Source organism: Nocardioides sp. DN36 (assembly GCF_055380375.1).
Genome location: NZ_AP043823.1, coordinates 786,356 through 1,011,175, shown reverse-complemented (window position 1 = coordinate 1,011,175; position 224,820 = coordinate 786,356). Strand labels below are relative to the sequence as shown.

The following is a 224,820-nucleotide window of genomic DNA, read 5'->3' as shown; positions in this document are numbered from 1 at the left end:
TCATACGGCGATGGGGGCCTTGATGCCCGGGTGCGGGTCGTAGCCCTCCACGGCGATGTGCTCGAGGTCGAACTCGTCGAGCGCGGTCACCGACGGGTCGAGCACCAGGCGCGGCAACGGCCGGGGCTCGCGAGTGAGCTGGAGGCGCGCCTGGTCGAGGTGGTTGAGGTAGAGGTGGGCGTCGCCGAGCGTGTGGACGAAGTCGCCGACCTCGAGGTCGGTGACCTGGGCGACCATGTGGGTCAGCAGCGCGTAGGAGGCGATGTTGAACGGCACGCCGAGGAAGACGTCTGCGGAGCGCTGGTAGAGCTGGCAGCTCAGCCGGCCCCGGCCAGACTCGGTGGGGGCGACGTAGAACTGGAACATCGTGTGGCAGGGCGCGAGCGCCATCTCCGGGATGTCGGCGACGTTCCACGCCGAGACGATGTGGCGGCGCGAGTCGGGGTTGCCTCGGATCTGCTCGACGACCTGCGCGATCTGGTCGACGTGGCGCCCGTCGGGCGTGGGCCAGCTGCGCCACTGGTAGCCGTAGACCGGTCCGAGGTCGCCGTTCTCGTCGGCCCACTCGTCCCAGATCGTGACCCCACGGTCCTGCAGCCACTTCACGTTGGTGTCGCCGCGCAGGAACCACAGCAGCTCGGCGAACACCGACCGGGTGTGGATCTTCTTGGTCGTGACGAGGGGGAACCCGGCGGCGAGGTCGAAGCGCATCTGGTGGCCGAAGACGCTGCGGGTGCCGGTGCCAGTCCGGTCGCCCTTCTCGACGCCCTCGTCGAGCACGCGCTGGAGGAGATCGAGGTAGGCCTGCACGACGCCGAGACTACCGCCGGGGCGCGTGCCGGTGGCCGAGGCGCTCGGGCGTGGGCATGCGGTGGCATGAGCTCTCGGTCCGGTGGTCGAGGCCTCCGCTGCGCGGGCAGGGCCTCCAGCACCCGCGCCGGGCCTGCGGGTCGTGGCTGGTGGCGGTCTCGGCAGCTACGGGGAGAGGTACGCCGTGGCGCCCGCCTGCCTCCCGGCTCACGGCGGGCGGTCGTCGATGGTCGAGCGGCGAGCGCCAGGGAGCGTCGTCGAGACCCCCGCACCCGGACCAGGACCAAGACCCGAGCCGGTCGCGCATTAAAGTTTTACTTTCGGGTTTCCCCAGGACCCCCGGATCGGGCCCTTTCCGGGGCTGACTGTCGGTGGTCGGTGGGATCATGGACCCATGTTCGAAACAGACGCCAACTGGGAACCCGTCGAGGTCGATGAACTCGACGCGGACGGCCTGCTGGCGCTGCTGGAGCACAAGCGCACCGAGGCCCGTGCGGCCGAGCGGGGCAAGCTCCGACTGGCCCTGCACTGGGCGGTGCTGCACCCCGCCTCCGCCGACACCGGGGTGGCGACCTGGGGCGGACCCAGCGTGCTGCTCACCGACGAGTCCCTGGGCGGCGACGGCACCCCGGCGGTCGCGGCGTTCGCCCCGGAGCCGTTCGCCGCGACCCTGGAAGTTTCCCCGCAGGCGGGGATGGCGCTGATCGCCGACGCCCTCGACCTGCAGTTCCGGCTGCCCCGGATCTGGCGACTCGTCCAGACCCTCGCGGTCGAGCCGTACAAGGCGCGGCAGGTCGCGAAGGCCACCCACCAGCTCTCCCAGGCCGCGGCCGCCTACGTCGACGAGCAGCTGGCCCCGCGGTTGTCCTCGTGTGGGTGGAAGGCCGTGGAGACGACCGTGGCGCACGCGATCGCGAAGTTCGACCCCGACCTCATCAGCGCCAAGGAGAAGCGCGGTCGGCAGGGCTGGCACGTCACCCTGCGTCACGACCACCCCGGCCGGTTCGACGGCACGTCGTATCTCGACGTCGCCGGCGACACCCTCGACCTGACCGCCTTCCACGACCTGGTCTGCGACCAGGCCGCCCAGCTCAAAGCCCTCGGCGACACCGACGACCTCGAGATCCGCAAGGCCAAAGCGCTCGGCGTGATCGCCGCCCAACAGGCCACCCTCGACCTCCTCACCCTCACCGGACAGCAGCCCGAGGTCCCCGCTGCCCCCGCGAAGCCAAGGCAGCCCAAGACCCGGCTCTACCTGCACCTCTCCCTGGCCGACCTCGCCACCGGGTGCACGACAACGGCCGGCCCCGACGGTGCCGACGGCGGGACCGTGACCGGGACGGTCGAGCGGCTCGGGCCGGCCACCATCGACCTGATCAAGGACTGGGTCGGCCGCTCCCGGGTCACCATCCAACCCGTCATCGACCTCGCTTCTACCCATGCGGTGGACGAGCACGACCCGCCCGCGTGGATGGCCGAGCTGGTCATCCTCCGCGACGGGCACTGCGTCTTCCCCTGGTGCCCCGTCGACGCCCGGCGATCCGACCTCGACCACATCACCCCCTACGTCCCGATGGACGACGGCGGACCACCGGGCCAGACCGCACCCGACCTCCTCGCACCCCTCTGCAGGCGACATCACCGGGCCAAGACCTCGCGGCGATGGCGATACCGGCGACGACCCGACGGCACCTACGAGTGGCACGGACCCCACGGCCGCAGCTACCTCGTCACCCCGCACGGCACCATCCGGCTCGACACCAACTGAGATAGAGCAGCACCCGCAGGCCTGATCACCCGGCACCCACCGGGTCATCGGGCCTGCCGTGCTGCCTTCAGTCGCCGCCCTGCGTTGCGCCCCTACGTCGGCTGCGGGGGTCTCGACGACCCTCGCTGACGTTCGCTCCGACCATCGGCAGACGACGTAGACCGGCACTCGCGGTGAGGACCTCGGCGGCGACGCCCGGCTATCGCTGCTCGACGACCGGAGCCGGCGGTGTCGCTTGCACTCGCTGCTCGGCCACCGGCGGCCGCCCGCGACGGGGCGGAAGCCGGGAGACCCCCGGTGGCCGCGCCGTACCTCTCCCGGTAGCCGCCGAGACCGTCACCACCCACGACGCGCAAGCCCCGCGTGCGCTCGAGGCACTGCCTACGTTGCGGGGGTCGCGACGACGCTCGACCACCGAAGGCGCTGGACCGACTAGAGCGCGACCTCGCCCGCGACGGTCGTGAGCGCGTCGCCGCCGACCCAGATCGTGTCGCCCTCGGTGTCGATGTGCACGCGGCCCCGGCGGCCCAGGACCGTGCCCTGGGAGGAGACGTAGGACGTGGGCAGGCGGTCGCCGGCCAGCCACTGGGCGATGCCGGCGTTGAGCGAGCCGGTGACGGGGTCCTCGGGCATGCCGTAGCCGGGGCAGAAGGCGCGCACCTCGACGGCCACGTCGCCGGTGGCGTACTCCCCCACGACGCCGATCTTCAGGTCGTCGAAGGCCGCCCAGTCCGGGTCGATCGCCAGGACCGCGTCGGCGTCGCGCAGCAGCACCCCGACCCAGCCCGGGCCGTTGTCGATCCACGCGGACTCCAGCAGGTCCGGGCGCTCGACGCGCAGCGCCGCGGCGATCCGGGTCAGATCGGCCTCATCCACGGCGCCCGACCGCATCAACGGGGGCGCCGCGAAGGCGAGCCGTCCCTGCTCGCCGCCGGTGCGCCGCAGCCTGACCAGCCCGGCCGCGCACTCCTGCACGACGACGTCGGTGTCGGCAGGGGCTCCCCCGGCCTCCAGCCACGCGTGCGCCGAACCGATGGTCGGGTGCCCGGCGAAGGGCAGCTCGCCGCCCGGGGTCCAGATCCGCAGCCGGTAGTCCGCGCCGGGCTGGGTGGGCTCGAGGAGGAACGTCGTCTCGGACAGGTTGGTCCAGCGCGCGAACCGCGCCATCTCCTCGTCGGTGACCCCGTCGGCGCCGTGCACGACCGCGACAGGATTCCCCAGCAGGGGCTCGGCGGAGAAGACATCGACCTGGCTGAAGCGGCGCATGGCGCCACGCTAGTGGTCAGCGGGCGAGGACGGGCAGCGCCCCGGTCTGGGGGATCGAGGTGACCCGGAAGCAGGTGCGCTCGCCGAGGTGACAGGTCCGCAGCTCGTACGGCCCGTTGTACGACGCCCGCGTGAACTCGACGGCCTGGCGCTCTCCGGTCCGGTGCGCGACCACGTAGGTCACCTCGTCGTCGGGGCCCAGCGTCGCCGCCATCGCGACGTCGCCGCGCCGCAGCCCGGTCCAGAGCCGCTCCCCCGAGCGGGTGTCGTAGATCAGCACCGGCCCGAACGCGCCGCCGAACCGCTTGCTCGTGGTGCGGGTGAGGACGTACTCACCACCCGGTGAGACCTGCGCACCGCGGCCCTCGCGCACGAACTCCACACTGAAGAAGGGCTGCACGATGCGGATCCGGTCCGCGCCCGCCTGCCGGACGATCGTGGCAGCCGAGACGTCGAGGAGCCCGTCCGCGTCGACGAGGGTGGCCTGGTCGGGCACCCAGCCCCAGTCCCCGTCCTCGCCCGCGTAGAACACCTGGTTGCCGTCGACGGCGATGGGGTGGTTGTCCCGGATGCTCGCCTCACGGTGCCCGAGCGTCGGCAGCTCACGCACCGCGAACGGCTGCCGCGTGTCGACGTCGTAGACCACCAGCTCCGGGGCCGGAGGCTGCGGCTCCATCTGGGGGGCCGGGACCCGCGGGTCCACCCAGGCCACCCAGCCCTGGTGCTCGGAGGCCACGAGCGGCGCACCGACGGCCTTGTGGCCGATCGTCGAGAGCGACCCGTCGCCGCTGACGAGGACGACGTTCCCGTCCCCGTCCCCCACGACCGCCCCGTCGCCCATCCCGACCACCTCCTCGACGTGCGGCAGCTCGACGGTCACGTGGGCGAGGTGCAGCACACCGCCGGCCCACCAGGCGACCGAGGCCGGGTTGTCGGCACGGACCACGCCGCTGGGGCCCGGCGAACCCTGCGGCGCCGACGACGGCCGGGCCCCGACCCAGGTCGCCACGCCGACCACCACGAGGACGCCGGCGACGCACGCAGCCACCACGCGCCGACGCCGGGCACGCGTCGACCGGGCCGCGGCGACGACCTCGTCGACCGGGGCGACCGGCACCTCCACCCCCTCGGCCGCGAGGCGGAAGACGTCCTCGGCGAGCTGCTCGGTCATCGCGACGACTCCCAGAGCCGCTCCAGGTCGAGCCGCGCCAGCCCCGAGGCCAGGCTCGACTCGACCTCGTCCTCGGGAAGCTCGAGCAGCGTGGAGATCTGGGGCTCGACCAGGCCCGCGACGTACCGGAGCACCACGACCTCCCGCTGCTGGTCCGCAAGGTTGTCGAGCGCCTCCTCCAGCGCGAGCCGCAGCAGTACGGCGTCGGTCGGGTCGACGACCTCCGGGGTGTCCGGGGAGGCGGTCGTCGCGGGCCGCTCCGCCGCGCTACCGCCGGAGCGGGCGCGGGCCAGGGCGTCGAGGACCGTGCGGTAGACCTCCACGTCGATGTCCAGCGACTCCCGGACCCGGCTCCAGCCGAGGTAGCAGCGGGCCAGCGCCCGGCGTGCGACCTCCTCGGCCTCCGGCTGCGGGGACCCGAGCAGCACCAGCGTGCGCACGACCGCCGGCCAGCGCGCCGTCATGTAGGCGGCGAAGTCGCTGTCGTGGCGCATGTGGACATCCTTCGGCACGGAGGCACGGTGGACCAGACCTCCCGCGTGCCCGGTCACCGGGTCTTCGGAGCCGCCGCCCCGACGGATCGCGCCCGGGGTCGGGACCGGTCAGGCGTGCAGCGACATCGGGCCGTAGACCTGCCGGTCGTGCTCGAACAGCGTCACCGCGTCGACCCCCTCGGCGGCCAGGTCCGACCAGCACTCCCCCACCCACGACTCGGCGTCGGCCTGGCTGGCGAACCGCTCGCCGGCGAAGTCCTCCGACACCGACACCTCGGCGCCGGCGGCGTTCTCGAGCCGCCACCACCAGGGCCGGTCGGCGGCCGGGGGCTGACGGAACGTGGGGGGCTGCTCGGGCAGGTTCACCGGTGGATCACGCCTCTCGCACGGACGGGTCGACGAAGGGGGGCTTGACGAGCTGGAAGATCTCGCGCCGGCCGCGGACGTCCACGCCCACCTCGGCCTCGGCGTTGACGAAGGTCGGCACCAGTGCCAGGCCGATGCCCTTGCGCAGGGTCGGCGAGAAGGTGCCGGACGTGATCTCGCAGAGGGGCACGTCGGGGGTGAGCGAGACGCTCATGCCCGGTCGCGGGATGCCGCGGCCGACGGCGACCAGGCCGCGCAGCACGCGCTCGGGCCCACGCTCCTTCTCGGCGAGCAGCACGTCACGACCCCAGAACGCCGGCTTGGACCAGCCGACGGCCCAGCCGAGCCGGCCCTGGTTGGGCGTGACGTCGAGGCTGATGTCCTGGCCGTGCAGGGGGTAGCCCATCTCGGTGCGCAGCGTGTCGCGTGCACCGAGGCCGCAGGCGAGGATGCCGTGCTCCTCGCCGGCCGCCATCAGCGCGTCCCACAGCGGCACGGCGACCTCGTTGGGCGCGATCAGCTCGTAGCCGCGCTCGCCGGTGTAGCCGGTGCGGCACACGACGACGGTCGCCCCCCGGAACTCGGTCTCCGCGAAGGACATGTAGTCGTGGCCGGTCGGCAGCCCGATCGCGTCGAGCACCTCGTCGGACCTCGTGCCCTGCACCGCGAGGACGGCGAAGTCGCGGTGCTGGTCGGTGACGGTGACGCCCTCGGGCGCGGTCGCCGCGAGGCGGCGTACGACCTCGGCGGTGTTGGCCGCGTTGGGCACCAGCAGCACCCGCTCGTCGTCGTGGAGGTAGACGATCAGGTCGTCGACGATCCCGCCGGTGGCGTCGTCGCAGCACAGCGTGTACTGCGCCTTGCCGGGCGCGATCCGGCCGAGGTCGTTGGTCAGCGTGGCGTTGACGTACGCCGCGGCGCCGGGCCCGCTGACGAGGGCCTTGCCGAGGTGGCTGACGTCGAAGATGCCGACCGCCTCGCGGACCGCGGTGTGCTCCTTCACGACCCCCGAGGGGTACTCCAGCGGCATCGACCAGCCGCCGAACTCGGAGAACTTCGCACCGAGGGCGACGTGCCGCTCGTGCAGGGGTGAGGTCAACAGGTCGGATGCGGCCGGCTGGTCGGACATGGACGCGAACCTACCGCAGCCACCCGCGCCGGTACGGCGCTGGCTATCCTGCCCCGGTGACGTCGTACACCCTCCGCAACGCCAGCCCCGCCAAGACCCGCACCGACGCCGTCGTCGTCGGCGTGGTGCAGGACAAGAAGGGCGCCTCGATCGCGCCCGGCGGGGAGGACGTCGCCAAGGCCTACGGCCGCAAGCTGCGGCCCCTGCTCTCGACCCTGGGCGTGACCGGCAAGGCCGGCGAGGTCATGAAGGTGCCCACCTCCGGGCTCCTCACCACGCCCCTGCTGGTCCTGGTCGGCCTCGGCAAGCAGGTCGACGCCACGTCCGTGCGCCGGGCCGCGGGCGTCGCGGCGCGCGCGGTCACCAACGCCGCCAGCGTGGCGGTGGCGCTCCCGGCGGAGACCCCGGAGCTGGTGCGCGCGGTCACCGAGGGCTACGAGCTCGGCGGCTACGCGTTCACGGCGTACAAGAAGGACACGAAGAAGGACGACACGGCGGCCGGCGAGGTCGTGCTGCTGAGCGCGTCGGCGCGCAAGAAGGAGACGGTCACCGCCTTCGAGGAGGCCCGGATCGTGACCCGCGCCGTCGCCGGCACCCGCGACTGGGTCAACACCCCGCCCGGCGACCTGACCCCGCCGAAGTTCGCGGACGCGGTCGCCGCCGCCACCAAGGAGCTCACCAAGGGCCGCGGTGCTCCCAAGGTCGGGATCCGGGTTCTCGACGAGAAGGAGCTCGCCGAGCTCGGCTGCGGCGGCATCCTCGGCGTCGGCGCCGGCTCGTCCGCCCCGCCCCGCCTCGTCGAGCTCACCTACGCCCCCAAGGGCGCCACCAAGCACCTCGCGCTGGTCGGCAAGGGCATCACCTTCGACTCCGGCGGCCTGACCATCAAGCCGGCGCAGAGCATGGGCGAGATGAAGTCCGACATGGCCGGTGCCGCCGCGGTCGTCCAGGCGACCTTCGCGATCGCCGAGCTCGGGCTGCCGGTCCGGGTCACGACGTACGCCCCCATGGCCGAGAACATGGTGTCGGGCTCCGCGATCCGACCCGGCGACGTGCTGACCATGTACGGCGGCAAGACCGTCGAGGTGCTGAACACCGACGCCGAGGGCCGCCTGGTGCTGGCCGACGCGCTGGTGCGCGCCACCGAGCAGGCGCCGGACGTCATCCTCGACGTCGCCACCCTGACCGGACACATGGTGGTCGCGCTCGGTGACCGGGTCGCCGGCGTGCTCGGCTCCGAGGAGGTCGTGCAGGACGTGCTGGCCGCCGCGGAGACGGCCGGTGAGGCGATGTGGCCGATGCCGATCCCCGAGGTGATGAGCGAGCGGATCACCTCGAGCAAGATCGCCGACCTCGCCCAGCACGACTGGGTCCGCTGGGGCGGCGGGCTGTTCGCCGCGGCGTTCCTGCGGGAGTTCACCGCGGGCCTGCCCTGGGCGCACCTCGACATCGCCGGACCGTCGTTCAACTCCGGCAGCGCCTGGGGCCACACCACCGCCGGCGGCACCGGTGTCGCGGTGGCCACCCTGGTCGACTACGCGCGCACGCTCGCCTGAGCGGTCGACCGATCAGAGCCCCTGCTGCTTGCGGCGGCGGTTGTAGTCGCGCATCCGCTGCGGCACGCCCACCACGGCGGCGTCGTACGACGGCACGTGGTGGCTGTTGCAGAAGCGGTGCGCCCAGTCGACCGACGGCACGCGACGCCGGGTCCACTCACCGTCGTGGGCGACGAGGAGCAGCGTCACGTCGCTGACCGCGGTGCGCGGCTCGACGAAGCCCTCGACACCTCGCCGCGCCGCGACCCACTCGTTGAGGTGCTGCTCGTCGACCCGGCTCGCGGCGCGGACGCGCGTCGAGCCGGTGCGTGCAGCGTCACGAGCAGGCCGGCTCATGCGAGCACCTGAGCCACGGCGGAAGCGGTCGAACAAACCCATGCCACCGATTGTGCCTCGTTGCTACTCACCAGTCGCTCAAGGCCGGTGTGGACACGGTTGTCAGAAGTGCAAAGATGGGGCCGACAATCGCCCGTAACACTCGGAAGGACCAGCGTGGCCGACGCCGACTACGACGTACTCATCCTCGGCGCAGGCTCCGGCGGCTACGCCTGCGCCCTGCGCGCAGCCCAGCTCGGGCTGACCGTCGGCCTCGTCGAGAAGGGCAACCTCGGCGGCACCTGCCTGCACGTCGGCTGCATCCCGACCAAGGCGCTGCTGCACGCCGCGGAGGTCGCCGACTCGGCCCGCGAGTCCGCCCAGTTCGGCGTCCGCGCGACGCTCGAGGGCATCGACATGGACGGCGTGAACTCCTACAAGGACGGCGTCGTCTCCCGGCTCTTCAAGGGCCTCAGCGGACTCATCAAGTCCCGGGGCATCACCGTCATCGAGGGCGAGGGCAGGCTCACCGGTCCCAAGCAGGTGACGGTCGGCGGGACGACGTACTCCGGCACGCACGTCGTGCTGGCCTCGGGCTCCTACTCCCGGTCGCTGCCCGGCCTCGACATCGACGGCGAGCGGGTGATCACCTCCGAGCACGCGCTGCGCCTCGACCGGGTGCCCTCCTCGGTGATCGTGCTCGGCGGCGGCGTGATCGGCTGCGAGTTCGCCAGTGTCTGGAAGAGCTTCGGCGCCGACGTGACGATCGTCGAGGCGCTCCCCCGGCTGGTGGCCGTCGAGGACGAGGCGTCCTCCAAGGCCCTCGAGCGGGCCTTCCGCAAGCGCAAGATCGACTTCCGCACCGGCACTCCCTTCCAGAGCGTCAAGCACACCGAGACCGGCGTCGCCGTCACGGTCGAGGGTGGTGACGTCATCGAGGCGGAGCTCCTGCTGGTGGCGGTGGGCCGCGGCCCGTCGACCGACGGCCTCGGCTACGACGAGCAGGGCGTCGCCATGGAGCGCGGCTTCGTGCTCGCCGACGAGCGCTGCCGCACCAACCTCGACGGCGTCTACGCCGTCGGCGACATCGTCCCCGGTCTTCAGCTGGCCCACCGCGGCTTCCAGCAGGGCATCTTCGTGGCCGAGGACATCGCCGGCCTCGACCCGCAGCCCATCGACGAGGCGGGCATCCCGCGCGTCACCTACTCGCACCCCGAGATCGCCTCCGTCGGGCTCGACGAGGCCAAGGCCTCGGAGAAGTACGGCGCCGACGGCATCGAGACCGTCACCTACGACCTCGGGGGCAACGGCAAGAGCCAGATCCTCAAGACGCAGGGCTTCGTGAAGCTGGTGCGCCAGAAGGACGGCCCGGTCGTCGGCATCCACCTCGTCGGCGATCGTGTCGGCGAGCTGATCGGTGAGGCGCAGCTGATCTACAACTGGGAGGGGCACGCCGAGGACGTGGCTCCCCTGGTCCACGCCCACCCGACCCAGAACGAAGCCCTCGGCGAGGCCCACCTGGCCCTGGCCGGCAAGCCCCTGCACGCCCACTCCTGACCCGAACCACCACCAGAACTCCACACGAAGAGACGCGAGCGAAGGAACTCCATGGCCACCGAAGTCAACCTGCCGGCACTCGGCGAGTCCGTCACCGAAGGCACCGTCACCCGCTGGCTGAAGTCGGTCGGTGACACCGTCGCCGTCGACGAGCCGCTGCTCGAGGTCTCCACCGACAAGGTCGACACCGAGATCCCCTCGCCGGTCGCGGGCACCCTGCTCGAGATCAAGGCGCAGGAGGACGACACCGTCGAGGTGGGCGCCGTGCTCGCCATGATCGGCGACGAGGGCGAGTCCGCCGGCGACGCCGGCGGCTCGGACGAGTCCGCCCAGCAGGCGGAGGAGCAGGCGGACGAGCAGCCCGCCGAGGACCAGGCCGAGGAGCAGCAGGCCGAGGAGCCCGCCGCTGCCGAGGAGCCGGCCCCGGCCGCCGAGGAGGCAGAGAAGCCCGCAGCCGAGACCAAGCCCTCCGGCGGTTCCGGCACGTCGGTCACCCTGCCCGCCCTGGGCGAGTCGGTCACCGAGGGCACCGTCACCCGCTGGCTGAAGAAGGTCGGCGAGGAGGTCGCGGTCGACGAGCCGCTGCTCGAGGTCTCCACCGACAAGGTCGACACCGAGATCCCCTCCCCCGTCGCCGGCACCCTGCTCGAGATCAAGGTCGAGGAGGACGAGACGGTCGAGGTCGGCGCCGAGCTGGCCGTCATCGGCGACAAGGACGCCGCGCCCGCCGAGAAGGCCCCCGAGCCGGAGCCCGAGCCGGAGCCGAAGCAGGAGGAGAAGGCGCCCGAGCCGGAGCCGGAGCCCAAGCCCGAGCCGAAGCAGGAGGAGAAGGCGCCCGAGCCGCAGAAGCAGCCCGAGCCCGAGCCGCAGCAGGCGCCGGCCGCCAGCGCCCCTGCGCCGGAGGCCACCGTGAGCTCCGACCGCGGCGAGCAGGCCGGCTACGTCACCCCGCTGGTCCGCAAGCTCGCGACCCAGCACGACGTCGACCTGTCGACCGTGACCGGCACCGGCGTCGGCGGCCGGATCCGCAAGCAGGACGTGCTCGAGGCCGCCAAGGCCAAGGAGGCCCCGGCGCCCGCGCCGGCCGCCGCCCCGCAGGCACCGGCCGCTGCGTCCTCCGCGCCTGCCGCTGCGCCGACGACCCCGTCGCCGCTGCGTGGCAAGACCGAGAAGATGTCGCGACTGCGCAAGATCATCGCGTCCCGGATGGTCGAGTCGCTCCAGACCTCGGCCCAGCTGACCCAGGTCATGGAGGTGGACGTCACCAACATCGCGCGGCTGCGCGAGGCGGCGAAGGCCGACTTCCTGGCCCGCGAGGGCGTGAAGCTGACCTACCTGCCGTTCTTCGCCAAGGCAGCGATCGACGCGCTGAAGGTGCACCCGTCGCTGAACGCGACGATCGACACCGAGGCCGGCGAGGTCACCTACTTCGACCGCGAGAACGTCGCGTTCGCGGTGGACACCGAGAAGGGCCTGCTCACCCCCGTGGTCAAGGACGCGGGCGACCTGTCGATCGCCGGGCTGGCGAAGAAGATCGCCGACGTCGCCGAGCGCACCCGCACCAACAAGATCGGCCCCGACGAGCTGTCCGGCGGCACCTTCACGATCACCAACCTGGGCAGCTTCGGGGCGCTCTTCGACACCCCGATCATCAACAAGCCGCAGGTCGCGATCCTCGGCCCCGGCGCGGTCGTCAAGCGCCCGGTGGTCATCGACGACCCGAACCTCGGCGAGACGATCGCCGTCCGTTACATGGTCTACCTGTCCCTGTCCTACGACCACCAGCTGGTCGACGGCGCGGACGCGGGCCGGTTCCTCAAGGACGTCAAGCAGCGCCTGGAGTCCGGCCAGTTCGAGGTCTGAGCACGACCTGACACGAGGCCCCGGTGACCGCAAGGTCGCCGGGGCCTCGTGCACGTCACCGGGGCTCGTGCCCGCCGAGTCGGCGCTGCTTGACGCTCATGCTGGTCAACCAGCGCCGACTCGGCGTACCGCTGAGGTCAACGAGCGCCGACTCGGCGTACTGCCCGGGGTACTTCAGCGCCGAGTCGGCGTTGCTTGACACATCTGCTGGTCAACCAGCGCCGACTCGGCGTACTGCCGGGGGTACATCAGCGCCGACTCGGCGTGCCCCGGGACGTCAGAAACGTGCCGGACTATCTCCTAGAAGTCGTCGTCGAAGCTGACCTGGCCGGTGACCCCGACCTGGTACGCCGAGACCCGGCGCTCGAAGAAGTTCGACAGCTCCTGCACGTCCTGCAGCTCCATGAACAGCAGCGGGTTCTTCGAGCCGTAGATCCTGGGCAGGTCGAGGCGCTCCATGCGCTGGTCGGCGACGTACTCCAGGTAGGACCGCATGTCGGCGGTGGACAGACCCGCCACACCCTGCCCGAGCAGGTCCTCGGCGAACTGCGCCTCGGCGTCGACCGCCTCCGTGACCATCTCCCGCACCCGGGCCGCCAGCTCGTCGTCGAACAGGTCGGGCTCCTCGGCCCGCACCGTGTCGACCACGTCGAACGCGAAGGCCATGTGCATCGACTCGTCGCGGAACACCCAGTTCGTCCCGGAGGCCAGCCCGTTGAGCAGCCCGCGGGAGCGCAGGAAGTAGACGTAGGCGAAGGCACCGTAGAAGAACAGCCCCTCGATGCAGGCCGCGAAGCAGATCAGGTTGAGCAGGAAGCTGCGCCGGTCCTCCTTCGTCTCGAGGCGGCGCACGTCGAACAGCTCGTCGATCCAGCGGAAGCAGAAGTCCGCCTTGTGCTTGATCGAGGGGATGTTGTCCACGGCGGCGAAGGCCTCGTGCCGCTCCTTCTCGTCGGGGACGTAGGTGTCGAGCAGGGTCAGGTAGAACTGCACGTGCACCGCCTCCTCGAACAGCTGCCGCGACAGGTAGAGCCGGCCCTCGGGCGAGTTCACGTGCTGGTAGAGGTTGAGCACCAGGTTGTTCGCCACGATCGTGTCGCCGGTGGCGAAGAACGCGACCAGCCGCGACACCAGGTGCCGCTCGGCGGCGGACAGCTTCGCGAGGTCCCTGAGGTCGGTGTGCAGGTCGACCTCCTCGACCGTCCAGGTGTTCTTGATGGCGTCGCGGTAGCGCTCGTAGAAGTGCGGGTAGCGCATCGGCCGGAGGGTGAGGTTCATCCCCGGGTCGAGCAGCATCCTGGTGTCGGTGGTGTCCGTGGTCGTCGTCATTCGCAGGCCTCGCAGGTCTCGGGGTTCTCCAGGGAGCAGGTGGTTCCTGAGGAGGCGACGGAGGAGCCGTCTCGAAGGGCGACCGCTTCCTGATCGGGGACGGCGGCGCGCGCGGCACCGACGGTCGTCTGCTGGATGCGCGTCGCGGGCCGCGAACGCAGGTAGTACGTCGTCTTCAGCCCGGCCTTCCACGCGTGGAGGTACATCGAGCTGAGCTTCCCGATGGTCGGGCTGGGCAGGAACAGGTTCAGCGACTGGCTCTGGTCGACGTACGGCTGCCGGGCCGCGGCCATGTCGACCAGCGCCCGCTGCGGCAGCTCCCACGCGGTCCGGAAGAGCACCCGCACGTCCTCGGGGATCGCGGCGATCCCCTGCACGGATCCCTCCTGCCGCTTCACCTGCTCGCGCACCTCGTTGGTCCACAGGCCTCGCGAGCGCAGCTCACGGACCAGCGCGGCGTTGACCTGGAGGAACTCCCCCGACAGCGTCTCGCGCTTGAAGAGGTTCGACACCTGCGGCTCGATGCACTCGTAGCAGCCGGCGATCGAGGCGATCGTGGCGGTCGGCGCGATCGCCACCAGCAGCGAGTTGCGCAACCCGTGCTCCGACACCTGCTCGCGCAGCCGGGCCCAGCGCTCGGTCTGGGTCGGCGTCACGCCCCACAGGTCCGGCTGCAGGTCGCCCCGCGCCGCGCGGGTGTCGGCGTACGCCGGGTGGGCACCGTGCACCGCGGCCAGCTCGGCCGAGCGCTCGAGCGCGGAGAGGTAGATCTCCTCCGCGACCCGGGTCGACAGCTCCCGAGCCTCGTCGGAGTCGAACGGCAGCCCCAGCGCGAAGAAGACGTCCTGCAGCCCCATGCAGCCCAGGCCCACCGGCCGCCAGCGCGGGTTCGACGCCGCCGACTCCGGGCTCGGGTAGTAGTTGATGTCGATGACCCGGTCGAGATAGGTCACCGCCGTGCGCACGGTGGCGCGCAGCTTGTCCCAGTCGAGCTCCCTCGGTTTCGAGACGCTCGCTGACGCTCGCTCCTCGACCAGCGGACGCAGGTGCTGGGCGAGGTTGACCGAGCCGAGGTTGCACACCGCGGTCTCGGCGTCGCTGGAGACCTCGATGATCTCGGTGCACAGGTTCGACAGGTGCACGACGTTGCCCGGCACCGCGGTCTGGTTGCAGGTGCGGTTGGACGCGTCCTTGAACGTCATCCAGCCGTTCCCGGTCTGCGCGAGGGTGCGCATCATCTTCGCGTAGAGGTCACGCGCCCGCACCCGGCGTACGACGCGACCGTCGGCCTCGGCGGCCCGGTAGGCCCGGTCGAACTCCTCGCCCCACAGGTCCGGCAGCTCGGGCGCGGCATCGGGGTCGACCAGGCTCCACTCCTCGTCCGCCTCGACCCGGCGCATGAACTCGTCGGGCACCCAGTGGGCCAGGTTGAGGTTGTGGGTGCGCCGGGCGTCCTCGCCGGTGTTGTCGCGCAGCTCGAGGAACTCCTCGACGTCGGGGTGCCACGGCTCGAGGTAGACGCACGCGGCCCCCTTGCGCCGGCCGCCCTGGTTGACCGCCGACACCGAGGCGTCGAGGGTGCGCAGGAACGGCACGATCCCGTTGGAGTGGCCGTTGGTGCCGCGGATCAGGGCCCCGCGGGAGCGCACCCGCGAGAACGAGATGCCGATGCCGCCGGCGAACTTCGACAGCGCCGCCACCTGTCCGTAGCGGGCGTAGATCGACTCCAGCTCGTCGCGCGGGCTGTCGACGAGGTAGCACGACGACATCTGGGTGTGCCGGGTCCCGGAGTTGAACAGCGTCGGCGAGCTCGGCAGGTAGGCCAGCGAGGCCATCAGCCGGTAGAGCTCGATCGCCTCGGCGGGGGTGGTCGCCAGCCCGCAGGCGACCCGCATCAGCCAGTACTGCGGGGTCTCGACCACGAGCCGGGTCTCCGGGTGGCGCAGCAGGTAGCGGTCGTAGACGGTGCGCAGCCCGAAGTACTCGAAGCGCAGGTCGTTGGCGGTGTCGATGGCCTGGTCGAGCTTGCGGGCGTTCGCCTCGACGAAGTCGGCGGTGGCGTCCCCGACCAGCCCCTCGAGCCGACCGAGCCGGACGGACTGGCTGAAGGACGCGATCTGCTGGCCGGCGACCTCCTTCTCGACGTACGCCGCCAGCAGCCGGGCGGCCAGCCGGGAGTACTCCGACTCGTTCGCGGTCAGCTCGGCCGCGGTCTGGATCGACAGCCGGTCCAGCTCCGCAGTGGTGGCGCCGTCGTACAGGCCCGAGATGGTGCGCGTCGCCACGGTGAGCGGCTCGACGTGCGACAGGCCGGTCGCGCAGCGCTCGACCGCGCGGACGATCTTGTTGAGGTCGACCGGTTCACGGTCGCCGTTGCGCTTGCACACCGTCATCGTGGTGCGCACGGTGGGTTGGGTCGTCTGGGTCATGCTGCTCTCTCCTCGCGAGCTCGCCGGGTGCCGGGGACCTGCGAGGAGACGACGACGCGGACGCGTCCGGTTCGAGGGCGCGCCCGTGCTGTCGTGCGACCCACCCGCGAGGTCCGCGACGAACCGCGCACAGGTCGTGCGCGGGCGCTGGCAGGTCTTCGGACTCGTGGGCACAACTCTCGACCCCTACTGACCGTCGCTTCCCAGCTCCATGGTGCGGAGCCAGTGCGTGTGACGGCGTTCGTTCCCACTCACCGCTGCGGGGCAGTCCCGGACTCGCACCGGGTTCCCTCTTGCCCCGGAGCGCCACCTGCAGGCGACGCTCCGGACCAGCACGAGCACCATATCCAGTGGCGTACGCCGATCACCGGCACCACATCTTGTGTCGGCGTGTCGAAGAACGCCCGGCCGTGTTGCGGTGGCCTGTCAGGCTGTCGTCATGCGGATCGTGATCGCCGGCGCGTCCGGCTTCCTCGGGAGCAACCTCGGCTACGAGCTGCGTCAGCGCGGGCACCTGGTGACCCGGCTGGTGCGCAGGCCCGCTCAGGAGCCGGACGAGTCCACGTGGGACCCGTACGCCGGCACCTACGAGCGCGACGTCATCGAGGAGTCCGACGTCGTGGTCAACCTCGCCGGGACGCCGACGGCCGGCAACCCCCACTCGTCGCGGTGGGCGCGCGAGCTGCGCGAGAGCCGGGTGACCACGACACGGGTGCTCGCCCGCGCCGTCGCCGAGACGGAGTCGAAGCCCGCGTTCCTCGCCGGCAACGGCATCTCCTGGTACGGCGACCACGGGGACCAGGTGCTGACCGAGGCCTCCGACAGCCGGGGGCACGCGCTCCTGACCGAGGTGACCCGGGACTGGCAGGCCGCGACCACGCCGGCGACGGAGGCCGGCGCGCGCGTCTGCGTGCTGCGCACCTCGCCGGTGATGGACCGGCGCAGCGAGCCGCTCAAGCAGCTGCGGCTGCTCTTCAGGGCGGGGCTGGGCGCGCGGCTCGGCGACGGGAAGCAGTACATGGCGATGATCTCGCTGCGCGACTGGGTGGGCGCGGTGGCCCACCTCGCGGAGCACCCCACCGCCAGCGGACCGTTCAACCTCTGCTGCCCCGAGACCCCGACCAACGCCGAGTTCACCAAGGCGCTCGCCGCGGCCGTGCACCGTCCCGCGATCGTCTTCGTGCCGAAGACCGCGCTCCGGGTGGGCGCGGGCCGGATGGCGCCCGAGCTGCTGGGCTCGCTCAACGTGCGGCCGGCCGCGCTGGCCGAGTCCGGCTACGAGTTCCGGGACCGCGACGTGGACGCCGTGCTGCGCACCGGGCTCGCCGGCTGACCGCCCGCGGGCTCAGCGTACGGGCACCCAGCGCGCCAGCGTGCTCTCGAGCAGCGCGGGCACGACGGGCTTGGTCAGGAAGTCGTCCATCCCCGCGTCCCGGCAGCGGTCCCGCTCCTCCGCGGTCGCCGCGGCCGTCATCGCGATGATCGGGATCCGGCGGCCGTCGCCGCGCATGGCGCGCACCGCGCGGGTCGCGTCGAAGCCGTCCATCACCGGCATCTGGCAGTCCATCAGGATGGTGTCGAAGCCGTCGGGCTCGTCGGCCAGCGCGGCCACCCCGGCGGCCCCGTTGTCGGCGATCACGACGTCGTAGCCCAGCCCGCGCAGCACCCCCTCGGCGACCAGCTGGTTGACCTCGTTGTCCTCCACCGCCAGCACTCGCCCGCGCGACTCGGCGGTCCCGTCGCTCATCGGCAGCGGCGCGGCCAGGCGCGGCTCACCGCGGCCCCCGAGCGTGGCCAGGGTGTCGAGCAGGCGCGAGGGCAGCACCGGCTTGCCGAGGAACGCGTCGAGGCCCGCGTCGGCGAGCCACTCGGCGGCGGGCTCGACCGCGGACGACAGCAGCGCGAGGCGGGTGTCGCGGTGCCGCTCCTCGGCGCGGATGATCCGCGCGAGCTGCTCGCCGTCGGCGCCGGGCATCATGTAGTCCAGCAGCACCACGTCGTACCTCTGGTCGTGGCGGACGGACGCGTCGAGCTCGACCAGGGCGTCGTACGCCGACTCCACGACCGTCACGTGCACCCGCCAGGCCTCGAGCTGCTCGCGCAGGATGAACCGGTTGGTCTCGTTGTCGTCCACGACGAGCACGTGCAGGCCGGCGACCGCGTCCTGAAGGGTCGACCCCGTCGGCAGCGACGCCGCCGTGGCGTCCGCGAACGGCGTGGTGAACCAGAAGGTGCTGCCGACACCCGGCTCACTGACGACGCCGATCTCGCCGCCGGTCGCCTCCACGATGCGCTTGCTGATCGCGAGCCCCAGCCCGGTGCCGCCGTACTCGCGCGTGGTCGAGCTGTCGGCCTGGGAGAAGGCGGTGAAGAGCTGGCGCTGCGCGTCGGGCTCGATCCCGATGCCGGTGTCGCGCACCTCGACCCGGACCCCCTCGGGACCGGCGCCGGCGCGGACGACGACCTCGCCGACGGAGGTGAACTTCACGGCGTTCGAGACCAGGTTGGTGATCACCTGGCCGAAGCGGACGGGGTCGCCGCGCACCATCGACGGCATCTCCTCCGCACTGGCCACCACGAGCTCGAGGCCCTTGGCGCCGGCCCGCTCCGCCACCAGCCCGACGCTCTGCTCGACGATGCTGCGGGGGTCGAAGTCGACCTCCTCCAGGTCGAGGCGACCCGCCTCGATCTTGGACAGGTCCAGGATGTCGTTGACCAGCGCGAGCAGCGAGCGGCCCGCCTGGTCCACCCCCTCGGCGAGGCGACGCTGGTGGGCGGTGAGGTCGGTCCGGCTGAGCAGCTCGCTGAGGCCGATGACGCCATTGAGGGGCGTGCGGATCTCGTGGCTCATGGTGGCGAGGAACTCCGACTTGGCCCGGGACGCGGCCAGCGCGTCGTCGCGCGCGGCGGCGAGCGCCTTGCCGGCCTCCTCGCGCTCCGAGACGTGGGCCAGCAGCACCAGCGTCTGGGCGAAGATCCCGACGTCGGACGCGGCCGCCTCCTCCCGGACCCCGGTGTCGGAGACCACCACGCAGGCGATCCGCTCGCCGGCCAGGGCCGGGCCGGCGATCAGCACGGCGCCATCCGGCCCCGGCGCCTGGACGACGGTGCGCTCGGCGACAGCCCGGGTCGCGAGGTCGCGGGCGGCGGCCAGCACGTCCTCGTCGTACTCGTTCCAGCCGGTCGGGAAGTGCACGAGCTCGCGCGCGTCGGTGGGGTCGGGGGCGGACACGAGCACCGCGGGCCACCGGGCGTAGGGGCGGACCACTGCCTCCGAGGCGACGAGCACGTCGACCAACGTGTCCGACTCGTTGGCCGCGGCGGCCATCGCGCTGAGGAACTCCAGGCCCTGCTCCGCCTCCTTGCTCTCGGTGACATCCTGCACCGTGCCACCGAGGCGGACGACCGCGCCGGAGCCGTCCCGGACCACGCGGGCGCGCGTGCGGACCCAGCGCACCCGGTCCCCGGCCGGGGTCGAGAGACGGGTGTCCATCTCCATCTCGTCCCCGTGGGCCATCAGCTCCTCGTACGCCGCCACGGCCGCGGGGCGGTCCTCGGGGTGCAGCAGCTCGAAGAACCGCTCGGCGCTGGGCGTGAAGGTCGCGGGGTCCTTGCCGACGAGCCGGTAGAGCTCGTCGGACCAGTGCAGCTCGCCGACCCCGACCTCCCTCTCCCAGCTGCCGATCCTCGCGATCGACTGCGCCTCGGCGAGCTGCACCTCGCGATGACGCAGCTCCTCGAGGATCCGGTGCTGCTCGGTGTGGTCGCTCAGGCGGTGCAGCCAGCCGCGGTGGCGACCATCCTCGTCGAGCAGCGGCGTGTGGCTGACCAGCGCCCAGAAGGAGCTCCCGTCGGCCCGGACCAGCCGCAGCTCCTGGTCCGCTCCGGGCTCACGCGCGTCCCGGAGCCGGTCGAGGTGGGCCAGGAAGGCCCGGCCTCCCTCCTCGTCGAGGGCGTCCGTGACGGACAGGCCGTCCATCTCCGCGCGGGAGCGGCCGAGCATCCGGGCCATCCGCTCGTTCGCGTACGTCGTCAGCCCGGCGTCGTCGAGGACCCACAACCCGTCCGGGACGGCGCGCACCACCCACGACTCCACTGCCTCCATGTGCCGCATGCTTCCGCACCGAGGGCCGCCGCGTCCGCGACGTGCCCGGATTCGTCGGTGATCGTCCGTTCACGCCGCCGGACGGGGCCGGTCACGCACCTCGGCGACCCGCCACTCCCCCGCCGCCCGGACCAGCACGACGGTGCGCGTCGACGGCTCGTCCCGGGGAAGCACCACGCGGCGACCCGCGCCCACGGCCACCGCGTTCGCCAACCGGTCGGTCACCGCGACCTCGAGCCGCGCCGGGCCACGCTTGCGCACGTCGACGCCAGGGGTCCGCCAGTGCGAGCCATGCGGGCCAGCAGTTGCATCCGCATCCCGCGCACCCGCAGGCCTCGGTGGTTCCACGACTCGAGCATGGCCACGTCGCGACGCCCGGCGGCCGAGCCGGGCACGTACAGGTCCCGCAGGGCGGCCACGTCGCCGCGCGCCCACGCCCGGGCCCGGCGTACGTCCCAGGCCCGCAGGGCCGCCGCCGGGTCCCGCGTCGCGGCCGCGGCCACGACCGGGTGGGCCGGCGACAGCCGTTCGCGGGCCAGGCCGGTCAGCACGGCGGCCGCGGTGACCACCGCGGCGAGGACCAGCAGGGCGAGGAGCGTGCGCGGAAGCAGGCGAGACGTGTCCATGCAGTCTCCCTACCCCGTACGGCGGGTCCGTCCGCGGGTTCTCCACAGGCCGGCCCCACACTGACCGGGTGAACGAGAAGCGACTGGGACGCCGGGCCCTGCTGGCGGGTGGCGCCGCCGTCGTCGCGGCCTCGGCGGGCGCGGCGCTCGGCGTCGAGCAGGGCGTGCTCCCGGGGCGACCGTGGCTCCAGGCGCACCTCGGGCTGAACGGGGACGCGGGGGTCGTGCCGGACATCGAGCCCGGCCGCGCCGTCACCGGCTCGTTCGTCTCCGCGCACCGGCTCGGCGCCCCGACCGGCTGGTCGATCCTCCGACCGCCCGGCCGCCACGGCCCCCTGCCGGTCGTCGTCGCGCTCCACGCGCTCGGCCAGACCCACGCGACCCTGACCGGGCCGGCGATGGGGCTGGACCGCTTCCTCGCTGCCTCGGTCGCGGACGGCACGCCCCCGTTCGCCATCGCGACCGTGGACGGCGGCACGTCGTACTGGCATCCCCGCCCCTCCGGCGAGGACGCCGGCGCGATGGTCGTCGACGAGCTCCTGCCCCTGCTCGCCGACCACGGCCTGCTCACCGAGCACGTCGGGCTGATCGGCTGGTCGATGGGTGGGTACGGCGCGCTGCGGCTCGCCGGCCTGCTCGGCGCCGACCGGGTCCGCGCGGTCGTCGCCTCCAGCCCGGCGCTCTGGTCCGACCCGGACGAGGCGTCCTCCAGCGGGTTCGACTCCCCCGACGAGTACGAGCGCTGGTCCGTCATGGACCACCAGTCCGACCTGCAGGGCGTCGCCGTCCGCGTCGACTGCGGGACCGGCGACCCGTTCTACCGCGACGTGCAGGACTACGTGGCCGGCTTCTTGCCCGACGCGGACGTGACCAGCACCTTCGAGCCGGGCGCGCACGACGCGGCGTACTGGCGCCGGATGCTGCCGGACCAGCTCGCCTTCCTCGGGGCACACGTGCCCCCGGCGACCCGATAGCCCGGGAGTAGGGTCGGGCCCGTGAGCGACCTGACCTTCCGGAACGTCGGACTCGGTGACGACGCGGTGGACTACCTCGCCGCCTGGGACCTCCAGCGCGACGTGCACGCCGCGGTGGTCGAGGGCGAGCAGCCCGACACCGTCCTGCTGCTCGAGCACCCGCCGGTCTTCACCGCCGGCAAGCGCACCGACCCCCACGAGCGACCGGCCGACCCCGGCGGCGCGCCCGTCATCGACGTCGACCGCGGCGGCAAGATCACCTTCCACGGGCCCGGCCAGCTGGTCGGCTACCCGATCGTCACGCTGCCGGACCACGTGAAGGTCGTCGACTACGTGCGCCGGGTCGAGGAGGCCCTGATCGCGGTCTGCGCCGACCTCGGCGTGACCACCGCGCGGGTGCCGGGGCGCAGCGGGGTGTGGCTGCGAGCGGACGAGAAGGGGCCCGAGCGCAAGATCGCGGCGCTCGGGATCCGGGTCAGCCGGGGCGTCACCATGCACGGCTTCGCGCTCAACTGCGACGTCGACCTCGGGTGGTACGACCGCTTCGTCCCCTGCGGGATCGCGGACGCCGGCGTGACCTCGCTGAGCACCGAGCTCGGTCGCGACGTCACCGTGGCCGAGGTGCTGCCCAGCGTGGAGCGTCACCTCACCGACCTCCTGTCCTGGGAGCCCTACACGGCGACACCGGACTACGAGCCGCGGCCCGAGCCCGCCCACGGGCCCCGGATCGAGCTGATCTCTCCCGGGGTCTGACGGCGCGTCCTGCCGGTCCCAGCGGGTTTCGCTTGTCAGGATCTCCCCCCGTGCCCGTCGTCCGCGGGCACGAAGGGGGACGGACATGAGCGAGCTGGTCATCGAGACCACCGGGCTGCGCAAGGAGTTCCGCACCCGCGCGGGAGCCCTGCGCGTGGCGGTGCAGGACCTCGACCTGGCGGTGCCGTACGGCGGCGTGCACGGCTTCCTCGGCCCGAACGGGTCCGGGAAGACGACGACCATCCGGATGCTGCTCGGGCTGGCCCGCGCCACCCGTGGCTCGATGCGGCTGTTCGGCGAGGAGGTGCCGCGGCGGCTGCCGCAGGTCATCGGCCGGGTCGGTGCCGTCGTCGAGTCGCCGAAGTTCGCCCCGAAGTTCACCGGCCGCCAGAACCTCCTGCTGCTGGCCGGCTCGATCGGCGCCCCCGGGTCCCGGGTCGACGCCGCCCTCGAGACGGTCGGCCTGACCGGCCGCGACCGGGACCGCTACAAGTCCTACTCGCTCGGCATGAAGCAGCGGCTGGCGATCGCGGCCACCCTGCTCAAGGACCCCCGGCTGCTGGTCCTCGACGAGCCCACGAACGGGCTCGACCCGGCCGGCATCCGGGAGATCCGCGACACCATCCGCACGCTCGGCGAGACCGGCACGACCGTGCTCCTCAGCTCGCACATCCTCGGCGAGGTGCAGCAGGTCTGCACCTCCGCGACGATCATCGGCAACGGCCGGATGCTGGCCAGCGGACGGGTGGAGGACCTGCTCGGTGGCGGTACGGCGTACCGGGTGGCCGTGCCCGACCCCGCCGCGGCCGCCGGGGTGCTCGAACGGGCCGGCTTCACGGTCTCGGCAGCGACGCGGGAGACGGTCGACGTCGACACCGGCCAACCGCCGGAGGAGATCACCCGTGCCCTCGCGGAGGCGAAGATCTGGCTGTCCGGGCTGACCCCGCTGCGCGCCGACCTCGAGACCGTGTTCCTCCAGCTGACGGCGGCCGACACCCTCGGCCGCGACGACACCCCGGCGGGTGCGCGATGAGGGCGCTGCTGCGGGTCGAGCTGACCCGGCTGCGCTGGCGGCGTGCGGTGCTGCTGCTCGTGGCGGCCTGCGTCGTCGTCCCGGCCGTGATCTGGGGAGCCACCGCGTGGAACACCCGTCCGGTGTCCGCGGCCGAGAAGGCGGAGGTCCAGCGGCTTGCCGAGGAGCAGGCCCAGGACCCGATCGTGCTGCGCCAGGTCGAGAAGTGCGTGGCGAGGCCCGACCGGTTCGGCATCGGCGGTGGCGACGTGCGGGCGGCCTGCGAGGACATGATGGTCCCGCAGGTGGACCAGTACTACTACCGCCCGACGCTCGACCTCGACCAGGAGCTGGACGGCTCCGGGATCGGCGTCGCCGTCGTGCTGACGATGCTGCTGCTCCTGCTCGGCACGACCTTCGTCGGCCACGACTGGAACAGCGGCTCGATGAGCAACCAGCTGCTCTTCGACCCACGCCGGAACCGGGTCTGGGCGGCCAAGGGGCTGGTCGTGCTGCTCGCCGGGCTGGTGGTGGCGGGCGCGGTGCTGGCGGCGTACTGGACCGGCCTGTGGGCGCTGGCGGTGCACCGCGACCTGGACGTGCGCGACGGCGTCCTCTCCGATGCCTACGGCCAGGCGCTGCGCGGCACCCTGGTCGCGGGCTTCGCGGGCCTGGGTGGCTACGCCATGACCATGCTGTTCCGCAGCACGGTCGCGACGCTCGGCACCCTCTTCGCGGTGGCCGTCGCCGGCCCGCTGCTGATCACCCTGCTGGGCTTCCCCGGCCACCAGCGGCTGATGCCTCAGAACAACTACGCCGCGGTGATGCTCGACGGCATCACGTTCACCGACTACAACAGCCGCTCCTGCGTCGAGGCGGGCGACTCCGCGATGCCCGGGGGTGGCTGCCGGGTGCGGGTCACCACCGCCGACGGCGCCGCCTACTTCGGCGGGCTGCTGCTGCTCGCGGGCGTTCCCTCCGTGCTGTCGTTCCGACGTCGGGACGTGCCCTGAGCCGAATTGGGCGGCCCCCGGCCCCGGCGTACAGTTGGGCGACGTGACCCAAGCCCCTGCACCCGAAGGACGCAAGCTCCTCCGCCTGGAGGTCCGCAACGCCGAGACTCCCATCGAGCGCAAGCCCGAGTGGATCAAGACGCGGGCCAAGATGGGGCCGGAGTACAAGCACCTGCAGAACCTCGTGAAGTCCGAGGGCCTGCACACCGTGTGCCAGGAAGCCGGCTGTCCCAACATCTTCGAGTGCTGGGAGGACCGCGAGGCGACGTTCCTCATCGGTGGCGACCAGTGCACCCGCCGCTGCGACTTCTGCCAGATCGACACCGGCAAGCCGCAGCCGCTGGACCGTGACGAGCCGCGCCGCGTGGCCGAGTCGGTGCAGGCCATGGAGCTGCGCTACGCCACCATCACCGGCGTCGCCCGCGACGACCTCGAGGACGGCGGCGCCTGGCTGTACGCCGAGACCGTGCGCGCCATCCACGAGCTGAACCCCGACACCGGCGTCGAGAACCTGATCCCGGACTTCAACGGCAAGCCCGACCTGCTGCGCGAGGTCTTCGAGTCCCGCCCCGAGGTGCTGGCCCACAACGTGGAGACGGTGCCGCGCATCTTCAAGCGGATCCGTCCCGCGTTCCGCTACGAGCGCTCGCTGGACGTCATCACCCAGGCCCGCGACTTCGGCCTGGTCACCAAGTCAAACCTGATCCTCGGCATGGGCGAGACCCGCGAGGAGGTCAGCCAGGCGCTGCGCGACCTGCACGACGCCGGCTGCGAGCTGATCACCATCACGCAGTACCTCCGCCCCTCGGCCCGGCACCACCCCGTGGAGCGGTGGGTCAAGCCCGAGGAGTTCGTGGAGCTCAAGGACGAGGCCGACCAGATCGGCTTCTCGGGGGTCATGTCGGGCCCGCTGGTGCGTTCGTCGTACCGGGCCGGACGGCTGTACCGTCAGGCCATGGACGCCCGTCAGGGCTCCTCCGTCTGACCCTCACGCACCTCACGAACGAAGAAGGCAGCAGACCGCCATGGCGAAGGCCCCGCAGACCCCTGATCCAGACAAGATGAGCCGCCGCAAGCAGTTCGTCGAGACCTTCAAGATGGCCCGGAAGACCGACCCGGCCATCGGGCTGTGGGTCGGGGGCGCTTTCGTCCTCGGCGCCGCCGTCGGCTACCTGCTGTTCTGGCTGCTGCCCGGCGAGGGCGCGCTCGGCATCGTCCTCTCCGTCGTCGGCGCGCTGCTCTTCGGCTCTCTGGCCGCACTGATCATCTTCGGCCGCCGCGCCCAGCGCGCGGCGTACGGCCAGATGGAGGGCCAGCCGGGAGCCGCCGCGGCCGCCCTGCGGATGCTGCGCCGGGGGTGGAAGACCGACCCGGTGATCGCGTTCAACAAGCAGCAGGACGTCGTGCACCGCGTGGTCGGCCCGCCCGGCATCGTCCTGGTCGGCGAGGGCAACCCCAACCGGCTGCGCCAGCTGATGACCAACGAGCGCCGCAAGCACGAGCGCGTCGTGGCCGACGTCCCGATCCACGAGGTCGTCTGCGGGAACGGCGAGGGCGAGGTCCCGCTCGCGCGCCTGGTCCGCCACGTCAGCAAGATGAAGCGTCAGGTCAAGCCCGCCGAGATGACCGACATCCTCGGCCGGCTGCGGGCGCTGGACGCCAACCGCCCGAACGTCCCGCTGCCCAAGGGCCCGGTCCCGACCAGCATGAAGGGCATGCGCCAGAACATGCGCGGGCGTTAACGGCCCGGATGCACGAAGGGCCCGGTCCTCCCCCTGGAGGACCGGGCCCTTCTGCGTCGATCAGCCCATCGAGGGCATCTCGGTCACCTGGTCCGACGGCGGCGCCTCGATGCTGACGTCCTTGCCGAAGTCGGAGAGCGTCATCTCCATGGTGCCGATCTTGCCGAGGTCGATGGTCATCTTGGTGATCCGGTCCTGGTCGTCGAGCCACACGTCGTAGCTCAGCTCGTCGGGCATCCCGGCCCCGGACGCGGCCTGGCCGGTCTCGCCCATCCCGTCGAGCATCTTCTGGGTGTCGACGGTGACCTCGTACTGGTCCTCGCCGTCCTGCTCGCCCTGGTAGGTGACGGTCTTGATGCCCTCGCCGAAGGACTTCAGGGCCTCCTGCGGGTCGAGCTGGCTGCCCAGCGAGCCGAACGGGCTGTTGGGGTCGTTGAGGTCCATCTTGAGGTACTTGTCGCCGCCCATGCCGGGTGCCTTCATGTAGAAGACCTTGTCCACCAGGATCACCTGGATGTCGCCGCCGGCCATGTCGCTGGACATGGTCATGTCCATGGCGGGCGAGTCCTGGGTGTAGTCGACGTCGCCCTCACCGGTCATCGAGCCGGTCTGGCCGGCCGACATGCTCATCGACTCGTGGGCGGTGGTCGTGTTCTCGAAGCCGTTCTCGAACCTGTCGGTGAAGTCGGCGGGGTCGACGGAGTCGCCGGCCTGCAGGTCGTCGGTGGACGAGCCCGACGAGCCCGACGAGCCGGACGTCGACGAGGAGTCCTCGGCCTTGGCTCCGTCGTCGGAACCGCACGCGCTGAGGGAGACGAAGGCCAGGGGCAGGACGGCTGCCGCGGCGAGACGGCGCAGCGTTGCGGGACGAGACATGGGTGGAGCCTTCCGAGTTGAAGATGTGGTGACCCCCAGCATCTCCTGTCCCACCAACCCGGAAACCCGCCGGCCCCAGAAACCTCAGGAGCAACGGGACAGGGCCCGGCCGAGGAGCCGGGCCTAGGCCGCGGGCCGGCCCTTCGCGGTCTCGAGGGTGACGGTGGCGGTGCCGGCCATGATGTCGTGCAGGCCGCGGCCGTCGGGGCGGAAGATCAGCGGCGGGATCACGGCGGCGACCAGGATGCTGCGGGCCAGCGCGGGCAGCAGCCCGACCGGGCGCCCGCTGCCGTCGCTGCGTACGACGCGCAGCCGGGTCGCGAGCTTGCCGAAGGAGCCGCCGGACAGTGCCGTCAGCAGCGCCGACTCGACGATGAAGACCAGCACGACGTACCACTGACCGGTCTGGTTCTCGGGGCCGTAGACGGGGGTGAAGAGCGAGACGGCGAGGAGGCAGGCGAACCAGTCCACGAGGAGCGCGAGCATGCGCCGGGGCCAGGACGCGGTCTCCCACACGGTCGTGCCTGTCACGCGGTCAGCGTAGAGCGCCGGTCCTCGCGCCCGCCGGTCGGGCCACCTGTTACATGCGCGAAACAAACCGGATACGGTCAAGAAACTGCCCCTGCCTAGGTTGGCGGGCAGGTCCGAGGCAGCGCCGCTTCGGTCCCCTATTGCAGACTTTTGCCGGCTGGCACCCGCTGGTCAGCCAAGGAGGACGAATGTTCCAGAACAGCGACGAGCTGCTCGCCTATGTCAAGGACGAGGGCGTCGAGATGGTCGACGTGCGGTTCTGCGACCTGCCCGGTGTCATGCAGCACTTCACCGTCCCGGTGTCGTCGTTCGACCAGTCGGTCTTCGACGACGGACTGAACTTCGACGGTTCCTCGATCCGGGGCTTCCAGGCCATCCACGAGTCCGACATGTCGCTGTTCCCGGACCCGACCACGGCGTACATCGACCCGTTCCGTGCGGCCAAGACGCTGGTCGTGAACTTCTTCATCCACGACCCGCTCACCGGTGAGGCCTACTCCCGCGACCCGCGCAACATCGCCCGCAAGGCGATGTCCTACCTCGCCAGCACCGGCGTCGGCGACAAGGCGTTCTTCGCCCCCGAGGCCGAGTTCTACGTCTTCGACAACGTGCGCTTCGAGACCAAGGCGAACGCCGGCTACTACGAGATCGACTCGCAGGCCGGCGCCTGGAACACCGGTGCGGCGTTCGAGAACGACAACCGCGGCTACAAGGTGAAGTACAAGGGCGGCTACTTCCCCGTCGCCCCGACCGACCACTTCGGCGAGCTCCGCGACGAGATGGTCATCGAGCTCGAGAAGGCCAACCTGCAGGTCGAGCGCGCCCACCACGAGGTCGGCACCGCCGGCCAGGCGGAGATCAACTACCGCTTCGACGAGCTGCTCAAGGCCGCCGACGACGTGATGAAGTTCAAGTACATCATCAAGAACGTCGCCTGGCGCAACGGCAAGACCGCCACCTTCATGCCGAAGCCGATCTTCGGCGACAACGGCTCGGGCATGCACGTGCACCAGTCGATCTGGAGCGAGGGCTCTCCCCTGTTCTACGACGAGACCGGGTACGGCGGCCTCTCGGACATGGCCCGCTACTACATCGGCGGCATCCTCAAGCACGCGCCGTCGCTGCTGGCCTTCACCAACCCGACGGTGAACTCCTACCACCGCCTAGTGCCGGGCTTCGAGGCCCCGATCTCGCTGGTCTACTCCCAGCGCAACCGCTCGGCCTGCGTCCGCATCCCGATCACCGGGTCGAACCCCAAGGCCAAGCGCATCGAGTTCCGTTGCCCCGACCCGTCGGCCAACCCCTACCTCGCCTTCTCGGCGCTGCTGCTGGCCGGCCTCGACGGCATCAAGAACAAGATCGAGCCCGCCGCCCCGATCGACAAGGACATCTACGAGCTGCCGCCGGACGAGATGGCCGACATCGACCAGGTCCCGACGTCGCTGGGCGCCGTGCTCGACAACCTCGAGCGCGACCACGACTTCCTCACCGCCGGCAACGTCTTCACGCCGGACCTGATCGAGACGTGGATCGACTACAAGCGCCAGAACGAGATCCTGCCGGTGCAGCTGCGTCCGCACCCGCACGAGTTCGAGCTCTACTACGACATCTAGAACCGGGCCGATCGGACGCCCCTCGCACCCCGCTGACCTGCGGTGGAGCGGGGGGCGTTTCCGTGCTCTGACCTGCATGTACATGCGCTTGGCCTGCGTCAGGCGAGGCCGAGCAGCCCCGATGCGACCCGGCACCCGGTTGTCACGCATCTTTCCCGTCGTCGGACCGCCGGAGACGTGGCACCACGAGCCCAGCTTTCGGTCATCTGTCCCGCGGTCCTCCACCCGGCCCGCGCGCGCCGTCCGACGCCGGGCCCAAGTGCTTCGCCTTCACGGCGAGACCCCCTGCCGTTTGCGTGCACCCGCACATATTTGTAGCCTCGGCCCATGCCCGACGAGCCCGACCGGATCGCCGCCTGGGCCGCACTCCTGCGGACCCACGCCGCCCTCGTCCCCGTCCTCGAACGGGCCATCCAGCCCACCGGCCTGCCGATCACCTGGTACGACGTCCTGCTCGTCACCAACGCCGCACCGGAGCGTCGACTGCGGATGACAGAGCTCGGCCAGCGAGCGGTTGTGAGCCGCGAGCGCGTGAGCAGGGTCGTCACCGAGCTGGAGCGGGCCGGGCTGATCGAGCGGCAGGTCAACCCTGACGACCGCCGCTCGTCGTTCGCGGCGATCACCCCGGAGGGCCGTAAGCGGCTTCGCAAGGCCGCCCCCGTCTACCTGTCCGCCATCGAGCAGCACTTCCTCTCGCATCTCGACGACGAGGAGATCCGGGTCCTGACGCGGGCCCTCACCAAGGTCCTGGCCGCCGAGGAGTCCTGACCGGACCCATCGCCGCATCCCGGCTCACGTTCGGCACGACCGCGAGCCACGCACCGACCACGACGGTCTCCCGATCTGGTTGCGCTTGACCCGCATGGGCGTCCCCCTCGGGGTCTCCCGGGCGCCGGCGACGGGGCCGCTCTCCCGTGGGCCCTGCACACCTTGATTAATGTGCGTGCGCACGCACTTGACAAGTGTCTCGATCCAAAGCAGAATGTGCGTGCGCACGCACTTTCTATCGAAGGAGTACAACCATGACCGCTCTCATCAGTCGCAGCGAGCTCGAGTCCCTCGTCGCCAATCGTCAGGTCGTCCTCGTGGACGCCCTGCCGGCGTCGTACTACGACCAGCTTCACCTGCCCGGCGCCCTCAACCTCGTGGAGGACGAGGTCGAAGCCCGGGCCGCCGAGCTGCTGCCCGACATGGACGCGGCGATTGTCACCTACTGCTCGAACGCGGCCTGCCGCAACAGCCAGGCCGTCGCCGACCGACTGGTGCGTCTCGGCTACTCGAATGTCCGGAAGTACCGCGAGGGCATCCAGGACTGGGTCGAGGCCGGCAACCACACCGAGTCCAACGCGGCCTGACCGCGCCTCCATCACAACCAAGCAAGGAGTTCCGCCATGAGCATCACCCCCACCCGCACACCCGACGGCCACGTGCTGCCGGCCGCCGGCACCTGGGACATCGACCCCGGCCACACCGACGTCTCCTTCGTGGGGCGCCACTTCATGGTCACGAAGGTGCGCGGCCGGTTCACCGGCGTCACCGGCGCCGTCGTCATCACCGACGACCTCGCCGACTCCCGCGTCGACGTCACCATCGACATGGCCTCGGTCCAGTCCGGCAGCGCAGCCCGCGACGATCACCTCCGGTCCGCGGAGCTGTTCGACGTCGAGCAGTATCCGCAGGCGACGTTCCGAAGCACCGACGTCGCCTGGGAAGGCGAACACGGCACGGTCTTCGGCGACCTGACCATCCACGGCGTGACGCGACATGTGCCGCTGGAGGTCACTTTCGAGGGCTACGTCCGCGACCCGTGGGGCGGCCACCGTGCGATGTTCTCTGCCCGCACCAAGGTCAACCGCGAGCACTTCGGTGTCACCTGGAACCAGACCCTCGAGACCGGCGGCGTGCTGGTCTCCAAGGAGATCCAGATCGAGATCGACCTCGAGACCGTCCTGCGCGACGCCTGACGGCGCCCCAGACCCGGCCACGCCCTCGCCCGCCACTCCCCCGCGGCACGAGAGCAGGTGGCCGGGGTGCCGGCGCGGGCCTGGAGCAGCCCCCGGGTGATGCCCGCGACCTCTTGCGGGGCGGTCGACCGCGAGGTGGCGGTCGCCGCGTGGGGGCACACGACGCCGTTCCCGCCGTTCCCGCACAGCCACCGGTCGACGTCCGCGAACGCACTCGGTGGGTGGGCAGTGGCGGAAGCCGGCTGTCAGGCGCGGTGCCGCCAGCTCAGTCGTCGCGATGCCGCAACGGCGGCGACGATGACAGCCGGCAGCATCGCGAGGGCGAGCGCTGGCGCGCGGGTGGCCGACCAGGTCCACGGCTTGCCGGTGGCGCGGTCGGGGTACTCGAGCATCTTGGCTGCGGACGTGGCGGCGGCAGCGCCGGAGGTCGCGGCGACCCGCGCCAGGGCGGTGTCGAAGGCGCGCGTGGACGCTCCCGTGGTGGGCAGCACGATGCGGCGGTCAAGGTGCGGCGCGTCGGCTGCGGGGGTGGCTGCGAGCACCATGCCGTGCCGTGTGGTGACCCAGCCGGCGTCGGCAACGGCGACCGCACGAGCTGACTGGCTGACGGTGTAGACCTCGAAGGAGGCAGCGACGTCGGTCTCGGTGACACCGTCGGCGAGCACGATCCCGGCGGTGGGACGACCCCACGGCATCACCAGGTTGAACAGGGCGCTCAAGTCGCCGAGCCCGAACTTGTGAGCCGGGATCTGAGTTGAGGACTCCGGCGCCCATCCGGGAGCCGCCACGAGCCTGCTGACGCGCAGCGCCTCGTCGTTGCCGGCGAGGTCGGCCATGACGTGCAGCGCACCGGGGATGCCCGAGGTGATCCCTGCCGTACTCGTGATGTGGAAGGGGCTGGTGGTCGCGTCGACGTAGCGACGGCCGGCGGCCCACCGCACGGCCGGGTACTGACCGCGGAGCGCGCCGAGGCGGGACCAGTGCCCGGTGGCGGGCAGACCGTCGAGGATGCCGGTCTCGGCGAGGACGATGGCGCCGTTGCAGACGCTGAGGATGCGGGCCCCGCGCTCGGCGTTGCTCTTCACGAAGTCCCGCAGTGGCTGCTCGATGGCGGCGTCGGGGTGCTCGAGGGCGGGGACGACGACCACGTCGGGGGCGAGAGTGTGAACGGATTCGACCTCGTCGAAGGTGTAGGCCGGCACGATCCCGGGTCCGCCCTCGACAGCCGCGACGCCATGGTCGGCGGCGACGGTGTAGACGGTGAAGTGCGGCGACCTCGCGAACACCTCGTAGGGGCCCATCGCGTCGGTGCCGGTGGTGCCGGAGGCTCCGAGGACGACAGCGACCTTCACCGCGCCGGATCCGTAGCCGGTGGAATCGGGGTGGGCGCCAGTGGGGCGGGGCGTCTGGTGGAGCTGCGCGTTGCTTCTATGCATCCCCACAACGATGAAGCCGGCGAACGCGGCGAGTGCGAGCAGACCCCTGGCGCCATATCGGCCCGCGCGGGCGAGCCGGGACCGACGGGTGCTGGTGTCGTTCGTGGTGGCCATCGTGGCTACTTTCGTCGGGGTGTCGGTGTGGTCGCGGCCGACAGGCGTCGCCCCCTGCTGGCCGGCTGACCAGGTCGGCACGGTCAGACGGGCGGCTGCGGGTCGTACTGGATGGCTCGGCGGACCTCGCGGGCTCGCTCCCGGCCGACGAGTCGGGCGACCAGGTGGAGCGCCATGTCGATGCCGGCGCTCACGCCGGCGCTGGTGATGAGGTCGCCGTCGTCTACGAACCTGGCTTCGGGGCGCAGCACGATGGAGGGGTCCAGCTGGGTGAGCAGGTCCGTGTTCTCCCAGTGGGTGGTGGCCGGTCGCGCGGTCAGCAGGCCGGCCGCGGCGTACACCAGGGCGCCGGTGCACACGCTCGTCATCAGCCGAACCGACCCGCGTTGGTCGCGGACCCACGCCAGGTGGTCGGCGTCGCGCATCAGGGTGCGGGTGCCCTGGCCGCCGGGGTGGATGAGCACGTCGAGCGGCGGCATGGTGGCGAACGAGTGGTGGGCGCCCAGCGTGAGACCCTTCGCCGCGCGGATGGGCTCACCGTCGCGGGAGATGCACGAGACGCTCCAGCCGTCCTCCGGGTGGTGCAGGGTCCAGTACGAGAGCACCTCCCACGGTCCAACCGCGTCGAGCTCCTCGACGTCGTCGAAGATCAGCAGGCCGATGTGCCGTCGCGCCGTGGGGTCGGTCGAGGTGGGCTGGGCGGGGTTCGTCATCGAGTGTTCTCCGGTCAGGGGATGCAGTGGCGAATGGGTGGACGCGACTCACTCTGCTCGGCGCGGACGTCCCTCACCCCGGTCGAACAGCCGGGATCTGCCGCGCACCTCGCAGCGATCATCCGCGGAACGGTGCGAGTCGGATGGTCAGGTCGGTCGCCGCGTAGCGGCGCAGGTACGCGGCTCGCCCTCGGGGTACCTGCCGCGCCTCGGCTCGCCACAGGCGGCTGAACTCCTGCTTGAACCCGAGTCTCGGGTGCTGGTGGACGACTTGTCGGCGGATGGCGTCGGGGATGTCGCCGGCGCGGAGTCCGAACACGTCGACGGCGGCGCCGGCAGAGAGCAGGTAGGCCTCGGGGCCTGCCTCCGGCGCGACCCCCGGGGTGTGGTGCAGGGCGATGGCGTTGGTCATGACTTCGCGCTGGACCGCCGACATTCCATGACGGTCGGCGAACAGCCGCAGGAGGGCGGCGCTCCGGACGGTGAAGTCGACGTCGGGGATGCCACTGGGCAGGCCCGTGTCGTGGAACATCGAGGCGACGTAGAGCAGCTCGCGGTCGAAGTCGACCCCATCGACGCCTGCGAGCGCTGCGCCCCAGGCGTAGGCGCGGTGGGAGTGCTGCAGCACCGCGGGACTGAGGAGGTCGTGGGCGGCGGCCGCCGCGTCGCGCGCCGTCGTCGAGTCGGGGGCTGCGAGAGCGGTCGGATCGAGATGGGCGTGACGGCCTCGGTGACGGCGGGCGGCGAGGGCGAGGTGCCCCAGCACGATGTCGCGATGCCCGCGGGACAACGGCCGAGCCAGAGCGAATCGTTCGCGGCGGGTCAGGACGCCCCCGGTGCGTTCGGTCCACCCGATGGTGCCGAGAGCGGGGGACGGTTCACGTGTGGTGCTCATGCGTGCACTCTGACGGAGACGACGGATCTTCGCCCCGGCAAAAGGGCCGGGCTGTCCTTCGTGCCGGGAAATGAGGAGGATGACATGGCGCGTCACTTTCGGAGTGTGGAGCGAATCGTTCGGGGTGCGGGCAGATGTGGCACTACGAGGCGGGCTTCGTCTGGTCCGCAGTGCTCATCGTGATCGCGGTGCCCGTGCGGGCGCACCGCGAGCTTCGAGGCATACCCGGATGGGGTATCCATGGAAGGATGCAGACCGTAGCACACATACCAGTGGGGGGTATGCGAGCGGGATGGGCGAGTGATCGCCGGAGCCGCAGACAGGTGCCGGCGGCGGGGGCGGCGCACTCTCCCGGCCGTCCAGCACTGAAGGCGACGGCCGCGACCCGCGACCGGCCCGCGATGCGCATGCTCGCCGACGTCAGGCCGGCCCACGTACTCGTCTACCCGACGGAGCGTGAGCCGGAAGCCTTCGTCAGCGCCGCCTGACCTTGACGTCGTCCAGGCAGGTCGCCGACAGGGTCAGCGGCTTGTGGGTGAGGCCTCGAGACTCGAGGAACTGCGCGGCGAGGAGCTCGGCCTCGATCAGTGCGGCTTCGTCAGCTTCGGCGGCCGTGCTCTCCGAGACCACGAGCAGGTACCGCAGGGTGAACCGCGTCAGGCTGGGCGAGTACGTGAACGTCCCTTCGGGAGTCCAGGCCGAGACGAGCAGATCGTGCTCGGCCTGCTCATCCCGAAGTCGCGACCGGACAGCTGGCGTCAGGCCGGAGAACTGACCAGTCGCCTGCACTCGGTAGGTCCTCCCCGCCATCTTGGTCGTCACGCGGAGGCCGCCTCGATCTGTTCGCGCAGCCAGTCCCGAAGCACGCTGTTGATGCGAACACCGAGCTCGACCTGCGGGGCGAACACCTCCGGCTCGACGCCACCCTGGGCGGCGCGTAGCGCCTCGAGCGCGGCAATCTCGTGCTCGACGTGTGCGAGGTCGCGCCCGAAGGCCTGCTTCCTGCCGTCCGGGTCCAGGAGCGGTGTGAGGAACAGGCGCAGGCCGCTCTCGCTGCGCTGGGACCGGTCAGGCTCGGCGTCGACCAGCCACGTCCGCAGCTCGGCGCGTCCGGCGTCGGTGATGTCGTAGGTCTTGCTGCCCCGCGCCCCTTCCCCGACCAGCGCGATGAGGCCGGCGCCCTCGAGCTTGGCGAGCTCAGGGTAGATCTGGCTGTGCCGCGCGTGCCAGGAGGTGCTGAGCGAGCGGTCGAAGGTCTGGGTCAGCTCGTAGCCGGTCGAGGGACGGCGGGCCAACAGGCCGAGCACCGCGTAGCGCAGAGACATGAGCACATCCTAGACGAGACATGTTATGTTTGACATGTCGTTTTCGACATGTACGGTGATACATGTGGCCGGTGTCGCAGTCCCCCTTCCCGGCACCGGCCCACCCGACCTCAGAGACACGCGACCAGAGAGACAGTCATGTCACCCCAGGCGGACACCTCACCCGACACCTGCAGCAAGCCCATCACCATCGAGTACGAGACCTTCGGCGACCCGGGCGACCCGGCCGTCCTGCTCGTGATGGGCTTCGGCACCCAGATGCTCGGCTGGGACGCCGACTTCTGCCGCATGCTGGCCCACCGGGGCCGCTACGTGATCCGGTACGACAACCGCGACTCCGGCCTCTCGACGAAGCTGGACGAGCACCCGGTCCACCTCGGCGACTTCATCACCGCCGTGACCTCCGGCGCGTTCGAGCGCGCGATCGGGATGGCGCCGTACTCGTTGCGCGACATGGCCGCCGACGGCATCGACGTGCTCGACCGGCTCGGCATCGCCCGGGCCCACGTGGTCGGGTCCTCGATGGGCGGCATGATCGCGCAGAAGATGGCGATCGAGTTCCCCGACCGGGTGCTGTCGTTGACGTCGATGATGTCGTCGACCGGCGAGCCGGAGTACGGCCAGTCGACCCCGGAGGCGCAGCAGGTGCTGTTCGCCTCCCGGCCGGCCGATCGGGACGGGTACGTGGCCGCGGCCGAGCGCGAGCTGGTGTGGGCCTCGCGTCGCTACGGTGACGCGGCACAGCTGCGGGCGCTCGCTGCGGCCAGCTACGAGCGCGCGTACTACCCGGCCGGCGTCCCGCGGCAGCTCGCGGCGATGATCCTGGACGGCTCGCGCGCCGAGGCGCTCACGTCCCTCGACGTGCCGACCCTCGTCATCCACGGCCTCGACGACACCCTCATCGACCCCAGTGGGGGGCGGCGGACCGCCGAGCTGGTCCCCGGCGCCCGGCTCCTGCTGGTCGAGGACATGGGCCACGACCGACCCCGTGCGTTGTGGTCCGACCTCGTCGACGCCATCACCGAACACACCGACATCAGCTGAGCCGGTCAGGCGGCGCATTCAGCACTTGCCCGCCACCGTGGAGCAGACGTGAGCGATCGGTTGTCATGACCGGCACACCGGCCGACATCGCGAAGGCCGAAGACAGCGCGACCGCGCCCGGCAAGGCCGGGTCGCAGCGTCGGGCCGGTCAGGGCAGACCGGGTGGGGCGGGCGCGTCGGCGGCCAGGGGGCTCAGCCGCGCTTGAGCCACTTGGTCACTCCCCAGTTCTGATTGGTGCCCGGGACGACGTCGTAGACGAAGTAGTCGCCGTTCGCGATGCTGTAGCCCATCTTCACCTTGTGCGACCTGGCCGTCGTGCGCAGGCACCGGCTCGGTACGTGGACTCGCACGAAGCCCTTGTCCTCGTTCCGGACGACCCTCGCCCCCTTGCACGGGAACTTCCGGAACCCGTACATGTCGCCAGGCAGGTCACGTTTGTAGACGACGCCTTTGCCGCGCTTCCACGAGGCCTCGTAGGACACCGCATACAGGGGGTCCTCCTTGATCTTGCCGACGAACATGACCAGGCGGATGTAGTCGACGTGCTCCATCTGCAGCGTCGGGTGGATCACCTTCGCGGTGACACCGTTCTTCGCGTTGGTGAACCTGGCCGACTTGATCGCGAGGAACGAGGCTTCCATGCCGGGCTCGTCATCGTCGACGCGCACCGACTGCGCGGAGGCGTCGGGCACCGTCATCACGGCGGCGCCCAGGCCCGCGATCGTCGCCAGCACGAAACCCACGACGAGTGAGCGCCACGACCGCACCGACTTCACGGTCCTCGCCGGCGCCACCCGGCTGCGCGGCTCGTCGTGGCGGGGCTGCGAGCTCGTCTCGTCCATGGCGTGACCCTAGGCCGGGCTGCGCCTCAGTGTTCGCGGATCGCGCACATCGGGACGTCGGTCGGCTGGGCGGCATTCCCTGCCGAGGCCACCGTTCAGCCTGACGAACTCGCATCGTTCCTGGTAGCGGTGATGCGCGGCATGTCGGGGCGCGCCAGGGACGGAGGCTCGACCGAAGAGCTCCTCGCCATCGCCGGAGCCGCCTTGGCAGCCATACCGGAACCGACGTCCACACACGATCAGGATTGACGAGGCAACGGTGTCGCGGTCTCCCTTGCCGTCCGCTGCGCCGGCGAGCCTCACGCATCATCGCGGTGACGATGAGTCCCGCCGGGTCGGCCGCCAGGCTTCATCCACCCCGTAGCCTCTCTCCTCGTGACGACCATCGACCAGCGGTCGGGAGCGACCGCGACCGCCATGCTTGGCCTCGGGGTCCACCGCCCGGAGCGCATCGTGACCAATGACGAGATCTGCGAGGTGCTGGACTCCAGTGACGAGTGGATCCAGACCCGCTCCGGCATTCGCACCAGGCGGTACGCCGCCGAGGACGAGTCGCTGCTCGACATGGCGACGATCGCGGCGGAGCGGGCGCTGAAGGCGTCCGGGGTCGCGGCGGGTGACATCGGCACGGTCATCTTCGCGACGTCGACCCACGTCCAGCACACGCCCGCGGCGGCGCCGATGCTCGCGGACCGGATCGGCTCGCGCGCGGCGGCGTTCGACGTGTCCGCCGGGTGCGCGGGCTTCTGCCACGCGCTGACGGTCGGCTCCGATCTGGTCCGCGGCGGCAACGCCGGGCACGTCCTCGTGGTCGGGGCCGAGCGGTTGAGCAGGTTCATGGACCCGACGGACCGTGGGACGGCGTTCATCTTCGCCGACGGTGCCGGCGCGGCCGTGGTCGGTCCCGCCGAGGAGGCCGGCATCGGGCCGGTGGCCTGGGGCTCCGACGGCTCGCAGTCCCAGGTCATCACGCAGTCGGTGCACTGCGACGAGCTCGACCCGGACCATCCGCTGGTCGTGCAGATGCAGGGCACCCAGGTCTTCCGCTGGGCGCCGTTCGCCATGGCCGACGTCGCCCGTGAGGCCGTCGCGAGCGCGGGGCTGGACCTCTCCGACCTGGACGCCTTCATCCCGCACCAGGCGAACCTTCGGATCACCGAGACCCTCGCTCGCAACCTCCGGCTCCCCGAGGGCATCGCGGTCGCGCGCGACGTCCAGGACTCCGGCAACACCTCGGCGGCGTCGGTCCCCCTGGCCATCGAGGCGATGGTCCGCGGCGGCGACGCGAAGCCCGGGGACACTGCGCTGCTGATCGCCTTCGGTGCGGGGTTGAGCTACGCCGGACAGGTCGTGACGGTCCCGCCGGTCGCCCTGGACTAGCGCCCTCGGCTCCCGACGAGCGCGGCGTGTTCGTGGAGTACTCGTCGTGTCCGGTGCGACAGTCCACGATCCTGCCGGTTGGTTGGTCCTCCGAGCACGGGTCCTTCTTCCCTGTCACCGGCCTGGGCCGAGGACCAGTCTGGACTGACAGCGCGGCATCCGCGCCACGCTCCTCACAGGAGGCCGCCATGTCTGGCCAAGGCCTGCCCCCCTTCGACCTCACCCCACGCCTCGACCGAGGCCACCGGCTGGACCGGGTGGGTCGGGTTCGCTGCGTTCATCATGATGCTCAGTGGCACGCTCACCGGCATCAGCGGCTTCTTCGCCGTCATCAACCACAACTGGTCGACGTTCAACAACGACGGCGCCCCTACGGCAGCGTCTACTGGTGGGGATGGTGGGCCATGTTCGTCGGCCTGGTCGTCTTCTCGATCGGTGCCGCGCTCCTGCGGGGCAGCATGTTCGCCCGAACGGTGGCCGTGTTCGTCGCCGCGGGCAGCCTGATCAGTCAGTTCATCATGCTGAACCAGGCGCCGCTGTGGTCCCTCACCGTCATCACCATCGACATCCTGGTCATCTGGGCCGTCATGGTGCACGGCAAGGAAATGAGGGACCTCTGACCCGGGCGGGCGCCCCGTCGTGAGGAATGTGCCATGACCTACTTCAGCTACCGGAGCGCACGGGCCGCACGCGGCGAGGACGTCTACGAGGGCGCGACGCTCCTCGGCCGCGTCGCGCTGAAGCGCGACTGGCGGTCCCGGCTCGCCCTCAGCCAGTCCGGCGTCGACGTGTACTGCGCGACGGGGCTCACCGGTGAGCCGCTTCCCGGCTTCTTCCCGTCGCGGCACGACGCCGCCGAGGCACTCTTCGCTCTCTCATCGCGCGTCGGCGAGGTCGAGGGCACCGCGATCCCTCCCAGCTGACTCGGCAGAGGTGGGACCGGGCCCGAGACGGCTCAGCGGCGTCGGGCCTGCAGCAACGCTCCGAGGACGATCCCGGCGCCACCGGCCACCATGACGACAGCGATGGTCGTGGGGTAGTCCCGCAGGGCTCCCAGCAGGATCAGGCCGCCGCCGGGGACGGCGGTGATCGCGACCCCGGGCCCGGTGGGCAGCGAGCTGCGCAGCCACATCACGCCCATGAGCGAGATCGTGGCCAGCACCGAGACCCAGTAGCCCGCCCACATGCCCACGACATCGGTCGGGAAGAGCGCCCACGAGCCGACCAGGGCCCCCACCGCGCTCAGCACGGTGATCAGCCAGCCGAAGTCACGGCTCTGCTCGAGGGGTGCGGGCTGCTCCGCCCTCGGCTGCGGGGTGGCGACAGTCGTGTCGCGGCGTCGTTCCGGTGTTGCCATGGATCCCTCCACCGTGCGGGGCACCGGGGGTTCCGGTGCACGTGGACATCTCTGGTTTACCACCGACCGGGAGGAACCCGCGGGGCCGCCTCCGGTCAATCGCCACCGGTCCGGACGTCGGTGTCAGCCGACCGGAGCACGCTCGTCGGTCGGGGCGCCGTCCTTCTCCGCCCGGGCGTCGCCGTACAGCAGCGTCAGGGCGATCGCGCCCAGCGGCGTCAGGGCGACCTCGACGAGCATCGTGATCAGCGAGATCACCCACAGCGGAAGTCCGGTGACGATGATCAGCGCCAGCAGGCCCAGGAGAGCGCCGAAGGCGTGGATCCCCGCCCAGATCAGGGCAGCGAACATCGCGGTGTGCCACCACCGGTGCGCCACCAGCCGGCCGCTGCGCCGGAGGACACCCCGTTCGTGCTCGTCGTCGAGCATCACGACCTGCCCCACGAACTGCCACCGCACCGTGAGCCACGCGGCGACGGGCACGCCGACCACGGAAAGATCCAGGAGGGCCAGCAGGACCACCGCCCCGCCGTACGACCGCCCCAGGGTGCGCAGGTGCCGCCGAACGGCGCGGTAGGCGTCCACCGCGGCCCCCACCTGGCCCCGTTTCGGGATCCGGTCGGTGCGTTGCACGAGGTGCACCACGGCAACCGAGACCAGGACCAGCGTCACCGGCCACAGCGCCGTCCCGACGCCGGAGGCGATGGCCACCTTGCTCCCGGCGTCGTTCGCCTGGTCCGTCGTGACCTTGACCGCGTCGCCGAGGTACGGCAGGTGGACCAGCAACGCGGTGAGGCCGGTCGCAACCAGCCCGACGGGTACGGCGAGCAGACCGGTCGCCAGGTAGGCGACCGGATGTCGCTCGTAGATGCGGATCGAGGCCCGGACGATCTGCCCGGCCCGGCGCCGCGCCACCACGGGAGTCAGGGGGACCACGGACCACGACGTCCGGTGCAGCAGGAAACCCAGGAACAGGAACAGCAGCACCGCGATGACGAAGACACGTGCGGGGTGGGCGGCGAACTGGAGGTAGACCTGGGAGCCCGCCTCGACGACCGTGCAGAACGTGCCGACCACCGCCGGCGGTGACCCGCTGCCTCCCGGGATCGCGAAGGACGTCGCGCGCAGATCTTCCTGCCAGGTCACCGGTGCGGTCCAGCGCGGCTTGCCCGCCGGTCCGTCGGGGCCGTCGTTGGGGCCGCTGTGCCGCTCCCCCCAGCGCCCCGAGAAGTCAAGCCAGGCAAACGGGTCGTCAGGGCCGCTCGGCGCATCGGGCAGGAGGACGGCGCGCGGGGTCACCCTCGTCGAGGGCGACTGCGTGTTGTCGCAGCCGAAGCCCTCGTCGGCGGCCCGGCCCAGGTAGAGGGCCGGGGCGTAGTAGCTGGCGTGGGAGCCCTGCGAGGAGTAGACGACCGGGTGGCTCCCCTCCTTCTCCAGCTTCGGATCGTTCCACTCGGCCGTCTCGCCGCCCGTGTGCTGGGCGTAGCCCACGCTGACCGGGCTCTCCCCCAACGCCTCCTGGACGGTCTCTGCCTTGAAGAGGACCTGGATGAACTCCCAGTCGCTCTCGTGCCGGTCGTTCCAGTCGTTGTAGTACCAGAACAACCAGTACTGCACCGCCAGGTAGCCGGGCCGGTCGGCCTGCCTGGCGATGTGGGCGTACACCGCTGCCTGGTCGAGCGGGGTGGCCTTCGCGGAGTCGGTCGCGTAGACGCACCCCGGGTTCAGGGCGTCGCCGGGGAGGTCGAGGTAGGTGCCGGCGCCGAGTCCGTAGAGGTCCTTCGCCGTGGGCGCCCAGCGGATGACCGCCTCCCCGTTGCCGACCTGTCGGAGAGCCACCGAGGGATTGCCCAGGACCGTGTCCACGGTCGTCGGGACGTACGGCTCCCCGGTGTCTGCGCACAGCTCGTCGTACCGTCGCAGCATCACCACCGGGCGAAAGGTGTCCGCGAGCTCCTGGTCTGCCCGGGTGAGCCCGTCGCGCGCCTCCGCCCGGTCACCCAGGGCGAGGACGGGCGCCACGACCATCGTGAGGAGCAGGACCGCTGCGACCCCCACACGGGGGAACAAGGGTCGCCGAAGGCGGAGCATGGCGGCCCTCCTCTGACGACTGTTGCCACCGTAGAGAGCCCAGGTGATGCACGGCAACGACTCCGCCCGGGGCCGAGCCGGGTCAGGGCACCTGGAACGCCGAGTCGCGCGCGTCGGTGATGGCCATATGACCGGGCGCGTGCCCGATCGCGAACGCCGGCCGGGACGCCATCACGGCGGCCTGCGGGGTGACGCCGCACGCCCAGAAGACCGGGACCTCTCCCGGGCGCACCGGGACGGGGTCGCCGAAGTCGGGCGCATCCAGGTCCTCGATGCCCAGGGCCGCTGGGTCGCCGACCTGCACCGGCGCCCCGTGGACAGCCGGGTAGCGCGCGGTCACCCGCACGGCCGTGGCGACCAGCTCCGCGGGCACCGGCCGCATCGAGACCACCAGCGGGCCCGACAGCGATCCGGCGCCGAGACACGGCCGGTTCGTGCGGTACATCGGCACGTTGGAACCGGCCTCCAGGTGCCGCACCGGCACGCCGGCCTCGAGGAGCGCGGTCTCGAAGGTGAAGCTGCAACCGAGGAGGAACGCGACCAGGTCGTCGCGCCACAGGTCGGTGACATCGGTGGTCTCGGCGACGAGCTCCCCGTGCTCATAGACGCGGTACGCCGGCAGGTCGGTGCGCAGGTCGCCGCCGAACAGCCGGGTGCTCACCTCGCCCGGCTCGGAGACGTCGAGCACCGGGCACGGCGCCGGGTTGCGCTGGGCGAACAGCAGCACGTCGTACGCCAGCTCCCGCGGCACCGCGACGAGGTTCGCCTGGGTCCAGCCCGAGCACCAGCCCGCGGTCGGGGCCGCGAGCCCGGAGCGGAACCGCGCCCTCGCCTCGGCGGGCGAGAGCGCAGCGACGTCCGCGCCGGTGAGTCCGTGCTGATCGGTCATGCCGTCCTCCTCGAGAGGTCTGCGGCCGCGGACGCCGCGGCACGGAACCGCAACCGCTGGCCCGGACGGGCCTGAGCGGCGATCGGCAGGTCGACGGAGAGGACCACGGCGATCACCGGGTAGCCACCGGTGACCGGGTGGTCGTTCAGGAACAGGGTCGGCAGCCCCGACGGCGGCACCTGCAACGCACCGCACACCATGCCCTCGCTGGGCAGCTCGACGTCCCGGGAACGCACCAGCGGGGTGCCCTCCAGCCGCATCCCGACCCGGTTGCTCTCGCCGGTGACGACGTACGGCTCGCCGAGCAGCGTCGCCAACGCCGTGCCGACGAACCAGTCGGCCCGCGGCCCGGGGACCACCCGCAGCTCGACGTCCCCCTCCCCCGGCGCCCGGACCGCGGCGTGGTCGACCACGGGTTGGGCGGCCGGCGGCGGCCCCACCGGCAGCGGCGTCCCCGGCGTGAGCGGGTCGGGCCCGATCCCGGAGAGCACGTCGGTGGAGCGCGACCCGAGCACCGACGGCACGTCGACGCCGCCGCGCACGGCGAGGTAGCTGCGCAAGCCGGTCGTCGCGGTGCCCACGCGCAGCGTCGCGCCGGCCGGCACGCGCACCACGGAGTTCATGGCGACCTGGCGCCCGTCGACGTCGAGGGGGCAGACGGCACCGGTGACCGCGACCAGCAGGTCGTCGTGCGCGCGCACCGCGAGGCCGCCGAGGGTGAGCTCGACGGCGGCGGCCGACTCGGGGTTGCCGACGAGACGGTTCGCCAGCCGCAGGCTGCGCTGATCCGCGGCGCCGGAGTGGCCGACCCCGAGGGCCGAGAGACCCGGACGTCCCAGGTCCTGCACGGTCGCCAGCGGCCCGGTCTCGAGGACCTCGACGCGCTTCACGACGCCTCCACGAACCGGACACGGACGCCGGTCGCGAGCAACGCCGGCGAGGTGCGGGCCAGGTCCCAGACCGGCGCGTCGGTGCGGCCGATCAGCTGCCACCCGCCGGGCGACTCGCGCGGGTAGACGCCGCTGAACTCCCCCGCCAGACCCACCGACCCGGCCGGCACCCTGGTGCGCGGCGTGCTGCGGCGCGGCACGTGCAGCCGTTCGTCCTCGCCGACCAGGTAGCCGAAGCCCGGTGCGAACCCGCAGAACGCGACCGTCCATTCCTGGGCGGTGTGCGCCTCGACGACGCCACGCGCGCCGAGGCCGGTCAGCTCCCCGACCTCGTCGAGGTCCTCCCCGTCGTAGCGGACCGGGATCTCGACGCGGCCCGCGTCGGGACGTCCGCCCGGCCGTGGCCGCGCCTCGCGCACCGTGCGCTCGACGGTGGCCAGGTCACCGGTCTCGGGATCGACCCTGAGCAGCAGCGTCCGTGCGGCGGGCACGAGGGCGATCACTCCCGGCGGCGGCGCGTCGACGAGCTCGGCGTACAGCGCGAGCACCTCGTCGAGGTCGGCGAGCTCGACCAGCAGCCCCGAGTCGGCGCACGGCATCACCTTCATGACGGACCGCCCAGGACGAACGAGGCCAGCTTCACGCCGGCGTCCTCGAGGGCGCGGCGAGCCGCGCTCGCCATCGCCACCGCGCCGGGGGTGTCGCCGTGCACGCACAGCGACCGCGCGGGGGCGGGTACGACGGTGCCGTCGTGCGCCTCGACCTCGCCGCGGGTCGCGATCCGCACGCTGCGCCGGGTGACGACCTCGACGTCGTCGAGCACCGAGCCTGGCTCACGCCGGGACACGAGCGTGCCGGCCGTGGTGTAGGCGCGGTCGGCGAACGCCTCGCCGACCGGCGCGAGGCCGGCGGACTCCGCGGCGCGCAGCCACGCCGACCCGGGCAGGCCGAGGACGTGCATGGCCGGGTCGTAGCGGCGTACCGCCTCCGCCACCGCCTCGGCCTGCTCCTCGTGGTGGACGATCGCGTTGTAGAGGGCACCGTGCGGCTTGACGTAGCTGACCCTGGTGCCAGCGACGCGGGCGAACGCCTCGAGCGCCCCGATCTGGTACAGCACGTCGTTGACCAGGTCCTCGGGCTCGACGTCGATGAACCGGCGGCCGAAGCCGGCCAGGTCCCGGTAGCCGACCTGCGCACCGATCACGACACCGCGGTCGGCGGCCTGCCGGCAGACCCGGCGCAGCACCGTCGGGTCACCGGCGTGGAAGCCGCAGGCCACGTTGGCGCTCGTGACGACGTCGAGCAGCGCCTCGTCGTCACCGAGCGTCCACTGGCCGAAGCCCTCACCGAGGTCGGCGTTCAGGTCGATGTGCATCAGGCACCTTCCCAGAGGGCGGAGATGCCGCTGAGCGACTCCCAGCCCAGGTAGACGGTGAGCAGCCAGGCCGCGACACCGATGACGATCAGCCACCGCGGGTAGGCGTAGCCGCCCAGCAGGTCGTGGGCGCGCCGGGCGGCGACCCACATCAGGACACCGAGCCCCACCGGCAGGATCAGGCCGTTGAGCGCGCCCGCGAGCACCAGCAGGTTCACCGGGGTCTTGCCGAGCGCCACGAAGACGATGGTGGAGAACGCGATGAACGCGACCACCACCCAGTTGCGGTGGCGACCCAGCCAGCCGGAGAAGGTCGAGAGGAACGACACCGAGGTGTAGGAGGCCCCGATCACGGAGGTGATGCTCGCGGCCCACAGGATCACCCCGAAGACGCGCACGCCGACGTCGCCGAGCGCGTGCTGGAAGGCCGACGCCGGCGGGTTGTCGCTGGCGAGCACGGCTCCGCCCGCCACCACACCGAGGACCGCGAGGAACAGGAGGGCACGCATCACGCCGGTGACGATCACGCCGCTGACCGAGCCGCGGCTGATCTGGCGGACCTGCTCCGGACCGGTGATGCCCGAGTCGACCAGCCGGTGCGCACCGGCGTAGGTGATGTAGCCGCCGACGGTGCCGCCGATCAGCGTCGTGATGATCAGGAAGTCGATGTCGTCCGGGAGCACGGTCTGCGTCAGCGCCTCACCGGCCGGCGGGTCGGAGGCGACGGCGACGTAGGCGATCATGCCGATCATCACCACCCCGAGGACCACCACGAGGCGGTCCATCGCGATACCCGCGCGGCGGCTGAGGAAGATCCCGATCGCGACCAGGGCCGAGACGGTGCCCCCTACCTTACCTTCACGTCGGTGCCCATCATCGCGTTGGCACCGAGCGCGGTACCGCCGATGTTGCCGATGTTGAACACCAGGCCGCCGAAGACGACCAGGGCGGAGAGCACGTACCCGCCCCCGGGGAGGACGCGGTTGGCCAGGTCCTGGGCGCGCAGCCCCGAGATGCCGATGACGCGCCAGACGTTGAGCTGCACCGCGACGTCCACCAGCACCGAGACCAGGATCGCGAAGGCGAAGGCGGCACCGAGCTCAGCGGTGAAGACCGTGGTCTGGGTGATGAAGCCGGGGCCGATCGCGCTGGTGGCCATCAGGAACATCGCGCCGAGCAGCGCCCCGCGGCGCGCCACCGGGCTGGGTCCGTGCGCGGTGGCCGTGGCGGCCTCGTCGTGTACTGCGTGGTCCTTCATCGCTCTCCTCGGGCCGGCATGCCGTGTCGTTCGACAGACCGCCTGGTGGGATGCCCATGTGGGCCGGATCACGCCACGATAGGGATCGTTCAACAATTCTGCAATCCCCCGTTGGCTACGCTGGGCCGCGACCGGCCGGGTGCCGGCGTGGCTACGGGGAGGGGATGCACGGTGGCGGAGGGCTACCTGGAGTCGCTCGCGCAGGAGCGGACGACCGTGGGCCGCTCGAGCACGGCCGCGCGGGTGGCCGACGTGTTGCGCGGCCACGTCACCGAAGGGCGGCTCCTCCCGGGCACCCGGCTCTCGGAGGAGGGCATCGGCGACGCGCTCGGTGTCTCGCGCAACACGCTGCGGGAGGCGTTCCGGCTGCTCACCCACGAGCGGCTGCTGGTGCACGAGTTCAACCGGGGCGTGTTCGTGCGCACGCTGTCCGCCGACGACATCCGCGACCTCTACCGGTTCCGACGGATCCTCGAGTGCGCAGCCCTGCGCGCCGCCACCGACCTCTCCACCGAGGGGCTGGCGTCGGTCCGGGCCGCGGTCGAGGAGGGCGAACGCACCGCCGCCGCCCGCGACTGGGCCGCTGTTGGTACCGCGAACATGCACTTCCACCAGGCTGTCGTCGGCCTCGCCGGCAGCGCACGGGTCGACGAGACGATGCGGCACCTGCTCGCCGAGCTCCGGCTGGTCTTCCACGTGATGGCCGATCCCGAGACCTTCCACCGGCCCTACCTCACGGGGAACCACGAGATCCTCGAGCTGCTCGCGCAGGGTGACGCCGAGCGGGCCGAGGCGTCGCTCGCGACGTACCTCGACCTCGCGGAGCGGCAGCTCCTCGAGGCCGTGCGGGGCTGAGCGGCGCCGCCTTCCTACGCCCCCTGACGCTCAGTCAGGTTCCATACAGGATCGCCGACCGACGATCGAGGCATGGCGAGCGTGGCGTCGGCATCCGCAGCGGTGGCGCCGCGACGACCCGGCTGGGTCACCACCCGTTCCCTCGTGGTGGCAGCCGGGGTCGCGGGGCTCTTCGTCATCGCGGTGCCCCGGGTGGCGGGTGCCCCGTGGATGCTGATCTGGCGCCAGCTCGTGGGCATCTCCGCGTGGCAGCTCACGCTCCTCAGCCTGGTCTGGGCCGGCGGCCTCCTGCTGCACACCGTCACCCTGACCTCGGCACTCCCGGGGCTGACCCATCGCCGCGCGCTCACGCTGAGCCTCACGGGCAGCGCGGTCGCGAACGTGCTGCCGCTCGGAGGGGCAGCGGGCGTCGCCCTCAACTACCGGATGGTCCGAACCTGGGGACACGACCGGCCGGCCTTCGCCGCCTACACCGTGGTGACCAACGTCTGGGACGTGCTGGTCAAGCTCGCGCTGCCCCTGGTCGCCGTCCCGCTCCTGTTCGTCACCGGGCCCGGCGTCCTCGGGCGGTACGCCGGGCCGGGGCTGGCCGCGGCCCTCGCCGGCGCGCTCCTCCTCGCCGCGCTGTTCTGCACGGCGCTGAGCCCGACAGCCACGGCTCGGGTGGGGGACGCGATCGACACCGCCGGACTGTCGCTGCTCCGCGCGCTCCGGGTGCGACGCCAGGTCAGGGTGGGCGCCGCGCTGGTGCGCCTGCGCTCCGACTGCGCCCACGTCGTCAGGTCCCGCTGGCGTGGGCTCACCACCGGAATGGTCGCCTACACCGCCACGCTCGCAGTCCTGCTGTGGGGATGCCTCGCGGTGGCCGGAGCCGGGCTCCCCCTGCACGCCGTGCTGGTGGGGTTCGCCGTCGAGCGCCTGCTGACCGTCGCCGGGTTGACTCCGGGCGGCGCCGGCGTGGTCGAGGTGGGGCTCGCCGGCCTGCTGGTGGCGCTCGGCGGTGCACCGCTGCCGGTGGTCTCGGGAGTGCTGCTGTACCGACTGTTCACGTTCGCTGTCGAGATCCCCGTCGGTGGCGCGGGCCTGCTGGTGTGGCTCTGGATCCACCGAGCGCGGCCCACCCGGGGGCCGACGCCATGACCCGCGTCGTCCACGTCACCGACTGCTACCTGCCGCGCGTGGGCGGCATCGAGATGCAGGTGAGCGACCTGGCGTCGCGTCAACGTCGCGCCGGGTACGACGCCATGGTCGTCACCACGACCGCAACCCCCGCCGCCGCGAGCGACCCCGCGTGGGTGCGACGGTTGCCGGGTCCCGCCACGCTCACCTCGGTGCTGCTGGAGACCGGTCCCGACGTGGTGCACGTGCACGTGTCGGTCTGGTCCCCGCTGGCGACGCTCGCCGCCCGGCGCGCAGCCCGGCTCGGGCTGCCCACGCTCGTGACCGTCCACTCCCTGTGGTCGGACCTGGGACCGCTGCCGGCGCTGGCGAGCGCCCTGCTGGGGCTCCGACGCTGGCCGATCCAGTGGTCGGCCGTCAGCGACCGCGCGGCCGCGCCGCTGCGCACGATGCTGGGCCCGGACATCCCGGTCGACGTGCTGCCGAACGCGGTGGACCCCGACCTGTGGCGCGTCGAGCCGGAGCCCACCCCGGTCCCCACCATCCTGGCCGTCGGCCGGATGACCCGGACCAAGCGACCGCTGGCCCTGGGCCGCATCCTGCGCGACCTCGACCGTCGGGTCGGGGACACCACCCCCTTCCACGCCGTCGTGATCGGCGACGGACCCCAGCGTCCACGCCTCGAGGCCTTCCTCGGGCGCAACGGGTTGACCGGCCGGGTCACGCTCCCCGGACGCCTGGACCGGGCCGGGATCCACGAAGCACTGGCGCGAGCCGACGTCTTCGTCGCACCCGCCGTGCTGGAGTCGTTCGGCATCGCGGCCCTGGAGGCTCGATGCGCGGGCGTTCCCGTGGTCGCCAGCAGGCACAGCGGTGTGGGCGAGTTCGTCACGCACGGCGTCGAGGGGCTCCTCGCGTCCTCGGACCGCGAGATGGTGTCCCACCTGGCCCGGTTGCTCACCGACCCCGCCCGACGATCCGCCATGGCGTGCCACAACCGCGCGGTGGTTCCCGACGTCGGGTGGGCCACCGCGCTCGAGCGCACGCGCGTCCTGTACGACCGGGCCGCACTCCGGGCGGCGACGCCGCTGCCTGCCCACCGGGCCGCCGGAGCGAGGGCGAGCTGATGAGGCCCGCCCGCCCGTTCACCGTCGTCAGCTTCCACGCCCACCCCGACGACGAGGCGCTGCTGACGGCGGGCACGCTGGCGAGGGCCGCCGCCGACGGACACCGCGTGGTGCTGGTCGTCGCCACGCTGGGCGAGGCCGGCCTGGCCGCGCCGTCGAACGGACAGCGCGGTCGCCCGCTCGGCGACACCAGGAAGGCCGAGCTGGAGCGCTCGGCTGCCGCGATCGGCGCCAGTCGGGTGGAGCTCCTGGGCTACGCCGACTCCGGGTACGGCGGCACCGGTGGCCCGCCACGGACATCCGGGTCCGGCGCGCGTCCCACCTTCAGCAGCGCCGACCCGCACGATGCCGCGGCGGCGCTCGCGCGGATCCTCGTCGAGGAGGACGCCGACGTGCTGACGACCTACGACGCCGCTGGTGGCTACGGACACCCCGACCACGTCCAGGTCCACCGTGTCGGCAGGCTCGCGGCCGAGGCCGCCGGCACCCCGGTCGTCCTGGAGGCGACGCTCGACCGGCGCCGGCTGCAGCGGGCCGTGTGCTGGCTCGAACGGCTCGGCCGGCTGCTGCCACTCCCCCACCTCCCGGACCTGGACGCAGCCTTCACCGACCCGGACGACCTCACGCACCGCATCGACGTCCGGGGGGTGCTGGCCACCAAGCGGCGCTCGATGCGCGCGCACGCCTCCCAGACCACCGGCGGCGCGCGCACCCTCGGGCTGCTGCTGCTGCTCCCCTGGCCCTTGCGTGGCCGGGCGCTTGGCTACGAGTGGTTCCGCGAGGTCGGGCGGTCACCCGGGCAGCCGCTGCTCGACGACATCTTCGCCACCCTGGCGTCGTCCGCGGACTGAGGCGCGGGGCCGCGGACGCGTCGAGGGTCCGAGTCGGTCAGGTTGCTGTCAGCCCCCACGTCGCACCATCGCGACATGACGTTGCCGGCGGGCGTCCGGGAGTGGCCGGGGGTGAGGCATCCGACTGCGCGGGTGCCGGCTCCCGGGGCCGCTGACCTGCCCGTGCGGCCCAGGACGGGTCGGCGACGTCCGCCGATCACGCTCCTGGTGGTGCTCGTCGCGGCGCTCGCGGGGGCCGCCTGGGCTCCGTTCGTCACCAAGCCGCTCAGCTCGGACGAGGGCGGGTTCCTGATGGTGGCCGCGCAGTGGCGCCCGGGCAGCTCGCTGTACGGCGACTACTGGGTGGATCGCCCGCCGCTGCTGATCGGACTCTTCCAGCTCGCCGGGGGTCGGACCGGGTTGCGGCTGATGGGCATCGTCGCAGTGATGATCTCGGTCGCCCTCGCCGGACGGGTCGGCCACCTGACCACCCGGGGCTCGAGGTCGGGGACGGTGGCGGCGGCCGCCACCGCGGCGATCTTCCTCTCCACGCCGTACTTCGGCGTGACCGAGGTGGACGGTGAGGTGCTCGCCGTACCGTTCGTCCTCGCCGGCCTGGTCGCCGCCTTCTCGGCGTGCTCGGCGCGCAGTGCCCGTGCCAGCTGTGGGTGGTGGATCGCCGCGGGCGCCCTGGGTGCCTGCGCCGTGCTGGTCAAGCAGAACATGCTCGACGTCTTCGTCGCGGTCGCGGCTCTCGGGCTGTGGCAGGTCGTGGAGCGCCGCGACCGAGCGGCGGTGCTGAGGACGGGCCTCACCCTCGTGGGCGCGACCGCCGTCGGGGCGGCGACGCTGGTCTGGGCGGCAGCCCGCGGGACGCGACCGGGCGCCCTGTGGGACGCCCTCGTCACGTTCCGGATCGAGGCCGCTGCCGTCATCCAGACCGAGTCCCCCTCGTCCACGGCGGCCCGGGCCGAGACCCTGGTGGTCTCGGTGGCCGCCAGCGGCGCGCTCTTCCTGATGCTCCTGCTGGTCCTCGCCCTCGCGGACCGCAGCTGGCGCCTCCGCCTCGACGTCCGCCTCGTCGCCGTCGCACTGGCCTGCTGGGAGACCGTGGGCATCGCCTTCGGTGGGAGCTACTGGCTGCACTACCTCGTCGGCGCGGTGCCGGGTCTCGTCGTCGCCGTGTGCTGCATCGCTGCGCTCAGGCCGAGGTGGCTGCGGCTGGTCGGGCTCGCCCTGGCCTACGCGGCGGTGATGGCGGTCGCGGCGGTCGTGTGGACGCGGGTGGCGCAGCCGGGCTGGCACGACGACGCGGCGGTGGACAGCTACCTGCACACGCATGTCCACGACGGCGACACCGGCGTCGTGGCCTTCGGCGACCCGAGCATCCTGCAGGACGCGGGCCTGTCGAGCCCGTACGAGCACCTGTGGAGCCTGCCGGTCCGGGTGCGTGACCCACGACTGAGCGAGCTGACCTCGGTGCTGGCCGGGCCGGCCCGGCCCACGTGGGTGATCGTCAGCGGGACCAGCCTCGAGACGTGGGGGGTGGAAGCGCAGGCGGGGCAGCGGGTCCTGGACCGGCGCTACCGGCCCGTCGCGGACCCGGGCACCACGACCGTCTACCTGGTGAAGAAGACCCGACGATGACGCCACGTCCTCGTGGAGGGTGACGCAGGGGGCTCCGCCCGTCAGGTCCGTGTCAGGTGGGCACCGGCACCGTTTCGGCCCATGAGCATTCCTGGCACTCGCCTGATGGCGAACAAGGTCCCCGAAGTCATCGTGTGGTTCTGGGTCATCAAGATCCTGTGCACCACGGTCGGCGAGAGCTTCGCCGACTACGTCAACGAGACCCTCGGCTTCGGCCTGACGAACACCACGCTGCTGTTCACCGCAGCCCTGGTCGTCAGCCTGGTCGTCCAGTTCCGCAAGCGGGAGTACGTCCCGTGGGTGTACTGGCTCTCCGTGGTGCTGATCAGCGTCGTGGGAACGCTGCTGACCGACAACCTCACCGACGCCCGCGGCGTACCGCTGTGGATCAGCTCGGTCACCTTCTCGGTCCTGCTCGCCGTCGTCTTCGGCCTCTGGTACTCACGCGAGCGCACACTGTCCATCCACTCCATCAACACCACCCCGCGTGAGGGGTGGTACTGGCTGGTCGTGCTGGTCACCTTCGCGCTCGGCACCGCCCTGGGCGACTGGACGCTCGAGCTCACCGGCTGGGCTGCCGGACCGGCGATCCTCCTGCCCGCCGGGCTGATCGCCGCGGTGTTCGTGGGCTGGCGGCTCGGGATGGGTCCCGTGCTGTCGTTCTGGCTCGCCTACATCCTCACCCGCCCCCTCGGCGCCAACATCGGCGACTTCCTGGCCTCACCGCGCAGCGACGGCGGTCTCGGCCTGGGCACGCTGTGGACCAGCGTCCTCTTCCTCGCCGCCATCCTCGCGACCGTCGTCTACCTCTCCGTCACCCGGGTGGACCGGACGGCCGAGGAGCCCCAGTGGATCGAAGTCTGAGAAGGAGGAACGACATGGAAACCGAGCGCAGTCGCCGAGTCCTGCTGGTCACGGACACCCCCGTGCCCTCACCCGAGCTCCTCGCGGTCGTCCGCGAGCGCGCCGGCCGGTGCGAGGCCCAGTTCCGGGTGGTCGTCCCGAACCCGGCACGGGCCGAGGTCCACCTGCTCCATCCCGAGCGGCACGAGAAGGCCGCCGAGGCCGAACGCCTGCTCCGCGGGGCACTCCCCGCACTGGAGGATGCTGCGGGCGGACACGTGCTGGGCTCCGTCTCCGTGCAGCACGACCCCATGGACGCCATCGAGCTGGTGCTGCACGCCGAACCGGTCGACGAGATCATCCTCGCCGTGCACCAGCACGCGTTGAGCGCTCGTCTGCACCAGGACCTGCAGCACCGTCTGGGGCACCTCGGGCTCCCGGTGACCGTGGTCCGCCCCGAAGGTGCAGACGCGGCCGACTCCCGCTAGGCCACCGGGATCGTCACCGTGAACCGCGCGCCGCCCAGGGGGCCGTCGTCGACCTCGACGGTCCCCTGGGCGCTGGCGACGACCTTCTCCACGATCGCGAGACCCAGGCCGCTCCCCCCTTCGTCCCGGGCGCGGGCGTCGTCCAGACGGACGAACCTGCCGAAGACTCGCTCCCGCTGGTCCGCCGGGATCCCGGGACCGTCGTCGCTGACCACGAGGCGCACCCCGTCCTCGTCCTCCTGCAACGACACCTCGATCCGGGCGTGCGCGTGCCTCGTCGCGTTGGACAGGAGGTTGCGGACCAGCTGCGCGTAGAGGACGACCTCCCCGCGTACCTGACCGGCGCCGACGTGGGACGCGTCGATCTCGGGGCCCTCCGGGCGACGTGCTCTCTTGACCTCGGCCAGCACCACGTCGTCCAGGTCGACGAGCTGCCCGGAGGCGCGGTCCGCTCCCTCCGAGCGGGCCAACGTGAGCAGCGCCGTGACCAGGTCCTCCATCCGCCGCTCCTCGGCGAGGATCTCCTCGGTCAGCGCACCGACGTCGGCCTGGCCGGGGTGCCGGTGCGCCACCTCGGCGACCTGGCGGATGACCGCCAGGGGGGATCGCAGCTCGTGGGAGGCGTCGGACACGAACTGCCGTTGCGCGCGCTGCGAGGTGGCGATCCGGTCCAGCATCTCGTTGAGGGTGTCGGCCAGCCGGCGGATCTCGTCGGCGCCGGAGGGCTGGCCCAGCCGTTGGTCGAGATGGGCCGTGGTGATCAGTGCCGCCTCGCGTCGCATCGACTCGACCGGCCGCAACGCCCGGCCGACCGCTATCCAGACCGCTCCGGCCAGCACGGCGAGACCGAGCGGAAGAGCGAGCGACAGCAGCCACCCGGTGACCTCACGTGCCCTGCTGACCTGCTCCTCCGAGTGGGCGACGACGACGAGCTCCCCCGTGCGGGCCCGGCGCGCGACCACGACGTAGCTGTCGGAGAGCCCGGCGACCTCCACCGACGTGGCCACGCCGGCGGACGTCCGCAACGGGGAGCGGAGCTGCGGATGGTCGCTCCCCAGGATGGTCCCCCGGGGCGAGAGGACCTGGGTGATGACGTCGTCGCGCGCCGTGACCGCAGCCGCCTGCGGACTGCTGCCGGCGGACAGCTGGGCGCGGATGGTCTGCACCTGTTGGTCCGCCGAGGTGATCAACGCCTGCTCGAGGTCGTGCTCCAGCCAGTTCACGAAGAGCACGGCGCCCACGACGCCGGCGACGAGCGCCACGCCCGTGGCGGCGACCGTCACCCGAAGGCGCAGGGACGCGAGGAGAGAGCGAGCCCATCCCGGCGCGACCCGGCGCCACGCCCCAGCGCTCACGGGCCCTCCGGCGCCCGAAGCCGGTAGCCGGTGCCCCGCAGGGTCTCGATGTCGTTGCGTCCGAACGGGCGGTCGACCTTGCGGCGCAACCGGCCGACGTAGACCTCGACGATGTTGGGGTCGCCCTCGAAGGCGAAGTCCCAGACGCCGGCCAGGATCTCCGACTTGTTCAGCACGTGGCCGGCCCGACGCATGAACAGCTCCATCAGCGCCAGCTCCCGTGCCGTCAGGTCGATCACCTGTCCCGAGCGGGTCACGACCTTGCGGGCCGGGTCGTACCTCAGCTCCCCGACCTCGATCACCGTGGGCCGCTCCGCCGCCCCGCGACGGACCAGGGACCGGATCCGGGCCAGCACCACCTCGAAGCTGAACGGCTTGGTGACGTAGTCGTCGGCGCCCACGTCGAGGCCCTCGATCTGGTCGAGGTCCTGGTCGCGAGCTGTCAGCATCAGGATCGGCGTCCAGTTCTCGTCTTCGCGCAGTCTTCGGCACACGTCGTACCCGTTGTGCACGGGCAGCATCACGTCCAGCAGGATGACGTCGTAGGCAGCCTCCCCGGCGTACCACAGCGCCTCGGCCCCGTCGCCGGCGACGTCCACCGCGAAGCCCTCCGCCGCCAGCCCGGCCTTGAGCGACGACGCGAGGCGCTTCTCGTCCTCCACCACCAGCACCCGCACCACGCACCTCCTCGCCGTTCGAGCCCATTCGACGACGCGGGACCTGTCAGCCTGCTGACAGGTCACCAGCGTCATGCTCCTGGTGTGACGATGACAGACGAGGTCTGCGCCCGCACCGGATCAGGGTCGACGCCGCGGTCACGCGTGCGCGAGGTCGTCAGCTTCCTCGGGGTGGGCGGGATCGCCTACGTCGTGGACGTCGCGGTGTTCAACGTCCTGCTGTCGGTCCCGCCCTTTGCCACCTGGCACCCGTGGGCTGCCCGCACGCTCGCCGTCGCGGTCGCGATGCTGGTGACGTACGTCGGCAACCGCACGGTCACGTGGCGCAACCGCCGAGGAGCGGACCGGAGGCGCGAGGTGGTCCTGTTCGTCGTCTTCAACCTGGTCGGGCTCGCGATCTCGGTGGCGTGCCTGGTGGTCTCGCACGACCTGCTCGGGCTCACCGGCCGACTGGCCGACAACGTCTCCGCGAACGTGGTCGGGCTCGTGCTCGGCACCGCCTTCCGCTACTGGAGCTATCGCCGGTTCGTCTTCCTGCCCACGGAGACCGCGGAAGCGGAGAAGGCGCTCCAGGCGTAGCGGAGACGCCGGTTCCCGGCCTCAGGCGTCGACGAACCGCCCGTCCGCGGTGACCGGGTGGTCCTCGTTGATGGCCCGGACGGCCTCGGTGAGCTCGGGCTCGACGTCGAGCGGGCGCCGGTCGAGATGGACCCCGGCGATCATGCACCGCACCGAGCCGCCGGCCAGCTCGATCGTGGGGATGTCGACCGCCACGATCTCGCACGACTCCTCGATGACCGCGACCTGCTCCGGACGCAGGCTCCGACGAGCCCGCGCGGACATGGCCATCACGTAGCGACGCCGGCCGTCCGGCGTACGACCGCACAGCTCCACCGCGTTGCCCGCGAACTCGCGGATCTGGGCCTCGGTGAGCTCGACGACCTTGCGACCGTTGACGGTCAGCCGCTCGCGGACCTGCTCGCGGCGCGCCTCGTCGGGGATCATCTCGAGCGCGATCATCGCGACGTCGGTGCCGATGCAGGCGATGACGTTGGTGTGGTAGACCGGCACGCCCTCGGAGTCGACCGCCTCGAACGCCATCGGCTCGTAGTTGAAGTCGGTGCAGAAGCGCTCCAGCACGTGGGTGTCTGCGCGGTGGCTGACCGCGGTGTAGGCGACCCTCGACATGTGGTCGAGCACCATCGCCCCGGTGCCCTCGAGGAAGATGCCGTCGGGCTCGAGACCGGAGTAGTCGACGATCGTCTGGACCCGGTACTGCGACTTCAGCATCTCCAGCACGTCGGCGCGGCGCTCGTGGCGCCGGTTGGAGGCGTACATCGGGTAGACCGCGACCATCCCGCCCGCGTGCGTGGAGAGCCAGTTGTTCGGGAAGACGCTGTCGGGACGGGTGTGGTCCTCGTCCTCGAAGACGTGCACGCGTACGCCGGCGTCCCGGAGCGCCTGCGCGACGGCGTCCATCTCGGCCAGCGCCATGGCGCGCGTCGCGTCCTCGGACTGCCCCGCCGGGACGTCACGCTGGAAGGCGTTGTCGGCCGCGGTCGCGGGGTTGGGGATGAAGCGTTCTGCACGGATCAGGATGACAGCGGAAGGGGCCTGCGCACTCACGGAGCGAGGCTAGAGCATCCGCTCCGCGACGCCTGCAGGCACCCGGTCCTGCGCTTCATCCCTCCTTCATCCGGTGGTGCCTACCGTCTCGGTGTGGTGCGGATGAACGACGGCACGGTGCTGTGGAGCCAGGCGCAGGAGCGCTGGTTCCGCGAGGTCAACCACTTCGCGCGCGCCACCCCGTGGCTGCACGCTCCCCTGAGGCTGTACGCCGAGTACGGCGTCGTGCTGTTCGCCGGGCTCCTGCTGCTGTCGTGGTGGTCGGCCCGTCGCGACGGGGACCTCGGGCGGGTCGCCGCCTCGCTGTGGGCGCCGGTCGGCGTGCTGCTCGCGGTGTGGGTCAACCAGCTCATCGCCTCGGCGGTGGCGGAGCCCCGGCCGTTCAGGGTGCTGCCCCATGCGCTGGTGCTGGTGTCGCGCAGCGCCGACTACTCCTTCCCGAGCGACCACGCGGTGATGGCCGGAGCGGTCGCCGTCGGCGTCCTCCTGGTGGACCGCGCCCTCGGCATCCTCGCCGTGGTGCTGGCCCTGGCGATGGCCTGCGCCCGCGTGTACGTCGGCGCGCACTTCCCGCTGGACGTCGTCGCCGGCCTCCTGGTCGGCGCGTCGCTCGCGTGGGCGTCGTACGCGCTGGTGGGTCCGTTGGTCCGCAACCTGGTCGTGCTCCTGGCGCGCACGCGCGTCCGCCCGCTGCTCACCGCGGCGCCGGCGCGCCCGGCGTGACGTGGGGGCGGGGCGGACCGAGAAATCCGGATCGGGACGCAACGTCGCGAGCGGTCGCGGCGTCAGGGAGGGAGATGGAGCCAACATCGGCCCCTCCTGTCTCGGAAGGACACCCTCGTGCACTCTCGCACCTCCCGTCTCCTCGTCCCGGCCGTGCTGGCCCTCGCCGCACTGGGCGCGACCCTGCCCGCAGCGACCGCCGACTCCGCGGACCGGACGTCCGGCGCCATCACCGTCAAGCCCACCACCCTCCCGCGCGGGGAGGACCCCGCCGTCCCGCAGGTGCTCGGCACGACGATCCTCGACGGCGACGCGCGCATCGAGGTCCCGGGCCGGGAGGTCCAGCTGTACGGCCCCTCCGGGGACGACTACGTCGTGGGCGTCTGGGGGCGCAACGGCGGTGCCGTGGTCGAGCGGGTCGCGCCCGACGGTTCGCGCGAGACGCTCCTCGACCCCGTCAAGGGTGACGTCGTGCTCTCCCGGGACGGCCGGCAGCTGTTCCAGTACCTCCAGCGCTCCGGGGGCGACTCGGTGCTGACCGTCCGCGACGCAGGCACCGGCGACGTCGTCACCCGCCGTACCTTCCACGGCTACGTCCGGGTGCTCGACGCCGACGCGGGCCGCGCCGTCCTCGGCGGCTCGGCACCGGACCGCACCTTCACGTGGAACACGAGGACGGACGCGACCTCGCGGATCAACCGTGGCGAGGGCTACTTCGCCGACGTCCGCGCCGACCGAGTCGCCTCGTTCACCGCCGCCGGCGGCGAGAGCACGACGTGCAGCGTCCTCACGACCCTGTCCGCCCCGCGCACGACCCTGTGGGCATCGTGCCGGCAGGCGGTGGTGGCCGCGTCGCCGAGCGGCCGCCGGCTGCTCACCCAGGACCTCGTGTCGGACGGGCCGGTCGGACGCCTCTCGGTGCACCGCGACCACGGCCGCCGGATCGCCGTCTACCGCACGCCCGGCTACTTCGGTCCGGCCACCTGGGAGTCGGGCCGATCGGTGCTGATCACGACCTACGGCACCCGGAAGGCCACCATCGCGCGGTGCGACGCCGACTCCTGTGAGCGCGCCAGCGAGCTCATCGGCCCGAACGGCTGAGCCTGTCGTACCCCGAATCGACCATGTCCGGCGGGGCTCCTCGACGGTACGGTCGGCAAGGGCGGGAGGAGCCGAGCGATGGCCGTCAAGCCGACGATCCTGGCGGTGGACGACGATCCCGCCGTGTCCCGGGCCGTCACCCGTGACCTCCGGGTCCGGTACGGCGGCGAGTACCGCGTCGTCAGCGCCACCTCGGGGGCGCAGGCGCTCGAGGTGCTCGCCGAGCTGAGGCTGCGCGACCGTCCGGTCGCGCTGGTGGCCTCCGACCAGCGGATGCCCGGCATGACCGGCATCGAGGTGCTCGAGCAGGTCCGCAGCCAGTCGCCCGACACCAAGCTGCTGCTGCTCACGGCGTACGCCGACACCGATGTCGCCATCAGGGCCATCAACGACATCGGGCTCGACTACTACATGCTCAAGCCGTGGGACCCGCCGCAGGAGCGGCTCTACCCGGTGGTCGACGACCTGCTCGGCGACTGGCAGGACCAGCACCCGGACCACGCGACGGAGGTGCGGGTGGTCGGCCACCGGTGGTCGGACGGCACCGTCGAGACCAAGGCCTTCCTGGCGCACAACCACGTCCCCTACCGGTGGCTCGACGTCGAGCGCGACGAGGAGGCCCGCCGCCTCGTCGCGCTGGCGGAGGCCGGCGCGGACGACCTGCCGCTCGTCCTGGTCCCCGACGGGCCGCCGCTGTCGGCGCCCTCGGCACGACAGCTGGCCGAGGCGCTCGGCCTGCGCACCCGGGCCCAGCAGCCGCTCTACGACCTCTGCATCGTCGGCGCCGGCCCGGCGGGGCTCGCGGCCGCCGTGTACGCCGCCTCGGAGGGGCTGCGCACCGTGGTCGTGGAGCGCGACGCCCCCGGCGGCCAGGCCGGCCAGAGCGCCTCGATCGAGAACTACCTCGGCTTCCCGAAGGGCCTCTCGGGAGCGGACCTGACCCACCGGGCCGTCGCCCAGGCGTCCCGCTTCGGCGCCGAGATGGTGCTGGCTCGCGACGTGGTCGGCTTCGAGCCGCGCGGACCGGTCCGGGCGGTGCGGCTCGAGGGCGGCGGCGAGGTCGAGGCGCGGGCAGTGCTGATCGCGACCGGCGTCTCCTACCGACGCCTCGAGGCACCCGGGCTGGAGGCGCTCGGCGCCCGCGGCGTGTTCTACGGCGCCACGGCGAGCGAGGCCAGCCAGTGCCGGGGCGACGACGTGTACGTCGTGGGCGCGGCGAACTCTGCCGGGCAGGCGGCGCTCAACCTGGCCCGGTACGCGAACAAGGTCGTCCTGCTGGTCCGCGCCCCGCGGCTCACCGACACCATGTCCCACTACCTGGTGGCCCGGATCGAGGCCGCCGACAACATCGAGGTGCGGCTGCAGACCCGGGTCGCGGCCGCCAGGGGCGAGGGCCACCTCGAGGCCCTGGAGCTCTGCGACGGCGCGGCGGGGACGGTCGAGGAGGTGCGGACCAACTGGCTGTTCGTCTTCATCGGTGCGTCACCCCGCACCGACTGGCTGGGGGCCGAGGTCGCGCGGGATCCGAAGGGCTTCCTCCTCACCGGCCCCGACCTGCTGGCCTCCCCCGACGCCGGCCGCTGGCCACTGACCCGCGCGCCGTTCGCCCTGGAGGCCAGCGTCCCGGGCGTGTTCGCCGCCGGTGACGTGCGGCTCGACTCGATGAAGCGGGTCGCGTCGGCCGTGGGTGAGGGCGCGATGTCGGTCTACCTCGTGCACCGCTACCTGGCGACGGTCTGATGACGACCCGGGAGCTGCTCTCGCTGCCGGTCCTGCAGGGGCTCGCCGACGACCAGGTCGAGCGCCTGGCGGCCGCCGGCGACGAGGTCGACTTCGTGCCCGGGGAGGTGCTGTTCCGCAGCGGCCAGCCCGCCGACTCCTGGTGGCTGCTCCTCGACGGCCGGGTCGACCTGGTCCGGCACGTCGGCCAGGAGGACACGCACGTGGGGACCATGGACACCCCCGGCCAGTGGGCCGGCGGCTTCCGGGCCTGGGACCCGAACGGCGTCTACATGGCGACCGGGCAGGCCTCCGCACCGGGCCGGATGCTCCGGGTACCGGCGGACCGCCTCGGCGAGCTCGCCCGGGCCTGGTTCCCGTTCGGGGCGCACCTGATCCGTGGCCTGATGCAGACCGTGCGCAGCATCGAGTCCACCGCGCGGCAGCGCGAGGCGCTCGTGGCACTCGGCACCCTGGCCGCGGGGCTGGCCCACGAGATCAACAACCCGGCCTCGGCGGCCACCCGGGCCGTGGACGCGCTCCAGGACACGTGCGACACGTTGATGACGACGCTGCGGCAGCTCGCCGAGTCCGGTCTCACCGCCGCCGAGTTCGTCGAGCTCGACGCGCTCCGGCGGGGGCTGCGGCCACCCGTCCCGGAGCGGAACGCCGCGGCGGCAGGCGCCCTGGCCCTCAGCGACCGGGAGGAGGAGCTGTCCGACTGGCTCGCCGACCGCGGTGTCGGGGAGGACTGGCTGGTGGCGCCGGTCCTCGCCACCGCGGGCGCCGACGTGGCCTGGTGCGAGCAGGTGGCCGCGGTCGTGGACGACGCGGCCCTGGAGCCCGCGATGCACTGGGTGGCCAGCTCGCTGTCCACCACCTCGCTGCTGGCCGAGGTCAAGGAGTCGACGCAGCGCGTGTCGTCCCTGGTGGCGGCGGTCCGCTCCTACTCCCAGCTCGACCGCGCCTCGGTCCAGCGCACGGACGTCGTCGAGGGCCTCGAGAGCACGCTCGTGGTGCTCGGCCACAAGCTCGACGGGGTGGTCGTCACGCGCGGCTACGGCGACGGCGTTCCGCAGATCGAGGCGATCGCAGGCGAGCTGAACCAGGTGTGGACCAACCTCATCGACAACGCGATCGACGCGATGGGCGGTGCCGGCACGTTGCGGGTCTCGACCGCCGCCGACGGTGACGGGGTCGTCGTCGAGATCGCGGACACCGGTCCCGGGATCCCCGCGGACGTGCGGCCGCACGTGTTCGAGCCGTTCTTCACGACCAAGGACGTCGGGCGCGGGACCGGGCTCGGGCTGGACATCTCCCGCCGGATCGTCGTCGACCGGCACGGTGGCGACATCACCGTGCACCGGGCCGACGGCGAGACCGTGTTCCGGGTCCGGCTCCCGTCCGGCGGCTCAGCCACGTCCTGACGACGACCTCAGGCGACGACGCGCGGCATCTCCAGCGTGTCCCCTGCCCGGTAGCCCTCGGCGGGCTCCCACGCCGGCACGATCACCATCGGCGGCTGCAGCTGCGCCGCGACCCGCTCCCGGTGCGCCCAGGCGGCCAGCACCACGCCGATCGGGATCGTCACCAGGCCGGGCGCGGCCACGAGCAGGTCGCGGTCGGCCACGCCGTACACGAACCAGACGGTCGAGCAGACCGCGCCGAGCGTCCAGGCCAGGGGCGAGCCGGAGGGCTTGCGGGTCCGGACGGCGTGGGCGAGGTGCGGGATCATGGTGACGGCGGACAGCACTGTTCCGAGGCTCCCCAGGAGCACGAGCGGCGACACGGGCGTGGGTCTTTCTGACGAATGAGGGATCGACTTCCGGGCGTGTCTTTGTCGTCGACACCAGGTGGAGCTGGGCGCCGACTCGTACGTGCTCGGGGGGTGACACCAATTATCCAGCGCCGCGACCCGTGCCCCTGACAGTCTCGCCGTCGCGTCGATGTGACCTTGCGCACGAGGCGGCATGGAGCCGCGGTCGAGGGGTACGACGACCGGCTCGCGGGGCCGGATCCGGCCCCGGGCGCGGTCCGCGTAGGGTGATCCAGCCGCCATGCAGACCCCTGGACCTCCCTCCCCCGACCGCCGCCTCCTCCTCGCCGTGGACGCGCCGTCGCTGCTCCACCGCAACCACCACGCCCGCGCCGAGACCGACCTGCGCGACCGGCAGGGCCGGCCCGCGTGGGCCCTGCACGGGATGCTGCGCCAGATCCTCGAGGCGATCGACCAGTTCGCCCCGGATGCGCTGGTGTTCGGGCTCGACGACCGCACGGCGTCCGTGCGGGAGCAGGCCTACCCCCAGTACAAGGCGGGGCGCGCCGAGAAGGACCCGGCGCTGGTGGACCAGCTGGACCGGGCCGGCGCCCTCCTCGACGCCCTCGGCTTCCGCACCGTGACCCCGCCCGGGCTGGAGGCGGACGACGTCAACGCCTCGGCGGCGACGTGGGCCGAGCGCTCCGGCTGGGACTGCGTGATCATCACCTCCGACCGGGACTCCTTCGCCCACATCAGCGAGCACACCCGGGTGCTGCGCCTGATCAACGGCGGGATCGCCGCCTCTCCCCTGCTGAACCCGGCCCGGCTGCACGCGCTCTACGGCATCGCCGCGGAGCACTACCTGGAGTTCGCCGCGCTGCGTGGCGACGCGAGCGACAACCTGCCGGGCGTCCCGGGCATCGGGGAGAAGACGGCCCCGGTGCTGCTGTCCCAGATGGGGTCCATGCAGTCGGTGTGGGCCGACATCGACCACTGCGACGGCGCCAACCTGGTCGCTGCCCTCGACTCCTACAGCGAGGAGACAGGCCTGCGTCGCATCGGCGCCGGACTGCTGAAGAAGCTCACCGCCCCCGGCGCCCGGGAGCGCTACGAGTTCAACCTGTCGATCATGTCCGGACGCACCGACCTGGACCTGGGACTCACCCCCGACGTACCCGGCTCCCCCGGCCTCCTCCCGCTCGACCCCGAGCGGGTCACCCGGGTCGTGGACTTCCTGGGGGTCGGGCCCACGACCCAGATGGCGCTTCGCGTGCTCACCGAGCCGCCCGCCTCGACGCCGACCGTCGAGCGGATCGTCGTGGCCGCGGTCTGCCTCCGCGACGAGCACGGCCGCCTGCTGGTGGTCCGGAAGGCCAGCAGCGAGATCTTCCAGCTGCCGGGCGGCAAGCTCGAGCCCGGCGAGTCCGCCGAGGAGGCGGGCGTCCGCGAGACCCGGGAAGAGGTCGGCCTGTCCACCGGCGCCCTGCGGCTGCTCGGCCGCTGGGTCGCTCCGGCCGCGAACGAGCCCGGTGCCGAGGTGGACGGCACCGTCTTCACCGCCGACCTGCCCGGGGCACCCGTCGCGTCCGCCGAGATCGCCGAGGTCCGCTGGATCGACCCCGCGGCCCCGGACCCGTCGCTGCCGCTGGCACCGCTGCTGCGCGCGCACGTGCTGCCTGCGCTCGTCCGGCGCTGATCGCCCTTCGGCTGAGGGTGACCGGAGCCCGGGCCCGGACGGAGCCGGGAGGGATCAGTGCCGCTTCTGGATCAGTGCGACGTAGCCCAACGCCACGCCCAGACCTGCCACGACCGGGCCGAACGACCGGGCGGCGCCCGAGCCTGCGAAGGTCCAGATCGCTCCGAGGACGATCATCGCCAGGGCCACCAGCGACCACAGGATCTTCATGGCGACGTTCGAGCTGCCGTAGCGGTTGCCCAGATCTGGCTTGTCCATCGCGGCAAGGCTAGCCCAGCCGGCACCCGTCGCTGTGGCCGCGGCTATGGGGACAGCAGCTTCCACTGCCCCTCGGAGACGACCTCGACGACGCCACCGGCGACCTTGATGGCCGTCTGGTCGTCCATGACGTACGCCGGTCCCGCGATGTCGGCGGCCCACTCCTCGGCGTGGGCCATGGTGTTCGTCGGGAAGACGTCGAGGTGCGGGAAGATCGAGAAGTCGACGACCCCCAGCGTCGTGTCGTCCGGCGCGGAGGGCCACTCCACGAAGTGCTCCCCGATCCGGGGGGTCAGCACCATGCTGCCGGCGCTCACCCCCACCCAGACCGTCTCCGGCAGCGACGGCAGCAGGTTCGCCAGGCCGGACTCCCGCATCCAGTGGCACAGGTACGCCGCCTCGCCGCCGTCCACCAGCAGGACGTCCGCCTCCCGGACCCACGGGACCCAGCGCTCCTCGCCGATGCTGGGCAGCGCGGTGAGCTCGAGGACACCCAGCGACCTCCACTCCATCGAGGTCATGCCACCCCACGGGGGCAGGCCGGCGACGAACCCGCGCACCGAGCCCGGCCCACACATCGGGTGCCCCCACTGCGCCGTCGGGATGCAGAGGGCGGTGGAGTCGGCGATCGGCTTGCCCAACAGGTCGACCAGCGCATCACGGATGCTCGCGTTCGTGACGCCTCCGGACGTGAGAAGGAGCTTCACGGTGCCTCCCGGGGAGAGTGCGGTGGATGGGTGTGGCGTACAGACCGATGGCGAGCACCGGACTCATCGATGGTGTCCGACGTTCCCGATCGCGGGCGTCATCGACCCAGCTGGCGCCTGAGCTTCTGGGGGGCGCAGAACCGGTAGCTCTCGGTCACCAGCTCGGCCACCTCGTCCCAGTCGGTGTCGCCGTCGAGCACCATGCCGACAGCGGTGGGCGACCACGGCGGCTTGTAGAAGGGCGGCCCGGCGTTGCTCAGGGCGAGCAGCTCGTCGCCGGAGGACCGGAAGGTCAGCACCGTGGTCGGCTCCCTCACCCCGGTCATGTCGCGGTACGCCGACGTGTAACCCTCCTGCGCGACCAGCACGTGGGCGAAGGTCCTGTTCCGCACCCGCCACCTCACGCCGGTCCAGGCGTCCTCCTCGTAGGCGTCGGGCAGCGCCGACGCGGTGGACGCGACCCGGGCGACGACCTCGCCGGCGGGCTCGATGCGTGGCTTCCGGGGCATGGCCCGAGTCTGGCAGCGGGTGCCGTGTCGCGGGCCCCGAGGTCGAGACTTGTGAGGTCCATTCTGTTGCTGCTCATCGGCTCTCCTCGGGAACGTCCGAGGCGGAGAGCGGCGCGGTGGCTGTGACGGTGGCCTCGAGCGTGCGGTAACGCATGACGGCGGCACCGCTGTCGAAGACGCGGGCCGAGGCCAGCGTCAGGGCCAGGTCCCGGGTGATGCTGTCGAAGAGCCGGGGCCCGGACGCGAGGACGGCAGGGTGGATGACGAGGAGGTACTCGTCGATCAGGCCGGGTGAGTCGGCCAGCGGACCGAGGGTCCTGGGACCGAAGGAGGCGACGATGTCGGCGCCGTCTTGCTCCTTCAGCTCCCGCAGGTGCTCGACGGCGTCTCCCGACCTGATCTCGCGACGCGTGCGGGGATCATCGGCGAGCGTGTGCGAGAGGACCACCTTCCGCATGGCACCCAGGAGCCGAGCGAACTCGAGGCTGGCGGGGCTCTCCTGCACGTCCCGGTCCGGGGAGGTGCCGGCCGCGACCTGCTCCCAGTACGGCACGACGGACTCGTACAGCTTGCGGGACCCGGCCCAGGTGTCCGCTCGCGCGAACGCCTCGTTGACGTAGGCCGTCTCCTCCTCGCCCCACGCGAAGGGCTGCCAGAACAGCCCGTCCGCGTTGCTGATCCGGCCGTCCAGCGTGGTCTGCATGAGGACGGTGAGCTTGCGCATGAGTCTTCCCTTCATTGTCGTGGTGCGGTGCTGGTTCAGCCGATCGCGAGCGTCGCGACGGCCAGGGTGCAGATGCCGATGCCGAGCCGCTGACCGCCTCCGAGGCGCTCGCCCAGCGCGATGGAAGCGAGCAGGACCGTCACGGCCGGGTAGAGAGAGGTCAGCACGGCGGCCACGCCGAGGTCGGTGGCGCGGGTGGACAGCAGGAAGGTCAAGGTGCCGGCCGCGCCGAGGGCGCCGCACGCGACGCCCCAGGGCAGCACGCCCGGACGCGGGCGCCACTCCTGCCCGAGCGCCGCGGCCACGACGACCGTCACCGCCGCTCCGAACAGCTGGTTCGTGGCCAGCGGCATGAACCCCGCGTCGCTGGAGACCTGCCCGAGCGCGATGAACAGCACACCGAAGCCGGCACCGGCGGCGGCGCCGTCGACGAGCGCGCCTGGTGTGCTTCCCGCCGACGCCGTGGTCTCGCGGGAGACCAGCCAGATGCCGGGCAGGGCGACGAGGACGCCGAGCCAGGCGAGCCAGGTGGGGCGTTCGCCGAGGGCGACGCCCACCAGCACCGGCAGCACGGCGGCGCCGACCGCGGACACGGGGGCGACCAGTCCCATCCGACCGCGGGAGAGCCCCCGGTACAAGAAGATGCTTCCCGTCGCCGACCCGGCGCCGGCGAGCAGCGCCCAGGCGAGGTCGGCGGCCTGCGGGTCCGCAGGTGCGAGCAGCCCGCACGCGACCATCAGCGCGGCGCCGCACCCCTGGCCGACCAGCACCACCGCCCACGGGGAGTGCTGGCGCGAGCCGGTTCCTCCGACGAAGTCAGAGGCGCCGTAGGCGAACGCCGCCGTGAGTGCCAAGACCAGTCCGATGCCCATGGTTCGATGGTCGTCGCCAGGCGGTTCACTCTGAAGGTCCACTCCGGGACCTGCGCACTGGACCATTTGGTTGACTGGGCCTCATGCCCGTCGACTGGAGCCGCGACGCTCCTGACCTGATGATCGCGTTGGACCGCACCGGCGTGCCCCTTGCTCTGCAGATCCAGGAGCAGCTGCGGGTCGCGATCCGTGAGGGCCGTCTGGTCGTCGGGGAGAGGCTGCCGTCCACCAGGCGGTTGGCCGACCGCCTGGGGGTCTCGCGCGGCACCGTGGTGGAGGTCTACGAGCAGCTGGTGGCTGAGGGGTACGTCGAGTCCGCAGTCGGATCGGGCACCCGGGTGGCCCGGATCCCTGGCCTGGAGCGCCGTGACCGCACCGGAGCCCCGCCCGCCGCGGCGGCACGGCCGACGTTCGAGATCGACTTCGAGTACGGCATCCCCGACCTCGGCTCGGTTCCGCTGCGCGACTGGGTCTGGGCCGTGGGTGAGGCGACGCGAACGCTGCCGACCGCCGAGCTGGGGGACGAGGAACCAGCCGGCTCCCGTCACCTGCGGCGACGTGGTGACCGCCTACCATCGCCGCGTGCGGGCCGGGTGCGCGACCGCGGACGACGCCGTCGTCGTCGGCGGCTTCCGCCAAGGTCTGGCCTTCACCCTCGCGACCCTCGCGAGATCCGGCATCGAGGTGCTCGCCCTGGAGGACCCCGGCCCCCGCGAGCACGACGTCATCGCCGGGCGCGCTGGACTCACCGTCGTACCGGTTCCGGTGGATGCCGAAGGACTGGACGTGGCCGCGCTCCGCGCGAGTCAGGCACGTGCCGTCCTGGTCACACCGGCACACCAGTGCCCCACCGGCGTGGCCCTCAGCCCGTCCCGCCGCCGCGCGCTCGTTGCGTGGGCTCACGAGGTCGACGGCGTGATCCTCGAGGACGACTACGACGCCGAGTTCCGCTACGACCGGCAGGCCGTCGGCTCCCTTCAGGGGCTGGACCCCGAGCGGGTGTTCGCCCTCGGCTCCGTGAGCAAGACGATTGCGCCGGCGATCCGGATCGGCTGGGTCCTCGCACCGTCCCGCTTCGTCGCGGTTCTCACCGAGGAGAAGCAGCTGAGCAGCCGAGGCGCACCCGGGCTCGACCAGGAGGCGCTCGCCCTGCTGATCGAGTCGGGGCGGTTCGACCGGCACCTGCGAAAGGTGCGCGACCTCTACCGCGCCCGGCGCGACGCCCTGGCCGGGGAGGTGGTCACCGTCTTCGGTCCCGACCGCCTCCAGGGACTGGCCGCCGGTTGCCACAGCGTGCTCCTGCTCCCCCCCGAGGCCGACGAGGACGCTGTCGTGGAGGCGGCACGATCCCTGGGGGTCCGCGTCAGCGGCCTGCGTCGCTACCGGCTCACGCACACGCCGGCCCAGCCAGCACTGCTCCTCGCCTTCGGCAACCTCTCGGAACACCAGCTCGTCCGTGGCGTCCGCGCCATCGCCGAGGCCGTCCGGCGCTCCGCGTCGGCACCACCCACCGTCCCGCACTTCCGACGCCCGCGCTGACAACTCATCGTTGGCCGAGGCTCGCCACCAATGCGGGTACCGGATCAACCCAGGTGCTGGCGTTGGCCAGCGACAGCAGGAGGAAGAAGCCTCCGGACGCACTGAACAGGATTGCCTGCAAGGCCCACGTTGGCTGAGGCGACCGGTTCGTTCGACGAAGCCGCCATCGCCCCAACGCTGCGCGGAGAGCCAGCGTCGTGAGCACCAGGCCGGAAACGGCCGCAGAAACGGCCAACACGGCGTGGTAGAGCGTGAAGTCGGTGAGGAGCTCGCCCGCGATCCCGTCGACCCGTGCAGGCGGGTCGACCGTCACCGCCTGCCGGATGCCGCTCAGCACCCGGTCCAGCTCGTCGGGACGGCGTCCGGTCGGCAGGAACGAGGTCACCGATGACAGGGGGGCGATCGCTCCCTGGACGTTGGCGAGCAGCACGGTGAGTGCCCCCAGAAGCCACGTCAGCACTGCGCCGTATGCCGCGAGCCGCGGCCAGCGGTGTCGGCGACGCACGGCGGCCTCTGCCTTCTGGCGCGCCGCCGCCGCGAGCCTGGCGAGGACAAGGAGGAGGAGGCCGGCGATGACCGCCTTGACGAGATGGAACTCCTGCCACCGGGCGGTGAGCTCGGCAAGTGCGCTGGAGTCGGCCACGCGACCGGTCACGTCGGCGCCGGTGAAGGCTGACTCGGCCGCCGCCACGAGGGCGGCCTCGCCGGTGAAGCCTCGAAGCGAGACGACGAGAGCCGGGACGACGAAGACAGCGATCGTTGCAACGACGGCCGTGCACCAGAGCAGAAGGTAGCGCCACGAGGCGGTGTCCCCGGAAGCAGCGGTCGACGTCGCCGTGGGTGGCGATGCAGGCACGAGTGGTCCTTCCATGACGTTGACGACCTCGGTGGCTACTTGACTTCGGAGCGGCGCAGGAATGTCAGCCCGACAGCCAGGGGGACGACGATCCACAGGGCGGTGGTCGAGGCCAGCATCGCCCATTCCCTCGCCGTGTCCGTGTCGTTCTCGAACAGCGTGACCTGCGTGTAGTTCCAGTCGATCCACGGCTGCAGGCCTTCGAACCACGAGCGCACCTGGGCGAGAAGGGCAAGGATGCCCGGCAGGACGAAGGAGACGACGAAGTAGCCCACGATCGCGGCCGCGGAGTTGCGCAGCACGACACCGAGCGTGAAGCCGATGGCCATGCCGACCAGGTCCCCCAGGAGGATCTGCGCCGCGGCTCCCGGGGAGACGTCCCAGACCGTGTCGAGACCCATGATCGCGGACCCGAGCAGGTTGCCGACGGCACCGACGGCGAACGCGACGGCCATCGAGACGACCCCGACCGCGAGGGTCGCGACCGCCTTGGCCCCGATGACGCGGCCGCGGCTCGGCACGAGCGTGAACGTCGTGAGCCCGCTGCGCTGGCTCCACTCGCTGGTGACGCCCAGGATCGCGATCATCGGCAGGATCACCGACATCGGGAAGCCGATCGCCGTGGCGAAGTTCCCGTAGGTGATCTCGCTGTCCGGAGCGAAGATGAGCACCGCCCCGGTCGCGATGACCGACAGGACTCCGATGCTGACGAGCATCCAGAAGCCCGAGCGGGTGTCGAACATCTTGCGCAGCTCGATCCTGACGAGCCGGGTGGCCGGGATGCCACGGACGATCCGTCGGGCCGGCGCGGCCTCGTTGGTGTCGGGAGGGAGGATCGTGGCGGTCATGCCGCAGCTCCTTCGCGCTGGGTGTCGGCAGTGAGCGACAGGAACATGTCCTCGAGCCCGGCGCCCTCGGCGGACCGGAGCTCGGTGAGGGCGAGGCCCGCTGCCAGGGCCACGGCCCCGACCCGAGCGGGGTCGGCGTCCGTGCGGACCGAGCCGTCCCCTGCGAGCGTGCTGGGGATGCCGGCCTGCTCGAGGGCGTGCGCGAGGTCGCGCGGTGACGTCGACCGGACGAGCGTCCCGGCCGCGGCGAGGAGCTCCTCCTTGCTGCCGGACGCGACGATCCTGCCGTTCCCGATCACGACCAGGTCGTCGGCGATGACCTCGATCTCGTGCAGCAGGTGCGAGGACAGCAGGACGGTGCCGCCCCGGCCGGCGAAGTCCGTCAGCAGGTCGCGCATCCACCGGATCCCGGCAGGGTCGAGCCCGTTGGCCGGTTCGTCGAGGATCAGCACCCGGGGGTCCCCGAGCAGCGCGGTGCCGATACCCAGCCGTTGGCGCATGCCGAGGGAGTAGTTGCGCACGCGGCGCTTGGCCTCGGTGGGTGTCAGGCTGACGAGCTCGAGCATCTCGTCGACGCGGCGGCGGGACAGACCCATGCTGTCGGCGGCGATCGTGAGGATCTCGCGTCCGGTGCGACCGGCGTGCTGGGCGGAGGCGTCCAGGAGGACGCCCACCTCGAGGCCGGGGTTGGGGAGGTCGGCGAACCGTGCTCCGTTGATGGTCGCGCTGCCAGACGTCGGGTGGGTCAGGCCGACCATCACGCGCATCGTGGTGGACTTGCCGGCGCCGTTCGGGCCGAGGAAGCCGGTGACACGACCGGGCAGGGCGGTGAAGGAGATGTCGTCGACGGCGGTGAAGCCGGCGTACCTACGGGACAGTGACTCGACAGTGATCATGTGACAACCCTCGTCAGCTCGAGCTCGCCGGGCATCGGCCGTGAGGCTCCGAGCCGGTCGTGCCTTCGGCCGGGGGTGAGGTCAGACTTTCGGCTGGTCCCCCGGCGCCGCGGCATCCCTAGGCTGAGGGGGTGAGCAACCCACTGCGGTCCCTGCTGGAGGAACCCCGGCCCTCGGCCCCGCCGGCTCGGGTGTGGCGGGACTGGGCGCTGCTGGCGGTCGTGACGGCCTCCGGGGTGCTGGAGGGTGTCCTGCGTGAGGACCTGCCGCTACCGGTGCTGTCGGTGGTGTTGACGGTGGGGCTCGCTCCCCTGGTGCTGTGGCGGCGTACCCACCCGCTCCCAGTGGTCGCCACCGCCTTCGGCGTGACCCTTGCCGTCGACGTCGCGCTGATCGCGGCAGACGCACCGGCGCTCGACATGGCCACGATGGTCTACTTCCTGGTCTTCCCCTACGCACTCTTCAGGTGGGGCTCCGGGCGAGAGGCGATGGCGGGACTGGCCATCATCCTGGTCCCGGCGACCCTCGCGCTCTCCGTCAACTGGACCGGGGTGGCCGACGCAGTCGGCGGCGTCGCTGTGCTGCTGTCCGCCTTCGTCCTGGGCTGGGCCGAGCGTTCCCAGGACGGCGCCCGGGAACGGAGGCTCGAGCAGGTGAAGTCGGAGGAGCGGGTCCTGTTGGCGCGCGAGCTGCACGACACGGTGGCCCACCACGTCTCTGCCATCGCCGTCCAGGCCCAGGCCGGGCGCGCCCTGGCAGCGACCAGCCCCTCGTCGCCGCTGGAGGCACTGGAGGTGATCGAGGTGCAGGCATCGCGCACGCTCGCGGAGATGCGGGCGATGGTCCGTGTGCTGCGCAACGAAGCACCCGTCGACTACGCCCCGCAGCCCGGCATCGCCGACCTCGAGCGGCTGACCGGGGCATCGCCTGCCGGACCGCGGGTGGAGGTGACGGTCTCGGGGGACCTGGCCGCCCTCCCGGCGGCGATCGACGCCGCCGTCTTCCGGATCGCCCAGGAGGCGGTCACGAACGCGCTGCGACATGCCAGGCACGCCACCCTGGTCGACGTGCGCGTCGCAGGGAGTCAGTCAACCGTCAGCCTCGACGTCCGCGACGACGGTGACCCCGGTCCGGGGGACCCCGACCCGGACGCAGGCTTCGGTCTCGCCGGGATGGTCGAACGCGCCCTCCTCCTGGGCGGCACGTGCCTGGCGGGCCCGTGCCCCGGAGGCGGCTGGGCCGTCAGCGCGACGCTGCCGCGGCAGGTGTCGACGTGAGCATCCGGGTCCTGGTCGCCGACGACCAGGACCTCGTGCGGACCGGGCTGCGGCTGATCCTCGGCACCCTGGACGGCATCGAGGTCGTGGGTGAGGCGCGCGACGGGCAGGAAGCGGTGCGGCTGGCCCGCGAGCTCCGTCCCGACGTGTGCCTGATGGACATCCGGATGCCCGTCCTCGACGGCGTCGAGGCGACCCGGCAGCTGGCCGGGCCGGGCGTCGAGGACCCGGTCGCGGTCGTCGTCATCACCACCTTCGACCTCGACGAGTACGTGCACGGCGCGCTGTCGGCCGGCGCCACCGGCTTCCTGCTGAAGGACGCCGGGCCCGAGCTGCTCGGCGAGGCGATCCGGGCGGCCACCCGAGGTGACTCGCTCATCTCGCCGAGCGTCACCCGCCGGCTGCTGTCGACGTTCGCGGGCACGGGTCGGGCAGCACCGCCCGCCCAGCCCCTCGACCCGCTCACCGAGCGCGAGGAGCAGGTGCTGCTCACCGTCGCGCGGGGTCGCACCAACGCAGAGATCGCCGCCGAGCTGCACATCAGCCTCAGCACGGTGAAGACCCACATCGGCAGCCTCATGACCAAGCTCGGCGCCCGGAACCGGGTGGAGGTCGCGATGTGGGGGTACGAGACCGGCCGGGTCCGGGAGTAGGGCCGGCCGGTCAGGTGCCGTCCTCGGTCAGGGTCGTGGGCGGCAGCCAGTCGGCCCCGAGGAGCTGGGCGAGGTCGGCGAGACCGGTGGTGTCGCTTCCCACCGTGTCGGATGCCGCGGCGATCCGCTCCACCATCACCTTGCCGACCTGCTCCTCGACCGTGCCCTCGGCGTACGCGATGTGCCACGGTGAGACCTGGTGGTCGCGGTGGGTGCGGCCGGTCACCTGCCGCCCGGCGATTCCCGAGAAGCGGGCCTGGTGGAAGACGCCGACCCGCGGCTCGGTGCTCGCCCGGCGGCCGTCGGCGAGGGTCTCGCCGGCGTGCAGGCTGATCGAGGCGACCGCGGTGAACACGCAGACCTTCGCCTGCCCCGTCTGGAACCGCAGCCGCTCGGCCTCGGGGTCGAACCGGTCGCGGCCGTAGATCGTGGCCACGTCGATGCCGGTGTCACGCAGCCGGTCGGCGATCGCGTCCGCGGCGGTCGCGACGAACTCGACCGAGCACGCCACCTGTCGCTCCGCCTCGACCTGCTGCGCGATCCAGGCGACCGTCGAGTCGACCCGAATCAGTCCGGCCTTCTGCCGGAAGCGCAGCAGCGCGGCCCGACCCTTCGCGACGTTGCGCCCGCGGCGCGCGATGTCCATCTCCCGGCAGAACTCCCCCCACTCGGCCTCGTACGCCGTCCGCTCCGCCGGTGTGAGCGCCACCGGCATGCCGGAGATCGGCACCGGGCCCCACGGCGCGGCGCGGTGCAGCATCGCCGGGGGCCGCTCGTCGGCGAGCCAGCCGCGCACCAGCTTGAGGTCCGCGGCGCGCCGGGCTGCGTCGGTGGTCCACGTCGCGCCGTAGCGCCCCTGCTCCACCCCGACGCCGTGGCGCTCGAGCGCGGTCGCGAACGCCTGCCCGGGCTGGCTCGCCGAGGTCCACTCCCGCATCGGCTCGTCGAGCACCTGCGCGTAGGCCGGAGCGAGGTACGGCAGCTCCAGGGGCGTGTGTCCGGGCGTCGCGGTCGTCGCGATGACGAACGGCGCCTTGTCGTGCGGCTTCCCGTGTCCCGAGATCCGCGCCCAGTGCTTCCACCGCTTCGTCGTCGTACGCCGCAGCGCGTGGGCCTCGTCGGCGATGATCACGTCCCACGTGTGGTCCTTGACCTTCTCCAGCCGGTCCCACGTGATCACGACCCATTCCAGACCCCCGTCGCCCAGTGCCGCGATCGTGCGGCACCAGTGACCGATCGTGATCGCAGCGGGCCGGTCGGCAACGACGAGCACCCGTCGCGCGCCTCGGAGGTCGCCCACCGCGGTCGCCCCGAGAACCGCGGAGATCGTCTTGCCCACGCCGGGCTCGTCGGCCAGCAGGAACTGCCGGCCGCCCGCCGCTGCCCGCGCCGCGATCGCATCCGCGGCCTCGAACTGGATCCTCCGCGGCTCGAGCGCCCCGGTCGGCTCGGTCGGCTCAGGACCGGGTGTCGGAATGCCCGGGTTGAGCGTGTTCTCGATGAACCGACCGAGCGTGTGCGGCCCCGGGGCGTACGGCGTGAGGTGCGCGGGCAGGGCGCGCCCGACGTACAGGTGGGTCCTGACGGCCGGGTGCCAGGTGGCGCCGTCGACCTGCGTCCCGTAGGGAACGTCGAGCACCCACAGCCGCTCCCCCGGCCCGGCGACCGGCAACGGCCGCTGTCGCGTCCCGCTCCGGCGCGCTGACGCGCCGCGTCGACGAGCAGTGGATGGGCGACGGCTGGGCATCCCCGGACGCTATCTCGGGCCTCTCTTCTCGATCAGGGACACGCCTGGGACCCCGGGGTCCGAGTAATCCCCTCAGTTGGGGATTGACCGCGCGGTTGCCGGCCGAGGCTCTCCTCCCTCGTCGACGATGTCGACGACGTCGCCGACGGCGCAACCAGAGGGCCACAGGCGTTGCTGGCGGAGGTGGACGGGTGACGAAGAGGCTCGAGCACGGATCATCACTGCTGACGGATGCGGGGGTGGGGCGCCTGGTCGCCTCCGAGGCGGACGTCGGCGCTGCCCGCGAGCGGCGTAGGCAGCTCGCCCTCCGCCGACTCGCGCTGCTCCTGACCCTGCTGATGACGTGGCTGTGGTGGCGCCTGCTCCACGGCGACCCGATGGACATCCGCTCGTGGCGGCTCCCGACGTTCGACCCCTTCCTGGTCATGGCCTCGTTGCTCCTGCTGTCCATGGTGGGCGTGCTGCTCGGGGCGACGATCGGGGCAGGCCGCTCGCCGCACATCATGTTCAGGCCGGAACAGATCGAGGTCACCCTCGACGACGTCAAGGGGGTCGACGCCGTCAAGGAGGACGTCGTCCGCTCCCTCAACCTGTTCCTCGCCCATCGCGCCTTCACCGAGGAGATGGGAGGAACAGCGCGGCGAGGACTGCTCTTCGAAGGGCTGCCAGGAACCGGGAAGACACACATGGCCAAGGCGATGGCGCGCGAGGCCGGCGTCCCGTTCCTGTTCGTGTCCGCGACCTCGTTCCAGTCGATGTACTACGGCGCCACGGCACGCAAGATCCGCTCCTACTTCCGCGCGCTGCGCAAGGCCGCCCGACGCGACGGCGGTGCCATCGGCTTCATCGAGGAGATCGACGCCATCGCGATGACCCGGGGCGGCATGGCCGCCGTGCCCGCTCCGAGTCACGCCGATCCTGTGCTGCCGTTCGGCCCGTCCCTCCTCGGACAGACCTCATGCGGCTGGAGCGCGCCGGCCACGGCGCTCACCGTCAACCGGACCGCAGCGACCAACCGTTCGAGCATCAGCGAGGGCACCGGCGGCGTGGTCAACGAGCTCCTCGTCCAGATGCAGTCCTTCGACGAGCCGAGCGGTCTCCAGCGGATCCACGCCTGGCTGGCCGAGCAGCTGAACGCGCTGCTGCCGGCCCACCGACAGCTGCCCCGGCCCCGGCCCGCGCCGACGAACGTGCTGGTCATCGCGGCGACGAACCGAGCCGACAACCTCGACCCGGCGCTGCTCCGCCCGGGCCGCTTCGACCGCCGGCTGACGTTCGACCCACCCGGGCGGCTCGCCCGCCGTGAGCTCGTCGACCACTTTCTGGCCCGCAAGGCACACGTGCCCGAGCTGGACGACGACGACGTGCGGGAGCATCTGGCCGCCCTGACCCAGGCCTACACGCCCGTCATGATCGAGCACCTCTTCGACGAGGCCTTGGTCAATGCGCTGCGGCGAGGGGCCCGCACGATGACCATCCGAGACATCGAACGCGCCCGACTGACCGAGGAGATCGGTCTCGGGCAGCCGGTGCAGTACACCGACCAGGAGCGAACCCTGATCGCCACCCACGAGGCCGGGCACGCCACCACGGCCTGGCTGGTCGCACCCGAGCGACGCCTGGAGGTCCTCACCATCATCAAGCGCCGTGACGCGCTGGGGCTGCTGGCGCACGGCGACCGGGACGAGGTCTTCACCCGATCACGGTCCGAGATGCTCAACCTGATCCGGATCGCACTGGGTGGCATGGTCGCCGAGGAGCTGTTCGTGTCTGACGTGTCGACCGGTCCCAGCGGGGACCTGATCACAGCCACCACCGTGGCGGCACAGATGGTCGGGGTGTGCGGCATGGAAGACAGCCTGGTCTCCTTCCAGGCCGTCCACGGCGCGGCACTGTCGGACACCAACATCGTCGGGCGGGTCCTCGGTGATCCCCAAGGTCGGGCGGGCGTGGAGCGTCTGCTGCACGAGCAGAAGCAGCATGTCCATGACCTGCTGACCGAGAACAGGCACCTGATCGCGGCCCTGCGGGACGCGCTGGTGAGCCGCCACGAGCTGATCGGCGCCGAGATCACCACCGTGCTCGAGGCCGCGGCCACCCGCCATGAGGACCTCGGTGATCGTCGTTAGGCCGAGGGTCTCGATGTCCCTGTCACGGCAGCAGAGGACATGCGTCACGGGCCGAAGCGTCGCTGCAGGTCCGCGTAGCTGATCGCACCATCGAGGAAACCGAGGGTTCCGGAGTCGAACAGCTCCCGGCCGGCGCGCTCCAGCGTGCTGAGAGCTGCTCGCGCCAAGCTGCCGCCCAAGCTGACCCGTTTCACCCCGAGCGCGGCCCGCCCCACGGCGAAACGACGCAGCTCAGGTCCGTTCGAGCCGCCGCGCGAGGTACGGAGCGGTCGCGCTGCCCTCGGCCTTCGCGATATCGGCCGGCGTGCCGGTCGCGACGACCCGACCGCCGGCGTCTCCTCCACCCGGGCCGAGGTCGATGACCCAGTCGGCGGTGGCGATCGCGTCGAGGTCGTGCTCGACGAGAACCACCGTGTTGCCGGCGTCGACGAGCCGGTGCAGCTGGCGCAGCAGGAGCGCGGTGTCCGCGGGATGCAGTCCCGAGGTCGGCTCGTCGAGCAGGTAGAGCGCGTGGCCGCGGTGCGCCCGCTGGAGCTCGGTGGCGAGCTTGATGCGTTGTGCCTCACCGCCGCTGAGCTCGGTCGCGGGCTGCCCCAGTCGCAGGTAGCCCAGGCCCACCTCGCGCAACGTCTGGAGGCTGCGTGCGGCGGCCGGCACGTCGGCGAGGAACGTCGCGGCATCATCGACGGACAGGGCGAGGACCTCCGCGATGTTCTTGTCGCGGTAGGTGATCTCCAGCGTCTCGGCGTTGTAGCGATCGCCGTGGCACGCCGGGCAGGGTGCGTAGGTGCCGGGCAGGAAGAGCAGCTCGACGGAGACGAATCCCTCGCCCTGACAGGTCTCGCAGCGGCCCTCGGGGACGTTGAAGGAGAAGCGGCCCGCGCCGTAGCCGCGGGCCCGGGCCGCGTCCGTGGCGGCGTACAGCTTCCGCACGGCGTCGAACATCCCCGTGTACGTCGCGAGGTTGGACCGCGGGGTCCGGCCGATCGGCCGCTGGTCGACGAGCACCAGTCGGTCGAACGACTCGAGGGCAGTCGGGTCCTCGGCGAGCACCTGGCTGACCAGGGTCGACTTGCCGGAACCGGACACCCCGGTGACGGCGGTCAGCACGCAGAGCGGGATGTCGACGGACAGGTCGCGCAGGTTGTGGCGGCGCACACCTGCCAACCGCAACCAGCCCTGCGGGGCACGAACGTCGTGCACCAGCCGCTCGGCGCGGCCGAACAAGTAGGCGCTGGTGGCCGACTCGGCGACGTCCTCGAGATCCGCTACCGGGCCGCTGTGGAGCACCCGACCTCCGGCCTCGCCTGCACCAGGGCCGATGTCGACGACCCAGTCCGCACGCCGTACGACGTCGAGGTCGTGCTCCACGACGAACAGCGAGTTGCCGGAAGCCTTCAGGCGGTCCAAGACGTCCAGCAGCGGCTCCGCGTCGGCCGGGTGCAGACCGGCGGAGGGCTCGTCCAGGACGTAGACGACCCCGAACAGGCCGGAACGCAGCTGGGTGGCGATCCGCAAGCGCTGCGCCTCACCGGGCGACAGGGTCGTCGAGCTCCGGCCCAGACTCAGGTAACCCAGGCCGAGGTCGAGGAGCACCTCGATCCGGGCGACCAGATCGGCGCAGATCCGCAGCGCGACCTCGTTGGGCTCGGGCGGCTCGGCGACCGGCCGCAGCAGCGCGACCAGCTGGGTGAACGGCAGCTCGTTGACCTCGGCGATCGAAGCCCCGAGGAAGGTCACCGCGAGGGCCTCCGGCCGCAGTCCGCTGCCCTGGCAGTCCGGGCAGGGCGCGTCCACCACGAACCGCAGGGCCCGCTCGCGCATCCGCTCGCTCTTGGAGTCGGCCAGGACGTGCATGACGTGCTTGCGCGCGCTCCAGAACTGCCCGTAGTAGCCGTAGTCGATGCGATCACGTTCGGGCTTGATGAGCACCGACGGCTGCTCGTCGGTGAAGAGCAGCCAGTCGCGATCCAGCTTCTTGAGCCTGCGCCAGGGCTTGTCGATGTCGATGCCGAGACCGGCGACGATGCTGCGCAGGTTGGCACCCTGCCAGGCACCGGGCCAAGCGGCGATCGCGCCCTCACGGATGCTCAGGGACGGGTCGGGGACGAGCAGCTCCTCGGTGACGTCGTGGACGACCCCCAGACCGTGGCAGCGCGGACACGCGCCCGCCGCGGTGTTGGGCGAGAACGCCTCGGCCGGCAGGTGGTCGGCGTCGGCGGGGTAGTCGCCGGCTCGCGAGTAGAGGATCCGCAGCAGGTTGGACAGCGTGGTGAGGGTGCCGACCGACGAGCGGGACGTGGCCGCGCCGCGACGCTGCTGCAGCGCCACCGCCGGCGGCAGCCCGGTGACCTCCTGGACGTGCGGAGCACCGACCTGCTGCAGCAGCCGGCGCGCGTAGGGCGCCACCGACTCGAAGTAGCGACGCTGCGCCTCGGCGTACAGCGTGCCGAAAGCCAGCGATGACTTCCCCGAGCCGGAGATCCCGGTGAACGCCACCATGGCGTTCCGGGGAATGTCGACGTCGACGTTGCGGAGGTTGTGCTCGTTGGCGCCGCGGACGCGCACATAGCCGTCGATCGAGTCGGTGGTCACACGTCCCTCGTACCCAGTCCAAGTGCGACGCACGTGGTCTGTCCTGTGAGAGCGACCTCACGGCACCACGACTCGGCGCTTGCGATGGACCTGAAGGGCCGCGCACGAGTCGAGGAAGCGACCGGTGGGCCGTTAGGTTCTTCCGGTGCCCGACTCTCGCCCCCGCCGTACGTTCGCCGTCATCAGCCACCCTGACGCGGGCAAGTCGACCTTGACGGAGGCGCTCGCCCTCCATGCCCGGGCCATCAATGAGGCCGGGGCGGTCCATGGCAAGGGCGACCGTCGCGGCACGGTTTCCGACTGGATGGCGATGGAGAAGGCCCGCGGCATCTCGATCACCTCGGCCGCGCTCCAGTTCGGCTACCGGGACCACGTGGTCAACCTGGTCGACACCCCCGGCCACAGCGACTTCTCCGAGGACACCTACCGGGTGCTCTCCGCCGTTGACTCGGCGGTGATGCTGGTCGACGCGGGCAAGGGCCTCGAACCCCAGACGCTCAAGTTGTTCCGGGTCTGCGCCCTGCGCGGCATCCCGGTGATCACCGTGATCAACAAGTGGGACCGGCCGGGGCTCTCGGCGTTGGAGCTGATGGACCTGATCCAGGAGAAGATCGGGCTCCGCCCGACCCCGCTGACCTGGCCGGTCGGCGAGGCGGGAGACTTCCGCGGGGTGCTGGACCGTCGCACGGGCGAGTTCGTGAAGTACACCCGCACCGCCGGCGGCGCCACCCGCGCCCCCGAGCGACGGATAGGCCCCGGCGAGGTGGAGGAGCCGGACGCCCAGGCCTGGGCCGCCGCGGTCGAGGAGCACGAGCTCCTCGAGCTCGATGAGGCCGACCACGACCAGGAACGCTTCCTGGCCGGGGCCACGACGCCGGTCATGTTCGCCTCGGCGCTGCAGAACTTCGGCGTCGCACAGCTCCTCGATCTGCTGCTCGACCTCGCACCGGCGCCCGGCGCGACCACGGGCGTCGACGGCTCGGTCCGCCAGGTCACCGACGAGTTCAGTGCCTTCGTCTTCAAGGTGCAGTCCGGGATGAACGCCGCCCACCGCGATCGCCTCGCCTACGCGCGGGTGGTGTCGGGTTCCTTCGAGCGCGGGATGGTCGTCACTCACGCTGCCACCGGCCGGTCCTTCGCCACGAAGTTCGCCCAGGCGGTCTTCGGTCGCGAGACGACATCGGTCGAGACTGCCGAGGCCGGCGACATCATCGGCTTGGTGAACGCAACTGCGCTGCGGGTGGGCGACACCGTGTACGTCGGTCCACGGATCGAGTACCCGCCCGTGCCGACCTTCGCCCCCGAGCACTTCATGACCGCCAGCGCCGGCGACATCGGCCGCTACAAGCAGTTCCGCCGCGGTATCGAGCAGCTCGACCAGGAGGGCGTCGTCCAGGTGCTGCGCTCGGACCTTCGCGGTGACCAGAACCCCGTCCTCGCGGCGGTCGGGCCGATGCAGTTCGAGGTGGTCGAGGACCGTATGAACAACGAGTTCAACGCCCCGATCCGCTTCTCGCGGCTCGACTACCAGGTAGCCCGGCGTACCGATGCCGTCGGCGCCGCCGCGTTGGCCGGGCTCCGGGGCGTCGAGGTCCTGCAGCGCAGCGACGGGACCCACCTCGCGCTCTTCGTCGACCAGTGGCGCGCCAAGACGACCGCGCGAGACCACCCTGACGTCATGCTCGAGGCACTGCCGGCCGGCGGGAGCTGACCGGCAGCGATCGACCCGCAGGCCCACCTCACCGGTCGACGAGGGCCCCAGTGTGCGAGGCGATCGGCCCCCGACTTGGCGGCCGAGGGCTTCGAGCGGCGCGACCACGTGAGCTCGGACGGATACGAGTGAGCCGCCCTGCCCAATGCGGGCGATGAAGTTCAGCTGCTCTGCCATGACTATTGCTCTTGAAGCTGTCAGGGGGCGATCGTGGACTTGACTCGCACAGGCCGAATCTTCGGATGGCTGTTCATCGGGACCTTCGTGACGAGCATTCCCGCGCGTCTCCTCTTCGTCGACGGGGCGGGTGCAAGCTGGACGAACATGCGATTCGTCGCCGCAGATGCCTCCTCCAGAGTCTGAGGTGGGGTGCGCTTCTCGAGTTCGGCCTGATCGTCACTCAGCTCGGGACGGCTCTTGTGTTGTATCCGATCGCTCGATGGCAGAGCGAGACGATCGCGCTCAGCTACGTGACCGCCCGCACCATGGAGTCAGTATTCGCCGCCATCGGCCTCGTCAGCATGCTCTCGCTGATATCGGTCATCGGCGCGATGAACGGGGCGACCGGCAGTGAGGCCGTGGCGCTCCAAGTCCAGGGCGACAGCCTCGCCCACGCCTACGAGTGGGCCTTCGAGTGGGGGCCCGGGCTCGTCGCCGGCATCGGTAACGGTCTGCTGCTCGGCTACCTCATGTACAAGTCAGCCCTCGTGCCCCCGCGGCTGGCGCTGTTGGGTTTGATCGGCGGCCCGATACTGATCCTCTCGTTCCTACTGATCCTGGCGGGGGTCTACAAGAACGGCGAGGGTCCCTCGGGCCTGTTGACGCTCCCCGAGGCCGCCTGGGAGCTCTCGCTCGGCATCTATTGCGCTTGGAAGGGATTCCGTTCGTCGAGCCCGCTGGCCGAACGGCTCCGCAAGAGCGAGGCGCTCCTACCCAGCTGACGGCACAGCACGACCCACAAGTGGCGCTTTGACCGGTCTCATCATCGCGAGCATGATCCGACCGATACCGCGCCGTAGGCCGGCGCCCGCGCGATCGGTGGCGCGATGGAGCCGCAGCCAGACGCGGACACGCGGCGAAAAGACGCCTTCATCGCGGCATGAGAGTACGGATCGCCAAGGCTTTACGAGATGCGGCTTTCGGAGGACGCTGGCACCGTCGGCTCGTGGCACTTCGCACTCCGGGCCGCAGACTTAGGGGCAGCGAAGCGGGCCAGTGCCGCCGGCACGTCGTTGACACCGGGTCACCAGCGGGAGGGGTGTCGTCATGAAGAGTCTTCTAGGTTTCGTCATTGCCCTCAGCGGGTTCATCGTCGTGTTCGGTCTCACCGGCGCGGGGGCTGAGGCAAAGCCGGTCTCGGGGTGCCCAGGCGGATACACCCTCATGACCGTTCAGTCCTTGGAGGCCACCGGCCATATCCCTGCCCCACGTCAGACCGACGAAGCGGGAAACGCTGACGGATACGTCTGCGCCCTTCCGTTCCCAGATGCGGTCTGCCTTGCCCACGGTTTCGACCCGTGCCCGGTCGACGTCGTCTACCTGTACAAGGACAATTCACCTGCGCGGTAGAGGGGTCCGCTCATCGGCTGCTTGTTCCATTGACCGCAGGACCGGTGCCTGGCGAGGCTCGGTCCAGGCGCCCGGGCTGTCGCTCTCACATCGGCTGCCCACGCTGGTCGTGTGGCTCTCATTTGGCCTGCGTAGCCCGGGCGTCGCCAGGGCCAGGAGAGGCTCAAGAGGGGTTTGTGCGGCTCGAAGCAGCGTTGCCCTCCCGGCTCGATAACCAAGAGTGGTTCGAGCATCGGAGGAACGACGTGAACGCAGCAACAGATCGGGTTGTCATCGGGATGGACCCGCACAAACGCTCGGCAACGATCGAGGTGATGACCGCCGACAGGCGGCGGAGTGGGCGCCCTTACTGGGCTGGATGAGCGCTCACTGTCCCGGCTCCGTGAAGGGCAGCTGGCAACGGAGCCTCGCTCGCCACGGCATTGCGCGATGTCGGGTTCGCTGGGTCAGCTCCTGGATGCTGAACACCGGGCGGCTTGGCAGAGGAGCGGGTCAAGCGACCCGGGTGCACTCGCGGGTTCAGTGTCGGGGTGCTGAACCGTCCTCCTGTCCGTATCGGGTGGAAGGGCTGTCGGCCGGAGTCCCGGCGGCTTGGTTCAGCCTCTGCCCACTGAATCGGGGCATGGACACCCGTGCCGCGGTTCAGCACCCGGGTGCTGGACTGCTCCGGGCCGGAGTGTCGGTGGTCCCGTCTAGCGTGTCTTGTGAAGGGTCGAGCGCTTGGACGGAAGGGATGAGCGATGGACCCTGCACACGATCTGACAGAAGAGACTGACCACGACCTGCTGGCCGGTGGTGTCGCCGCCGGGGTGGTCGAGGCCCGGGCCAACGCGGAGCGCTGGCGGCGGCTGGTGGAGTTCCACCGCCGCCGGGAGGCGGACTACCAGGCGCGGACGGCGGTCTCGCCGCACTTCACCCTCACCCCGCGTGCGGAGACGGTCACCGAGGTCTCCGCCCTGTGGGGGCTGTCCGAGTCACGGGTGCGGCACGAGCTGAACGTCGCCCTGTTCCTGGAGCAGTACCTCCCCGACGTGTGGGCGCTGTGCGGGCCCGGGCAGCTGGACTCCTACCGGGCCACGGTGCTGGCCGACGTGGTCCGGCACGCGGTCACCGACCCGCTCCGCCTGCGGATCCTGGGCCCACGGCTCACCGAGTTCCTGACCAAGCACCTCTCCACCGCGCACGGCCTGGACGGGGTCCCGGCGGTGGTGGTGTGCACCCCCAAGCAGCTGCGGAACAAGCTGACCTACGAGATCAACCGGCTCAAGGCCGCCGACGCCGAGGAACGCCACCGGGTCGCGAAAGCAGACCGCCGGGTCCGAGCGTCGGAGGGTGAGGACGGGATGGCCCACCTCGGCATCACCGCCACCACCGACCAGGTCATGTTGGCCGACCACCGACTCACCCACGCCGCCCGCCAACTACGCCGCCAGGGCGACGAGCGGACCGTGGCACAGCTCAAGTCCGACCTCGCCATCGACCTCCTGATCGGCCGCGGCGACGGGGTGCCGACCCCGGCGTACGCCCGACCGGTCATCAACCTGACCGTCCCCATCCAGACCGTGATGGGCCTCGGCGACGACCCCGGCGTCCTGGCCGGCGGCACGGTCATCCCGGCCGGACTCGCCCGCGCCATCGCCGCGGACCCGGACGCCACCTGGCACCGGATGCTCACCGACCCCGCCGGGCAGATGGTCGAGCTGTCCACCACCTCCTACAAGCCCACCGCCCCGATCTGGCGGCACGTGGTCGCCGAGTGGGGCACCTGCTTCGAACCGGCCTGCGACCGGTCCGCCACCCAGGTCGAGCTCGACCACCGCGACCCCCACCCACACGGCGCCACCCGGCCCGGGAACCTGTGGCCGGCCTGCAAACGGGGCCACACCGCCAAGCACGCCCCCGGCTTCACCGTCGAGCAGCACGAGACCGGCTCGTTCCGGCTCCGCACCCCCGCCGGGTTCACCCACGACGTGGCCCCGCCCACCAAACCCGTCAGCACCGAGTGGCCCGAGCTCGAGATCGAGGTCGGCGAGGTTCAGTTCACCGCGACTGAACTCCTCGAGACCCTCGGCGAGCTCCGCAACCAGCACGACCAGGAACGCGCCGAAGCCCGCGAGCTCGAGTGGGAACACGGCTACCGCCTCGACCAGCTCGCCCTCTGAAGGACGGCGCCGAGAGCGACCGTTGATCCGCGTGGGAGACCGGCTGGATACTGCCGCGGTGGGTGTGCGCAACTACCTGGTCGAAGGTGTCTCCGGCACGGGCAAGACGTCGGTGTGCCGAGAGCTCGAGCGGCGTGGCTACCGGGCGATCAACGGCGACCGGGAGCTCGCCTACCAGGGCGACCCAGACACGGGCGCCGCGATCGACAGCGCCGTCCACGAGCACCACATCTGGGACGTCGGTCGAGTCCGCGCCCTGGTGGCCGACCATCGGGAGCCCATCACCTTCTTCTGCGGAGGCTCCCGCAACTTCTCGAAGTTCATCGACCTGTTCGACGGGGTCTTCGTCCTGGAGGTCGACCTCGAGACCCTGCACGCGCGGCTCGACCAGCGCCCGCCGGGCGAGTGGGGCTCGCAGCAGTCCGAGCGCGACCTCATCGTCCGACTCCACCGGACCAAGGAGGACATCCCGCGGACGGGGGTGGTCATCGATGCGACGCCCCCGCTCGGGAGGGTCGTCGACGAGATCCTCCGCCACGTGGCCCGCGTCGACGCAGACACCGACGACGCCTGACCCGACCCGGCCGACGGCCGTCCCTCAGCCACCGCGGGGTGCGTCAGTCGAACCGCCCGGCATCCTTCTCCGCCGAGTAGATGTCCTCGGCGGCGTACCGGCTGGGATCGAGGACGGTCAGGCTGTCCAGGACGTCGCCGGCCCAGTCGGTCGGGTCCGCAACCAGGTCAGCGACCGCAGCGGGGTCCTTCTCGTAGTGCCCGGCGTCGAGGATCCGTCCGTCCTCGGGCAGGGCCGTCGCCAGGTCCACCATGGCGTCGCCGTCCTTCGTGTAGACGACCACCCGCACCCGCGCCCGGTGGTCGGGGACGTCGAGGCACAGGGTGTGCACCTTCGCCCTGTCCCCGATCTGAGCCTTGAACGAGGAGTCCCGACCTGCTGGTCCGGTCAACCTGCACAGTGTCTGCGGGGTGGCTGAGATCTTCTTGTCGGCGGGCGTGAGAGCGTCCGCGTCGAACTGCGAGACGATCAGCCACTTCCCGTCCAGGTACCCCGACGACGTGACCCCACCCTCGGGCGCATAGGTCGTGAAGCCCGGATAGGTCGTCAGGTCCTTCAGCCACGGCTCGGGCGCGTACAGGGTGTGGCCCTCGGCGGCGCCGGCGACGTAGCCCAGGTCCCTCTGGATCCGGGCGATCTGCTCCCGCTTCGGGGCCTGTGCGGCGTGGAGGTAGAGCACGGCGCCGACCCCGGCAGCCACCGCCAGGACGGCGAGCGTGAACCTCGCGACCCTCCGCCGTCGGGTGCTGCTGGGCCTGCGGACGAGGCGGCCCGGCCCGGAAGGTTCCACGGGCACGGATTCGTCGGTCTTCAGCATCGAGGTCCTTCGCGCAGCGCACGAACGCGCATGAGGAGCAGGGTCGGTCCGGGATAGGTATCGTCCCCGGTCGGCCCGTCCTTGAGGGCTCGCTGGTCACCGATGCACACCGTGCGGGTGGTCACACCCGGGCGCGGCGGTCGCTCAGTAGCCCCCGCCGGCGCCCGACGAGGTCCCGGACCCGGAGCCGGACCCCTCGACCCAGGAGCCGTTCGGCGCCACGACCCACCACAGGCCGCCCGACAGGTCCTTGCCCTGGCCGTTGGCCTGGCCCGGGGCGCTGTCGCCGGCGTAGGTGTACATCGGGAAGCCGTTGACCGTGAGCTGGCTCGACCCGTCCGACCGCTTGATGGTGCCGAACTTCGCCGTGACCGACGCGGTCGAGCCCTGCGGGGCATCGGCTCCCGGGACCGGCGGCCAGTACGTCGCGCACGAGCCGCTGCACGTCGAGTTCCCCTTGGAGTCGTTGGCGAAGGCGTAGAGCGTCATCCCTGCCGGGTCGACCAGGACCGTGCCGGCGCTGGTGCTCCCGACGGCGACCGAGCCGGTGCCGCTCGGGCTCGTCCCTCCGGAGGACGTCGAGCTGCTGCCGCCACCCCCGGAGCCACAGGCCGCGAGCAGGAGCAGCCCCGCACCGGCGAGCAGGGCCGGCCGCACGGACCGTGAACGTGTGCGCATTGTTCTCCTCCTCTGCAAGATCCCCGCACAGAAGGACACGCGAACGGCCCGCCCCGCGTTCAACGGCGCCGGCACCGGGCTGCCTCGGGCACTCCCTAGCGTCGACGCAGCCCGGACGCGACCAGGACCTCGCGGACCTCGGGGCGCGCGGCGTACGCGCCTGCCCCCAGGAAGGACTCCTGGACGATCTGGTCGACGTGGTCGCGCGCCATGAAGTCGTTGCCCATCGCGGTCAGCTCGGCGCGGCCGGGCCGGAAGACGACCACCGCCGTCCCGCTCTCGCGCAGCGCCCTGGTCTCCCGGCGCACGAGCCGTGCCGCGTGCCGCCGGGAGAGCTCGTAGAGGTCCACGGGCAGCCCGCTCGGCCCCGACATCGGCGACACGACGATCACCAGGTCCAACGATCGCTCGCGCAGGATCGCCGCGTTGGTCGGCGAGTGCGCGCCCCCGTCGACGTAGTAGTGCTCGCGGATCCTGACCGGTGCGAAGTAGCCGGGGACCGCGCACGACGCGGCGATCGCGAGGTGGAGCGGCACCTTCGGGCTCCCGACCCGTCCGAAGACCACCCGCCGCCCGTCGCGCCGCCGGACCGCGCAGATCCAGAGGTCCTGCTCCGGCCACGACTGCCCCTCGACCTCGCGCAGCATGGCCAGCTGCTCGGCGATGTCGTGCCGACCCGGAGCCATCAACGCCAGCGCCGCGGCCATCGGCCGGAAGGACCAGGGCCGGATGAGCGCGCGCTGCACCATGTCCTTCCCGGGCAGCTCCGGGAGCCGGCGCAGCAGCGGGAGCACCCGGAACGGCTCGAACGCCGGGATCTCGGTGCCGAGCATCTGGCGCAGCACCGCACCCTCGGCCTCCAGCGGGGCCTGCACGACCCAGGCGGCCAGCTCGGCGGCGGGGACGCCCACGCGCAGCAGCGTCCCCGTGATCGACCCTGCCGAGGTCCCCACGACCACCTCGGCGCTGCGCGGGTCCCAGCCGCAGTCGTGCTCGAGCGCGGCGAGCACGCCGGCGTGGTACGCCTGACCCACGACACCGCCGGCACCGAGGACGAGCCCGACCCTGCTCACCAACCGATGATGGCCTCCCGGCCGCCGCAGCCGACAGTGCCGATGGCCCCTGCGGTCACGGCCGCTGGACCGACACCACGTGGAAGGTCTCGTGGCCGCCGGAGAGGTCCTTCTCGGAGATGATCCCGATGCCGCGGGCGTACATCTTCTGGGACATGACGTGCGGCTCGAGCCGTGACCACTCCATCGAGCGGAGCGCGTGGTGGAAGCGGCGCAGCGGAGTGCGGACGGTGACCTCCTTCTGCACGATCCAGGCCTGGTCCTCGGCGTGGGCCCGGTAGAGCTCCTGGCGGTAGGCGTCGGTCGGGCGCGGGTCGGCGGGCATGATCAGCCCGGCCCTCGCGCCGTCGACGCCGGCCTCCCACGATCCCTCGCGGCTCTCGACGTGGCCCTGCTCGTCGTACGTCGCGGTCTGCTCCCCGAAGTACCAGACGTTGCCGTCGTCGTCGGCGGCGTACCAGTCGTGGGTCTTCTCCGCGAGGCTCCCGTCGGCGCGCCGCAGCACGTCGACCAGCACCCGGGTCCGGACGCCCTGGATCATCCTGGTGCGGTGGGTCACCCGGACGTGCTCGTGGAGGCGCTCCCCCTCGTCGGTGCCGCGGTAGCGGACCACGGTCCCGGGCACGAGCGGGAACCACGGGTTGTCGACCGGGCGGGCGAACCGGCTGCTGTCCAGACCACTGGCGGCGCGGGCGGGGTGGGGCGTCGGCTCCCCCGAGGCCCGTGCGGCCGTGACCAGTCCTCCGGCGACGAGCGCGGCCGCCGCCACGCCGACGGTCGTCCTCTTCAGGTGGTTCTCCGACATGGCGGGGCTCCTTCTCCTCAGGTGCCCCCAGCATGCGGCTCGGCTGCTGAAGCGCTGCTGAACCGTCAGCGGGCCTCGCGGCCCCGACCGGTCACAGGGAGCCCGTGGACGTCGACTTGCGGTTGCACACGATCGACCTCGTGAACGGGGTGCCCGTCCAGTTCCCGCGCACGGACTGGATCGAGAGCGTCCACGTCGTCGCCCTGTTGTCGTCGCTCCTGCTGTTGCTGATGTTCTGGGCGTGGGCGGAGCCGGAGATCGTCGCCGTCGTCGCTCCGGTCGCGCTCAGCTGGTAGGTGTACGTCGAGCCGGCGGGCCCGGCGTCGGTGAAGCCGGTGACGCTGACGGACACCGTCTCGGTCTGGGGCGTGCTGCCGCAGGCGTAGGTGCCGGTGACGGCGGCGGGAGTCTCCATCCGGTCCGTCGTCACGCTGAGCGCGGGAGCCCGGGTCCCGGTGAACTTGGCGAGAGCCGCTCCCGGCGCCAGGACGAGCGCAGCCGCGACCGCGACGGCGGACACGACCTGCCGGCTGCGGTCGAGGAAGGGCATCGGATCACTCTCGCGGTTGCGGGTCTGACGGGAACGAGTCTCGCGACCCGACTTCAAGCACGTGCGCGGACAGCCTCAAGAACGTGGCAAGTTCTGGCATCATCGGCACATGTCCACGACCTCGGGAGAAGTCCGCACCGCCCTCGTCGTCGAGGACGACGCGGACATCCGCTCCCTGATCGAGTTCACCCTGAGCACGCAGGGCTTCGAGGTCATGGCGGTCGACTCCGGTCTCGCCGGGGTCGAGGCGGTGCGTGAGCACGACCCGGACCTGGTCACCCTGGACCTCGGCCTTCCCGGCATCGACGGGATCGAGGCCTGCCGCCGCATCCGCGAGATCAGCGACGCGTACGTCGTGATGATCACCGCGCGCGACGACGAGGTGGAGCGCCTGATCGGGCTCGAGACCGGCGCCGACGACTTCCTGTCCAAGCCGTTCAGCCCTCGCGAGCTCAACGCCCGGGTCAACGCGATGTTCCGCCGCCCGCGCCGTGGTCAGCCGACCGTGTCGTCGAAGGACACCAACGGCCGCGCCGGCGCCGAGCACGAGATCCTCAAGCACGGCGTGCTGACCGTCGACGTCGACGGCCGGCGCGCGTTCCACGACGACACCGAGCTGACGCTGACGCGCACGGAGTTCGACCTGCTGACCGAGCTCATGCGCACGCCCGCGCGGGTGTGGACGCGGGAGGCCCTACTCCGGTCTGTCTGGGACACCGAGTGGGCCACGGACACCCACCTGGTCGAGGTCCACATCGGCAACCTGCGCCGCAAGCTCGGCGAGAAGGCCGGCTCGCCCCGGCTGATCCGCACCGTGCGGGGCGTCGGCTACCGCATGGAAGTCGCGAACTGACCGGTGCCGGGTCCCGACGTTGCTCGGGATCATGCTGAGAGCCGGTCCGCGTCGGAGTCGTCCTCGTCGTCCGACCCGCCCCAGATCAGCGACAGGCCGAGCAGCAGCAGCCCCGCCACCGAGATCCAGAAGACCCCGTGCCGGACCGCCGGGTCACGCAGCACCCGGATGGCGGACCCGAGCTTCGGGACGACCGCCTTCCTCTCCCAGACGGTGTCCCCCTGCAGGGTCGCCGTCCACGGGTCGACCCCGGGGTTGTTGTCGCCCTTGGTGCGGAACGTGATGCTGCCGTCCTCGCCGCGGACAACCTTGGTCACCCGGTGGGTCTCGACGCGGTGGTCCTCGATCGGGATGTGGTAGCTGATCACGTCGCCGACCCGCAGGTCGGCCGCCGGCTCGGGCACGGTGACGACGACGTCGCCGGGCATGATGCCCGGCTCCATGCTGCCCGTGAGCATCGTCGCGGTGCGGTAGCCGAGCACGTGCGGCCCCACGGCCAGCAGCAGGAACACGAGCAGGCAGCCGACCAGGAGGCCGTTGACCAGCACGGCCCGGACCACCCGGAGGACGCGACCCACGCGGCGTACGCCGTCGGCTGCGCTCGCACCCGGGCGGAGAGTGCCCGGGCTGGGTGCGGCGAGGCTCATCATCGGCTCCTGCTCGGTCGGGACGGGAAAGGCCCGTGTGGCCGCCACGGGGGTTGGACGGCCACACGGGGGTCTGGGATCAGCGGTTCTCGGCGGCCCGCTGGGTGGCGTCGAACGTGAACGTGATCGTGTTCGCGAGGCCCTGGAAGGTGTTGCCGGCACTGGTCGGCAGCGTCAGCATCAGCCGCAGGTTCGACGCGGCCGCCGCCGAGTTCATCGTCGCGGTCGCCGCACCCAGGTCCAGGGCGCTGCCCACGACCGCGCGGCTCGCCACGATGCCGGTGGTGGTGCCCGAGCAGGTCAGCGACCCGTCCGCGGCCTTGACCCACGCCACCGAGCACTGGTCCACCTTGAGCTGCAGACCGTTGGTCGCGTCGCTGGAGAGCACGTTGGCGGTGCCGGCTGTCGTGGTCAGCAGCACCGACCCGAACTTCTCGGTGTCGCTGCTGCGGGTCAACGTCACGGACCGCTGCACCGTGTCACCGGGCACCAGGTCCACCGCCGCCACCGTGGTGCCGGCCGACGCGTGCTGGGTGAGCCCCAGGTCCACCTTGCCGGTGGCCACCGACTGGTCGGCGGCCGTGGTGTCGGAGAACGAGCCGAAGGTCCCGAGCCCCGCCACCGAGGCGGCGCCGCCGACCAGCACGACGGAGGCGAAGATCTTGACGGCGGTCTTGCGAGACGAAGTACGCATGGCACTGATTCCTTCGATGAGGACCAGCACTTCCTCAGCAGCTGGTCGGGCTCGGGTGATGACCAGAACTCTGGCTCCCGCACCTCAAGGCACCACCCGACGATCCCCCGTCCTTTGCGCAAGAGTCACGCAACCGCCGATCCCTCCCTGAGGGCTTTCTTGAGCCCCGCGTGTGGCGCCGGGAACGCGCAGGTCCCCACCCCGGACGCGGTCCGGGATGGGGACGGAGGCCCCGCGCGGGCAGTGACAGGGGATGCCCGCGCGGGGACGTAGGGGTGGCTCAGCCGGCCAGGTAGGCGCCCAGCGCCCTGTCGGCGCGCACGGCGGCAGGCCAGAGGCGGGAGGCGGACAGCCGGGCCGCCGTGACGTCCTGGCGGCGCACGTCGTCCTCGACCCGGTGGGCGAGGTCGGCGAGCTCGCAGGTGCCGACCGTCACGGAGGCGACCTTGAGGCTCAGCACCGCGTCGAGCGCCGCCTCGACGTCGACCTGCTGCAGCGCGGTGGTGATCCGTGCGATCCGGCCGATGAGCATCTGCCGGTAGCGGCTGGCGAACATCCAGGCGAACGCCCGGTCGTCGACCTCGAGCGAAATACGGCGCAACGCCGTCTCGTCGAAGGTCGCGACGTCGATCATGCGCACTCCTGCACGGTTGGCTCCCCCTGGTCGAACCAGCCTCTCGAAGCCATCTCAAGGCTCGGTCGGAGGTTCCCTCAAGGATTCCGCAAGGCTGGCTCGTCCGGGGGGCGGCCGTGGTCAGAGTCCGGCGATCTCCGCGAACCAGGCGGCCACCTGCGCCGGGTCGTGGTCCAGTGCCGCGTCGTAGCAGGCCATCTCGGTCCTCGACGTGCCCGGCACGCCGGTCGCCGTCCACTGCCCGCACGGCTGGACCTTCTCGCGCTCCATGAAGACGGCCAGCCGTTCCTGGACCTCCGGCACCGGGGAGTCCGCGAAGACCTCGAAGGTGTTGGTGTGCGGCGGGTCGGGGTTCACCCGCAGGCCGACCTCGACCAGCTCACCCGCGAGGGACCGCGCCCACGCGGCGTACTCCCCCATCCGCGGCAGCCGGTCGCGCAGGCCGAGCAGCGCGGGCACGGCGTACGGCGTCAGCTGGTGCAGGCGGCCGCCCATCCGCTGCCGCCACGACCGCAGCTCGTCCAGCGCGTCCTGCTCCCCCACGACCGCCGCGCCGGCCGGCGCGCCGAGGCCCTTGTAGAACGACACGTACACGCTGTCGAAGAGCGCCGTGATCTCGGGGAGCGGCCGGTCGTAGAACGGCTGGGACTCCCACAGCCGGGCGCCGTCTGCGTGCAGCGGGACGCCGCGCTCCCGCGCCGCTTCCGACAGGGCGACCAGGTCGTCCCAGGAGGGCAGTCGGCAGCCCGCGTCCCGCAGGGGCAGCTCGACCAGCGCGGCGCCCAGCACCCCGGGCAGGGCGCGGAGGTCGTCGGCGGTCGCCGTCTCCGGCCCCTCGGTGAGGTGCTCGAAGCGCAGGTCGTGGAGCAGCCGCGGCCCGTCGGCCTCGTGCCGCAGCAGGTGCGAGAGGTCCGGGACGGCAACCCTGCGCGACCCGCGGCGGTCGCACCAGACCCGCAGCACGGCCTGCTGGGCCATGGTCCCGCTCACGAAGAAGACCGCGGCCGGCTTGCCGAGCGTCTCGGCCACCTCCGCCTCGAGCCGCTCGACGGCGCCACCGTCGCCGTACCGGTCCCACTCCTCGACGCCGAGCTCCTCGCAGCCGGCGGCCAGGGCGGCGAAGACCTCGCCGGGAGCCCGACGGCGGTGCCAGACCGCCGCGTCGGTGCAGGCACGGGCGGCGTCACGGATGCGGTCGTCCAGGTCGGTCACGGCGTCACCCTCCCCTGCCTCCGGCCCGCCCGGCAAGGCGATTCCCGCGCGTCACGGCACAGTCAGGTTGCTTGCAGGTAGCGTCGGCAACGATGTGGGCTCGACCCAGTGTGAGGAGACTCCGTGTTCGACCTGATCAACGGCCTGCCCATCCATCCTCTTGTCGTGCACGCGGTCGTCGTGCTGCTGCCGCTCGCAGCGCTCGGCACCATCGCGATCGCGGTCCGGCCCGGCTGGCGGCACCGCTACGGGCCTCTCGTCGTGGCGGCTGCGGCGCTCTCCGCGATCCTGACGCCGATCGCGACGTCGAGCGGCGAGGCGCTCGAGAAGCACGTCGGCAACCCCGGTGACCACGCCGAGCTGGGCGACCAGCTGATCTGGTTCGAGATCCCGCTGCTGGTGCTGGCCCTGGCGCTCGTCTGGTTCGACCGGCGCCACCGCGCCACCGACTCCGGCTCGGCCTCCGACTCGAAGGCGGTCTCCCCCACCGCCGTCAAGGTCGTGGCCGCCCTGGCCGTGGTCGCCGCGCTGGCGACCAGCGTGCAGGTCTACCGGGTCGGCGACTCGGGGGCACGCGCCGCTTGGGGCGACCAGGTGTCGTCCTCCTCCAGCGCCGGGGACGGCGACGGCGACTGACCCGCGGCCGCTGCGCGCCGTACGACGAGGAGGACCGTGGTCACCGTAGGGATCTGCGAGGACGACCCCGCGATCCGGCGCGTCGTCGTGCAGGCCCTCGAGCTGAGCGGCCACGCGGTCCTCACGGCCCACAACGGCTCGGAGGCGCTCCAGCGTTTCGGCGCGGAGGCGGAGCTCGACGCGATCGTGCTGGACATCGGCCTCCCCGATGCGGACGGCCGCGACGTGTGCCAGGCGCTGCGGTCGGCCGGCCAGTCCTGCCCGGTGCTCTTCCTGACAGCCCTCGGCGCCGTGCACGACCGTCTCTCCGGCTTCAGCGCCGGCGCCGACGACTACCTGCCCAAGCCCTTCGACGTGAAGGAGCTCATCGCGCGGGTCGAGGCGCTGGCGCGGCGCGGTCGCCCGGCCGCGCCGCCCGTCGGCGACCTGGTCCTGGACCCGGCGCGCCACTCCCTGCGGCACGGTGACGCCGAGGTCATGCTCACTCCCACGGAGTTCCGGATGCTCGCCGCGATCACGTCGCGGCCGGGCGAGGTCGTCCGCCGGCAGACCGTGGTCGCGGCGGCGTGGCCGGACGGCGCCCAGGTCAGCGAGAACACCGTCGACTCCTACGTCCGGCGGATCCGGGCGAAGCTCCGCGACCTCGACACCACGGTGACGCTGCGCACCGTGCGCGGCGTCGGGTTCACGCTGCGGTGAGGGCCCCGCGCTGGCTGTCGACCAGCTTCCGCTCCCAGCTCGTCCTCACCACCATGCTGCTCACCGGCGTGGGCATGCTGCTGGTGACCCTGGGCCTGCAGCTGATCCTGCACCGGATCATCGAGGGCAACCTGGACCAGGTCCTGCACGACCGCGCCTCCTCGGTGGTGGCCGCGGTCGACACCGCCTCCGGCACCCAGCTCACCGTGCCCGACGGCGTCGTGGAGCCCGGCGTCCAGGTGTACGACGACAGCGGCCACGCCGTCGCCGGCTCCACGTGGGCCCGGCTGCGACCGCAGATGACCGAGCTGTCGCGGGTCAGCAAGCCCCGCACCCTCGACGTCGGTGAGGAGTACCGGCTCTACGCCCGCCCGTTCGACACCGGCTCCGGAGCGCGCGGCGTGGTGGTCGTCAGCGAGTCCCGGCACGCCTACGAGGAGGCCGAGCTCTACATCCTGCTGACCAGCCTGGCCGTCGGGATCATCGTGGTCCTCGCGGTCGGCGGCGTGGCCCGCTGGGTCACCGCCCGGGCGCTGGCCCCGGTCGGCCAGATGGCCGAGCGGGCCACCGACTGGAGCGAGCACGATCTCGGACGGCGCTTCGAGCTCGGCCCGCCCACCAACGAGATCTCGGCCCTCGGCGCCACCCTCGACGGATTGCTGGAACGCGTCGCCATGACGATCCGCGCCGAGCAGCGGCTCACCGCCGAGCTCGCGCACGAGCTCCGCACGCCCCTGGCCGCGATCCAGGGCTCCGCGGACCTCGCGCTGATGCGCGACGGCCTGACCGACGAGGCCCGCCTGGACCTCGAGCAGATCGCGGCCTCCTCCCGGGTGATGGCCGAGACGATCACCACGTTGCTGGAGCTGGCACGCACCGCGGGCGACGCGGCCGGGTCGGCGACGTGCCGCCTCGCGGAGGTGGTGGAGGCGGTGACGCCCCTGGTCCCCGACCCCCTGCAGCTCGACGACCGGGTGCTCGTCGACGGGGCCGGCGGTGTACGCATCGCCGCACCCCGCGACCTGGTGGTGCGCGCGGTCTCCCCCGTGGTGGAGAACGCCGTGCGGCACGCACGGTCCCGGGTCTGCCTCGAGGCGGTCGTCTCCGCCTCCTCGGTGGACCTGCGGGTCCGCGACGACGGGCCGGGCGTCGACGACTCGGTCCGGGACCGGTTGTTCGCCCCCGGTGCTGTGGGCCCGGGCGGCGGGACCGGTCTGGGCCTCGGCATCGCGCGCCGCGTCGCCCGGTCGGTCGGCGGCGACGTCGACCTCGCGGATGCCGCGCTCGGGGAGGGTGGCGAGGGAGCCGTCTTCGTGGTCCGGCTCCCCCGCCTGTGACGCCCCCGCGGGGGCGACGCCCGCGGCTCAGTTCAGGATGCGCATCGTGGACGGGATCCCGCCGCCGCGGTGCACGTCCTCGACCAGCTCCTGGAGTGCGGTGAGCGCGACGTTCTGCGCCATCGGGCCGTAGGAGACCCGCGCGACACCGAGCTCCTCGAGGCGCGCCAGCGGCGGGACCCCCGGGATGCCGATCATGGTGAGCCGCTGCGGGCCGAAGGCGTCGACGAGGGTCGCCACCTGCTCCTCGTCGAGCCGCGCCGGCACGAAGACCACCGGGGCACCGGCGTCGAGGTAGGCCTTGCCCCGCTCGATCGCGGTCGCGAGGTTCTCCGCCGGGTCCTTGTCGCGGCCGAGGTGGAACGCGTCGGTGCGGGCGTTGAGCACGAAGTCGACGCCCTCCTGCTGGGCGACCTTCATGATCTTCTCGACATTGGCCGCGGCCTCGGCGAGCGGCCGCATCTGGTCCTCGATGTTGGCGCCGACGACGCCGAGCCCGATGGCGCGGCGGACCGTCTCGGCGGGGTCGCCGTACCCACCCTCGAGGTCGGCCGTCACGGGCTTGTCGGTGGCCGTCACGATGCGACCGACCGCCTCGAGCATCAGGTCCAGCGGGATGTTCTCGCCGTCGGGGTAGCCGTAGCTCGCGGCGATCGAGTGGCTCGCGGTCGCCAGGGCGGTGGTGCCCTCGACGGAGGCGACGGTGGTGGCGCTGACGACGTCCCAGACGTTGACGACGGTCAGCAGCTTCGGGTCACGGTGGAGGCGCAGCAGCTCGGCGCCGCGGTCGATGGTTGCTTGGTCTGCCATGTCCCGAATCTAGCCATGCCCGGGCAACCGGCGCCGGCGCCGACCCTCTGGCTGTGCGGTGCGCGGACGTCACGCCTCCAGCACGAAGACGAGCTCCTCGACGCCGTCGTCGGACGCGGGTGCCTGCGCCTCCAGCGCGCGATCGCGCCGGAAGCCGCACTTGTCCAGGACGCGGATCGAGCCCGCGTTGTGCGCCGCGACATGGGCGTACAACGGCCGGATCGACACCTCGTCCACGAACAGGGCGAGTGCCTGGGTCGCGACACCACGGCCCCACCACTCGCGCCCGACCCAGTAGCCGAGCAGCTGCTGCCCGTCCTGCTGCCAGCTCCCCAGGTTCCCCGCCACCAGGCCGTCGGCCACGATGGTGCGGGTCACCAGGGACTCGTCGGTGCGGAGCCTCGCCCAGTGCTGCGCGAACTGATCCTTGTCACGAGCGGGGAACGCCGCCATCTCGACGGCCTCCGGATCCGCCTGGTGGACGAAGAACACCTCGAGGTCCTGGTCCTCGACACCCCGCAGACGCACCGCGGGTCTCACGTCGTGGGTTCCGGTCATGTCCAGTCACTCCTCGCCTCGGTCCTTGCGTCGACCTCGTGGGTGAGCGCCTCACCGCCAGGCACCCACGCCTCGACACCCTCACTGTTCCACCGACGACCGACCGAGACATGGGCATACTCGCGGCATGACCGACCAGTCCGACCACGCGGACAGCCTGAAGCCATTCCTCTATGCCCTCGGCGGCACCGTGCTGCTGGCGATCGGCGGCATGCTCTTCGAGAATCTCGACGAGGACCGCGAGGTCTTCATGGTGCTCACCATCGCGTTCGCTGCCCCGGGCCTGTACCTGCTCATCGCCGGCGCGGTCGCGCGCGGGATCTTCGCAGCTCGTCGCTAGGCGTCGCGCGGCCGCTCACGCCCTGCGCCCGGTGGTCCCCCGCGCAGCGGCCATGCGGCCCTGACGTCCCGCACCGAGCGGCACCACGATGGGCCACGAGGCTCGTCGAGAGGGGACACCATGGGCAACAACACCGGGGCGGCGGCGGGCGGCGGCGCGCTCTACGGGCTCGGCATCTTCGGCGCCTGGGTCTACTTCTGGCAGCAGGCGGACCGCTTCTGGGAGTACGCCTACGCCATCTTCCAGGGGATCTTCTGGCCCGCCTACATGGTCTACGACGCCTTCTCGAAGCTGAACTGACTCATACGAAGGTCGGGAACGTCGGCTCCGGCAGCGGACCGGACGACCGGTCCCGGGCCAGCTCGTAGCCGTGCGCGATCTCGACGAGCGTCGCCTCGCTGCCCGCGGCACCCCAGAACGAGACCGCCACCGGGAGGCCGGCCGCGAGCTCGGTGGGCACCGTGAGCAGCGGGTAGCCCGCCAGCGCCGACGGACCCGTGCAGGAGCCGGGGAAGGCCTCCGGGTTCACCAGGTCGATCGGGTTCGCCGGGGCGTACGACGGCGTGACCAGCGCGTCCAGCCGGTGCTCGCGCAGCACCCGGTCGATGCCGTCCTCGCGCGACGCGGCGACGCAGCGGGCGCGGGCCGCGGCGTACTCCGGCGAGCCGTCCTGCGGGCCGGCCAGCGCCTTCTCGAAGAGCCCCTGCCCGAAGTGTGCGAGCTCCCGGTCGGCGTGGTCGCGGTTGAACTGCACGACCTCCTCGAGCGAGCGCGGCACGTCACCGGGCCGGGTGGCGAGGTACTCCCCGAGGCCGGACCGGAGCTCGGCGAGCAGGACCAGCAGCTCGTCCTCCCACAGCGAGGGCTCGTACGCCGGCAGGTCGGTGTGGTCGACGATCGTCGCTCCCCCGGCCGCGAGCAGGGAGACCGCGCGCTCCGCGGCGGCGTCCGCGTGCGGCGAGTAGCCCCAGTAGGTCGCTCGCGGCACGCCGATCCGCTTCCCCTCCAGCCGGCCGGGGACCGCGTGGGCGGCGTAGGCGACCCCGTCGCCGGCCAGCACCGACAGCAGCGCGGCGGCGTCACGCACCGTCCGCGCCATCGGGCCGGGCGCGTCCTGGGACCGCGAGATCGGCACCACGCCGGCCGTGGGGACCAGCCCGACCGTCGGCTTGATGCCGACGCAGCCGTTGAAGGCCGCCGGGCAGGTGATCGAGCCGTCGGTCTCGGTGCCGATCGCGAACGGCGCCAGCCCGGCCGCGACCGCCGCGCCGCTGCCCGAGCTGGACCCGCCCGCGGAGCGGTTCAGGGCGTAGGGGTTGCGGGTCAGACCGCCGTAGGCGCTCCAGCCCGACGCCGACGACTCGTCACGGATGTTGGCCCACTCCGAGAGGTTGGTCTTGCCCAGGACGACCATCCCGGCCTCCCGCAGCCGGCGGACAAGGGCAGCGTCCGCGCCCGGGGGCGGCGCGTCGGCCAGCGCCAGCGACCCCGCGGTCGTGGGCAGGTCGTGGGTGTCCACGTTGTCCTTGACCAGCACCGCGCGCCCGTGCAGCGGACCACGTCCTCCTCCCTGCGCCGCCTCCCGGTCGAGGCGCGAGGCCTCCTCGAGTGCGTCCGGGGCGAGCGTGCACACCGCGTTGGTGTCGACGTCGAGGGTGGCGATCCGGTCGAGGAGCAGCTCGACGGACTCGCGGGAGGCGTGGTGGGACATGCACCGATCCTGCCGCACGTCGCAGCGAACCTGCCGTACGTCACAGGGATCAGCGGCTGCGGACGAAGTCGAGGGACGCCAGCATGCGGTCCAGCTGCCGACGCACCGGATCGGTGGCAGCCCCGGAGCGAGTCGCGTCGACCACCATCCGGAGCCCGTCGACGTCGAGGATCCAGATCCGGTGGACCTGTCCCGGGGCGAAGTACCCGTCCGGCCGGCCGCCGGGCGTCTGCCAGCTGTCGAGGAAGAAGGCCGGTCCCACGTTGGTGCCGGCGCCTCCGCTTCCGGGCGCCTCGCGTCGTGCCGGACAGTCCCGCCTGCGCAGGTCGGTCGGCACGGTCTGCTCGAGGTAGAGCCCGTCGTACCCGTCGAGACGGACCGGAGCGGGATCGGTGGGCCGCAGCAGCGCCTGGCCGGCCAGCGCCTCGGCGAGGTCGTGCACCGTGCTGCCCGGATCCACGACGTCGCTGCTCTGGCACGGCCTGGGGTTCACTGCGCCGACTGTCCACAGGGACAGGCTCGGTCCCTCGCCCAGGGTGCCGCGGTAGACGTACGAGCCGTCCACCACGTCGTAGCCGGGGGGCACGTCGATCACCGCCGAGACGGGCCGGTCCCCGAAGGCAACCGTGTACGGCCCTCCCGGCAGGGCGCCCGAGGCTCCTGCGGCGCCCGGCTCCGGCTGTGCACGCCCGCTCGTGCGGTCCGACGGCCCCACGGCGCGGCCATCCCGGCCGTGGACCGTCGCGGTCACCGCGCCGCCGACGGCCAGCAGGCCGGCGAGTGCGGACGCAGCCAAGGCCCTGCGACGACGGGCCCGCCGGCGGGCACCGGCCCGGATGCTCGCCGGAGCCATCTCCGGCACGGGGACGTCCTGGACCCACTCCGTGACCGAGGCGGCAACGAGCTCTTCGACATTCATCGGGACTCCTCACCCATCAGGGACTCGCGCGGCCCGAGGCGCTCCCTCAGGTGCGCCAGTGCCGCCGACGACTGGGACTTGACCGTCCCGGGCCTGATGCCCAGCACCTCGGCGATCTCCTGCTCCGACAGGCCCTCGTAGTAGCGCAGCACGACCACCGCCCTCTGGCGCGGCGGCAGCTGTCCGAGGCACTGCCACACGACCTCACTGGTCACGACCCCGTCCTCGTGCGACGGGACCTGCTGCTCGGGTGGGGATGCCGTCACGCGCTCGGCTCGCCAGAACTTGCGCCGCCGCCAGTCGAACAGCTGGTTGATCACCATGCGCCGCACGTAGGCCTCGGGGTTGTCGGCGGCCCGCACCCGCCGCCAGGCCAGGCAGGCCGAGGTGAGCGCCGCCTGGACCGCGTCCTCCGCGAGGGCCACGTCTCCACACACCGCGTAGGCGGCACGGAAGAGTCGGGGCGTCGAAGCCACCACGAACTCCTCGAAGTCCGCCTCGTCACGTGCGCGCATGACCGCCGCCTTGGTCTGGTCCACCCTCTACAACTGGGACGGGTCGGACACCGCCGCCGGTTCGTCCGGGCGGCTAAGTCGGCCAGGGCGCAGGCGGCCCGCCGGTCACCTCCGCGTGCGTCGGCTCAGCACCCACACGAGGATCCCCAGCACGATGATGATGAGGAGGAGCTCCGGCCAGCCGATCCCGAACATGAGCCGACCCTACGCCCGCGCGCCGATCAGGGGCGCGGCTCGAGCACACCGAGGACCCGGTGCCGAGGGGTCCAGCCGTTGACCGGTCCGTTGTCGCCGGCGACGTGTACCTCGTCGACCCGCTCGTGGGTGGCCCGGTGCAGCCAGAACCGCCCGCGGACGTCCGCGAGGACGATCCTGCCCTCGAGCGGCTCGTCGGCCCGCACCGGCCGCAGGTGGACCCGCTGCACCGCCCGCACGGCGGGCGTCATCGACGTGCCGAGGGCGACGAACCAGGTGGTCCGGCCCGCCGCGAGCTCGTCGGCCGCGCGCCGCATCACCCGCTGGCTGGCCAGCCTCATGTCGAGCACCCGGCGATGCTAGGTCGTCCGCGTCGCGGCCGCGGGACTATCCCCAGAAGACCTTGTCCACGACCGCTCGCGCGTGCCGGGTGATCCGCAGGTAGTCGTTGACCATCGTGTCCGAGGCGCCGGGCGGGTAGCCGAGGATGGTGGCGACGGCCGCCTTCTCCCGCGGGTCGCGCGGCAGGTTGTCCCCCGGCTTCCCGCGCACCAGCGTCACCGCGTTGCGGATGCGGCTCACCGTGCGCCACGCGTGCGCCAGCTCGGCCGCGTCGTCGTCCTCGACCAGCCCCGCGGACCGGGCGGCGTCGAGCGCCTCGAGGGTGCGGGACGTGCGCAGGCCGGGCACCTGCCCGGCGTACTGCATCTGCAGCAGCTGGACCGTCCACTCGATGTCGGCGAGCCCCCCGCGCCCGAGCTTGAGGTGGGTGTGCGGGTCCGCGCCGCGCGGCAGCCGCTCCTCGTCGACACGCGCCTTGATGCGGCGTACCTCCACCACGTCGTCCGCACTGATCCCCTCGGTCGGGTAGCGCAGCGGGTCGACCAGCTCCTCGAACCGCCGCCGCAGCTCGAGGTCACCGACGACGGCGTCCGCGCGCAGCAGCGCCTGGGCCTCCCAGACCTTCGACCACTTGGCGTAGTAGGCCGCGTAGGAGTCCAGGGTCCGCACCAGCGCCCCCTGCTTGCCCTCGGGCCGCAGGTCGGCGTCGACCTCCAGCGCGGGGTCGGCCCCGGGGAGGGAGAGCAGGCGGCGCAGCTCGTTGGCGACGGCCTGGGCATACGACGAAGCGACCTGCGGGTCGGCGCCCGGCTCCGGATCGTGCACGAACAGGACGTCGGCGTCGCTGCCGTAGGACAGCTCGAAGCCGCCGTAGCGGCCCATCGCCACCAGCGCCATCCGGGTGGGCGCGTCCTCGAAGCCGCGCTGCATTCGCACCGAGCGCCCGGCGACCCCCAGCGTCGCCTCCAGCGTGGCGTCGGTCAGCCGCGACAGGCCGGCCCCCACGTCGGCCACGTCGATCAGCCCGAGCAGGTCGCCGCTGGCGATCCGGAAGAGCTCGCGGCGCCGGATCGCCCGCACCGCCCGGACCGCCTTCTCGGGGTCGACCTGTCGTCCGGCGGACGCGAGCATCTCCTCGGTCAGCGCCTCGGCGGTCAGCGGCACCAGGTCCTCGCCGAGCATCCGCACGCCCTGCGGCTCCCGCTCGAGCAGGCTGGTGGCGTAGCGGGACGTGGCCAGCAACCGGGCCAGCCGCTCGGCGACCTCGCCCTCGTCGCGCAGCGTCTTGAGGTACCACGGGGTGTCCCCCAGGGACTCGCTGATCCGGCGGAACCCGAACAGCCCGGCGTCGGGGTCGGGGGCGTCGGCGAACCACTCGAGCATGGCGGGCAGCAGCGTGCGCTGGATGTTGGCGCTGCGCGAGACCCCGCTGGTGAGCGCCTCGAGGTGCCGCAGCGCGGCCTTCGGGTCCAGGTAGCCCAGGGCGGCGAGCCGCTCCCCCGCCGCCTCCAGGGAGAGCCGGGCCTCGGTGCCGGGGATCTTGGCGACCGCGGCGAGCAGCGGGCGGTAGAAGAGCTTCTCGTGCAGCCGGCGCACCTCCCGCCGGTGGTGCTGCCAGACCTTCTCGAGCGTGCCGACCGGGTCCTTGAACATCCCCATGCTGCGGCCGAGCCGCCGCAGGGACGCCTCGTCCTCGGGCACCACGTGGGTGCGCCGCAGGCCGAAGAGCTGGATCCGGTGCTCGAGCGTGCGCAGGAAGCAGTACGCCTCGTGCAGCGCCTCGCCGTCCTCGCGACCGACGTACCCGCCGCGGGTCAGCTCGGCGAGCGCGCTGAGCGTGGTGGGCGGCCGGATGCTCTCGTCGGCGCGACCGTGCACCAGCTGCAGCAGCTGCACCGCGAACTCCACGTCGCGCAGGCCGCCCGAGCCCAGCTTCAGCTGACGCTCGGCCTCCCGGGGCGGGATGTTGTCGAGCACCCGCCGGCGCATCGCCTGCGTGTCGCCGACGAAGCCGTCGCGCTCGGCGGCGGTCCACACCATCGGGGAGACGATCGCGAGGTACTCCCGGCCCAGGGCGAGGTCACCGGCCACCGGCCTGGCCTTGAGCAGCGCCTGGAACTCCCACGTCTTGGCCCACCGCTCGTAGTACCCACGGTGGCTGGCGAGAGTCCGGACCAGCGGCCCCGCCTTGCCCTCGGGGCGCAGCGCCGCGTCGACGGGCCAGATGGTGCCCTCGCCGGTGTGGTCGGAGCAGACCTGCATGAGGTGGCTGGCGAGCTGGGTCGCGGCGCGCGTTGCCGCGTTCTCCGCCGCCCCCTCGACCGGCTCGAAGACGAACACGACGTCGACGTCGGAGACGTAGTTGAGCTCGTGGCCCCCGCACTTGCCCATCGCGACCACCGCGAGCCGGGCCAGCGCCGCGTCCGCTCCGACACGCTGCCGGGCGATGGCGAGGGCCGCTTCCAGCGTGCCGGCGGCGAGGTCGGAGAGCTCGGCGGCCGCGTCGTCCAACCCGAGGTCGTGGGCCAGGTCGCGCGCGGCGAGGCGCAGCAGCAGCCGGCGGTACTCCACCCGGAGCACGTCCAGCGCCCGCTCGTCGGGGAGGGTCGCGGTGGGTGACGGGGCGTCGGGGTCGGCGCCCACGGCGCGCAGCAGGTGCGCGCGCAGGGCGTACGCCGCGGGCCGGGTCGACCCCAGCTCGGGGTCGGTGAGCTCGCGCCACTGCTCCGGGTGACGGACCAGGTGGTCACCGAGCGCCTCGCTCGCGCCGAGCACGCACAGCAGCCGCATGGCCGTGCCCTCGTCGTCGACCAGCTCGTCCAGCAGCGCCTCGCGGTCCGGGGCGGCCTCGGCCAGCCGGGCCAGGGAGACGACCGCGAGGTCGGGGTCGGCCGTGCGGGACAGCAGCGCGACCAACGGCTCGGCGGCCGCCCCCAGATCGGCCAACGACGCCAGCGAGGCGTCGACGTCCTGGAACCCCAGCCGCAGCAGCGAGCCCTTGCCGGTGGCCGGCCTGCTCATCGGTCGCCCATGCTCATCCGCGGCGCCCGGCGTGGGCGCGGACCAGGGCCGCGAAGCCGGACGCGAGGGGGCGCCAGGCGGCGTCGAGCTCCGCGCGGGCTCGTGCGATGTCGCGCATCAGCGCGTCCTGGTCGATGCCCCGGGCCTCGTGCGATCCGCGGTCCGACTCGGCCCATGGCGCCAGCACCTCGTGGTCGACCTCGGGGTGCAGCTGCACTCCCCAGACGGCGGGCGCGAAGCGCGCGGCCTGCACCTCGCCGGCCCCGGTCGCCGCCAGGAGGGTCGCCCCGTCGGGCAGTCGGGTCACGACGTCGTCGTTCCACTGGACGCCCCGGCGCGGCGACGCCAGCGGGCCGAGCAGCGGGTCACCGGCCGCCGCGTCGGTCCAGCCGACCTCGAGCAGCCCCAGCTGCTGGCCGCGCGGGTTGCGCTCCACCGCGCCGCCCAGCGCCACGGCGATCAGCTGGTGGCCGAGGCAGATGCCGAGCGTGGGCAGCCCCGTGGTCACCGCATCGCGGACGCGGTCCTTCACGACGGGCAGCCACCGGTGCTTCGCGTCGTCGTTCGCGCCCATCGGGCCGCCCAGCACCAGGAGGGCGTCGTACGCCTCCAGGCCGGGGACCTCGTCGCCGGCGTAGGGCCGGCGCACCTCGAGGGCGCACCCGGCCTCGGCCAGCCAGTCCCCCACCAGCGCGGGCGGGCAGTCGTCCTCGTGCTGGACGACGAGCACGGTCGCATCGGTCACGGTCGCAACCTATCCGTCCGTGGGCTGCCCCGGACGAGCGTCCCGCCCCGGCAGCACCGCGATGAGCAGCAGCAGGATCCCGACGATCAGGACGAACAGCCCGGGGCCGGTCCGGCTGAGCAGCAGGCCCACCAGGACCACGACCCAGGCAGTGCCCACGACCCAGGACCCGGCTCGCGGGTCGGCGCGTCCGAGCAGCTTCAGGGTGCGCCCGCAGAGCGCGAGCATCAGCGCGGCGGGCAGCGCCACGACCAGCAGGACCAGGAGCGGGTCCGAGCCACCGGCGAGGAACGCGAGGGCGAACACGGCCATCAGGGCCGCGACCACGACGACGACCCACAGCAGGATCCGCAGCTGGCGGGCGCGCGCCGGCTCGTACGTCCGGCTCATATGACCGGCAGCATCCGGTCCCGCTCGAAGGCGGAGACCTGGCCGCGGTACTCCTCCCACTCCGCGCGCTTGTTGCGCAGGAAGAAGTCGAAGACGTGCTCGCCGAGGGTGTCGGCGAGCAGCTCGGACTCCTCCGCGATCCCGATCGCGTCGTGCAGGCTGCGCGGCAGCGGTTCGATGCCGAGGCTCTTGCGCTCGCGCTCGGAGAGCGACCACACGTCGTCCTCCGCCTCGCGCGGCAGCTCGTAGCCCTCCTCGATGCCCTTCATGCCCGCGGCGAGCACGACGGCGTACGCGAGGTAGGGGTTGCAGGCGGCGTCGATCGTGCGCAGCTCCACCCGGGTCGACTGGCCCTTGTTGGGCTTGTACATCGGCACCCGGATCATCGCCGAGCGGTTGTTGTGGCCCCAGCAGATGTACGACGGCGCCTCGCCGCCGAACATCATCCGCTTGTAGGAGTTGACCCACTGGTTTGTCACGCAGCTGATCTCGCTGGCGTGCCGGAGCACCCCGGCGATGAACTGGCGGCCGGTCTTGGAGAGCTGGTACTCGGCGCCGGCCTCGAAGAAGGCGTTGGTGTCGCCCTCGAAGAGCGACACGTGGGTGTGCATGCCCGAGCCGGGGTGCGTGGTGAACGGCTTGGGCATGAACGTCGCCCAGATGCCCTGGCTCAGCGCGACCTCACGGATCACGGTCCGGAACGTCATGATGTTGTCGGCGGTGCTCAGCGCGTCGGCGTAGCGCAGGTCGATCTCCTGCTGGCCCGGCCCGCCCTCGTGGTGGCTGAACTCCACCGAGATGCCCATCGCCTCGAGCATCGTGATCGCCTCGCGGCGGAAGTCGGCGCCCATCGACTGCGCGGTGTGGTCGAAGTAGCCGCTGCGGTCGACCGGGACCGGCTCGTCACCGGCCTCCGGGGCGTTCTTGAAGAGGTAGAACTCGATCTCGGGGTGGGTGTAGAAGGTGAAGCCCTGCTCCGCGGCCTTGCCCAGCGTCCGCTTGAGCACGAAGCGCGGATCGGCGTACGACGGGGAGCCGTCGGGCATCACGATGTCGCAGAACATGCGCGCGGTCGACGGCCCCTCGCCCCGCCACGGCAGGATCTGGAACGTCGACGGGTCGGGCTTGGCCAGCATGTCGGCCTCGTAGACCCGGGCGAACCCCTCGATCGCGGAGCCGTCGAAGCCGATGCCCTCCGCGAAGGCCCCCTCGAGCTCCGCGGGCGCCACCGCCACGGACTTCAGGAAGCCCAGGACGTCGGTGAACCAGAGCCGGACGAACCGGACGTCACGCTCCTCGAGCGCGCGGAGAACGAAGTCTTCCTGCTTACCCATGGGCCAACTATGGCGCATGGGTCACCTCCGGCCGGTCGCGGTCTCGGAGCAGGAGGACCCGGGCGCGACCGCGCCCGGGTCCTCCTGGGGGTGACTGCGGGTCAGGGCCGTTCGCAGAACACGACGTCCTGGGCGCCCAGGATGCCCCTGTAGGCGTGGAGCATCGGCTTCCACCAGTCGGTGGTGGTGCCGATCCAGGCGCGCGCAGCCGTCGTCGGCGACCCGTCCACACCGGTGATGGTCGCCTTCCGCACGACCAGCGGCAGGAGCACCGCGGTGCGCGACGTACCGGCCCAGCAGCCGGAGGCGCGGTGCTTGGTCCGGGCCTCCCGGTTCTCGACGTCCGAGCCGACCGGCTCGTGGGCGTAGCGGAAGGCGATCTGGGTGACCGCTCCGGTGTTGCCCTCCCACGGTGCCGTCACCGACGCGCTCAGGCCGTGGGTGTGGCGGGTGGCGATGTCGAAGCTGACCCGGCCGTTCCTGACCCGGTGGGTGCGGGACTCCCACACGTGCTCGCGACCCTCCACCGCCTGGTAGAGGCGGACGTGGCAGCGGTTGCAGCCATCCACCAGGAAGGCGACCGAGGTGCGTCGACCCGCTGCGGCGGTGGCACGGGTGGCGGCGTGCCCCGTGGGTCGTGCGGTGGGTCGCGCGGTCGGTCGCGTGCAGTAGAGGGCGTCCTGGTTCGCGATGGTGCCCTTGTGGGTGCGCAGGTACGGCCTCCAGCTCGCGAGCGTGTGCGTGCTGTAGACGAGGGGCGCCTTCGTCCGGTGCCCGTCGACCGTGCGCGCGCCGACCCGGTCGACCCGGAACGTCAACCGGGCGCTGTCGGCGCCGGTCCCCGCCCAGCAGCCGCTGGCTCGTCGTGCCTGTCGGGCGTCCGCCCGCTCGATGGCGGTCCCGATCCGGTGCCCGGCGTACCGGGTGACCATGTTGGGCACCGCGCCCGTGTTGCCCGCCCAGGGTGCGTCGACGACGAAGGACAGCCCGTGGGTCAGGGCGGTGCGCGGGTGGAAGACCACCTCGTGGTCCGAGCCGACGCGCCGGACGTGCGAGGTCCAGACGTGGTCCGCCTCGCCGTCGACCGCGTGCACGAGCTGGACGCTGCACCGGTCACAGCCCTCGATGGCCAGGGTCAGGTCGGTCCGCTCCGCCGCCTGTCGCGCGACACCGTGCTGGGGCGCCGCCGCCGTCCCCGGGCCGGCGGACGCGAGGATGCCCCCGAGCCCGGCCGCCAGGGTGGTCACCAGCAGGGCGGCGCGTCGTACCGGACTGATCCGAGTCATGTCTTCGATCTCCTCGTGGGAGGTGGGCCCGGTGCTCCCGATGAGCGCCGGTGCCCTTCCGCAGAGGTAGACGAGGCCGGACGAGGTTTTGTTGCGGTCAGTTCTTCGGGACGTTGGCCTCGAGCTCGGCCAGCCACGCCGCGGCGCTGGCGTCGGAGGGCATCCGCCAGTCGCCGCGCGGCGACATGGTGCCGCCGGCGCTCACCTTCGGGCCGTTGGGGAGCGCGGACCGCTTGAACTGGTTGGCGAAGAACCGGTTCACGAACACGACCATCCACTTCCGGATCGTCGCCAGGTCGTAGGCGAGCCTGCGGTGCTCCGGCAGGTGTGGCGGCCACTCCCCCGCCTCGGCGTCGTGCCAGGCGTGCCAGGCGAGGAACGCGATCTTGCTCGGGAGGTAGCCGAGCCGGATCACGTAGAAGAGCGTCAGGTCCTGCAGGGCGTAGGGCCCAACGGACTCCTCGGTGGCCTGCGGCTTGTCGCTCTCCTTCTGGGGCACGAGCTCCGGGGTGATCTCCTGCTCCACGATGTCGTGGAGCACGTCGTTGGTCTCCTCGTCGAACTGACCGCTCTCGGCCACCCAGCGGATCAGGTGCTGGATAAGGGTCTTGGGCACGCCGGCGTTGACGTTGTAGTGGGACATCTGGTCGCCCACGCCGTAGGTGCACCAGCCCAGGGCCAGCTCGGAGAGGTCGCCGGTGCCGAGGACGATGCCGCCGCGGTGGTTGGCGAGCCGGAAGAGGTAGTCGGTGCGCAGCCCGGCCTGGACGTTCTCGAAGGTGACGTCGTAGACCTCCTCGCCGTGGCTGTACGGGTGGTCGAGGTCCTTCAGCATCTGCCCGGCCGCGCCGGTGATGTCGAGCTCCTCGAAGGTGATCCCGAGCGACTTGGCGAGCCGGTAGGCGTAGGACTTCGTGGTCTCGCCCGTCGCGAAGCCGGGCATCGTGAAGCCCAGGATGTCGCTGCGCGGCCGGTCCAGCCGGTCCATCGCCTTGGCCGCGACGATCAGGGCGTGGGTGGAGTCGAGGCCGCCGCTGACCCCGATCACGACCTTGGGCTGCCAGCTCGACCCGCCGATCGCGGAGAGCCTCTGCTCGAGGCCCGAGACCTGGATGTTGTAGGCCTCGTAGCAGTCCAGGGCCAACCGCTCGGCGTCGTCCGGCACGAACGGGAAGCGGTCCACCTTGCGGCGCAGGCCGATGTCACCGGTCGGTGGCCTCAGCTCGAAGTCGACGGTGCGGAACTCGCGCACCCGCTCGTCGTTCGTGCGCCGGTTGTCGTCGAAGGTGCCCTGCCGCAGCCGCTCCTGGCGGATCCGGTCGAGGTCGACGTCGGCGACCGCCCGGCGGGGCTCCTCGGGGAAGCGCTCGCACTCGGCGAGCAGCTGGCCGCACTCGTAGACCATCGTCTGGCCGTCCCAGCTCAGGTCGGTCGTCGACTCGCCCTGGCCGCCGGCAGCGAAGAGGTACGCCGCGCTGCAGCGCGCGCTCGCGCTGCGGACCAGCAGCCGCCGGTCCTCGGCGCGGGCGACCGTGATCGGGCTGCCGGAGAGGTTGGCGAGCACGGTCGCGCCCGCCAGCGCCGCCTCCGAGCTGGGCGGGATCGGCACCCACATGTCCTCGCAGACCTCGACGTGCAGGGTCAGGCCCGGCACGTCGGTGGCCGAGAACAGCAGATCGGGGCCGAACGGCACCTCGGTGCCGCCGAGGCGGATGCTCGACCCGCGCCGGTCGTCCCCCGGCGCGAACCAGCGCCGCTCGTAGAACTCCCGGTAGGTCGGCAGGTAGGACTTCGGCGAGACCCCGAGGACCCGGCCGCGGTGGATCACGACCGCGCAGTTGAGGACGCGGGTGCCGTGCACCAACGGGGCGCCCACGACGATCACCGGCACCAGGTCGGTGGAGCCCGCCACGATCTGGTCGATCGCCTCCTGCACATTCGTCAGCAGGACGTCCTGCAGGTGCAGGTCCTCGATCGAGTAGCCCGCGAGGGTCAGCTCGGGGAAGATCGCCACCGCCACACCGTCGTCGTGGCAGGCCCGGGCCTGCTCGAGCACCGTGCGGGCGTTGGCTGCGGGGTCGGCGATCGCGATCGGCATCGTGCAGGCGGCGACGCGGGCGAACCCGTGGGCGTAGGCGGAGTAGAAGTCCACGTCTGGGAGTTTCCCACGGAGCGGTCCTCAAACCCGGGCGGTCACCGTCCAGGCCGTGGCGATGACGTCGAAGGGTCGGGTGCCGAGGTGCTGCTCGCAGGCCGCCCGGATGGTCTCGCGCTCCGTAGGATCCAGGCCCGAGACGAAGTCGCCGGCCGGGCCCACCCCGAGCGTGTAGGGCTCCCACCAGGCGTCGAAGTCGGCGTAGTGCACGGTCACGCTCAGCTCACCGGGCTCGATGGCCTGCAGCCCCGCCGCCCCGGCCAGCTCCTCGAGATGGCCCGAGCGTGAGCCCGCCAGGCCGGACTCGTCGCGGACCCCGGTCCTGAGCTCGTTCACCACCAACCAGAACGGCGAGAGCGGGCCACGGCCGCCCGCGTGGTCCCACACGCACGCGGCGACCACGCCACCGACCCGGGTGACCCGGCGCATCTCTCGCAGACCCCCGACCGGGTCGCGCATGAAGTGGACGACCAGCTGGGCGAGCGTGGCGTCGAAGGTGCCGTCCTCGTACGGCAGCTCCTCGGCGGTCCCCAGCCGCACGTCCACGCCGGGCAGGCCGGCACGCACCGCCGCCACGAACGGCGGCGACGGGTCGATCGCCGCGACCGCCTCGGGGCCCACCCGGTCGGCCAGCACGGCGGTCAGCGCGCCGGGGCCGCACCCGACGTCGAGCACACGCTGCCCGGGCCCCACCCCGGCCAGGTCGGCGAGCTGTGGGGCCAGCGGATCGGCGTACCGTCCCATGAAGCGGGCGTACGCCGTCGCGGGCACGTCGAAGGCCACCCGTCGACTGTACGACCGCGGGACGCCCGCGGGACAGCGATGATTCGGGCGGTGCCCGGCAGTCATGATGACCAGACGCCGGGACTCCAGCTCCGGCCCGACCCGAGGAGTCCGCCATGACCTCGATCACCCCCTGCCTGTGGTTCGACGACCAGCTCGAGGATGCGATGGAGTTCTACACGAAGATCTTCCCCCGCTCGTCCATCTCCAGCGTCTCCCGCTACGGCGAGGCCGGGCCGGGCGAGCCGGGCACCGTGATGGCCGGCGACTGGGTGCTCGACGGCCAGACGTTCCGCGGCATCAACGGTGGTCCGATGTACGCCGGCTTCACCGAGACCATCTCCTTCAGCGTGAGCTGCGCCGACCAGTCCGAGGTGGACTACTACTGGGACAACCTCGTCGCCGGGGGCGAGGAGTCGATGTGCGGCTGGCTCAAGGACAAGTTCGGGCTCTCCTGGCAGATCGTGCCCACCCGGCTCCACGAGCTGCTCAGCGACCAGGACCCCGCCCGCGCGCAGGCGGCGATGCAGGCGATGCTGCGGCAGCGCCGGATCGTCGTCGCGGAGCTGGAGGCCGCTGCGGACAACGCCTGACCCGTTCCGGAGGTGGCCTTGTTACCGGCGGTGGCCGGGCTTCTCCTCGGGCTGTGGCTCGCTGCTGGCTCGTGGGCGTCCCTCCGCCGCGGACCGCGCGCCGTCGCTGGGCTCCCCGCGTCGCCGACCCTCGTCCGCACTTGGTTGCGGTCCGCTGCGGCGCCGCGCCTCGCTTGACGCTCCTTGCGCGCGGTTCGCGGCTGCGGGCTCGCCCGGCCGGCTGATCGTCCTTCTCCATTCTCTGCTGGTGGTGGTCGTCGATCCCTGGCCGCGCTCGACGCTTCGTCCGGCTTGCCTCTCACGTCTCCTCGCTCGCGACCGGGGTGTCGAATGGTCACGGACCGCCGCGAGCCGGTCGCACGACGGGCGCGCCGAATGGTCACAGACGCCACCGAACCGGCCCGATCCGATGCGGTTGGTGACCAAACCGCAGACCCCGAAACCGGGCGCCGACCCCGACCGAGACGGACCTCCCCGTAGCCAGCCGAGACCGCCACCGAAGGCAGCTCGAAACCCGGCAGTCGAGCCGGAACCCAGGCCGACCCCGGCCGCGAGCCGGTCGCACGACGGGCGCGCCGAATGGTCACAGACCCCACCGAACCGGCCCGATCCGATGCGGTTGGTGACCAAACCGCAGGCCCCGAAACCGGGCGCCGACCCCGACGGAGACGGGCCTCCCCGTAGCCAGCCGAGACCGCCACCGAAAGCAGCTCGAAACCCGGCAGCCGAGCCGGAACCAAGGCCGACCCCGGCCGCGAGCCGGTCGCACGACGGGCCCGCCGAACGGTCACAGACCCCACCGAACCGACCGGATCCGATGCGGTTGGTGACCAAACCGCAGGCCCCGAAACCGGGCGCCGACCCCGACCGAGACGGACCTCCCCGTAGCCAGCCGAGACCGCCACCGAGAGCAACCGGAGAGCCGGAAGCCAGCCGGAGCCAACGTCCAGAGGGTCGAAGGCTGGACCGCACCACCCGTGACCATCGACACAGCACCCCGGCCCCGATGCCGGACTAGCCTGACGAACGGTCCGTGGACTCCACCAGGGAGCTGCGAGATGACGCCGATGGGAGCTCGCCATGAGCGACGACAACACCGAACAGCCCGCGCCGTACGGCTCCGGCCCGGCGGCCGCCAACGCGGCCGGGAGCGCAGCACCGACCAAGCGGGTGCGCACCCACCACCTGCGTGAGATGAAGCAACGTGGCGAGAAGATCACGATGCTCACCGCTTACGAGCAGTACGCCGCCCAGACCTTCGACGAGGCCGGCATCGACATCCTGCTGGTGGGCGACTCCGCCAGCAACAACGTCTACGGCAACGAGACCTCCCTCCCGGTGACGGTCGACGAGCTGATCCCGCTGGCCCGGGCCGTGACCCGCAGCGCGCGCCGCGCCCTGGTGGTGGCCGACCTGCCGTTCGGCAGCTACCAGGCCTCGCCGGAGCAGGCCTACCTGACCGCGGTGCGGTTCATGAAGGAGGCCAACGCCCACGCGGTGAAGCTGGAGGGCGGCCTCGAGATGGCGCCCCAGGTCCGCAAGCTGACCGAGGGCGGCGTGCCCGTGATGGCGCACATCGGCTTCACCCCGCAGTCCGAGCACAACCTCGGCGGCTACCGGGTCCAGGGCCGCGGCGACGCCGCCGCGAAGGTCATCGAGGAGGCGCGGGCCCTCGAGGCGGCGGGCGCCTTCGCCGTGGTGATGGAGATGGTCCCCGGCGACGTGGCGGCCGAGGTCACCCGGGCCGTGGGGATCCCCACCATCGGCATCGGCGCCGGCGTCGGCTGCGACGGCCAGGTGCTGGTCTGGCAGGACGCGTTCGGGCTCCGCACCGGGCGGATGGCGAAGTTCGTCAAGCAGTACGCCGACCTGCACGGCGTACTGCTCCAGGCCGCCCGGGAGTACGCCGCCGACGTCAAGGCGCAGAGCTTCCCGGGGCCCGAGCACACCTTCTGAGTCCTGACATTTGTCATGCCGCGGTCGTGACCGGCGGCGGAGGGACGAGGCGGTGCGTGCGGCCACGCTGGTCGCATGACACAGACTGACCACCTGCGACCGGCCACCGCCGTCCGGCTGCCCGCGGTCCGCCTCGACGGGGTGACCAAGGACTTCGGTGCCGTGCACGCCGTGCGCGGGATCGACCTCGAGCTCGAGCAGGGCGAGGTCGTCGCCTTCCTCGGGCCCAACGGCGCCGGCAAGACCACGACCATCGACATGGTGCTGGGGCTCTCCCAGCCCACGACCGGCGAGGTGACGGTGCTCGGTCACCGCCCGCGCCAGGCCGTCGCCCGCGGCCTGGTGTCGGCGGTGATGCAGACCGGCGGCCTGCTCAAGGACCTCACGGTCCGGGAGACGGTCGAGTACACCGCCAGCCTCTTCGCCGACACCAAGCCGGTCACCGGGGTCCTCGAGGACGCCGGCATCACCGGCATCGCGGACCGCAAGGTCGCCAAGTGCTCGGGGGGTGAGCAGCAGCGGCTGCGGTTCGCGATGGCACTGCTCTCCGACCCGGCCCTGCTGCTGCTCGACGAGCCGACCACCGGCATGGACGTCGAGGGGCGGCGCGCGTTCTGGTCGGCGATCCGGCGCGACGCCGACAAGGGCCGCACCGTCCTCTTCGCGACGCACTACCTCGAGGAGGCCGACCAGTACGCCGACCGCATCGTGCTGATCAGCGGCGGCCGGGTCGTCGCCGACGGCACCGGCTCCGAGATCCGGGCCCTGGCGACCGGGCGCACCGTGCGCGCCACGCTCCCCCACGTGGACACAGCAGCCCTCGGGAGCATCGGCGGCGTCGACGACGTGGAGGTGCGCGGCGAGACCGTGATCGTCCACACCAAGGACAGCGACGCGGTCGCCCGCTACCTGCTGACCGAGACCGACGCACGCGACCTGGAGCTCACCGCCAAGGGCCTCGAGGACGCCTTCATCAGCCTGACCGGAGCCACCACCGAGGAGCAGTCGTGAGCAGCATCGGCATCGACCCCACCAGCCGCCGGGTCCCGCCGCTGGGCGGCTTCAACACCACCGTGCTGCGCATCGAGCTGCGCCGGATGCTGCGCAACCGCCGGACGATCTTCTTCACGCTGCTCTTCCCCGCCGCGATGTTCCTGTCCTTCGGCGGCACCGCGGGCTGGGACGACGACGCCGGCAACGGCAACGTGGCGGCGTACATCATGGTCTCCATGGCGCTGTACGGCGCCGCGCTCACCGCCGCTTCCGGCGGGGCCATGGTGGCGATGGAGCGAGCACTCGGCTGGTCCCGCCAGCTGCGCCTCACCCCGCTGAACCCAGCCGTCTACATCCTGATGAAGGCCGTGCTCGCCCTCGTCCTCGGAGCCGTCGCGATCACGGTCGTCAACATCGCCGGCGTCGCCCAGGGCAAGCCGCACATGCCGGTGCCGGTGTGGATCGCGTGCGCGGTGCTGACCTTGTTCTGCACGATGGTCTTCGCGGCGCTCGGCGTGTTCGTGGGCTACCTGGTCCCCGGCGAGAACGCCATGCAGGTGCTCGGCCCCGGCTTGGCGCTGTTCTCCTTCCTCGGCAACGTGTTCATCCCGCTCGACCCCGGCACCTGGATCTACCGGATCGCCGAGTGGACGCCCATGTTCGGCGTCGCGGAGATCAGCCGCTGGCCGCTGACCGACGAGCTGCCCTGGACCGCGGTCGTCAACGCGGTGGTGTGGTTCGGCATCTTCGTCGGGGGTGCCGCGTGGCGGATGAGCAAGGACACGGCGCGGGTGTGACTACTGTTCGCGGCATGAGCGAGCCTCAGTCGTCCCAGCAGCAGATGGGCCGGCTGGGGCCGCTCTTCGCCGGGGTCTGGCTGTTCTTCCTGGCCGACCCGCTGCTGGATGCCTGGGAGGCCCGGCACTCGGTGGCCGGCGTGGTCGGGCTGGTGGCCACGCTGACCTTCGCGGCGACGTACATGGCGCTGTGGGTGCGGCTGCGCGCCGGCCGGGTCCGGTTCGTCCCGGACCCACCGCTGCGGCTCACGCTCCCCTACCTCGAGGCGCTGGTGGCTCTCGGCGGGGTCATGGTCGCCGCCATCGGCGAGACCGGGCTGGCCAGCGTCGTCTACATCGCGGTGACCTGCGTGATGGTGCTGCCGTTGCGCGCGGCCGTGCCCGTCGTCGTGTCGCTCACGATCGGCGCGCTCGCGCTGAGTGGGGTCGAGGGCTGGGGCAGTCAGGTGGGGCTCGCGTTCGGCATCATGGCCGCGTCGGTCGCCGTCCTCGGCATGCGGATGGTGGTGCGGCGCAACATGGACCTCATCCGCGCCCACGAGGTCAACGCCAACCTGGCCGTCGAGAACGAGCGCACCCGTTTCGCCCGCGACCTGCACGACATCCTCGGCCACTCCCTCACCGTGATCACCGTGAAGGCGGAGCTGGCGCAGCGGCTGCTCGACGTCGACGTGGAGCGGGCCCGGGCCGAGGTCGCGGACCTCGAGCGGCTCAGTCGCGACGCGCTCGCCGACGTACGCCGCGCGGTGGAGGGCTACCGCGAGCTGACGTTGCCCGGCGAGCTCGCGCGGGCCCGGACCGCGCTCGAGGCCGCCGAGATCGAGGCGCACCTGCCGAACTCGACCGACGACGTGCCCACGCACCTGCGCGAGCTGTTCGCGTGGACGGTCCGGGAGGGCGTCACGAACGTGATCCGCCACTCCGGCGCCCGCACGTGCGAGGTGCGGCTCACCCCGACCGCTGCGGAGGTCCGCGACGACGGGTGCGGCCCGCGCGGCTCCGGCGAACCGGGGTCCGGCCTCGCGGGGCTGGGTGAGCGCGCCGCCGCCCTGGGCGCCACCGTCGTGACCCGCGACCTCGCACCCGGGCACCTGCTGATGGTGGTGGAGGGCTCGTGAGCATCCGGTTGCTGCTCGCCGACGACCAGGCCCTGGTCCGCGGCGCCCTGTCCGCGCTGCTCGGGCTCGAGCCCGACCTCGAGGTGGTGGCCGAGGTCGGTGCCGGTGACGAGGTGGTCGCCGCCGTGCTCGAGCACCGGCCCGACGTGGCGCTGCTCGACGTCGAGATGCCGGGCATGGACGGCATCAGCGCCACCGCCGAGGTGCGCAGGGCGCGCCCCGACACGCGGGTCCTCATCGTCACCACCTTCGGACGGCCGGGCTACCTGCGCCGGGCGCTGCAGGCGGGTGCGTCGGGCTTCGTCGTCAAGGACACGCCTGCGGCCCAGCTCGCCGACGCCGTACGCCGCGTGCACGCGGGCCTGCGCGTGGTCGACCCCGCCCTGGCCACCGACAGCCTGGTCTCCGGCGACTCGCCGCTGACAGCGCGGGAGACCGAGGTCCTTCGGGCGGCCCGCGACGGGGCCCCCGTCGCAGCGATCGCGCGCCGGCTCTTCCTCTCCGAGGGCACCGTGCGCAACCACCTCTCAGCCGCGATCGGGAAGACAGGTGCGGCCAACCGGACCGAGGCGGTGCGGGTGGCCGACGGGAACGGCTGGCTCTGACGCGAAGCCTGCGCACGAGCGCGACCGCCGCAGGTCGGGTCGCGGCTACAGTCGTCCCCCTGCGACTCGACCCGGGGTCGACCGGGCGCGGAGAGCTGAGGACGAGTTGAAGATCCTGGTGACAGGGGCGACGGGGTACGTCGGGGGGCGGTTGGTGCCGCTGCTGCTCGAGCGCGGTCACGAGGTCCGCACGACCACGTCCGACCCCGACCGGGCCCAGCCCTGGTGGGCGGACCGGGTGGAGACGGTCGTCATGGACGCCCTCGACGCCGACCAGGTGTCGGACGCCTGCGCAGGCGTGCAGGCGGTGTACTACCTGATCCACGGGATGGGTGGCGACGACTTCGCGGCCACGGACCGCGAGGCGGCCACCAACCTCGCGGCGGGCGTGCGCGCCCACGGCGTCGACCGGATCGTGTACCTCTCCGGTCTCCTGCCGGACGTCGCCGACGACGAGCTCTCCGAGCACCTCCGGTCACGCCGGGAGGTCGAGCGGATCCTGGCCGACAGCGCCGCGCTGGTGGTCGTCCTGCGTGCCGCCGTGCTCGTGGGCAGCGGATCCACGTCGTTCGAGATCATCCGACAGGTCAGCGAACGCCTGCCCGTGCACACCGTCCCGACCTGGATGGACTCGCTGGTGCAGCCGATCGCCGTCGTCGACGCGCTCGAGTCGCTCGTGGGCGCCCTCGACTACGCCGGCCCCTCGCGCCACTTCGACGTGGGGGGACGGGTCCAGCTGCGCTACGGCGAGCTGCTCGAGGCCTACACCACGGTCGCGGGACTGAAGCGCCCCCAGGTCGACGTGCCCCTGCTCCCCTCAGCACTGGTCGGGACGCTGGTCGCCAGCCTCACCGACGTGCCGCGGCCGGTGGTCGAGGCGCTGGTCGAGAGCCTGCGGCACGACATGGTCGCAGCGGACGACGACTTCCGGGAGCAGCTCCTGCCTCCCGGTCACGCCCTGGTGGGGTTGGAGGAGGCGTTCCGACGCTCCCTCGCTCCGGCCGCCTCAGCACCGCAGGATGCCGATCCGATGGGACCGCTGCCGCAGGACCCCGCCTGGGCCAGCGGTGGCGACGAGCGGCCCGTCGTGGCCAGGGCGGTGGACGCGGTCAAGGGCTTCGTGTCGGACTCCTGAGCGCCCGCCCGGCGGCACCGACCCGCATACCGACAGTGCGGCATCTCGGGACCGTTTCCCCCGGGCGGCGCGGCGACGCTCGTAGCGTCGACCCATGCTCATCCTGGGAATCATCCTGTTCGGCATGCTCGTGGGCGCGGCGGCGCAGCTGCTGCTCGGCTCCGGCACCCGCGGGATCAACTGGACGACCGCCCTCGTCGCCGGGCTGCTCGGCTCCTTCGTGGGTGGCCTGCTGATCAGCCTGATCGCCGGCGACGGGCTCGAGCTGCGACCCAGCGGCATCATCGGCTCGATCCTCGGTGCGGTGCTGGTCACCCTCGCGTGGAGCTACTGGCAGGGACGCCAGCACAAGACGACCTGAGCTGCTCGGCCACGCCGGAGGTCCTCCAGAAGACCCACCCCGCGTCGTACGGTGATCGCCATGCGCTCACTCTCGGCTGCCCTGACCGCGTCCCTCGCCCTGGCCGTGCTGGCCCCCACGGCGCCCGCCCAGGCCTCCCTGGCCCAACCGGGCGGGGCCGACGCCCGAGCCGTGCCCGCCCTCCACGTCCGCACGATCGCCACCGGCCTCGACCACCCGTGGGACGTGCAGCCGATCGGCAAGGGGCGGCTGCTGTTCACGCAGCGTGATCGCGCGACCCTGGCGGTCTCGGACCACGGCCGCGTCCACCGGGTCCGGTTCCCGAGCGGGCAGGTGTGGGTGTCCGGCGAGACCGGCCTGATGTCCCTCGAGGTCGACCCCGGCTTCGCACGCAACGGCCGCTTCTACACCTGCCAGGGCGGCACCAGGCCGAGCGGCCGCCACGAGGTCCACGTGCTGGCCTGGCGCCTCGACGACGCAGCCACCCGGGCGCGCAAGGTCGAGGAGCTGATCGGCGGCTTCCCCACCAGCACCGGACGGCACGGTGGCTGCCGACTCCTGATCACCAGCGACGGATCGCTGCTCGTCGGGACCGGTGACGCCGCCGAGGGCACGAACCCCGAGGACCTGACCTCCCTCGGCGGCAAGACCCTGCGGCTGGACAGGAAGACCGGGAAGCCGTGGCCCACGAACCCCTTCGTCGACGCGGCCAACCACAAGAAGCGCTACGTGCACACCTACGGGCACCGCAACGTCCAGGGCCTGGCCGAGCGGCGCGACGGCAGCCTCTGGTCGGTCGAGCAGGGCACCTACCGCGACGACGAGGTGAACAAGCTCGTGAACGGCGGCGACTACGGCTACAACCCCGTTCCCGGCTACAACGAGAGCGTCCCGATGACCGACCGGTCGCTGCCCGGGAAGCAGGTCGTGGCCCGCTGGAGCTCGGGCGACCCGACGCTGGCGACCAGCGGCGGCACGTTCGTGCGCGGCAGGAAGTGGGGTGCGCTGGACGACACGCTGGCGGTCGCCGCCCTCAAGGCCCACAGGATCGTGTTCCTGACCCTCGACGCCACCGGTCACCTGCAGAAGGCACGCGCCCCCAAGGCGCTGCGCACCCACGGCCGCCTGCGCTCGGTCACGGTGGCCCCGAACAACGACCTGCTCGTCACCACCGACAACGGTGGCGGCAAGGACGTGATCCTGCGGGTCAGCCCGCGCTGACGTGCCGGACCGGGGTCACGCGGTCCAGCCCAGCCACGCTCCCCCGGCGTTCATCGCCGCGAACCACAGCACCACCGCGAAGACCGCCACGAACGGCACCCGCCCCGGGTGCGGGGTCCACCAGCGGGCGGCGACGACGAGCAGCACCAGCCAGACCAGCAGGAGCACCACCACCGCCCACCAGGGCGCGAGCAGCCCGGAGGCGGCGTACAGGAAGAACGCGCACGCCATCCCGGCCATGCCGACGAACGGCCAGGGCGAGACGGCGTTCGGGTTGCGACGTCGGGTCCGCGCCACCGATCAGGGCTCGTCGTTCCAGTTGGGGTCCTTCTCCCAGTCCTGGTTGCGCTGCTCGGCCTTCTCCAGCGCGTGCTCGGCCTCCTCGCGCGTGTCGTAGGGACCGAGGCGGTCGATGGGCGGGCAGCCGTCCGGGTCCTCGACCCGGTGGTGCTTGACGCAGTACCAGAAGGAGCTCATGTCGCCTGAAACTACACTCGTCCGCGTGACTCCCCTGGCTGCCGCAACGATCTCCCCGCGACGACCCGTCCCGGCTTCCATCCCGCGACCGGAGTACGTCGACAGGCCGACGCCCGAGCGGTTCACCGGGAGCGAGGTCAAGGACGCCGAGACGATCGAGCGGATGCGCGCGGCGGGCAGGCTCGCCGCCCAGGCCCGCGAGCTGGTCGGGTCGCACGTCGCGCCGGGGGTCACGACCGACGAGCTGGACCGGATCGGCCACGAGTTCCTGTGCGACCACGGCGCCTACCCCTCGACGCTGGGCTACCGCGGCTTCCCCAAGTCGCTGTGCTCGAGCGTCAACGAGGTGATCTGCCACGGCATCCCGGACAGCCGCCGGATCGAGGACGGCGACATCGTCAACATCGACATCACCGCCTACCTCGACGGCGTGCACGGCGACACCAACGCCACCTTCCTCGCCGGCGACGTCGACGAGGAGTCGCGGCTGCTGGTCGAGCGGACCCGCGAGGCGCTCGACCGCGGGATCAAGGCCGTGAAGCCCGGGCGCCGGATCAGCGTGATCGGCCGGGTGATCGAGTCCTACGCCCGCCGATTCGGGTACGGCGTGGTCCGCGAGTTCACCGGCCACGGCATCGGCACGGCGTTCCACAGCGGCCTGATCGTGCCCCACTACGACACGCCCGAGTACGACGACCTGATCGAGGTCGGCATGACCTTCACGATCGAGCCGATGCTCAACCTCGGCACCCACGAGTGGGAGATGTGGGACGACGACTGGACCGTCGTGACCCGCGACGGCAAGCGCAGCGCCCAGTTCGAGCACACGCTGCTCGTCACGCCGACCGGCGCCGAGGTGCTCACCAACCCCTGACGCCCGGCGGTCGAGCCCGTCGGGACCTAGGTCAGGTCGTCGAAGGACCGCTCCCCCGTCTCGGCGAGCCGCCGCTCGACCCGCAGCACCGCCAGCTCGTGCTCGGGGTCGCCGCTCATGGCGGCGGCGAGCCGCAGGTGCGGGAGCGCCTCGGCCAGTCGCGACTGCCGCTCGAGGCTGCGGCCGAGCGCGTGCCGGGCCCAGTCGTCGTCGGGCCGTTCCTCGACCAGGGCGGCCAGCTCCTCCTCGGCCCTGCCGAGCTGGGCGCGCAGCAGGTAGGCCCACGCCCGGAGCGAGCGCAGCCCGGTGTTGCCCGGCTCCTGCTCCAGGGCGGGCTCGATCACCTCGAGCGCCTCGCGCGGCGCTCGTCGCGAGAGCAGGTCGTGGGCGGTCCGGTACGCCGTCTCCGGGCCGCGCCCCGAAAAGATCAGGGGCGGCGCCTGCAGGTCGCCGTCCACGGGCTCCTCCTTCGCTGCCGCCGCGGGCGTCACGGCACCGGGCGGGTCGTCGTGCAGGATCCGCTGGAACAGGATGTGGTCGCGCCACTCGCCGTCGATGAACAGGAACCTCTCGGCCAGGCCGTACTGCTCGAAGCCGCTGCGCTTCAGCACCGCCTGGGACGGCTCGTTGTCGAGCCGGGTCCCGGCCTCGAGACGGTGGAGGCCGATCTCGCGGGCGCGCGCGACGGCGAACTCGACCGCCGCCGTGGCCAGACCCCGGCGCGTGTGCGCCGCGGCGATCCAGTAGCCGACCGTCGCGCTCTGCAACGGGCCGCGCACGATGTTGTCGATGCTCACCCGGCCCACGACCTCCTCGTCGTGCACGACCAGCCAGGTCTCCAGCAACCCGGACCGGACCAGCTCGAGCTTCGCCTCGGTGACCGCGCGCTGCCCGGCCTCGGTGAAGAAGGCCTCGTCGCGAGGTGGCTCCCAGGCCTGCAGGTGCGGCCAGTTCAGGACGTACGCCGCGGCCAGCGCCGCCGCGTCGTCCACGGTCAACGGACGGAACTCGTAGCCCTGCGGAAGCACCCGGCCAGCGTAGTGCGCCGATCGCGTGCGTTCACGGCGCGGGAGTCCCCTATCCTTGGAGCGCGGATGGGCTGGCCGGGCGACCGCGTCGCCTCCTTCACGGGAGGTGCCGAGGAAGGTCCGGGCTCCACAGGGCGAGGTGGTGGGTAACACCCACCCGAGGTGACTCGCGGGACAGTGCCACAGAGAACAGACCGCCACTGTCGCTCCGGCGGCAGCGGTAAGGGTGAAACGGTGGTGCAAGAGACCACCAGCGCTCCGGGCGACCGGGGCGGCTCGGTAAACCCCACCTGGAGCAAGGTCAAGAAGCCCGGCGTCCTCGGACACCGGGTGCGCGCACGTTCGAGGGCTGCCCGCCCGAGTGCGCGGGTAGACCGCTGGAGGCTGTCGGCAACGGCAGTCGTAGATGGATGGTCGCCCCCGGGACGCCCGCAAGGGCCCCCGGGACAGAACCCGGCCTACAGGCCAGCCCGTCCGCACCACCCCCTGACCGCGGGGCTCCGTGAGGGCTCGGCGATACGGGGCTCATGCGCGGCAGTCCCCCGCAGGGGTGAGTGCGCTGAGCGCGCCCCCGGCCTAGCATCGCAGGCGAGGGTCTCGATCGGGCCCGCTCCTGGGTCCTGTGACCTGGCGGTCCCGGCGTGCCGGAAGGTTGCTCGGGAGGCAGCAGGGGAGTTCTCCTGAGTCGCCTTCGCTGACCGGTGTGGCCCTCATCGGGGAGCCGCCGATCACGGCTCCTCGGCTCCGGGAGACTGCGCGATCCCCTGTCGGGTCGTCTTCCGCGAGGGCCGGTGGGCGTCCTCCTGTGAGGGCGGCCACCGGTCCGCCGCACGGGCGACTCAGCGGAAGGCGCGCTTGGCGACGGACGCCGTCCCGAGGAAGGCGAAGAGCGCCACGAACACCGAGGACGGGACGGTCGTGGACGAGCTGCCGGGGGTCACGCTGATGACGTTGTCCCCGTAGACGCCGTCGAAGAGGACCGCGAGCCACATGAAGGCGATGGCGACCGCCCCCCAGAGCTGCGGGAGCGTCAGGAAGCTCGCCGGGCGTCCGTGCTGCGGACCGGTTCCCGCCCGGGTGCCCGTCGTGGACGTCATCGCTCCACCTCTCCCGTTCGGCCGACGCGGCTCCGAATCGCCGCCCCGACCGCCCACCGACCACTCTTCGCGCACCTGCGCGGCGGGTCAGTGCCCAAGGTCCCTCCACCCACCCCGTTTCTGGCGATCGGGGGCGCCGACCACCTGGCATGTCGAACACCTGTTCGATCGTGCGGCATGATGGTCCCATGTCGGGCGGGATGAACAAGCGGGGCAGCTACGGCGCCATGGCCGACCGCGTCGCCCGCAGCCGGCAGGCCTCGGACCAGGCTCCGGACGCGTCCGCCCCTCCTCCCCTCAAGCACTGCTGGGTGACCACCAGCGCCGGGCGACTCCCGGGACTCCTCCTCGAGTGGCGTCGGCGGCCCGACGGCTGGAACGGCAGGGTCGTCCACGCCGTGCCGGCCGGCGAGGACGACGGGTGGATCGTCGTCGAGGAGTGGCTGCCCGCCGGTCTCCTCGACCCGCTGGACGACTCGCCCGGCTAGCTCGCCCACGCGCGGGCGAGGGACGCCGCTCGTGCGCTACGGTCACACCAGTCCTCGCCGGCTCTCCCCCGTGCCGGCGGGGACGCTCCACGTCCCCGTGCTCACGTCGCCCGCGGGAACGCGACACTGACGGTGTCGACGATCCGCACCTGCGCGTCCTCGGCGGCGTAGGCGCCCAACCGGTGCGCGTGCGGCTCGCAGGCGGCCAGGACCGAGTCGTAGCCCTCGACCACCATGCGCAGCGTCACCGCCGCCGCTCTCGTGCAGGACGGGAACGCGCACGCTTCCAGTACGTCATCCACACCAGGGGCGGTACCCACGACGGGTCCGGCCAGTACCGCGTGGGACTGGCCCGGATCACCCGCCCCATGTCGGCCACCGACGTGACGCCGAGCTGGGAGCGCGACGGCCCTGCCTCGAGGCGAGACGCGTCTTGCCCACGCGGACATCGAGGCCCGGCGACGTACATGCGGGCGACTGCCCGGGGTACGAGCCTGCTGTCCCTCTTGCAGACGGGGGGCGAAGAGTGTCCCGCCTCAGAAGTGCACGAGGCACGCAGCCATTCACGCAATCAATTCATGGGAGCCGCGTGGTGCTGGAGCCCATACCGGAGACCTGCCAGGCGATCGAGGAGCTCGAGCCCTTCGCCGCGGACGACGACGCGCTCAACAAGCTGCGCATCATGGGACGCCGGGTCCGGGAGATCGTGCCGGACTGCCTCGGCGTCAGCCTCGCCTCCCGCCGCCACGGCGTGACGTTCACGCTGCTCGCCTCACGGACCGAGATCGCTGTCCTCGACGCCTTCCAGCACCAGACCGACAAGCCTCCGCCTCGCGCGGCCGCCGGCCCCGGCGGGCCCGCGGCGCCCGGCACCGCGGATCCCCTGGACGAGCGGACGTGGTGGCTCGGCAGCCGCGCCACGGCCGCCAGCGGAGTGGCCACGACGCTGACCCTGCCCATCATGGACGCCCAGGACGTGACCGGCAGCGTGCACCTGTACGGCGGTTCGGTGCACGCCTTCGACGGCCACCACGAGCAGCTGGCCGAGGTCTTCTCGGCCTGGGCCCCGGGCGCCGTGAGCAACGCGGACCTGTCGTTCTCGACACTGGGGCTCGCGCGCGAGGCCCCCTCCCGGTTGCGCGCCGAGGCCAGGCTGGACGCCGCCGTCGGCCTCCTGGCCGGCTACCTGGACATCACGGTCGAACGCGCGCGCCGCCTCCTGCACCGGGCGGCACGGCGAGCGGGCATCGACGAGGTGCAGCTGGCGGAGGCGCTGCTGGGTCTGGCCCGGGGTGGCACGGAGGAGTGAGTCCTCGATCGGATTCACCCCCGCGGGTGGTTTGCCGGTAGGTCCCGCGCGCCACGAATCCCGGACGACGACATCGACCAGGTGGCCAACCTGGGACTGGTCAAGGCCGTGCACGGGTTCGATCCCTCGCACGGCAGCGACTTCCTCAGCTACGCCGTCCCCACGATCCGCGGCGAGGTGCGCCGCTACTTCCGCGACTGCGGGTGGACGATCCGTCCACCTCGCACGGTCCAGGAGGTCCAGGCCCGGATCGTGGAGGCCGAGAGCGACCTGTACCAGCGGCTGGGGCGCTCACCCCGTCCCAGCGAGCTCGCCGAGCACCTCGGCCTCGAGCCGGAGGTGGTGCGTGAGTCATTGGCCGCCAACGGGTGCTTCACCCCCTCGTCCCTCGACAGCATCACCGCGGACGGCGAGCCGCCCGGGAGCCGGATGGGCGGTCCCGACCCCGCGTTCGACAGCGTGGAGGCCAGAGTGGTCCTCAAGACCCTGCTCACCGACCTCAGCCCGCGGGAGCGGCGGATGCTGGAGATGCGCTTCTTCGGCGGCTGCACGCAGGCCGAGATCGGCGCCGAGATCGGGGTGACCCAGATGCAGGTCTCACGGCTGCTCAACCGGCTGCTGGGTCGGCTGCGCGAGCGGCTCGAGGCCGGTCACGTCCACGGCGCCGCCTGACCGAGGCACGGGTTCGCCTGCCTGCGCGTCGTCCCGCGTCCCCCAAAGGTCATGAGGTTCGCGCCGTGCGTTTCGGGCGCGCCGGGGCGGGGAAGATTCGTCGTCGCACGAGGGTCCGAGCCAGGCACGAAGGAGGAACGGCTGATGCCCGTCGGTCCGGTGAGGCTGGCTGTCGTCGGCGCCCATGACATCGTCCTCAAGGGCGTGGCCGCGCTCGCCGCCGAGTTCCCGGATCGGTTGCACCTCGTGCCGTACCCGTCGGACCCCGCAGCGGCGGACCCGGACGTCGTCCTGTTCGACGTGGTCGGTCTGCACACCGGCGACGGACACGAGTTCGACATGGTCGTCAAGGAGACGACGGCGGCCGTGCTGGTCCTGGCCCGCGAGCCGCGGCCCGACCTCACCGCCTGTGCCCTTGCCCGGGGGGCGGACGCCTGGGTGTCGATGGAGGCGGGCAGCGACGAGCTGGTGACGGCCATCGAGGCGGCGGCGGCCGGCGGGCCCGAGGAGACGGCGGTCGCTGCGCCCCCGCAGCCCGCCCTGCGGCTGCCCTCGGGCGTGAACCTCTCCGCCCGCGAGCTCGAGATGCTCGCGTGCATCAGCGAGGACCTGCGCAACACCGAGATCGCCGAGCGCTGCTACCTGAGCGTGAACTCGGTCAAGACCTACATCCGCAGCGCCTACCGCAAGATCGGCGTGAACAACCGCGCCCAGGCGGTGCTCTGGTGCGTCCAGCACGGCATCCCGGTGCAGCGCCCCTGAGGGCCCTGCCCCGGACATGGAGCGTTCCGATCCGGGTACGGCACAGCACCGCGGCACGAACGGTCGCGGTGCCTGACCTGGGGAGGGAAGCGGTTCATGCAGCTGGACACGGTGGTGCTCGATCTGGACGGGACGCTGGTGGACTCGGTCTACGTCCACGTGGCTGCGTGGCGTGCCGCGTTCGCCGAGGTGGGCGTCGACGTACCGGCGTACCGGATCCACCGGGCGATCGGGATGGGCGGCGACCGGTTGGTCCCCGAGGTGGCCGGCGCCGCCGCCGAGCGCGCCGTGGGGGACGAGGTCCGTGAGCGGCACGGCCAGCACTTCGTGGACCGGTTCGGACAGGTGACCGCGCTGGACGGCGCCGCGGACCTCCTGCAGCTCTTGCGGGAGCGCGGAACCGCGGTCGTGGTGGCCAGCTCCGGTGAGCGGGAGCAGACCGACCGGCTGCTCGAGCTGGTCGGCAACGCCGACCTCCTCCACGAGCGGGTGTCGGGGTCCGAGGCCGAGAGCAGCAAGCCCGCGCCGGACCTGATCGAGGTCGCACTCGAGCGCGTGGGCGCCGGCGGTGCCCTCGTGGTGGGCGACGCGGTCTGGGACGTGGAGTCCGCCCGGAAGGCAGGCGTGCCCTGCGTCGGTCTGCTCACCGGTGGCTTCTCCGCCGCCGAGCTGCTCGAAGCAGGTGCGGTGCAGGTGCTGGCCACGCCCCGGGACCTGGTCGAGCGGTTCGACGAGGTTGTCGAGCGCGTGCTCGGGTAGAGGCTGCCGTACGACCGCCGACGCCTGCGTGGCTAGGCGGAGAGGCCGGGTCCCTCGTACGCCTCGTTGCACGCCCCGCAGTTGGGGCAGACCACGACCGCGTCCACGATGTCCTGCACCCCGCGGGCGCCCCGGACGAGAAGGAAGGTGCAGTCGCCGCAGATCAGGTCGACGTCACCGAAGCTGAAGAAGAGCGGGCCGACCCGGTCCTCGTCCTGACGACGGATGACCGGGCGCACGTCCTGCACGGTGTCGGGCACGACCCGCAGCAACTCGTAGGGCACCCAACCACGATCCGGTCCCTCCCCCAGATTGACTAGGGACCAATGGCCCTGACCACCCATCTGTCCGTCGGGACCTGGCTCGATCGCGACTCCCGGTCCTCGGGCGCGTCCGAGCCTCACCCCGGCTGGGGGACGTGCCCCGCCCGGCGGCGTACCTAGCGTGGAGGCATGGCGAGACCGGACCAGCACACGGGCGGTTGGTGGCACTTGAGGTGGGGCGACCTCGGACGTGGTGCCGCGGCACTGCTCGGGTCGGCCCTCGGCCTGGGCATCGCCTCGTGGCTGGTCCCCGACTTCGACATCGGCGGCGTGGAGCGGGCGGTCGTCGGCGCGGTGCTGATCGCCGTCGTCGGCGCCCTGCTCCGCCCGGTGCTGGTGCGCCTGGCGGTCCTTCTCGGCTGGGTGGGGGCCGTCCTCATCGGGCTCACCAGCCAGGCGATCGTGATCTGGCTGGTGGTCTGGGACTTCTCGGGTGAGCAGGACAACCCTGCGTTCCTGTCCGTGTTCATCGCCTCGTGGATCGTCGCGGGCGTCTCGACCGGGCTGGTCTGGATCGCCACCGCGGGCACCGACGACGCTGCCACCGCGAGCCTCCTGCGTCGCGCGCGGCGGTCCCGCCCTCCCGAGCTCGACGACCCGGACCTGCCCGGCGTCGTGTTCATCCAGGCGGACGGGGTGCCGTTCCCGGTGCTGGAGTGGGGGGTCCGTGCGGGCACCCTGCCGACCCTGTCCCGCTGGGTGCGCAGCGGCAGCCACCGGATGGCCGAGTGGCGCCCGAAGCTCCCGGCCACGACGCCGGCCAGCCAGATGGGCATCCTGCACGGCACCATCGACGGGATCCCCGCCTTCCGCTGGCTCGAGCGCGGCACGGGACAGGTGCTGGTGGCGAACAAGCCGGCGGACGCGGCGGTGATCGAGGCCCGGCACTCCGACGGCCTCGGCCTCCTCGCCGACGACGGGGTCTCCGTCAGCAACCTCTTCACCGGCGACGCGCCCACGGCGTACGCCACCATGAGCGCGGTCCACCGCACCCGGGAGACCAAGCACGCGCGCTTCGCCCTCTCCACCTTCCTGGCCCGGCCCGACGGGATGGCCCGCAGCCTCTCGCGCACGCTGAGCGAGATCGTGCGCGAACGGTTCCAGTCCTCACGCGCCCGGCGCCGGGACGTGCGCCCACGCGTCGCGCGGCCGTGGGGGTTCGCGTTCGAGCGGGCCGCGCTGAGCGGGGTGCTGCGGGACCTGAACACGACCCTCGTGGCCGACGCGATGCTGCAGGGGCGGCGGTCGGTCTACGTGGACTACGTCGACTACGACGCGGTGGCCCACCACGCAGGCCTCATGCAGCCGGAGTCCCTCGCCGCCCTGGAGGGGATCGACGCGGTGATCGACCAGCTCGAGCGGGTCGCGGCGGTGGCCCCCCGCACCTACCACTTCGTGGTGCTCTCCGACCACGGCCAGTCCCAGGGCGAGGTGTTCGCGTCGCGGTACGGCGAGGACCTCGCCGCGCTGGTACGGCGGTTGAGCGCGCTGGACGTCCTCGAGGCCGAGGAGAACGCCGAGGCGAGCGGGTCGCTGAACTCCATGATGGCGTCGACCGGCGGCACCGACACGGTGCTCGGCCGGGCGCTGAACCGGGCGTCGGACCGGCTCTCCGATCGCAAGCTGGAGGTCCACCGGCCGAGTGGGGACGGGACCGAGGCGGCCGGCACCCCGTCCCCCGACGGCTTCGTGGTCTTCGGCTCGGGCAACCTCGGGCTCGTCTACGTCGCCGGCGAGAAACATCGGCTCACCCTGGACCAGCTCACCGAGCGCTTCCCGGCGCTGCTGCCCGGGCTGGTGACCCACCCGGGCATCGGCTTCGCCGTCGTGGACACCGCCGACCACGGCCCCGTCGTCCTCGGCGCCGGCGGCGAGCACCGGGTCCGCGAGGGGGTCGTGGTCGGCGAGGACCCGCTGGCGGGCTACGGCCCGGAGGCGGCGGAGTTCGTGCTCCGGGCGGCGAGCATGGACGAGGCGCCCGACATCTACGTGAACAGCCTGGTCGACGACCTCGGCGAGGTGGCGGCGTTCGAGGGCCTGGTCGGCTGCCACGGCGGCCTCGGCGGGTGGCAGGACCGGGCGATGGTCATCTGGCCCACCGAGCTGCCGCCGCCCGAGTCGATGGTGGTCGGCGCGGACGCGATGCACCGGCTCCTCGTCGGCTGGCTCGAGCACCTGGGCCAGCGGGGCACCCTGCGGGCGCGCGACCCCAGCGCGGCCCCCACGCCCACGCCCTCGCCCTGAGCGGTCGGTCGGACGCGACCCGGCCGGTCAGCGCTGGTCGTAGGGGTTGTAGAACTTCGACTCCGCGTCGTCGGCAGCAGTCCGCCCGGAGCGGGACCACGTGCCCCGGCGCCTGCGGTCCACCCACAGCGCGGAGCCGAACAGCAGCACGGCCACGGCCAGCATGAAGAACACGAGCATGACGCCTCCCCGCGGGCCGGGAGGCTCGGGACCTCCCGGCCACCCCTCCATGCTTGCTCCGGTCGGGCCGTGGTGTCGATGGTCTGTCTGGGCGAAGTCCCGCTGGCGTCGGCCGGGGGCCGGGCGCATGCTGAGCAGATGGACGAACGCGAAGCCGCGCTGGCGCGGGCCGAGGACCACGCGCTGACCTGGCTGGCCACGCTGCGTGATCGTCCGGTGGCGGCGCGAGCCGGGGTGGCCGAGATCGTCGCCCGGCTCGGCACCGAGCTGCCCGAGGGCCCCACCGACGCCGACCGGGTGGTCGACCTGCTGGCCGAGGCCTGCGAGCCCGGCCTGACCGCGATGCCGTCTGGCCGGTTCTTCGGGTTCGTGATCGGCGGCTCGCACCCGGCCGCGCTCGCCGCCGACTGGCTGGTCAGCGCCTGGGACCAGAACGCCGTGCTGCGCGCCGCGACCCCGGCGTACGCCGCCGTCGAGGACGTGACCGGCGCATGGCTCCTCGACCTCCTCGGGCTCCCCGAGGAGAGCGCGGTCGGCTTCGTCACCGGCGCCACCACCTCGAACCTCACCTGCCTGGCCGCAGCCCGCGACGAGGTGCTGCGCCGTGCCGGGTGGGACGTGGCGCGCGACGGCCTCACCGGGTCCCCCGGGGTCCGCGTGCTCGTGGGCGCCGAACGCCACGACACGGTCGACGTGGCACTGCGCTACCTCGGACTCGGCCTGCCGGAGGTCGTGGCCGCCGATGACCAGGGCCGGGTCGATCCGGAGGCACTGGCCGCCACGCTGGCCCGTGGGCCGGCCGGTCCCACGATCGTGGTGCTGCAGGCCGGCAACGTGCACTCGGGCGCCTTCGACCCCTTCGGCCCGGCGATCACCGCGGCCCACGAGCACGGCGCCTGGGTGCACGTCGACGGCGCGTTCGGCCTCTTCGCTGCCGCATCGGCCCGGCACCGCCATCTGGTCGACGGCTACGACGCGGCGGACTCCTGGACCACCGACGCCCACAAGACCCTCAACGTCCCCTACGACTGCGGGATCGCGATCGTCCGGGACGCCGCTTCGCTCCGGGCGGCGATGGGCATGCACGGCGACTACCTGATCCAGGACGCCGAGGGCGACCCGTTCGAGAAGGTGCCCGAGACCTCCCGCCGGGCCCGGGCGGTGCCCGTCTGGGCGGTGCTGCGGGCGCTCGGGCGCACCGGTGTCGCCGACCTGGTCGACGGGTTCTGCCGCCACGCCACGGACTTCGCGGCCGGGGTGGCCTCGATCGAGGGCGCCGAGGTGCTCAACGACGTGGTCTTCACCCAGGTCTGCGCGGCCTTCGGCAGCGACGAGCGGACCCGGGCCGTGGTGCGCGACGTGCTCGAGGACGGCACGTCGTGGATGAGCGGCTCCCGCTGGCACGACCGGGCGATCGTGCGGATCTCGGTCAGCAACTGGTCCACGACCGACGAGGACGTCGAACGCAGCCTCGAGGCGCTGCGGCGGGTCGTGGCCGCGACGGGTGAGCCGGGCCTCAGCCCCCGAGCGTGAAGGCCACGCGACGGTCGGCGACATCGGCCTCGGCGAGCCGCACCGAGACCTGCGCACCCAGCGGCAGCGGTGCCGCCGAGGTGACCGGCGCCTCGATCGCGGGGTCCTGGACGGTGACCACGCCCCGGCTCCCGTCCTTCTCCGCGACGTCGACCACCACCCCCTCGAAGAGCTGACCGACGCGGTGCTTGAGGACCCCGGCCTCGACCAGGTCGAGGACGGCGGCTTCGTACTGGTGGGCCCGCCGGCCCGAGTCCTGCAGCAGGCCGGGCAGCCGGTCCAGCTCCTCGAGCACCCACGTGGGCACGGCCTCACCGGCGCAGAGGGCGACGCAGATCTCGCCGGCGTACCGGTCGCCGAGGCGGCGCAACGGCGCGGTCACGTGGGCGTACTCCGCCGCGAGGGCGGCATGCCGGGACGCGGCCGGGACCTCGCCGGCGAAGCCGACGTACCCGCTGCCGCGCAGCAGCCGCGTGCACGCCGTGACCATCGCCGCGTGCAGCGGCTTCGACGGGTCCAGGGAGCGGATGAACTCGGGGTAGTCCTGGTCGGCCGGCCAGTCCACGCCCAGTGCCTGTGCCGTCCGGTGCAGCCGCTGCACGTCACGCGGGTCCGGGGTCGGCAGCGTCCGCAGCAGGCCGACCCGGGCCTTCACCATCAGCGACGCGGCGCCGAAGCCGGTGAGCAGGGAGAGCTGGGCGTTCCACTCCTCCACCGGGAGCAGCGTGCGGTACTCCAGCCGCCACACGTCGTCGGAGACGTCCACCTCCTGCTCGGGCAGCGGCAGCGAGACCCCGCCACGCGCGGCCTCCAGCGCCAGGCGCAGCGGGCCGACCTTCGCCAGCAGCTCCAGCGAGCCGTCGGCACTGCCCTCGTCGATCAGCCGCTGCGCCCCCTCGTAGTCCAGCCGCGCGGTCGACCGGACCCGGGCCCGTTCCACGGTCACGTTCGTGCACTCCCCCGTCGCGTCCAGCCGCATCGTCCACAGCAGTGCGGGCCGCACCTGGTCGGGCAGCAGCGAGGCCGCGTCCTCCGAGAGCACCGGCGGGTGCAGGGCGACCCGCGAGTCCGCGCCGTACAACGTCTCGCCGCGGCGGTGCGCCTCGACGTCGACCGGGTCACCGGGGGTCACGAACGCCGCCACGTCCGCGATCGCGTAGTGCACGACGTAGCCGTCGCCGTCGCGCTCCAGGTGCAGCGCCTGGTCGAGGTCCATGGAGCCCGGCGGGTCGATGGTCACGAACGGGATGTCGGTCCGGTCCAGGTCGGGCATCCGGGGCCGGTCCGCCGCGCGGGCCGCAGCCTGCTCGACCTCGTCGGGGAAGCGGGGCGACACACCCAGCTCCTCCTGGATGCGCCGGATCCCGGCGCGCAGGCTCTGCGCCGCGACGCCCTCGTCGGTGGACCGGACGCGCACCACTCGGTTGCTCGGCATGGCAGGCACCCTAGCCTTGACCCGTGCTCATCGTGCTCCCCCCGAGCGAGGGCAAGTCCGCGCCGTCGCGCGGCAAGCCGCTCGACCTCGCCAGCCTGTCCTTCCCCTCGCTGACCCCGGCCCGCGAGGCGGTGCTGGACGCGCTGGTCGACCTCTGCTCCGGCGACCCCGCCCTCGCCGCGCGCACGCTCGGGCTCGGCGGGACGCAGGCCGACCTGGTCGAGATGAATGCCGCGCTGCGCACCGCGCCGACCGCCCGGGCGGACCGGATCTACTCCGGCGTGCTGTACGACGCGCTCGACGTCGCCACCCTGTCGGCGGCCGCCAAGCGGCGCGCCGGCTCCCGGCTCGCCGTCACCTCGTCCCTCTTCGGACTGGTCCGGCCCGCCGACCGGATCCCGGCGTACCGCCTCTCCGGCGACACGACCCTCCCCGGGCTCGGCGCGGTCGCCGGCACCTGGCGCGAGGCGCTCGGCCCGGCGGTCACCGAGGCCATCGGGGGCGGCCTGCTCGTCGACCTGCGGTCCAGCACGTACGCCGCGTTCTGGCGGCCGCCGGCCGACCTCGCGCCGCGGGTGGCGACCGTCCGGGTCCTGCACGAGGTCGACGGCAGGCGGCAGGTGGTCAGCCACTTCAACAAGGCGACCAAGGGCCGCATCGTGCGGGCGGTGCTCGAGCACGGCGGCACCCCGCGCACGCCCGGCGGGCTGGCCGACCTCCTCGGCGAGCTCGGCTGGAAGGTCGAGACAGGTGAGCCGACCCGCAAGGGCACGCAGCTCGACGTGGTGGTCAGCGAGATCTGATCGGCCCGGGGCGGGCGGTGAGTCAGCCTCCGATTCCGACGGCAGAACGGTGGCCAGCTCACCGCCAGCCCACGCACCCGGGCCCGGGCGGTGAGTCAGCCACTGATCCCGACTCAACATCGGTGGCCAGCTCACCGCCAGCCCACCCGCCCGCACCCGGGCGGTGAGTCAGCCACCGATCCCGACACAACAACGGTGGCCAGCTCACCGCCAGCCGGACCGACCGGCCGCAGCCCCGCGACCGCTACCAGCGACCGCCCGCGCCGAACACGTCGTTCCCCGGCGGGAGCGCGTTGTACATCCGCAGCGACGCGCGCTCCTCGGACCCGTCCCGGCCGCCGCGGAAGAACGACAGCACCGTCACCGACGCCGGCGAGAGCTCCATCCGGAACACCGCGGACAGCGGGGCGTCGACGGTGTGCGCGACCAGGGTCTTGATCGGCGTCACGTGGCTGACCACGACCACGGTCTTGCCGCCGTGCTGGTCGAGCAGCCGCTGCAGGCCGTCCAGCACGCGCTTCTCCACGACCCGGAACGACTCGCCGCCACCCGGCGCGACGTCCAGCGAGCCGAGCCACGCGTCGAGCGCCTCGGGGTGCTGCTCGCCGACCTCGGCGAACGTCTTGCCGTCCCAGGCGCCGAACTCCATCTCCGCGAAGCCGTGCTCGACCTCCACCGTGCGGCCCAGCCGCTCGGCCACGATCTCCGCGGTCTCGAGCGTGCGTCGGACCGGCGAGGAGACCACCGCGTCGACGGCGTCGGCCAGCGGGGCCAGCCAGTCGGCGACCGCCCGGGCCTGGTCCCGCCCCTCGTCGCTGAGCCCGGGGTTGGCGCTCGCGAGGCCACCCGAGAACCGCTTCTCGAGGGTGTGGGCGGTGACGCCGTGGCGCACCAGGATCACCGTGGTCGGCTCGCCCGACGGTGCCGACCAGCCGCGCGTGGGTGTCTCCTGGGGGTTCTCGATCTCCTCGATCAGCGACTCCGCCGACGGGTTCTCCCCCACGACGGTGACGCCGCTGCGGGTCCCGTCGAGGGCCTCGTTGGCGAGCCGGTCGGCGTAGGAGTTCTGCGCCCGCGGCACCCAGGTGTACGTCGTCCCGAACGGCGCGAGCCGGCTCGCCTCCCTGGCGAGCGGCTTCATGTCCGGGTGCTTGACCTGCCAGCGACCCGACATCTGCTCGACGACGAGCTTGGAGTCCATCCGGACCTCGACCTCGGCCTCGGGGGCGTGCTCCTGCGCCAGGCGCAGCCCGGCGATCAGGCCGGAGTACTCCGCGACGTTGTTGGTCGCGAACCCGATCGTGGTGCCCTCCTCGGCGATCACCTCGCCGGTGTCGGCGTCCTTGAGCACGACGCCGTACGCCGCGGGCCCGGGGTTGCCTCGGGAGCCGCCGTCGGCCTCGATGAGGACGGCGCGGTGGGTCACTGCGCCGGTCCCCTCACAGCCCCGACTCGGGGGTGCGGACCAGGATCCGCGAGCACTCCTCGCAGCGGACGACCTCGTCGCTGGGCGCCCTCTTGATGACGGCGAGCTCCGCGGTGTCGATCCCCAGCTGGCAGCCGGTGCAGCGGCGCTGGTGCAGCGCGGCCGCGCCGACGCCACCCTTCTGGGTGCGCAGCTTCTCGTAGAGCGCCATCAGGTCCGCCGGCATCCCCTCGGCCGCGGTCGCACGCTCGGCGGCCACCTGGCTCAGCAGGGCGTCGATCTCGGCCAGCTTCTCGTCCCGGGCGGCAGCGAGCGTGGCCAGCCGGGCATCGGCGGCGTCGACCTGCTCGGCCAGCTCGTCGAGCGAGCGCTGGGCGTCCTCGAGGCGGGCCATCACCTCGAGCTCGTCGTCCTCGAGCGAGGCGATCCGCCGGTCCAGCGAGACGAGCTCGTGCTGCATCCGCTCGAGGTCCTTGGGGTTGGTGATCAGCCCCTTGTCCATGCGGTCGCGGTCCCGCACGCGACGGGCCTTGACCTGCTCGACGTCGGCGTCGACCTTCTTCTGCTCGGCGGTCAGGTCGTCCACCACGATCCGGGCGTCGCGCGCCTGGTTGTCCAGGGTCGTGCGGCTCGCCTGGAGCGTGGCCGTCTCGGCGAGCTCCGGCAGGTTCGCCCGCTGGTGGCGCAGCTGGTCGGCGCGCAGGTCGAGGCCCTGGACGTCGAGCAGCTTCAGTTGGGCGAAGGGGTCGGCTTTCAGCGTGGGCTCCTCGGTCGGGGTCGGTCAGGTGCGGAAGGTCCACGGGTCCGTGCACTGCGTGCTGACCCGGGTCTCCACCGTATCGCCCAGCGCCTCGTCGAGCCGCGTCCGGACCACCGGCAGCCAGGTCCACTCCGCCGCCCAGTGCGCGACGTCGACGAGGGCGGGGCCGTCCTTCTCGAGGAACTCCCCCGCCGGGTGGTGCCGCAGGTCGCTGGTGACGTAGACGTCGGCGTCGGTCCTCAGCACCGTGTCGAGCAGGAAGTCGCCGGCTCCGCCGCACACCGCGACCCGGCGGACGACGCGGTCGGGGTCCCCGGCCACCCGCACGCCGTGGGCGGTGGCGGGCAGCGCGCCGGCCACGGTCCCGGCGAAGCCACGCAGGGTCGTCTCGGCGACGGTCCCGATCCGTCCCGCGCCGGTCGGGGCGGTCCCGGGGTCGGCGAGCTCCACAACGTCGTACGCCGGCTCCTCGTACGGGTGCACCGCGAGCATCGCGGCCACGACCGGCGTACGCCGTCCGCGCGGCAGCACCACCTCGACCCGCACCTCGTCGACGACCTCGGCGGTGCCCACGGACCCGATCGTCGGTGCGGCGCCCTCGAGGGGGCGGAAGCGGCCCTCGCCGGGGGTGGAGAACGACGCCTGGTCGTAGTCGCCGATCCGCCCCGCACCGGCGTCGGCCAGCGCGGCCCGGACCCGGTCGGCCTCCGCGACGGGGACGTAGACCGTCAGCTTGTCCTGGGGCCCGTCCCCGCTGGCCGCCAGCGGCGCGAGGTCGGTCAGCCCGAGCGCGGTGGCCAGCGCCTCGGAGACGCCACCCACCGCCCGGTCGGCGTTGGTGTGGGCCGTCAGCAGCGCGCACCCGGCGCCTGCGAGCGTGGCGAGGGTGCGCCCCTTGGGCGTGGTCGCGGCGAACCCGTGCACCGGCTTGAGGAACAGCGGGTGGTGGACCACGAGCAGGTCGGCGTCCCACGCGGCCGCCTCCCGCGCCACCTCGAGCGTCGGGTCGACGGCGAACATCACCTTGCCGACGTCCGCCCCCGGGTCGCCGTACACGAGCCCCACCGCGTCCCACCCGTCCGCCGTCGCCGGCGGGTACCACCCGTGGAGCAGGTCGACGACGTCGCTGAGCTTCGGCATGCGGCGAGGCTATCGCCGACCTGTCGCAGCTTCACGCCAGACGACGCCGACCCGTCGCAGCTTCACGCCATACGACGCCGACCCGTCGCAGCTTCACGGCCTCGGCCTAGGGTCGAGACATGTCCGTCGTGAAGATCAACGCCATCTCCGTCCCGCCGCAGGCCCACGAGGAGCTCGAGCGCCGCTTCGCCGCCCGGGCCCACACGATCGACGAGGCCGCGGGGTTCCTCGGCTTCCAGCTGCTCCGGCCGGTCAAGGGCGACGAGCGCTACTTCGTGGTCACGCACTGGGAGGACGAGGACTCGTTCCTCGCCTGGCGCGACGGCGACGCCCGCCAGGCCCACGCCGGCGAGCGCGCGAAGCCGGTCGCCTCCGGCGCGGACCTGCTGGAGTTCGAGGTCGTCCTCGACGTGCAGCCGGGCCGCGACGCCGCTAGTTGACCTGCCGGTCGCGGCCCTCCCAGTACGGCGCGCGCAGCTTGAACTTCTGCAGCTTGCCGGTGGCGGTGCGGGCCAGCACCTCGCGGAACTCGATCGACGTCGGCGCCTTGTAGCCGGCCGCCCGCTGCTTGCACCACGCGATCAGCTCGGCCTCGGTGACCGTCGACCCCTCGGCGAGCACGACCAGCGCCTTGATGGTCTCGCCCCACTTCTCGCTCGGCACCCCGATCACGGCCACCTCGGCCACGTCGGGGTGCGAGAACAGCACGTCCTCCACCTCGATCGACGAGACGTTCTCCCCGCCGGTGATGATGACGTCCTTCTTGCGGTCCTGGATCGTCAGGTAGCCGTCGTCGCCGATGACACCCCCGTCGCCGGTGTGGAACCAGCCGCCCTCGAGCGCCCGCGCGGACTCCTCGGGCTGGTCCCAGTAGCCCTCGAGCACCACGTTGGACCGGGCCAGCACCTCGCCCTCGTGCTCCCCCGGCCCGCCGATGTCGAGGCGTACGCCGATCGCCGGGACGCCCGCGCGGGTGAGCCGGCCGGCCCGCTCCTCGGCGGAGAGGTGGTCCCACTCGGCCCGGGTCCGGTTGACCGTCAGGAGCGGTGAGGTCTCGGTCAGGCCGTAGATCTGGATGAACTCCCAGCCGAGCTCCTCCTCGACGCGCGCCACGGTCTTCGTCGGCGGGGGCGCCCCGGCCATGATGATGCGGACCCGGTCGCGACCCGGGATCTCGCCCTCCCAGGTCTGCGCGGCCTCGAGCACGGCAGCGGCCACGGCGGGGGCGGCGCACATCACGGTCACCCCGTGCTGCTCGACACGACGGAGGATCTCGGCGCCGTCGATCTTGCGGATGACGACCTGCTTGGCGCCCAGGCCGGTCATCGTGAACGGCATCCCCCACCCGTTGGCGTGGAACATCGGCAGCGTGTGCAGGTAGACGTCCCGGTCGGTGACCCCGGCGTGCAGCCCGAAGGTCACGGCGTTGACCCAGATGTTGCGATGGGTGATCTGCACGCCCTTGGGGCGCGCGGTGGTCCCCGACGTGTAGTTGATGCAGGCCGTCGCGTTCTCGTCCGGCTCCCACGGCCGCGGCTCGCTGCCCTCCGGCGCGAACAGGTCGTCGTCCTGCCCCAGCACGAAGCGGTGCTCGGCGGTGACGTCCGCCAGCTCCTCGTCCAGCTCGGGGTCGACCAGCAGCACCCGGGCGCCCGAGTGCTGGACGATGTAGCGCACCTCGTCGGGGCGCAGCCGGAAGTTCACCGGCACCAGCACCCGCCCGAAGCCCGTCACCCCGAAGAACGACGTCAGCAACCGCGCACTGTTGTGGCTCACGATCGCGACCCGGTCGCCGAACCCGATGCCCAGCTCGTCGAGCTTCGCCGCCTGGCGGCGGGCCAGGGCCCCGATCTCGGCGTACGTCACGGACCCGCCGCCGAGCGGCGCGGCCGGCTGGGCGGGCTCGTCGACGACGCCGACGCGTTCGCCGTAGACCTGCACGGCGCGGTCGATGAAGTCGGAAACACTGAACGGGACGATCATGCTGCCTCCTGCGTCCGGACGTGATCGCCGCCACTCTAGCCACGCCCACGTCGGTCCTCGGTTGGTCGCCGGCCCCCTGCCGGACCTGCCTGATCTCGATGAGAGTCCTCTCATCGTGCTCTCACGCCGGACCCACGATGGGGCAGGATCGTGGCTGGTATGAGCACGCTGGCGAAGATCCTGGTCACGCTCGGCCTCGTCCTCCCGCTGGGAGCCTTCGTGGCCGGGTCGCTGGCCGCGTCCGGCGCCGACGACCCCGGACCGCGGGAGACCATCGTCATCCGCGACTCCCCCACCCGCTCCGCCTCGCCCCACGACGACCGGAGCCCGTCCGGCCATCCCTCTGCGGACGACTCCCACGACGGCCCGGAGGTCGTGACGCCCAGTCTCGACGACCTCGGGGACGACCACGGTGGCGGGCACTTCGGCGGGCACGGTGGCGACCGGGGTGCCGACAAGAGGGACGACCGCGGTGGGCACGGCGGCGACGACGGGACCGGTGACGACGGTGGCGGGCACGGCGGCTCCGGCGACTCGCACACCTCAGGTGGCTCCGACGACTCGGGCGGCTCAGGTGGCTCCGACGACTCCGGCGGTGGTGGCCACGGCTGAGCCGCCCGCACCCCGCCCCGACGTCCGACCGGCACGGTCGGGCGTCTCGGTGCGCACCCGGATCACCGCCGCCGTCGCCCTGCTCGTGCTGATCACGCTCACCGCGGCGGGGGCGATCGTCTACGTCATCGAGTCCCAGCGCATCGATGAGCGCATGTACGCCCAGGTCGACCACGAGATCGCCGAGCTCACCGCACTCCAGGAGTCCGGGGTCGATCCCGCGACGCAGCAGCCGTACGCCGGCGCGAAGCCGCTGCTGCGCGGCTTCCTCGAGCGCAAGGTCCCCGACGAGAACGAGATCCTGGTCGCCTGGCTCGGCGGTGAGCCCCGCTACGTCAGCGCCTCCGGCACCGACGAGGCCTACCTGGACAGCCGCGCCTTCCGCGACACGGTCGCTCCCCTGGTCGGCCGCAACGGCACCGTGCACGTGCAGGTCCCGTCGTACGGCGACGCGCTGGTCACCGTCCAGACCGTGGAGGACCCCGGGTCGACCGGGGCGCTCGTGGTGGTGACCTACCTCGAGAAGGCCCAGGCCGACCTGATGGCGACGATGCGGACCTACGCGATCGTCGCCCTGCTCTCGCTGCTGCTCGTCACGGCGTTCGCGGGCTGGCTTTCGGGTCGCCTGCTCGCCCCCTTGCGCACATTGCGCGAGACGACCGAGGAGATCGGGGAGACCGACCTGTCCCGGCGGCTGCCGGTGCGGGGCAACGACGACATCACCGCCCTCACCCGGACCGTCAACGGCATGCTGGAGCGGCTCGAGGCGGCGTTCGTCGGGCAGCGGGAGTTCCTCGACGACGCCGGCCACGAGCTCAAGACGCCGCTGACCGTGCTGCGCGGCCACCTCGAGCTGCTCGACAGCGGCAGTCCCGCTGAGGTGGCGGAGACCCGTGAGCTGCTGCTCGAGGAGGTCGACCGGATGTCGCGGCTGGTCGGTGACCTGATCCTGCTGGCGAAGAGCGATCGTCCGGACTTCGTGGCGACCCGGCCCGCGGACCTGTCCCGCCTCACCGAGGACCTCCTCGCCAAGGCCCGCGGGCTCGGCGACCGGGACTGGCGGCTCGACGGCGTCGCCGACGTCAAGGTCGTGGTCGACGAGCAGCGGATCACCCAGGCGGTGCTCCAGCTCGCCGACAACGCCGTGAAGCACACCGCACCGGGCGACGAGGTGGCCATCGGGTCGTCGTACGACGGCGGCGTCGCCAAGATCTGGGTGCGCGACACCGGTCCGGGCGTCCCGCCCGCCGACCGGGAGCGGATCTTCGAGCGGTTCGGCCGCAGCGCGGTGCCCGAGGGTGACGAGGGCTTCGGCCTCGGGCTGTCCATCGTCTCGGCCATCGTCGAGGCGCACGGCGGCACGGTCCGGGTCGAGGACGCCGCCCCACCGGGTGCCCGCTTCGTGGTCACGCTGCCCGTGGCCGGCCCCGAGAGCGAGGAGGCACCGTGGCACGCATCCTGATCGTCGAGGACGAGGCGCGGATCGCGTCGTTCGTCGCCAAGGGCCTGCGCGCCGACGGCCACCTCGCCACTGTCGTCGGCGACGGCCGCGAGGGCCTCGACGAGGCGCTGAGCGGCAACCACGACCTGGTCGTCCTCGACATCGGGCTCCCGGGCATGGACGGGTTCGCGGTGCTGGAGCACCTGCGCGCCCAGGGATCCACGGTGCCCGTGGTCGTGCTGACGGCACGGGACTCGGTGACCGACACGGTCTCCGCGCTCGAGGGCGGCGCCGACGACTACATGCCGAAGCCGTTCCGGTTCGCCGAGCTGCTGGCCCGGGTCCGGTTGCGGCTGCGCGCGCCGGGCGCGGCCGACGGCGTACCCCGCGACGACGCCCTCGAGGCCGGCGGCGTGCGGCTGGACCTGCGCACGCGGCGCGCGACCGTCGACGGCCGGCAGGTCGACCTGTCCGCGCGGGAGTTCGCGCTCGCGGAGATCTTCATGCTCAACGCCGGGCAGGTGCTCTCCCGCGAGCAGCTGCTGGACCAGGTGTGGGGCTTCGACTTCGACCCCGGGTCGAACGTCGTTGACGTGTACGTCGGCTACCTGCGTCGCAAGTTCGGTGCCGGCTCGATCGAGACGGTCCGTGGCATGGGCTACCGCTTCACCAGCTGATTCCCGCGGCCTGGCGCGCACGACGAGGGCCCCGCGGTCGTCGCGGGGCCCTGTCGGGTGGAGCGGTGGCGGGATCAGTCGTCCGAGCCGTGGCCGTGCCCACCGTGGTCGTCCCCACCGTCGTGGTGGCGGCCGTGGTCGTCCCCCGCCTCGTGGTGGCGCCCGCCGTGGTGGTGGCGGCCGTGGTCGTCCCGTGCCTCGTGGTGCCTGCCACCGTGGTGCGGCCCGTCCTCGGCGTGGTCACGGCCCCGGTCGTCCGCGGTGCGCACGACCGAGGACGAGTCGTCGCCCCCGTGCGCGAACGCCGTCGGCGCCGCGGTGGCGACCACCCCGGCGGTGAAGAGCCCGGCGATGCCCAGCGACCCGATCGTCAGCAGCTTGTTCATGGTGTGTCCTCTCGTCCGGGCCGAGGCCCTCGTGTGCTGTCGAGGAGCACGCTGCCGGGCGGTGGTGAGCCGGCCGTGAGCCCGCGATGAGAGGGCTCTCACCACCTCAGGACAGGTGCTTGAGCGCCTCGCGCCGCGACAGGCCCGAGAGCCGGCCGTCGAGCCGGTCCACCTCGGCGCGCACCCAGTCCGGGTCGGTGCGGGCCAGGTCACGCAACGCCCAGCCGATGGCCTTGCGCAACCAGAACGACCGGTCGTCGACGTTCGCCTCGACCGCGTGCCGCAGCAGGTCGCGGTCCGTCTCGTCGCGGCGCCCCAGCTGGCAGATGACGGCCGTACGCCGCAGCCACAGGTCGTCGTCGGTCGCCCAGGCCCGCACGACCGGGGCCGTCTCGTCCGGGTGCCGGGCGAGCACGACGCCGGCGAGGTGCACCGCGACGTCGTCGACGAGGTCCCACCAGGCGCCGGTCACCACCAGGTGCTCCACGAGCGGGACCAGGTCGGGGTCGCGCCACTCCCGGGCCCGGCGGTGCTCGGCCAGCGCCAGCGCGGCGTACCTCTCCTCCCGGTGCGTGGCCCCGTCCCACAGGGCCCGCACCGTCGTCTCCCACTCCGCACGCGACGCGGGCGAGTACGTCGCCAGCAGCGGCCTGAGCAGCGCCTTGAGCTGGGGCGCGCTGATCCCGTGGAACGGCATCTCGGACTTCATGTACCGCTGCTGCGCCGCCGCCCGCTCCGGGTCCCCGGTGCCGCCCAGCGCCTGCCGCACCGCGGTCACGAGGTCGAGGTCGGCAGCGTCCACCCGGGCAGGCTAGAGCACATCACCCCGCTCCCAATCCATCCGTTGAGCTGGGCCGGATTCGGTCTTGCGCTGGGCCGGATTCACCTATTTCGGCCCAGCTGGACACTGAATCCGGCCCAGCTCAACAAGGGTGGTGGGATCACGCCGGCCAGTCCGCCGTGGTCACCTCACCACCCCGGACGTCGACGGACATGCGCACCAGCGAGGAGCCCTTGTCGTAGAGCGCGTACCGGCCCTCCACGAGCTCCGGGAACACCAGCGACGGCAGCTGTCCGCCGGCCACCGGCCGGCTCACCACCGCGACGTGCGGGCGGTGAGCGTGGTGGCCCGAGTGCTCGTGACCATGCCCATGCTCATGCCCGCGCCCGTGCTCGTGCTGGACCACCCCGACCCGTTCGATCTCGACCTCCTCACCGACGAGCGCGGCAGGCATCGCGACCACCAGCGCCCCGACGTCACCGCCGATGTCCAGCAGCACCGACCCCTGCCCCGCCCAGGCGTTCTCGACCACCGGGGCCGTCATGACGCCTGCGTCGTGCCGGGCTGGGTCTGGTAGCCACCGCCCGGCAGCCCCAGGTAGGGGAACCGGTCGGTCACCGCGGCATTGGTGTTGCTGGTCCCGTCCTGGACGGCGCTCGCGGCGGCGTCGGGCGTGTACGACGCATCCACCAGCGGGATCGTCAGGCCCGCCACTGCGCGCAGCTCGATCGTCACCACGTCGTCGTTGAGTCGCCGCCCGTTGGGGAAGCCGGCCGCATCCCCGGCCACGAGACCGAGGTCGTTCGGGTTGTCCGAGGGAGGGATGGCCACGTTCAGCCTCAGCAGGTCCGCCTCGACCGGGCCCGTGTAGTTCTGGAAGCCGTCGACGACTCCCTTCGGGATCCCGGTGAGCAGGATCGCGTTCAGGTCCGCGCGCGGCTTCGTGTACGCCGCGAGGTGCGGGAAGACCCCGGGATAGAGCACCGGCAGCAGGGCGGCGAGCTCGGGCTTGTCGACGTACCTCGCGTACCGCGAGTCGCCCTGGGGCGCGCGGGCGTTCCACCGGTCCTTCTCGGCCATCGGGACGAGGACCTCGTTGAACAGCGGGTTGCCGAGCCGCGACACCTGCTTCCAGGGGCCGTGCCCGACGTAGGAACCGCTCTGCGGATCGAAGATGCGCGACGTACGCCGGCTGGCGGTCGCCCACACCCCGACGACGGCCTTGGGGGCCATGGGATCGGTCGGCCGCGACCGGTCGCGGGTGATCTCCTTGATCGGCACCTGGATCGCGATCGTGTGCACGTTGTAGGACTGCACCGAGTTGACGCCGTTCATCTCCGGCATGGAGATCACGTGCGCCTCGTTGAAGGGACGCAGCGCGCCGAGGTCGAAGACGCTGCCGAGGTCGACGTGGAAGGCGTCCGCCCGTTGCCCGGCGAAGACCTTGCGCTTGCCCGTCAGCGAGTGGACCGCCTGCGAGGAGAGCTTCGCGTAGTCCGGGGTGCTCCTCTTGCCGACGTTCACCGGCGGGCAGCGCAGCCCGCTGGCGAGCACCTTTTCCTTGCCGTCGCGGATCCGGGTGACGGAGTAGAACTGCGGACGGTTCCACGTCTTGTCCGAGATGTCGTTGATCGGTCCGGTGTTGTAGAGGAAGGTCTTGGCGTTGCGGACCACCGTGTGGAACTTGAACCGGTAGGTCACGTCGGGCTCGGCCTTCCCCCGGTTGGACACGTGGATCTCGTAGCGCACGTCGTCACCGAACTCGTAGAAGTTCGGTCCGCCATCGGGCTTCTGGAGCGGGATGAAGTTCGCGATCAGGGTGACCGTGCTGGGGTCCTCCGGGCTGACGAAGGCATAGACGTCGGTCCCGTCCGCCACGGGGTCCTTGGAGATCTCGGGTGCTTCGCGGTGGGAAGACATGTCACTTGCCTCCCGCCGCGTTGAGGATGCGGGTGACGAGGTCGCGGTCGTGGACGACCACCTCGCGCTCGCCGACCAGGAGCCGCAGCTCACCGGACGTGTGGTCGCTGACGTAAGCGACGACGCTCTCGCGCGCGCTGTCCGGGCTGCGGTGCGCCGTGGCCGCGCGCGCGGAGCCCGCCGTCACCGCGACGGTGCCTGCGGCCGCGGCTCCTGCGCCGGCCGCTGCGAGGAACTTCCTTCTGCTCGTGTCACTCATTCGTGCCCTCCGATGGGTACGGCGGCCCCGGTGTGAGGCGCGCCACAGGCCATTCGTCACCGCCGGGCGGGCGGATGGGGTGTCGGCAGGGACATACCCAAGAAGGGGCACGGCACGCGCAGGTGCCGAGGGCAGGAGTGGGCGCAGAGGGGATCGAACCCCCGACCAGCCGGGTGTAAGCCGACCGCTCTACCGCTGAGCTATACGCCCTCGAAGCCCGCACAGAGTAGCGAGCGAGAGCCGGGCCCGCGAACACGGGACCAGGTGCCGAAATGAGTCGAACCGCTGGCGTCTCGGGTCACCAGCGGTTCGACGAGATCAACACTACGGCCGCCGGCCAAACCGTGTCAGCGAAATCGGGGCAAGTCGTTGAAGATCGCCGCAAATTGTCCAGACCGGCACGACCGCCGGGTCATCCCAGGCTAGGCGGCCGCCAGCAGCTGCTTGAGGTGCTCGTCGAGGTCGCGTCCCTCGGGCATCGCGTTGTGCACCGCCCAGCGGACCACGCCCTCCTTGTCGACGACGTACGACGACCTCCGGGCGCAGCCCTTCTTCTCGTCGAGGACGCCGTAGGCGCGGCAGACCTCGCCGTGCGGCCAGAAGTCCGAGAGCAGCGGGAAGTTCAGGCCGTCCTGGTCGGCGAAGGCCCGCAGCGAGTAGACGGGGTCGCAGGAGATGCCGAGGATCTCGGTGTCGAAGGTCATGAACTCCGCGAGCCGGTCGCGGATCTGGGCCATCTCGCCCTGGCAGACGCCGGAGAAGGCGTAGGGGTAGAACACGAGCGCGACCGCCTTGCGGCCGCGGAACGAGGACAGCGACACGTCCTGCCCGAACTGGTCGCGCAGGGTGAAGTCGGGCGCCGGTCCGCCCGGGGAGAGCTCACTCATGATGCCGCCATCCTTGCACCCGCCTCCGACAAACCCACGCCGGAGGCCACCGATCGGGCGGTACGCCGGTCAGTCGTGCTGGACCAGGTCCTTCTTGAGCACCTTGCCGGTCGCGTTGCGGGGCAGCTCGTCGAGGAACACGATGTCGCGCGGCACCTTGTAGCGGGCGAGGTTCTTCTTCACCCACGCCTTGAGGTCGTCCTCGCTCACCGAGCCGCCGTCCTTGAGCGAGACGAACGCGCGCAGCCGTTTGCCGTAGTCGTCGTCGTCCACGCCGATCGCGGCCACCTCGGCCACCGCATCGTGCCGGGCCAGGCAGTCCTCGACCTCCTTGGGGAAGACGTTCTCGCCGCCGGAGACGATCATCTCGTCGTCGCGGCCCTCGACGTAGAGGCGACCGTCGTCGCCGATCCGGCCGACGTCGCCGCTGGACATCAGCCCGTCGACGACCTCCTTGTGGCCGCCGCCGGTGTAGCCCTCGAAGAGCAGCCCGTTGCCGACGAAGATCCGGCCGGCCTCGCCGCGCGGCAGCTCCTTGCCGTCGGGGTCGAGAATTTTGACGGTGGTCGCCCACGGCGGCCGGCCGGCGGACGACGGGGCCTCGCGCAGGTCGACCGGTGTGGCGATCGAGGCGTAGGCGACCTCGGTCGACCCGTAGATGTTGTAGAGGTTGTCGCCGAAGTGGTCCATCCAGTCCAGTGCGAGGTCGCCGGGAAGTGCCGAGCCAGAGGCCGCGACGACCTTGACCCGGGAGAGGTCGTGCTTCTGCAGCGTGTCCTCCGGCAGCGCCATGATCCGCTGCAGCATCACGGGGATGACGGCGAGCGAGTCGCATCGCTCCGCCTCGGTCACCCGCAGGCACTCCTCCGGGTCGAAGCGGCGTCGCAGCACCACCGTGGAGCCGAGCAGCATGGCCATCGCGAGGTGGGCGAAGCCCCAGGTGTGGAACAGCGGCGCCGCGATGTGGGTGCGCCAGCCGTGGCGCAACGGCATCCGCGAGAGCAGGGAGACGGCCGCCTCGATGCCCGCCTCGTTGCGGGGCGCGCCCTTGGGCGTGCCGGTCGTGCCGGAGGTGAGGATCACGACGCGGGAGTGCCGCTCGGGCGGCTCGAGGTCGTCCCCGGGGTGCGCATCGATGAGGTCCTCGAGCGTCTCGGCGTCGACGTCGCCGTCGGTCCACGCCACGATCCGGTGCTGCATGTCGGCCCCGTCGAGGAGCTCGGTGAACTCCTGGTCGTGGATCACCGCGATGGGCTTCTCGCGCTCGAGGACCTCGACGAGCTGGGGCCCGGCGAAGGCGGTGTTGAGGTAGAGGATGTCGGCGCCGAGCTTGGCCGCGGCGACGCTGGCGTCGACGAAGCCGCGGTGGTTGCGGCACATCACCGCCACGCCGTCGCCCTCGGAGACGCCGCGCTCGGCGAGGGCCCGGGCCAGGCTGTTGGAGCGCCGGTGCAGCTCCCCGAACGTCAGCGAGCCCAGCTCGTCGACGAGACCCTCCTGGTGGGGCGCCCGGATGGCGAGCGCTGTGAAACCGCCCGCCGGACCCGTCCCCCACTGGCGCAGCGCGCGGGCCATCCCGGCCAGCACCACCGGCGAGTAGGGCCGGATGATCCCGGCTTCGGTGAGGACCTTGAGGCTGGTGCCGGCGGCTGCCGCCCTGCCGAGGACTTGTCGGATCACGCTGCTCCTAACTGCGCGAGCCCCCCGGCGTTACGAGCCGTGAGGTCAGGCAGGCGTCTTCGGGGCCACCAGGCGGGTGGCCTGCCAGTCCTTGCTCACGGCCGCCGTCGTGGTCTGGGACAGGCCCGCGATCGGAGCGGCCTCGGCGATGTCGGCGGCGTCCACGGAGTTGGGGCGACCCACCTTGGGGGTGAGCAGCCAGATGGCGCCCCCTCCCACCAGGTCGGTCAGCGCGTCGACCAGGCCGTCGACCAGGTCGCCGTCCTCGGCGCGCCACCAGAGCAGCACCGCGTCGACGACGTTGCCGTAGTCGCCGTCGACCATGTCGGCGTCGATGTGGTCCTCGATCGCGACGCGGAGTCCGTCGTCGGTGTCGTTGTCCCAGCCCAGCTCCTGGATGACCATGCCGGGCTTGAAGCCCAGCCGGTCCGCAGGACCGGCAGCAGGTCCATCAGTCTGGGTGGACCCGCCACCCGCGGTCGAACTCACTGAATCCTCCAGTCGCGTCGGATCAGCCACCCGGCTCCCGGGTGGCATTGTCGCAAGGTGTGGAGTAGTCCAGCGGATGTGGTGCCCCGACGCAACCCGTGTCCGAAGGATGTTGAGAACCGAAACGCTGCCGGAGCCGCCCCGACCCCCTGTCCCAGGGGTGTACGCCGCCCGACTGACGGACCTACCGCCGGGTAAATTTCGTGTGCTCGGCACGCGTGCAACGATGAGACGGTGACCGAAGACTCCACCACTGGTTCAGGCACTGGCTCTGACACGGGCTCCGACACCCAGCGGAGCGGCTCCATCCCCTCGGTGATCCACGAGGGTCTGCCCACCCAGCTGCCCGACATCGACCCCGACGAGACGCAGGACTGGATCGACTCCTTCGACTCCCTCGTCGACGAGCGCGGCCGCGAGCGTGCCCGCTACGTCATGCTGCGGCTCCTCGAGCGCGCCCGGGAGACCCAGGTGGGCGTGCCCGCGCTGCGCAGCACCGACTACATCAACACGATCCCGCCCGAGCGCGAGCCGTGGTTCCCCGGCGACGAGGAGATCGAGCGGCGGATCCGCGCCTTCATCCGCTGGAACGCCGCCGTCATGGTGTCCAGCGCCAACCGCAAGGGCCTCGAGGTCGGCGGCCACATCGCCACCTACCAGTCCTCGGCCAGCCTCTACGAGGTCGGCTTCAACCACTTCTTCAAGGGCAAGGACGCCCCCGGCGGCGGCGACCAGATCTACATCCAGGGCCACGCCTCCCCCGGCGTCTACTCCCGCGCGTTCCTCGAGGGCCGCCTCGACGAGGAGCAGCTCTACCGGTTCCGCCAGGAGGTCCAGCACGGGCCCGGCGCCGGCCTCCCGTCGTACCCCCACCCCCGGCTGATGTCGGACTTCTGGGAGTTCCCGACGGTCTCGATGGGCCTGACCGGCATCAACTCGATCTACCAGGCCCGGTTCAACCGCTACCTGCACAACCGGGGCGTCAAGGACACCAGCCAGCAGCACGTCTGGGCCTTCCTCGGCGACGGCGAGATGGCCGAGCCCGAGTCGCTGGGCGCCATCCGGATCGCCGCGCGCGAGGAGCTCGACAACCTCACCTGGGTCATCAACTGCAACCTGCAGCAGCTCGACGGCCCGGTCACCGGCAACGGCAAGATCATCCAGGAGCTGGAGGCCAACTTCCGCGGCGCCGGCTGGAACGTCATCAAGGTCGTCTGGGGCCGCGAGTGGGACCAGCTGCTCGCCCGCGACGTCGACGGCGTGCTCGTCAACCGGATGAACAACACCCCCGACGGCGCCTTCCAGACCTACTCCGTCGAGACCGGCGACTACATCCGCGACAACTTCTTCGGGGGTGACCCGCGGCTGCGCAAGATGGTCGAGCACATGAGCGACGAGCAGATCCGCAAGCTCCCGCGCGGCGGCCACGACTACCGCAAGGTGTACGCCGCGTTCGACGCGGCCAGCAAGCACGTCGGCCAGCCGACGGTGATCCTGGCCAAGACCATCAAGGGCTGGACGATCGACGCCCTCGAGGGCAAGAACGCCACCCACCAGATGAAGAAGCTGACCCAGGACGACCTCAAGAAGTTCCGGGACCGCCTCTACCTGCCGATCTCCGACCGCGACCTCGAGCGCTCCTACGAGGAGACCGGCGCCGCGCCGTTCTTCCACCCCGGCGAGAAGGCTCCCGAGATCGAGTACATGATGGAGCGGCGCAAGGCGCTCGGCGGCTCGGTGCCGCGGCGCGTGGTGCGGGCCAAGAGCCTCCAGCTCCCCGGCGACAGCGTCTACTCCGAGCTCAAGCAGGGCTCGGGGAAGAACTCCATCGCGACCACGATGGCCGTCGTCCGGCTGCTGAAAGACTGGATGAAGGACCCGGAGATCGGCAAGCGCATCGTGCCGATCGCCCCGGACGAGTACCGCACGTTCGGCATGGACTCGATGTTCCCGAGCGCCAAGGTCTACAACCCCGCCGGACAGAAGTACGAGTCGGTCGACCGGAAGTTGTTGCTCTCCTACAAGGAGTCGCAGCAGGGCCAGATGCTGCACGAGGGCATCTCCGAGGCCGGCGCGATGGCCTCGGCGACCGCTGCGGGCTCGGCGTACTCCACGCACGGCGAGCACATGATCCCGTTCTACATCTTCTACTCGATGTTCGGGTTCCAGCGCACCGGCGACTCGATCTGGGCGATGGCCGACCAGCTGGCCCGCGGGTTCCTGATCGGCGCCACGGCCGGCCGCACCACGCTGACCGGCGAGGGCCTGCAGCACGCCGACGGGCACTCGCCGCTCCTCGCGGCGACCAACCCGGCGGTCGTGCACTACGACCCGGCGTTCGCCTACGAGGTCAGCCACATCATGCAGTCGGGTCTCGAGCGGATGTACGGCTCCACCGAGGCGCGCCCGCACGGTGAGGACGTCATCTTCTACATCACCGTCTACAACGAGCCCGTGCAGCAGCCGGCGGAGCCCGAGGGCGTCGACGTCGAGGGGATCCTCAAGGGCATCCACCGCGTCTCCACCGCCGACGGTGAGGGCCCGCGCGTCCAGCTGCTCGCCTCCGGCGTCGGCTTCCCGTGGGTCAAGGAAGCAGCCCGGATCCTCGCCGAGGAGTGGGGCGTGCAGGCCGACACCTGGTCGGTCACCTCGTGGAACGAGCTGGCCCGCGACGGCGCGGCGGCCGAGGAGTGGAACCTCCTCCACCCGGGCGAGTCGCCGCGCACCGCGTACGTCGCCGACAAGCTGGCCGGGGCCCAGGGCCCGGTCGTCGCAGTCTCGGACTACATGCGCGCCGTCCCGCTGCAGATCGCACGCTGGGTGCCGGGCGACTACCGCGTCCTCGGTGCCGACGGGTTCGGCTTCGCCGACACCCGCCCGGCGGCCCGCCGCTACTTCCACATCGACGCCCAGTCGGTGGTCGTGCAGACGCTGCAGGCGCTCGCCGACGCCGGTGAGATCGAGCGGGAGACGGTCGAGAAGGCGTTCGCGCAGTACCGCATCGACGACCCGACCGCGGTCGCCGGCGTGAAGCAGGAGGGTGGGGACGCCTGAGCAGCCGAGCGCGAGGAACGAGCGCGCGGCGTGGGCGAAGGCGGGTTGAGCAAGCCCGCGCCTGAGGAACGAAGGCGCGACAGGCGCGTCGACGCCTGAGCAGCCGAGCGCGAGGAACGAGCGCGCGGCGTGGGCGAAGGCGGGTTGAGCAAGCCCGCGCCTGAGGAACGAAGGCGCGACAGGCGCGTCGAAACCCGGTGAGACGAAGCAGGGCGGTGACCACCGGTCACCGCCCTGCTTGTCCTACGTGGTTTCGAGGCTCGTCGCTGGCGCTCCTCGCACCTCAACCAGCGGGAGCGCTGGTGATGTCCGAGACGGACGCGATCCGCACCGGTCCGGCGTGCCCGTTGCGGAGCAGGTTGCGGAACCGCACCCGGCTGTAGGCCGCCGGCTGGGTCGAGCGGATGAACTCGTGGACGATCTTGGCGAACCGGTGCGGGTGGTCCTTGTGCGGGAAGTGGCCGGCGTTCGGGATCACCTCGACACGGGCCGCGGGCGCGAGGGCGGCGGCGTTGCTGGCGTGCCGCACCGGGATGACCCGGTCGTCGCGACCCCACACGACGGCCATCGGCATGGCCTCGGTCAGGTAGGCGCGGTCGGCCATGGTCACGATCTGCCCACGCCAGTCGACGACCGCCCGGACGACGTGCCGGATGGCATGCCGGGCGTGCGGGTCCTTGAAGGAGTCGTAGATCTCTGCGACCTCGTCGAGGTCGCGGGTGTGCTTCCACGGCGCCCGGGACAGCGTGCGCAGCCCCGCCTTGCCGGCGTGCCGGACCCCCGGGAGCGTCAGCAGGCCCATCACCTGGTGGAACCCGGGGGTGGTGATGGCGCGGATCGCCGGGCTCACCTCGGGGCCGAGGCCGCCGGAGGCGACCAGCATCAGCCGCTCGGTGCGCTCGGGGAACTGGTAGGCGAACTGCATCGCGACCCCACCGCCGAAGCTGTGGCCGATCACGGTGGCCTTGTCGATCCCGAGGACCGTCAGCAGGTCGCGCATGCCGTTGGCGTAGCCGCCGACGCTGTAGTCCGCGCGCGGCTTGTCCGAGAGCCCGTGCCCCAGCAGGTCGGGCGCGATCACGGTGTAGCGCTTGGCCAGCGAGTCGATCACCGGCTCCCACGTCGTGTGGTCGCAGCCGAGACCGTGCAGGAGGAGTACGACGGGCCCCTGGCCGGCCTTGACGAACGCGCGTCGATGACCGTGGAGCGTGACGTACTGGACTTCGTGCGGCGTGCTGGACACCGACCCTCCTGAAATGCCGGACCGAACCGGCTCGATGAAGGATTCAACCAGAACTGGTTGCAGTTCGGGACCCTGAAACCCTTATTTCACCGGGGTGTTACGTGGATCGGGTGTTCGACTAGCCTCGATCTGTGCCCTCCACGTCGCCCGTCGTACCCAGCCGGCGCGCGGCCGATGCGCTCCAACGCTCCACGGGCGCGATGAGCACCTCCGCCATGGCCCGGATGGAGGCCGACATGCGGTGGTTCCGGGAGCTCAGCGCCGAGGACCGCTCCTGGGTCGGGCTGATCGTGCAGGCCGGCATCCGGGGCTTCGTCGACTGGTACCGCCTCGAGAGCGCGCAGCCCGACGACGGCGGGGGCTCCGCGGTGGCCGCCTCGGTGTTCGGCGCGGCGCCCCGGGCGCTCGCCGGCGTGATCAACCTGCGGCAGACCGTGGACCTGGTCCGCCTGTCGATCGAGGTGGTCGAGAGCAACATCGACTCCATCGTGGATCCCGAGGACGCCCCCGACGTGCACGCCGCGGTGCTCCGCTACGCCCGCGAGGTCGCCTTCGCCACGGCCGAGGTCTATGCCCGCGCCGCCGAGCTCCGCGGCGCCTGGGACGCCCGGCTCGAGGCGCTGGTCGTCGACGCCGTGCTGCGCTCGGAGGCCGACGAGACGCTCCTCTCCCGGGCCAGCGCGCTGGGCTGGACGGCACGCGGCGACGTGACGGTCGTGCTCGGCTCGGTGCCCGCGCAGCGCACGGAGACCGACCTCTTCGACGAGGTACGCCGCAGCGCCCGGTCGGCGGACATGGACGCCCTCTGCGCGGTCCAGGGCGAGCGGCTGGTCGTCCTGCTCGGCGGTGTCACCGACCCGCGCGTCGCGGCCGAGTCGGTGGTGCACCTGTTCGGTGAGGGGCCGGTCGTCGTCGGCCCGGTGGCCGACGACCTCGGCGACGCTCACATCTCGGCCCGGGCGGCCGTCTCGGCCCACCGTTCCGCCGCCGGCTGGCCCGAGGCGCCGCGACCGGTGCGCAGCAGCGAGCTGCTTCCCGAGCGTGCGCTGGCCGGTGACGGCCACGCCCGCCGGCACCTCGTCGAGGAGGTCTACCTGCCCCTCGTGCGGGCGCGGGGGACGCTCATCGAGACCCTGGGGGCCTACTTCCACCACGGCGCCTCCATCGAGGCGGCGTCCCGCGCGCTCTTCGTGCACGCCAACACGGTCCGCTACCGGCTGCGCCAGGTCGCCGACCTCACCGGCTACTCACCGGCGCAGCCGCGCGACGCGTTCACCCTCGAGATCGCGCTGGTCCTCGGCCGCCAGTCGGGTCGCGGGGACGAGCCCGCCACCCCCTCGGCGTGATTTGTAGGAACTCTACAAAGAATCCCCCTTCAGATTCGTGTGCGCCCGAGGCGATGCGGCGGCCCCGGCACGGCAGAGTTGGTGTCGTGCTCGTCATCGTCGCTCCCGGTCAGGGCGCCCAGTCGCCAGGCTTCCTCACGCCCTGGCTCGAGGACGCCACCTTCGCCTCGCGGTTCCAGCCGCTCTCGACGGCCGCCGAGCTGGACCTGGTCCACTTCGGCACCGAGGCAGACGCGGAGACCATCCGGGACACCCGGGTGGCCCAGCCGCTGCTGGTCGCCACCGGCCTGGCCGCCTTCGACGTGCTGGCCCCCGCCGGCGCCGTCGGGGCCGTGTCGGGCCACAGCGTGGGCGAGCTGGCCGCTGCCGCGATCGCCGGGGCGGTCACCGCGGAGGAGGCCATGGTGCTGGTCCGCGAGCGCGGGAACGCGATGGCCGAGGCTGCCGCCGCCACCCCCACGGGCATGACCGCCGTGCTCGGCGGCGACCGTGACGACGTCCTCACCACGCTCCAGCGGCACGGGCTGACCCCCGCGAACGACAACGGGCCGGGCCAGATCGTCGCCGCCGGCACCCGCGAGCAGCTCGAGGCCCTGGCCGGCGACCCGCCGGCCAAGGCGCGGCTCACCCCGCTGAGCGTCGCCGGTGCCTTCCACACCGAGCACATGGCACCGGCCGTCGGTCACCTCGAGAAGCTCGCGGCCGGCATGGCCACGCAGGCGCCGGCCATCCCGGTGATCTCGAACCGCGACGGCGGGGTGGTGCGCGACGGGGCCGAGGTCCTCGAGCGGATCGTCGGCCAGATCGCCAACCCGGTGCGCTGGGACCTGTGCATGGAGACCATGCGCGACCTCGGCGTGACCGGTGTCCTCGAGCTGCCCCCGGCGGGCGTGCTCACCGGCATCGCCAAGCGCAACCTCAAGGGCGTCGAGACCTTCGCCCTCAAGACCCCCGACCAGCTCGACGAGGCCCGGGCCTTCTGCGAGAAGCACGCGAACGGAGCCTCATGATGGGTGCCTTCCAGTCCTCCCAGGGTGCCCCGCACGCCGCCATCCTCGGCGTCGGCGCCTACCGCCCCTCACGCATCGTCCCCAACGCCGACATCGTCGAGGCGATCGACTCCAGCGACGAGTGGATCCAGCAGCGCTCGGGCATCAAGCAGCGCCGCTGGGCCACCCCCGAGGAGACCGTGCAGATGATGTCGGTCGCGGCCTCGCGGCAGGCGCTGGAGCGCGCCGGCGTGGAGGCCCAGCAGATCGACTGCGTCGTGGTGGCCACCGTGAGCCACATGCTGCAGACGCCCGCGGTCGCCACCGCGATCGCGCACGAGCTCGGCACCGACCAGGCGGCCGCCTTCGACATCTCGGCCGCCTGTGCCGGCTTCTGCCACGCCGTGGCGATGGCCTCCGACTTCGTCCGCGCCGGCAGCGCCCGGCACGTCCTCGTCATCGGCGTCGAGCGCCTCTCGGACCTCACCGACGTGGGCGACCGCGGCACCGCGTTCATCTTCGCCGACGGCGCCGGCGCCGTGGTCGTGGGTCCCAGCGAGACGCCCGGCATCGGCCCGGTCGTCTGGGGCTCCGACGGCGAGCAGTTCGACCTGATCCGGCAGCGCGAGGACTGGCGCGACGTCATCGCCTCGACCGACCCGGTGATGCCCCACCTCGTGATGCAGGGCAACCCCGTCTTCCGCTGGGCCTCGTTCGCGATGGCCAAGATCGGCCAGCAGGCCCTCGACCGTGCCGGCGTCAGCATCGAGGACCTCGACGTCTTCGTCCCCCACCAGGCCAACATGCGCATCATCGACGCGATGGCCCGGTCCATGAAGCTCCCCGAGCGGGTCAAGATCGCCCGCGACATCGCCGAGCAGGGCAACACCTCGGCCGCCTCGATCCCCCTTGCCCTCGAGCGCATGATCGCGGAGGGTGACGCGAAGAGCGGCGACACCGCCCTGCTCATCGCCTTCGGCGCCGGCCTGGCGTACGCCGCCCAGGTCGTCACCGTCCCCTGAGCGGCCCCACAGACGCACCACCCACTGCACATCACCAACGAGAGGAACCACCCCAGATGGCCACCACCGAAGAGATCCGCGCCGACCTCGCCGACATCGTCAACGAGGTTGCCGGCGTCGACGCCGACGACGTCCAGCTCGACAAGTCGTTCGTCGACGACCTCGACGTCGACTCGTTGTCCATGGTCGAGGTCGTCGTGGCCGCGGAGGAGAAGTTCGGCGTCTCGATCCCCGACGACGAGGTCAAGAACCTCAAGACCGTCGGTGACGCCGTCGCGTTCATCGAGCGCGCCCAGGGCTGACCTGCCCTCCAGCGCCCGTTCCCGCGGGCGCCGGTCCCCCACCAGGTGGCCGGCGCCCGCCAGCAGCAGTCGAGATGTGAGGAAGAGATGAGCCGCACAAGAGTCGTGGTGACCGGACTCGGCACCACCAGCCCGGTCGGAGGCGACGTCGCGAGCACGTGGGACTCGCTCGTGAACGGACGCTCCGGCGTACGCGCCCTGACCGACGAGTGGGCCGCGGACATGCCGGTCAAGATCGCCGGCCGGGTGGCCGTCGAGCCCACCGAGGTCCTCGAGCGGGTCAAGGCCCGCCGGCTCGACCGCTCCTCGCAGTTCGCGATGGTCGCGGCGATGGAGGCCTGGCGCGACGCCGGCCTCGACACCGCCCAGGAGGCCGGCGAGCTCGACCACGAGCGGATCGGGGTCGCCATGGCCTCCGGCATCGGCGGCGTGAACACCCTCCTCGACAACTACGACATCCTCAAGGAGAAGGGCCCCCGGCGGGTCTCTCCGCTGGCCGTCCCGATGCTGATGCCGAACGCGCCCGCGGCGCAGATCAGCCTGTACGTCGGCGCCCGCGCCGCCGTGAACACCCCGGTGTCGGCCTGCGCCTCCGGCAACGAGGGCATCGCCCTGGCCGTCGACCAGATCCGCCTCGGCCGCGCCGACGTCGTCGTCGCCGGCGGCACCGAGGCCGCGATCCACCCGCTGCCGATGGCGGCGTTCGCCAACATGATGGCGCTCTCCAAGAACCCCGGTGACCCGACCACGGTGTCGCGCCCGTGGGACACCGGCCGTGACGGCTTCGTGCTGGGCGAGGGTGCCGGCGTGCTGGTCCTCGAGTCCGAGGAGCACGCCAAGGCGCGCGGGGCCCGGATCTACGCCGAGGTGCTGGGCGCCGGCATCACCGCCGACGCGCACGACATCGCCCAGCCCGACCCTGCGGGACGCGGCGGTGCCCGCGCGATCGTGCGGGCGCTGCAGGAGTCCGAGATCTCCCCCGCCGACATCGTGCACATCAACGCGCACGCCACGTCGACCCCGCAGGGCGACATCGCCGAGGGCCTGATGATCCACGCGACCCTCGGCAAGCACGCCGACGACGTGGTGGTCACCAGCACCAAGTCGATGACGGGCCACCTGCTCGGGGGCGCCGGTGCCCTCGAGGCGATCGCCGTCGTGATGGCCCTGCACCACCGGGTCGCGCCGCCGACCATCAACCTCGACAACCTCGACCCCCAGGTCGAGCTCGACATCGCCACCAAGCCGCGCGACCTGCCCCAGGGCCAGATCGCCGCGCTGAACAACTCCTTCGGCTTCGGCGGTGCCAACGTCGCGGTGGCGTTCGGCAGCGTCTGATCCCCACCCCCGTCCGAGGGGGCATAACCAGTCGGTGTGGCGGGCGTTGTACCTCATGACGCCCGTCACACCGATTTCCGCCTGCCCTCGGGAGGGACCATGCTGCGCCCGGCGATCCTCGCCCTGCTGACCACCGTCCTGAGCAGCCTGGTGGTCGTGACGGGCCCGGTGGCCGCCGAAGCGAGGTCCTACGGGAGCACCGGCCGGCCCGACGGCATCCTGCGCGACGGGTGCCACAACTACCGCTACCACTACCGCGTACGGCCGCCCACCGGCGACTGGGTGCTCGAGACCTTCCTGATCGACCCGCGTGGCGAGAAGCTCGCCTCGGGGGCCTTCATCTCCGACTCCGACCCGCGCCGCGGGCACGGCCGGTTCCGTTTCTGCCGCTACAGCACCAAGGCGGGCCGGTTCACCATCCGCGCCAAGCTGACCTGGTACGACGGCTACGACGAGCACCGGACCCGGCTCGAGCGGTCGCACTTCCGCCTTCGCCGGCCCTGAGCCGTCCGCCGCACTCCGACGAGCATCCCGGTGGGTTCTCCCCCACCGGTCTCAGCGCGCGCCGCTCAGACGACCTGGTGCAGCCACCGCACGGGTGCACCGTCGCCGGCGTACCGGAACGTCTCGAGCTCGTCGTCCCACGGCTTGCCCAGCAGCTTGTCGATCTCGACCAGCAGCGTGGTGTCGCCCAGCGCGGCCTTGACGACCGCCGCCTTGAGCCGGTCCTCGGGGATCATGATGTCGCCGTGCAGGCCGGTGACGGCGTGGAAGACGCCGAGCTCGGGGGTGTAGGAGAAGCGCGCGCCCTCGGAGGACGAGGTGGGCTCCTCGGTGATCTCGAAGCGGAGGTGGTTCCAGCCGCGCAGGGCGGACGCCACGGCGGCAGCCGAGCCTCCCGGGCCGGCCCACGAGAGCTCGGCCCGGTACGTCCCCGCCTGCGCGGGCTGCGGCGTCCAGTCCAGGCTCACGGGCGCGCCGAGTACGCCCCCGACGGCCCACTCGATGTGCGGGCACAACGCGGACGGCGCCGAGTGGACATACAGGATGCCCCGGGTGGCGGAGCCGTTCGGGCGGGTGGCAGTGCGTGCGGTCACTGTGACCTCCTCCATCTCCGGCGTGAGATACGCCTTCCCCAGCGGTCTGACACGTTGGACATGAAGGTTGTCGAGTGACACCTGTGTAAGTTGTCGTCCCATTGTGGCCCATGTGGCGCCTGAGCACCAGCGAAACCCGAAGACTCGGGCGAACGTGTCGACCCGGGCCTGGCCGGGCCGGCCGACGGCGCAGGTCGGGGTCGCTCAGACCAGCCGGACGGCCGCCGGGTCGACCACGTTGGCGACGTCGCGGACCGCACCGAGCAGCACCCCGTCACCGACCACGAGTGGCCCGTCGATCACGTCGAGCACCAGGCAGGTGATGTTGTCGCGCCCGCCAGCGACGAGGGCCGACTGGGTGAGGACGGCCGCGGCGGAGTGGGGGTCGTGCAACCGCATCACCTCGGCGATCCGGGCGTCGTCGACGAGGTCGGTCAGCCCGTCGCTGCACAGGAGAAGCCGGTCGCCCTCACGGACGTCGAGCTCGACGAGGTCGACGTCGGCGACGTCCCCGGCGGGGTTGGCGTCCAGGCACCGCAGGACCACGTTGCGCCAGGGGTGCACGGCGGCCCGCTCCCGGTCCAGCTGACCGCCGTCCATGAGCTGCTGCACGTACGTGTGGTCGCGCGACACCTGGGTCAGCACACCGTCCCGCAGGTGGTAGGCACGGGAGTCACCCACGTGGCCGAGCAGGACACGCCGCCCGTCGCACAGGACGACCGACAGCGTGGTCGCCATGCCCTCGCGGGCCTCGTCCTCGAGCACGCCGTGCACGAGGCTGGCGCGCGCCGACGCCACGGCGTCCCGGGCGAGCCCTTCGAGGTCCTGGCCGAAGCGGCTCAGCGCCATCGCGGAGACGACGTACGCCGTGGTTGCCGAGGCGACCTCGCCGGCGGCCGCTCCCCCGACACCGTCCGCGACCAGCGCGACGTACGGCGCGACGAACGCGGAGTCCTCGTTGTGCTCGCGCACCCGACCTACGTCGCTGACACCGGCTCCCGAGAATCTCAGCATCGTCGTCCCTCTCGTGCGGACAGACCTGCAGTAGACCCCCGTGGCACAGGCGGGGTCAACCCCCGCGGTGCGGAGGTCGATGGCAGCCTCCCCACTCGGCGGGAGTCTCAATCCTCCGGGACGACCGGAGGATCGATGTCAGCCCTGGCTTCGCTCGAGCTTCTCGGCGCGTTCCGCTGCGTCGGTGATCTCGTCGGCGTCGATCGCGTGGGTCCGGTGGAACCACGCCAGGGCGTCCGTCTCCCGACCAGCCGCCTCCAGCGTGTCCGCGTAGGCGTAGCGCAGCCGCACGACCCAGGAGGCCCGGGTCTTGGAGTTCAGGGGTGCCAGCTCGAGCGTGCGCAGGGCCGCGTCCAGCTGGCCCATGTCCCGACGGGCCCCCGCCTCGACGATGGTCATCTCGGCCTTCGCCTCCGGAGCGAAGTTGACCACCGACGGGCTCTTGGCGAGCTTGAGCGCCTGGTCCGGCTGGCCCAGCGCCCGGTGGCAGTCGGCCATGATCGGCAGGTAGGCCGTGGCTCCGTTCATACGCTTCGCGGCACGCAGCTCGGCCAGCGCCTCGGCGTAGTGGCCCGCGGCGTACGCCGCCTCGCCCGTCGCCTCCCGGACCACGGCCAGCCTGGGTGCGCGCGCCCGCGCGGCGAGCGTGTGCTGGTAGGCGGTCTCAGGGTCCTCGTCGACCAGCATGCCGGCGGCCGCGAGGTGGCGCGCGACGCGCGACGCCAGCTTCTCCGGCAGGCCCTTGAGCTGGGCGGTCACCGAGCGGTCGAGCTCGCGCCCGGTGATCTCCTCCGGGAGGTCGGGACCGTCGTACCGCGCCTGCTCCGCGGTGCGGTCGCCCTGCTTGTCAGCGGGGCGCTTCCAGTCGTTCTTGCGGCCCGGGCGCTCCGAACGGTCCCCGCGCGAGCCGCGGTCGGGACGGTCCCCGCGCGAGCCGCGGTCGGGACGGTCTCCGCGGGACGCGCGGTCGGGACGGTCCCCGCGGGAACGGTCGGACGACCCCTTCCCCCCACGACCCTGGGGGCCCTCACGACGAGGTCCGCCACTGCGACCTCCATCGCCAGCGGGACGCTTGCTGCGACGGTCATCGGCCACGGTCACACACTTCCTTCGACGGTTCGGGGGTAAATAGCGTAGAGGCCACCTTGCGGTGGCCTCTACGGAGTGTATGTCCGGCGGCGTCCTACTCTCCCACAACCTCGCGGTTGCAGTACCATCGGCGCTGAAAGGCTTAACTTCCGGGTTCGGGATGGGACCGGGTGTTTCCCTTTCGCTATGGCCGCCGTAACTCTGGCGGAAACACACGCACCCAGAACCTTCGTTGGGGGTGTTTCCAAGCTCTTTGTTCAGTTGATCTGCTGAAGTGGAATTGTTTGTTCCACATGGCCAACAATGGTTTGTTGGTTGGGAACTGCGTAGTGGACGCGGGCATCACCAGTCGATGTAGCCACATTGTGTTGTGGTGATGTGTGTGTGGGACAAGCCCTCGGCCTATTAGTACCGGTCGGCTGGGCATTACTGCTGTACACCTCCGGCCTATCAACCCAGTGTTCTGCTGGGGGCCTTACCCCATCGAGTGGGTGGGAAACCTCATCTTGAAACGTGCTTCCCGCTTAGATGCATTCAGCGGTTATCACTTCCGAACGTAGCCAACCAGCCGTGCCCCTGGCGGGACAACTGGCACACCAGAGGTTCGTCCATCCCGGTCCTCTCGTACTAGGGACAGCCTTTCTCAAGTTTCCTGCGCGCGCGGCGGATAGGGACCGAACTGTCTCACGACGTTCTAAACCCAGCTCGCGTGCCGCTTTAATGGGCGAACAGCCCAACCCTTGGGACCTACTCCAGCCCCAGGATGCGACGAGCCGACATCGAGGTGCCAAACCATCCCGTCGATATGGACTCTTGGGGAAGATCAGCCTGTTATCCCCGGGGTACCTTTTATCCGTTGAGCGACGTCGCTTCCACATGCCGACGCCGGATCACTAGTTCCGACTTTCGTCCCTGCTCGACATGTCTGTCTCACAGTCAAGCTCCCTTGTGCACTTACACTCAACACCTGATTGCCAACCAGGCTGAGGGAACCTTTGAGCGCCTCCGTTACATTTTAGGAGGCAACCGCCCCAGTTAAACTACCCATCAGGCACTGTCCCTGATCCGGATAACGGACCTAGGTTAGACATCTAGTACGACCAGAGTGGTATTTCAACGATGACTCCACAACCACTGGCGTGGCCGCTTCACAGTCTCCCACCTATCCTACACAAGCCGAACCAAACACCAATACCAAACTATAGTAAAGGTCCCGGGGTCTTTCCGTCCTGCCGCGCGTAACGAGCATCTTTACTCGTAGTGCAATTTCGCCGAGTCCACGGTTGAGACAGCGCCCAAGTCGTTACTCCATTCGTGCAGGTCGGAACTTACCCGACAAGGAATTTCGCTACCTTAGGATGGTTATAGTTACCACCGCCGTTTACTGGGGCTTAAGTTCTCAGCTTCGAACTTGCGTTCTTACCGGTCCCCTTAACCTTCCAGCACCGGGCAGGAGTCAGTCCGTATACATCGTCTTACAACTTCGCACGGACCTGTGTTTTTAGTAAACAGTCGCTTGGGCCTGGTCTCTGCGGCCATCACCGCTCCCACCGCTAGGGCGTTCACGGATCCGGCCCCCCTTCTCCCGAAGTTACGGGGGCATTTTGCCGAGTTCCTTAACCATGGTTTGCTCGATCGCCTTGGTATTCTCTACCTGATCACCTGAGTCGGTTTGGGGTACGGGCGGCGCGTAGCTCGCTAGAGGTTTTTCTCGACAGCATAGGATCATCCACTTCCCCCATACGGGGTCCCCATCACATCTCAGGCCCGACATCAAAGTCAGCCATCCGGATTTGCCTAGATGGCGCCCTACCTGCTTAGCCGTACACAACCATCGGTACGGTTGGACTACCTTCCTGCGTCACCCCATCGCTTGACTACTACCAGCTCGGGTCCCACGCTACGCCCAAGCGCCTCGCCCCGAAGGGTCCGGTCACCTGGGTTTCGGATGGTTAGCATCACCGGGTTCGTCATGGGCGCTACTTTGCCGGTACGGGAATATCAACCCGTTGTCCATCGACTACGCCTGTCGGCCTCGCCTTAGGTCCCGACTTACCCAGGGCAGATTAGCTTGACCCTGGAACCCTTGATCATTCGGCGGAAGAGTTTCTCACTCTTCATTCGCTACTCATGCCTGCATTCTCACTCGTGTCGCGTCCACCACTCGATCACTCGGCAGCTTCACTCGCGACACGACGCTCCCCTACCCATCCAGAGTTCTGAACCACGAAGGCTTGAATATTCTCTGAATGCCATAGCTTCGGCGGATGACTTGAGCCCCGCTACATTGTCGGCGCGGAATCACTTGACCAGTGAGCTATTACGCACTCTTTCAAGGGTGGCTGCTTCCAAGCCAACCTCCTGGTTGTCACTGCGACTCCACATCCTTTTCCACTTAGTCACCGCTTAGGGGCCTTAGCTGATGGTCTGGGCTGTTTCCCTCTCGACTACGGAGCTTATCCCCCGCAGTCTCACTGCTGCGCTCTCACTTACCGGCATTCGGAGTTTGACTAACGTCAGTAACCTGGTAGGGCCCATCGGCTATCCAGTGCTCTACCTCCGGCAAGAAACACGCAACGCTGCACCTAAATGCATTTCGGGGAGAACCAGCTATCACGAAGTTTGATTGGCCTTTCACCCCTATCCACAGGTCATCCCCTCAGTTTTCAACCTAAGTGGGTTCGGTCCTCCACGTCGTCTTACCGACGCTTCAACCTGCCCATGGATAGATCACTTCGCTTCGGGTCTTGATCGTGCTACTCAAACGCCCTATTCGGACTCGCTTTCGCTACGGCTTCCCCACACGGGTTAACCTCGCAACACAACGCAAACTCGCAGGCTCATTCTTCAAAAGGCACGCCGTCACAACCCACAAGGGATCGCTCCGACGGATTGTAGGCACATGGTTTCAGGTACTATTTCACTCCCCGCCAGGGGTACTTTTCACCTTTCCCTCACGGTACTTGTCCGCTATCGGTCATCAAGGAGTATTTAGGCTTAACGGGTGGTCCCGCCAGATTCACACGGAATTTCAGGGGTTCCGTGTTACTTGGGATAACACTCAACAGTCACGGGCTTACCTCTACGGGGCTATCACCCTCTACGGCGCCACTTTCCAATGGACTTCAACTTCACCCGTGATTTCTCACTGTTCGACTCACCGGCAGATGAACCAGAATGCTCCCACAACCCCCGCTACGCAACCCCTGCCGGGTATCACACGCAACGGGTTTGGCCTCATCCGATTTCGCTCGCCACTACTCTCGGAATCACTATTGTTTTCTCTTCCTGTGGGTACTGAGATGTTTCACTTCCCCACGTTCCCTCCACACACCCTATATATTCAGGCGCGGGTAACTGGACATGACTCCAGCTGGGTTTCCCCATTCGGACACCCCCGGATCACAGCTCGGTTGCCAACTCCCCAGGGCTTATCGCAGGCTCCTACGTCCTTCATCGGCTCTTGATGCCAAGGCATCCACCATGTGCCCTTCATAGCTTGTCTCACAAACACAACACGACAACAACTACTACTACAAAGACACACACCAACACCCCCCAATCAAAGGGGCATCAGTGCACACACCACACACCAGCTCTCACCGGTGCGCGATGCAAGATGCTCGCGTCCACTATGCAGATCTCAAACAACAAACCCACCAAGCCCAACCCCACACCACCCAGGTGCGGGACCGGCCAAGGAGGCCCAGAAGACTCAGTTGCCTGATCCTTCAGGACCCAACAGTGTGCCAACCCCACCCCCAGCAGCGACCGCACCAGGTTCCACACCCACCAGCCGAAGCTGGACAGGCAGTACTGAGGCACGACCACCCACCCGGGGCGATCCTTCATCGACGATTCCACTAGTGAACACCACCAATGCCACCCAGACGCTTCGTGACCGAACGGCCAGCTGGATGTGCGGGGCATGTGCTCCTTAGAAAGGAGGTGATCCAGCCGCACCTTCCGGTACGGCTACCTTGTTACGACTTCGTCCCAATCGCCAGCCCCACCTTCGACGGCTCCCTCCCACAAGGGGTTAGGCCACCGGCTTCGGGTGTTGCCGACTTTCGTGACGTGACGGGCGGTGTGTACAAGGCCCGGGAACGTATTCACCGCAGCGTTGCTGATCTGCGATTACTAGCGACTCCGACTTCATGGGGTCGAGTTGCAGACCCCAATCCGAACTGAGACCGGCTTTTTGGGATTCGCTCCGCCTTACAGCATCGCAGCCCTTTGTACCGGCCATTGTAGCATGCGTGAAGCCCTGGACATAAGGGGCATGATGACTTGACGTCATCCCCACCTTCCTCCGAGTTGACCCCGGCAGTCTCCTATGAGTCCCCGGCATGACCCGCTGGCAACATAGGACGAGGGTTGCGCTCGTTGCGGGACTTAACCCAACATCTCACGACACGAGCTGACGACAGCCATGCACCACCTGTATACCGACTAAAAGGGGCTCTATCTCTAGAGCTTTCCGGCATATGTCAAACCCAGGTAAGGTTCTTCGCGTTGCATCGAATTAATCCGCATGCTCCGCCGCTTGTGCGGGCCCCCGTCAATTCCTTTGAGTTTTAGCCTTGCGGCCGTACTCCCCAGGCGGGGCGCTTAATGCGTTAGCTGCGGCACGGAACCCGTGGAATGGATCCCACACCTAGCGCCCAACGTTTACGGTGTGGACTACCAGGGTATCTAATCCTGTTCGCTCCCCACACTTTCGCTCCTCAGCGTCAGGACATGCCCAGAGAACCGCCTTCGCCACCGGTGTTCCTCCTGATATCTGCGCATTTCACCGCTACACCAGGAATTCCGTTCTCCCCTGCATGCCTCTAGTCTGCCCGTATCGGAAGCAAGCCATGAGTTAAGCCCATGGTTTTCACTCCCGACGCGACAAACCGCCTACGAGCCCTTTACGCCCAATAATTCCGGACAACGCTCGCACCCTACGTATTACCGCGGCTGCTGGCACGTAGTTGGCCGGTGCTTCTTCTGTACCTACCGTCACTTGCGCTTCGTCGGTACTGAAAGAGGTTTACAACCCGAAGGCCGTCATCCCTCACGCGGCGTTGCTGGATCAGGCTTCCGCCCATTGTCCAATATTCCCCACTGCTGCCTCCCGTAGGAGTCTGGGCCGTGTCTCAGTCCCAGTGTGGCCGGTCACCCTCTCAGGCCGGCTACCCGTCGAAGCCTTGGTAGGCCATTACCCCACCAACAAGCTGATAGGCCGCGAGCACATCCTCCACCGAAAAAACTTTCCACCAACACCACATGCGCAGGTTGGTCGTATCGGGTATTAGCCACCGTTTCCGGTAGTTATCCCCAAGTGAAGGGCAGATTACTCACGTGTTACTCACCCGTTCGCCGCTCGAGTACCCCCGAAAGGGCCTTTCCGCTCGACTTGCATGTGTTAAGCACGCCGCCAGCGTTCGTCCTGAGCCAGGATCAAACTCTCCGTTGAAAAACAACACCCACAACCACCCCAAAAAAAGAGCGAGCCGCGGGAAAAAGAGATGCCTGACAGGAGACACTGACAAATTGTCAGAATCATTGTCAAAGAAACCATCAACCAACACCAGGCAAAACCTGGAATCAGTCAACGGGGCATTACAAACTAATTCGTCGACTATGACACACTGTTGAGTTCTCAAGAATCAGACGCACACCGCGCTCCGGGCTTTTCGGGCCCCTCGCTGCGGCGACTTCGTAAACTTTAGCGGAACGTTTTCCACCCCGCAATTCGAGGCTTTCCACCCTCCGCCCCCCGCGCAGCACCATTCACCGGCTTTCCGGGGACGCCTCTCCGGCGCACACCCATCCACCCGAAAGATGTTGGTTGGAGGTCATCACCTCGGGGCCGGCCGCCCAACCCTCAGGTCTTGCGGCCCGCCGCTCCCTGGCGACCCGGAGAACATTAAGGAACCCGGCGGCGATCTTCAAATCGATCCGACGTGAGCCGGGCCACAACGCACATCGCCGCAGGTCAGAGGCGGTTTCCGGGCCTCCGACCCGCGGCGATGCGCTGGGTGACGACGGTGAGGGGTGCGGTCAGCGGACCTCGACGCCGGCGAAGTTCTTCTTGCCGCGGCGCAACACCAGCCACGAGCCACCGATCAGGTCGTCCCTGGTCGGCACCGCGTCGGGGTCCTCCACCCGCTGGTTGTTGAGGTAGGCGCCGCCCTCGCCGATGGTGCGACGCGCCTCCCCCTTGCTCTTGGCCAGTCCGGCCTCCACGAGGAGATCGACGACGCTCGGCAGCCCGTCGGCGGAGTCCACCGTGGTCGCGCCCGCCTCGCGCAGCGCGGCACCGAGGGTGTCGGGGCTGAGCCCGGTCAGGTCACCTCCCCCGAACAGTGCCGCCGAAGCCTCCTTGATCCGCTCGGTCTCGTCCGCCCCGTGGACCAGGGTGGTCACGTGCTCCGCGAGCGCCTTCTGCCCGGCACGCAGGAACGGCTTCTCGGCGTGCTGTGCCTCCAGCTCCTCGATCTCGGAGCGGGACAGGAACGTGAACGCGCGCAGGAGCTCGCCCACCTTCTCGTCCTCGACGTTGAGCCAGAACTGGTAGAAGGCGTACGGCGACATCATCTGCGGGTCGAGCCAGAGGGCACCGCCCTCCGTCTTGCCGTACTTGGTGCCGTCGGCCTTGGTGATCAGCGGCGTCGCGAAGGCGTGCGCCGTACCGCCGTCCGAGCGCCGGATCAGCTCGACTCCCCCGGTGATGTTGCCCCACTGGTCGCTGCCACCGAACTGGAGCGTCACCCCGTGGTCGCGGTACAGGTTGAGGAAGTCCATCGACTGCAGAAGCACGTAGCTGAACTCCGTGAAGCTGATCCCGGACTCGAGGCGGCGCTTCACGGTCTCGCGGGCCAGCATCCGGTTGACCGGGAAGTGCTTGCCGACGTCACGCAGGAAGTCGATGGTCGAGAGCGACGCGGTCCAGTCGTAGTTGTTGACCATCGTGGCGGCGTTCTCGCCCTCGAAGGACAGGAACGGCTCGATCTGGCGGCGTACGCGCTCGACCCAGTCCTTGACCGTGTCGAGGGAGTTGAGGGTCCGCTCCCCCGAGTCGCGCGGGTCTCCGATCATGCCCGTGGCCCCGCCGACCAGGGCGTAGGGCGTGTGGCCGCCCAACTGGAGGCGGCGGGCGGTCAGGATCTGGAGAAGGTTGCCCATGTGCAGGCTCGGCGCGGTCGGGTCGAAGCCCACGTAGAACCGCACGCTCCCGCCGGCGAACGCCTCCCGGAGGGCGTCGAGATCCGTGGAGTGGGCGATCAGGCCGCGCCACTGCAGGTCGTCGAGGAGTGAGGGGTCGAGGGACACGCTGGGGCCTTCCACGATGCGGGGTTGTCGGGTCAAGCCTGCCCCATCGGCCGCGTCGACGCCCACCCGGTTTGGTCGGGGACCCGTCCCGACGGTGCCGTCGCTAGTGTGGTCGGCGGTATGGGAGCAGATCCGAAGGTCATCGCAGGCAGGTACACGCTCGACCGAGAGGTCGGCCGTGGCGGCATGGGCGCGGTGTGGCTCGGCCGCGACGAGGTGCTCGGCCGCGCCGTGGCACTGAAGCGGATCGGCATGGTCGCGGGACCCGACACCGCCGACCTGGCCAGGGCCGAGCGTGAGGCACGCCTGGCGGCTCGGCTCAACCATCCCCACGTGGTGGCCGTCTTCGACCTCGTGCACGAGGACGAGCGCAACTGGCTGGTCATGGAGTACGTCGAGAACGTCACCCTGGCGCAGCTGGTCAAGAAGAACGGTGCACTCACCCCCGACGAGGCAGCGCCCCTCCTCGGCCAAGCCGCGGACGCGCTCGCTGCCGCCCACGCCGCGGGGATCGTGCACCGCGACGTGAAGCCGTCGAACATCCTTGTGACCCGCAACGGCCAGGTGAAGCTGTCCGACTTCGGCATCGCCCGCGCCGAGGCCGACGCCAGCCTGACCCAGACCGGACTCGTCACCGGGTCCCCCGCCTACCTCGCTCCCGAGGTTGCCGCCGGGCAGAGCGCGACCGACGCCAGCGACGTCTGGGCGCTGGGCGCGACCCTCTTCCACGCGCTGGCCGGCCATCCGCCGTACGACGTCAGCGGGAACCTGATGGGCGCCCTCTACCGGATCGTCCACGAGGAGCCGCCCCGTCTTCCCGACGCCGGGTGGCTCGCGCCCCTGCTCGAGGCGACCATGACGCGCGAGCCTGCCGACCGCTGGTCGATGGCGGCGGTGCGCGACTTCCTCCACGCCGGCCCCCGGGACACCGCCGACCGCACCATTCCGACGCCCGTCGCCGCCCCGGTCCCCTCGTCCCACGACCCCACCCGGACCCAGGTGCTGTCCGGCGGCGTCCCGCCCGTGCCTCCTGACGACCACCGGTCGACGACGCAGACGCCGGCGGCGCCCGAGCCGCTCCCGACCCCCGCTCCCGGGCCGACCGACCCGGGGACCCGGCGCCGGCTGGGGCCTGCGCTGGTGGTCCTGGCCGTGCTGGTGGCGGCGGGCATCGCCATGTGGGCGGCGCTCTCCGGCGGGAGCGACGATCCCGAGGCCCGGTCCGGCAACGGGTCCTCCCCCTCCGACTCGTCGTCGCGGTCGGCGTCGAGCCCGTCGTCGCCGAAGCCCTCGAAGACCGCGGGACCCACGTCAGCCGGCATGCAGAGCTTCATCGAGGACTACCTCGCGACCGTGACCAGTGACCCGGAGAGCGCCTACGCGATGCTCACCCCGGGCTTCCAGGACGCCAGCGGCGGGCTCTCCGGCTACCGCGGCTTCTGGGACACGATCCGCTCCGCGGACGTGGTGTCGTTCTCGACGTCCAACCCCGACGACCTCACGATCGGCTACACGGTGGACTACACGCGCAAGGACGGCAGCACGGCGCGTGACGAGGTCAGCCTGCAGCTGGTCTACGAGGGTGGCACGTACCTGATCGCGGGTGAAGCCTGACCTCCCGTCCGGGTCCGACCGCGAAGGAGCGTCCGGGGGCGGCGATTGGCACCCCCGGCAGGGTTGACTCCCCCTATCGTTGGGCCCGGGAGGACTCCATGGATCTGGCCACGATGTATCGGGACGTCGTCGAGACGTCACCCGACGGCATCTGGGTCTTCGACCTCGAGGGCCGCACGCTCTACGCGAACCGGGCGCTCGCGACGATGTTCGGCGCCGACGTCACCGAGCTGATGGACCTGACCGTCTTCGACTCCCTCGACGAGCAGGGCCGCGGCCAGTTCGCCGTGCACCTCGAGCACCTGCGCCGCGGCGAGCTCAACCCCGGCGACGTCGAGTGCAAGTTCGTGCGCCGGGACGGGTCGGCGCTGTGGGTGCTGGTGCGGGAGAGCGCGCTGCGGGGGCCGGACGGCGAGATCGTCGGGATCATGCACCGCCTCGCCGACTTCTCCGACCGCCGCTCGACCGTCGAGAGCCTGACCAACAGCCGGCGGCGCTTGGCCGAGGCCCAGCGGATCGCGCGGATCGGCAGCTGGGAGTGGGACGTCGTGCGCGACGAGATCTCCGGCTCCGAGGGCCTCTACGAGCTCTACGGCCTCGACCCGGACGACTTCCCCGCCACCTACGCCGACTTCCTCGAGATCGTGCACCCCGACGACCGGCACCTCGTCGACGAGGCGGTCGGCTCCGCGCTGCGCGGCGGGGACGACTTCGTGTTCGTGGCCCGCGTCCTCGGGGCGGACGACGAGTGGGTGTGGACCCGTGGCCGCGGTGAGTCCCACCGCGACGCCGCCGGGCGCGTGGTCCGGATGACCGGCACCCACCAGGACGTCACCGAGACCAAGCTGGCCACGATGGCCCTCGAGGACTCCGTCACCCAGAACGCACTGATGCAGGCGGTCGCGACCGCGGCGAACGAGGCGCGCACCCTCGAGGAGGTCCTCAGCCAGGCGCAGTCGCTGGTGCTGCTGCACGACGACTGGGAGCGGGCTCGCGCGTTCGTGCCCGCCGCGGACGGGCACGGTGTCGTCCCCCTCTACATCTACGACGAGGACCGGGAGGCCGACGGCGCGCAGCCCGAGCGGCCGCGCCGGGAGCTCGACCTCGCCAACCTCGCGTTCCGCGAGCGCAGGTCGGTGTGGGACGACGAGAGGTTGACCATCGCCTTCTGCATCTCCTTCGCCGACGAGGTCTGCGCGGTCATCACGATCACCTCCGCTCCCCCGCTCTACCGACACGACATGATCACCGCGATGGTCGAGCAGGTCGCCGTGCAGCTCGGCCGGGTGGCCGAGCGCGAGCGGGCCGAGCGTGCGCTGGCCAGCGCGCGGGACGCGGCCATGGAGGCGTCGCGCCAGAAGTCGGAGTTCCTCGCGACCATGAGCCACGAGATCCGGACGCCGCTCAACGGCGTGATCGGTCTCAACGACCTGCTCCTGCGCACCCGCCTCGACCCCGAGCAGACCCGGCTGGCCTCGGGGGTGCAGGTCGCCAGCCGCGCGCTCCTCGGCGTGATCAACGACGTCCTGGACTTCTCGAAGATCGAGGCCGGCAAGCTCCAGCTGGAGCGTCTGGACTTCGAGGTGCGCCCCGTCTTCGACCAGGTGGCCAGCCTGCTGTCGGAGTCGGCGCGCCGGAAGGGCCTGGACCTGCTGGTCTCCTGCAACCCCGACGTGCCCGAGGTGGTCTGCGGCGATCCCACCCGGCTCGCGCAGGTCCTGACCAACCTCGGCTCGAACGCCGTGAAGTTCACCGAGCGCGGAGAGGTGCACGTCCGCGCCACCGCCGAGACGTCACCGGACGGCGGCACCCTGCTGCGCGTCGAGGTCTCCGACACCGGCGTGGGGATCCGCGAGAGCGACGTCGACGGGCTCTTCGACCCCTTCACCCAGGCCGACGCCTCGACCACGCGGGTGTACGGCGGCACCGGGCTCGGCCTCGCCATCTCGCGGGAGATCGTCGAGGCGCTCGGGGGCGAGATCGGGCTGCTGCCCAATCCCCGGGGCGGCAGCATCTTCTGGTTCACCGCCCGCTTCGCCGCGCCGTCCGGGTCACGCCTCGACCTCGAGGACGAGTACGCCCGCGTGCGGCTGGGCGGACGTCGGGTCCTCGTCGTCGACGACAACGACCACAACAGGTTGATCCTCGGCGAGCAGCTGAGCTGGTGGCAGGTCCGCTGCACGGCGGTGGCGGACGCCGACGCCGCGCTGGCCGCGCTGGCCGTCGCGGCAGCCGAGGGCGACCCGTACGACGGCGTGCTGCTCGACCTGGTGATGCCGCGTGAGGACGGGCTGGACCTCGCCGAGCGGGTGCGCCGCGACCCGGCGTACGACGACCTGGTGATCCTCATGCTCACCTCGCGCGAGGTCCCGGACGCCGCGCGTGTCCGCGACGCCCGCATCGCCGACCTGCTCTCGAAGCCGGTGCTGGCCGGCGCACTGCGCGAGACCCTGCTGCAGCACCTCGCCGGAGTCCCTCCGCGTCCGGTCGGCGTCACCACGGCCACCCAGTCGAGCCGGGCGCGTCGACGGGTGCTGGTCGTGGAGGACAACCCCGTCAACCAGATGGTGGCCGTCGGCATGCTCGAGGCGATCGGCTACGCGGCCGTGACCGCCGACGACGGCCGCTCAGCGATCGAGGCCCTCGCCGCCGACACCTACGACGCGGTGCTGATGGACGTGCAGATGCCGCGCATGGACGGCTACGCGGCCACCCGCGAGATCCGGGCACACGAGACCACGGGACACATCCCCGTCATCGCGATGACGGCTGCCGCGGTCGAGGGCGAGCGGGACCGGTGCCTGGCGGCAGGCATGGACGACTTCCTGACCAAGCCGGTCGACCCGGGCGCGCTGCGCACCGTGCTGGGTCGGTGGCTGGCCGATGACCACAGCAGCGAGGAGCACCACCCGATGTCCGACACGCCCCATCCCGCAGCGTCCACGGACGGCCTCGACGTGGCCCGCCTCGACGAGCTGCGCGACCTCGACCCCGGTGACACCACCTACCTCGACCGGGCGATCGGCAACTTCGTCACCAACAGCCCCGCCACGATGGCCACGATCCGGGGCGCCTGCGAGGCCGGCGACGCCGAGACCCTCAGGCAGGTGGCGCACAAGCTGGCCGGTGGTGCGCTGAACCTCGGTGTCACGCCGGCCGGCCGGATCGCCCAGCAGATCGAGCTCGCGGTCGAGTCGGGGTCCACCGCTGAGGCCGCCCAGCTGGTCGACCAGCTGGACGAGGCGCTGACGCGCGGACGGTCGGCCGTGCTCGCCTACCAGGCGTCGTACTCGGGGGCCGCGGCTTCCGCACCGCGGGCCTGAGGCCGGCCCGGGATTGGCCGACGCCGATCCGGGGTAGGAAGGCTCCGACACGGGGGGCCACTGCGGACAAGGAGAGTCCATGAAGAGCTTGATCGGCATCATCGTCGTGGTCTGGCTGGTGATCGGCGCGCTCGCGGCCTTCCAGCGCGGGTACTTCGGCGACAACAGGGACGTCAGCTGCAAGACCGCGGGTGACACCACCCTGACGATCGTCGCCGGGCCGCTGAACTACATGGGCACGAACCCGAAGGTGAACTGCGACGTGGAGGTGCCCCAGCCCTCCAAGTGACGGCCCGGGGTGCCAATCCCCCGGTGGGCCCGCTCAGTCCCGACGATCGTCGGGACCGGGCGGGCTCTGGTCGTCCAGGGCGCCGAGGTTGCCGACGAAGACCGCGATCGGCGGCAGGACCGCGGCGATCACGCTCATCACCACGGCCGCCGTGGTCGACCAGAGCCGGACGACGTTCCACGCCAGCAGGATGAGGACGATGCAGGTGCCCATCAGCGCCAAGTAGGCCCGACGGCGGCTGGCTCGTTGCACGCTCCCGACCGTACGCCGCCGGCTCGGCGTCGCCGCTCACCGCACGGGTGCAACGATCGGGACGCCCGTCCCCCGACCCAGGAGGCTCCATGCGCTACCGCAAGCTCGGCAACACCGGTCTCGACGTCTCGGCGGTCACGCTGGGGTGCATGAGCTGGGGCGATCCCTCGCGCGGAGGACACCGCTGGGTCCTCGACGAGGACGCAGGGCGGGGCATCATCGAGGATGCGCTCGAGGCCGGCATCAACTTCTTCGACACCGCCAACGTCTACTCCGGCGGCAGCAGCGAGGAGATCACCGGCCGGGCGCTCCGGGACCTCGCCGCCCGCGAGGACGTCGTCCTGGCCACCAAGGTGCACGGCCGGATGCGCCCGGGGCCCAACGGCGCCGGGCTCTCGCGCAAGGCGATCATGCACGAGATCGACGCCAGCCTGCGCCGGCTCGGCACCGACCACGTCGACCTCTACCAGATCCACCGCTGGGACTCCGGCACCCCGATCGAGGAGACGATGGAGGCCCTGCACGACGTGGTCCGCGCGGGCAAGGCGCGCTACCTCGGGGCCTCCTCGATGTACGCCTGGCAGTTCGCCAAGGCCCAGCACGTGGCCGAGCTGAACGGCTGGACGAAGTTCGTCTCCATGCAGAACCACTACAACCTGATCTATCGCGAGGAGGAGCGGGAGATGCTCCCGCTCTGCGCCGACCAGGGCGTCGGCGTGATCCCGTGGAGCCCCCTGGCCCGCGGGCGGCTGACCCGCGACTGGGACGCGAGCACCGCGCGCGCCGAGACCGACGAGTTCGGCGCCACGCTCTACCGCGACGAGGACCGGGTCATCGTCGACAAGGTGGGCGAGGTCGCGGCGCGACGGGGAGTGCCGCGGGCCCAGGTCGCACTGGCCTGGCTGCTCGCCCAGCCGGTTGTCACGTCACCCATCGTCGGTGTCACCAAGCCCCACCACCTCAGCGACGCGGTCGCCGCCGTGGACCTCGCCCTGACCGACGACGAGCTCGACGAGCTGACCGCGGGCTACCAGCCGCACGCGGTCGCCGGCCACCGCTGACCGACCGGGGGTCACGCCGTGGCCGCGAGCCCCGGACGCCTGCGAGGAGCAGCACCCCGGACGTCCCGCTCGCGCAGGGCGGAGACGGCGATCCGGCGGGCCTCCTCGACGAGGCGGGAGCCGCTGGCCCCGTCCAGCCTGGCCAGGTGCACCGCGCGTGCGAAGCAGCGCATCACCGAACCGGCGGGGAGGCGGTCGAACTCCTGCGAGAGGTCGAAGGCGGTCTCGAGCAGCTGCCGGTGCAGGTCCAGCACGCCCAGAGCCGTGGCCTGCTCGGCGGTCACACCGGCGCCGGCAGCGGGGCGCCGGCGTGCTGGTGCGGCTGGCACGGACGTCCTCTGGATGCTCATCTGGCCTCCCCTTCGTCAGAGATGGTGACCCGGCCCGACCTGCGGAAACAGGGACCAAGGTCCCCCAGGGCACCCCGCACGGGCCACCTCCCGACGGACCGTTTGGGGTAGACGCGCGGACGTCGAGGCCTTCAGCGTCCCGAGCGCAGGCCGGCGGACGCGGCGGCCCGGCCGTACCTGGCCGCCAGAGGGGCCGCGCTGAGGCCGTGCGCGACCACGCTGAGGAGCACCGTCACGCCGATGACGGAGACCACCTCGTCGGCCTCGGCCCCCAGCTCCTCGAGGGCGAGCAGCGCGAACACGAGGGAGGCCAGGCCGCGCGGCCCGAACCAGCCGACGAACAGCACGGTGCCCCTCCCCATCCCCGCGCCGATCAAGGCCAGCGCCACCGGGACCATCCGCACGACCGTGAGGCTGAGCACGGCGTACACGACGGTGGTCACCTCGAGACTGTCGCGGACGATGGGGGCGGCCACGGCGCCGAAGGCGAGCCACACGAGCAGCGAGAGCAGTCCGCCCGCCTGCTCGAGGAAGACCAGCTCCGCGGGGCCGCGTCGGCCGGCCAGGGCACCGAACGCCAGTCCCCCGCAGAAGGCCGCGACGAACCCGTTGCCGCCCAGCACGACGGCGGCCGCGTAGGCGGCGACCGCCAGGGCCAGCACGGAGATGCCCGCGAAGTCCTCGGCGACCCAGGCCCGCCGGCGGGCCTGCCGCAGCAGCCAGCCACCGGCCCCACCCACACCCGCGCCCACCGCCGCACCGAGGGCCAGCTCGACCGCCGCCTGGCCCGTGCCCGACGCTCCCGCCAGGTCCTCGGCCGAGGCGGCGCCGGCGAGCGCGAGCATGACGAGCGGGGTCACGATGCCGTCGTTGAGGCCGCTCTCCACCGTGATCAGCCGCCTGATGCGCTCCGGCACCACCGGGTTGGTGACCACGGGGACCCCGAGGGCCGCGTCGGTGGGAGCCAGCGCCGTGGCCATGAGCAGCGCCAGCCAGGCGCCCATCCCCGGGAACAGCCAGGCCGCCAGCCCCCAGCCGGCCAGCACGGTCAGCGGCAGTCCGATCGCCAGCAGCCGCACACAACGGCCGAGGTCGTGGCGCAGGTCCTGCACCGAGACCCGGGCGGCGTCCGAGAAGAGCACCGTCACCAGGGTCAGCTCGACCAGTGGTTTGAGCCGCTCCGGGGCGGACGGCGCATGGATGAGGTCGAAGGACGTGAGCAACACCCCCACGGCGACGAAGACGATCGGCGCGGTGAGGTCCGCCCGCTCGAGGCGGGCGGCCACGACCCCCCACAGGAAGACAGCCGCCGTGACGACGAGGACGGCGGTCGTGTCCATGACGCACGCTCCCGGGGCCGATCGACTGAGTCGAGTATCTGGAACTCGCAGCCGAAGTGGCTCACCCTCGGCGGGGGATGCCACCCACCCCGCTGCCGGGTTGGAGTGAGGCCAGGACCTGACGAGAGGCGCACCGATGGCACTGGACGAGTACGACGCCGGCACCACGTTCCCCGGGAGCGTCGGCCGCACGACCGACGAGTCGACCCCGGCCTGGCCGAGACCGATCCGAGCGGTCCCCGGCACGCCGAACGTGCTGGTGGTCGTCCTCGACGACACCGGCTTCGGTCAGCTCGGCTGCTACGGAAGTCCGATCGAGACCCCGAGCTTCGACGCCCTCGCCGGATCCGGCCTGCGCTACAACAACATGCACACGACCGCATTGTGCTCGCCGAGCCGCTCCTGCATCCTCACCGGGCGCAACCACCACAGCAACGGGATGGCCTGCATCACCGAGTTCGCCACCGGCTACCCCGGCTACAACGGCGTCATCCCGTTCGAGAACGGCATGCTGTCGGAGATGCTGCTCGGACACGGCTACAACACGTTCATGGTGGGCAAGTGGCACCTGACGCCCAGCAACCAGGAGACCGCGGCCGGGCCGTACGACCGCTGGCCGCTCGCCCGCGGCTTCGAGCGCTTCTACGGCTTCCTCGGCGGCGACACCAGCCAGTGGTACCCGGACCTGGTCTACGACAACCACCAGGTCGAGCCGCCGGCCACGCCCGAGGAGGGCTACCACCTCACCGAGGACCTCGTCGACCGGTCGATCCAGTTCATCGCCGACGCCCAGCAGGTCGACCCGGACAAGCCGTTCTACCTGCACCTGTGCTTCGGGGCCACGCACGCCCCCCACCACGTGCCGAAGGAGTGGGCGGACAGGTACGCCGGCGCCTTCGACGACGGCTGGGACGCCTACCGCGAGCGCGTGTTCGCGCGGCAGAAGGAGCTCGGGATCGTGCCCGCCGACGCGGAGCTCTCCCGCCACGACCCGGACGTGCCGGACTGGGACGCCCAGCCCGCGGAGGCCCGACGGCTCTACAGCCGGATGATGGAGGTCTTCGCCGGGTTCCTCAGCCACACCGACCACCACCTCGGCCGGCTGCTCGCCCACCTGCGCGAGCAGGGGCAGCTCGACAACACGATCGTCATGGTGATCTCCGACAACGGCGCCAGCGCCGAGGGCGGCCCCACCGGCACCACCAACGAGGCGCAGTTCTTCAACAACGCCCAGGAGCCGCTGGAGGACAGCCTCGCCGTCATCGACGAGATCGGCGGGCCCAAGCACTTCAACCACTACCCCTGGGGCTGGACCTGGGCCGGGAACACGCCGTTCCGCCGGTGGAAGCGGGAGACCTACCGCGGTGGCGCCTCCGACCCCTTCATCGTGTCGTGGCCCGAGGGCATCCGGTCCCGCGGCGAGGTGCGCACCCAGTACGCCCACATCATCGACATGGTCCCCACCGTCCTGGACCTGCTCGGGATCGAGCCGCCCGCGACCATCCGCGGGGTCACCCAGTCCCCCATCCAGGGCGTCAGCCTCGCCAGGACCTTCGACGACGCGGACGCAGAGAGCAACCACCGCACGCAGTACTTCGAGATGCTCGGACACCGGTCGATCTACCACGACGGCTGGCGCGCCGTGTGCCCGTGGCCTGGTCCGTCGTTCACCGAGGCGGGTGTCGGCTTCGGGCAGCCCATCTCCGCCGACCGGCTCACCGAGCTCGACGCCACCGGCTGGGAGCTCTACCACGTGGCCGAGGACTTCGCGGAGACCCGCGACCTCGCCGCCGAGCACCGCGACCGGCTGATCGCGCTCATCGGCCTGTGGTACGCCGAGGCCGGCAAGTACGGCGTACTGCCGGTCGACGGCAGCGGGGTGGCCCGGGTGCTCGTCGAGAAGCCCCTGGTGGCGCGTCCGCGCGACCGCTACGTCTACCGCCCGAACACGCAGTCGATCCCGTTCAACGCCGGCCCGCGGGTGCTCAACCGGCCGCACAGCATCACCGCCGATGTCGACCTGCCCGAGGGCGGGGCCGAAGGTGTCCTGCTCTGCCAGGGCACCGCTGCCGGCGGCTACTCCCTGTACGTGCAGGACAACCGCCTGCACTACGTGCACAACTACGTCGGCAGGAGCCTGCACAAGGTCTCGTCGCCGGACCCGCTGCCCGCGGGGCCGCACCAGCTGCGCTTCGAGTTCGAGCCGACGGGTGAGCCGGACCTCCCCCACGGACGCGGCGCCCCCGGGCGGCTGCAGCTCTACGTGGACGGGACGCTGGTCGCGGACGCCGACGCCCCCGTGACGACGCCGTTCATCCTCAACCCGGGCGCGCTCACCTGCGGCGCGAACCCCGGCTCACCGGTGACGCCGGACTACCCGTCGGGCTTCCGGTTCACCGGCACGCTCCACTCGGTGACGGTCGATGTCTCCGGGGACCTGGTCACCGACAGCGAGAGCGAGGTGCGCGCGGCGATGGCCCGGCAGTAGGGCCTCACACCTCGCCGTCCAAGGTGCGCACCAGCAACCTGCACAGGGTGTGCAACCGGAGCTGGGTCCAGGGGTGGCTCTCCAGGAGCTGCAGGATCCTGGCGACCCGGGGGTCGGACCGTTCGGCCATCCCGGGACGGTTCTCCCACGGTCCGACCAGGGCGCCGGGCACCGAGCCGAGCAGCGCCGCGAGGGCCTGGCGGTCGTAGGCGGCCACGACCCGGCGAGCCACCAGCTCGGGGGTGAAGCTCCGCCAGCTGTAGGGGTTCAGCGCGGCGTGGATCGCAGCCGTCGACTCGTCTCGGGGCATGCTGCCGGGCACCTCGAACTCCTCGCTGTCAGCCCCGCGGTGTCGGTCTACCCGCTGGCCCGAGCACGCAAACGCCTGCGTCCGTGACGGTCCGGATCATCCGCTGTGCGTGAGGCGCCCGGGCTCCGGGCTCGCGGAGGGTGGGGGTCCGACTGCGAGACCGGGAGACTGACATGCCGTTGAGCCAGCGGACCCCGGTCGACGCCTTCCACGTGATGGCCAAGCCGACCGGCGCCATCTGCAACCTGGACTGCGAGTACTGCTTCTTCCTGTCCAAGGACCAGCTCTACCCCGGCAGCGGGTTCCGGATGGACCCCGACGTCCACGAGGCCTACGTCCGGCAGCTGCTGGCGGCCCACGCGGGTTCCGACGAGGTCGTGGTGGCCTTCCAGGGTGGCGAGCCGACACTGATGGGGCTCGAGTTCTTCATCCGCACGCTCGAGTTCGAGCGCCGGTTCCGCAGGCCGGGACAACGGATCCTCAACACCATCCAGACCAACGGCACGCTCCTCGACGACGAGTGGGGCGACTTCCTGCACGCGCACGACTTCCTGGTCGGCATCTCGGTGGACGGACCCCGCGACATGCACGACGCCTACCGCGTCGACAAGGGCGGCAAGCCCACCTTCGACCGGGTGCTGCGCGGGCTGGACGTGCTCCGTCGGCACGGGGTGGAGTGGAACGCGCTGACCACGGTCAACGCGGCCAACGGCGACCACGGGCGCGAGGTCTACACGTTCCTCCGCGACGACCTCGGCGCGAGGTTCATCCAGCTCATCCCGATCGTCGAGCGGGCGACTCCGGAGCTGCTGCCACTGGCCGAGTCCGGCTGGGGCGGGCGCCGCGGGGAGCGCCCGTTCTACCGCCAGCTCGGCGACCGGGTCACCCACCGCACGGTCGGCGCCGAGCAGTACGGCCGGTTCCTCGTCGACGTCTTCGAGGAGTGGGTGCGCCACGACGTCGGGGACGTGTTCGTGCAGGAGTTCGACACCGCGCTGGCGCACTGGCTGGGCATGGACCAGGCGGGGATGTGCGTGCATGCCCGGACCTGCGGGTCGGCGCTGGCGCTCGAGCACAACGGGGACGTCTACTCCTGCGACCACTACGTCGAGGACGAGCACCGCCTCGGCAACATCGCCGACGGCAGGACGCTCCTGGAGCTGGTCGCGTCACCCCAGCAGGCGGCGTTCGGGAACGCGAAGCTCGACACGCTGCCCGGGCAGTGCCTGCGGTGCGACGTCCGGTTCGCCTGCAACGGGGGCTGCCCGAAGGACCGGTTCCTGACCACCTCGGACGGAGAGCCGGGTCTGCACTACCTGTGCGCCGGGTACCAGCACTTCTTCCGGCACGTCGACGAGCCCATGCGGGTGATGGCCGAGCTGCTGCGCAGCGGGGCCGACGCGGACGGCGTACGCAGCTGGTACGCCGCCCGCGACGGCCTGGAGACGTCGGGTCAGGCGCCGGGCCGGAGCCGCTCGGCGGCGCCGTCGCGCGCGGCGAGCGCGGCCACGACCGAGAGCACTGCGAACACGTCGAGGTAGAGGCACAGCAGCCACGGCGACCCGCCGCCGATCTGCACGAACCAGACCGCGAGGAGCGGGGTGAGGCCCACCGACAGGATGCTGCCGAGCTGGTAGCCCAGCGAGACGCCGGTGTAGCGCACCTCGGTCGGGAACTGCTCGGCGAACCACGCCGCCTGAGGGCCGTAGATCGCGTCGTGCAGCAGGTTCATGCCGACCCCCACCACGAGCGGCAGCAGGATCAACGGGCCGTTGTCGAGGAACGCGAAGAACGGCCAGATGAAGACCGCCGTGCCGGTCGCGCTCGCGATCGCGAGCCGACGGCGGCCGACCCGGTCGGAGACCCAGCCCCAGAACGGGGTGCTGAGCAGGCTCAGCGCCGAGACGACCAGGATCGCCGTCAGGCCCGGACCCGAGTCGCCGCGGTGGTCCAGCAGGTAGGTCAGGATGTAGGTCGTCAGGATCGAGAAGAGCGCCGGCTGCACCAGGCGCGGCCCGGCCGTGACGAGCACGCCGCGGCCGTGGTGGCGCAGCACCGTGGCCACCGGGAGCTTCTGGGTGCGGCCCTGCTCGCGGACCTCGAGGAACTCCGGCGCGTCCTCCAGGCGCAGCCGGATCACGAGGCCGACAGCGACCAGCACCGCGCTGAGCAGGAACGGGACCCGCCAGGCGCCGTCGAGGAACGCCTCTTCGCCGGCGACCTGGCGCACGGCGTAGAACACAGCGGTCGCGAGCAGCAGCCCGCCGGCCGAGCCCATCTGGGTGAAGGCGCCGTAGAGCCCGCGGTTGCGCGGCGCCGCGTGCTCCACCGAGAGCAGCGCGGACCCTCCCCACTCGGCACCCGCGGCGACGCCCTGGAGCAGCCGCAGCAGCACCAGGCCGACCACCGCCGTCAGGCCGATGCTGTCGTAGCCGGGCAGCAGGCCGATCGCGGTGGAGGCGACGCCCATGAGCAGCAGCGAGGCGACGAGCAGCCTCTTGCGCCCGATCTGGTCGCCGAGGTGACCCGCGACCACACCGCCGATCGGGCGCGCGACGAAGCCCACGCCGTACGTCGCGAACGATGCGATCAGCCCGACCGCGGGGCTGGCGCCGGGGAAGAACTCCGGGCCGAAGACCAGCGCGGCCGCGGTGGCGTAGAGGTAGAAGTCGTAGTACTCGACCGTGGTGCCGATGAACGACGCCGTGAGGACCCGCCGGTGCCGGGGGCCGGCGGGGACGGGCGTGCCGGCGCGGGGTGCGTTCAGGGTCAGGGAGGACATGGGGTCCTTTCCGAGGGAGGACGAGGATTCGCGCAAACTATACAAAGTTGGTTGGATTAAGTTGGTTCGACCGTCCGCTCCCGGAAAGAGGTGCCATGTCCCGCCAGCCCCTACGCCTGGCCGCCTTCGTGATGAACACGAGCTCCCACATCCAGCACGGCCTGTGGCGCCACCCGGTCGCACGACAGACCGAGTTCGACGACCTCGACCTGTGGATCGACCTCGCGAGGACGCTGGAGCGGGGCCGGTTCGACGCGATGTTCTTCGCCGACGTGGTGGGGCTCTACGGGCCGGCCGACGGAGACTTCACGGTGAACGCGCGCGAGGGGCTGCAGTTCCCCAACCACGACCCGTCGGTGCTGGTCCCGGCACTGGCAGTGAGCACCGAGCACCTCGGCTTCGCGGTCACGAGCTCGGTGCTGCAGGCGCACCCCTTCGAGTTCGCCCGCCGGATGTCGACGCTCGACGCGGTGACCCGCGGCCGGATCGGCTGGAACGTCGTGACCAGCTCCCAGGAGGGCGCCGCGCGCAACTTCGGGCACGACGGACTCGAGCCGCACGACGAGCGCTACCGCTGGGCCGAGGAGTACCTCGAGGTTGTCTACAAGCTCTGGGAGGGCTCCTGGGACGAGGACGCCCTGCTGCGCGACAAGGAGTCGGGCGTCTTCGCCGACGCCTCCCGGATCCGGCGCATCGACCACGTCGGCGAGCGCTACCGGGTGGCCGGTCCCCACCTCGCGGCGCCCACGCCGCAGCGCACCCCGGTCATCTTCCAGGCCGGCTCCTCCCCCGCCGGCCGACGGTTCGCGGCTCGGCACGCGGAGGCGCAGTTCGTGCTGTCCTCCACCCCCGAACAGACGGAGGCACTGGTGGCGGACACCCGCCGCCTCGCCGTCGAGGCGGGACGACGCGCCGACGACATCGCCTTCTTCCTGGGCCTGAGCTTCGTGGTCGGGTCCACCGAGGAGGAGGCGCGGCGCAAGGAGGCGGAGATCGACGAGTACCTCTCGGCCGACGGCTTCCTGCTGCACTCCAACCTCGGCTTCGACCCCGAGAGCGGCGAGCCGCTCGACCCCGCGACACCACTCTCCGCGGTCCGCACCGAAGCCGGTCAGAGCCACCTTCAGTGGCTGCGCGAGATGGCCGGTGACCGCGAGCCCACCATCGCCGACCTGGCCCGACTCTCGGCGCGACTGCGCGGCCGCGTCGTCGGCACCCCCGAGCAGATCGCGGACGTCCTGGCCCAGTGGCAGGACCGGGGCATCGACGGCATCAACGTCATGAACTGGACCATCCCGCAGAGCTACGAGGAGTTCGTCGACCACGTCGTCCCCGAGCTCCAGTCACGAGGCCTCGCCCGCACCGAGTACGAACCCGGCACCCTGCGCAGCCGCCTCAGCGGCACCCACCGACTCCCCGACCGGCACGTCGCCGCCAGCTTCAGGAAGGTCCACGCATGAGCACCCAGACCGAGGAGAACCTGCACGCCCGCTTCGCCCCGCTCTTCGCCGAGATCGCGGCCGGCGCCGTGCGCCGGGAGCGCGAGCGGGAGCTGCCGCACGCCGAGGTCCGGGCCCTCGCCGACGCGGGCTTCGGCCGGCTGCGGCTGCCCGTCGAGGAGGGCGGGTACGGCGCGTCGCTGGCCGAGCTGGTCACGCTGGTGCGCGAGCTGGCGACCGCCGACTCCAACATCGCCCACCTGTGGCGCGGCCACTTCGGCTTCACCGAGCTGGTGCTGCTGTGGCCGGACTCCCCGCGCCGGCAGGTGTGGCTCGAGCGGATCGCCCGCGGCGAGATGGTCGGGAACGCGACGAGCGAGACGACCGGCAACACCCTGGCCGACATCGCCTCCACCGTCACCGAGGTCGACGGCCGGTGGCTGCTCAACGGCACGAAGTTCTACTCGACCGGGACGCTCTACTCCGACTGGATCTACGGGGCCGCCGGCCGGGCGACCGCCGACGGCGTCGAGCGGGTCACGTTCGCGGTCCGCACCGACTCGCCGGGCATCACCTGCGTGGACGACTGGGACGGCTTCGGCCAGGCCCACACCGCCTCCGGGACCACGCACCTGGTCGACGTCGAGGTGGACCCGCGCGAGATCGCGTCCTACCGCGAGGCGCCGCTGTCACACATCCAGCCGTTCTTCCAGCTGTACCTGATGGCGGTGGTCGCCGGGATCGCCCAGGCGGTCGAGCGGGACACCGTGGCGTTCGTGCGCCCCCGCAAGCGCACCTACATCCACGCGAACACCGAGGTGCCGGGCGAGGACCCGCAGGTGCTCGAGGTGATCGGCCGGGTCTCGGCGGACGCGTTCGCGGCCCGCACCCTGCTGGCGGCCGCAGCCACCGCGCTCGAGGGCGCCGCCGCGACGAACGTGCCCGGCACCGGAGTCTCCCGCGAGATGCTCGAGTCGGCCGAGAACACCGTCTACCAGGCCCAGGTCCTGATCATCGACCTCACCCTCGGCGCCGCCACGAGGATGTTCGAGGTGGGCGGCGCGTCCGCGACGTACCGCGCCCTGGCCCTGGACCGGCACTGGCGCAACGCACGCGTCGTCGCCTCGCACAACCCGGCCGTCTACAAGTACCGGATGGTCGGCGAGCGGGCTCTGCACGGGCGCGGGCCCGTCGAGTCGTGGACGGCGTACCACTCCGTCGGGAGGACGACCTTCGCCTGACCTGGGGATCTTGGGTCATTAAGTCCACTGATTTACTTCAGTATGCGTTACGGTGAGCCACCGCCCGCGGCACCGGGCCGCGGGCCGGCCTCGAAAGGGATCCGATGACGCGCAAGACCTGGAAGGTCGACCCCACCTTCTACCCGTCGCCGTCGCTGGCGGCCGCCGGTCCGCAGGAGCGGCTCGCCTACGTCGCGACCTTCTGGCGGGGCGAGGGCGAGCCGCAGAAGGACGCGCTGGCCGTGGTCGACGTGGACGAGTCATCGGCCGACTACGGGCGCGTCGTGGGCTGGACCGAGATGCCCAACGTCGGCGACGAGCTGCACCACCACGGCTGGAACGCGTGCAGCTCGGCGCTGTGCCCGAGCAATCCGCACCCGCACATCGAGCGGCGCTACCTGCTGCTCATGGGTTTGCGCTCGAGCCGGATCCACTTCGTCGACGTCAAGGACGACCCCCGCAACCCGAAGGTCGCCAAGGTCATCGAGCCCGACGAGTACCAGTCCGCGTCCGGCTACAGCCGGCCGCACACCGCGCACTGCGGTCCCGAGGGCATCTACGTCACCAACCTCGGCACGGCGTTCAGCGACGACGGTCCCGGCGGCATCGCGCTGCTCGACCACGACACCTTCGAGGTCAAGGGCCAGTGGGAGGTGGACCGGGGCGACCAGTACCTCGCCTACGACTTCTGGTGGCACATCAACAAGGACGTGCTCGTCGCCAGCGAGTGGGGCACCCCGGCGATGATCGAGAAGGGGATCATCCCCGAGAAGCTGCTGGCGAACGAGTACGGCCACCGGATCCACTTCTTCGACCTGCGCACCCGCAAGAAGTTCCAGACCATCGACCTCGGCGCCCAGCACCAGATGGCGCTCGAGCTCCGGCCGGCCCACGACCCGAGCCAGGAGTACGGCTTCGTCGGCGTCGTCATCAGCACCGAGGACCTCTCCGCCTCAGTCTGGCTCTGGTACCGCGACGGCGAGGAGTTCGCGGTCCGGAAGGTCATCACGATCCCCGCCGAGCCGTGCGAGGACACCGACCTGCTGCCGGACCTGCTGAAGGGGTTCGGGGCCGTGCCCCCGCTCGTGACCGACATCGACCTGTCGGTCGACGACCGCTTCCTCTACGTCTCCTGCTTCGGCACCGGCGAGGCCAAGCAGTACGACGTCTCCGACCCGTTCAACCCGCGCGAGGTCGGCTCGATCCGGATCGGCGGGATCGCCGGCCGTGCACCGCACCCGAGCGCCCCGGACACCCCGCTCGCGGGGGCCCCGCAGATGGTGGAGGTCAGCCGCGACGGCAAGCGTGCCTACTGGACCAACTCGCTCTACGGAGCGTGGGACGACCAGTTCTACCCCGACGGCGTCGGCGCCTGGATGATCCGGGCCGACGTCGACACGGTCAACGGCGGGATCACCCTCGACGAGCGGTTCTTCCCGCACGGCGACGACTTCCGCGGCAACAGGGTGCACCAGACGCACCTCGAGGGCGGCGACGCGTCCAGCGACTCCTACTGCTTCCCGTGACCGGCATCGTCCTCGAGCACGGCGGCCACGCGGTCCTGCACCTCGACGCCGGGACCGCGGTCGCCGTCGTGCTGCTCGGGGTCTTCCACGGCGTCAACCCGGGGATGGGGTGGCTGTTCGCGGTGTCGTTCGGCCTCCAGGAGCGCCGTCGGTCCGCCGTGGTGAAGGCGCTGGTCCCGATCGGGATCGGCCACGAGGCTTCGGTGGTGGTGATGGCCGTCGCGATCGTGCTGTTCTCCTCCGCGGTGTCCCAGGCGGTCGCGGTGGCCGGCTTCGGCCTGGCCCTGATGGGCTTCGGCGCCTACCTGTTCCTCAAGCGGCGCCACTTCCGCTGGGTGGGCATGCGGCTCACGCCGTTCCAGCTGGCCTGGTGGTCGTTCCTGATGTCGACGGTGACCGGCGCCGGCCTGATGCTGGCACCGGTGCTGATCGGCGAGCACGCCGCCGGCGCCGACGAGCTGGTGGGTCAGGCCCTCGGCGGCGAGCTGGCGGTCGCGCTGGCTGCGGCGGCGCTGCACGCGGCCGCGATGGTCACCACCAGCGCCGTGGTGGCGCTCACGGTCTACGAGGTGGTGGGGCTGCGCGTGCTCACCCGGGCCTGGTTCAACCTCGACCGGGTGTGGGCGCTGGCCTTCGTGGCGGCCGGGGCGCTGGTCTGGGTGCAATAGCCCCCGGCTCCGGTTGATGCTCCGGGCGCAGGCCCTCACGAGCGGCGATCGGCCCACCACGGGGGTCCAACGACCCTGAGGGACGCCGGGTCGGCCACCTAGCCTCGCGAGAGAAGGAGGCCGCGATGTTCGCCGTACGCATCCACGGCCGCGGTGGGCAGGGGGCCGTGACAGCGGCCGAGCTGCTCTCGGTGGCCGCTTTCGACGAGGGCCGTCACGCGCAGGCCTTCCCGACCTTCGGCTCCGAGCGCACCGGCGCCCCGGTGGTCTCGTTCTGCCGCATCGACGACCGGCCGATCCGGTTGCGCGAGCCGATCACGGACCCCGATGCGCTGATCGTCCAGGACCCCACGCTGCTGCACCAGGTCAACCTCTTCGCGGGTCTGAGGCCGGCCGGGTTCCTGCTGGTCAACACCTCGCGCAGTCTCGACGAGCTCGGTCTCGAGGAGCTGGCCCGAGGGTTGACGCCCGACCACGTGGTCACCGTGCCTGCGACCGAGATCGCGAGGGAGCACCTCGGCCGACCGCTGCCGAACGCGGCGCTCCTCGGTGGCTTCGCGGCGCTCACCGGGCAGGTGTCGCTCGACTCGGTGTGCGACGCGATCCGGGACCGCTTCCCCGGCCAGGTGGGTGAGGGCAACGCCCACGCCGCCGAGGTCGCCCACGAGCACGTCCGCGCGGCGCTGGGGAGGCGGGCCAGTGCTTAGCCAGATCGAGGGGTCGCAGGCGGTGGCGAGGGCGGTGATCCTCTGCCGGCCGGAGGTGATCGCGGCGTACCCGATCTCCCCCCAGACGCACATCGTCGAGTCACTGTCGGACCGGGTCCGCACCGGCGAGCTCGCGTCGTGCGAGTACCTGATGGTGGAGTCCGAGTTCGGCGCGATGTCGGCGTGCATCGGTGCCTCGGCGGCGGGCGCGCGCACCTACACGGCCACCTCCAGCCAGGGGCTGCTGTTCATGGCCGAGGCGCTCTTCAACGCCTCCGGCCTCGGCCTGCCCGTCGTGATGACGGTGGCCAACCGCGCGATCGGTGCCCCCATCAACATCTGGAACGACCACTCCGACGCCATGTCGATGCGGGACTCCGGCTGGATCCAGCTCTACGCCGAGTCCAACCAGGAGGCCGTGGACCTGCACGTCCAGGCCTACCGGCTGGCCGAGTCGTTGTCGGTGCCCGTGATGGTGTGCATGGACGGGTTCGTGCTCACCCACGCCTTCGAGCAGGTCGACCTCCCGACCCAGGAGCAGGTCGACGCCTTCCTGCCGCCCTTCGCGGCGCAGCAGGTGCTCGACCCCGAGGACCCGGTGACCATCGGCGCGATGGTGGGTCCGGAGGCGTTCGCGGAGGTGAAGTACCTGATGCACGCCAAGCAGATGGCAGCGCTCGACGAGATCCCCGTGATCGCCGACGAGTTCCGGGCCGCCTTCGGTCGCAGCTCCGGCGGCCTCCTCAAACCGTACCGTCTCGAGGACGCCGAGACGGTGGTCGTCGCGCTCGGATCGGTGCTCGGCACCGTCGAGGAGGTCGTCGACACGCTGCGCGAGGACGGGGTGCCGATCGGCGCGCTCGGCATCACCTGCTTCCGCCCCTGGCCTGTCGCGGAGGTGCGCGAGGCGCTGAGCCGCGCGACGCGGGTCGTCGTGGTCGAGAAGGCCTTCGCCGTCGGAGCCGGCGGCATCGTCGGCCAGAACACCCGCGACGCGACGCGCGGCCTCCCCGTCGAGGTGTACGACGTCGTGGCGGGACTCGGCGGCCGGCCGATCACGCGGGCCTCGTTGCGCCGGCTCCTCGACGACGTGCTCGCGGGCCGGGTCGACCCGCAACGCCTGCACTTCCTGGACCTCGACCTGGACCTGGTGGCGCGCGAGCTCGAGCGGTCGCGGCACGGCCGGCGGCCCGGCCCGCACGCCGAGCACATGCTGCGCGACATCGGCACGGTCGCGTCCGGGGCGTACGAGTAGAGGGAGGCGTCGTGGCGTTCCAGGAGATCAAGCTCTACCAGACCGGCACCTTCGTGGCCGGCAACCGGCTGCTCGACCCCGAGCAGCGGTCGGTCCAGGCGCGGATGGGCCGGTCCAACTCACTGACCTCCGGGCACCGGGCCTGCCAGGGGTGCGGCGAGGCGCTGGGCGCCCGCTACGTGCTCGACGCGGCGATGCGGGCCACCAGCGGGAACATGGTCGCGGTGAACTCGACCGGCTGCCTCGAGGTGTTCTCGACGCCGTACCCCGAGTCGTCGTGGCAGCTGCCCTGGCTGCACTCCCTCTTCGGCAACGGCCCCGCGGTCGCCGCCGGGGTCGCGGCGGCGCTGAAGGCCAAGGGCCGCACGGACGTCCGGGTCGTCGGCCAGGCCGGCGACGGGGGCACCGTCGACATCGGCTTCGGCACGCTCTCGGGGATGTTCGAGCGCAACGACGACGTGCTGTTCGTCTGCTACGACAACGAGGGCTACATGAACACCGGCGTCCAGCGGTCCGGGGCGACCCCGCCGGCCGCCGCGACCGCGAACACCAAGGCGGTCGGCCCCGATCCCGGGAACGCGTTCGGCCAGGGGAAGAACGTGCCGCTGATCGCGATGGCCCACGAGATCCCGTACGTCGCCACCGCGACCGTCGCCGAGCTGCGCGACCTGGAGTACAAGGTGGAGAAGGCGATGAGCTTCCACGGCGCCCGCTACCTGCACGTGTTCGTGCCGTGCCCGCTCGGCTGGGGCGCCGACTCCGCCGACACCATCAAGCTGGCCCGGCTGGTCAAGGAGACCGGGATGTTCCCGGTCTTCGAGGCCGAGCGCGGCGAGGTCACCGAGGTGTCGAGGATCCGCCGGCAGGTCCCGGTCGAGGAGTACCTGCGCCCCCAGAAGCGCTACGCCCACCTCTTCGGCGACCCCGGCCGGCCCGACATCGTCGCGCGGCTGCAGGCGCACGCCGACCGCAACATCGCCCGCTTCGGGCTGCTCCCGGAAGGGGACGCGTGATGGAGAAGCCGTTCGCGATCACGCTCGACATCGGCTCGAGCCGCGCCAACAAGACCGGCTCGTGGCGCACCGAGCGCGCGGTCTACACGAACCGGATGCCTCCGTGCAACGACGCCTGCCCGGCCGGGGAGAACATCCAGTCCTGGCTGTACGAGGGCGAGGAGGGCGGGGCCGGCTACGAGCGCGCGTGGCGCGCGATCATGGCGGACAACCCGTTCCCCGCGGTGATGGGCCGGGTCTGCTACCACCCGTGCGAGACGGCCTGCAACCGCGGACAGCTCGACGAGGCCGTGGGGATCAACTCCGTCGAGCGGTTCATCGGCGACGAGGCCCTCCGGCAGGGATGGGCGGTGTCGGTGGAGGCGCCGCCGACGGGCCGACACGTCCTGGTCATCGGCGCCGGGCCGTCGGGGCTCTCCGCGGCGTACCACCTCGCCCGGCGCGGCCACACCGTCACGATCAAGGAGGCCGGCCCGATGGCCGGCGGGATGATGCGGTTCGGCATCCCGCGCTACCGCCTGTCCCGCGACGTCCTCGACGCCGAGGTCCAGCGGATCCTCGACCTCGGGGTCACCCTCGAGCTGGACGCCAAGGTCACCGACCTGATGGCGCTGCGGGCGGAGTACGACGCGGTCTTCCTCGCCGTCGGCGCGCAGCTCGGCAGGCGCACCTACATCCCGGCCGGCTCCGCGGCGCACGTGCTGGACGCGGTCGACCTGCTGCGCGACGTGGAGACGGGCGAGAAGCCGCTGCTGGGTCGGAGGGTCGCGGTGTACGGCGGCGGCAACACCGCCATGGACGTCGCCCGTACCGCCAAGCGGCTCGGCGCCGCGGAGGCCATCGTGGTCTACCGCCGCACCCCGGACCGGGCGCCGGCCCACGAGTCCGAGCTCGCCGAGGCCGAGGACGAGGGCGTGCTCTTCAAGTGGCTGACCACGATCAAGCAGGTGGACGCCGGCCGGCTCGTGGTGGAGCGGATGGAGCTGGACGACTCGGGCTTCCCCCAGCCCACCGGGGAGGTCGAGACGCTCGACGCGGACTCGCTCGTCCTGGCGCTCGGCCAGGAGACCGACCTGTCGCTGCTCGACGGCGTGCCCGGTCTGGTCGTCGACGACGGCGTCGTCGCCGTCGGGCCGGACCTGATGACCGGCTGCCCCGGGGTGTTCGCGGGCGGCGACATGGTCCCCTACGAGCGGTCGGTGACCGTCGCGATCGGGCACGGCAAGAAGGCCGCGCGCCACATCGACGGGTGGCTCTCCGGGGCGGCCCCGGAACCCGGCGTACGCCCGTCGCTGGCCACCTTCGACACGTTGAACACGTGGTACTACGCCGACGCGCCTCGCTCCCACCGCGCGGTGCTGGACCGGGCGCGACGCGAGTCGACCTTCGACGAGGTGGTGCTCGGCCACGACGAGTCCACCGCGCTGCTGGAGGCCCGACGCTGCATGTCCTGCGGCAACTGCTTCGGCTGCGACAACTGCTACGGCGTCTGCCCGGACAACGCGGTGATCAAGCTCGGCACCCCCGGCGAGGACTACCTGATCGACCTCGACTACTGCAAGGGGTGCGGTCTCTGCGTCGCCGAGTGCCCGTCGGGCGCGATCCAGATGTTCCCCGAGGAGATCTGAGGCGTCGGGGCCCGGATGGCTCACCTCGGTCGGGGTCGGCTTCTGGCACCGGCTCCCGGGCTTGCGGTTTGGTCACCAACCGCAACGAACCGGCTCGAACCGGTGCGGTCTGTGCCCATTCGGCACCTGCGCCGGTAACGGCCTGGCGACTGCCGTGTGCTCCGGTCCCGGTTCGCTCCCCGACCTTCGGGCGGGTTTCACCGTGACACGTGGAAGCAGGCGACGTCGTACTGGGAGACCGAGTGCGGGTTCTGCGAGTTCTGCGGCTGCTCGCCGGCGTAGTGCGTGCCCGCGACACCGTCGGGGTTGAACGCCGACCCGGGAGCCGACGACGAGTGACCGGGCCGGTCGGGAGCGGTGCTGCTGCCGCACTCCTGGGACGGTTGGCCGGTCCCCGTGGGCGAGGGGTTCCCGGCTGCCTGCGCGACAGCCGTCCCACCGAGGACGAGGGTCACCGACCCCACGGTGGTGGCGATGGCTCGGACGAGGTACGACATGACTGTTCCTCCTTCACCTGGATTCGTGCTCTTGCCTGTGCACACGAGTCCGGGGCCCCCATGGTTCGGTCGGGGCGGCTGCTCCTCGAGCTGCCCCCGCCCCGGCGAGCGACCGCACCCGGCTCATCCGTCGCGGGTGAGGCCGCCGCCACGCGGCGTGACGACGATGATCGGGTGACCCACGAGTCCAGCAGAGCGACCCCACCGTTCGAGCCGGCACCGGGGCAGGCCGCGTACCGTGCCGAGGTCTCCCTGCGCGCCATGGGACGACCCAACTCGGTGACGCAGGAGTTCGACTTCTGGAACGACACCTACGAGGGCCGCCGACTGTTCTCCGAGCTGCTCGGCACCTTCTTCCTGGTCCTGGTGGCCGCGGGCGGTGGCATGGTGAACGCCCGCTTCGGCGGCGACGCGGTCCCGTACGGCGCTCTGGTGGTCGCCCCGGCCCTGATGGTCACCGCCATCATCCTGTTCATGGGGACGGTCTCCGGCGCGCACCTGAACCCGGCGGTCAGCATTGCGTTCGCAGCCCGTGGTGACTTCCCGTGGCGGCGCGTCCCGGCGTACATCGTGGCGCAGTTCCTCGGCGCAGTCCTCGCGACGTTGCTGCTCTGGGCGCTGATAGACAAGCAGGGAAGCGCCGGCATGACCCTGCCCGGCAGCGGCATCTCGTCCACGACCGCGATGCTGTGGGAGATCATCCTGACCACCGGGCTGGTGAGCGTGATCCTGGGAACGGCGTCGGGGGCGCAGCAGATCGGGCCGCTCGCTGCCCTGGGCGTGGGCAGCTACATCGCGCTCGCCGGACTGTGGGGAGCACCCGTGAGCGGAGCGTCGATGAACCCGGCCCGGTCGCTCGGTCCAGCCCTGGTGCTCAACGACTGGACCGCCTGGTGGGCCTACCTGGTCGGCCCGGTGGTCGGCGGGCTCGTAGCCGTCGGCTTCGCCTTCGTCCTGCGCGGCCCCGGTGGTGGTCGAAGCGGGGTTGCTGCGGCCCAGGGCACCCTCGGCATGGACCGAGGAACGGGTCCGACCACGGGGCACTAGGGAGCCGGGGCCGACAGGAACGGCACAGCGGCCAAAAGGAAGGGCCCGACGATGAGCACCTCGACCGAGCCGGCGACTGCCCTGCATGCCTTGTACCAGCAGACGAGCACCGCGTTGGCGGAGCTGACCCCGACGGAGCGTGCCGCACTCGGCAAGGCTGCGCGGGTGGGGGCACCCCGAGAGAGCCATGCGGTGTTCGATCCGGGTCCGGACCGAGCCGATCCGATCGCCCTGCTCGAGGAACAGGCGGAGTCGCGGGTTCCGGAGCTGGTGCCGGTACGACGGGGTCGGATGATGGTGTCTCCATTCACCTTCTTCCGCGGGGCGGCGCTGCCGATGGCCAGCGATCTCGCCACGACCCCCATCTCGGGGCTCGCCGTCCAGGCGTGTGGAGACGCCCACCTGTCCAACTTCGGGATCTTCGGTTCCGCCGAGCGCCGACTGGTCTTCGACGTCAACGACTTCGACGAGACGTTGCCGGGGCCCTGGGAATGGGATGTGAAGCGACTGGCGACGAGCCTCGAGGTGGCCACCCGCGAGAGCGGGTTCTCCCGCAAGCAGCGCCGGGGCGTCGTCAGGGCGGCGGTGGCCCGGTACCGCGCTGCCATGTGGGAGTTCGCCGGAATGACCAACCTGGACGTGTGGTACGCCCGCGCCGACATGCAGGAGCTGCGCAAGGAGCTCGACACGAAGCTGAACGCGCGCCAGCGCAAGCTGATGGACAAGGGCCTGGCGAAGGCGCAGACCAGGGACAGCATGCAGGAGGTGGCGAAGCTGACCAGGATGGTCAACGGTCGGCCGAGGATCGTCTCGACCCCGCCCCTGGTGGTCCCGGTCGCTGACCTCTTGCCGTCGACGAGCGACTACACGGCGTTCGAGGCGGAGATCCGGCACCTGCTGGCGCAGTACCGGCGGACCCTGGAGACCGATCGGCGATCCCTGCTCGAGACCTATGCGTTCACCGACATGGCCAGGAAGGTGGTCGGCGTGGGGAGCGTCGGAACCCGCTGCTGGATCGTTCTGTTCATCGGGCGAGACAACTCCGATCCGCTCTTCCTCCAGGTCAAGGAGGCCCAGAAGTCGGTGCTCAGCCGCTTCGTGGGAGCCAGCCGCTACACCAACCAGGGGCACCGGGTCGTGGCGGGTCAACGACTGATGCAGGCCACCAGCGACATCTTCTTGGGCTGGCAGCGCAGCGAGGCAGGTCTGGACGGCAAGTCCCGCGACTTCTACGTCCGCCAGCTCCGTGACTGGAAGTACTCCATCCCCGTCGAGAGCCTCGCGCCACAAGGCATGCGCATGTACGCGGAGATGTGCGGGTGGACCCTTGCCCGGGCGCACGCCCGGTCAGGGGACCGCATCGCGATCGCGGCCTATCTGGGCACCTCGACCATCTTCGACAAAGCGGTGGCGCAGTTCGCGTCGGTGTACGCCGGCCAGAACGAGCGCGACCACCGAGCACTCCTGGAGGCCGTCGACTCCGGACGGTTGACGGCCGAGCGCAACCTCTGAGCGCAACCGCGGTTCTCGCTCGTCGCCAGGAACACGAGCGTGACCTGCGCAGGCACCAGGTAGGCACCCAGTAGGGCTGGAGACCTTCGGTTGATGAAAGACGGATCTACTTCGGTTGATCGGTGACACTCGTTCGCCCGAACCTGGGATCGGTGGCCGTTGGCCGCTATCGCTCCGGCGTGCCGCCGGGAACCGTGCCGTGGATGAGCAAGTTGCAGACCTGGTCGACGTAGCGGTCCAGCTCCTCCCCGCGGGGAGTGCTGGAGGCGCCGGCTCGGCGCATGTGCAGCAGGCCGAGGTAGAGGGCGAACCCGGTCGTCGCCCGATCCTGCGGATCTGAGACACCGATCTGTTCGAACAGCCGACGCAGGTACTCGGTTCGGGCGCGCGTTGCCCGGTCGAGGGAGGCGTGCACGGCGGGGACGTTGGAGTCGGCCAGCAGCCCGGCCTCCACGCGGGCACCAGGGCGGTCGTCGAGGGCAGCTCTCAGCAGCACCCGCAGCCGTGAGGCCGCATCGGGTAGCGGGGCGAGCATCTCGGCCACCTCGACCGTCTCGCCGGCCTCCCAGGCGGCGAGGGTCGCCTCGATGAGGGCGTCGCGGTTCTTGAAGTGCCAGTAGAAGCTGCCCTTGGTCGCCCCCAGCACTCGGGCGAGCCCTTCGACCGACACGGCGGCCAGTCCGCCCTCGGCGATGGCCTCGAGAGCCACCCCTGTCCAGGTGTCGGCGGTGAGCCTGACGGGCTCGGTTCGCTTCCTCGTTGCCACAGCCCCATACGCTACCGTATGGTTTCCATACGCAACCGTATGGAGGTCTTCAGTGCGCATCATCGCCCGCATCCACCCCGGGCCGGCTTGGCTCGCCGGCAGGTCAGTCTTCGAGCAAGGGCCGATCATGAACGAGCACCTGGCGTTCATGCGTGAGCGCTTCGACGACGGCACCCTGCTCGTCGGCGGTCCGCTCGCCACCGAGGAGTCGGGCGTTGCCCTCCTCGAGGCCGTCGACCTCTCCACGGCGGCCAGCCTGGTCGCCGAGGATCCCGCGGCCCAGGCCGACGTGCTCGTCTACGAGCTGCACGAACTCCTGCCGTACTTCGACGCCCTCAGCGGAGCTCGCGCCGAAGGGGCCGCCCGGGATCAAGCCAGGCGAGCCTCGGCCGTCGGCTGATGATTCCTGGTGCCGGACCGTCCCAGAACCCTCGCGCCTTCGCGCACCCATCCCAAGAGAGGCTCGCCTTGCCCCACACCCCCGCGACGACCACGTTGATCACCGGAGCCACCGGAACGCTCGGTGCCCCGACCGTCGCTCGCCTACGAGACGCCGGGCACGACGTCCGAGCGCTCAGCCGGCGCAGCGGCCCGAGCCTGACGACCGGGGACCTGCTCACCGGCACCGGCATCCGAGAAGCGGTGGCGGGCGCCGACACGGTCCTGCACCTGGCCACGGGCCGGGGAGGCAAGGGCGACGTCGAGGCGACACGCACTCTGCTCAAGGCGGCCACCGCGGCCGGGGTGGGCCACTTCGTGCTCATCTCCATCGTCGGGATCGAGGACATCCCGCTGGGCTACTACCGCGACAAGGTCGTCATCGAACGACTGGTGCGCGAGTCCGGCCTGCCCCACAGCATCCTGCGGGCGACACAGTTCCACTCCTTCGTCGAGAAGCTGTTCACCGGCCAGCGCCGCTCGCCGATCGTCCTCGCGCCCACGTTTCCCCTCCAGCCGATCGCCGTCGAAGAGGTCGCCGAACGACTGGTTGAACTGGCCGGGTCCGCACCAGTCGGAAGGGTCGCTGACATCGGCGGACCGGAGCAGCAGGAAGTGCCAGACCTGGCCCGGCTGTGGGCGGCGGCCACCGGCACGCGCCGCCCGGTCGTGCCGCTGTCGCTACCCGGGAAGCTCGTCGCCGCCTACCGGGCGGGCCACGCCCTGGTGCCGGGGCCGGCGTACGGCCGACGCACCTTCGCCGACCACGTGGCCGGGCGCGCGAACGTGCCGCAGTGAGGTCGCTCCTGCGGGCCGGGCTCGGGCTGCTCGCGGCGGTCGAATGCCTGCTCGGCCTGTGGACGTTGTTCTTTCCTGCGAGCTTCTACGACGCCGTGCCCACCGTCGACCTCACTCCACCGTTCAGCGAGCACCTGCTCCGCGACTTCGGGGGCGCCACCCTCGGGCTCGCGGTCGTCCTGACCGCGGCCGCGATCTGGCTTGAGAGGCGCCTGCTCGTGGTGGCACTGCTGGCCTACCTGTCCTTCTCCGCCCCTCACCTGGCGTTCCACCTCACCCACCTGCACGGCGCCAGCTGGCCGGCTGCCACAGTGCTCGCCGGCGTCCTGCTGGGTTCGGTGGTGCTGCCGCTCGCACTGCTCGTCGAGGCTGTGCGCCTCCCAGCGCCAGCCTCGGCAGCTCGCCCTCCATCCACGTGACCCTGTCCGATCCTCTCGACTCTTCGTCACCACGAGTCACGGGTGGCCCAGCAATGCGTGCGGCCGAGCTCATCGCCGCGCCGCCCGAACCCTGAAGGGACATCTCGTGACCACAGCCCCGGTCGCCAATGAACTGATCCGGCGGGACAACACCAGGAACAACACCCGCGCGGCGGGTCTTCTCTACCTCATCACGTTCGCTGCCTCCATCCCCGGCCGCGTACTACTTCCTCGCCCCCGTACTGAACGACGCCGGCTACATCGTCGGTTCGGGCTCCGACACCAGAGTGGCCATCGGCTGCCTGCTCGACGTGGTCAACGCCTTGGCCTGCATCGGCACCGCGGTCGCGGTGTACCCGGCTGTCAGGCGCAACAACGAGTCTCTCGCGCTGGGCTTCGTCATCTCGCGCACGCTCGAGGCGGCGGTGATCATGGTCGGGATGATCAGCCTGCTCGCCATCGTGTCCCTACGCCACGACTTCAGCGGCGATCCGCGGGCAGACCAGGCGACCTTGCTGACGACGGGGCAGGCGCTGCTCGCCGTCCGCAACTGGACGTTCCTCTTCGGGCCGAACCTCTGCGCCGCTCTGAACGCGCTGCTGTTCGGGACGCTCCTGTTCCGGTCGCGGCTGGTTCCGCGCGCCATCCCCGCGATGGGCCTCATCGGCGCTCCGCTGCTGCTCGCGGCCACCGTCGTGGCCGCAGTGGGGGCCGTCGACCAAGGTTCGGCATGGTTCATCGGCGCGATGCCCGTGGCGGCTTGGGAGCTGTCTGTGGGCCTGTACCTGACCACCAGAGGGCTCCGAACCGCGACGGATTCCGTCTGACACACCAAGCTCGCTGCGAGCGAAATAGCGAAGCAATGCGCGCCGAGACAAGACCCGGCAAGCACAGCCACCCGCGGACGAAGGGCGCCACCGTCGACGATATCGGCGCCCATCGGCATGTGCCCCCGAGGACAGCGAGAGGTGCGGTACGTAGCGCCGATCGGTCCGCTGGCCGACCCTGAGCCGCGCCGCGGGATCGCCTACGGTGCGCTGCCCACGTCCTGGATAGTCGTGCGGGCGTCCGAACGCCCGAACACCGAGACCGTGCGTCAGGGCAGGCCACGATCCGGCCGCCGAGGAGCAGCCCGCCGCCGGACATCATCAGGTAGGCGGTGACGAGCCGCTGGAGCTGTCCGCCATCGAGGTCGAGCGCGCGACCGATGCAATGTGTAGGGCGGGTGGGGCTCGAACCCACGACCCAAGGATTATGAGTCCTCTGCTCTGACCGACTGAGCTACCGCCCCTCGAGGGCGAGAGCCTAGCCCGGAGGACGTCGGTGAGCTGCTCAGGGTGACCGACGGGCGCTCGAGACCCACCGCCGGCCACCAATTGAGTGATGACCCGCACCACCGGCCCGGCGTACCGTGGACGGGTTCCGAGAGCAGTTCCCCGGGGAGATCCGCCATCGGAAGACGGGGACAACTCTCGGGAGCTGACGCTCCCGGCAAACCACGATCGGGTCCGTTCGAGGGACAGGCGTGTCGTGGTCGCTGCACTGGTCGAAGCACATGGCCCCAGGGCCCTGCGCGCGTTCCTGCTGTCGCGGCTCGACGACGAGGTCCGGACCGCCCGGGCCCTGCTCGACCGCGACGACCTGAGCCCGGTGCTCCACAGGGTCCTGGAGCACGCGATCCGGAACGCGGACGCGACACGGTTCGAGGTCCTCAGCCACACCTCCCGCGAGCACGGCGACCGGGTGTGCCACACCCTGCTGGCGCTGGCCGCCTCCTACGCCACGCACCCCGAGTTCCGCAGGGAGTGGATCTCCCGTGGCCCGGCCCGCTCGGGCTGACAGGAACCTCACAGGTTCGCCACCTGTCCGGCTCAGGTCAGCGGCGCACGATGAGGTCACCTGACACGAGGAGACCCACGTGAACGACGAACAGAAGCCCGGCAGCGGATCCCGCTGGGAGCCGACTCCCCCGCCGTCCGCCGGTGCCAGCGTGCCGCCCCCGCCGCCACCGCCGACCGCCCCGCCGGCCGGCCCGCCCATCACCCCCGAGCCGTACGACGCCGCACCGCCCGCCCCCGCCCGCTCGCGGACCGCCTGGATGCGCACCCGCGGCGCCCTCGCCGGGGCGGCGGCGGCCGTGCTCGCAGTGTTCACGCTCGGCGGCTTCGCCGTCGGTCACGTCACCGCGGGCGACGAAGGCGGCACCGGCGACCACACCGGCCAGTTCGACCGCGGCTTCACCCCCGACGGCGACCACGCGCCGCCCGGCCAGCCCCCGGGCGACCTCGACGGCGACGGCGAGGGCTTCGCACCGCAGCAGCCCGGCCAGGGCAGCACGGGCCAGGGCAGCAACCAGGGATCTGTCGAGGGCAGCGACACGGCGTACCTGTCATGACCACGGTCACCGGCAGCCTGGCGACGCGCGTGCCCACGACCCGGCACCCCCGGTTCCGACGGGCGCGCGTGGACGCCGCGGTCCGCACCGGCGCCGGGGCGACCCTGTGGCTGAGCCTGCTGCTCGTGACCTACTGGTGGACGGCAGCCGGCGGCGTCCAGGACCTGGGCGGCTGGGCGTCGGGACTCACCTCCCTCGGCCGACTCACCGGCCTGGTCGCCTCCGACCTGCTCCTCGCGCAGGTGCTGCTCATGGCGCGCCTGCCGCTGCTCGAGCGGGCGTTCGGCCAGGACCGCCTGGCCCGCCAGCACCGGCTCGTCGGCTTCACGTCGTTCAACCTGATGCTGGCGCACGTCGGCCTCATCACCTGGGGGTACGCCGCCGGCGACCTGGCCGCCACCCCGGGTGAGCTGTGGAGCCTGACCACGACCTACCCCGGCATGCTGCTCGCGGCCGCCGGCACCCTGTGCCTGGTGCTGGTGGTCGTGACCAGCATCCGCGCCGCCAGGGCGCGGATCCGCTACGAGTCCTGGCACCTGCTGCACCTCTACGCCTACCTCGGCGTCGGCCTGGCGCTCCCCCACCAGCTCTGGACCGGGCAGGAGTTCCTGTCCTCGCGCGGTGCGACCGTCTTCTGGTGGACCGCCTGGGCGGCGACCGCGGCGGCCGTCCTCGTGTGGCGCGTCAGCCTGCCGTTGTGGCGCAGCGCCCGGCACGGCCTGCACGTCACGTCGGTCGTCCGGGAGGCCCCGGACATCGTGTCGGTGTACGTCGCCGGCCGCGGCCTGCACCGGCTCCCGGTCGAGGCCGGCCAGTTCCTCTCCTGGCGCTTCCTCGGCCGGCACGGCTGGACCCGCGCCAACCCCTACTCGCTGTCCGCGGCTCCCGACGGGCGCAGCCTGCGCATCACGGTCAAGGAGGCCGGCGACGGCAGCGCGGACGCGGCGTACCTGCGTCCCGGCACGCGGGTGCTCGTCGAGGGCCCGTACGGACGCCTCAGCCCCCGCGCCCGACAGCGGCACCGCGTCGCGCTGATCGGCGCCGGCGTCGGGGTCACGCCGCTGCGCGCCCTGGCCGAGGGGCTGGACTACGCCCCCGGTGACGCCGTCCTCGTCCAGCGGTTCCGCGACCACCCGCTCTTCGAGCGCGAGCTCGAGGTGCTCGGGCGGGAGCGCGGGCTGCAGACGCTCTACCTGCCCGGCCCGCGCCGGGCCGACGACTCCTGGCTCGGCTCCGGCGTCGGCCCGGCCGACGACCTCACGGCGCTGACCTGGTGGATCCCCGACATCGCGGAGCGCGACGTCTACGTGTGCGGCCCGTCCGACTGGGCCGAGAGCGTACGACGCACCTGCGAGGACGCGGGCCTGCCGCCCGAGCACTTCCATCTCGAGACCTTCCGGTGGTGACCTCCCCATGAAGCGCAACGTCATCTGGCTGCTCAGCACGCTCACGGTCGTGGTGCTGCTGTTCGGCTACCACACCTCCACGTCGGGCGCCCTGGGGTCGAGCACCGGCACGGTGATCTCCTCCTCGGCCCAGCCCGACGGCTCGACCACCACGTCGGGCCAGGGTGGTTCGGGCTCCGGATCCGGGGGCAGCTCCGGCGGGAGCGGCGGAGGCCAGAGCCAGGGCGGCAACGGCCAGAGCGGCAGCAACGGCAGCAGCGGCGGCGGCTCGACGACCACCACCAGGACGGTCACCGGCGACACCGTCCAGACCCAGTGGGGGCCGGTCCAGGTCGAGGTCACCGTCAAGGGCGGCTCCATCACCGACGTCTCGGTGCTGCAGTACCCCAACGGCAACCCGCAGGACCAGCAGATCAACGCCTACGCACTACCGATCCTGGTCCAGGACACGCTCTCGGCCCAGAGCGCGAACATCGACATGATCAGCGGCGCCACCATCACCAGCACCGGTTACGTGGAGTCCCTGCAGAGCGCCCTGGACCAGGCGGGGCTGTGAGCACCCCGGTGAGCAGCAGGTCCGTGCATCGTCATGTCGCCCACGTCATGGGCATGCCCATCAGCCTGGCACTGCGCGGGCGTCACGCCCACGACGAGCACGGGTACGGCGCCTGGGCGGAGGTGATGGCCTCTCTGCACGACGTGGACCGGGTCTTCAGCACCTACCGGACCGACTCGGTCGTCTCCCGGCTCGACCGCGGCGAGATCGACCTCGCCGACTGCCCACCCGAGGTCGTCGAGGTGCTCGGCCTCGGCGCGCAGGCCGAGCGCGAGTCGGGAGGAGCGTTCCGCATCCACCTCCCGGGAACCGACGGCCGCACCCGGCTCGACCCCAGTGGAGTGGTCAAGGGATGGGCCGTGGACCGCGCCGCCCGCCCGCTGCGGGCGCTGGCCGACACGGACTTCTGCCTCTCGGCGGGCGGGGACCTGGTCTGCCGCACCCTCGACCCGGCCTCCGCCTCGTGGCGGATCGGCATCGAGAACCCGCACGACCCCACCGGGCTGGTCGCGGTCGTGCCGGTGCACACCGGAGCGGTCGCGACGTCGGGCACGGTCCACCGGGGCCAGCACCTGGTCGACGCACGCACCGGCGAGGCGCCCGCGGGAGTCGCCTCGGTGACGGTGGTGGCCGACTCACTGACGTGGGCGGACATCGACGCCACCGCGGCGTACGCCCTGGGCCGCGATGCCGCCCGCTGGCTGCGCACCCGCCCCGGTCGCCGCGGCCTGGTGGTGTGGGAGGACGGCACCACCGATCTAGTGTCGGCGCCATGGGACGCATCCGGATCGGCATCGCCGGCTGGACCTACGCCGGCTGGCGCGGGGACTTCTACCCGCCCGGCCTGGTACACCGCCGGGAGCTGGAGTACGCCGCCGAGCGGCTGACCTCGATCGAGATCAACGGCTCGTTCTACGCGCTGCAGCGCCCCACGTCGTACGCCGCGTGGCGCGACCAGGCCCCCGACGACTTCGTGTTCGCGGTCAAGGGAGGGCGCTTCATCACCCACCTGCTCAAGCTGCGCGGCGCCGAGACCGCGCTGGCCAACTTCTTCGCCTCCGGCGTGCTCGCCCTCGGCCCGAAGCTCGGGCCGGTGCTGTGGCAGCTGCCCGAGACCCTGGCGTTCGACGCGGAGCGGCTGGCGGCGTTCTTCGCGCTGCTGCCCCGGACCACCGGCGAGGCGGCGGCGCTGGCCGCACGCCACGACGACAAGGTGCCCGAGGACCGGGCGCTGACCAGCGCGCTCGACGACCGGCCGGTCCGGCACGCCCTGGAGTTCCGCAGCCCCACGTTCTGCACTCCGGAGGCCACCGCGCTGCTGCGCGAGCACGGCGTCGCGTGCGTGCTCGCCGACACCGCCGGCCGGTGGCCGAAGGTCGACGAGGACACCACCGACTTCCGGTACGTGCGGCTGCACGGCGACCGGGAGCTCTACGCGAGCGGCTACACCGACGAGGCGCTGGACGGCTGGGCGGCGAGGTGCCGGGAGTGGGCGCGCGAGCGGGACGTGTTCGTCTACTTCGACAACGACGCCAAGGGGTTCGCGCCGTACGACGCGATGCGGCTGCTCGAACGCGTGACCTGACCCCTCGGGGGGACCAACGGCCCTGTCGCCGGCTGACGCCAGCCGCTGGGATCGTGGGGATGAACCGCCTCGCCACGGGCGCTCGCCGGGCCGCGCCGCGGACCGCAGACGACCGCCGGACCGCACCACCGCTCGCACCGAGCCCGCTCCCCCCGGGCGTCGCCTGGCCGGCGGTGGGCAGGAGCGTGCTCGCGTCCGGCGCGATGCTCGCCCGGCGGCGCATCTGGCAGCCGACCGACCACCTGGGCCTGCGGATCCGCTTCGCCGACGGCACCTCCGCACGCGTCTACCGCGAGACCAGGGTCGACCGTCCCGAGCCCGCCGACCCCTGCGTGCTGGTCGTGGCGTTCCGGCTCCGGTGGGTGCGCGGACTCGGGCACGCGGCGTTCGAGCACGAGAGCGTGGTCCACACCCCGCTGTTCGCCGGGTTCCCCGGCCTGGTGTCCAAGCTCTGGCTCGACCACGACGAGCACCGGGTGTACCGCGGCATCTACGAGTGGGACGGCGCCCACCTCGCGGACAGCTACGCCCGCTCGCTGTGGCGGGTGCTGGCGCTCGTGAGCGCGCCCGGCTCGATCGACTTCCGGGTGCTGGCCGGCGTGGGGCGCGACGAGCTGCTCGCCGACCCCGGCCGGTCCGTGGGGTTCGCCCCCCTGGACCCGGACGCGTGGTGGCGGGTCGTGGGCACCGACCGGTAGGTCAGTCCCTCGCCCTCGCCGAGTCGACGAGCAGCGCCAACGTGTTGAGCCCGGCCCAGCCCAGCGTCACCGCGAGCACCTTCTGCCGCACCGCGTCGTCCTCGGTCTTCGCCGAGAGCAGCGCCGCGTCGCCGAGGTCCATGGCGATCCGCATCAGCATGGCCGCCTTCACGGTCTTCCCCGACCGGCCGAACACGCCCAGCGCGCTGATGGCGAGGTCCCGCACGCCGTAGGTCTGCGCCAGCAGCTCGAGGCCCGCGCGATCACTCCTGTCCACCTGCAGTGCGTCCGGGAGGTGCCCCGGGCTGGCGAGCGCGAAGACGCCGTACCCGGCCGTGGCGGTGGACATGAAGCGGCTCAGTCGGTAGCTCATGCCGGCCACGCTAGCCAGCGGGGCACAACCCGGGGCTCATCCGGGCAGGTGGCCCACCGGCGGGCGACGGCACAACGAGGCGAGCGAGGTCGCCGCGGCCCCACCCCACTCCTCCAGCTCGGCCCGGTCCATCGGAGCCGTGCAGCGCACCCAGGTCTCGGTGCGCCCCAGCCGGCCCAGCTGCAGGGCCGCGGGCAGAGCGGCGCGCAGGTCGGCGGCGTCGGCCACGTCGCTCCACACCTCGATCGCCGCGTCGGCGACCCGCCACAACCGAGGGTCATCCGGCCCCGCGTCCAGCCGGAAGGCCAGCAGGTCGAGCGGGATCTGCAGGGTGGCGAGGGGCTCCATCAGCATGGCGTCGCCGAAGTCGAAGAAGCGCAGCTCGCCCCCGACCCGGACCACGTTGTTGCCGTGCAGGTCGTTGTGCACCAGCGTCGTGGGCAGACCCAGCGCGGCGACCTGCCCGGCCCAGCGGGCCACCTCGGGCAGCAGCTCGACGACCGCCGCCCGGTCCTGCTCCCGCATGGCCCGCAGGTCACCGGGCGCCAACGCAGCGAGCTGCTCGAGCAGCTGCTCGACGTACCCGACCGCCTCCCGGGGCTCGAACGTGGTCAGGCCGACGGCGGACAGCCGGTCGGCGTACGCCGCGACCTCGCGCTGCAGCGCGGCCCCGGCCTGCACGACGCGGCACCAGGTGTCGATGTCCCCGGACCCGTGACCGAGCACGGGCCCCTGGTCGGGCGTGAGCAGCAGGCCCCGGTCGAGGTCCACGGCGGTGACCGGGACGACGTGGTGGGGCGCGAGGCCGGCCAGCTCCGCCAGCAGCGCGGCCTCGTAGGCCTGGGCCGGGCAGTTCTGCTTGGCGTAGTGGACGCCCGCGGGGGTCGCGGCCCGCCAGACCGTGGCCCACGGGCGGATCTTCACCGGCTCCAGCGAGGACGGCGCACCGACCACCGAGGACACCCACGCGGTCAGCTCGCCTCGGAACGCCTCGCCGCGCCAGCGCGCGCTGGTCGACGGCAGCCGTTCGAGGCGGGCGAAGCGGGGCACGAGGCAACCCAACCCCCTCAGGTGCTGTCCGGCAAACGCCTTTCGGTGCATGCTCGGGTCATGACCGACATGCCGCACGTGGACCGTCTCGAGCCGCTGCCCGAGGACTGGGAGCGCGCCCTGTGCGTGGTCGCGCACCCCGACGACATGGAGTTCGGCGCGGCCGCGGCCGTGGCCCGCTGGACCGGCCAGGGCAAGGAGGTCGTCTACTGCATGGTCACCAGCGGCGAGGCGGGCATCGACGGCATGGAGCCCGAGGAGTGCCGCCGGGTGCGCGAGGCCGAGCAGGTGGAGTCGGCGCGCGTCGTCGGCGTGCCCGTCGTGGAGTTACTGGGCCTCCCGGACGGAGTGCTGGAGTACGGCGTGCCGCTGCGCCGCGCGATCGCCCACGTCGTGCGCCGGCACCGTCCCGACGTCGTCATCACCGGCAACTTCCGCGAGACCTGGGGCGGGCGGAACCTCAACCAGGCCGACCACATCGCGACCGGGCGCGCGGTCGTCGACGCGGTCCGCGACGCCGGCAACCGGTGGGTGTTCCACGACCAGCTCACCGACGGGCTCGAGCCGTGGGGCGGGGTGCGGGCCGTGTGGGCGTTCGGCTCCCCCAACGCGACCCACGCGGTCGACACCACCGACACCTTCGACGCCGGCGTCGCCTCGCTCGAGGCGCACCGCGCCTACATCGACGGGCTCGGCTGGGAGGACTTCGACCCGCGGGAGTTCCTCGAGGGCTTCGGCCGGCAGTCCGGGCAGCGCCTCGGGGTCGCGTTCGCCGCGACCGTCGAGGTGTTCCCGATGGGGTGGGGCGAGTAGGCCCCTATAGGCGGCTGAGTCACCGGTGCACCGGTGACTCCTGACGTTCTCAGCCGGGTGATTTCAACCGGTGAGTGCGACACCACCTGGTTTGTTGGGGTCTGAGAGTAGCCGGTCGAGCGCTTCGGCCGGGGTGGCCCAGCTCAAGGTCTCGCGGGGACGGCCATTGAGCTCGGCGGCGACGATGTCGAGGTAGCCGGGCCCCCAGAAGGACAGGTCGGTGCCCTTGGGGAAGTACTGGCGCAGGAGCCCGTTGGTGTTCTCGTTGGAGCCGCGCTGCCAGGGTGAGTGGGGGTCGCAGAAGTAGATATCCAGGCCGGTCGCGAGGGCGATCCGGGCGTGGCTGGCCATCTCCTTGCCCTGGTCCCAGGTCAGCGAGCGGCGCAGCTGGTCGGGCAGTGTGAGCATCTTCGCGATCATGGCCTCGGCGACGACCTCGGCGTCCCAGCCGGTCGGCAGGTGCAGCAGCATCGCGAACCGGGTCGTTCGTTCCACCAGGGTGCCGATCGCGGAGGCGTTGTCCTTGCCCATGATCAGGTCCCCCTCCCAGTGGCCGGGCACCGCCCGGTCGGCGACCTCGGGGGGTCGTTCGCTGATCATCACCATGCCCGGGAATCGGGGTGCCCGTCGCTGCTGTCCCTCGCGGTGGCGTTGCGGCTTGCGCAGCGTCCGGCCGGTGCGCAGGTGCTTGGCCAGCTCGCGCCTCAGCCCGCCCCGGGACTGCACGTAGAGCGCCTGGTAGATCGTCTCGTGCGACACCCACATCTCCGGATCGTCGGGAAGGTCCACCCGCAGCCGCCGGGCGATCTGCCGGGGGCTGTGGTTGCGGGCCAGCCGGTCTTGGACCTCACGCCGTAACCGCAGGTTGGTCGCCAGCTTGGCCGGCTTGGGGCGCTGGGCCCGCTCGTCGGCCCGGGCCTGGGCAACACTGGCACGGTATCGGGCCGACGGCGTACGTCCACGGTTCAGCTCGCGGTAGACCGTGGAGCGGTCGAACCCGATCTCCTCCGCGATCTGGGTGGGGGTGAGCCCGGCGGCACCCAAGTGGGCGATCTCTTCCCGATCTGACATCGACAATCGCCGACCCTGCGGGGCGGGCGACCTCGCCGGTGAGCCGTAGGACCGGGCATTGGCTGGGATCACCCCGCCACGCTGGCTGAACCACAGATCCGCCGAGGCCCGCGACACGCCCGCGGCCACGGCCGCGTCGTACCGCCCCAGCCCGGCCGCGATCCCGAGCCAGAACCGACGACGAACCTCTCGTGGGAACGGCGGGCGACCACCGGCCATGTGCGACACCTCCTCAGGTGTCGCACTCACCGCTAGACATCAAGCCGTTGCAACGCCTGAGAACGTCAGGGACTGGCTGAGAAGTGGGCCGTGAGGGACCTCACGGCCGATCCTGGAACCCCTCGGGACGGGGGCTTGTTGTGACACGAGTCCACCCGTCGAAAGGCTTCTGCTCGTGTTCTCAGCGCTTCGCCGGACCCCGTTCTGGGTCCAGATCGTCGGCGGCCTCGTGGTCGGCGTGCTCCTGGGCCTGGTGGCCCGCAGCTACGACGTCACCTGGCTGACCACCACCCTCGAGACCGTCGGCAGCGTGTTCGTCGGCCTGCTCAAGGCCGCGGTGCCGCCCCTGGTGTTCACCGCCGTCGTCGTCAGCATCGCCAACCTCCGTCAGGTCGCCAACGCGGCCCGGCTCGCCACCCAGACGCTCGTCTGGTTCATGATCACCTCCCTGATCGCGGTCGCGATCGGGCTCGGTCTCGGCCTGCTGACCAACCCCGGCCAGGCGGCCGACGTCGCCGCCGAGGGCGCGTCGTACGACGGCAGCACCGGCTCGTGGCTCGACTTCCTCACCGGCCTGGTGCCCTCGAACTTCCTCGGCCTCTCCGTCGCCGACGGCGCGCTCAGCTTCAACGTGCTGCAGATCGTCGTCGTCGCGCTGGCCATCGGCGCCGCGTCGCTCAAGGCCGGTGACGCCGCGGAGCAGTTCCTCGGCTTCATGCGCTCCGCGCTCGCGGTCATCCAGCAGGTGCTGTGGTGGATCATCAAGCTGGCCCCGCTGGGCACCCTCGGCCTGATCGGCAACGCCGTCGCGACGTACGGCTGGGACCTCGTGGCCCCGCTCGCGACCTTCACCGTCGACGTGTACGTCGGCTGCGCGCTGGTCCTGTTCGTGGTCTACCCGGTGATCGCGCGCCTGCACGGCCTCTCCCCCGCGAAGTACTTCTCGGGCGCCTGGCCGGCGATCCAGCTCGCGTTCGTCTCCCGCTCCTCGGTCGGCACCATGCCGCTCACCCAGCGCGTGGCCACCCGCAACCTGGGTGTCCCGATGGAGTACGCCTCGTTCGCGGTGCCGTTCGGCGCCACCACCAAGATGGACGGCTGCGCCGCGATCTACCCGGCGCTCGCGGCGATCACCGTCGCCCAGGTCTTCGGCATCCCGCTGGGCGTCCAGGACTACTTGCTGATCGCGTTCGTCTCGGTGATCGGCTCGGCGGCCACCGCGGGCCTCACCGGCGCCGTCGTGATGCTGACGCTGACCCTGTCCACGCTCGGCCTGCCCGTGGAGGGTGTCGCCCTGCTGCTGGCGATCGACCCGATCCTGGACATGATGCGCACCGCCACCAACGTCGCCGGCCAGGCACTGGTCCCGACGATCGTGGCCAAGCGCGAGGGCATCCTCGACCTCGACGCCTACAACGCCCCGCGCGGTGCGGACGTCCTCGGCGACGACGCGCCCGCGGAGCGGGAGCTGGTGGACAGCGCCGCCTGACCTGCCGCTTGTAACGCTCCGTCAGGGATTCAAGTGCTCCGTTGTGACGGAGCACCAGAGTCCTTAACGGAGCGTTACATATTTCCGACCATGGCCGGGCGCCACACGTGGCGCGCCCCGAAGTGGGCGGGGAGCACATCGACGTGACCCCAGTCACGCAGCAGGCTGGCGGGCATGCTCACCCGTGCCACCGCCACCGCCCTGCTCACCTCGCTGCTCACGCTCGCGGTCCATCCCGGCGCGCCGGCGCACGCGTCGCCGGGAGGACCGCCGCGGGCAGACGCGCACTGCGCCCACCAGGCGCGCATCGACGTGCCCCGCGCCCCGGTCCAGCAGGTCGACTGCCTCGACGACCTCACCACGGCGTCGACCGTGGCGAGCGGCCACACCGACGCCTCCGACTGGGCGGGACTGAACGCCCCGGGCACGCAGAACCCCAGCGGCGTGCCCGGGATCCAGGTCGACGGCTACTTCCCCGACACCTCGACCTCCAACACCCACCACGGGTGGAACCACGACTCCCAGTTCGTGGTGCGCCTCCCCGACCACTGGAACGGGCGGCTCGTCGTCAGCGGCGCTCCGGGCACCCGCACGCAGTACGCCGGCGACTTCCTGTTCAGCGACTGGCTGCTGGCCCACGGCTACGCCTACGCGATGACCGACAAGGGCAACAACGGCAGTGCCTTCTACCGCGACGGCCAGGAGCCGGGCGACGCGATCGCCGAGTGGAACCACCGGGTCACCCAGCTGACCAGGGCCACTCGGGAGGTCGTCGCCCAGCGTTACGGCCACGCCCCCCGGCGTACCTATCTGCTCGGCATCTCCAACGGTGGCTACCTCGTGCGCTGGCAGCTCGAGAACCGGCCGCGGCTCTACGACGGCGGCGTGGACTGGGAGGGCACTCTCTACCGGGCAAAGGCGCCCAACCTGCTGACCTACCTCCCGGTGGCGCTGCGCAACTACCCGTCGTACGCCGCCACCGGCGACCCGGCCGCGCACCGAGCCATGATCCGCGCCGGCTTCGCCAGGGGCTCGGAGTTCACCTGGGACTACCACTACTCGGTCTACTGGGACCTCACCCAGCGGCTCTACCGCGAGGAGCTCGACCCGGCGTACGACGGCGACCAGGAGGCGGGCACGCCGTTCTGCCAGAGCGGCACCCCCAGCTGCGACGCCGACTACGACTACAGCACACGCCCGGCCGCACACCGGGCGCTGCGCAAGGTCGCGCTCACCGGTGACGTGCGGCGGCCGCTGCTGACCGTGCACGGCACGCTCGACGCGCTGCTGCCGATCGCGACCGACTCCGACGTCTACCGGGGCATGGTCCGCAGGGCCGGGCGCGCATCGCTGCACCGCTACTACCGGATCGTCGGCGGCACCCACGTCGACGGCCTCAACGGCGAGTACGGCGACCGGGTGCGGCCGATCCTCCCCTGTGCGCGGCGGGCGTTCGTGCGGCTCACCGCCTGGGTCGAGTCGTCGCGGCGGCCCCCGTCCAGCGCCACGGTCCCGCGCGAGCCGGCGGCGTACGACGAGACGAACCACTGCTCGCTGCGCTGAGGACCGGCCGCGTCAAAAACGTGCCGGACTATCCGCTGCGAAAATGCGGAACGGGCCCGTCGCGCACTGAGACGGGCCCGTTCCCTGCTGGCTCCCCCGGTTGGACTCGAACCAACAACCCTCCGGTTAACAGCCGAATGCTCTGCCAGTTGAGCTACAGGGGATCGGTGCAGCGCGCACACATTAGCAAGGTCCCCGGCGCAGGTGAAAATCGGGCTCGATCCAGGCGGGTCAGGGCAGTCCGACGTCCGCGCGGGCCGCCTCGAGGGCCTCCGCGGCGAGCCGCTGGACCTCGGGATCGGCCGGGTCGACACCGGCGTCGTACTCGTAGAGCCACAGCAAGGGCTGGTCCCCCCGCGGTGCCCGGCGGGCGATCACGCGCAGCCCCCGACGTCCCTCGACGGGCACGTGCCGTTGCAGCACGACGCTCGCGGTGACCCGCTCGCGGACCAGCTGCAGGAGCAGCCCGGGCTCCTCGAGGGTGAACCGGTGCTCGCGTCGCTGCTCGCCCCAGGTGCCGACCTCGCTGACCCGCAGCACCGACGTCTCCCGGTCCCAGTCCGCGGCCTCGACCAGCTCCCAGGCCACCCGTCGGCCGGCGACGTACAGCGCATCCCGGGTGCCGGCGACGACACCCTCGGCGCCCTCCGCCCAGGCCAGGACGCGCTCGCCGGGACCGACCTCGACCGGCGGACGGGAACGTCTCCGCCTCACTGGGCTCCCACGGTGCGCTCGCGCAGGTTGCGGCGGTGCTGCTCGAGCGCCGCCAGCTCGCCGAACATCTTGTTGTACTCGGCGGCGTGCTCGACCGGGTTGGTGCGCTGCAACCGGGACTTGACCTCCGCGATCCGGCGCATCGTGGTGAGCTCCAGCAGCCGGAAGACGTGCAGGGCGACGTAGGAGGCGTCCGGCTCCTTGGCGGTCGGCAGCGGCTCGACCGCGAGCGCGCTGATCACCGAGGAGACCGCCGGGTCGGTGGCCGCGTCGCGCAACCGGTTGGCCCAGGCCGGGTCGCCGGCACCGGCGCCGGGACCTCCGGCGGCCGCCACCAGCTCCCAGACGGCGCGGTACGTCGGGTGCGTGAAGTCGTTGGGACCCACGTCACCGGTGATCCGGCCGATCGTCATCGGGTGCTGGAGCACCAGCTTCAGGGTCTCGCGCTCGAGCGAGAAGCGCGGGTCCCGCAGGTCGGGCACCGGGCGACGAGGGGCGGCCGGGGCCGGCTCGGCGGGCGCGTTCCGACGGTCGGAGCGGTGGTCGGACCGCCCCCCGGCCGGTGCCGGACCCCGGGCCGCTGCGCGGCGTACCTCGGACAGGACCTGGTTGGTGTCGATGTCGGCGCCGACCATCTTCGAGATCTCCTGGGCGAACGCCGTCACCTTCGACTGGTCGCGGATCGACGCCACCAGGCGGGCCGCCTCACGGACCGCGTCGATCCGGCCGTCCGCCCGGTCGAGGTCGTACTTGCCGACCACGTTGGCGAGCACGAAGCGGTAGAGCGGCACCCGACGGGCGACCAGCTCGCGCACCGCCGCGTCGCCGCTCGCGATCCGCAGGTCACACGGGTCCATCCCCGACGGCTCGACCGCGACGTAGGTCTGGGAGACGAAGTTCTGGTCGCCGCTGAACGCCCGCAGCGCGGCCTTCTGGCCCGCCGCGTCGCCGTCGAAGGTGAAGATCACCTCGCCGCGGAACTCCTCGTGGTCGTTGAGGAAGCGCCGCAGCACCCGCGAGTGCTCGTCGCCGAAGGCGGTGCCGCACGTCGCGACGGCGGTGCCGACACCGGAGAGGTGACAGGCCATCACGTCGGTGTAGCCCTCGACGATCACGGCCTGCGAGGTGCGGGCGATCTCGCGGCGGGCGAGGTCGATGCCGTAGAGCACCTGGCTCTTCTTGTAGATCGGAGTCTCGGAGGTGTTGAGGTACTTCGCCTCGATCCGGTCGTCGTCGAAGATGCGGCGCGCGCCGAAGCCGATGGTGTCCCCCGTCGCGTCGCGGATCGGCCACATCAGGCGGCCCCGGAACCGGTCGTACGCCGAGCGGCCCACCGCCACGAGCCCGCCGGTGACCAGCTCCTCCTGGCTGAACGCCTTGGCGCGCAGGTGCTTGAAGAGCGCCTCGCCCTCACGGGGCGAGAACCCGATGCCGAACTGCTCGGCCGCCGCCTGGTCGAAGCCGCGCTCGGCGAGGAACTGCCGGGCGGCGAGCGCGTCGGGGGTGGCCAGCTGGCCGGCGTAGAACTCCTGCGCCTCGCGGTGCGCCTCGAGCAGCCGGCTGCGCGAGGGCCCCTTGGGGCGGTCCTCGCGGACGTCGCCCTCCTCGCGCTTGAGCTGCACGCCGAACTTGTCCGCGAGCCGCTCGACCGCCTCGGCGAAGCTCAGCGCGTCGATGTCCATCAGGAAGCTGATGACGTCGCCGCCCTTCTGGCAGCCGAAGCAGTGGTAGAAGCCGCGCGAGGGGGTGACGTGGAAGGAGGGGGACTTCTCGTCGTGGAAGGGGCACAGGCCCTTCTGGGAGCCACCGCCCGCGTTGCGCAGGCTGACGTACTGCGAGACCACCTCGTCGATGCGCGCCTTCTCGCGCACCTCGGCGATGCTCTCCTCACGAATCCGGCCGGCCACGTGCGGAGTCTACGGGCGTCGGTCGAGGCCCGGGGCGGCGCTCCACAAGGTCAGTACTCCCCCGACATGACGTTGGCCAGCGGCTCCCCCGCGGCGAACCGGTGCAGCTGGTCGCGGACCAGCCGGTGGGCCCGCGGCCACATCGCGCTGCTGGCCCCGCCGACGTGCGGGGAGACCAGCAGGTTGGGGGCACGCCACAGCGGGTGGTCCTCCGGGAGGGGCTCGGGGTCGGCCACGTCGATCGCGGCGTGGATGCGCCCCGTCCCGAGCGCGTCGACCAGGGCGTCGGTCTCCACGACGGCGCCCCGGGCGACGTTGACGAGCAGGGCGTCGTCCTTCATCCGGGCCAGGAAGTCGGCGTCGACGAGGCCGCGGGTCTCCCCGGTCAGCGGGACGATCAGGATGACCACGTCCGCCTCGGGCAGCAGGTCCGGCAGGTCCCCGATCGGGTGCACGCCCTCGCGCGCGGAGCGAGCCACCCGCACCACCTCGGCCTCGAAGGGCAGCAGCCTCGCCTCGACCGCCTCGCCGACCGCGCCGTACCCCACGATCAGCACCCGCCGGTCGGCGAGGGCGGGACGCCACCGGGGAGCCCACGACCCGCGGTCCTGGGCGCGGACGAAGTCCGGGACGCCCCGCAGCGAGGCCAGGGTCAGGGTGAGCGCGAGCTCGGCGGTCGACGTGTCGTGGATGCCGCGCCCGTTGCACAGGGTCACGCCGTCGGGGACGTGGGCGCGCAGGTTGTCCACCCCGGCGGTCATCGTCTGGACGACCCGGAGGCTCGTCATGCGGGGCAGCACCTCGGCGACCCGGGGCCCCACCTGGTACGGCGGCACGTAGAACTCGACCTCCGCCACCGTGTCGGGCACGTGCTCGGTCGGGTCCACCACCTCGTAGCGCAGCCCGCCCGGCGGGTCACCGAGCAGGTCGGGGTCGAACGGCAGCCAGACGAGGGGTGAGGTCACGGCCTCGAGGCTAGCGAGCACCCCGGTGAACGTGGCGCAGCTGGTCGTGCCGGGCCACGGCACTGGCGTCGGTCAGCGAGGCCACCTGGTCGATCACGACCCGGAGCCGGGCGTTGTCGTCGGCGGCCTCGGCCCAGTCGTCGGCGAACGGCCGCTCCAGGGCGTCCGGTCCCCGGTGCGCCAGCAGCGCCACCAGCTCGGCCATCAGCTCGCGCTGGCGCACCATGGCAGCGACCCGGTCGTCGGCCTGCATCACGTAGTAGGCGGCGACGCCCTTGAGCACGGCCATCTCCAGCCGCGCCTGCTCGGGCACGACCAGGTCGGCGGCGTACCGCGCGAACGGACCCTCGCCGGCGGCGAACGTCGCGTGCTGGGCGGCCCCGCAGAACCGGCCGATCAGGTCGCTGGTGAGGTTCTTCAGCGCCGCGAGGCTGCGCCTCGAGGAGTCGTACGGCGTCGTCGGCCAGCTCCCCTGCTCCCGCATCCCGGCGAGGGCGGCATCGAGCGCCTCGTCGGAGGCGTCGGGGAGGTACCAGTCCCGGACCGTGTCCCACACGGCGGCGGTGTCGAGCGCGGTCAGCTCGATCCGGCCGGCGACCACGCCGTCCTCGATGTCGTGGACGGAGTAGGCGACGTCGTCGGCGAGGTCCATCACCTGGGCCTCGAGGCACTTGCGGGTGCCGTCGACGCCGGAGCGGAGCCACTCGAAGACCGGCTTGTCGTCGTCGTAGACGCCGAACTTCCGGATCGTGCGCGGCGAGCCGTCGGCGTGCACGCCCGCTGGCTCCTCGGCGTGGGCGCGCGGCCAGGGGTACTTGGTGCAGGCGTCCAGCGTGGCCCGGGTGAGGTTGAGCCCCACCGAGCGTCCGTCGGCGTCGACCGTCTTGGCCTCGAGCCGGGTGAGCAGCCGCAGCGTCTGGGCGTTGCCCTCGAAGCCGCCGCAGCTCTCGCTGAGCTCGGCCAGCACCCGCTCCCCGTTGTGGCCGAACGGCGGGTGGCCCAGGTCGTGGGCCAGCGCCGCCGTCTCGGCGATGTCGGGGTGGGTGCCCAGCGCCCGGGAGATGTCCCGGGCGACCTGGGCCACCTCGAGGCTGTGGGTCAGCCGGTTGCGCACGAAGTCGTCGCTCTGCGGACCCACCACCTGCGTCTTGGCGGCCAGCCGACGCGAGGCCGCCGCGTGGACCACGCGGGCGCGGTCGCGCTCGAAAGGCGTGCGCTCGGGCGCGTCCACCCGCTTGGGCGGCTCGTCGACGAGCCGCTCGCGTGCGGCGGGGTCGTACAGGTCCAGGGAGTCCATCGGGAGGACCCTACTCAAGCCCTCCGACGCTCAGCCGTTGGTCGACACGTGGACGTGGTCCATGTGGTTGGCCGTCGGCGACCCGTGGTCGCCGTAGTCCCGCCAGCCCTCCGAGGCGCGCACCGGCGTCCAGATCTGGTCCCACCAGATGACGTCGTAGAGGTCGAGCTCGGCGGCGTGCGCCTGGAGGAAGGCCGCGATCTGGTCGCCCAGCGCCTTGTCGCTGGTCATGATGTCGATGGCCCGGCCCGAGGAGTGCTCGCCGTGGGCGTCCCAGCCGCCGTACGTCGTGATCTGCGGGAAGGCGTTGCAGACGGCGCGGTAGACCGTCACCGCCTCGGAGGTGAGTCCGTTCTCCACGCTGCCGTCGGGGCAGGGGGCCGTCGAGAGCCCGGCGGTGCTCGTCCTCGCCACGGGGTCGGTGGAGGCATCGGTGGCCGGTTCGGCCACCGGCTTGTCCTCGGAGAGGTAGCCGGCGGTCACCCAGCGCGCCTTGCCGTCGACGACGAGCTCGGTGCGGTCGGCCGTCCGGCGACCGGTGATGAGGACCTTCTTGCCCTCCTTGACCAGGCCGGCCTTCTTGGCGTCCTTGTCCGGGCTGGTCCACAGGTTGAGCGGCGCCGTGGTCCACAGGTGGACGTGGGCCTTCTTGATCGCGCGGTCGGTCAGGCGCTGGTCGTAGGCGTCCTGCAGGTGCAGGATGTACTGCTCGCCGCGCACCGACGCGAGCCGGGACTCGGACCGCGAGACGAGCGGGGTCCGGTCCGACGTGATGTCGGTGCTGGTCGTGGCGTCCGAGGCGGTGATGACGTCGGTGGTCGCGGGGTCCTGCGAGAGCACGCCGACGGTGACGACGGACGCGGTCGCGAGGAGGGCGAGGGGGCCGGCGATGAGCGCGGCTCGGGGCTTGCGGCGGGCATCGGTGTCCCGCTTGTGGCGGATGGCCACAGCGCTGATCCTTTGCTGTTGCTGACGGGGGATGGTTCCGAGAACGCAGCCGGAATCGGGGGTAACGAAACGGCAACGGCCCCCGACTAAAGCACAGATGTGCCGCGCGGTCGCAAATCCGCCCCCTATTTGTGGGGCGTGTTCCCGGTCACCCGCCGGTGGTCTCCCGCGCGTCCTCCTGCAGGCGGCAGCCGCTGCCGTCGGTGTCGTCGAGCCATCCCTCGGGCAGCACGACCCGCTCGCGCGGCGACCCCTGGCGTCCCCGCGGGGTGCCCAGCTCGGCCACCGGGAACGGCTCGGAGGGGTCCAGCTCGGCGAGCAGGGAGTCCAGGGCGGCGAGGCTGTCGACCAGCCCGAGCGAGCGCCGCATCTGGCCGCCGGCCGCGAAGCCCTTGAGGTACCACGACACGTGCTTGCGGAACTCCTTGCAGCCCCGTTCCTCGCCCATGTGCTGGCAGAGCAGCTCGGCGTGCCGCCGCATCATCACCGTGACCTCGCCGAGCGTCGGCAGCGTCGCCACCTGCGCACCGGCGAAGGCGGCGGCGAGGTCGCGGAACAGCCAGGGGCGGCCCAGGCAGCCGCGGCCGACCACGACGCCGGCGACCCCGGTCTGCTCCACCATCCGCAACGCGTCGGCGGCCTCCCAGATGTCGCCGTTGCCCAGCACCGGGATGTCGACGTGGTCGACCAGGGCGGCGATCGCCTCCCAGTCGGCCTCACCGGAGTAGGCCTGCGAGACGGTCCGGCCGTGCAGCGCGATGGCGGCCGCGCCGGACTCCTGCGCGATCCGGCCGGCGTCGAGGTAGGTCAGGTGGTCGTCGTCGATGCCCTTGCGGGTCTTCATGGTCACCGGCACGTCGTACGGCGTGGCCGCGGCGACGGCGGCCTCCAGGATCTCGGCCAGCAGCCCCCGCTTCCACGGGAGCGCTCCCCCGCCGCCCTTGCGGGTCACCTTCGGGACCGGGCAGCCGAAGTTGAGGTCGATGTGCGCGACGCCGTACTCCGCGCAGAGGATCTCGGCGGCCTTGCCGACGTAGACCGGGTCCGTGCCGTAGAGCTGCACCGACCGGACGGTCTCGAGCTCGTCGAAGACCAGCATGTCCCTGGTGTGCTGGTCGCCCTCGACCAGGCCGCGGGACGTGATCATCTCGCACACGTAGAGGCCGGCACCCTGCTCGGCGCACAGGCGGCGGTACGCCGCGTTGGTGATGCCCGCCATCGGGGCCAGGACCACGGGCACCTCGACGTGCAGCGGGCCCAGGTCGAGACCGGCACTCGAGGAGACGGACGGGGCGGGCATGGGACCCATTGTCCCAAGCCCGCCCCGTATGCGGAAAACCGCGGTCAGCCCTGCTGCTTCTGGTCCTTCTTCTTGTTCTTGCCCTGGTCGCCCTTCTTCGGCTGCTGCGACCCGGGCTTGGCCAGCTCGCCGGTCCAGGTGATCGGGTCGAACTCCTGGGTGGGCCGGAAGCTCACCGCGGTGAGGTCGCCGTGCCGGGGCGAGAGGTAGACCAGGCAGGTCTTCACCTTGTCGCCGTGCCCGAACTTCTTCGGCAACGGCGTGCTCGGGCAGGGCTTGAAGCTGCTGGCGAACGTCGAGGCCTCGATCAGGGTGTTGCGCCCGTCGACGATGTACAGCGGCACCGGCCGACCGCCGAGGTCGGTCTTCCCGACGTTCTCGACCGTGGCCCGCACGAAGTACGGGTTGGTCTTCCGGGTCGCCTTGTCCAGCTGCCAGCCGCGGAAGGACCGGGCGAACGTGGTCTTCTCCAGGCCCGTCACCCTGACATCGAGCACGCCCACCGTGCCCTGCCGCGGCTCGTAGGCGACCACGGCGTCGTCACCCACCGCCAGCTCGCTGCCCTGGGCGGTGAGCTCGACCCCGTCCGGGACCGGGAGGTAGGGCTTCTCCTCGGTCGGCGTCGGGCTCGACGCGGAGCCGGCGGCCGACGTGGCGCCGGACGCGCTGTCCCCGGAGCCGTCGTCGCTCGAGCAGCCCGCGACTGTCGTGGCCGCCACGAGCGCGGAGACCAGCAGGGCGGAGGAGGCGAGGCGCTTGCGCATGGTAGGAGTGTGCAACGTGGTCTCCGTCAGCAGCCGACGAAACGCTCGGCGAAGTAGGACGTGATCGAGTCGAGACCGATCCGCTCCTGCTTCATGGTGTCGCGCTCACGCACGGTGACCGCGTGGTCCTCCAGCGTGTCGAAGTCGACGGTCACGCAGTACGGCGTACCGATCTCGTCCTGGCGGCGGTAGCGGCGACCGATGGCGCCGGAGTCGTCGAACTCGACGTTCCAGTTGCGGCGCAGCTCGGTGGCCAGGTCCTTGGCCTTCGGGGACAGGTCGGCGTTGCGCGACAGCGGCAGCACCGCGACCTTGACCGGGGCCAGCCGCGGGTCGAGCTTGAGCAGGACGCGCTTGTCGACGCCGCCCTTGGTGTTGGGGGCCTCGTCCTCGGTGTAGGCGTCGATGAGGAACGCCATCAGCGATCGGGTCAGGCCGGCCGCGGGCTCGATGACGTAGGGCATGTAGCGCTCGTTGTTCGCCTGGTCGAAGTACGACAGGTCCTGGCCCGAGAAGTTGCTGTGCTGGGTGAGGTCGAAGTCGGTGCGGTTGGCGATGCCCTCGAGCTCCTCGAAGTCACGGCCGGAGAAGCCGAAGCGGTACTCGATGTCGACGGTGCGCTTCGCGTAGTGGCTGAGCTTCTCCTTCGGGTGCTCGTAGTGGCGCAGGTTGTCGGGGTTGATGCCCAGGTCGGTGTACCAGCGGGTCCGCTCGTCGATCCAGTACTGGTGCAGCTCCTCGTCCTCGCCCGGCTTGACGAAGTACTCCATCTCCATCTGCTCGAACTCGCGGGTGCGGAAGATGAAGTTGCCGGGCGTGATCTCGTTGCGGAAGCTCTTGCCCATCTGGGCGATGCCGAACGGCGGCTTCTTGCGGCTCGAGGTCACGACGTTGGCGAAGTTGAGGAAGATGCCCTGCGCGGTCTCGGGGCGCAGGTAGTGCAGCCCGGACTCGTCCTCGATCACGCCGAGGTAGGTCTTGAGCATCATGTTGAACTCGCGCGGCGGGGTCCACGCGCCACGGGTGCCGCAGTTGGGGCAGGCGACCGACTCGTTGATGTCGACCGAGTCCGGGTCGTCGATGCCCTTCTTGGAGGCGTAGTCCTCCTGCAGGTGGTCCTCGCGGAACCGCTTGTGGCAGGACTGACACTCGGTCAGCGGGTCGCTGAAGGTGCGCAGGTGGCCGCTGGCCTCCCACGTCCTCGTCGGCAGGATGACGCTGGAGTCGAGGCCGACCACGTCCTCACGGGCGGTGACCATCGAGCGCCACCACTGGCGCTTGATGTTCTCCTTCAGCTCCACGCCGAGCGGGCCGTAGTCCCACGCCGACCGGGTGCCGCCGTAGATCTCGCCGCACGGGTAGACGAAACCCCGGCGCTTGCAGAGGGAGACGACGTGGTCGAGGGTCGAGGCGGGCGGCTTGGCCACAGCAGTGTGCTCCTCAGGACGGCCGGCTGGCTGCCGGTCAGGTTCGGGGTCGGAGGGATCAGCCTAACGACCGGGGCGACCCGATATTCAGGACGGTGCCGGGCTCGACGACCTCGAAGGCGCTGGGCTCGTCGATCGCCCGGCCCAGCAGCGCGACGGCGTTGAGCTTGACGTCGTACGACGACAGCGCGCGGCGGTACGAGCCGACGTTCTCCCACGTGGTCGTGAGCACCCACAGCGTCGGGTCGTCGAGGTTGCGCCCGACCGTCCCGGCGACGTACCCGGCCCGCTCGGCGAGCGCGGCGTGCGCCCGGTCGAGCCCGGCCCGGAACTCGGTCGCCTCGTCCTCGTCCACCCGGAACCTGCTCACCACCAGCATGGAGGGAGCGTAGGCCCCGGGGTCCCGGCTGCGCGCACGCGCCGAGGCCCGCTCCCGGGCTTCAGCTTCGACCCCTCCCGACTGTCTCACCTCGACCACTGGGGCCGAACCCGCAGGCCGGGAAGCACGCCGGCGGAGGTCTCCAAGCTCGACATCAGGCGCCATGCCATCAAGTTGACAACCGTTCTCAACTGACCTGAGAATCATTCTCATGCGGCTCCTTCTCGTCCTCGGCCTCCTGCTCGCCGCGACGGCGTGCGGCTCGCTGGACGACGGCTCGGGGAAGGTCAAGGTCGCCGCCGGGTTCTACCCGCTCGCCTGGGCGGCGCAGCAGGTCGGCGGCGACCGGGTCGAGGTGACCAACCTGACCCAGCCCGGTGCCGAGCCGCACGACCTCGAGCTCACGATCAAGGAGACCGTGTCGATCGCCGAGGCGGACGTCGTGGTCTACGAGCACGGGTTCCAGCCGGCCGTCGACGACAGCGTCGAGCAGAACGCCGAGGGCACCACGCTGGACGCCGCGGGCGTGGCCGACCTCCAGCCGTTCGCCGACCAGCCCGACGACCTCGACCCACACTTCTGGCAGGACCCGCTGCGGCTGGCCGACGTCGGTGACGCGCTGGCGCGGGACCTCGCCGACGCCGACCCCGACCACGCGGCGGCGTACGCCGCGAACGCCCGGGCCCTGCGCCGGGAGCTGACGGACCTGGACCGTGACTACGCCACGGGCCTGGCCGACTGCGCGCGGCACACCGTCGTGGCGACGCACGACGCGTTCGGCTACCTCGGCAAGTACGGCCTCGAGATCGAGCCGATCACCGGCCTCTCCCCCGACGCCGAGCCGACCCCGGCCGACCTCGGCCGCCTCCAGGACCTGATCCGGTCCGACGGGATCACCACGGTGTTCTCCGAGACCCTCGTCAGCGCCAAGACCGCCGAGACCCTCGCCGACGACCTCGGCATCGAGTCCGCCGTCCTCGACCCCATCGAGGGGCTCAGCGACCGGACGGCCGGCGAGGACTACGAATCACTGATGCGCCGCAACCTCGCGGCCCTCGAGAAGGCGAACGACTGCCGATGACCGACCACCAGCCCACCGGGCCCGGCATCCCCATCCGCCTGCACGACGGCGCGGTGTCCATCGGAGGCCGCCCGGTCGTGCGCGGCATCGACCTGGCCGTGCACGCCGGCGAGTTCCTCGCGCTGATGGGCGCCAACGGGTCCGGCAAGTCGACGCTCGTGCGGGCCCTGACCGGCCTGAACCCGCTCACCGCCGGGTCGCTCGAGCTCTTCGGCACTCCCCTGCACGACTTCGGGGACTGGCAGCGCGTGGGCTACGTGCCGCAGCGCGCGTCCGCCGCCTCGGGCGTGCCCGCGTCGGTGTGGGAGGTCGTGGCCTCGGGTCGGCTGACCCGGCGCGGGCTGCTGCGTCGGCTCTCCCGCGCCGACCGCGAGGCGATCGACGACGCCCTGGAGGTCGTCGGCCTCCGCGACCGGGCCCGCGACGGCGTCTCGCACCTCTCCGGCGGCCAGCAGCAGCGCGTGCTCATCGCCCGGGCGCTGGCCGGCGAGCCGGACCTGTTCTTCCTCGACGAGCCGACCGCCGGCGTGGACCTGGCCAACCAGCAGGCGCTCGCCGATGCCCTCGCCCACCTCAAGCAGCGCGGCGCGACGGTCGTCCTGGTCGCCCACGAGCTCGGGCCGATGGCGCCCCTCGTGGACCGGGCGGTGGTGATGCGCGACGGTCGCGTCGTCTACGACGGCCTCCCGCTGGACGACCACGCGGCGCCTCGGGCCGGCCTGGAGCCCGACCTGGGCACGCACGTCCACCACCCCGACCCCGCGCACCACGACCACACACCCCGGATGGGCTCGCCGCTGGACCGGGAGTCCCCGTCGGACGAAGGATGGGCCTGATGGAGCTGTTCACGCTCGCCTTCATGCAGAGGGCGATCCTCGCCGCCGTCTTCACCGGACTGGCGGCGCCGGCGGTCGGGACCTATCTCGTCCAGCGCCGGCTCTCGCTCATGGGTGACGGGATCGGCCACGTCGCGGTGTCCGGCGTCGCGCTCGGTCTGCTGACCGGCACCTCCCCCACCTGGACCGCGGTCGTCGTGGCGGTGCTCGGCGCCGTCCTCATCGAGGTGATCCGCGAGCGCGGGCACGCCAACGGCGACGTCGCCCTGGCGCTGCTGTTCTACGGCGGCCTGGCCGGTGGCGTGCTGCTGACCGGCATCGGGGGGCAGAGCGCCTCGCGGCTGCAGGAGTACCTCTTCGGCTCCATCACCACCATCTCCCGCACCGACGTGTGGGTGACCATCGCGCTGGCGGCCGTGGTCGTGGTGGTCTGCGTGGGGCTCTCGCCCCAGCTGTTCGCGGTCGCCCAGGACCCCGACTTCGCGCGGGTCGCCGGCCTGAACGTCCGGGTCTACAACGTGCTGGTCGCGGTGCTGGCGGCGGTCAGCGTCACCGTGGCCATGCGCACGGTGGGGCTGCTCCTGGTCTCGGCGCTGATGGTCGTCCCGGTCGCGACCGCCCAGCAGGTGACCCGCTCCTTCCGCACCACCCTGACCGCGGCGATGGCGATCGGCACGGCCGCCTCGCTCGGCGGGCTGGTCATCTCGGCGTTCGCGTCGTTCCACGCCCGGGTCGCCCCCGGGCCCACCATCGTGCTGCTCGCCCTGGCCGGCTTCCTGGTGACCTGGCCCCTCGGCGTCCTCCTCCGCTCCCGCCAGCGGATGCGGGCCCCGTTCCCGGCCGTCGGACCCGACGGGCACGAGGTCACCGACGACCACCCCCACGACCACGGGCCGACGTGCGGCCACGTCGCCGTGCCCCACGGCGACCACGTCGACTACGTGCACGACGGACACCGCCACGCACCCCACGGGACGCACTATGACGAGCACTGAGCCGGGTCCTCTGCGGCCCACCCGCCAGCGGCGCGCCGTCGCGGAGGCGCTCGCGTCCTTCGCCGACTTCCGCTCCGCCCAGGAGATCCACGACCTGCTGGGTCGGCGCGGCGAGCAGGTCGGCCTGGCCACGGTCTACCGCACCCTGCAAAAGCTCGCCGACGCCGGCGAGGTCGACATGCTGCGCTCGGAGGACGGCGAGGCGGTCTACCGCCGCTGCTCCGACACGCACCACCACCACCTCGTGTGCCGCCACTGCGGGGCCACCGTCGAGGTGGAGGGGCCGGCGGTGGAGCGGTGGACCGGCGCGATCGCGGCCGAGCACGGGTACGCCGAGGTCAGCCACACCCTCGAGATCTTCGGCAGCTGCCCGGACTGCCGCTGACCTGCGCGGGAGCGGCCCACCAGCCGCTCAGACTCGGACCGACTCCTGCTCGACGTCGAGCGGGATCCGGACCCGGAAGACGCTGCCCCGACCGACCTCGCTGTCGACCTCGATCCGACCGCCGTGGCTCTCCACGATCGAGCGGGTGATGCTCAGCCCGAGGCCGACCCCCTGGATGGACTGCTCCTCGGCGTGCCGGGCGCGGAAGAAGCGGGTGAAGAGGCGGGCCCGGTCGGCCGCCGTGATGCCGATCCCGGTGTCGGACACGACGAGCTCGAGACGGTCACCGTCCACGCCCAGGCCGACCTGCGCCCGCCCTCCGGCCGGGGTGTACTTCACCGCGTTGGAGACCAGGTTGTCGACGACCTGGGCGAACCGCTGCGGGTCGACGCGGGCGTGCAGCTCGTCGGGCACCTCGAGGTCCAGCTCGACGCCGGCCGCCTGGGCCGCCGGACCGGCGGCGCGGACCGCCTCACGCACGATCTCGCAGACGTCGCAGCGGGTCCGGACCACGTGCATCGGCCCCTCGTCGACCTGCGCCGTGTGCAGCAGGTCGGCGACGAGCCGCCGCAGGCGTTCGGTGTTGCGGTCGACGACCTCGAGCTGGGCGAGGACCTCGGCCGGCAGGTCCTCCCGCTCCAGCAGGATGCTCACGTAGCCCGCGATCGAGGTCAGCGGCGTGCGCAGCTCGTGGGAGACCGAGGCCACGAACTCGTCCTTGACCCGCAGCGCGCTCATCAGGTCGGTGACGTCCTTGTAGGCCAGGGCGGCGCCCGCGACCCGGCCCCGCTCGTCACGCACGGTCCTGGCGGACACCGACAGCGCGCGCCGGGTCAGCGGGTCGCACCCGATCCAGATCCGGTGATCGTCGAACTCCTCGCCGTGGCTGGCCCGGAAGGTCGGCATGTCCTCCCGCGTCAGCAGCGTGGCGCCGTCCGCGGCGTAGACGTCCCCGAGCTGGCCGGCGACGCCCCGGTGACCGTCCGGGTAGGCGATCGGCATCATCGCGCGGTGGTGCCTG

Annotated in this window: 220 protein-coding genes, 3 tRNA genes, 3 rRNA genes, 1 other RNA gene, 1 pseudogene and 1 riboswitch (2 of these 229 only partly in view); of the genes and pseudogenes, 111 read left to right on the top strand and 117 right to left on the bottom strand. The window is 71.6% G+C overall.

Going from position 1 to position 224,820, the window contains the following annotated elements; genetic code table 11:
* Positions 1–4: the start of a dihydrofolate reductase gene (locus tag ACZ43H_RS05825; protein ID WP_464588497.1), read on the bottom strand. The gene continues 491 nt to the left of window position 1, outside the view; 4 of the gene's 495 nt are visible here — the first part of the coding sequence; it begins with the start codon at positions 2–4; the stop codon falls past the left edge of the window.
* Positions 1–810 (bottom strand): thymidylate synthase, encoded by an 810-nt coding sequence (locus ACZ43H_RS05820; protein ID WP_464588496.1) that lies wholly within the window; start codon positions 808–810, stop codon positions 1–3. Before ACZ43H_RS05820 ends, ACZ43H_RS05825 begins: the two co-directional genes overlap by 4 nt.
* A gap of 394 nt (positions 811–1,204) precedes the next feature.
* On the opposite strand from ACZ43H_RS05820, the gene ACZ43H_RS05815 reads away from it, so the two are divergent.
* The gene (locus ACZ43H_RS05815) at positions 1,205–2,578 is read left to right on the top strand and encodes an HNH endonuclease signature motif containing protein (protein WP_464588495.1); all 1,374 of its coding nucleotides are present in this window, start codon (positions 1,205–1,207) and stop codon (positions 2,576–2,578) included.
* A 432-nt stretch (positions 2,579–3,010) separates the two neighbouring features.
* Here the strand turns inward: ACZ43H_RS05815 and ACZ43H_RS05810 are convergent, their stop codons facing one another.
* The 5 genes from ACZ43H_RS05810 to gcvT all read right to left on the bottom strand — a co-directional run bounded on the left by ACZ43H_RS05810 (position 3,011) and on the right by gcvT (position 7,004).
* Positions 3,011–3,844: a PhzF family phenazine biosynthesis protein gene (locus tag ACZ43H_RS05810; RefSeq protein WP_464588493.1), complete on the bottom strand. Its 834-nt coding sequence runs from the start codon at positions 3,842–3,844 to the stop codon at positions 3,011–3,013.
* A 16-nt stretch (positions 3,845–3,860) separates the two neighbouring features.
* Positions 3,861–5,015, bottom strand: a complete 1,155-nt coding sequence (locus ACZ43H_RS05805; RefSeq protein ID WP_464588491.1) for a hypothetical protein — start codon at positions 5,013–5,015, stop codon at positions 3,861–3,863.
* Positions 5,012–5,509 carry a sigma factor-like helix-turn-helix DNA-binding protein gene (locus tag ACZ43H_RS05800; protein WP_464588489.1) on the bottom strand — a complete coding sequence of 166 codons (498 nt, stop codon included), beginning with the start codon at positions 5,507–5,509 and terminating at the stop codon, positions 5,012–5,014. The genes ACZ43H_RS05805 and ACZ43H_RS05800 overlap by 4 nt, the downstream gene beginning before the upstream one ends.
* A 108-nt stretch (positions 5,510–5,617) precedes the next feature.
* On the bottom strand, positions 5,618–5,875 hold the full coding sequence (locus ACZ43H_RS05795; protein WP_464588488.1) for a hypothetical protein: 258 nt from the start codon (positions 5,873–5,875) through the stop codon (positions 5,618–5,620).
* 7 nt (positions 5,876–5,882) lie between these two features.
* Positions 5,883–7,004 (bottom strand): glycine cleavage system aminomethyltransferase GcvT, encoded by a 1,122-nt coding sequence (gene gcvT / locus ACZ43H_RS05790; protein WP_464588486.1) that lies wholly within the window; start codon positions 7,002–7,004, stop codon positions 5,883–5,885.
* Between the two features lie 56 nt (positions 7,005–7,060).
* Here gcvT and ACZ43H_RS05785 point away from each other — a divergent pair, with 56 nt between their 5' ends.
* Complete coding sequence (locus ACZ43H_RS05785; RefSeq protein ID WP_464588485.1) at positions 7,061–8,560, top strand: leucyl aminopeptidase; 1,500 nt, start codon at positions 7,061–7,063, stop codon at positions 8,558–8,560.
* A gap of 12 nt (positions 8,561–8,572) precedes the next feature.
* Here ACZ43H_RS05785 and ACZ43H_RS05780 read toward each other — a convergent pair whose 3' ends face one another.
* Positions 8,573–8,896: a hypothetical protein gene (locus ACZ43H_RS05780; RefSeq protein WP_379183195.1), complete on the bottom strand. Its 324-nt coding sequence runs from the start codon at positions 8,894–8,896 to the stop codon at positions 8,573–8,575.
* A 156-nt stretch (positions 8,897–9,052) separates the two neighbouring features.
* Here ACZ43H_RS05780 and lpdA point away from each other — a divergent pair, with 156 nt between their 5' ends.
* Positions 9,053–10,432 carry a dihydrolipoyl dehydrogenase gene (gene lpdA, locus ACZ43H_RS05775; RefSeq protein WP_464588484.1) on the top strand — a complete coding sequence of 460 codons (1,380 nt, stop codon included), beginning with the start codon at positions 9,053–9,055 and terminating at the stop codon, positions 10,430–10,432.
* 51 nt (positions 10,433–10,483) lie between these two features.
* On the top strand, positions 10,484–12,295 hold the full coding sequence (gene sucB / locus ACZ43H_RS05770) for a 2-oxoglutarate dehydrogenase, E2 component, dihydrolipoamide succinyltransferase (protein ID WP_464588482.1): 1,812 nt from the start codon (positions 10,484–10,486) through the stop codon (positions 12,293–12,295).
* 300 nt (positions 12,296–12,595) lie between these two features.
* Here the strand turns inward: sucB and ACZ43H_RS05765 are convergent, their stop codons facing one another.
* Both ACZ43H_RS05765 and ACZ43H_RS05760 read right to left on the bottom strand, forming a co-directional pair.
* The gene (locus ACZ43H_RS05765) at positions 12,596–13,624 is read right to left on the bottom strand and encodes a ribonucleotide-diphosphate reductase subunit beta (RefSeq protein WP_464588480.1); all 1,029 of its coding nucleotides are present in this window, start codon (positions 13,622–13,624) and stop codon (positions 12,596–12,598) included.
* On the bottom strand, positions 13,621–16,053 hold the full coding sequence (locus ACZ43H_RS05760; protein WP_464588479.1) for a ribonucleoside-diphosphate reductase subunit alpha: 2,433 nt from the start codon (positions 16,051–16,053) through the stop codon (positions 13,621–13,623). The genes ACZ43H_RS05765 and ACZ43H_RS05760 overlap by 4 nt, the downstream gene beginning before the upstream one ends.
* A gap of 132 nt (positions 16,054–16,185) precedes the next feature.
* Positions 16,186–16,402, bottom strand: a riboswitch (cobalamin riboswitch).
* Positions 16,403–16,492: 90 nt separating this feature from the next.
* On the opposite strand from ACZ43H_RS05760, the gene ACZ43H_RS05755 reads away from it, so the two are divergent.
* Positions 16,493–17,386 (top strand): TIGR01777 family oxidoreductase, encoded by an 894-nt coding sequence (locus ACZ43H_RS05755; RefSeq protein WP_464588478.1) that lies wholly within the window; start codon positions 16,493–16,495, stop codon positions 17,384–17,386.
* A 12-nt stretch (positions 17,387–17,398) separates the two neighbouring features.
* Here ACZ43H_RS05755 and ACZ43H_RS05750 read toward each other — a convergent pair whose 3' ends face one another.
* The 3 genes from ACZ43H_RS05750 to ACZ43H_RS05740 form a co-directional block, all read right to left on the bottom strand.
* Entirely contained in the window at positions 17,399–20,158 is a 2,760-nt protein-coding gene (locus ACZ43H_RS05750; RefSeq protein WP_464588476.1) for a response regulator, read from the bottom strand.
* 69 nt (positions 20,159–20,227) lie between these two features.
* Positions 20,228–20,383 (bottom strand): hypothetical protein, encoded by a 156-nt coding sequence (locus ACZ43H_RS05745; protein WP_464588475.1) that lies wholly within the window; start codon positions 20,381–20,383, stop codon positions 20,228–20,230.
* Positions 20,380–20,784, bottom strand: coding sequence for a hypothetical protein (locus ACZ43H_RS05740; protein ID WP_464588473.1), 405 nt, complete (start codon positions 20,782–20,784; stop codon positions 20,380–20,382). The genes ACZ43H_RS05745 and ACZ43H_RS05740 overlap by 4 nt, the downstream gene beginning before the upstream one ends.
* A 68-nt stretch (positions 20,785–20,852) precedes the next feature.
* On the opposite strand from ACZ43H_RS05740, the gene ACZ43H_RS05735 reads away from it, so the two are divergent.
* The 6 genes from ACZ43H_RS05735 (at position 20,853) to ACZ43H_RS05710 (ending at position 26,278) form a co-directional block, all read left to right on the top strand.
* Positions 20,853–21,758 carry an alpha/beta hydrolase gene (locus tag ACZ43H_RS05735; RefSeq protein ID WP_464588471.1) on the top strand — a complete coding sequence of 302 codons (906 nt, stop codon included), beginning with the start codon at positions 20,853–20,855 and terminating at the stop codon, positions 21,756–21,758.
* 21 nt (positions 21,759–21,779) lie between these two features.
* A complete protein-coding gene (lipB, locus tag ACZ43H_RS05730) occupies positions 21,780–22,511 on the top strand; it encodes a lipoyl(octanoyl) transferase LipB (protein WP_464588470.1) in 732 nt (243 codons plus the stop codon).
* An 85-nt stretch (positions 22,512–22,596) separates the two neighbouring features.
* Positions 22,597–23,544 carry an ABC transporter ATP-binding protein gene (locus ACZ43H_RS05725; protein ID WP_464588469.1) on the top strand — a complete coding sequence of 316 codons (948 nt, stop codon included), beginning with the start codon at positions 22,597–22,599 and terminating at the stop codon, positions 23,542–23,544.
* Entirely contained in the window at positions 23,541–24,536 is a 996-nt protein-coding gene (locus tag ACZ43H_RS05720) for a hypothetical protein (protein ID WP_464588468.1), read from the top strand. The genes ACZ43H_RS05725 and ACZ43H_RS05720 overlap by 4 nt, the downstream gene beginning before the upstream one ends.
* Before the next feature lie 43 nt (positions 24,537–24,579).
* The gene (lipA, locus tag ACZ43H_RS05715; protein ID WP_464588466.1) at positions 24,580–25,521 is read left to right on the top strand and encodes a lipoyl synthase; all 942 of its coding nucleotides are present in this window, start codon (positions 24,580–24,582) and stop codon (positions 25,519–25,521) included.
* Between the two features lie 40 nt (positions 25,522–25,561).
* Positions 25,562–26,278: a DUF4191 domain-containing protein gene (locus tag ACZ43H_RS05710; RefSeq protein ID WP_464588464.1), complete on the top strand. Its 717-nt coding sequence runs from the start codon at positions 25,562–25,564 to the stop codon at positions 26,276–26,278.
* Positions 26,279–26,338: 60 nt separating this feature from the next.
* On the opposite strand, the gene ACZ43H_RS05705 is transcribed toward ACZ43H_RS05710, so the two are convergent.
* Positions 26,339–27,154, bottom strand: coding sequence for an SCO4651 family lipoprotein (locus ACZ43H_RS05705; protein WP_464588462.1), 816 nt, complete (start codon positions 27,152–27,154; stop codon positions 26,339–26,341).
* 123 nt (positions 27,155–27,277) lie between these two features.
* Positions 27,278–27,685, bottom strand: coding sequence for an RDD family protein (locus ACZ43H_RS05700; RefSeq protein WP_464588460.1), 408 nt, complete (start codon positions 27,683–27,685; stop codon positions 27,278–27,280).
* A gap of 188 nt (positions 27,686–27,873) precedes the next feature.
* Here ACZ43H_RS05700 and glnA point away from each other — a divergent pair, with 188 nt between their 5' ends.
* From glnA to ACZ43H_RS05680, 4 genes are all read left to right on the top strand, one after another.
* Entirely contained in the window at positions 27,874–29,298 is a 1,425-nt protein-coding gene (gene glnA / locus ACZ43H_RS05695; protein ID WP_464588459.1) for a type I glutamate--ammonia ligase, read from the top strand.
* A gap of 327 nt (positions 29,299–29,625) precedes the next feature.
* Positions 29,626–30,066 (top strand): MarR family winged helix-turn-helix transcriptional regulator, encoded by a 441-nt coding sequence (locus ACZ43H_RS05690; protein ID WP_464588457.1) that lies wholly within the window; start codon positions 29,626–29,628, stop codon positions 30,064–30,066.
* Positions 30,067–30,320: 254 nt separating this feature from the next.
* Positions 30,321–30,653, top strand: a complete 333-nt coding sequence (locus ACZ43H_RS05685) for a rhodanese-like domain-containing protein (RefSeq protein WP_464588455.1) — start codon at positions 30,321–30,323, stop codon at positions 30,651–30,653.
* Positions 30,654–30,689: 36 nt separating this feature from the next.
* Positions 30,690–31,262, top strand: coding sequence for a YceI family protein (locus ACZ43H_RS05680; protein ID WP_464588453.1), 573 nt, complete (start codon positions 30,690–30,692; stop codon positions 31,260–31,262).
* 245 nt (positions 31,263–31,507) lie between these two features.
* Here the strand turns inward: ACZ43H_RS05680 and ACZ43H_RS05675 are convergent, their stop codons facing one another.
* The 5 genes from ACZ43H_RS05675 to ACZ43H_RS05655 form a co-directional block, all read right to left on the bottom strand.
* Positions 31,508–32,812, bottom strand: a complete 1,305-nt coding sequence (locus ACZ43H_RS05675) for a DJ-1/PfpI family protein (RefSeq protein WP_464588451.1) — start codon at positions 32,810–32,812, stop codon at positions 31,508–31,510.
* A gap of 83 nt (positions 32,813–32,895) precedes the next feature.
* The gene (locus ACZ43H_RS05670; protein ID WP_464588449.1) at positions 32,896–33,525 is read right to left on the bottom strand and encodes a DJ-1/PfpI family protein; all 630 of its coding nucleotides are present in this window, start codon (positions 33,523–33,525) and stop codon (positions 32,896–32,898) included.
* Positions 33,526–33,643: 118 nt separating this feature from the next.
* A complete protein-coding gene (locus tag ACZ43H_RS05665) occupies positions 33,644–34,420 on the bottom strand; it encodes an HD domain-containing protein (protein WP_464588448.1) in 777 nt (258 codons plus the stop codon).
* A 474-nt stretch (positions 34,421–34,894) separates the two neighbouring features.
* Positions 34,895–35,242, bottom strand: a complete 348-nt coding sequence (locus ACZ43H_RS05660; RefSeq protein ID WP_464588446.1) for a DUF6204 family protein — start codon at positions 35,240–35,242, stop codon at positions 34,895–34,897.
* Positions 35,239–35,745 carry a PadR family transcriptional regulator gene (locus ACZ43H_RS05655; protein WP_464588444.1) on the bottom strand — a complete coding sequence of 169 codons (507 nt, stop codon included), beginning with the start codon at positions 35,743–35,745 and terminating at the stop codon, positions 35,239–35,241. The genes ACZ43H_RS05660 and ACZ43H_RS05655 overlap by 4 nt, the downstream gene beginning before the upstream one ends.
* A gap of 138 nt (positions 35,746–35,883) precedes the next feature.
* Here ACZ43H_RS05655 and ACZ43H_RS05650 point away from each other — a divergent pair, with 138 nt between their 5' ends.
* Entirely contained in the window at positions 35,884–36,789 is a 906-nt protein-coding gene (locus tag ACZ43H_RS05650) for an alpha/beta fold hydrolase (protein ID WP_464588443.1), read from the top strand.
* 192 nt (positions 36,790–36,981) lie between these two features.
* Here ACZ43H_RS05650 and ACZ43H_RS05645 read toward each other — a convergent pair whose 3' ends face one another.
* Complete coding sequence (locus tag ACZ43H_RS05645) at positions 36,982–37,632, bottom strand: hypothetical protein (RefSeq protein ID WP_464588441.1); 651 nt, start codon at positions 37,630–37,632, stop codon at positions 36,982–36,984.
* Positions 37,633–38,007: 375 nt separating this feature from the next.
* On the opposite strand from ACZ43H_RS05645, the gene ACZ43H_RS05640 reads away from it, so the two are divergent.
* Positions 38,008–39,012 (top strand): beta-ketoacyl-ACP synthase III, encoded by a 1,005-nt coding sequence (locus ACZ43H_RS05640; protein ID WP_464588440.1) that lies wholly within the window; start codon positions 38,008–38,010, stop codon positions 39,010–39,012.
* Between the two features lie 173 nt (positions 39,013–39,185).
* Here the strand turns inward: ACZ43H_RS05640 and ACZ43H_RS05635 are convergent, their stop codons facing one another.
* Positions 39,186–39,371, bottom strand: a complete 186-nt coding sequence (locus ACZ43H_RS05635; RefSeq protein ID WP_464588438.1) for a hypothetical protein — start codon at positions 39,369–39,371, stop codon at positions 39,186–39,188.
* A 45-nt stretch (positions 39,372–39,416) separates the two neighbouring features.
* Here ACZ43H_RS05635 and ACZ43H_RS05630 point away from each other — a divergent pair, with 45 nt between their 5' ends.
* The gene (locus tag ACZ43H_RS05630; protein WP_464588437.1) at positions 39,417–39,632 is read left to right on the top strand and encodes a DUF7144 family membrane protein; all 216 of its coding nucleotides are present in this window, start codon (positions 39,417–39,419) and stop codon (positions 39,630–39,632) included.
* 33 nt (positions 39,633–39,665) lie between these two features.
* Positions 39,666–39,935 carry a hypothetical protein gene (locus ACZ43H_RS05625; protein WP_464588435.1) on the top strand — a complete coding sequence of 90 codons (270 nt, stop codon included), beginning with the start codon at positions 39,666–39,668 and terminating at the stop codon, positions 39,933–39,935.
* A 32-nt stretch (positions 39,936–39,967) separates the two neighbouring features.
* Here the strand turns inward: ACZ43H_RS05625 and ACZ43H_RS05620 are convergent, their stop codons facing one another.
* The 8 genes from ACZ43H_RS05620 to ACZ43H_RS05585 all read right to left on the bottom strand — a co-directional run bounded on the left by ACZ43H_RS05620 (position 39,968) and on the right by ACZ43H_RS05585 (position 46,872).
* The gene (locus ACZ43H_RS05620) at positions 39,968–40,369 is read right to left on the bottom strand and encodes a hypothetical protein (protein ID WP_464588434.1); all 402 of its coding nucleotides are present in this window, start codon (positions 40,367–40,369) and stop codon (positions 39,968–39,970) included.
* A gap of 123 nt (positions 40,370–40,492) precedes the next feature.
* Complete coding sequence (locus ACZ43H_RS05615) at positions 40,493–42,460, bottom strand: Vps62-related protein (RefSeq protein ID WP_464588432.1); 1,968 nt, start codon at positions 42,458–42,460, stop codon at positions 40,493–40,495.
* Positions 42,461–42,542: 82 nt separating this feature from the next.
* On the bottom strand, positions 42,543–43,349 hold the full coding sequence (locus ACZ43H_RS05610) for a putative hydro-lyase (protein WP_464588431.1): 807 nt from the start codon (positions 43,347–43,349) through the stop codon (positions 42,543–42,545).
* Complete coding sequence (locus ACZ43H_RS05605) at positions 43,346–44,239, bottom strand: 5-oxoprolinase subunit C family protein (protein ID WP_464588429.1); 894 nt, start codon at positions 44,237–44,239, stop codon at positions 43,346–43,348. The genes ACZ43H_RS05610 and ACZ43H_RS05605 overlap by 4 nt, the downstream gene beginning before the upstream one ends.
* Complete coding sequence (locus ACZ43H_RS05600) at positions 44,236–44,847, bottom strand: 5-oxoprolinase subunit B family protein (protein ID WP_464588427.1); 612 nt, start codon at positions 44,845–44,847, stop codon at positions 44,236–44,238. The genes ACZ43H_RS05605 and ACZ43H_RS05600 overlap by 4 nt, the downstream gene beginning before the upstream one ends.
* Entirely contained in the window at positions 44,844–45,614 is a 771-nt protein-coding gene (locus ACZ43H_RS05595; RefSeq protein ID WP_464588425.1) for a LamB/YcsF family protein, read from the bottom strand. The genes ACZ43H_RS05600 and ACZ43H_RS05595 overlap by 4 nt, the downstream gene beginning before the upstream one ends.
* A complete protein-coding gene (locus ACZ43H_RS05590; RefSeq protein ID WP_464588424.1) occupies positions 45,614–46,399 on the bottom strand; it encodes an NRAMP family divalent metal transporter in 786 nt (261 codons plus the stop codon). Before ACZ43H_RS05590 ends, ACZ43H_RS05595 begins: the two co-directional genes overlap by 1 nt.
* 62 nt (positions 46,400–46,461) lie before the next feature.
* Complete coding sequence (locus ACZ43H_RS05585) at positions 46,462–46,872, bottom strand: hypothetical protein (protein WP_464588423.1); 411 nt, start codon at positions 46,870–46,872, stop codon at positions 46,462–46,464.
* Positions 46,873–47,043: 171 nt separating this feature from the next.
* On the opposite strand from ACZ43H_RS05585, the gene ACZ43H_RS05580 reads away from it, so the two are divergent.
* From ACZ43H_RS05580 to ACZ43H_RS05550, 7 genes are all read left to right on the top strand, one after another.
* Entirely contained in the window at positions 47,044–47,727 is a 684-nt protein-coding gene (locus ACZ43H_RS05580; protein WP_464588421.1) for a GntR family transcriptional regulator, read from the top strand.
* A 72-nt stretch (positions 47,728–47,799) separates the two neighbouring features.
* Positions 47,800–48,867: a lysylphosphatidylglycerol synthase domain-containing protein gene (locus ACZ43H_RS05575; RefSeq protein WP_464588419.1), complete on the top strand. Its 1,068-nt coding sequence runs from the start codon at positions 47,800–47,802 to the stop codon at positions 48,865–48,867.
* Positions 48,864–49,973 carry a glycosyltransferase family 4 protein gene (locus ACZ43H_RS05570; RefSeq protein ID WP_464588417.1) on the top strand — a complete coding sequence of 370 codons (1,110 nt, stop codon included), beginning with the start codon at positions 48,864–48,866 and terminating at the stop codon, positions 49,971–49,973. Before ACZ43H_RS05575 ends, ACZ43H_RS05570 begins: the two co-directional genes overlap by 4 nt.
* A complete protein-coding gene (locus tag ACZ43H_RS05565) occupies positions 49,973–50,824 on the top strand; it encodes a PIG-L deacetylase family protein (protein WP_464588415.1) in 852 nt (283 codons plus the stop codon). Before ACZ43H_RS05570 ends, ACZ43H_RS05565 begins: the two co-directional genes overlap by 1 nt.
* 75 nt (positions 50,825–50,899) lie before the next feature.
* Entirely contained in the window at positions 50,900–52,450 is a 1,551-nt protein-coding gene (locus ACZ43H_RS05560) for an ArnT family glycosyltransferase (protein WP_464588414.1), read from the top strand.
* Positions 52,451–52,531: 81 nt separating this feature from the next.
* Positions 52,532–53,314, top strand: coding sequence for a COG4705 family protein (locus tag ACZ43H_RS05555; RefSeq protein ID WP_464588412.1), 783 nt, complete (start codon positions 52,532–52,534; stop codon positions 53,312–53,314).
* A gap of 14 nt (positions 53,315–53,328) precedes the next feature.
* Positions 53,329–53,781 (top strand): hypothetical protein, encoded by a 453-nt coding sequence (locus ACZ43H_RS05550; RefSeq protein ID WP_464588410.1) that lies wholly within the window; start codon positions 53,329–53,331, stop codon positions 53,779–53,781.
* On the opposite strand, the gene ACZ43H_RS05545 is transcribed toward ACZ43H_RS05550, so the two are convergent.
* A complete protein-coding gene (locus ACZ43H_RS05545; protein WP_464588408.1) occupies positions 53,778–55,064 on the bottom strand; it encodes a HAMP domain-containing sensor histidine kinase in 1,287 nt (428 codons plus the stop codon). The genes ACZ43H_RS05550 and ACZ43H_RS05545 overlap by 4 nt on opposite strands.
* 68 nt (positions 55,065–55,132) lie before the next feature.
* On the bottom strand, positions 55,133–55,816 hold the full coding sequence (locus ACZ43H_RS05540) for a response regulator transcription factor (RefSeq protein ID WP_464588407.1): 684 nt from the start codon (positions 55,814–55,816) through the stop codon (positions 55,133–55,135).
* An 87-nt stretch (positions 55,817–55,903) separates the two neighbouring features.
* Here ACZ43H_RS05540 and ACZ43H_RS05535 point away from each other — a divergent pair, with 87 nt between their 5' ends.
* Positions 55,904–56,392, top strand: a complete 489-nt coding sequence (locus ACZ43H_RS05535; protein ID WP_464590741.1) for a GtrA family protein — start codon at positions 55,904–55,906, stop codon at positions 56,390–56,392.
* A gap of 21 nt (positions 56,393–56,413) precedes the next feature.
* Here ACZ43H_RS05535 and ctlX read toward each other — a convergent pair whose 3' ends face one another.
* Entirely contained in the window at positions 56,414–57,439 is a 1,026-nt protein-coding gene (gene ctlX, locus ACZ43H_RS05530; protein WP_464588406.1) for a citrulline utilization hydrolase CtlX, read from the bottom strand.
* Between the two features lie 102 nt (positions 57,440–57,541).
* Between ctlX and ACZ43H_RS05525 the strand changes: the two genes are divergently transcribed.
* The 4 genes from ACZ43H_RS05525 to ACZ43H_RS05510 all read left to right on the top strand — a co-directional run bounded on the left by ACZ43H_RS05525 (position 57,542) and on the right by ACZ43H_RS05510 (position 62,409).
* Positions 57,542–58,162 (top strand): phosphatase PAP2 family protein, encoded by a 621-nt coding sequence (locus tag ACZ43H_RS05525; protein WP_464590739.1) that lies wholly within the window; start codon positions 57,542–57,544, stop codon positions 58,160–58,162.
* 117 nt (positions 58,163–58,279) lie between these two features.
* Positions 58,280–59,263: a hypothetical protein gene (locus tag ACZ43H_RS05520; RefSeq protein WP_464588404.1), complete on the top strand. Its 984-nt coding sequence runs from the start codon at positions 58,280–58,282 to the stop codon at positions 59,261–59,263.
* Between the two features lie 78 nt (positions 59,264–59,341).
* A complete protein-coding gene (locus tag ACZ43H_RS05515) occupies positions 59,342–61,003 on the top strand; it encodes an FAD-dependent oxidoreductase (RefSeq protein ID WP_464588403.1) in 1,662 nt (553 codons plus the stop codon).
* Entirely contained in the window at positions 61,003–62,409 is a 1,407-nt protein-coding gene (locus ACZ43H_RS05510; RefSeq protein WP_464588401.1) for a sensor histidine kinase, read from the top strand. The genes ACZ43H_RS05515 and ACZ43H_RS05510 overlap by 1 nt, the downstream gene beginning before the upstream one ends.
* An 8-nt stretch (positions 62,410–62,417) precedes the next feature.
* Here the strand turns inward: ACZ43H_RS05510 and ACZ43H_RS05505 are convergent, their stop codons facing one another.
* Positions 62,418–62,735 carry a hypothetical protein gene (locus ACZ43H_RS05505; RefSeq protein WP_464588400.1) on the bottom strand — a complete coding sequence of 106 codons (318 nt, stop codon included), beginning with the start codon at positions 62,733–62,735 and terminating at the stop codon, positions 62,418–62,420.
* Between the two features lie 304 nt (positions 62,736–63,039).
* Here ACZ43H_RS05505 and ACZ43H_RS05500 point away from each other — a divergent pair, with 304 nt between their 5' ends.
* The gene (locus ACZ43H_RS05500) at positions 63,040–64,437 is read left to right on the top strand and encodes an NUDIX domain-containing protein (RefSeq protein WP_464588398.1); all 1,398 of its coding nucleotides are present in this window, start codon (positions 63,040–63,042) and stop codon (positions 64,435–64,437) included.
* A 54-nt stretch (positions 64,438–64,491) separates the two neighbouring features.
* On the opposite strand, the gene ACZ43H_RS05495 is transcribed toward ACZ43H_RS05500, so the two are convergent.
* The 5 genes from ACZ43H_RS05495 to ACZ43H_RS05475 form a co-directional block, all read right to left on the bottom strand.
* Positions 64,492–64,695 (bottom strand): hypothetical protein, encoded by a 204-nt coding sequence (locus tag ACZ43H_RS05495; RefSeq protein WP_464588397.1) that lies wholly within the window; start codon positions 64,693–64,695, stop codon positions 64,492–64,494.
* Positions 64,696–64,739: 44 nt separating this feature from the next.
* Complete coding sequence (locus ACZ43H_RS05490) at positions 64,740–65,402, bottom strand: Type 1 glutamine amidotransferase-like domain-containing protein (RefSeq protein ID WP_464588395.1); 663 nt, start codon at positions 65,400–65,402, stop codon at positions 64,740–64,742.
* 98 nt (positions 65,403–65,500) lie between these two features.
* A complete protein-coding gene (locus ACZ43H_RS05485; RefSeq protein ID WP_464588394.1) occupies positions 65,501–65,911 on the bottom strand; it encodes an MmcQ/YjbR family DNA-binding protein in 411 nt (136 codons plus the stop codon).
* A gap of 73 nt (positions 65,912–65,984) precedes the next feature.
* Positions 65,985–66,635, bottom strand: coding sequence for a dihydrofolate reductase family protein (locus tag ACZ43H_RS05480; protein WP_464588392.1), 651 nt, complete (start codon positions 66,633–66,635; stop codon positions 65,985–65,987).
* Between the two features lie 35 nt (positions 66,636–66,670).
* Positions 66,671–67,507, bottom strand: coding sequence for an EamA family transporter (locus tag ACZ43H_RS05475; protein ID WP_464588390.1), 837 nt, complete (start codon positions 67,505–67,507; stop codon positions 66,671–66,673).
* An 83-nt stretch (positions 67,508–67,590) separates the two neighbouring features.
* On the opposite strand from ACZ43H_RS05475, the pseudogene ACZ43H_RS05470 reads away from it, so the two are divergent.
* A pseudogene (locus tag ACZ43H_RS05470) lies at positions 67,591–67,788 on the top strand (GntR family transcriptional regulator); the annotation flags it as partial.
* A gap of 280 nt (positions 67,789–68,068) precedes the next feature.
* Positions 68,069–69,046: an aminotransferase-like domain-containing protein gene (locus tag ACZ43H_RS05465; protein ID WP_464588389.1), complete on the top strand. Its 978-nt coding sequence runs from the start codon at positions 68,069–68,071 to the stop codon at positions 69,044–69,046.
* A gap of 4 nt (positions 69,047–69,050) precedes the next feature.
* Here ACZ43H_RS05465 and ACZ43H_RS05460 read toward each other — a convergent pair whose 3' ends face one another.
* The 3 genes from ACZ43H_RS05460 to ACZ43H_RS05450 are packed head-to-tail and all read right to left on the bottom strand — an operon-like array spanning position 69,051 to position 71,646.
* Positions 69,051–69,902, bottom strand: a complete 852-nt coding sequence (locus tag ACZ43H_RS05460; protein WP_464588388.1) for a hypothetical protein — start codon at positions 69,900–69,902, stop codon at positions 69,051–69,053.
* 35 nt (positions 69,903–69,937) lie between these two features.
* Positions 69,938–70,750 carry an ABC transporter permease gene (locus tag ACZ43H_RS05455; protein ID WP_464588386.1) on the bottom strand — a complete coding sequence of 271 codons (813 nt, stop codon included), beginning with the start codon at positions 70,748–70,750 and terminating at the stop codon, positions 69,938–69,940.
* Positions 70,747–71,646, bottom strand: a complete 900-nt coding sequence (locus ACZ43H_RS05450; protein WP_464588384.1) for an ABC transporter ATP-binding protein — start codon at positions 71,644–71,646, stop codon at positions 70,747–70,749. The genes ACZ43H_RS05455 and ACZ43H_RS05450 overlap by 4 nt, the downstream gene beginning before the upstream one ends.
* A 131-nt stretch (positions 71,647–71,777) precedes the next feature.
* Between ACZ43H_RS05450 and ACZ43H_RS05445 the strand changes: the two genes are divergently transcribed.
* The gene (locus ACZ43H_RS05445; protein ID WP_464588383.1) at positions 71,778–72,923 is read left to right on the top strand and encodes a sensor histidine kinase; all 1,146 of its coding nucleotides are present in this window, start codon (positions 71,778–71,780) and stop codon (positions 72,921–72,923) included.
* Entirely contained in the window at positions 72,920–73,576 is a 657-nt protein-coding gene (locus ACZ43H_RS05440) for a response regulator (protein ID WP_464588381.1), read from the top strand. The genes ACZ43H_RS05445 and ACZ43H_RS05440 overlap by 4 nt, the downstream gene beginning before the upstream one ends.
* Before the next feature lie 10 nt (positions 73,577–73,586).
* Here ACZ43H_RS05440 and ACZ43H_RS05435 read toward each other — a convergent pair whose 3' ends face one another.
* On the bottom strand, positions 73,587–75,215 hold the full coding sequence (locus ACZ43H_RS05435; protein WP_464588379.1) for a DEAD/DEAH box helicase: 1,629 nt from the start codon (positions 75,213–75,215) through the stop codon (positions 73,587–73,589).
* Positions 75,216–75,514: 299 nt separating this feature from the next.
* Between ACZ43H_RS05435 and ACZ43H_RS05430 the strand changes: the two genes are divergently transcribed.
* Positions 75,515–77,452, top strand: coding sequence for an AAA family ATPase (locus ACZ43H_RS05430; protein WP_464588378.1), 1,938 nt, complete (start codon positions 75,515–75,517; stop codon positions 77,450–77,452).
* A 231-nt stretch (positions 77,453–77,683) separates the two neighbouring features.
* Here ACZ43H_RS05430 and ACZ43H_RS05425 read toward each other — a convergent pair whose 3' ends face one another.
* Positions 77,684–80,047 carry an ATP-binding cassette domain-containing protein gene (locus tag ACZ43H_RS05425; protein ID WP_464588376.1) on the bottom strand — a complete coding sequence of 788 codons (2,364 nt, stop codon included), beginning with the start codon at positions 80,045–80,047 and terminating at the stop codon, positions 77,684–77,686.
* A gap of 145 nt (positions 80,048–80,192) precedes the next feature.
* Here ACZ43H_RS05425 and ACZ43H_RS05420 point away from each other — a divergent pair, with 145 nt between their 5' ends.
* From ACZ43H_RS05420 to ACZ43H_RS05405, 4 genes are all read left to right on the top strand, one after another.
* Positions 80,193–81,758: a peptide chain release factor 3 gene (locus tag ACZ43H_RS05420; protein WP_464588375.1), complete on the top strand. Its 1,566-nt coding sequence runs from the start codon at positions 80,193–80,195 to the stop codon at positions 81,756–81,758.
* A 242-nt stretch (positions 81,759–82,000) separates the two neighbouring features.
* On the top strand, positions 82,001–82,699 hold the full coding sequence (locus tag ACZ43H_RS05415; protein WP_464588373.1) for a DUF4386 domain-containing protein: 699 nt from the start codon (positions 82,001–82,003) through the stop codon (positions 82,697–82,699).
* Between the two features lie 1,368 nt (positions 82,700–84,067).
* On the top strand, positions 84,068–85,489 hold the full coding sequence (locus ACZ43H_RS05410) for an HNH endonuclease signature motif containing protein (RefSeq protein ID WP_464588371.1): 1,422 nt from the start codon (positions 84,068–84,070) through the stop codon (positions 85,487–85,489).
* A 58-nt stretch (positions 85,490–85,547) separates the two neighbouring features.
* Entirely contained in the window at positions 85,548–86,063 is a 516-nt protein-coding gene (locus ACZ43H_RS05405; RefSeq protein WP_464588369.1) for an AAA family ATPase, read from the top strand.
* A gap of 43 nt (positions 86,064–86,106) precedes the next feature.
* On the opposite strand, the gene ACZ43H_RS05400 is transcribed toward ACZ43H_RS05405, so the two are convergent.
* From ACZ43H_RS05400 to ACZ43H_RS05380, 5 genes are all read right to left on the bottom strand, one after another.
* Positions 86,107–86,880 (bottom strand): hypothetical protein, encoded by a 774-nt coding sequence (locus tag ACZ43H_RS05400; protein ID WP_464588368.1) that lies wholly within the window; start codon positions 86,878–86,880, stop codon positions 86,107–86,109.
* A 144-nt stretch (positions 86,881–87,024) separates the two neighbouring features.
* The gene (locus ACZ43H_RS05395) at positions 87,025–87,558 is read right to left on the bottom strand and encodes a COG4315 family predicted lipoprotein (protein ID WP_464588366.1); all 534 of its coding nucleotides are present in this window, start codon (positions 87,556–87,558) and stop codon (positions 87,025–87,027) included.
* Between the two features lie 95 nt (positions 87,559–87,653).
* Positions 87,654–88,631: a patatin-like phospholipase family protein gene (locus ACZ43H_RS05390; protein ID WP_464588364.1), complete on the bottom strand. Its 978-nt coding sequence runs from the start codon at positions 88,629–88,631 to the stop codon at positions 87,654–87,656.
* A 55-nt stretch (positions 88,632–88,686) separates the two neighbouring features.
* The gene (locus ACZ43H_RS05385; RefSeq protein WP_464588362.1) at positions 88,687–89,436 is read right to left on the bottom strand and encodes a hypothetical protein; all 750 of its coding nucleotides are present in this window, start codon (positions 89,434–89,436) and stop codon (positions 88,687–88,689) included.
* A 91-nt stretch (positions 89,437–89,527) separates the two neighbouring features.
* Entirely contained in the window at positions 89,528–89,986 is a 459-nt protein-coding gene (locus ACZ43H_RS05380) for a hypothetical protein (protein WP_464588361.1), read from the bottom strand.
* A 109-nt stretch (positions 89,987–90,095) separates the two neighbouring features.
* Here ACZ43H_RS05380 and ACZ43H_RS05375 point away from each other — a divergent pair, with 109 nt between their 5' ends.
* On the top strand, positions 90,096–90,839 hold the full coding sequence (locus ACZ43H_RS05375) for a response regulator transcription factor (protein ID WP_464588359.1): 744 nt from the start codon (positions 90,096–90,098) through the stop codon (positions 90,837–90,839).
* 29 nt (positions 90,840–90,868) lie between these two features.
* On the opposite strand, the gene ACZ43H_RS05370 is transcribed toward ACZ43H_RS05375, so the two are convergent.
* From ACZ43H_RS05370 to ACZ43H_RS05355, 4 genes are all read right to left on the bottom strand, one after another.
* Entirely contained in the window at positions 90,869–91,486 is a 618-nt protein-coding gene (locus ACZ43H_RS05370) for a signal peptidase I (RefSeq protein ID WP_464588357.1), read from the bottom strand.
* Between the two features lie 79 nt (positions 91,487–91,565).
* Positions 91,566–92,180 carry a TasA family protein gene (locus ACZ43H_RS05365; RefSeq protein WP_464588356.1) on the bottom strand — a complete coding sequence of 205 codons (615 nt, stop codon included), beginning with the start codon at positions 92,178–92,180 and terminating at the stop codon, positions 91,566–91,568.
* A gap of 280 nt (positions 92,181–92,460) precedes the next feature.
* Positions 92,461–92,814, bottom strand: a complete 354-nt coding sequence (locus ACZ43H_RS05360) for a hypothetical protein (RefSeq protein WP_464588355.1) — start codon at positions 92,812–92,814, stop codon at positions 92,461–92,463.
* Between the two features lie 120 nt (positions 92,815–92,934).
* Entirely contained in the window at positions 92,935–94,026 is a 1,092-nt protein-coding gene (locus ACZ43H_RS05355; RefSeq protein ID WP_464588353.1) for a threonine aldolase family protein, read from the bottom strand.
* A gap of 123 nt (positions 94,027–94,149) precedes the next feature.
* Between ACZ43H_RS05355 and ACZ43H_RS05350 the strand changes: the two genes are divergently transcribed.
* From ACZ43H_RS05350 to ACZ43H_RS05340, 3 genes are read left to right on the top strand one after another with little or no spacing between them, the layout of a single operon-like run.
* Positions 94,150–94,662: a DUF2231 domain-containing protein gene (locus ACZ43H_RS05350; RefSeq protein ID WP_464588351.1), complete on the top strand. Its 513-nt coding sequence runs from the start codon at positions 94,150–94,152 to the stop codon at positions 94,660–94,662.
* A 36-nt stretch (positions 94,663–94,698) separates the two neighbouring features.
* On the top strand, positions 94,699–95,361 hold the full coding sequence (locus tag ACZ43H_RS05345) for a response regulator transcription factor (RefSeq protein ID WP_464588350.1): 663 nt from the start codon (positions 94,699–94,701) through the stop codon (positions 95,359–95,361).
* Positions 95,358–96,698, top strand: coding sequence for a HAMP domain-containing sensor histidine kinase (locus ACZ43H_RS05340; RefSeq protein ID WP_464588348.1), 1,341 nt, complete (start codon positions 95,358–95,360; stop codon positions 96,696–96,698). Before ACZ43H_RS05345 ends, ACZ43H_RS05340 begins: the two co-directional genes overlap by 4 nt.
* A 27-nt stretch (positions 96,699–96,725) precedes the next feature.
* Here the strand turns inward: ACZ43H_RS05340 and ACZ43H_RS05335 are convergent, their stop codons facing one another.
* A complete protein-coding gene (locus ACZ43H_RS05335; RefSeq protein WP_464588346.1) occupies positions 96,726–97,508 on the bottom strand; it encodes an isocitrate lyase/PEP mutase family protein in 783 nt (260 codons plus the stop codon).
* A 69-nt stretch (positions 97,509–97,577) separates the two neighbouring features.
* Entirely contained in the window at positions 97,578–98,066 is a 489-nt protein-coding gene (locus ACZ43H_RS05330) for a GNAT family N-acetyltransferase (RefSeq protein WP_464588344.1), read from the bottom strand.
* A 127-nt stretch (positions 98,067–98,193) separates the two neighbouring features.
* Here ACZ43H_RS05330 and ACZ43H_RS05325 point away from each other — a divergent pair, with 127 nt between their 5' ends.
* A complete protein-coding gene (locus ACZ43H_RS05325; protein ID WP_464588342.1) occupies positions 98,194–98,406 on the top strand; it encodes a hypothetical protein in 213 nt (70 codons plus the stop codon).
* A gap of 120 nt (positions 98,407–98,526) precedes the next feature.
* The gene (locus ACZ43H_RS05320) at positions 98,527–98,706 is read left to right on the top strand and encodes a hypothetical protein (protein ID WP_379183486.1); all 180 of its coding nucleotides are present in this window, start codon (positions 98,527–98,529) and stop codon (positions 98,704–98,706) included.
* A 1-nt stretch (position 98,707) separates the two neighbouring features.
* Here the strand turns inward: ACZ43H_RS05320 and ACZ43H_RS05315 are convergent, their stop codons facing one another.
* The 11 genes from ACZ43H_RS05315 to ACZ43H_RS05265 all read right to left on the bottom strand — a co-directional run bounded on the left by ACZ43H_RS05315 (position 98,708) and on the right by ACZ43H_RS05265 (position 111,802).
* Positions 98,708–100,117 carry an amidase family protein gene (locus ACZ43H_RS05315; RefSeq protein ID WP_464588340.1) on the bottom strand — a complete coding sequence of 470 codons (1,410 nt, stop codon included), beginning with the start codon at positions 100,115–100,117 and terminating at the stop codon, positions 98,708–98,710.
* Between the two features lie 49 nt (positions 100,118–100,166).
* Positions 100,167–101,036 carry a hypothetical protein gene (locus ACZ43H_RS05310; RefSeq protein WP_464588338.1) on the bottom strand — a complete coding sequence of 290 codons (870 nt, stop codon included), beginning with the start codon at positions 101,034–101,036 and terminating at the stop codon, positions 100,167–100,169.
* Positions 101,033–101,551 (bottom strand): SigE family RNA polymerase sigma factor, encoded by a 519-nt coding sequence (locus ACZ43H_RS05305; protein WP_464588336.1) that lies wholly within the window; start codon positions 101,549–101,551, stop codon positions 101,033–101,035. Before ACZ43H_RS05305 ends, ACZ43H_RS05310 begins: the two co-directional genes overlap by 4 nt.
* 221 nt (positions 101,552–101,772) lie before the next feature.
* Positions 101,773–102,096 (bottom strand): hypothetical protein, encoded by a 324-nt coding sequence (locus ACZ43H_RS05300; RefSeq protein ID WP_464588335.1) that lies wholly within the window; start codon positions 102,094–102,096, stop codon positions 101,773–101,775.
* Between the two features lie 37 nt (positions 102,097–102,133).
* The gene (locus tag ACZ43H_RS05295) at positions 102,134–105,109 is read right to left on the bottom strand and encodes a bifunctional [glutamine synthetase] adenylyltransferase/[glutamine synthetase]-adenylyl-L-tyrosine phosphorylase (RefSeq protein WP_464588333.1); all 2,976 of its coding nucleotides are present in this window, start codon (positions 105,107–105,109) and stop codon (positions 102,134–102,136) included.
* A 13-nt stretch (positions 105,110–105,122) separates the two neighbouring features.
* Positions 105,123–105,854, bottom strand: a complete 732-nt coding sequence (locus tag ACZ43H_RS05290) for a type 1 glutamine amidotransferase (RefSeq protein ID WP_464588332.1) — start codon at positions 105,852–105,854, stop codon at positions 105,123–105,125.
* A 9-nt stretch (positions 105,855–105,863) separates the two neighbouring features.
* A complete protein-coding gene (locus tag ACZ43H_RS05285) occupies positions 105,864–106,244 on the bottom strand; it encodes a hypothetical protein (protein WP_464588330.1) in 381 nt (126 codons plus the stop codon).
* On the bottom strand, positions 106,241–107,578 hold the full coding sequence (locus tag ACZ43H_RS05280; protein WP_464588329.1) for a glutamine synthetase family protein: 1,338 nt from the start codon (positions 107,576–107,578) through the stop codon (positions 106,241–106,243). The genes ACZ43H_RS05285 and ACZ43H_RS05280 overlap by 4 nt, the downstream gene beginning before the upstream one ends.
* A 101-nt stretch (positions 107,579–107,679) precedes the next feature.
* Positions 107,680–108,864, bottom strand: a complete 1,185-nt coding sequence (locus ACZ43H_RS05275) for a hypothetical protein (protein ID WP_464588327.1) — start codon at positions 108,862–108,864, stop codon at positions 107,680–107,682.
* A gap of 97 nt (positions 108,865–108,961) precedes the next feature.
* Positions 108,962–110,962, bottom strand: coding sequence for an NAD(+) synthase (locus ACZ43H_RS05270; protein WP_464590737.1), 2,001 nt, complete (start codon positions 110,960–110,962; stop codon positions 108,962–108,964).
* Between the two features lie 81 nt (positions 110,963–111,043).
* Complete coding sequence (locus ACZ43H_RS05265) at positions 111,044–111,802, bottom strand: class I SAM-dependent methyltransferase (RefSeq protein ID WP_464588325.1); 759 nt, start codon at positions 111,800–111,802, stop codon at positions 111,044–111,046.
* Positions 111,803–111,918: 116 nt separating this feature from the next.
* Here ACZ43H_RS05265 and ACZ43H_RS05260 point away from each other — a divergent pair, with 116 nt between their 5' ends.
* The 9 genes from ACZ43H_RS05260 to ACZ43H_RS05220 all read left to right on the top strand — a co-directional run bounded on the left by ACZ43H_RS05260 (position 111,919) and on the right by ACZ43H_RS05220 (position 120,581).
* The gene (locus tag ACZ43H_RS05260) at positions 111,919–112,395 is read left to right on the top strand and encodes a VOC family protein (RefSeq protein WP_464588324.1); all 477 of its coding nucleotides are present in this window, start codon (positions 111,919–111,921) and stop codon (positions 112,393–112,395) included.
* 1,080 nt (positions 112,396–113,475) lie between these two features.
* Positions 113,476–114,351 (top strand): 3-methyl-2-oxobutanoate hydroxymethyltransferase, encoded by an 876-nt coding sequence (panB, locus tag ACZ43H_RS05255; RefSeq protein WP_464588322.1) that lies wholly within the window; start codon positions 113,476–113,478, stop codon positions 114,349–114,351.
* A gap of 75 nt (positions 114,352–114,426) precedes the next feature.
* On the top strand, positions 114,427–115,362 hold the full coding sequence (locus tag ACZ43H_RS05250; protein WP_464588321.1) for an ABC transporter ATP-binding protein: 936 nt from the start codon (positions 114,427–114,429) through the stop codon (positions 115,360–115,362).
* Entirely contained in the window at positions 115,359–116,141 is a 783-nt protein-coding gene (locus tag ACZ43H_RS05245; protein ID WP_464588320.1) for an ABC transporter permease, read from the top strand. The genes ACZ43H_RS05250 and ACZ43H_RS05245 overlap by 4 nt, the downstream gene beginning before the upstream one ends.
* Before the next feature lie 14 nt (positions 116,142–116,155).
* On the top strand, positions 116,156–117,259 hold the full coding sequence (locus tag ACZ43H_RS05240; RefSeq protein ID WP_464588318.1) for a sensor histidine kinase: 1,104 nt from the start codon (positions 116,156–116,158) through the stop codon (positions 117,257–117,259).
* Positions 117,256–117,864, top strand: coding sequence for a response regulator (locus tag ACZ43H_RS05235; RefSeq protein ID WP_464588317.1), 609 nt, complete (start codon positions 117,256–117,258; stop codon positions 117,862–117,864). The genes ACZ43H_RS05240 and ACZ43H_RS05235 overlap by 4 nt, the downstream gene beginning before the upstream one ends.
* 118 nt (positions 117,865–117,982) lie before the next feature.
* Positions 117,983–118,999 carry an NAD(P)H-binding protein gene (locus ACZ43H_RS05230; RefSeq protein ID WP_464588315.1) on the top strand — a complete coding sequence of 339 codons (1,017 nt, stop codon included), beginning with the start codon at positions 117,983–117,985 and terminating at the stop codon, positions 118,997–118,999.
* A 94-nt stretch (positions 119,000–119,093) separates the two neighbouring features.
* Positions 119,094–119,360 (top strand): GlsB/YeaQ/YmgE family stress response membrane protein, encoded by a 267-nt coding sequence (locus ACZ43H_RS05225; protein ID WP_464588313.1) that lies wholly within the window; start codon positions 119,094–119,096, stop codon positions 119,358–119,360.
* A gap of 60 nt (positions 119,361–119,420) precedes the next feature.
* Positions 119,421–120,581 carry a PQQ-dependent sugar dehydrogenase gene (locus tag ACZ43H_RS05220; protein ID WP_464588312.1) on the top strand — a complete coding sequence of 387 codons (1,161 nt, stop codon included), beginning with the start codon at positions 119,421–119,423 and terminating at the stop codon, positions 120,579–120,581.
* A 15-nt stretch (positions 120,582–120,596) separates the two neighbouring features.
* Here ACZ43H_RS05220 and ACZ43H_RS05215 read toward each other — a convergent pair whose 3' ends face one another.
* The gene (locus ACZ43H_RS05215; RefSeq protein ID WP_464588310.1) at positions 120,597–120,878 is read right to left on the bottom strand and encodes a hypothetical protein; all 282 of its coding nucleotides are present in this window, start codon (positions 120,876–120,878) and stop codon (positions 120,597–120,599) included.
* Between the two features lie 3 nt (positions 120,879–120,881).
* The gene (locus tag ACZ43H_RS05210) at positions 120,882–121,058 is read right to left on the bottom strand and encodes a hypothetical protein (protein ID WP_464588309.1); all 177 of its coding nucleotides are present in this window, start codon (positions 121,056–121,058) and stop codon (positions 120,882–120,884) included.
* A gap of 25 nt (positions 121,059–121,083) precedes the next feature.
* Between ACZ43H_RS05210 and map the strand changes: the two genes are divergently transcribed.
* Complete coding sequence (gene map, locus ACZ43H_RS05205) at positions 121,084–121,932, top strand: type I methionyl aminopeptidase (protein ID WP_464588308.1); 849 nt, start codon at positions 121,084–121,086, stop codon at positions 121,930–121,932.
* A 26-nt stretch (positions 121,933–121,958) separates the two neighbouring features.
* Here map and ACZ43H_RS05200 read toward each other — a convergent pair whose 3' ends face one another.
* Positions 121,959–122,960, bottom strand: coding sequence for a GNAT family N-acetyltransferase (locus ACZ43H_RS05200; RefSeq protein WP_464588306.1), 1,002 nt, complete (start codon positions 122,958–122,960; stop codon positions 121,959–121,961).
* A gap of 67 nt (positions 122,961–123,027) precedes the next feature.
* Here ACZ43H_RS05200 and rnpB point away from each other — a divergent pair.
* Positions 123,028–123,437: RNase P RNA component class A (rnpB, locus tag ACZ43H_RS05195), an RNA gene on the top strand.
* Positions 123,438–123,799: 362 nt separating this feature from the next.
* Here the strand turns inward: rnpB and ACZ43H_RS05190 are convergent.
* A complete protein-coding gene (locus ACZ43H_RS05190) occupies positions 123,800–124,057 on the bottom strand; it encodes a hypothetical protein (RefSeq protein WP_464588304.1) in 258 nt (85 codons plus the stop codon).
* 188 nt (positions 124,058–124,245) lie between these two features.
* Here ACZ43H_RS05190 and ACZ43H_RS05185 point away from each other — a divergent pair, with 188 nt between their 5' ends.
* Positions 124,246–124,545 (top strand): hypothetical protein, encoded by a 300-nt coding sequence (locus ACZ43H_RS05185; protein WP_464588303.1) that lies wholly within the window; start codon positions 124,246–124,248, stop codon positions 124,543–124,545.
* 101 nt (positions 124,546–124,646) lie between these two features.
* Here ACZ43H_RS05185 and ACZ43H_RS05180 read toward each other — a convergent pair whose 3' ends face one another.
* Entirely contained in the window at positions 124,647–124,793 is a 147-nt protein-coding gene (locus ACZ43H_RS05180; protein WP_464588301.1) for a hypothetical protein, read from the bottom strand.
* 341 nt (positions 124,794–125,134) lie between these two features.
* Between ACZ43H_RS05180 and ACZ43H_RS05175 the strand changes: the two genes are divergently transcribed.
* The 4 genes from ACZ43H_RS05175 (at position 125,135) to ACZ43H_RS05160 (ending at position 128,047) form a co-directional block, all read left to right on the top strand.
* On the top strand, positions 125,135–125,854 hold the full coding sequence (locus ACZ43H_RS05175) for a hypothetical protein (protein ID WP_464588299.1): 720 nt from the start codon (positions 125,135–125,137) through the stop codon (positions 125,852–125,854).
* 81 nt (positions 125,855–125,935) lie between these two features.
* On the top strand, positions 125,936–126,526 hold the full coding sequence (locus ACZ43H_RS05170) for a sigma-70 family RNA polymerase sigma factor (protein ID WP_464588298.1): 591 nt from the start codon (positions 125,936–125,938) through the stop codon (positions 126,524–126,526).
* 144 nt (positions 126,527–126,670) lie between these two features.
* Complete coding sequence (locus ACZ43H_RS05165; RefSeq protein ID WP_464588297.1) at positions 126,671–127,288, top strand: helix-turn-helix transcriptional regulator; 618 nt, start codon at positions 126,671–126,673, stop codon at positions 127,286–127,288.
* Positions 127,289–127,384: 96 nt separating this feature from the next.
* The gene (locus tag ACZ43H_RS05160; RefSeq protein ID WP_464588295.1) at positions 127,385–128,047 is read left to right on the top strand and encodes an HAD family hydrolase; all 663 of its coding nucleotides are present in this window, start codon (positions 127,385–127,387) and stop codon (positions 128,045–128,047) included.
* 32 nt (positions 128,048–128,079) lie between these two features.
* Here the strand turns inward: ACZ43H_RS05160 and ACZ43H_RS05155 are convergent, their stop codons facing one another.
* Positions 128,080–128,331, bottom strand: coding sequence for a hypothetical protein (locus ACZ43H_RS05155; RefSeq protein WP_464588294.1), 252 nt, complete (start codon positions 128,329–128,331; stop codon positions 128,080–128,082).
* 168 nt (positions 128,332–128,499) lie between these two features.
* Here ACZ43H_RS05155 and ACZ43H_RS05150 point away from each other — a divergent pair, with 168 nt between their 5' ends.
* Positions 128,500–130,614 carry a phage holin family protein gene (locus ACZ43H_RS05150; protein WP_464588291.1) on the top strand — a complete coding sequence of 705 codons (2,115 nt, stop codon included), beginning with the start codon at positions 128,500–128,502 and terminating at the stop codon, positions 130,612–130,614.
* 27 nt (positions 130,615–130,641) lie between these two features.
* Here the strand turns inward: ACZ43H_RS05150 and ACZ43H_RS05145 are convergent, their stop codons facing one another.
* Entirely contained in the window at positions 130,642–130,794 is a 153-nt protein-coding gene (locus ACZ43H_RS05145; protein WP_464588289.1) for a hypothetical protein, read from the bottom strand.
* A gap of 138 nt (positions 130,795–130,932) precedes the next feature.
* Here ACZ43H_RS05145 and ACZ43H_RS05140 point away from each other — a divergent pair, with 138 nt between their 5' ends.
* The gene (locus ACZ43H_RS05140) at positions 130,933–132,327 is read left to right on the top strand and encodes a pyridoxal phosphate-dependent decarboxylase family protein (RefSeq protein WP_464588287.1); all 1,395 of its coding nucleotides are present in this window, start codon (positions 130,933–130,935) and stop codon (positions 132,325–132,327) included.
* On the opposite strand, the gene ACZ43H_RS05135 is transcribed toward ACZ43H_RS05140, so the two are convergent.
* On the bottom strand, positions 132,311–133,762 hold the full coding sequence (locus tag ACZ43H_RS05135; RefSeq protein WP_464588285.1) for an RNB domain-containing ribonuclease: 1,452 nt from the start codon (positions 133,760–133,762) through the stop codon (positions 132,311–132,313). The two genes, ACZ43H_RS05140 and ACZ43H_RS05135, sit on opposite strands and share 17 nt — an antisense overlap.
* Positions 133,763–133,785: 23 nt before the next feature.
* Here ACZ43H_RS05135 and yaaA point away from each other — a divergent pair, with 23 nt between their 5' ends.
* Positions 133,786–134,565, top strand: a complete 780-nt coding sequence (gene yaaA / locus ACZ43H_RS05130) for a peroxide stress protein YaaA (RefSeq protein ID WP_464588283.1) — start codon at positions 133,786–133,788, stop codon at positions 134,563–134,565.
* 244 nt (positions 134,566–134,809) lie between these two features.
* Here yaaA and ACZ43H_RS05125 read toward each other — a convergent pair whose 3' ends face one another.
* The 3 genes from ACZ43H_RS05125 to ACZ43H_RS05115 all read right to left on the bottom strand — a co-directional run bounded on the left by ACZ43H_RS05125 (position 134,810) and on the right by ACZ43H_RS05115 (position 137,891).
* On the bottom strand, positions 134,810–135,991 hold the full coding sequence (locus ACZ43H_RS05125; protein ID WP_464588281.1) for a bifunctional RNase H/acid phosphatase: 1,182 nt from the start codon (positions 135,989–135,991) through the stop codon (positions 134,810–134,812).
* Between the two features lie 13 nt (positions 135,992–136,004).
* Positions 136,005–136,658, bottom strand: a complete 654-nt coding sequence (locus tag ACZ43H_RS05120) for a zinc ribbon domain-containing protein (RefSeq protein WP_464590735.1) — start codon at positions 136,656–136,658, stop codon at positions 136,005–136,007.
* A gap of 114 nt (positions 136,659–136,772) precedes the next feature.
* Complete coding sequence (locus ACZ43H_RS05115) at positions 136,773–137,891, bottom strand: Nif3-like dinuclear metal center hexameric protein (RefSeq protein ID WP_464588279.1); 1,119 nt, start codon at positions 137,889–137,891, stop codon at positions 136,773–136,775.
* A 119-nt stretch (positions 137,892–138,010) separates the two neighbouring features.
* On the opposite strand from ACZ43H_RS05115, the gene ACZ43H_RS05110 reads away from it, so the two are divergent.
* Positions 138,011–138,331 carry an antibiotic biosynthesis monooxygenase family protein gene (locus ACZ43H_RS05110; RefSeq protein WP_464588278.1) on the top strand — a complete coding sequence of 107 codons (321 nt, stop codon included), beginning with the start codon at positions 138,011–138,013 and terminating at the stop codon, positions 138,329–138,331.
* On the opposite strand, the gene ACZ43H_RS05105 is transcribed toward ACZ43H_RS05110, so the two are convergent.
* A complete protein-coding gene (locus tag ACZ43H_RS05105) occupies positions 138,324–139,874 on the bottom strand; it encodes an AMP-binding protein (RefSeq protein ID WP_464588276.1) in 1,551 nt (516 codons plus the stop codon). The two genes, ACZ43H_RS05110 and ACZ43H_RS05105, sit on opposite strands and share 8 nt — an antisense overlap.
* Positions 139,875–140,033: 159 nt before the next feature.
* On the opposite strand from ACZ43H_RS05105, the gene ACZ43H_RS05100 reads away from it, so the two are divergent.
* Genes ACZ43H_RS05100 through ACZ43H_RS05090 form a run of 3 tightly spaced genes read left to right on the top strand, consistent with a single transcriptional unit; the run spans position 140,034 to position 142,604 of the window.
* Complete coding sequence (locus ACZ43H_RS05100; protein WP_464588274.1) at positions 140,034–140,486, top strand: hypothetical protein; 453 nt, start codon at positions 140,034–140,036, stop codon at positions 140,484–140,486.
* On the top strand, positions 140,470–141,948 hold the full coding sequence (locus ACZ43H_RS05095; protein ID WP_464588272.1) for a sensor histidine kinase: 1,479 nt from the start codon (positions 140,470–140,472) through the stop codon (positions 141,946–141,948). The genes ACZ43H_RS05100 and ACZ43H_RS05095 overlap by 17 nt, the downstream gene beginning before the upstream one ends.
* Entirely contained in the window at positions 141,933–142,604 is a 672-nt protein-coding gene (locus ACZ43H_RS05090) for a response regulator transcription factor (RefSeq protein WP_464588271.1), read from the top strand. Before ACZ43H_RS05095 ends, ACZ43H_RS05090 begins: the two co-directional genes overlap by 16 nt.
* A gap of 74 nt (positions 142,605–142,678) precedes the next feature.
* Here the strand turns inward: ACZ43H_RS05090 and ACZ43H_RS05085 are convergent, their stop codons facing one another.
* From ACZ43H_RS05085 to ACZ43H_RS05045, 9 genes are all read right to left on the bottom strand, one after another.
* Entirely contained in the window at positions 142,679–142,990 is a 312-nt protein-coding gene (locus tag ACZ43H_RS05085; RefSeq protein WP_464588269.1) for a hypothetical protein, read from the bottom strand.
* A 106-nt stretch (positions 142,991–143,096) separates the two neighbouring features.
* On the bottom strand, positions 143,097–143,792 hold the full coding sequence (locus tag ACZ43H_RS05080; RefSeq protein WP_464588267.1) for a DNA alkylation repair protein: 696 nt from the start codon (positions 143,790–143,792) through the stop codon (positions 143,097–143,099).
* 139 nt (positions 143,793–143,931) lie between these two features.
* Complete coding sequence (locus ACZ43H_RS05075) at positions 143,932–144,315, bottom strand: hypothetical protein (protein ID WP_464588266.1); 384 nt, start codon at positions 144,313–144,315, stop codon at positions 143,932–143,934.
* Positions 144,312–145,691 carry a DUF4331 domain-containing protein gene (locus ACZ43H_RS05070; protein ID WP_464588264.1) on the bottom strand — a complete coding sequence of 460 codons (1,380 nt, stop codon included), beginning with the start codon at positions 145,689–145,691 and terminating at the stop codon, positions 144,312–144,314. Before ACZ43H_RS05070 ends, ACZ43H_RS05075 begins: the two co-directional genes overlap by 4 nt.
* 1 nt (position 145,692) lies before the next feature.
* A complete protein-coding gene (locus ACZ43H_RS05065) occupies positions 145,693–145,950 on the bottom strand; it encodes a twin-arginine translocation signal domain-containing protein (protein ID WP_464588263.1) in 258 nt (85 codons plus the stop codon).
* A gap of 138 nt (positions 145,951–146,088) precedes the next feature.
* Positions 146,089–146,160: transfer RNA gene (locus tag ACZ43H_RS05060), tRNA-Val, on the bottom strand.
* A 212-nt stretch (positions 146,161–146,372) separates the two neighbouring features.
* On the bottom strand, positions 146,373–146,837 hold the full coding sequence (locus ACZ43H_RS05055; RefSeq protein ID WP_464588261.1) for a peroxiredoxin: 465 nt from the start codon (positions 146,835–146,837) through the stop codon (positions 146,373–146,375).
* A gap of 69 nt (positions 146,838–146,906) precedes the next feature.
* Positions 146,907–148,517 (bottom strand): AMP-binding protein, encoded by a 1,611-nt coding sequence (locus ACZ43H_RS05050; RefSeq protein ID WP_464588259.1) that lies wholly within the window; start codon positions 148,515–148,517, stop codon positions 146,907–146,909.
* Between the two features lie 45 nt (positions 148,518–148,562).
* Entirely contained in the window at positions 148,563–149,006 is a 444-nt protein-coding gene (locus ACZ43H_RS05045; protein ID WP_379183627.1) for a DUF3052 domain-containing protein, read from the bottom strand.
* Between the two features lie 306 nt (positions 149,007–149,312).
* Between ACZ43H_RS05045 and aceE the strand changes: the two genes are divergently transcribed.
* The gene (aceE, locus tag ACZ43H_RS05040; protein WP_464590733.1) at positions 149,313–152,060 is read left to right on the top strand and encodes a pyruvate dehydrogenase (acetyl-transferring), homodimeric type; all 2,748 of its coding nucleotides are present in this window, start codon (positions 149,313–149,315) and stop codon (positions 152,058–152,060) included.
* Between the two features lie 283 nt (positions 152,061–152,343).
* On the opposite strand, the gene ACZ43H_RS05035 is transcribed toward aceE, so the two are convergent.
* Positions 152,344–153,303: an alpha/beta fold hydrolase gene (locus tag ACZ43H_RS05035; RefSeq protein WP_464588258.1), complete on the bottom strand. Its 960-nt coding sequence runs from the start codon at positions 153,301–153,303 to the stop codon at positions 152,344–152,346.
* A gap of 131 nt (positions 153,304–153,434) precedes the next feature.
* Here ACZ43H_RS05035 and ACZ43H_RS05030 point away from each other — a divergent pair, with 131 nt between their 5' ends.
* From ACZ43H_RS05030 to ACZ43H_RS05005, 6 genes are all read left to right on the top strand, one after another.
* A complete protein-coding gene (locus tag ACZ43H_RS05030; RefSeq protein ID WP_464588256.1) occupies positions 153,435–154,649 on the top strand; it encodes a PucR family transcriptional regulator in 1,215 nt (404 codons plus the stop codon).
* An 86-nt stretch (positions 154,650–154,735) separates the two neighbouring features.
* Complete coding sequence (locus ACZ43H_RS05025; RefSeq protein WP_464588254.1) at positions 154,736–155,659, top strand: ACP S-malonyltransferase; 924 nt, start codon at positions 154,736–154,738, stop codon at positions 155,657–155,659.
* Positions 155,659–156,660 carry a beta-ketoacyl-ACP synthase III gene (locus ACZ43H_RS05020; protein ID WP_464588253.1) on the top strand — a complete coding sequence of 334 codons (1,002 nt, stop codon included), beginning with the start codon at positions 155,659–155,661 and terminating at the stop codon, positions 156,658–156,660. The genes ACZ43H_RS05025 and ACZ43H_RS05020 overlap by 1 nt, the downstream gene beginning before the upstream one ends.
* 56 nt (positions 156,661–156,716) lie before the next feature.
* Complete coding sequence (locus tag ACZ43H_RS05015) at positions 156,717–156,962, top strand: acyl carrier protein (protein WP_379183637.1); 246 nt, start codon at positions 156,717–156,719, stop codon at positions 156,960–156,962.
* An 87-nt stretch (positions 156,963–157,049) separates the two neighbouring features.
* Entirely contained in the window at positions 157,050–158,300 is a 1,251-nt protein-coding gene (fabF, locus tag ACZ43H_RS05010) for a beta-ketoacyl-ACP synthase II (protein ID WP_464588251.1), read from the top strand.
* A gap of 99 nt (positions 158,301–158,399) precedes the next feature.
* Positions 158,400–158,804, top strand: coding sequence for a hypothetical protein (locus tag ACZ43H_RS05005; RefSeq protein WP_464588250.1), 405 nt, complete (start codon positions 158,400–158,402; stop codon positions 158,802–158,804).
* 65 nt (positions 158,805–158,869) lie between these two features.
* Here the strand turns inward: ACZ43H_RS05005 and ACZ43H_RS05000 are convergent, their stop codons facing one another.
* The 7 genes from ACZ43H_RS05000 to tyrS form a co-directional block, all read right to left on the bottom strand.
* Positions 158,870–159,412, bottom strand: a complete 543-nt coding sequence (locus tag ACZ43H_RS05000; protein WP_464588248.1) for a DUF3145 domain-containing protein — start codon at positions 159,410–159,412, stop codon at positions 158,870–158,872.
* A gap of 189 nt (positions 159,413–159,601) precedes the next feature.
* Positions 159,602–160,411 carry a PP2C family protein-serine/threonine phosphatase gene (locus ACZ43H_RS04995; protein WP_464588246.1) on the bottom strand — a complete coding sequence of 270 codons (810 nt, stop codon included), beginning with the start codon at positions 160,409–160,411 and terminating at the stop codon, positions 159,602–159,604.
* 138 nt (positions 160,412–160,549) lie between these two features.
* Positions 160,550–161,506, bottom strand: coding sequence for a tetratricopeptide repeat protein (locus ACZ43H_RS04990; RefSeq protein WP_464588245.1), 957 nt, complete (start codon positions 161,504–161,506; stop codon positions 160,550–160,552).
* Between the two features lie 75 nt (positions 161,507–161,581).
* Positions 161,582–161,698: ribosomal RNA gene (gene rrf / locus ACZ43H_RS04985) — 5S ribosomal RNA — on the bottom strand.
* A 187-nt stretch (positions 161,699–161,885) separates the two neighbouring features.
* A 23S ribosomal RNA gene (locus ACZ43H_RS04980) occupies positions 161,886–165,005 on the bottom strand.
* Positions 165,006–165,441: 436 nt separating this feature from the next.
* Positions 165,442–166,961, bottom strand: a 16S ribosomal RNA gene (locus tag ACZ43H_RS04975).
* Together the 16S, 23S and 5S rRNA genes form the textbook arrangement of a ribosomal RNA operon.
* Before the next feature lie 587 nt (positions 166,962–167,548).
* Positions 167,549–168,820, bottom strand: a complete 1,272-nt coding sequence (gene tyrS / locus ACZ43H_RS04970) for a tyrosine--tRNA ligase (RefSeq protein ID WP_464588243.1) — start codon at positions 168,818–168,820, stop codon at positions 167,549–167,551.
* Between the two features lie 120 nt (positions 168,821–168,940).
* Between tyrS and ACZ43H_RS04965 the strand changes: the two genes are divergently transcribed.
* The 3 genes from ACZ43H_RS04965 to ACZ43H_RS04955 all read left to right on the top strand — a co-directional run bounded on the left by ACZ43H_RS04965 (position 168,941) and on the right by ACZ43H_RS04955 (position 174,046).
* Positions 168,941–170,434, top strand: a complete 1,494-nt coding sequence (locus ACZ43H_RS04965) for a serine/threonine-protein kinase (protein WP_464588242.1) — start codon at positions 168,941–168,943, stop codon at positions 170,432–170,434.
* Between the two features lie 98 nt (positions 170,435–170,532).
* A complete protein-coding gene (locus ACZ43H_RS04960) occupies positions 170,533–173,757 on the top strand; it encodes a response regulator (RefSeq protein ID WP_464588240.1) in 3,225 nt (1,074 codons plus the stop codon).
* Between the two features lie 79 nt (positions 173,758–173,836).
* Positions 173,837–174,046: a hypothetical protein gene (locus tag ACZ43H_RS04955; RefSeq protein ID WP_464588239.1), complete on the top strand. Its 210-nt coding sequence runs from the start codon at positions 173,837–173,839 to the stop codon at positions 174,044–174,046.
* A 33-nt stretch (positions 174,047–174,079) separates the two neighbouring features.
* Here the strand turns inward: ACZ43H_RS04955 and ACZ43H_RS04950 are convergent, their stop codons facing one another.
* The gene (locus ACZ43H_RS04950) at positions 174,080–174,298 is read right to left on the bottom strand and encodes a DUF3099 domain-containing protein (protein ID WP_464588238.1); all 219 of its coding nucleotides are present in this window, start codon (positions 174,296–174,298) and stop codon (positions 174,080–174,082) included.
* A gap of 89 nt (positions 174,299–174,387) precedes the next feature.
* On the opposite strand from ACZ43H_RS04950, the gene ACZ43H_RS04945 reads away from it, so the two are divergent.
* Positions 174,388–175,359 (top strand): aldo/keto reductase, encoded by a 972-nt coding sequence (locus ACZ43H_RS04945; protein WP_464588236.1) that lies wholly within the window; start codon positions 174,388–174,390, stop codon positions 175,357–175,359.
* A gap of 11 nt (positions 175,360–175,370) precedes the next feature.
* On the opposite strand, the gene ACZ43H_RS04940 is transcribed toward ACZ43H_RS04945, so the two are convergent.
* Together ACZ43H_RS04940 and ACZ43H_RS04935 are read right to left on the bottom strand one after the other, a co-directional pair.
* Positions 175,371–175,709, bottom strand: a complete 339-nt coding sequence (locus ACZ43H_RS04940) for a hypothetical protein (protein WP_464588234.1) — start codon at positions 175,707–175,709, stop codon at positions 175,371–175,373.
* Positions 175,710–175,840: 131 nt separating this feature from the next.
* A complete protein-coding gene (locus tag ACZ43H_RS04935) occupies positions 175,841–177,049 on the bottom strand; it encodes a cation:proton antiporter domain-containing protein (protein ID WP_464588233.1) in 1,209 nt (402 codons plus the stop codon).
* Between the two features lie 136 nt (positions 177,050–177,185).
* Between ACZ43H_RS04935 and ACZ43H_RS04930 the strand changes: the two genes are divergently transcribed.
* Entirely contained in the window at positions 177,186–179,537 is a 2,352-nt protein-coding gene (locus ACZ43H_RS04930; protein WP_464588231.1) for an arylsulfatase, read from the top strand.
* A 4-nt stretch (positions 179,538–179,541) separates the two neighbouring features.
* Here ACZ43H_RS04930 and ACZ43H_RS04925 read toward each other — a convergent pair whose 3' ends face one another.
* Complete coding sequence (locus ACZ43H_RS04925; protein ID WP_464588229.1) at positions 179,542–179,859, bottom strand: hypothetical protein; 318 nt, start codon at positions 179,857–179,859, stop codon at positions 179,542–179,544.
* A gap of 161 nt (positions 179,860–180,020) precedes the next feature.
* Between ACZ43H_RS04925 and ACZ43H_RS04920 the strand changes: the two genes are divergently transcribed.
* Positions 180,021–181,388 carry an anaerobic sulfatase maturase gene (locus ACZ43H_RS04920; protein ID WP_464588227.1) on the top strand — a complete coding sequence of 456 codons (1,368 nt, stop codon included), beginning with the start codon at positions 180,021–180,023 and terminating at the stop codon, positions 181,386–181,388.
* On the opposite strand, the gene ACZ43H_RS04915 is transcribed toward ACZ43H_RS04920, so the two are convergent.
* A complete protein-coding gene (locus ACZ43H_RS04915; RefSeq protein WP_464588225.1) occupies positions 181,301–182,629 on the bottom strand; it encodes an MFS transporter in 1,329 nt (442 codons plus the stop codon). The genes ACZ43H_RS04920 and ACZ43H_RS04915 overlap by 88 nt on opposite strands.
* Before the next feature lie 95 nt (positions 182,630–182,724).
* Here ACZ43H_RS04915 and ACZ43H_RS04910 point away from each other — a divergent pair, with 95 nt between their 5' ends.
* The 8 genes from ACZ43H_RS04910 to ACZ43H_RS04875 all read left to right on the top strand — a co-directional run bounded on the left by ACZ43H_RS04910 (position 182,725) and on the right by ACZ43H_RS04875 (position 192,106).
* The gene (locus tag ACZ43H_RS04910; RefSeq protein WP_464588224.1) at positions 182,725–184,089 is read left to right on the top strand and encodes an LLM class flavin-dependent oxidoreductase; all 1,365 of its coding nucleotides are present in this window, start codon (positions 182,725–182,727) and stop codon (positions 184,087–184,089) included.
* Complete coding sequence (locus tag ACZ43H_RS04905; protein ID WP_464588223.1) at positions 184,086–185,309, top strand: acyl-CoA dehydrogenase family protein; 1,224 nt, start codon at positions 184,086–184,088, stop codon at positions 185,307–185,309. The genes ACZ43H_RS04910 and ACZ43H_RS04905 overlap by 4 nt, the downstream gene beginning before the upstream one ends.
* 104 nt (positions 185,310–185,413) lie before the next feature.
* Positions 185,414–186,835 (top strand): selenium-binding protein SBP56-related protein, encoded by a 1,422-nt coding sequence (locus ACZ43H_RS04900; RefSeq protein WP_464588221.1) that lies wholly within the window; start codon positions 185,414–185,416, stop codon positions 186,833–186,835.
* The gene (locus ACZ43H_RS04895) at positions 186,832–187,503 is read left to right on the top strand and encodes a hypothetical protein (RefSeq protein ID WP_464588220.1); all 672 of its coding nucleotides are present in this window, start codon (positions 186,832–186,834) and stop codon (positions 187,501–187,503) included. The genes ACZ43H_RS04900 and ACZ43H_RS04895 overlap by 4 nt, the downstream gene beginning before the upstream one ends.
* A gap of 125 nt (positions 187,504–187,628) precedes the next feature.
* Positions 187,629–188,210 (top strand): 2-oxoacid:acceptor oxidoreductase family protein, encoded by a 582-nt coding sequence (locus ACZ43H_RS04890; RefSeq protein WP_464588219.1) that lies wholly within the window; start codon positions 187,629–187,631, stop codon positions 188,208–188,210.
* On the top strand, positions 188,203–189,465 hold the full coding sequence (locus tag ACZ43H_RS04885; protein WP_464588217.1) for a transketolase C-terminal domain-containing protein: 1,263 nt from the start codon (positions 188,203–188,205) through the stop codon (positions 189,463–189,465). The genes ACZ43H_RS04890 and ACZ43H_RS04885 overlap by 8 nt, the downstream gene beginning before the upstream one ends.
* Before the next feature lie 11 nt (positions 189,466–189,476).
* Positions 189,477–190,478: a thiamine pyrophosphate-dependent enzyme gene (locus tag ACZ43H_RS04880; RefSeq protein WP_464588215.1), complete on the top strand. Its 1,002-nt coding sequence runs from the start codon at positions 189,477–189,479 to the stop codon at positions 190,476–190,478.
* Positions 190,478–192,106 carry an NAD(P)-binding protein gene (locus ACZ43H_RS04875; protein ID WP_464588213.1) on the top strand — a complete coding sequence of 543 codons (1,629 nt, stop codon included), beginning with the start codon at positions 190,478–190,480 and terminating at the stop codon, positions 192,104–192,106. Before ACZ43H_RS04880 ends, ACZ43H_RS04875 begins: the two co-directional genes overlap by 1 nt.
* Before the next feature lie 197 nt (positions 192,107–192,303).
* Here ACZ43H_RS04875 and ACZ43H_RS04870 read toward each other — a convergent pair whose 3' ends face one another.
* Complete coding sequence (locus tag ACZ43H_RS04870) at positions 192,304–192,603, bottom strand: hypothetical protein (protein ID WP_464588211.1); 300 nt, start codon at positions 192,601–192,603, stop codon at positions 192,304–192,306.
* A gap of 261 nt (positions 192,604–192,864) precedes the next feature.
* Between ACZ43H_RS04870 and ACZ43H_RS04865 the strand changes: the two genes are divergently transcribed.
* Positions 192,865–193,650 carry an MIP/aquaporin family protein gene (locus ACZ43H_RS04865; protein ID WP_464588209.1) on the top strand — a complete coding sequence of 262 codons (786 nt, stop codon included), beginning with the start codon at positions 192,865–192,867 and terminating at the stop codon, positions 193,648–193,650.
* Positions 193,651–193,701: 51 nt separating this feature from the next.
* Complete coding sequence (locus tag ACZ43H_RS04860; protein WP_464588207.1) at positions 193,702–195,162, top strand: DUF2252 domain-containing protein; 1,461 nt, start codon at positions 193,702–193,704, stop codon at positions 195,160–195,162.
* 166 nt (positions 195,163–195,328) lie between these two features.
* Here ACZ43H_RS04860 and ACZ43H_RS04855 read toward each other — a convergent pair whose 3' ends face one another.
* A complete protein-coding gene (locus ACZ43H_RS04855; RefSeq protein ID WP_464588206.1) occupies positions 195,329–195,928 on the bottom strand; it encodes a TetR/AcrR family transcriptional regulator in 600 nt (199 codons plus the stop codon).
* 127 nt (positions 195,929–196,055) lie between these two features.
* On the opposite strand from ACZ43H_RS04855, the gene ACZ43H_RS04850 reads away from it, so the two are divergent.
* The 4 genes from ACZ43H_RS04850 to ACZ43H_RS04835 all read left to right on the top strand — a co-directional run bounded on the left by ACZ43H_RS04850 (position 196,056) and on the right by ACZ43H_RS04835 (position 198,410).
* Positions 196,056–196,328 carry a YciI family protein gene (locus tag ACZ43H_RS04850; protein ID WP_464588204.1) on the top strand — a complete coding sequence of 91 codons (273 nt, stop codon included), beginning with the start codon at positions 196,056–196,058 and terminating at the stop codon, positions 196,326–196,328.
* A 68-nt stretch (positions 196,329–196,396) separates the two neighbouring features.
* Positions 196,397–197,164: an SDR family oxidoreductase gene (locus ACZ43H_RS04845; protein WP_464588203.1), complete on the top strand. Its 768-nt coding sequence runs from the start codon at positions 196,397–196,399 to the stop codon at positions 197,162–197,164.
* A complete protein-coding gene (locus ACZ43H_RS04840) occupies positions 197,161–197,583 on the top strand; it encodes a hypothetical protein (RefSeq protein WP_464588201.1) in 423 nt (140 codons plus the stop codon). The genes ACZ43H_RS04845 and ACZ43H_RS04840 overlap by 4 nt, the downstream gene beginning before the upstream one ends.
* A gap of 200 nt (positions 197,584–197,783) precedes the next feature.
* Positions 197,784–198,410: a DUF4386 domain-containing protein gene (locus ACZ43H_RS04835; protein ID WP_464590731.1), complete on the top strand. Its 627-nt coding sequence runs from the start codon at positions 197,784–197,786 to the stop codon at positions 198,408–198,410.
* A gap of 390 nt (positions 198,411–198,800) precedes the next feature.
* On the opposite strand, the gene ACZ43H_RS04830 is transcribed toward ACZ43H_RS04835, so the two are convergent.
* Positions 198,801–198,874 (bottom strand) — tRNA-Ile (locus ACZ43H_RS04830).
* 239 nt (positions 198,875–199,113) lie between these two features.
* Here ACZ43H_RS04830 and ACZ43H_RS04825 point away from each other — a divergent pair.
* The 7 genes from ACZ43H_RS04825 (at position 199,114) to ACZ43H_RS04795 (ending at position 204,223) form a co-directional block, all read left to right on the top strand.
* Entirely contained in the window at positions 199,114–199,422 is a 309-nt protein-coding gene (locus tag ACZ43H_RS04825; RefSeq protein ID WP_464588199.1) for a hypothetical protein, read from the top strand.
* Between the two features lie 79 nt (positions 199,423–199,501).
* Positions 199,502–199,978 carry a hypothetical protein gene (locus ACZ43H_RS04820; RefSeq protein ID WP_464588197.1) on the top strand — a complete coding sequence of 159 codons (477 nt, stop codon included), beginning with the start codon at positions 199,502–199,504 and terminating at the stop codon, positions 199,976–199,978.
* Positions 199,975–201,384 carry a ferredoxin reductase family protein gene (locus ACZ43H_RS04815; RefSeq protein ID WP_464588196.1) on the top strand — a complete coding sequence of 470 codons (1,410 nt, stop codon included), beginning with the start codon at positions 199,975–199,977 and terminating at the stop codon, positions 201,382–201,384. Before ACZ43H_RS04820 ends, ACZ43H_RS04815 begins: the two co-directional genes overlap by 4 nt.
* Before the next feature lie 7 nt (positions 201,385–201,391).
* Positions 201,392–201,940 (top strand): FMN-binding protein, encoded by a 549-nt coding sequence (locus ACZ43H_RS04810; RefSeq protein WP_464588195.1) that lies wholly within the window; start codon positions 201,392–201,394, stop codon positions 201,938–201,940.
* Positions 201,941–201,948: 8 nt separating this feature from the next.
* Positions 201,949–202,827: an FAD:protein FMN transferase gene (locus tag ACZ43H_RS04805; RefSeq protein WP_464588193.1), complete on the top strand. Its 879-nt coding sequence runs from the start codon at positions 201,949–201,951 to the stop codon at positions 202,825–202,827.
* Positions 202,713–203,525 (top strand): DUF72 domain-containing protein, encoded by an 813-nt coding sequence (locus tag ACZ43H_RS04800; protein ID WP_464588192.1) that lies wholly within the window; start codon positions 202,713–202,715, stop codon positions 203,523–203,525. The genes ACZ43H_RS04805 and ACZ43H_RS04800 overlap by 115 nt, the downstream gene beginning before the upstream one ends.
* 59 nt (positions 203,526–203,584) lie before the next feature.
* A complete protein-coding gene (locus tag ACZ43H_RS04795) occupies positions 203,585–204,223 on the top strand; it encodes a hypothetical protein (protein WP_464588191.1) in 639 nt (212 codons plus the stop codon).
* 1 nt (position 204,224) lies between these two features.
* Here ACZ43H_RS04795 and ACZ43H_RS04790 read toward each other — a convergent pair whose 3' ends face one another.
* A complete protein-coding gene (locus tag ACZ43H_RS04790; protein WP_464588189.1) occupies positions 204,225–204,596 on the bottom strand; it encodes a hypothetical protein in 372 nt (123 codons plus the stop codon).
* Between the two features lie 36 nt (positions 204,597–204,632).
* A complete protein-coding gene (locus ACZ43H_RS04785) occupies positions 204,633–205,646 on the bottom strand; it encodes a phosphotransferase family protein (protein WP_464588187.1) in 1,014 nt (337 codons plus the stop codon).
* A gap of 60 nt (positions 205,647–205,706) precedes the next feature.
* Between ACZ43H_RS04785 and ACZ43H_RS04780 the strand changes: the two genes are divergently transcribed.
* Positions 205,707–206,459, top strand: a complete 753-nt coding sequence (locus ACZ43H_RS04780) for a PIG-L deacetylase family protein (protein WP_464588185.1) — start codon at positions 205,707–205,709, stop codon at positions 206,457–206,459.
* Between the two features lie 63 nt (positions 206,460–206,522).
* Here ACZ43H_RS04780 and ACZ43H_RS04775 read toward each other — a convergent pair whose 3' ends face one another.
* The gene (locus tag ACZ43H_RS04775) at positions 206,523–207,749 is read right to left on the bottom strand and encodes an IS30 family transposase (RefSeq protein ID WP_464588184.1); all 1,227 of its coding nucleotides are present in this window, start codon (positions 207,747–207,749) and stop codon (positions 206,523–206,525) included.
* Positions 207,750–207,924: 175 nt separating this feature from the next.
* Here ACZ43H_RS04775 and ACZ43H_RS04770 point away from each other — a divergent pair, with 175 nt between their 5' ends.
* Together ACZ43H_RS04770 and ACZ43H_RS04765 are read left to right on the top strand one after the other, a co-directional pair.
* A complete protein-coding gene (locus tag ACZ43H_RS04770; RefSeq protein ID WP_464588182.1) occupies positions 207,925–209,238 on the top strand; it encodes a dicarboxylate/amino acid:cation symporter in 1,314 nt (437 codons plus the stop codon).
* A gap of 174 nt (positions 209,239–209,412) precedes the next feature.
* Positions 209,413–210,801, top strand: a complete 1,389-nt coding sequence (locus ACZ43H_RS04765; RefSeq protein WP_464588180.1) for a tannase/feruloyl esterase family alpha/beta hydrolase — start codon at positions 209,413–209,415, stop codon at positions 210,799–210,801.
* Between the two features lie 88 nt (positions 210,802–210,889).
* Here ACZ43H_RS04765 and ACZ43H_RS04760 read toward each other — a convergent pair.
* The 10 genes from ACZ43H_RS04760 to ACZ43H_RS04715 form a co-directional block, all read right to left on the bottom strand.
* Positions 210,890–210,965: transfer RNA gene (locus tag ACZ43H_RS04760), tRNA-Asn, on the bottom strand.
* Positions 210,966–211,032: 67 nt separating this feature from the next.
* The gene (locus ACZ43H_RS04755; protein ID WP_464588178.1) at positions 211,033–211,515 is read right to left on the bottom strand and encodes a hypothetical protein; all 483 of its coding nucleotides are present in this window, start codon (positions 211,513–211,515) and stop codon (positions 211,033–211,035) included.
* Positions 211,512–213,422 carry a DNA primase gene (dnaG, locus tag ACZ43H_RS04750; protein ID WP_464588176.1) on the bottom strand — a complete coding sequence of 637 codons (1,911 nt, stop codon included), beginning with the start codon at positions 213,420–213,422 and terminating at the stop codon, positions 211,512–211,514. The genes ACZ43H_RS04755 and dnaG overlap by 4 nt, the downstream gene beginning before the upstream one ends.
* Positions 213,423–213,472: 50 nt before the next feature.
* A complete protein-coding gene (locus ACZ43H_RS04745; RefSeq protein ID WP_464588175.1) occupies positions 213,473–214,387 on the bottom strand; it encodes a 2-hydroxyacid dehydrogenase in 915 nt (304 codons plus the stop codon).
* A 10-nt stretch (positions 214,388–214,397) separates the two neighbouring features.
* Positions 214,398–215,684: a deoxyguanosinetriphosphate triphosphohydrolase gene (locus ACZ43H_RS04740; RefSeq protein ID WP_464588173.1), complete on the bottom strand. Its 1,287-nt coding sequence runs from the start codon at positions 215,682–215,684 to the stop codon at positions 214,398–214,400.
* A gap of 30 nt (positions 215,685–215,714) precedes the next feature.
* The gene (locus tag ACZ43H_RS04735) at positions 215,715–216,632 is read right to left on the bottom strand and encodes a mucin-2 protein (RefSeq protein WP_464588171.1); all 918 of its coding nucleotides are present in this window, start codon (positions 216,630–216,632) and stop codon (positions 215,715–215,717) included.
* A gap of 148 nt (positions 216,633–216,780) precedes the next feature.
* A complete protein-coding gene (gene dusB, locus ACZ43H_RS04730; protein WP_464588169.1) occupies positions 216,781–217,932 on the bottom strand; it encodes a tRNA dihydrouridine synthase DusB in 1,152 nt (383 codons plus the stop codon).
* A gap of 44 nt (positions 217,933–217,976) precedes the next feature.
* The gene (locus tag ACZ43H_RS04725) at positions 217,977–218,696 is read right to left on the bottom strand and encodes a hypothetical protein (protein ID WP_464588167.1); all 720 of its coding nucleotides are present in this window, start codon (positions 218,694–218,696) and stop codon (positions 217,977–217,979) included.
* Between the two features lie 26 nt (positions 218,697–218,722).
* Positions 218,723–220,123, bottom strand: coding sequence for a glycine--tRNA ligase (locus ACZ43H_RS04720; RefSeq protein WP_464588165.1), 1,401 nt, complete (start codon positions 220,121–220,123; stop codon positions 218,723–218,725).
* A 58-nt stretch (positions 220,124–220,181) separates the two neighbouring features.
* Positions 220,182–220,502: an antibiotic biosynthesis monooxygenase family protein gene (locus tag ACZ43H_RS04715; protein WP_464588164.1), complete on the bottom strand. Its 321-nt coding sequence runs from the start codon at positions 220,500–220,502 to the stop codon at positions 220,182–220,184.
* 211 nt (positions 220,503–220,713) lie between these two features.
* On the opposite strand from ACZ43H_RS04715, the gene ACZ43H_RS04710 reads away from it, so the two are divergent.
* The 4 genes from ACZ43H_RS04710 to ACZ43H_RS04695 are packed head-to-tail and all read left to right on the top strand — an operon-like array spanning position 220,714 to position 223,799.
* Positions 220,714–221,583 (top strand): metal ABC transporter substrate-binding protein, encoded by an 870-nt coding sequence (locus tag ACZ43H_RS04710; RefSeq protein ID WP_464588162.1) that lies wholly within the window; start codon positions 220,714–220,716, stop codon positions 221,581–221,583.
* Positions 221,580–222,419: a metal ABC transporter ATP-binding protein gene (locus tag ACZ43H_RS04705; protein WP_464588160.1), complete on the top strand. Its 840-nt coding sequence runs from the start codon at positions 221,580–221,582 to the stop codon at positions 222,417–222,419. The genes ACZ43H_RS04710 and ACZ43H_RS04705 overlap by 4 nt, the downstream gene beginning before the upstream one ends.
* Positions 222,419–223,414: a metal ABC transporter permease gene (locus ACZ43H_RS04700; protein ID WP_464588158.1), complete on the top strand. Its 996-nt coding sequence runs from the start codon at positions 222,419–222,421 to the stop codon at positions 223,412–223,414. The genes ACZ43H_RS04705 and ACZ43H_RS04700 overlap by 1 nt, the downstream gene beginning before the upstream one ends.
* Positions 223,401–223,799, top strand: a complete 399-nt coding sequence (locus ACZ43H_RS04695; protein WP_464588156.1) for a Fur family transcriptional regulator — start codon at positions 223,401–223,403, stop codon at positions 223,797–223,799. The genes ACZ43H_RS04700 and ACZ43H_RS04695 overlap by 14 nt, the downstream gene beginning before the upstream one ends.
* A gap of 27 nt (positions 223,800–223,826) precedes the next feature.
* Here the strand turns inward: ACZ43H_RS04695 and ACZ43H_RS04690 are convergent, their stop codons facing one another.
* Positions 223,827–224,820: the 3' portion of a sensor histidine kinase gene (locus ACZ43H_RS04690; protein WP_464588155.1), read on the bottom strand. 641 nt of this gene lie beyond the right edge of the window; only the last 994 of its 1,635 coding nucleotides appear in the window; its start codon lies beyond the right edge, outside the window; it ends in the stop codon at positions 223,827–223,829.

Coding starts and splice junctions, on each gene's coding strand:
- ACZ43H_RS05815 (WP_464588495.1), top strand. CDS start 1,205: ATGTTCGAAACAGACGCCAACTGGGAACCCGTCGAGGTCGATGAACTC.
- ACZ43H_RS05810 (WP_464588493.1), bottom strand. CDS start 3,844: ATGCGCCGCTTCAGCCAGGTCGATGTCTTCTCCGCCGAGCCCCTGCTG.
- ACZ43H_RS05805 (WP_464588491.1), bottom strand. CDS start 5,015: ATGACCGAGCAGCTCGCCGAGGACGTCTTCCGCCTCGCGGCCGAGGGG.
- ACZ43H_RS05800 (WP_464588489.1), bottom strand. CDS start 5,509: ATGCGCCACGACAGCGACTTCGCCGCCTACATGACGGCGCGCTGGCCG.
- gcvT (WP_464588486.1), bottom strand. CDS start 7,004: ATGTCCGACCAGCCGGCCGCATCCGACCTGTTGACCTCACCCCTGCAC.
- ACZ43H_RS05780 (WP_379183195.1), bottom strand. CDS start 8,896: ATGAGCCGGCCTGCTCGTGACGCTGCACGCACCGGCTCGACGCGCGTC.
- sucB (WP_464588482.1), top strand. CDS start 10,484: ATGGCCACCGAAGTCAACCTGCCGGCACTCGGCGAGTCCGTCACCGAA.
- ACZ43H_RS05765 (WP_464588480.1), bottom strand. CDS start 13,624: ATGACGACGACCACGGACACCACCGACACCAGGATGCTGCTCGACCCG.
- ACZ43H_RS05760 (WP_464588479.1), bottom strand. CDS start 16,053: ATGACCCAGACGACCCAACCCACCGTGCGCACCACGATGACGGTGTGC.
- ACZ43H_RS05755 (WP_464588478.1), top strand. CDS start 16,493: ATGCGGATCGTGATCGCCGGCGCGTCCGGCTTCCTCGGGAGCAACCTC.
- ACZ43H_RS05750 (WP_464588476.1), bottom strand. CDS start 20,158: ATGGAGGCAGTGGAGTCGTGGGTGGTGCGCGCCGTCCCGGACGGGTTG.
- ACZ43H_RS05740 (WP_464588473.1), bottom strand. CDS start 20,784: ATGGACACGTCTCGCCTGCTTCCGCGCACGCTCCTCGCCCTGCTGGTC.
- ACZ43H_RS05725 (WP_464588469.1), top strand. CDS start 22,597: ATGAGCGAGCTGGTCATCGAGACCACCGGGCTGCGCAAGGAGTTCCGC.
- ACZ43H_RS05720 (WP_464588468.1), top strand. CDS start 23,541: ATGAGGGCGCTGCTGCGGGTCGAGCTGACCCGGCTGCGCTGGCGGCGT.
- ACZ43H_RS05710 (WP_464588464.1), top strand. CDS start 25,562: ATGGCGAAGGCCCCGCAGACCCCTGATCCAGACAAGATGAGCCGCCGC.
- ACZ43H_RS05705 (WP_464588462.1), bottom strand. CDS start 27,154: ATGTCTCGTCCCGCAACGCTGCGCCGTCTCGCCGCGGCAGCCGTCCTG.
- glnA (WP_464588459.1), top strand. CDS start 27,874: ATGTTCCAGAACAGCGACGAGCTGCTCGCCTATGTCAAGGACGAGGGC.
- ACZ43H_RS05690 (WP_464588457.1), top strand. CDS start 29,626: ATGCCCGACGAGCCCGACCGGATCGCCGCCTGGGCCGCACTCCTGCGG.
- ACZ43H_RS05685 (WP_464588455.1), top strand. CDS start 30,321: ATGACCGCTCTCATCAGTCGCAGCGAGCTCGAGTCCCTCGTCGCCAAT.
- ACZ43H_RS05680 (WP_464588453.1), top strand. CDS start 30,690: ATGAGCATCACCCCCACCCGCACACCCGACGGCCACGTGCTGCCGGCC.
- ACZ43H_RS05675 (WP_464588451.1), bottom strand. CDS start 32,812: ATGGCCACCACGAACGACACCAGCACCCGTCGGTCCCGGCTCGCCCGC.
- ACZ43H_RS05670 (WP_464588449.1), bottom strand. CDS start 33,525: ATGACGAACCCCGCCCAGCCCACCTCGACCGACCCCACGGCGCGACGG.
- ACZ43H_RS05665 (WP_464588448.1), bottom strand. CDS start 34,420: ATGAGCACCACACGTGAACCGTCCCCCGCTCTCGGCACCATCGGGTGG.
- ACZ43H_RS05655 (WP_464588444.1), bottom strand. CDS start 35,745: ATGTCTCTGCGCTACGCGGTGCTCGGCCTGTTGGCCCGCCGTCCCTCG.
- ACZ43H_RS05650 (WP_464588443.1), top strand. CDS start 35,884: ATGTCACCCCAGGCGGACACCTCACCCGACACCTGCAGCAAGCCCATC.
- ACZ43H_RS05645 (WP_464588441.1), bottom strand. CDS start 37,632: ATGGACGAGACGAGCTCGCAGCCCCGCCACGACGAGCCGCGCAGCCGG.
- ACZ43H_RS05630 (WP_464588437.1), top strand. CDS start 39,417: ATGTTCGTCGGCCTGGTCGTCTTCTCGATCGGTGCCGCGCTCCTGCGG.
- ACZ43H_RS05625 (WP_464588435.1), top strand. CDS start 39,666: ATGACCTACTTCAGCTACCGGAGCGCACGGGCCGCACGCGGCGAGGAC.
- ACZ43H_RS05620 (WP_464588434.1), bottom strand. CDS start 40,369: ATGGCAACACCGGAACGACGCCGCGACACGACTGTCGCCACCCCGCAG.
- ACZ43H_RS05615 (WP_464588432.1), bottom strand. CDS start 42,460: ATGCTCCGCCTTCGGCGACCCTTGTTCCCCCGTGTGGGGGTCGCAGCG.
- ACZ43H_RS05610 (WP_464588431.1), bottom strand. CDS start 43,349: ATGACCGATCAGCACGGACTCACCGGCGCGGACGTCGCTGCGCTCTCG.
- ACZ43H_RS05600 (WP_464588427.1), bottom strand. CDS start 44,847: ATGAAGGTGATGCCGTGCGCCGACTCGGGGCTGCTGGTCGAGCTCGCC.
- ACZ43H_RS05595 (WP_464588425.1), bottom strand. CDS start 45,614: ATGCACATCGACCTGAACGCCGACCTCGGTGAGGGCTTCGGCCAGTGG.
- ACZ43H_RS05590 (WP_464588424.1), bottom strand. CDS start 46,399: ATGGACCGCCTCGTGGTGGTCCTCGGGGTGGTGATGATCGGCATGATC.
- ACZ43H_RS05585 (WP_464588423.1), bottom strand. CDS start 46,872: ATGAAGGACCACGCAGTACACGACGAGGCCGCCACGGCCACCGCGCAC.
- ACZ43H_RS05575 (WP_464588419.1), top strand. CDS start 47,800: ATGGCGAGCGTGGCGTCGGCATCCGCAGCGGTGGCGCCGCGACGACCC.
- ACZ43H_RS05570 (WP_464588417.1), top strand. CDS start 48,864: ATGACCCGCGTCGTCCACGTCACCGACTGCTACCTGCCGCGCGTGGGC.
- ACZ43H_RS05565 (WP_464588415.1), top strand. CDS start 49,973: ATGAGGCCCGCCCGCCCGTTCACCGTCGTCAGCTTCCACGCCCACCCC.
- ACZ43H_RS05560 (WP_464588414.1), top strand. CDS start 50,900: ATGACGTTGCCGGCGGGCGTCCGGGAGTGGCCGGGGGTGAGGCATCCG.
- ACZ43H_RS05555 (WP_464588412.1), top strand. CDS start 52,532: ATGAGCATTCCTGGCACTCGCCTGATGGCGAACAAGGTCCCCGAAGTC.
- ACZ43H_RS05550 (WP_464588410.1), top strand. CDS start 53,329: ATGGAAACCGAGCGCAGTCGCCGAGTCCTGCTGGTCACGGACACCCCC.
- ACZ43H_RS05535 (WP_464590741.1), top strand. CDS start 55,904: ATGACAGACGAGGTCTGCGCCCGCACCGGATCAGGGTCGACGCCGCGG.
- ACZ43H_RS05525 (WP_464590739.1), top strand. CDS start 57,542: ATGAACGACGGCACGGTGCTGTGGAGCCAGGCGCAGGAGCGCTGGTTC.
- ACZ43H_RS05515 (WP_464588403.1), top strand. CDS start 59,342: ATGGCCGTCAAGCCGACGATCCTGGCGGTGGACGACGATCCCGCCGTG.
- ACZ43H_RS05510 (WP_464588401.1), top strand. CDS start 61,003: ATGACGACCCGGGAGCTGCTCTCGCTGCCGGTCCTGCAGGGGCTCGCC.
- ACZ43H_RS05500 (WP_464588398.1), top strand. CDS start 63,040: ATGCAGACCCCTGGACCTCCCTCCCCCGACCGCCGCCTCCTCCTCGCC.
- ACZ43H_RS05495 (WP_464588397.1), bottom strand. CDS start 64,695: ATGGACAAGCCAGATCTGGGCAACCGCTACGGCAGCTCGAACGTCGCC.
- ACZ43H_RS05485 (WP_464588394.1), bottom strand. CDS start 65,911: ATGCCCCGGAAGCCACGCATCGAGCCCGCCGGCGAGGTCGTCGCCCGG.
- ACZ43H_RS05480 (WP_464588392.1), bottom strand. CDS start 66,635: ATGCGCAAGCTCACCGTCCTCATGCAGACCACGCTGGACGGCCGGATC.
- ACZ43H_RS05475 (WP_464588390.1), bottom strand. CDS start 67,507: ATGGGCATCGGACTGGTCTTGGCACTCACGGCGGCGTTCGCCTACGGC.
- ACZ43H_RS05455 (WP_464588386.1), bottom strand. CDS start 70,750: ATGACCGCCACGATCCTCCCTCCCGACACCAACGAGGCCGCGCCGGCC.
- ACZ43H_RS05450 (WP_464588384.1), bottom strand. CDS start 71,646: ATGATCACTGTCGAGTCACTGTCCCGTAGGTACGCCGGCTTCACCGCC.
- ACZ43H_RS05415 (WP_464588373.1), top strand. CDS start 82,001: ATGGCTGTTCATCGGGACCTTCGTGACGAGCATTCCCGCGCGTCTCCT.
- ACZ43H_RS05410 (WP_464588371.1), top strand. CDS start 84,068: ATGGACCCTGCACACGATCTGACAGAAGAGACTGACCACGACCTGCTG.
- ACZ43H_RS05400 (WP_464588368.1), bottom strand. CDS start 86,880: ATGCTGAAGACCGACGAATCCGTGCCCGTGGAACCTTCCGGGCCGGGC.
- ACZ43H_RS05395 (WP_464588366.1), bottom strand. CDS start 87,558: ATGCGCACACGTTCACGGTCCGTGCGGCCGGCCCTGCTCGCCGGTGCG.
- ACZ43H_RS05385 (WP_464588362.1), bottom strand. CDS start 89,436: ATGTCGGAGAACCACCTGAAGAGGACGACCGTCGGCGTGGCGGCGGCC.
- ACZ43H_RS05380 (WP_464588361.1), bottom strand. CDS start 89,986: ATGCCCTTCCTCGACCGCAGCCGGCAGGTCGTGTCCGCCGTCGCGGTC.
- ACZ43H_RS05375 (WP_464588359.1), top strand. CDS start 90,096: ATGTCCACGACCTCGGGAGAAGTCCGCACCGCCCTCGTCGTCGAGGAC.
- ACZ43H_RS05370 (WP_464588357.1), bottom strand. CDS start 91,486: ATGAGCCTCGCCGCACCCAGCCCGGGCACTCTCCGCCCGGGTGCGAGC.
- ACZ43H_RS05365 (WP_464588356.1), bottom strand. CDS start 92,180: ATGCGTACTTCGTCTCGCAAGACCGCCGTCAAGATCTTCGCCTCCGTC.
- ACZ43H_RS05360 (WP_464588355.1), bottom strand. CDS start 92,814: ATGATCGACGTCGCGACCTTCGACGAGACGGCGTTGCGCCGTATTTCG.
- ACZ43H_RS05335 (WP_464588346.1), bottom strand. CDS start 97,508: ATGGCAGACCAAGCAACCATCGACCGCGGCGCCGAGCTGCTGCGCCTC.
- ACZ43H_RS05330 (WP_464588344.1), bottom strand. CDS start 98,066: ATGACCGGAACCCACGACGTGAGACCCGCGGTGCGTCTGCGGGGTGTC.
- ACZ43H_RS05325 (WP_464588342.1), top strand. CDS start 98,194: ATGACCGACCAGTCCGACCACGCGGACAGCCTGAAGCCATTCCTCTAT.
- ACZ43H_RS05320 (WP_379183486.1), top strand. CDS start 98,527: ATGGGCAACAACACCGGGGCGGCGGCGGGCGGCGGCGCGCTCTACGGG.
- ACZ43H_RS05315 (WP_464588340.1), bottom strand. CDS start 100,117: ATGTCCCACCACGCCTCCCGCGAGTCCGTCGAGCTGCTCCTCGACCGG.
- ACZ43H_RS05310 (WP_464588338.1), bottom strand. CDS start 101,036: ATGAATGTCGAAGAGCTCGTTGCCGCCTCGGTCACGGAGTGGGTCCAG.
- ACZ43H_RS05305 (WP_464588336.1), bottom strand. CDS start 101,551: ATGCGCGCACGTGACGAGGCGGACTTCGAGGAGTTCGTGGTGGCTTCG.
- ACZ43H_RS05295 (WP_464588333.1), bottom strand. CDS start 105,109: ATGAGCAGGCCGGCCACCGGCAAGGGCTCGCTGCTGCGGCTGGGGTTC.
- ACZ43H_RS05285 (WP_464588330.1), bottom strand. CDS start 106,244: ATGAGCCGGACGTACGAGCCGGCGCGCGCCCGCCAGCTGCGGATCCTG.
- ACZ43H_RS05280 (WP_464588329.1), bottom strand. CDS start 107,578: ATGGGTAAGCAGGAAGACTTCGTTCTCCGCGCGCTCGAGGAGCGTGAC.
- ACZ43H_RS05275 (WP_464588327.1), bottom strand. CDS start 108,864: ATGACTCGGATCAGTCCGGTACGACGCGCCGCCCTGCTGGTGACCACC.
- ACZ43H_RS05270 (WP_464590737.1), bottom strand. CDS start 110,962: ATGCCGATCGCGATCGCCGACCCCGCAGCCAACGCCCGCACGGTGCTC.
- ACZ43H_RS05260 (WP_464588324.1), top strand. CDS start 111,919: ATGACCTCGATCACCCCCTGCCTGTGGTTCGACGACCAGCTCGAGGAT.
- panB (WP_464588322.1), top strand. CDS start 113,476: ATGAGCGACGACAACACCGAACAGCCCGCGCCGTACGGCTCCGGCCCG.
- ACZ43H_RS05250 (WP_464588321.1), top strand. CDS start 114,427: ATGACACAGACTGACCACCTGCGACCGGCCACCGCCGTCCGGCTGCCC.
- ACZ43H_RS05240 (WP_464588318.1), top strand. CDS start 116,156: ATGAGCGAGCCTCAGTCGTCCCAGCAGCAGATGGGCCGGCTGGGGCCG.
- ACZ43H_RS05225 (WP_464588313.1), top strand. CDS start 119,094: ATGCTCATCCTGGGAATCATCCTGTTCGGCATGCTCGTGGGCGCGGCG.
- ACZ43H_RS05220 (WP_464588312.1), top strand. CDS start 119,421: ATGCGCTCACTCTCGGCTGCCCTGACCGCGTCCCTCGCCCTGGCCGTG.
- ACZ43H_RS05210 (WP_464588309.1), bottom strand. CDS start 121,058: ATGAGCTCCTTCTGGTACTGCGTCAAGCACCACCGGGTCGAGGACCCG.
- ACZ43H_RS05190 (WP_464588304.1), bottom strand. CDS start 124,057: ATGACGTCCACGACGGGCACCCGGGCGGGAACCGGTCCGCAGCACGGA.
- ACZ43H_RS05185 (WP_464588303.1), top strand. CDS start 124,246: ATGTCGGGCGGGATGAACAAGCGGGGCAGCTACGGCGCCATGGCCGAC.
- ACZ43H_RS05165 (WP_464588297.1), top strand. CDS start 126,671: ATGCCCGTCGGTCCGGTGAGGCTGGCTGTCGTCGGCGCCCATGACATC.
- ACZ43H_RS05160 (WP_464588295.1), top strand. CDS start 127,385: ATGCAGCTGGACACGGTGGTGCTCGATCTGGACGGGACGCTGGTGGAC.
- ACZ43H_RS05150 (WP_464588291.1), top strand. CDS start 128,500: ATGGCGAGACCGGACCAGCACACGGGCGGTTGGTGGCACTTGAGGTGG.
- ACZ43H_RS05145 (WP_464588289.1), bottom strand. CDS start 130,794: ATGCTCGTGTTCTTCATGCTGGCCGTGGCCGTGCTGCTGTTCGGCTCC.
- ACZ43H_RS05140 (WP_464588287.1), top strand. CDS start 130,933: ATGGACGAACGCGAAGCCGCGCTGGCGCGGGCCGAGGACCACGCGCTG.
- ACZ43H_RS05135 (WP_464588285.1), bottom strand. CDS start 133,762: ATGCCGAGCAACCGAGTGGTGCGCGTCCGGTCCACCGACGAGGGCGTC.
- ACZ43H_RS05115 (WP_464588279.1), bottom strand. CDS start 137,891: ATGCCGAAGCTCAGCGACGTCGTCGACCTGCTCCACGGGTGGTACCCG.
- ACZ43H_RS05110 (WP_464588278.1), top strand. CDS start 138,011: ATGTCCGTCGTGAAGATCAACGCCATCTCCGTCCCGCCGCAGGCCCAC.
- ACZ43H_RS05105 (WP_464588276.1), bottom strand. CDS start 139,874: ATGATCGTCCCGTTCAGTGTTTCCGACTTCATCGACCGCGCCGTGCAG.
- ACZ43H_RS05100 (WP_464588274.1), top strand. CDS start 140,034: ATGAGCACGCTGGCGAAGATCCTGGTCACGCTCGGCCTCGTCCTCCCG.
- ACZ43H_RS05085 (WP_464588269.1), bottom strand. CDS start 142,990: ATGAACAAGCTGCTGACGATCGGGTCGCTGGGCATCGCCGGGCTCTTC.
- ACZ43H_RS05075 (WP_464588266.1), bottom strand. CDS start 144,315: ATGACGGCCCCGGTGGTCGAGAACGCCTGGGCGGGGCAGGGGTCGGTG.
- ACZ43H_RS05070 (WP_464588264.1), bottom strand. CDS start 145,691: ATGTCTTCCCACCGCGAAGCACCCGAGATCTCCAAGGACCCCGTGGCG.
- ACZ43H_RS05065 (WP_464588263.1), bottom strand. CDS start 145,950: ATGAGTGACACGAGCAGAAGGAAGTTCCTCGCAGCGGCCGGCGCAGGA.
- ACZ43H_RS05055 (WP_464588261.1), bottom strand. CDS start 146,837: ATGAGTGAGCTCTCCCCGGGCGGACCGGCGCCCGACTTCACCCTGCGC.
- ACZ43H_RS05020 (WP_464588253.1), top strand. CDS start 155,659: ATGGGTGCCTTCCAGTCCTCCCAGGGTGCCCCGCACGCCGCCATCCTC.
- ACZ43H_RS05015 (WP_379183637.1), top strand. CDS start 156,717: ATGGCCACCACCGAAGAGATCCGCGCCGACCTCGCCGACATCGTCAAC.
- fabF (WP_464588251.1), top strand. CDS start 157,050: ATGAGCCGCACAAGAGTCGTGGTGACCGGACTCGGCACCACCAGCCCG.
- ACZ43H_RS05005 (WP_464588250.1), top strand. CDS start 158,400: ATGCTGCGCCCGGCGATCCTCGCCCTGCTGACCACCGTCCTGAGCAGC.
- ACZ43H_RS05000 (WP_464588248.1), bottom strand. CDS start 159,412: ATGGAGGAGGTCACAGTGACCGCACGCACTGCCACCCGCCCGAACGGC.
- ACZ43H_RS04995 (WP_464588246.1), bottom strand. CDS start 160,411: ATGCTGAGATTCTCGGGAGCCGGTGTCAGCGACGTAGGTCGGGTGCGC.
- ACZ43H_RS04965 (WP_464588242.1), top strand. CDS start 168,941: ATGGGAGCAGATCCGAAGGTCATCGCAGGCAGGTACACGCTCGACCGA.
- ACZ43H_RS04960 (WP_464588240.1), top strand. CDS start 170,533: ATGGATCTGGCCACGATGTATCGGGACGTCGTCGAGACGTCACCCGAC.
- ACZ43H_RS04955 (WP_464588239.1), top strand. CDS start 173,837: ATGAAGAGCTTGATCGGCATCATCGTCGTGGTCTGGCTGGTGATCGGC.
- ACZ43H_RS04945 (WP_464588236.1), top strand. CDS start 174,388: ATGCGCTACCGCAAGCTCGGCAACACCGGTCTCGACGTCTCGGCGGTC.
- ACZ43H_RS04940 (WP_464588234.1), bottom strand. CDS start 175,709: ATGAGCATCCAGAGGACGTCCGTGCCAGCCGCACCAGCACGCCGGCGC.
- ACZ43H_RS04935 (WP_464588233.1), bottom strand. CDS start 177,049: ATGGACACGACCGCCGTCCTCGTCGTCACGGCGGCTGTCTTCCTGTGG.
- ACZ43H_RS04930 (WP_464588231.1), top strand. CDS start 177,186: ATGGCACTGGACGAGTACGACGCCGGCACCACGTTCCCCGGGAGCGTC.
- ACZ43H_RS04920 (WP_464588227.1), top strand. CDS start 180,021: ATGCCGTTGAGCCAGCGGACCCCGGTCGACGCCTTCCACGTGATGGCC.
- ACZ43H_RS04915 (WP_464588225.1), bottom strand. CDS start 182,629: ATGTCCTCCCTGACCCTGAACGCACCCCGCGCCGGCACGCCCGTCCCC.
- ACZ43H_RS04910 (WP_464588224.1), top strand. CDS start 182,725: ATGTCCCGCCAGCCCCTACGCCTGGCCGCCTTCGTGATGAACACGAGC.
- ACZ43H_RS04905 (WP_464588223.1), top strand. CDS start 184,086: ATGAGCACCCAGACCGAGGAGAACCTGCACGCCCGCTTCGCCCCGCTC.
- ACZ43H_RS04900 (WP_464588221.1), top strand. CDS start 185,414: ATGACGCGCAAGACCTGGAAGGTCGACCCCACCTTCTACCCGTCGCCG.
- ACZ43H_RS04890 (WP_464588219.1), top strand. CDS start 187,629: ATGTTCGCCGTACGCATCCACGGCCGCGGTGGGCAGGGGGCCGTGACA.
- ACZ43H_RS04875 (WP_464588213.1), top strand. CDS start 190,478: ATGGAGAAGCCGTTCGCGATCACGCTCGACATCGGCTCGAGCCGCGCC.
- ACZ43H_RS04870 (WP_464588211.1), bottom strand. CDS start 192,603: ATGTCGTACCTCGTCCGAGCCATCGCCACCACCGTGGGGTCGGTGACC.
- ACZ43H_RS04865 (WP_464588209.1), top strand. CDS start 192,865: ATGGGACGACCCAACTCGGTGACGCAGGAGTTCGACTTCTGGAACGAC.
- ACZ43H_RS04860 (WP_464588207.1), top strand. CDS start 193,702: ATGAGCACCTCGACCGAGCCGGCGACTGCCCTGCATGCCTTGTACCAG.
- ACZ43H_RS04850 (WP_464588204.1), top strand. CDS start 196,056: ATGAACGAGCACCTGGCGTTCATGCGTGAGCGCTTCGACGACGGCACC.
- ACZ43H_RS04815 (WP_464588196.1), top strand. CDS start 199,975: ATGACCACGGTCACCGGCAGCCTGGCGACGCGCGTGCCCACGACCCGG.
- ACZ43H_RS04810 (WP_464588195.1), top strand. CDS start 201,392: ATGAAGCGCAACGTCATCTGGCTGCTCAGCACGCTCACGGTCGTGGTG.
- ACZ43H_RS04800 (WP_464588192.1), top strand. CDS start 202,713: ATGGGACGCATCCGGATCGGCATCGCCGGCTGGACCTACGCCGGCTGG.
- ACZ43H_RS04795 (WP_464588191.1), top strand. CDS start 203,585: ATGAACCGCCTCGCCACGGGCGCTCGCCGGGCCGCGCCGCGGACCGCA.
- ACZ43H_RS04790 (WP_464588189.1), bottom strand. CDS start 204,596: ATGAGCTACCGACTGAGCCGCTTCATGTCCACCGCCACGGCCGGGTAC.
- ACZ43H_RS04780 (WP_464588185.1), top strand. CDS start 205,707: ATGACCGACATGCCGCACGTGGACCGTCTCGAGCCGCTGCCCGAGGAC.
- ACZ43H_RS04775 (WP_464588184.1), bottom strand. CDS start 207,749: ATGGCCGGTGGTCGCCCGCCGTTCCCACGAGAGGTTCGTCGTCGGTTC.
- ACZ43H_RS04765 (WP_464588180.1), top strand. CDS start 209,413: ATGCTCACCCGTGCCACCGCCACCGCCCTGCTCACCTCGCTGCTCACG.
- ACZ43H_RS04740 (WP_464588173.1), bottom strand. CDS start 215,684: ATGGACTCCCTGGACCTGTACGACCCCGCCGCACGCGAGCGGCTCGTC.
- dusB (WP_464588169.1), bottom strand. CDS start 217,932: ATGCCCGCCCCGTCCGTCTCCTCGAGTGCCGGTCTCGACCTGGGCCCG.
- ACZ43H_RS04725 (WP_464588167.1), bottom strand. CDS start 218,696: ATGCGCAAGCGCCTCGCCTCCTCCGCCCTGCTGGTCTCCGCGCTCGTG.
- ACZ43H_RS04715 (WP_464588164.1), bottom strand. CDS start 220,502: ATGCTGGTGGTGAGCAGGTTCCGGGTGGACGAGGACGAGGCGACCGAG.
- ACZ43H_RS04710 (WP_464588162.1), top strand. CDS start 220,714: ATGCGGCTCCTTCTCGTCCTCGGCCTCCTGCTCGCCGCGACGGCGTGC.
- ACZ43H_RS04705 (WP_464588160.1), top strand. CDS start 221,580: ATGACCGACCACCAGCCCACCGGGCCCGGCATCCCCATCCGCCTGCAC.
- ACZ43H_RS04700 (WP_464588158.1), top strand. CDS start 222,419: ATGGAGCTGTTCACGCTCGCCTTCATGCAGAGGGCGATCCTCGCCGCC.
- ACZ43H_RS04695 (WP_464588156.1), top strand. CDS start 223,401: ATGACGAGCACTGAGCCGGGTCCTCTGCGGCCCACCCGCCAGCGGCGC.